The sequence below is a fragment of the Alistipes finegoldii DSM 17242 genome, assembly GCF_000265365.1.
In the GTDB taxonomy this organism is placed as follows: Bacteria; Bacteroidota; Bacteroidia; order Bacteroidales; family Rikenellaceae; genus Alistipes; species Alistipes finegoldii.
Genome location: NC_018011.1, coordinates 285,914 through 516,599 on the forward strand (window position 1 = coordinate 285,914; position 230,686 = coordinate 516,599).

Genomic DNA, 230,686 nt, shown 5'->3' on the forward strand with positions numbered 1-230,686 from the left:
GCATGACCGCCCCGCTCTGCGAGGCAATGACTTCACATTCCCTATCGGTGAATCCCTTTTGGACCGCGCAGGCGGCGAGCAGGCAGGCGACGGTTATAACGAATCTCTTCATATCGGCATGATTCCGTTTCCGGCAAAAATACGAAAATATATTCACCGTACGGCGGCACGCCCCTTCGGACTGAAAAAAAGTCTTTTCCAATTCCGGCAATTATCCTATATTTGCCGCCATGAACGAAGATCTGAAATACCGGAAGGCCGAGCCTGCCGATGCGGAGCGCATCATGGAGATCATCCGGCAGGCGCAGGCCCAGATGCGGGCGCTGGGGAGCCTGCAATGGCAGGACGGCTACCCCGCACGGGCGGACATAGACCGCGATATCGCACGCGGATACGGGTATGTGTTCGAGAAGTCGGACGCGGCGGAGAACCCCGCAGCTGCAGAAACGCCGCAGAAGTACGACAAAGGGACGGTACCCGGCGGCGTGATCGCATACGGGGCGGTGGTTTTCGACGGCGAACCGGCCTACGGGGCGATAGACGGGGCGTGGCTGACCGGGGGCGACTACGTCGTCCTGCACCGGCTGGCGGTGGCCGACGGAGAGAAGGGCCGCGGCGTGGCGGCGGAGTTCATGCGCCGCACCGAAGCGCTGGCCCGCGGACGGGGCGTCGACAGTTTCAGGGTGGACACCAATTTCGACAACCGCTACATGCTGCGGATGCTCGAAAGGCTGAGATTCGCCTACTGCGGCAAAATCGTCTACGGAAGCGGTGAAAGGCTGGCTTTCGAGAAACCCTTCGAAGCATAAGCGAAAGAACCGGTCTTGAGACCGGTTCTTTCTGTGTGAAGTCAGGGATGCGTCGCAATGTTCCGGAACAAATCCGCCGGAGAAATCTTATAATAGTCACATAAATCGGCGATCGTAGTCAGCGAAATACTGTGCCGCCAGCTTTCGATCCGTGCGATATTCAGATCGGTATCGAAGCGTACGTTCTCCTGAGTCAGCTTGCGTTCCAACCGGGCCGCTCTCAGCTCGGCAACAACCTGCCCAATAAAAAGTCATTTCGCCGCTGCTTTTTCATAGCGCAAATTACCGGAATAATAGCCTGATTTTTTACTACACACTTGTAGCTTACAAAAGAAGTGCCCCGTTTCGAAGCTCAATCGCGGGCAGGCCGGGAACTCACACCCGTTCGCACCACAATCGCGCCGTTTCGGAATGTCAGGATAAAAAGAATCCGCCCGCCAAGACGGCGTCACATCCCAAAACGATCGGTGTGACGGTAAAAAGATTCCCGTCGCAAGCTACAATTATCACAACCCCCAGCGGCCATAATACAGATTCTTCGGAAAACATCCGGTTCCGCATGGCCGGTACCGTCCGTGCGTGCAGTCACAACACGCGCGGATAATAAATCCATATTACAAAAAATAATGGAATAAAACAAGTAAAACGGGGCAAAATCAGCGCAGCGGCGGGTTTCCGGTGCGGTTTCGGATCGGGAAAAAGAATTTTTCCGAGACAATACGGAGAGGGACGGCCTATCGGCGAGCGGAAAAACGGCGGACGGGGGGGGGTAGCAGACGGCTGATGAAAAAAGTATAATACGGGAAACGGGAGAAATCGCTGCGAATTTCGCCGGAAACACCGGGAGACACCGGAGACACCGGAGACACCAGCCACTCAGGGAACAGCCGCCCCGCGCAACACCGAAAAACGCCGGCAAAAGGTCCTGACACAAAAAAGCGGCCCGCATCGCTGCGGGCCGCCGATCGACCGAAGAGAACCGAAGGCGCCGCTACTCCTCCTCTTCGTAATAGACCTTGTAGAACTTGCCCTTCTCGTCCTCGCCCTGTTCGAGCAGACTGCGGTTGCCGTGGACGTAGATGTGGAAGTTGCGGTCGAGCTTGATGACGCTCTTGTAGGAACGGGCCTGTTTTTTGACCGCCGAATCGGAGATGGCGAATTCGTCCTCGATGCGGATGTCGCGGTCCTGCTCGTACTCCTGCTTGTAGCGCGAGAAGCTCTCCATGACTTCGGGCTGGCGGATCACCTTCTCCGAAAAGTCGTCCAGCGAAAAGCTGTCCTGCTCCTTGAAGTATTTCATCGTCTCGTTGAGCATCTCAGCCTGATCGGCTTTCGACACCTCGAATTCGTTCGGGAGATGCTTGGTCACGTACTTCTTGCACATGGCCATCGCGTTGTGGGTATTGTGGTAGTTGTCCTGACGCTGGCGCACGTGCAGGAAATCGTCGATCCAGTAGCGGGCTTCGGCGCGGTTGGTGTTGTCCACGACGCAGACCGCGAAACCCGCTTCGCGCTCGGTGTTGAAAACGACGCACCCCTTGTCCAGCTTATTGACGTTGATCCCCTGATGCGCGGCGATATGCAGCCCCGACGCCTGCTCCTCGACGTCGAGAAACGTGTCGCGCGTCTCGGACTTGAACAGCCCGACGGCATCGACCGTCTCGCCTCCGAAACGGCAGTCGGTGAAGTAGACGACATAGAACTCCCCGCTCTTGATCTGGGGGTGCATGCCGGTTTCGTAGAGATGTCTGGCAAGGCTGACCGAATGGTCGTAAAACGATTCGGGATCGTCGAAGATCCTGCAGGTGAAATTCCAGACCTCGTTGCAGGTCAGGTCGGTGTCGTGGTAGAGGTTGAAATACTCCTCGGATTTGAAACCGCCCATGAAATAGGCCAGCAGCGTCTGCATCAGGGCCGCGTCGGAGAGCTGGTCGGAGAGCGACGGCGAGACCATCAGCGGCTCGTCTTTTGCTTTGTTGCCCACGATATGCACGGCCAGCGCGCCGATCCGGGATTCTTCGGTATAGAGCATTTTCGGTATTGTTTGCGTAAAACGGAAGGCAAAGATGGGGATTTTTCCGGGACCGGGCAAGCAAAAAACCGGGTATTTAGCAGAAACGCCCTGCCGGACTCCCGATAATTTGGCTACTTTTGCAACGACTAAACTTCCGTAAGCATGGAAAACAGAATAACCACACTCTTCGGCATTCGCTACCCGATCATCGCGGGCGGCATGATCTGGTGCAGCGGCTGGCGGCTCGCGGCGGCCGTAAGCGACGCGGGCGGACTGGGCCTGATCGGCGCGGGCTCGATGACGCCCGACCTGCTGCGCGAACACATCCGCAAATGCCGCGCGGCGACTGGCAAACCGTTCGGCGTGAACGTCCCCCTGATGTACCGCTACGCGGAGCAGATCATGCAGGTCGTCATGGAAGAGCGGGTCCCGGCGGTATTCACCTCGGCGGGAAGCCCGAAGACATGGACCGGGCAACTGCATGCCGCAGGCTGCAAGGTCGCGCACGTGGTGTCGAGCACGAAATTCGCCCTGAAATGTCAGGAAGCGGGTGTCGATGCGGTCGTCGCCGAGGGATTCGAAGCGGGCGGGCACAACGGCCGCGAGGAGACGGCGACGATGGCGCTGGTTCCGCAGGTGCGCACGGCGATTACGATTCCGCTAATCGCGGCGGGCGGCATCGCCACGGGCCGGGGCATGCTGGCGGCGTTCGCGCTGGGAGCCGAGGGCATTCAGATGGGCACCCGCTTCGCGCTGTCCGAAGAGAGTTCGGCCAGCGACGCCTTCAAACGGCTCTGCATCGGGCTGGAAGAAGGCGGCACGATGCTGGCGCTGAAGAAGATCGGGCCGACGCGCCTGATCCGCAACGACTTCTACACGGCAGTCGAAACCGCCGAAAACCGGGGCGCCTCGGCCGAAGAACTGAAGGAGCTGCTGGGCCGCGGGCGTTCAAAGCGGGGCATTTTCGAGGGCGACCTCGCAGACGGGGAGCTGGAGATCGGACAGATCGCGTCGCTGATCCGCGATCTGCCGCCGGCAGGCGAAATCGTCCGGCAGATCATCGACGAATACAACGCCGGCGTGAAATCGCTCACGACTCTATAGCGGCCCTTCGGGGATAGGCGGGCCGGCGAAAAGCAGCCGTCCCAACCGGGACAGTCTGCCGAAGAGACGCCGGGCCTACCGCCGCTACATGCCGAGCAGGACCAGCAGGGCGACCGTCAGAAACAGCGCCCAATGGCAGAGGCGCAGGTAACGGGTCTTCGCCGCGCGTTCATAGCCCAGCGACACCAGCCAAAGCAGGAACCAGCCGCCGTAAGTCAGCAGCAGGAAGAGTTCCAGCTGGAAATTGCGGGGAATGACTCCGAAGCCGAGCAGCAGCAGGAATACCGCTCCGAGGGCCAGATCCGCCGTAATCATCTGGACGCCGCACCGTCCCATCAGCCACGCTTCGTAGGCTTTGTCCGCGGCGGCGTTCCGGCCGGGACAGGCTGCCGTATAGAAGCGGTTCCCCGAAACGACATGGACGAAAAACGCCGCGATAAGCAGCGTCCCCGCCGCAATAAACCATCCGTTCATACACATTACATTTTGAGGTAGATTCCGTCGGGCATATGCCGGAGCAGCCACGCCGCAATGCGCCAGCGGCGGGTGACGACCGCAACCCGTCTGCGGCGGCGGACCGCCCGCACGATCTGCCGGACGGCTTTTTCGACCGGCATCACCCAGAACAGACCGTCACCCTTGGCCATCGCCGTATCGACGAAGCCCGGACGGACGTCGGTGATGTAAAGCGGGAGTCTGGATTTCGCGGCGCGCTGCCGCAGTCCCTCGGCGTAGTTGATCTGATAGGCTTTCGAAGCGTTGTAGGCCGGAGCCGCACCCCCGCCGCGCAGTCCACCGACCGACGAGACGACGACCAGATGTCCGCCGCCCTGCCGCTCGAAACGGTTGTAGGCCCAGTCCGCGGCCGCCGTCCAGCCCAGCACGTTGGTAAGGATGGCCGTCTCTTCCAGCGCGAAATCCAGCGAGGGATTCAGATCGCCCGTTCCGGCGCAGACCACGCATAAATCCATGCCGCCCAGTTCTTGGGCCAGATGCTCCAGCGCCGCAACGGTCTCGGCGGGACGCGTCACGTCGGCGACGGCAAAGCGGTATGCAGCAGGATCGGCCTGCGCGATCTCCTTCAACAGATTTTCCCGGCGGCCGACCAGCCCCACGGCATATCCCTGCGCCGCAAAGCACTCCGCAAGGCCGCGGCCGATGCCGGAAGTGGCACCGATGACAATAGCTCGTTTCATATGCGCAAAGATAGGACGCGGAAAACGGAAAACACTTGATCCGAATCAAGAAATCACCGCACCCGGCGGCGAATGCGGCTCAGCGTTTCGGGACGCACGCCGAGAAACGAGGCCAGCTCCCGGAGCGGGACCAGTTCGAGCAGGCCGGGACAGCGCGCCAGCAGCGATTCGTAACGCTCCTGCGGAGTCGAGACGTACGATTGCAGCAGCCGTTCGTAAATCTCGGCCAGCATATGCTCGGCGACGGTGCGGCCCAACCGCTCGTGTGCAGCGTCGGTCCGGTAGAATTTTTCGAGCCGTTCGCCCATCAGCGTCAGCACTCGGCTGTCGCACATCGCTTCGATACTCACCCACGCGGGGGCGTCGTTGCGCATCGAGATATAGTCGCCGACGAACTCCCCGGCGAAAGCGTACCCGACGACATGTCGCTCGCCCGCTTCCGTGGCGTGCACATAGCGGAAAGCGCCCTCCTCGACCAATCCGCTACGGCGGTTGCGGACCTGCTGGAACGAAAAACAGCCGTCCTTGGGGACGAAGAGGCTTTCACCCTCCCTGCGGAACAGCTCGGCAAGCGGCGCGAATTCGGCGGCCGATATGTAACGGTTGAAATCCATCGTCGGCAAAGATAAGTTTTTTTGCGGATTTTGCCGATCCGGACGAATTCGCTACCTTTGCCGCCGCGAACGGTGAAATCACCGGCTCGTCAAAACGCAACGCAAGATGAAAAAGCAAAAGATCACCCAGCAGGATTACCTCAAGGCCCACCGCAAGGCGAGCCGCGAAGAGGAAATCGCACGGCACGGCCGTCCGGCAAGGTTCCGGGCCGTGCACAAGTCGAAAAAAGCATACGATCGCAAACGCGAAAAGGCAGGTCTGAGAAACCTGCCTTTTTCATTTCATATTAAAATATATTCCCACTCCAGTCCCCCGGCATGCTTACGCTTTGGAAGATTGGTGCAACATATGCAAACAGACGATGGACTCACATTGTACTTTTCAGCGGCTTCTCTTAATGTATTGAATATCTCTCCGGTCGTAATGCACCTTATCTTCCGATTCCTTTGTCGTATTGCCTGCTTCGATTTGCAAACTTTACAACCGCCGCCCTTCAATAAACTCCCCGGCCATGCGTGCCAAATCCTATTACATTCGGCACATTGCACCAATATAGGTTTATTTCTACCAACAAACGTTCCAATGATTTTAATTGCAGGTGACAAATTTGCGATCTCCGCAACAAATTCATCCGGAGTTCTCCGGCCCCTACCCGAACATTTCGGACATCCCGTTCTTTGTCTTGGAGATGTTGCAGTAAGATGATAAGGTTGAGTAGACCATACATATCCGCATACTTTACATTTTACAACAACCTTTTCCTTCGTGTTGATATATTCTGTCAGTGGAATCAGATCGGGCTGCAATACGCGTAATCTTGCCACAAACTGGTCATGTGTAAGTTGTAAAACGCCGGCACACTTAGGGCATCCGACACCCAAACGCAAAGAAGCCGGTATTGCGTTCCATGTATGGTTACAGGTTTTACATTGAACTTTAATCCTGTCATTAGCTTTCGTATATTCGCCGACGACCCTGATTTTATAATTGATTCCGAAGAGTTCTTCTTTGAATTCTTCCGTAGTCATTCGTCTTGAATCCATTTTGGCTCTCTTTCTAATTTTTACCCATTCATCTGTATCAAGAATTGAATCCAAGCCAAATTCCGAAAAGAGTCTTTTTGTCATATCGATCAGTTTATTTCTATTGCTGACATGAGCAAGGTCACAATCAGTCACAAAGCAATTATCAAAAGGAAGAGTCTCATTATCATAATGATCATATATGGTTACAAGCTTGATTCCTTTTTCATTACATATCCGATGTTTCTTCCTATCCCTTGCCACCAGATTTTTATGCCAATACCACGAACCGGGTTCTATAGCCGCTTTCAATTCAGGTATGTATATGTCTAACTCAGCCCCTATTGCGGTTTTATCTCTAGACAGGACCTTGGATTCCCCAAGAACACGAACAAAAGAATGATATATGAACTGCTCTAAAAAAGAGGTACATGCTCTGTGACAATTCGGACAGCCCCGGCTATGCAGAACATCATGAGGTGTTATTTCATATTCATATCCACAAGCCTTACAGCGTAGTGGCATACGTGTACGATTGTTACGATACTCCACGCCTTTCCTGACGACAAGATTCGGATCGATTTCATGAAGACGCTCTAAAAACAGTTCCATTGTCAGACGCTGGGATGCTCCTCGACGAGAGAGTGCACACGCCGGACATCCCCTGCCACTAAGGATATGCGCAGGAGTGACATTCCACTCATGTCCGCATTTCAAACATCTGAATTTGGCTTTTTCGAGCGCTTTTACATACCTACCGATCAGCACGACGTCGTCTCTTTGAGATTGCAATTCCTCAACAAACTCGGCATGGGTTTTCTGCTTGACTCTCGCACACTTGGGGCATCCATGCCCTTTTAACAGACTATATGGAATCGGAGTCCACTCCCAACCACAGATGTCACATTTTACAGCGATTTTAGAGTTGTTTCTTTCATATGTTCCCAGCACAGTAATTTTAGAATTTTGTGCGTTCAATTTGTCTATGAAATCTGTTGTTTTCATTTCTTGGCAAAACGAATTTAATAAAAAAAATCGTTCACTTTCGAGAGTTTGTTTATTACTTCGACCACCAAGCAGCCAAGACAAAAAGGTGGGAAAATTTGAAGATGCAAACAATTTGCAGACAAAATCAGACACTGAAAAGCGCAAATAGCCATTAAGGCTATTTGCGCTTTAATAATGTGGTACCACCAGGAATCGAACCGGGGACACAAGGATTTTCAGTCCTTTGCTCTACCAACTGAGCTATGGCACCATCCTGTTGAGTTATAAAACTCGTTTACAAATGATTACGAAACTCGATCTTTTTCTCTGACACCCGACCTTTTCAGTTCGGTTTACAACGTGGTTTACACAGTCGTTTTTGCAAAGAACGATACCCATTTCGGTTTCATTGCGAGTGCAAAGGTAAGCAAATTTCTCAAACTTGCAAAAGTTTTCTCGAAAATTTACAACTTTTCTGCCCTCAAACAATCATACAACCGCGATTAGAACCGCTTTCTATCCAACATCAACCTTTTCGCAAGTCATTTCAAAACCATCCAGAACCGTTCGGGCAAGTAGATATTCTTCACCTCTCCTGCCTGTTCAAACAGCGGGGCAATCTCGGATGGACTAAACCCTGCTATCCCGCAACCGATTTCCGTCACCAAAAATTTCAGTTGTGGATGTTGCTTTGCAAACTCGATAAACTCGTCCACATAGGGCTGGATTGTTTCCACTCCGCCCTGCATGGTCGGTATGGCATAACTCTGCCCCTGCAATCCGACACCCTGTCCCCAGACAGCCCCGAATCTCTGATATGCCAACCGTGCAGCACCCCCGCCGTGCATACCTGCGAGGTTGCTACCGAACACGAAGATTTCGTCGGGTTGGAGTTTAGTGATGTAATTGGGTGATTTTTGCATGGCTGTTTATTTACTCAAATGTCGAAATTATTTGGTAAGATTGCAAATTCCACTAAAGAAAAAAATCCCCGACCGTATGGCCGAGGATTAGCATTGTGGTTCTTCATATTTTGGTGACGTAATTTCAAAAAATTCATTTTATATAGCCCTTGAAAAATATGTCACTTGATTAACAAAGCATCATATCGTGTTTGATAATCATAGCTAAACAGTTCTTCATCAGAGCAATCCTTTTTTAATATACAATCCAACTCAAAACTGCTACATATTCCATATCCCCAATATCTGCTCTTTATTTGAATCAATTTTCGTCGCTTGAGATTATTCGTACAATTATCATAAACTTTTTTGAGCGGCATCGGTAATTGTGCTGATACTTTTCTACGTTCAGCCATCCATTTATCCCAAAAGCGCATATCATTTTTTAAGGCACATTGCTTTTCTTCCACGCTATATTCCTCATAACCTGAATTAATCACATCAAAGAAATCCGAATATGCTCTATGTACCATTTTATCTGGAATCACCCTATGTCGTTCTGTCGGCTGATAATTGGAATCACCCAAAGTAAAATAATAATCCAATAATGAAATCAATCTCTGCTCGTAGCTTTCAATGAAGAACTCGCCATACGCCAGTGGTGCTCCTGACCCACCATGTTTCCCGACAACTAATTTATCGCATATATCATGTAAGGCTTCTTCATATTCTTTCCATGCACAATGTTCTGCAATTAAAATATCCTTAAACTCATTGTTACAATCCAACAGTCGATTGTTGTATATTTCTACCTTACATTCATGTAATTTGGTCGCCAACCATGCCTGTATATTAGCATCCCATTGTGAGCCGAGCGAGTATGATAATAATGAATCAATTTGTTCCGAAAATCTTTGGAAATTTTCTGTTTCCGTTGTAGAAGAATTAAGAGGGTAATATTCATTAATACGCCAAAGAATCATATCTAAATCATCTTGATAAGGCGTTGTTTTATTCGTAAACCATAAAGTAGCAAAATCATTTACCGCCGTGATATGGGGTATATCTCGGAAATATCCGATTCTATCATAGAAACCGTAACGTTCAGTACGATGCAAACTATCGAATCGTCGTTGATATTCAGCTATCTTGTCTTTTGATGGCTTGCCAAATAAATAAGGGATAGAATCGGCATCTCTCCACTTAAACTTAAAATGGATGGTATCATAATATGTCTTGATTGTAAGTTCCGTTGAATCTTCTCCAACCTGCTCAATCTGCCTTACCTGTCTATTGCCACATCCAAGCATTATTAAGCCAACAACAAGTATCAGTATGTAGTTCTTCATCATCTGTGACACAATTATAAGATGTTCAGTTTATATAGCCCTTGAAAAATATGTCACTTAATCTTTACCGACTTTTCAATCTCTTTATACCAACTTATTTCATCATCCCATTCAATAGTTCTAATAATTACATAACCTTTTCTATCGGGGTCTATCCTTACTAAATCGGGGTCGTTCCCATTCTCTTCACCATAAAAGCTATCGTGTGTATATAGATTTACTATTTCTTTCCATTTGCCTCCACGAAGTGAGTATACGCAATACATTCCAAAGCGTGAAACAGCTCTTGTGAAAAAGCCTATTTCATCCGTACCATCGCGATTCAAATCATCCTCGTTGGTTAAGCGCTCAATCTGAAATTCAGTTTCTATGGCAGGAATTGTTGGATTGCTGAATGTTATATTATTGAGCTTCCCATCATCTACTTCATCAAGGCTGTAATATTCAGCAGGGTTTGATTCGCTGTAAGCATATTCGATCTTTCCATCACCGTTAAAATCCCCTTGTATAGTATCTCGTTCATAACTATCTCCTATAATCGAATCGGTTTGTTCAGTTTGCCTTATTCTATTTTCTACAACTATATTCGCTGGATTCCTATTCCCACACCCTACAATCAGCAGGGCGAATATGGGGAGTAAGTAGTTTTTCATCTTATGTGACGCAATTTTGAAAAGTTCTGTTTATATACCCCTTGAAAAATATGTCACCAATGCTATAAATGCCTGTTAATCCTTTTTTGTAATTCCTTATCTTTATATCCGTTCTTCTTGGCTCGTTTCAGCCAGAATTTCGCTTGCTTCCAATCTTGAATGTCGGCATAATAGTATGCTAAATCCCGCTGGGCCATCCATTCATCCTGTTCCGCCGCCCTTAACCACCAAATAACAGCAGAATCAATATCTGCCTGCTCTCGTTTAATCAAATCTGGGCGTTCTGCATAGCACCCTCCCAATAAATTTTGAGCTTCTGAATTTCCTGCTTCCGCAGACTTAAACAGGCTTTCGATTGCGGTATCTTCATCTCCATCACCGAAAAGCATCCAATGAAAGAATTGGTAGTATTGTTCATCAGCCAATTTCTCGGCCTCTGTAAATGGTCTTTCGGGTTGGCTTTGGCAACAGACGAACAAAATGCCCATCAGTATAAGTAAGTAGTTTTTCATCGTTCGTTTTCTTCTTTGCAAAACAATCCTTTGATTTTGCGCCATATGTTAGATTGCCAACAATTACCGTATTCTGTTTCTGCATAACCCAATGTGCGGACTTGATAGCTTTTCCCGTTGGAATGTATTATTTGCAGATTTGAGTGGTACACTTTTGTACTTTCTATACGAATAGAATCACCATTATCAGCCACCCACCAAGAATTATCTTTCGGAAAATATTGGATAGTCCGCATTACAACTGAATCCGTCCATATCTTATCATCGGGATTTGTAACGCTTAATAAATGACAACTCCATTCTTCTCCGTTTTGTATTAAGTAACAGTTTTCATTACCGTATATTCTGGCTTCCATTATTTCATCACCAAAAATATTAGGCATGGCAATCGTGAAATCAAACAATAGTACAACAATCAGTAAGCCTATTTTGCTACCTCTGTCTAATTTTGCATTTTTCTGTTTTACAAAGAATATTGGCAAAATTGAAGATATTAATACGCTAAACCATCCAAAATGAAAGAGTATTTCCAGATATATATGGCGCAAAAGTACATGTTCGGAGTAGAGATAAAATGCACCGACTTTCCATGCTCCAATCAATAGTCCAAGCCCTAATAGAAATGCACTAAAATAGAGCCGTATATTGGGACGTGACAGTTTGCGGATATTCACCCAGATAAGAATAGCCGCAGCCATCATTAGTAAAGTATATCGTAATGTTGGATGCCCGTCTATCAGTCCTCCATCACTCCAATAATGAAAATCCAGATAATCAAGGCAATAATTATAGGCAATATAATAGATTGTCAAACTCCCTACGATGTAGGCAGTTCTTACAAGTATGCTTTTAAGCGTGGGATTGAGGATCATGGATTAGTTATTGAGTGGGTTAATTCATTGATAGAACAAGTGACGCAATTTGTAAAATTCTCTTTTATATACTCTTTGAAAAATATGTCACCAACGAACCAATAGATTTTCTCCAACGAATCGCTCAATTAGAGAAAGTCTATTGATGTCCCTTATTTTATTTTTGCTTGATAATCAATTTTGAATTGATATTATCAATAGTTACCGTTCCGAAACGTTCCAAAACAGTCTGGCCGAGTAATAGCGGAGCCTGCTGATTATGGACAACCGAAGCATCAACATTACGCAGAATGGCATCGCCAATCTTGATTTCACGCAGACGGATTGTCGTGCCCTCGTGAATCTCGCCAGTTGCAACGCTATAATATTCTTTGCCTTTAATATCGTCTGATTTTAAATAGCCATTTTTAAGCATAAAATTGGCTTCCACCGAGGAGATTGTAACCGTACTTGCTCCCGTATCGAAAAAGAATTTCAAAGGCAATTCATTAATCGTACAAGGTATTTCATAAACCCCGCTATACATTTTTTTCATTTGTATCTCGGAAATAGTTTCGATCTTATCTTCTGCCTGTTCATCATCGGCTTCTATTCGAATAGGCTTGGCTTTATATTCTTCAATTAAATGCTTAAATTCGGGCAGTTCTCGAATGGCATCTATATCGTCATCATGCTCGATATGTGCAAACGAACGATAGCCTTTCTCAAAGGCTTTGCGAAGTGCCGCAACAGATTCGTCCAATCGTCCCATGCGTGCCAGCAGACATGATTTATCGTAATAAACACCGTTTCCCATTGAATCCGAGGCAATGATTTTATCCATCCATTCGAGGGCTTCGGTATCCCGTCCTAAAAAGTGAAGAGCATATTGGCGACAACTGCCACTTTCGGCAACCGTATCCTGTCGAATAACCTCCTCGAAATCCGCATTGCTCTTCTCCTTTTCTCCACGTTTCAAGTACAATGCACCCCGCATCAAGAAAATATAGGGATATGTTTTATCGACATCTATTCCCGTATTGTAATCTTTCATGGCCGAATCATCATCGCCCGATAACTCATAGCACCAGCCGCGCTTATAGTAGGCATAAGCACTCGTCGGGTCAAGCTCTATCCCTTTTGTAAAATCAGCTATCGCCTCTTTATATTGCCCGCCCTCTCGGTAATAGTCGGCACGGGAAATAATTGCATAATAATCTTTACCATCTCCCAATTCAATACACTTGGTTATGTCCGCAATAGCATGTTCTGTGTCTCCTATTTCGTTGTAGCATTGGCTGCGACTGTAATAGATGAAATCAAAACTTCCGAACTCTTGTTGCAGTTGATTGTAGCATAAAATAGCATTTGCATAATCATAGCCCCATTTGTAAATATGGATACGCAGTTGTTTCCAAGAGTGATCGTTATTTTTTTGAATTTGGGCCTGCACTTTGGCTAATGCGTAACTCAAATGTTTACCCATAATTGATTTCAGCAGGTAATGTTGTGGGGCATCCGATTTTTCAAAATAGATGACAGCATCATCAATCGCCTTGTCCGTTTCGCCCATTTTATCATAAATCTGCATCCGATAACGATAGGTTTCCTCGTAATCAGCATCGTATTTTTCACATTTATTAGCTAATTCCAATGCTTTATCATATTCCTTACGCGCAATCATGTTGCGAATAAGCCCCACCATAGCCGATTGATCCGTCTCGTCGTTTTTCAGCATTTGTGCGTAATCCGCATCGGCCTTGTCGTATTCTTTCTGCTCGTAATAGAGTTGTGCTCGTCCGTAAAGAATCTCTTGAATATTAGTTGCTCCTTTCTTGTCTTTTAGTGCTAATTTGTAAGCGGTATCATAGTCGGCAAGTGCTTTGGCAGAATCTTCCATATCGCAATATGTGCGGCCACGGTTCCAATACATGATGTATTTTGAGAACATTCCACCTTTTTTATAGTATTTTATCGCAAGGTTCGCATCCGAAAGGGCATTTCCGTATTTCTTTTGTCGATAATATAAATCTGCACGAACTATTCTTGCATCGGCATTGTCGGGAGTTTCTTGAAGCTGTTGGTCAAGGCATTTCATCGCTTCTTTTTCGTCGCCATTCTGTATTAGGTCAATGGCTCTTTGCAGGTGGTAATCTGACGGCTGTTTCTTTTGTCCATAGCCGTTGTATACTCCTGCACACAACAGCAGAATGATGAGTAGGTAGTTTTTCATTGGACTATTTTATTTATCTGTAAATGGATGCGTGTGTTGATGTGACACAATTTGTAAAATTCTATTTTATATACCCCTTTAAAATTATGTCACTCGTCTTATTTGTCCATGTAACATCCTATTACAATTGCAATGACATTAAGCAAGTTATAAGCGATTATTAATCCCGATGATAGGGATAAAGTGGTTAATAAAAAATAAGATGCAACACATAATCCGATGGGTAACCACATACCTGCTTCATTTCCGTCAGAATTTTGATACACAAAGCATTGTATCACAAAAACATAACCCACGGCAAGTATGCAATATATTAAGGCTTCGTGTTTAATCATATCTGATACAAGCATATCCATTGGATTGGAATAGTTCGCAGATACAATATCTTTAATGAGCCATCCAAGTAAAATATAGATTGCTATACCTAATATCGTTAAGAGAAATTTTTTCATATTGATACTGTACCGAGTTATGATTTATTCAACTAATTGTAGCTGTCCGTCCACATACATTGCATAATAGAATTTCCCATTATGCTTTATATTTTTCGTTTTGCAAATACGAATTATTTTATCCAATTTCATCAGTAGAAAACATTCATATTGAAAAGTCACTCCTTTGGTTGGTTGCTCCTTATAGATTCCACGATACATGCTTTGCCAAAGTTTTTCATTCCCGTTTTTCTTATAACGAATCTGGCCATCAGCAATAGTGATAGATGCGTTTTCTGGGTCATAGTTTCCATAAGGAGTTAAAACATATGCTATTCGATATGTTTTATAGGTCTGCGCTGAAAGTGCCAAACAAGATATTGACAGTATGAGAACAAGTGATAATTTCTTCATAATGTTTGTAATTAGGAGAGTGCCATTATTATACAGATAATAAAGAAAATAACACCTGCAATGATGCCAACGCCCGTAGCATTCATTTCTTTTTCTTCTGCTTTTTGCGCTCTTACAACTCTTTGTTCATATTCGGGAGTTCCTCTTTTTTGGTCTAACAACCAATTTGCATGGCGAATCATTTCTTCGGCCTGTTGTTTTGTATAGGCGTGTCCTATTCTTTCGCCTAATCTATTGCGACATTCGTACATCATAATTATTTATACGGCTGAATTAATTCGTCATTCAAAATGTTTTTCGACTTATTGAAATAGTTTTGTGCTATCGTTGTATCTCCTAACTTATAGGCAGTATATCCCATCCAATAATAAGCCTTTTGCCCTGATTTACGAATATCTTCATCATTGGCATATTCACTTGATAAGAGATCATTGTAGTTCGAGACACACATAGAATAGTAAATTGATGCCTCTTTATAATTGCCGCTATTTAAATAATGTTCACCCAAGGCTTCATTGATATTGTAAAGCTCTAAATCTCGATCAGCCTTATTATTGATTCTCTTAGATAAAACCGCTAATTTCTTCAATGCCGAAACTTTACGATTGGATTGTTGGGTATATTCAGATGCCGATAATCCCACTTTATTGGTTTTATAAATTTCCAATATATCCGATAGCATGTCAACCTGCCCCCAGAGTAAATCCAACTGCTCATTAACATCACCGATTCGATCTATATATTTATCGACGACGGCACAAGCCTCCAAACAATAGATTGCATAACGTTCTGCTCGTTCCGAAGTTATTCCGTAAGTGCTATTTCCATCAACCCAAACGGATTTTGCTTTTACAATGAGCGGCTCCAATTCAGTTATACAACGATCAACAACATCTTGTGCGTTTGTATATGTTGCCCCCATAACAAGAGCAAACATCAAAAACATCTTTTTCATAAATCAGCAATTTTATTTGTGTTAGTAGATTTTGATCAAGACAACATAGGGTGTCAATCGTTTTATCTTTTCTGTAAATGGCAACCCTGAAATCGAGTTATTAGCAGGTAACGTAATAAATATTGGTGCTACATCAATCAAATTCTTCAGATAAGATGTTTTAATAGCATACCCGACATTCTGTGCATCTTCAACCCCTGCGTTTGTAATGCCAACTATATTGCCTTGTTTATCAAACAGAGGCCCTCCGCTATTACCATGCTGAATAGGTGCAGATATTTGGTATGTAACAATATCACCTTGATAACCTGTTTTTGAACTTATGATACCATCGGTAACTTTTATTTCTTCTCCCAAAATATCTGACATGGGGTAACCGAGAGCAAATACACTCGTTCCTACATCCTGTATCGAGATTTTAACGGCATAGGGTAATGCTGGGAAGTTGGTAAACGAGCTATCGTCGATTTGCAGCAGACTAATATCATTCGTCTTATCTGAAATCAGAACTTTTGCATTGACTGTATGGACCTGTCCTTTCCAATTAACAAGCACATCTATTCCATTTGCTCCATCAATTACATGATGGTTGGTTACAATCACACCGTTAGATGTCAATACGAAACCGCTGCCTGTTGCTATGTACCGTTTCCCATTTTCTGAAGACGGAGTATTGGGCGTTGTGGCTTTATCCAGCTCCATTTCTCGAATTAATGCCAGCCCCTCTGAACCGCCTTTTTTCAAATCGTCAATACCTGAGGCATCGGATTTCAGCAGTTTGGCTTTTCCTCGTAACAGATAGACGTCTGTTGTGGATTTGTAGGATATGGCTTTCGTGCAGTCGTCAATTGCGTTATTGTAAAACTTACTTGCAAAATAGGCATTTGCACGTTTGAAATAGATGTCGTAGTTTTTATAACCTCTGTCAATGGCTTTCGAGTATTCCGATGCCGCTTGGTAATAGTTTCCATCACGCATACGACTGTCCCCAGCAGTAATGAAACTCGACACTTTTGAATATACGGATTTGCGCTCTACCTTGAGATTATAAACCCTTATCTTTGCGCCTGCATACAAATTGAACTCAACTCGTCTTACACCATCAACCGATGCAAAATCGGCCTCAGGAATAGAATAATCATTAAAATTTATCCCACAATGATTATTCTCTTGCAAGATAATCTCAACTTTCGTTGGTAATCCAGAACAAGATTGCCATCCATTATCAAAAGTACCATGCAAAACACCTTTGCCTGACATATTAAAGGAACAAGATGCAGATTGGTATGTATTTACAATCCCATAATTACCCCCTTTTGCTCCTTTATTGTTAAATAGATACTGTATATAGTATTCTTTACCATCTACGCCCGCCATATATACTGTTATTCCCCAATATATATCCTGCGTATATTCTGTTTTCCCGTTTGCGGTCTGAACAGGATATTTATATTGTGATGGATTATTATTTATATCTTCAATGCCGAACGAAATCCGCTTGGATGTACCATTCACATATAGCGGCAAGATTCCATTGCGTGCTGTAATTCTGTTCTGTTTTTTATTTTCTTTCGATTCTGCGATCCAATTATGTAATGTTACGCTATTGGATGACACATTTGATATATCCAAGCTATTGGATGCGTTTATTTTCAGAGTGCTGGGTTGTATTTCCCACTCTGTTTGGGCATAGGAACTTATGCCAAGTAGTAATGATAGCGTGAGGAGAATAACTCGTTTCATTTGTTATGTGTATTTGATTAATATTTATCGTATAGTTTGTATCGTTTGGGAGAACTCCCCACGGCTTCAATCAAGCAAAGGTTTTCAGGAATATGGTATATGCAATCATAGCCCTGCCTTGCGGTTATCGGATGGTCAAACTGCAAAATAATACAATCTGCAATCTCTCGAACCGTTAAAGCGACCGCAGAGGCAGATAAAATCGCATTGCTTATTTGCCTGTGTAGATACTGGGGCATACACAAAACTTGTCGTTCAACCCCTAACGACGGGTTAATAAAAAGAAAGCGCAGGGCTGATGACTTATTTTAGTGCGACAGGTCGTAGGAAACCCAATAGATAAAATAAGCAACAACCCCGCGCCTGTATCGTGAAGATACGACGGGAGGGCAATGCCACTTATCCTCTCTATTGTGCTTGGAATTTCCTACGTTCGTCGCACGAGAATAAAGTTACACTTCCGTATTCAATATGTTCTCCACAAAAGTAAAAAACAATCATCGGAAATGCAACGGCAAAACCACTCTTTTTTCAAGGTTGTTGCAGATTCAAATTTCGTCAAAACAAAGTTGCCAAACAAGTGGAAAACGGCTGGAAAATAAACTTTGTTTCTTGTAACTTGGGTTAGATGCTTTGTTATTCAATTTAAGCCGACATATTTCCTTTAATAGTGAGTTGCAAATCACTCCAACCCTTAATTATCGAGAATATGCCAGCGTAAAGTCGATATTTTGAGCATCGGAATTATATAAAACCATATAATGCGCAATAAATCAACAGACAGCATCATTGAATATAAGTTATTATCGTCTTGTTTACCTATCAAAGAAAATACCCCTGTCGTCGTTTGACAGCAAGGGTATTCTTCTTCGTTCGGTTATTCCACAAACCACCTGTACTGGGCATCGCCCTCGATGGCTTTGCCTATACCTGTGATAAGCTCGGTAGCGTTCAGCGAACGGTCGAGGAATGTATCTATGTAACTCGACTTGTTGGCTCCCGTAAAGAGGTTATAAACCCTCCAAAGGTCAATCTCTGGATTGTTCCCTCTGGAAAAGTTCTCGTCCGCGTAATACGCCTTTGCTACCGCGTTGATATGGCAGTCCGTAAACTCCATAGCAGGAAGCTGTCGTTTCTCGGCTGTGGGCAGGTATTGATACAACCGTGTCTTGCCGATAAGCTGGGCGAACTGGTGTTCGGTAAGGGTTCGTTCCTGCATCGCTGCCATCAGTTGTACATGGCGTTCGGCATCGTACTCTCGGAACAGGCGTAAGGTGGCATCGAACAAGTCCTGCACACCCATCACCCGCAGTTCGCTCTTGAATCCATCGGTCGAAACGCAAAGGTTACAGCACACGAGGTTTTTGAACCCGATAAAGACCTTGAATTTCTCCACCGTCTTCTTGGAATAAAGATTCTCGTGGTTATAGGCCCTTACTCCTCCTATCGAAAGGTTCAGTCTGTTCCCTGCCACATCCTCGTAAATCGTGGGTATCTCGAAACAGAAAGCCATCCGTTCGTAGTAGATGGTCTTGTCGGTTTCCAAGAGCTGGTTCACGGGCTTGTGGATGGCTTCGGGAATACGCCCCTTGATGATATGGGACACGACTATATCGGGAGCGTCGATTACCTCCTGCGGGAACATACGGTGTGCAGCACCCAGCACCGTTTCGATAAAGCTCTGGTGGGAGATGGTCACCTCGTTGTCCTTGCTGAATACGGGAACGACGCAATCCGCTCTCAAATGGGCTATATCAACAGGCTTGGTGTTGGCCTCGATAAAGTGACGGTTATGACGGACGCCCAAAGGAACGACAACACCCGTCGTTGCTGATTGGGCTGGTTGTTCCTCTACAATCGTTGCTACCTCTGCGGCAGGGTTATCGAGGAAAGGGCTGTCGGAGTTCAGGCCGACGGCAAATTCGGGGTTAGGCTGAAACGCTGGGTACATGGTTGTAAGGAGTTTGAGGTTGAACACTCGGATGTGCAGGCTGTGTCATGTTGCACCATTTGAGGATGGCCTGACCGACAGCGGGCGTAATGAGAAATTCGGGACGGCCCGTGAACAGTCCCGTGCGGTCTTTGGATGTGGTGGCCTTGTGGTTCATGGCTATATCGAGGACGGCGGTAAACTCGTAATCCACGTTATCACGCTGTACGGCTTTCAAGCCCACTTTCTCTGGAACCATCTTGCCGTTCTTGTCCGAGAGCACATAATCCTGCTTGGAACGCATGGTGCAGATCACATGAGCGGAAGATGTCAAAATACGCTGAATAAAGGCGTTCTGACGGGGTGTGACCTTGGCCCAATTGGCAAAGGAGTTGCCTTGCAGGTTGGCGTGGAAATCCAGCAGATAATCCCAGCAATGGGAAATGCTGTCGATGATGATTACCTCGGCTCCTGCCTGCTCGCAAATACCAATGGCCTCGATGTAGGTTTCGGGAGCATAGTTTTCGAGGGTGAGGACTTGATAACCGCCCAGATGGGCATAAAGGTCAGCCGAGCAATTCTCGGAATCAATGACGGCGATTTTCGACCAGTCGCCTGTCATGCCGTAAGCGATAAGGAGCGACGAATAGGTTTTGCCGCTGCCCGAAGCTCCCGCCAGAGCAAGCCGCATCTTGGCCGCCCGACGCATGGATTGTCGTAATTGCATAACTCTACAAATTAGATGATTAGTAAATTATTAAACTAAAAATCCAATTTTGGAGTTTTGGTTTGCAATCCTTAATAATTATCATTCCCCATTTCAATAAGGGGGGGGGCTTTAACAGAAAGTATCTGTATATGCAGGGGATATATTTTATAAAAAAACAGGCATTATAGCCTGTTTCTGATAAATGCCTACGGTGCAATATTTAAAGAAAAAACGAAGTGTCATAATTTTTAAATATCATTATAAAAAATTATATTTGTTATTATAACTATATCACAATTCAGCAACAATGAGAAGAAGTGACCAAAATGAAGGATGCCAAATATTGGTAGGTTATATTATGATTTTAATAATTTTGATTAAATTCCTAATATTTATTGTTGAAGAGATTATTGATTAATACCACTCTTTATAAATTCGGATTCGATTAGTGACGCAATTTTCAAGGGGTATATAAAAGAGAAATTCTAAAATTATGTCACACTCTGAAATTTCTTCGCACCCAGTTTCCAAGTTCGCTTTGTCCCTGTCCGTGCTTCGGTTGCTTCAAAATAGAGCATAATCGAATTGCCTACTCCCCGTCTATCGTATTCGATGGAATAACTGTCAAAAATCGCTTTCATCTTCGAATTTATCTCGGAGGTCTTATAAACAGTATTCGGAGCAAAGGCGGCATAGACTTCATTAATGACACTTTCGTCTGTCGCTTGTTTTAAGAATTTCACCCGTTTTATCTCTGTACGGACATCCGAATCCACAAAATTCAACTCTCGGACTTTCCGTAATCCTATCGTATTATATGCGTCGTAATAAAGGGCATATTCGCGTTGCAACTCTTTTAGAAATTCCATATCATACGATTTGCTGGACAAGCATATACGGGAGAATATTGAAAATAAGAGCGTAATCCGTTCTGATTTCAATCTGGTCTTATCATCCAATATCTTTCGGTCATTGTCCGTATAGGCCGCATATTCCGCCTTGGAAACGACTTTAAATGCACCGCTGCGGCAATAGGCTTTATGGAGGATTGCAGGATAACGGTATAGCATTTTCAACCGTTCGTCCAGATAGGCGTTGTTATAGCGGAAATAGTTGATTTCTCCCTTATCCGTTACAAATCCCAAACGCTTGTATTCCACCCGTTCGATAGCTTGGTCTAAAACACATATTTCACCCTGCGTCGTCAATGTCTTTCTCAAATCGAGCAGTTTGTGAAAACCTGCGTGTTCCTCCCGTAAAAACGTTTCCAATTCCGTTTTGTCTTTACATATCATCTTGGAATTGGTATTGGTGATATGGGTGATTTTACCTGTCCCGTTGCGGAATCTGCCCACAATCTGTATGGCTTCCGTTTCTGGGTCGATGAGTGAATAGGGCGTTTGGTTCGGGAGTACCTTATAGACCTGTGTAATCATAATAACCGCAGGCTTATAATCGAGCGTAATATCTACCGCTGAATAGAAACGGCTTGTAAAGAAATTGTATTTGTTCAGTACGGTTTTTCCGCTCTTGTCCGTCACGGAATCGAAAGCCTTATATCCCTCTTTATGGAGTTCCCGTTGTGCTTCCGTACTGCAATAGACATTCGTGTAATCTCCTATCTTGAATGAATCAATCAATTCCTTAATACCCTGCACCGAATTATAGAATATACAGATTGGAGTATCTTCCATGTTAAGACTGTTCAATGTCTGTTTTAGCATGACCTCGACATTATTGGTCGGCTTCAACTCCAATTCTTTGCTGTAATCGTATGTCGGTCTTATCTTGATAATTTTAAATTCCTGTTCTTCAAAGCGCGGGTCATCAATGACAATCGGAGTTGCCGATACCATCGCTTTATTGGCGAACTTAAAGAAATCATCAATCGGCAAGGTTATATGCTGTCGATAATCCACCTCGGCGACGATCTTTTCACATTCATCGAACAGCAGGAAATAGTCTTGCAGATAAGGGATACGCAACTGTTTGAGTGCATTTATCACTTTCGGATAACTGTCGGGAGTGGTCATTAGCTTTACAGGGCCTGTCCGTTCTGAAATCCGTTGCTTGACCATTGCCGCCGACATCGTTTCGCCGTACACACCGATAATGTTCGGATGCTGTTGTTCCTTGCCGATTATGACGGGTACATTCGGTTCAATGATAATCGAGTTGCGTTCGGAATGAATCTCCAGCCATGTAGCACCGACACCGCAGATAGTCTTGTCGATAATCGTATTGGTGGGTATCTCTTTAAATACCGCGTCCAAATGCTGACCTGCGGCAATATCCCGTTCTTCTATCGGTAGTTTATTGTTTTGCAGGTCGGGAATGGTGGTCGCTACAAATGAATAGACATAGGGAGTAGTGGACGCCAGCGTTACCAATAAATCCGCTTGTGTCAATGGGAAGAATCCATAGTCGATGCTCCCGAACGGATATTTGGCCATTACATGCGTTCCCTTTACTCCGTCCTGTTCTTCATTCCGAAAAATAGCCGCATCCCGTTCCAACTCCCGCTTTATATGCTTGTAAAAGTAGTCCGAATCGGGATTGGGTTTCGGAATCTCCAATGGTTTAAGGTAGGTCGGGAAGCCTTCGTTATGCCCTGTAAACAGATAGCACAATAAGAATTTCTCGAACTCGGGTGTAAGCCAAACAGAAATAGCAGATGGCAGGTCTTCAACAGCTATCTTTATATAAAATCTGGGAATACCGCGTTCAAGTTGGAGTTGCCCGTTAATTTGCACTCCATCCCGCACCATCTTATGGAAGATATGGCAGTGTCGGGCATTATCCGAGAATTTTAGTTTCCAAAATTCCAGTTCCTTTACATTATAACCAATGATGGGTGGAAGGTTATCCATATCAATTTTCATAGGAATCAGAGGAGCTTGTTTAGTTTCTCATCGAATTCTGCCGTCGTATAGGGGAATGTGCCGTAATTGATTCGCCCATACCGATATACAGCCTTATATTCTTGGCTGACGGTATTATATCGACCGACGTTCCTGTCCCTGTCACTTTTGAACAAACGCAGGATATAGGCTTCATCGACATTCTTGTCTATATTGTTGATTTTTGGATAGTAAGAACGTTTATTGCCACACATCAGGTAAGTTATAACAAAGTCCACAATGTCGGAGTTCAGATACAACCGACGCTTGACATTGTTTACATCTTCAAATTCATAATAGGCCATGCCCGATTTTACACGACAGGCCAAATCCAAGTATTGCGCTTTCCCCATCAGTAAAAAAAGCATATTGGATGCTGTTTCATTGTCGATGGTTAATAAAGCAGATGCAGGAACGGCTTTCAGTTCTCCGAACTGTGCGTTCTCGGCATCCATCATTTCTTCATACTCGGCTTCGCTTACATAACTGTTCATAGTAGGTATAGGTTTATTGGTTAGTCCTTTAAAGATAGCAAAAAAATAAGAGATTGTCCGTTTCCAGACAATCTCTTTTGGGTAGTGACGCATTTTTTTAGGGGTATATAAAACAAATTTTCCAAAAATATGTCACCTGTCATAGCAAATTCTGCATCGCAGCGTCGATTTGAGAGTTCTCAAAGCTATCCAAGTAAATTTGCGTAACCTTTTCCGAGCTATGTCCCAATGTTTCACAAATCAGCGAGGTGCTGACACCCGACCTTTTCAGTACGGTAGCGAAGGAGTGCCGAGCAACATAGGTGGTAATATCTATCGGCAGATTCAATTCCTCTCCGATCTTTTTCAACCGTATATTCACTTTGGCAATCACCTTATGCACGCGGTTGTGCTGTTGCGTTTCCGTCTTGTGGAACGAGGAGAGAACAGGAAACAGATAAGGCAATGATACTCCATTGTAGCGAGCGAGAATCTTCAAGGCTTCCGTCTGCAACGGGAGCTTGATAAGTTTCTTTGTCTTCTTACGAATATAGACCAACCGATTGTCGATGATGTTCTTCTCGGTCAGATAGCACATATCCACGAAATTGATGCCGCCCATGTAATAGGAAAACGCAAACAAATCGACTGCCAACTGTACCCGTCCATCATCCGTCGAATAGTGAACGATGCGTAAAATATCATCCTTGCGAATGGCTCGTTTGGCTGTCTGCTGATGCAGGCGCGATACCTTGAAACTGCGGAACGGATAGTATTCGGCCTTGACGATTTTCTGTTCGATAGCCAGATTGTAGAGCATACGCAATGAACGGAATCGAATCCCGATTGTATTATCCGCCAACCCTGCCGAACGCAGCCATGTTTCATAGCGTTTGAGCCATGTAACATCTATCTCTGAAAAGTAGATATTCAGATGCCCGTTGAACCGCATGAGCGAGGTATATGCCTGCCGTACCGATAAGGCGTACCCTGTTCGTTTGGCCGCAATCAACGCTTCGATTTGCTCGGTAAAGAGCTGCCCTACGGTCTTGGTCGTATAGCCGCCACAAACTTTCTCGACGAGCGTATTGGCCGTAAATGCCTTTTCCTCGCAAGTCAGTTCAATCACCTTATCCGTATATTCCCGCTGTTTGTCGGCGATATACTTTTCAATATAGATTCGGTTGGGGCAATTCCGTTTCGGCCTGCTCTTGTCAAAATCCCAATATCGGGCGGCCAACGAAATACCCATGCTGACATATTTGCGCCTACGCTCTTTCGTTACGCAGAGCATCAACGGATGTTCTCCGTTCGCAAGTGTTTTGGAACGGTATAAAAGTACGTTTACTCCCGTTGCAGACATCCTCGTTTCGGTTTACACATTTGGTTTACACAAGTTGTGTAAACCAGTGTATTTTCGACCGATTTCGAGGGACAAAAAAAAGATGATCACATTTCTGTAACCATCTTGTATTTAATGTTTTATAAGTCTGTTTCAAGTGCTTGACCGAGGCATTTTCAGTCCTTTGCTCTACCAACTGAGCTATGGCACCATCCCGATATCGGGGTCAGGAATACTCCTTTCCGTATTATCGTGGTGCAAAGGTAAAAATTCTTTTTCAAATCTGCAAATGCCCGCTGCATTTTTTCTGCTTTTTTCAGTTGCGGAAACATCTCACGCCCTACCCCGGCTTCACAAAAAAAGGGAGGAGCCGTCGATGCTCCTCCCTCCCCTTGATCAATAATGCAAGCGATCTTACTTGAGCATCACTGCATTTGCATTAACGGCACGCCGTTCGAACGACGGCGCCAAAGTCAATTGCGGAACGGCCGGCTTCATATTCCGGTCCGCAGCAGCTGCAAATTTACCTGCCAGCATGGCTTTCCCCTTAACGGGGGCAGCGGCCGGAGATTTTTTCACCAGCGTAAACGGTCCGACCGGATAGTCGTCGGCCGTAAACCCGGAGTCGGCCGTCGGATTATACTTGCCCAGATAGTTGGACCCATTGTAAACGAACTGGTCCATCATAACCACCTCGGCCTCCACATCGCCCGTAAGAGTGAGTTCATTGCCGATAACCTTGCCCTTTCCGTCAGACATTATGGCACCGATCAGGCCCACATAGGAACCGCCTACCGGATAATAATATTTACCGCTTACATTCTTGTCACGGCAAAGAGCGACATAGCGAACGGTGCCGTCTCCGGTAGCTCCGATCTCCTGATAGCTCTGGATCATGATATAACCGGTTTCCTTGTCGAAAGTGGCAATTGCGGGGAACCGGTCGCGATAAGCCGAGATGGCCCATCCGGTAAGCGCGAAGTTGGTATTGGCGACCTTCGTGGAGAAAGTGACGTCGAAGGAGATCGGCTTGGCAGACTTCATCGACGTCGTACTCGTCACGGTCCACGTACCGAGCCAAGCGGCATAAGCCTCATCGAGTTCGGGAGCCTTCTCCGTAGTGAATTCCTTCCTGAAAAGATCCGTCGTAGCCAGAACCACATTCTCCGTAGCGACGATGCCGAATCCGATGACAACATGATCCGTTTCCGAAGAGAGGTCCTCGAAGATCTCGCTCGCCGCGCCCTTCTTGCCGAGAGCGGAGACGACGAAATCGGCCGTATAAGTTCCGACCAAGGAGTTCATCTCGGAGATCAGCGACTTGATGATCGCCATGTCGCTCTCGCCTTCGAGATCCGCCTTTTCATAAACGTCGAAATAGTAATAATCGGTGGCGACGCTCGGCGTCACATTGACGGTCGCGCTGCTGAAGGTAATGTCCGCAGGAGTGATCGTAAGCCTGTTATTCGAGCGGACAGGCTTGGGCGAATAGATCTTGACGCTTCCGTCTTCATTCTCGAAATAATAGTCCTCCTTGAAAGTCATCTCCGAAACCGCAACGTTTCCGATCTTCAGGGGCGAATAGAATTTAAGACCCGTTTCGGTAAAGACAAAAGGAGCCTTGATGACCTCGCCCGTGGAGACCGAACCGTCGTCTCCGGGAGCCGGCGTGTAGGAGATCCTGAAAACGCGGGAAGAGAAGTTGTTGAGCCTCATCTCCCAGTCAATCGGATAGGTCACGCCGTCAACCACGCAACGGGTATAGATCAGGTCCATCTTGGCAGCCGCATCCTGATAGCTCTGCAATTCGGTCTTCCAGTTCACACCCGCCTCGATCGGATAGAGGTAGGCGTAATTGTTGGTTTTGCGCCCCTTGAGCTTCACGAAATCAGCGGAAGCCTCCATGACGATGAAGTCGGAATCGCCCTCCAGTCCCCCGTTGCTCGTACCGATGCCGAGTTCAGCGCCCGTCGTCGGCGAGGAGTAGAAATGGATGATGTCGTTATTGGTGTCGAACGCGAGTACGGGACCGCTCTCCGCAACCACCGAATAGTAGGACGATTCGGTTTTGCCCGCAGCGAAATTCTCACTGGAAGCGACGACCGTATTGTCGGTATTGAATTTCAGGAAAAGCGTGTAGCCGCCGTAAATGCGCTCGCCTTCGGGATACAACTCCATCCGCCAGCCGTTTTCTGCGCCCTGAAGTACAGTGATGGCTTCCTTGACCGCCTCTTCAATGCGTTCCGTCGCCGATTTCGAGAATTTATCCTCATCGTCCTTCAGGCAGGAATTGAAAAGCAGGGGCAGAGCCAGTAATATCAATATTTTTTTCATAAACATCCTTTTTTACTTAATTAGTGGCATCTAAATCGAGGTTCGGAAGTTCTTTCTGGCGGCGTAAAACGACTTTGCGCAATTCGTCCAGATCGATTCCCCAATCGTTCTTCATGTATTTGTCCACGATCTCGAATTTGGCTTCGAGCATCGGACGGCCCACCTCGCCGGCCGTTTCGAGCATCTCCTCCCAAGTGGCAGCCGTGTTGGTGACGTAGATGGAGCTTACCTCCACGAACTCCTCCTCGGCCGAAGTCGAAGCGTAACGGCTGATAAAACCGTCCTTAAGCGCCAAGTCCTCCGAAGGATAGACGTCCCAGCAGGCGTTGCCGACATAGCGGATGCCCGTGGCCAAACCGGTGATCTGATTGAAATCCGTCGAGAAGGGCTTCTTCTGGTTGAGGATATGAGCGAATTCGTGGTGGATCGTCTTGAAATACCACTCGTTCAGCAGGTCCACATTGGTCGGGTCCATATTGTTGACGGCATAGAGCGTAATCTTGGTTCCGCCTTCGGCCGTACCCAGCACGACCTCGCCGTTGTTGTTATAGGCGGGACTGCCGACCAGAAAAACCATCTTCGGGAAGTAGCTGGTGATGAAGTCGCGGCTTCCGGTCACCTCGTCGTAAGCCTGCAGGCAGAGGTGCTTGACCAGCTTGGCCATCTGAACCGACTTCTCGTAGTTCGCGGGAGTCAGATCGTAGATCATGTCGCTCTCCATATCCTCATAACGGTAGCGGAACTCGATGTTATAAGGCTCGATATAGTTTTTGTAAAGCCACGAGTCCAAAGGCGTCTCCGTCGTCTGCTCCGGTTTGATGACACTCGTGCCGCTCAGATCGTCTTCGGAACACGAGCTGCCCGAAAAAGCGCAGACGAATGCGAATAATCCTAATATTGTTTTTTTCATAACGTTCAACTTTTATATATAGATCAGCGAATTATCATTATCTCGGATTAGGAGTCATGTCGGCCGCGAGCACATCGGCGGGCAGCTGAACGGCACGGCGGTTGTCCCGGACCTCCAGCGTATCGTCCACGCTCTTGATTCCCAAATCGTTGCTGGTCAGGGTGCGGCGGTAAATCTCGATGCCGAAGCGCTTCACGTCGAACCAGCGCAGGCCGTAGTGCAGCGTCTCGTAACGGCGCAGCAACAGCAGCGTATGAATCATGCCTTCCTGCGTCCGGTCGATTTCGAAAGCCGGGTTGAGCGGCTTCTTCGGAGTCGGATTCTTGGGATCGTAATCCGCAACCGATGCGGCCCAGCTCGAAATATTGGCCTCGGTCAACGTCTTGTATTTACTGCATGAATTCGAAAGATAGAGATTCATGTCGTTCAGGGCCGCCGTGTATTCCTTCTGCATGATATAGGCCTCGGCGCGGGTCAGCAGGGTCTCTTCGGCCGTGAAGAGCGGATAGACGGTATGCCTGTAGCCTGTTCCCGCCACCGGGTCGAGGTACTCGATCAGATAGGGAACACGGGGCAGCAGGATTTTGTCGATTCCGCTGACAAAGCGAAGCGGTTCGCACTTCCACGTGTAGGGAGCGAAGGGAGTATTCGTGCAGTCTATGCCCTCGTTATCGGCAATCATCTGTCCGTGATTGTACTGCATTCCGACACCGTATCCGCCGAATACGCGGCCGGCATACGAATAGGCGGTGGCCATCATGAAATTGCACGTCAGATCCGCACTGACATAGTAGGTAGCCGCCGTATTCAGTGTAGCGCCGTTGTTCATCGGATATTCCAGCAGCTCCTCATAATTGCGGAGCGAACCGGCAGGCGAATTGGTCAGCGCCACCGTAGCGTATTTTACCGCCTCGTCCCATTTCTGGTAGTAGAGGTAAAAACGGGCCGCAAACGCATTGGCCGCACGCTTGTTGAAATGGTACTTGGGCACCGAATAGATCACGTCGTTTATCAGCGGCAGTCCCTCTTCGATATCCTTCTCGATCTTGGCGTAGACCTCGGCGACGGTTCCGCGCTCGTATTTGGGATCGAGTTCCGTCTCGGCCTTCTCCATATAGGGAATACCGAGGTCGTCGGGATGCGCAGGATCGTAATGCTGGCAGAAAACGTTCACCAGCACGAAGTGGGCATAGGCACGGCAGATAAGCGCTTCGCCTTTTGCGGCGCTCAGCTTGTCGGTCATCTCCATCTTGTCGATGGCCTTGAGCACCTCGTTGGCGTTGGCGATAGCCATGTAGTGGGCTTCCCACGTGTGAGCGGCGTCTTCGTTGTCGGTTTCGGTCGGATCGCTCCATTCATAGCTCTCCTGCCAGAAACGGCTCCAGCCATCGTAATTGGCGCCGTGGTTATCGGTATTGTCGGAAGCCATTTCGAGGAAAAGCCACGGCTGGCTGTCCGCATAAGCCGATACCAGCATCTTGATAGCCTTCTCTTCCGAATCGATAATCGTCCGGTTGTCAGGCTGCTCGTCGAGGAAATCGTTACAGGAGGAAAGTCCCGCAACAAGAAGTCCCGCAAGCAGGAAATATATCAATTTGTTCGTTTTCATATGCTTTAAACTAAATTATAAACCGATTTTGAGCGTTAAGGTAAACTGCTTCGGCACGGGAGTGGCCACACCACCCGAATTGAAGAATTCCGGATCCTGACCGTTGAGCTTCTTGTCCGCATAGATCAGGAAGAGGTTCGTCGCCTGAATCTTGAGCGCGAGGTTGGACATTCTCAGCTTCTTGATCCAGCGCTTCGGGAAGTCGTAGGTCAGCGAAATTTCCTTCATGCGGATGAAATCGCCTTTGGCGATTCGGGCCGTAGAATAGTTGTAGGCATTGTAGGCGTACGACAGCTTGCTGTCATTCCGCACCTGACGGCTCGACACGATAGCCGGAACATCGGTGTATCTTTCGTCACCGGGCGTCATCCAGCGGTTGCGGAACTCGCGCGGCATGGCGTCGAGGTCGTTATAGATACTGGAGAAGACCGGATCGAGACGAACGACGTTGCCGAACGAATAGGTGATGAAGACGTTCAGACGCAGACCTTTGTACTGGAAGATGTTGCCGAAGCTTCCGACGTCCGTCGGCTCCGAGGGACCCGAATAAACCAGATTGTCGAAACGCTCGGTCTCTTGGAAGTTGATATCGGTCGAAGTCAGCACGCCCGCTTCGTTGATGAATGTCGGAACGCCGTCTTCGTTCAGCCCCCGGAAATCGTAGGAGAAAAGCGAATTCACCGGGTAGCCCTCACGCGAGAAACCGATACCGGAAACGAGGTTGAAGGCACGGGTGGAAGTATTGAACTTGGTCACCTCGTTCTTCATGTGCGAATAGATGAAATCGGTGGTCCAGCTGAAATCCTTCGTCTTGATGTTCTTCGTCGAAAGCGAGAACTCGATACCCCGCGACTTCATCGTCGCGACGTTGCCGTACTTCTGGATCTGGCCGCCGATACCCTGCGTCATCACCCGACCGATCAGGTCGAAGTTGTCGCGCTTGTACCAGTCAACGGTCAGGTTGATGCGGTTGTCCAGAAAGCCCAAATCCGCACCGATATTCAGCTCGTGCTTCTTCTCGTAGGTCAGATCGCTGTTCTCCAGATCCTTGATCGTCAGACCCGACTCGGTAACGCCGGCCGAGGGGCGCCACGGCGAATAGCTCTGGATGACGGCGAGCGCATTGGTCACCGAGGGGCGGTCGGCCGTCAGCGAATAGGAGGCCTTGAGCGACAGGTGCGAAACGGCCTTGCTGATCGAATTGAAGAAATTTTCCTCGTGGACGTTCCATGCGCCCGAAACGTTCCACGTAGGCAGCCAGCGCGAACGGGTCGTCAGGCCCAGCGCGTTGTTACCTTCGTAACGCAGCGTGCCGTTAAGCGTATAGCGGCCCTTGTAGGAGTAGGTCCCATTGAAGAAGAAAGCGACGTTGCGGTAGTGGGTGTTGCCCATTTCGTAATAGGGCGAGTTATCCTCCTTGCCCTTCTTGAAGACGAGATAGTCGTAGAACGGAATTTCACCCGAATCGTACTGCAGGCCCCAGCCGCGGAACCACGTTTTCTGACGATCGCTCTGGTTGGTTTCCATACCGAGGTAAGCATTGATAATATGCGTATTGTTGATCGTCGTATTATAGGTCGCGGAGAAACGGAAGTCATAGGACAGCAGCCGGTTGTCCGTACGGGTGTAGATACCGCCGGCGGGCAGAATCGATACGGGAACGGCGTAAATATCATCCGGATCCTTGTACAGCAACGGGTTGTTGTCGCGAATCGTCGTCGTACCCATGGCCCGGTAGGCATTCGCCTGATTGGAAGCCTCGCGTACGTTATGCTCCTGCGAAGTTCCGGTATAGCGCACCGACGCCAGCGCCGAAGCCTCGAATCCCTTGAAAGCCTTCCACTTCAGTTCGCCTTGGAATTTCACATCGGCGACGTTCAGGTCGATATAGTTGTTCGCCAGTTCATGGAGAATATTGAAATCCGCATAGTTACGGACATAATACTCCTTCGGATCGAGCACGCGCGAAGTATTCAGGGCATACGAATAAGGGTTGATGTCGAAATCGCGCTTCACCTCGCCCGTTACATAGTCGGTCGTGGCGCCGAGCGTTCCGGGCGCTTTCTGCTTACGGTACGAACCGTTGGTAATCAGGTTGAGCGTAAGGGCGTCCGAGATATTATACGTCGCATTGAGATTGGCCGTATAACGGGAAATCTCGCTGGTCTTCGTCCATCCCGGATCGAAAAGGGCGCTGATCGACGCATAGTAGGCGGACTTCTCGGTACCCGAAGTGATACTTACCGAATGCGAGTGCATGACCGTATTCTGGAAAAGCTCCTTGAACCAGTCCGTGTTGCGGTACTCGGCCTTGCGCAGGTAGCGGTTGCGCGTCTCCACGGTGTTTTCCAGCAGTCCGGCATTGATCAGCGAATACATCTTGCCGTAAACACCGCTCGCCGACGCGTTGGTGACACGCGAATTGCCCAGCCAGCCCTTGTTGTACAGCTCCTGATAGACGGACATCTGGTCCTGAGAGTTCATGATGTTGAAATCGGCGTAGGAGGGAATCATACGATACGTGAACTCGCCCGTATAATTGATATGGCTGACGCCGGCACGTCCCTTTTTGGTCGTAATGACGATCACGCCGGCCATAGCGCGCGCACCGTAGATCGAGGTGGCCGAACCGTCCTTCAGGATATTGAAACTCTCGATATCCTCGGCGTTCAGACCCGCGATGGCGGAACCGATCAGCGTCGTGGCGTCACCCGAAGAGAGGTCCTCGGCCGAAATATCGGCGACATCCTCCATAATGACGCCGTCCACAACCCAAAGCGGCTTTGAGCTGCCGTGAATCGACGTCGCACCGCGGACGCGGATCTTGGGAGCGGTACCGAACGTACCCGATACGTTCTGCACCGAAACACCGGCCGAACGGCCTTCCAGACCGCGGCTGATATCGGCCAGACCCGATAGTTTCACATCGTCGGCAACCAACTGGTCGGATGCACCGGTGAACAGTCGTTTATCCGTTTTGGTCATACCCGTAACCACGACCGTCTCCACGGTCTGAGAATCCGGCTCGAGCGTGACCTTCACCTCAGGCGCAACGGCTACCGTAGCAGTCTTGTACCCCAAATAGGAGATTTGCAGTTCCTCGGATTTCGCCGGAACATTGTTCATAACGAAAAATCCCTGCTGATCGGTGGATACACCGATGGTCGTACCTTTGACGATAACCGAAGCGCCGATCACGGCCGCTCCGTTTTCATCAACGACACTACCGCGCACTTGTTTGGCTTGGGCGAATGCCCCCGCTGCAAACACAAGTACTCCAATTAACGATAGTAGGATTTTTTTTACCATAAGCGTTAATTTTAATTAATTTTAAAATAGAAAGCCAGCATCCTCTATTCGGGTTTGCAGATATCCCCAATGGTTTGATCTTCAGTGCCGTTTTCGATTTTCGATGCCGGAAAAAGGCGCGAACGCAGGCACCTTTGCAACTATACGGTCACCTGAAAACGCCAAACAACTCACTAAAGATCAGCTGATTGGAAATAACCGAACAGGTAAGAACGTTACCAGAGTATAACCTTTCCGGGATGCTTGCGGGCTGAAACCGGAGCCGGAAACCGGGTGGAAAGTGCATAAAAAATGTGCGGCATCTAACGATGCCGCACATGGCGCCAGAGGGGAGCGATCCCGCCTGCGATGTTCTATAAAAGCCGGATCAGAACCGTCCGGGAACTCTTCATCACGGCCGCTCCGTTTTTGACCCCGTCGGGAATCGCGGCGCGCACATAAACGCCCGTCTCCGCGACGCCCGTGGCGCTGGTCAGCGTCAGCGTATTGCCCGACTCGTCGAAAGCGATGTCGTAAGTGCTGCCGAACGGCTTGCCGTCGCTGTATACGCCGCCGAGCACGTCATTTTTGACCTCGTATTTTCCCGAATACTTCTGGTAGCCCACCTGCTCGATCCGTTGGTATATTTCGAACGAACGGTCCGCGCCGAAGGAGACATAGGCATCGAAATCCCGCGGAGCTTCGCCGTTCCACGTTTTGAGCTGCCATTCGCCTGCAAGCTGTTTTACCAGCGGCGACACCTTCTCCTTGTCCGACGATCCGCAGCCGGCGAACAGACACAAGCCCAGTGCGGCCAGTACGATATAGATAGTCTTTCTCATAATCTTCATGCGTTTATATTACAACCAACCTCCGTTTTCGGTCTGTACCGCGCGGGCGATGACGGCGAACTCCTTGGCGATCTCCATGCCGCCCATCGATGTCCCCGTGCCGAGACCGCTGCCTCCGGCAACCGCCCTGACCGTTATTCGGGCCACGCCCGGCTTGGTGCAGTGCAGCCTCAGTTTCCCGGACACGAAGGTCGGCTCCGCCGAAATACCGAGCTTGGTCCTGTCAGCCTGCGAGATCTCGACGCCGAGATAGGTCAGGTTCGCCGAAGCCTTGCCGAAGTACTTGTCGAGCGAAAGCTGCTGCTGTACGCCGACTTTCGCTTTCAGGCAGGGTGTGCCCTCGATCTGCATCAGAAGCTGGTAGGCGTCGATCGCTCCCGTACCCATCTGCTTGCGGTAGTTGCGCAGCTGCATGGTGGTCAGGGATTGTTTGGTGCCGTCGAGGTAGGTGTCGATGTCGTTCACCGAAGTCAGAAGCATCGATTTGAATTCGGCCACCGTATATTGCTTCCCTTTGGCCAGCGCGTAGGAAAGCCCCAGCGCGGCGACGCCCGATACGTGCGGGCAGGCCATCGAGGTGCCCTGCATATAGCCGTAATCCGACTGGTAAAGCTCGGACGGAAGCGTCGAAAGCACCTGCGCGGCGCTGCTTCCCGAAGGCGAGATATAGGCGTCGCCGCCCGGAGCCGCGACGTTGCAGCCCGGACCGTAGTTCGTGTAGTAGGCCGGCAGATAGTCGGGCGAAAAGGCGGTGACCGAAATGTAATCGCGGTAAGCGCCCGGATAACCGGACATGGCCTTGGCGTCGTTGCCCGCAGCGAAAATCACAAGTCCGCCGTCGAGAACGGCGTTGTTTTTCGTCGCGATGAAGTAGTCGATCGCCTGCTTTTCGATTCGCGCCCCGCTGGCGTAGGCGTTGTCGGTCGTGACCGCTCCGGCCGGATACCCCCACGAACACTGGAGAATCGACGCCCCGTTGTCGGCAGCGTATTTGATCGCTTCGGCGGAAACGGCGGCCGAACCGCCCTCGCCGCCCGAAAATATCTGGCACGACATGAGTTTCACGCCGTCGTTCCTGCCCGTGCCTCCCGCGATGCCCGACACGCCGACACCGTTGTTGCTGACGGCGGCTACCGTACCTGCGACGTGGGTGCCGTGGCCCGAATCGCCGATGTTCTTGCCTTTGTCGTCATAAGCTTCGACGTCCCATGTCAGCCGGCTCGTGCCCAGCGCGAAGTTGTAGCCGTAAACGTCGTCGGCATAGCCGTTGCCGTCGTCGTCGCGGCCCGTCGCACCGCTCTGCTCGGCCTCGTTGATCCACATGTTGGCCGCCAGATCGGGATGCGAGTACTTGATGCCCTGATCGACGATCGCCACGGTCAGCGACGGATCGCCCGCGGCGAGTTTCCACGCCTCCTCCACGTTGATATCCGCTCCGGCGCGCGTCGTTTCGGCAAATATTCTGTCGCCGTTGTTGCTGTAGTGCCACTGGTCCTTGTAGCCGGGATCGTTGAAACCTCCGGCGGCGGCGCGCGTCGCCGCCGAACCGCCCCTGTAGGGACAGGCCCTGTTGTCCGAAGCCAGCTGCAGTTTGGTGTTGAACTGCACGAAGCTCACCTCCGAAACGGCGGCGAGCCGCCGTGCCGCTGCGTCCAGATCGACTTCCTCGCCGAACGTTACGATATACCATTTATGCAGTCCCGCCGCGCGGGTGCGCTCTTCGGCGACCGGATTGCAGGGAAATACGCGGCGCAGCGAAGTGACGCCCAGTTGTGTGAAGATGTCGTCCACGGGCGCTATCCCGGAGCGCGTCGCCGCCGTACGCGTAATCGCCGCCGCTGCGGCGGTCTGTTCGACGTCCCCGACGGCATCGCCGTCGAAATAGATCAGCAGTTCGCCCCGCGCGGCATTCGCGGGAGCATTGACGATCTTGCGCATGGCGGCCGCCGGAGCCTCCTTGCCGCCGCTCTCTTCCATCGGGTCCGAGGCACAGCCCGCAAGGAACAGCAGCGCAAGCAGTAAAATTTTCTTGTCAGTCATGGTAGGTGAATTTAAAAAGGGAACCGGCCTCGCGGGCCGGCTCCCCGGTGATAGTCGTACTGTCCGAACGACAGTTTTTTATTCGGTTATTTTCGCGCCGGTCCTGCGGGTGAAGTCCGCACTCCGGGCGGCGATTCCCTGACGGAATTCCACCTTGGCCTTGGCGGCGCCCAAAGCGGGCATGCCGACGATTTCGCACTCACGGCCGCGGTCGGCAGGCATTCTGTTTTCGCCGACAATTACTTTCGCAAGCTCCGGCCCGCGGAGTTCCACGTAATTGCCGGGCTGCACGGAGAGCGCCTTTACCACGGAAGCCATATCGGCGGCCGGATACAAATCCGGGTCTGCGAGCAGCAGCCATTCATGGAAGACGATGCCTCCTTCGCCGCCGGAGAATTTGTTCGTCGCAGGATCGTAGCCCGCATAGATTCCGAACCACATGCCCGTGAACGTCAGATTGTTCGACGCCTGAAGCTGGGGATTGGGCACGAAAGCCACCAGTCCGTCGGCCACCGGCGCGCCCAGAAGCAGGCCGCGTCCGCTGTAAACTCCGTCGTCACCCTCGGCCGTGTAAGCCACGTTCACGAAGTAATCCGTTCCCTGAAGCGTCACGTTGCCGATCAGCTGCGGAGCGAGTACGTAGAGAAGGCCGCCGCTCCACGCCATATACTGCGATTCGCCGGCATTGAACGCCTGAGGAGCGCCCGTAAGTCCGGACACCTTCACGTAGTCACTGAATACGTTGTCGAAATCCGCATATCCGGAAGTCGTTCCTCCGTCTTCGACGACTACCTGTCCGAAGTACTGACGGGAGGTGTTGCCGGTCTTGTCATAGGCATCGACCGCATAGTAATCCCACGTTCCGCAGTAGCCCGCCTTGGTCAGGCCGTTTTCGACATCGTCGTACGTATAGTGTATCTGCAGCGGATCCGGTTTGCCTGCCGTAGTCTGTTGCACGCTGTACAGTTTGCCGTAATAGCCGTTGTAAGCCCACACCAGCAGCACGTAATCCGTACCGGCGTTCAAGCCTTTATGAAGCAGCGAGAGACCCGTGTCGTTGATCTTGTCAATTTCTTCAGCCGTAATTGCCTTGCCGGACGTTTTGGCTATTTCAATCAGGTCCTCGCTGCTTTTACCGGTCAGGTCGGCACTCTTGAAGAGTCCCATGTAGCCCGATTCGATATTTTCACCGAACAGAATGGAGCGGATAGAGTTTTCGGGAGTGTGTCCCTGCGCTTCGAACTCCCACGTAAGCTCCGTACGGACGCTCAGCACGACGGGTTTGTCGTCGCCGGCCTTGACGTAGCCGAATGACAGGAATTCGTAGCCCTGAAGCTCGCCCGCCTCATCGTAAATGTTGGCAACGACGGTGTATTTGCCGGTCTCTTCGAATTGGGCCACGATGGTTCCGTCCGCCGTGATCTCCTTCGACTCGACCGTTCCCGCGTCGATGCCCGCCGAATTCGCCTTGGCGATGGCGTCGCCGAAGACTCCTTCGAAGAAGGCGTATTTCACCTTGGCGACGTCGGCGCCCAGTTTGGCTGCGATCTCGACCTTGCCGTCGGCCGGTTCGCTGTCGGTCAGGGCGAGCGAGAAGTCGTACTCCTCGGCTCCCGGCAGCATCAGACGCTGCATGCCGCCGGCGTTGCCGACATACCAGCCGTCGTCGCCGAACATCAGCAGTACGCTTTTGGCCGGGAATGTAATGACTCCGTTCACGTTGGTGCCGTACCCGCTGCCGTTGAATCCGTTTTCCGGCACCTGCGAGGCAAAGCTGACGATACCGTCGCCGCTGTTGAGGAACACGCCCGTAGACTGTTCGGGCAGCCAGACCTTATCCGGATTCGTCGCGTCGATATAGGTAATGACATCCGAACGGTTGCCCGACACTTCGGACGGAGACATGTTCAGCAGCGAAGCCAGATACTCCGCCGAGTAGACGTTGCTGATGCGGTAGTAGCCGGGGTTGTCGTCGCGTTCGTAGATCTCCACCTCGCCTTCGCCGTAACGGTTGGGAATTCCGTAGGCGGAGCTGAGAATGTCGTCGCGCCATTTGCCCTTGGTCTCGCCTTTCGGCCCGGTCACGAGGTTCCATTTCACGCGGGTGACGGAGAAGCTTACGCCCGAAGCCTTTTCACCGTAGATGAAGGCGTATTTCTTGTCTTCGATCTGGATGTTGCAGGAATAGGTCGTACCGATTTCGGCGTCGGGGAAAGAGACCTGAAAGGTCGTTTCCGTCGCCCCGTCGTCGAACGAGATTTCCGAAGCGGAGAAGATCGCGTCCTCACTGCCCGTAACGGTTACGGGAACCGTGATGGCATCGGCGTCGTTGGTACGCATGGCCGTGAAGGTCAGTACCGTCGGATCGGCCGGATCGAGTTCGAGGTCCGCGGCGTTGTCCTGCGAGGGGAAGTAAACCCCATAGCAGCCGTCGGCCTCGGATTCGCCGCGGGTGTAGGTCGGATCGTCGGAACACCCTGCGAACACGAAAGTCGCAATAAGCGCGTATAAGAAATATTTGATTGCTTTCATATGTTTTTCGGTTTTAAATCATCCATGAAAACTTACGTTACTGCACCCACGGATCGATGATTCCCACGGGATTGGGGTTGTTCTGCGATTCGAGCGCGGTGTTCTGCTGGGTCTCCGTTTCGGGGATACAGAAGTTCCACCACGGTGCGCGGCCGTCGGTCGAGAAGCGGCAGTCCGAAGGTACGTTCGTGCCGACGTAGCCGGTTTTCAGGCTGTAATTCAGACGCTTGAAGTCGTAGAATACGACGCCTTCGCCCCATAGTTCGATACGCTTGTTCCAGATAATCTCCTCCACGACGTCGGCAGACGACACGGCCGAGGTGCTGAATTCCGGGTCGCGCTTGGCCATGAAGGTTTTGAGCAGCTGGAGACCTGCGGAGGCGTCGGCGTGCGCCGTAGCCTCGGCTTCGATCAGGTACATCTCCTCGACGCGCATCATCGGAATATCGGTAACGTTGCCGACGGAATAGGTCGCCGTCTCGCCTTCGGCGGGATGGAACTTCAGGTTCGCATAGGCCGGGAGGTTGGCGAACTGCGCCGCCGTCAGGTTGGTAATGTCGCTGTAATCGGCATATTTGGCATCGGGTCCCACGAACGCGCGCTTGCGCCAGTCGGTGTCGGATATTTCGTTGTAGAAATTGCTGGTAACGCCTTCGAAAACGTATTTGCCGCCATACCCCCACGTAGCCTCGCTCGAACGCCATGCCGCGAAATTCACAAGGTTGGCGATGCCTTCGGTAGACTGCGGAAGGTACCACATCCACGAATTGTTGGCTTTGTTGAAGCCCGTTTTGGGGTTCAGCCACTCCGCTTCGGTCATGATCGTGCATTTCGAGGCGTCGATGGCCTTGCGGGCATACGTCGCGGCGTCGGCATACTTCGACGAATCGAAGCCGCCCAGCCAGAGGTAAGCACGCGCCTTGATGCCGTAGACCACGGCCAGACTCGGATTGGTCTTCGACGAAGAGGTGTAGTTGGCCAGCAGCGCCTCGGCGTCGTCGAGGTCCCTGAGGATGAATTCGAACATCGCCTCGCGCGTCACGCGCGGATTGTTGCGGGCCATATCCTCGGTGGTGTTCTCATCCACGATCGGGACGGTCAGCCCCTTGACGCCCGAAACGTCGGTGTACTTGTTGTTGAGCGGATCGTACAGTCGGGCCAGATCCAGATAGAGCTGGGCGCGATAAGCTTTGGCGAAGCCCAGATAGCTTTTCTGCGCTTCGGAAAGTTCCACGCCCGCCAGCAGGCCGACCACATCGTTGCTCGATTTGATGAACGTATAGTAGCAGTTCCACGGGAAGCGACATACGGTCTGCGTCGGACCGATCAGAATGCCCGACTGCCAGTAGGTGAACCAGTCATATCCCGAACCTTCGTCGCCGGAGGAGCATATCACGTCGCCCGTGGCGGCGTCCGTAGCGCACATCATGCCCGGATAGCCGAAGTCGAAGCCGTAGTTGTTCGTCCTGCCGTACACCGAATAGGGGTAGGTCATGTTGACGGGGATGGCATTGACGATGGCCTCCACCGCAGTCGGCGAATCGCTGACCTGTCCGGAAGTCGCGCTGTCGGTGGGGAAGGTCTCTTTGATACAGCCCGTGAGCGCCATGGAGCAGACAAGGGCGAGTGTCGTTGTTTTCAATATGTTTTTCATTTCAATCCCTGTTTTATCCGTTAGATTAGAACTGTACGGTTACACCGCCCGAAATAGTGCGGATCGGCGAGTAGTTGGAGAAGTTGGTCGCTCCCGTGAACGAATAACGCGGGTCGAGTCCCTGACGCTTCGACCAGTAGACCACGTTGTCGCAGGCCAGATAGACGCGCAGTTTCTGTACGCCGAATTTCTGGGTGATCTTCGACGGCAGCGTATAGCCGACGTTGATGTTCGAGATGTTCAGGTAGCTCGCGTCGGTCAGGAAACGGTCGGAGACGCTCGTCGTATACTGGTCGCCGTATTGCAGACGGGGAATGTCCGAGCCTTTGTTTTCGGGCGTCCACGCCTTGAGGATGTCCTTGTGGTAGTTGGTGCCGACGGTGGTTCCGTAGGGCGACGACATGAAGCTGGCGTAACCCGAATCGTAGACCTTGCCGCCGATCTGGTAGTTGAACGAGATCGAGAAATCGACGCCGTAGGCCGAAACCGAGGTCGAGAAGCCGCCGTATACCGAAGGAATCGCGCTGTCGTGCAGGTAGCGGGTCGCGGAGGTGTAGTCCGAAGTCTTGGTCCGGGTGATCTTGCCGTCGTCGCCCTTCACGTCCTTGTACCAGAGCGAAGCGCCCGTTTCGGGATCGACGCCGGCGTACGAACGCAGGTAATAGGTGTAGAGCGGCAGCCCTTCGCCGACGAAATAACTGCCGTCGATATAGCCTTTGTAGCCCTCCACGGTCGTGGATTTGTGTTCGGGAGCCAGATAGGTGACCTCATTCTTCACATGGGTCAGGTTCAGGTTGAAGCTCCACAATACGTTTTTCGTGCGGATCAGGTCGGCGTTCAGCTCCACCTCGACGCCGCGGTTGACCATGTCGCCCACGTTGGCGTAATAGGACGAGTAACCCAGCGACGAAGGAACCGAGAATGCGAAGAGCATGTCCGAAGTCTTGCGGTTGAAGAAATCGACGCTTCCGCTCAGGCGGTTGTTCCAGAAACCGAACTCCGTACCGATGTTCAGGTTGGTGTTGGTCTCCCACGTAATGTTGGGATTGCCTTTCTGCCCGAAGAGCACGGCGATTTCGCCGTTGTTGTTCTCGATCGAATAGGTGTCGGTGTAGAGGTAGTAGCCGATGTTGTCGTTGCCCTGCGAACCGTAAGATGACTTGAGTTTCAGCATGTTCACCCAAGGAGCGTCGAACCAGTTCTCCTGATTGAGGAGCCACGCGGCGCCTACCGACCAGAAGTTGCCCCAGCGGTGGTCGGGATGGAAGCGCGACGATGCGTCGCGGCGGTACGAACCGCTCACGAAGTAGCGGCCCGCATAGTCGTACTGGGCGCGCATGAAGTAACCCTCCGAGTTGTAGTCGTCGATGTAGGAGTGGGCGCCCGCGCCGTCAACGACGGCTCCGCCAAGCTCCTCGTTGTCATAGGAGAAGAGTTTCGACTTGGTGCCGCTCAGGTAGTAATATTTTTTCTGATAGTACTCGTGACCGACCATCAGCCCCACGTTGTGCTTGCCGAAGGTCTCGTTGTAGTTCAGAATCTGCTGAAGGTTGTAGGCGATGTCGCGGGTGTGGTACTTCGAAATAGTACCGCCCGCCTCGGCGAACTGACCGTAATACTGGTTGTTGAGATAAGTCGTGCGGGTTTCGTCGATGTTGGTGCTGCCGTTTACCGTCAGCTTCAGCCCCTTGTAAAGCGAGATGTCCACGAAGCCGCTGCCCGAAAAGGCGTTGCCCTCGGCCTTTTTCTTGTTGAGCCAGCTGGTCTGCAGTCCGTTGGCGCCGGGCAGCAGCGGACGGGTCAGACCCGCATTGCCCTTGTCGCCGTAGTCGTACATCTGATAGCCGTTGTCGTCCACCATGATGCGGCCCGAACCGTCGCGGATGTATACCGGGTAGATCGGGGGCATCTGTGCAGAGAACGCGAAGATGTTGGCCGTCGAGGAAGCCGATCCTTCGTTCGAGTTGCCGTTGCTGTTGCTGAAGTGCGCATACGACATGTTGCCGCCCACCTTCAGCCACTTCTTGGCCTGATAATCGGCCTTCAGACGCGCGGTATAGCGCTCCAGCGCCGAACTTTTGATAATACCCGTATTGTCCAGATAACCGAGCGAAGCGTAGAACGAGCTGCGCTCCGTCGCACCGGAGATGTTCACGTTGTATTCCTGACGGAACGCCGACTGGTAAGCCTCGTCGATCCAGTCGTCGGGCGTCAGCCAATACTCCTGTCCGTTGTAGATGATCTTGCGGCCCAGCGTCGCGTTCGGATTCAGCTTGCCGTTGGTGCCGATCAGCGCCTGCCCTTCGGGAACCGTATAGACGTTGTATCCCAGACCGCCCGTGCCGTTGGAAGTCAGGCCGCTGCTGGCCAGCGCATAGGCCTTCGCCGCCGGATTGGTCTGCGCATAATAGCCGTAGAGCGCCTTGAAATGCGTCTCGTAATACTGCGCGGGCGAGGTGATCACGTCGTACTCCTCCAGCGCTTTCGAGTTGACGCCCCACTTGGCGTCGATCGTCACGACGGCGTCGCCCGACTTCGCCTTTTTGGTGGTGACCATAATCACGCCGTTGGCGCCGCGGGCGCCGTACAGAGCGTTCGAAGCGGCGTCCTTGAGGACGGTCATCGACTCGATGTCGTTCGTGTTCAGGTTGTTCAGGTCGCCTTCATAGGGCATGCCGTCCACAATCCAGAGCGGCTCCTTGCCGGCGTTGATCGAACCGAAACCGCGGACGCGGATCGAGGGGGTCTTGCCGAGATCTCCCGACGTGCTGGAGGTCTGCACACCGGCCACGCGGCCGACCAGAGCCGTCGCCACGTTGGAGGTCTGCACCTTGGCAATCTCATCCGATTTTATGACGGCAGCCGAACCGGTGAAAGCCTCTTTCTTTGCCGTACCGAAGGCCACGACGATCACATCGTCGATCGCTTGCGCATCCTCCTTCATCGTGACGTTGATCCGGGTTTTTCCGGCGATAGGCAGCTGCTGCGGCTCAAAACCGACAAACGTCACCACGAGCGTGCCGTTCACCGGAGCCGAAAGCGTATACTCGCCGGCCGTGTTGGTCGTGGTCCCCAGAGAGGTCCCATCTACAATGACGGTCGCGCCTGCAACCGGATGTCCGTTTGCATCGGAAACTGTACCGGAGATCTGCCTATTCTGGGCCGTGGCATATGCCAAGAACACGAATACGGCAATTAACGATAGTACAATTTTTCTTACCATAAGCGTTAATTTTAATTAATTTTAAAATAAAAAGTCAACTGCCCGCGTTAGTATAATGTAAATTGTTCATAATCAATACGCGAGGCCCGTCTCCGGCCAAATCTGCCAATTGCAGTCTAATTAATTGATAACCAAACGTCTGTCTCACAACAGGACGTTGTATCGGTTGCACATCTGTTACTACAGCGTAACCCTTCCGAATACGACAACAAGGGGAAAATAAGCTATTTAGACTCAATCCTGCGTCATATGGTTGTTACTTAATCATTACCTTTAAAGCGGTTTGTGTATTGTATAGGTTAATGAAAAAGGTTGTTAAAAACAATGAGAAACACGTTCAAGGTTCTATTCTACATCAAGAAGAATGCGCCTCTGCGGAACGGTTGGGCCCCGATCATGGGACGCATCACGATCAACGGACAGCGGACGCAATTTTCCACACGGCTCTCGGTCACTCCCGCCAGTTGGGACACCGCACAGGGGCGGGTCTGCGGACGGAGCAACATGGCCGTCCAAATCAACGAAAAGCTGGCCAATATCCGATTTCACATCGAGAGATGCTACAACAAGCTCTTTTACGAGCAGGCCTTCGTTACTCCGGTGATGGTCAAAGAGATGTATTTCGGCGGCAATCACAAGCAGGAGACCGTGGTCGCCTTCTTCAAGCAGCACAACGACGAATTCAAACGCATGGTCGGCGTCAGCCGCAGCATGACCACATATTATAAATATAGGTGTGTATGCCGGCATCTGGCGGATTTCGTCTGGGACAAGTACAACCGGAAGGATTTAATGTTCAAGGAACTCAACCGCGAATTCCTTACGGGCTTTCATTCCTACATAGCGCAGGAGTGCGCCCATAAGAAAAATACCACGTGGATCTACATGATCGCCCTCAAACACATCCTGATGCTGGCCCGCAGCAAAGGCTATATGAACAAGGATCTGTTTGCAAATTACAAATTACAAAGCGAATTCGTAACGCGCAATTACCTCTCCATGAGCGAGATCAACAAACTGATGCAGTACGAGGGCGACACTCCCACCTTACAACTTATCCGGGATGCCTTTCTGTTCAGCTGTTTCACCGGCTTGTCTTATATCGACATGAAGGACCTTACGCTGGAAAATATCCAGCAGGTGAATAAACAGTTGTGGATCAGTACGACGCGCCGCAAAACGGGTTCCGAAGTAAACGTCCGGCTGTTCGAAGTGCCTTACAACATTCTGCTCAAGCACAGGCCGATGACCCGGACCAAGCGAATCTTCGACCTTCCGAGCAACGGCTGGTGCAATGCCTGTCTCGACAAAATCATGTCCGAAATAGGCATTATGAAACAGATTACATTCCATTCGGCCCGCCATACCTTCGCCACGACGATCACCCTGTCGCAGGGCGTAGCTATCGAGACGATCAGCAAGCTGCTGGGACATAGAAACATACGAACTACGCAGATTTATGCCACCATTACGCACTCGCAGCTCGACGGCGAAATGGAACGTCTGTCGAAGCGAATCAACTCCCTTTACCGCAATTTGCTTCCTCCGGATGCACCCGAAGCCGGCACAAAGCTCATCTAAGCGCCGTCATCCGCCCCTTGCGCCCCTTCCCGGAGGGAAAATCACCGGAAATCACCGAAAAGACCGAAAACCGGCGGTTACAATCTGTAACCAGCCCGACACTTTGCCGGGAAAACTGTAAGTGGCGGACGTTAATCCGCAGAATATGTGTAATAGTAGTAAATTATTTTAAAAATTTATTTGTATATGAATCGCCAAACGTTTATCTTTGCTAGTGAACTTTTTATTTTAAAAAATTAACTAATAGATTAACGCTTATGGTAAAAAAAATCCTACTATCGTTAATTGGAGTACTTGTGTTTGCAGCGGGGGCATTCGCCCAAGCCAAACAAGTGCGCGGTAGTGTCGTTGATGAAAACGGAGCGGCCGTGATCGGCGCTTCGGTTATCGTCAAAGGTACGACCATCGGTGTATCCACCGATCAGCAGGGATTTTTCGTTATGAACAATGTTCCGGCGAAATCCGAGGAACTGCAAATCTCCTATTTGGGGTATGTTACGCAGGATGTGAAGATCCGTCCGAACATGCAGATTACCCTTGTTCCTGACGAGCAGACTATCGAGTCCGTCGTGGTTACGGGTATGACCAAGACCGACAAACGACTCTTTACGGGTGCGGCGGACCGCCTTTCTGCCGACGATGTGAAACTTTCGGGTATGGCCGATATCAGCCGCGGTCTGGAAGGCCGTTCGGCCGGTGTCTCGGTGCAGAACGTATCGGGTACGTTCGGTACCGCTCCCAAGATCCGCGTCCGCGGTGCGACGTCGATCTTCGGCAGCTCGAAGCCCCTCTGGGTTGTGGACGGCGTCATTATGGAGGATGTGATCGACATCGACGCCGACGCACTCTCTTCGGGTGACGCCACGACGCTGATCAGCTCCGCCATCGCAGGTCTCAACGCCGACGACATCGAGAGCTTCAGCATTCTGAAAGACGGTTCCGCAACTTCCATATACGGTGCGCGCGCTATGGCCGGCGTGATCGTCGTTACGACCAAGAAAGGCCGCGCAGGCGAAAGCCGCATCAGCTATACCGGCGACTATACGTTCCGCATGACGCCGCGCTATGCCGATTTCAACATCATGAATTCTCAGGATCAGATGTCGGTATATCAGGAAATGGCCGCTAAGGGCTGGCTCAACAACTCGACTATCGCAAACGCCTCTTCGAGCGGTGTTTACGGCAAAATGTGGGAGCTGGTAAATACGGGCAAACTCGAAAATACGGAGGCTGCGCGCAACCGCTACCTGCGTAAGGCCGAGTACCGCAACACGGACTGGTTCAAGGAACTTTTCCGGAGTTCGCTGATGCACACGCACTCGATCAGCCTCAGCTCCGGTACCGAGAAGTCGCAGTACTACGCTTCGATGAGCGCCATGTTCGATCCGGGATGGACCAAGGCCAGCGAGGTGGAGCGTTATACGGCGAACCTCAACGCTACCTACAATATTTTCGACAATCTGACGCTGAACCTCATTTCGAGCGGCTCTTACCGTAAGCAAACGGCTCCGGGTACGTTGGCCGCGACGACCGACGTGGTATTCGGCGAGGTAAAGCGCGATTTCGACATCAACCCCTACTCGTATGCGATGAATTCGTCCCGGACGCTCGATCCCGATGAATTCTACACGCGCAACTACGCTCCGTTCAACATTCTCGACGAACTTGGGAAGAACTACATCGATCTCAACGTCGTGGATACGAAGTTCCAAGCAGAACTGCGTTACAAACCCGTCACGGGTCTCGAACTGAGCGCACTGGCCGCCATCAAATATTCGGCTACGACGCAGGAGCACAACATTACGGACTATTCGAATCAGGCCCGCGCCTACCGTGCAATGGCTACTACGGTGATCCGTGACAACAACCCGTTCCTGTATACCGATCCCGACAATGCGTATGCAGTGCCTATTTCGATCCTGCCCAAGGGCGGTATCTACAAGCGCCGCGACAACAACATGCTGTCGTACGACTTCCGTTTTGCCGCTTCGTACAATACGGAGATCAACAACCAGCACATTATCAACCTCTACGGAGGTATGGAGGTCAACCAGAGCGACCGTCACGAATCTTGGTTCAACGGCTGGGGTATGCAGTACTCGATGGGCCTGATCCCCTTCTACGCCTACGAGGTATTCAAGAAAGGCAAGGAGGAGAACACCGACTACTTCGGTCTGGCCGACACCCATTACCGCAACGTCGCTTTCTTCTTCAACGGCACCTATTCGTGGAACGGCCGCTACACCCTCAACGGAACCTTCCGTTACGAAGGAACGAACCGCATGGGTAAGAGCCGCAGCGCCCGCTGGCTGCCGACATGGAACGTCGCCGGTGCATGGAACGTACACGAAGAGAATTTCTTCGAGGCGCTGCGTCCCGCACTGTCGCACTTGTCGCTGAAGGCTTCCTACTCGCTGACCGCAGACCGCGGCCCCAGCTTCGTGACCAACTCGCGCGTCGTCATTACGAGCAATACCCCGTGGCGTCCTTCGGCCGGTGTTACCGAGTCGGGTCTGACGATTTACGACTTGGAGAACAGCGAGCTGACTTACGAGAAGAAGAACGAGGTGAACGTCGGTATCGACATGGGCTTCCTGAACAACCGCATCAGCCTCGCAGCCGACTGGTACAAGCGTGACAACCACGACCTGATCGGTGTGATCAACACGCAGGGTATCGGCGGTCAGGTGATGAAATACGGTAACGTCGCCGGTCTGAAATCTTCGGGTGTCGAGCTGACTCTTTCGACCCGCAACATCGAAACCAAGAATTTCAGCTGGTCTACGGACTTCATCTATTCGCACCTGAAAGAGGAGGTGACCGACCTGATGTCGTACAAGCGTGCCATCGACCTCGTATCGGGCACCGGTTTCGGTATGGAAGGCTATCCTTCGCGTTCGATCTTCTCGTTCGACTTCCAAGGCCTGAACGACGAGGGTATCCCGCAGTTCATCAACGAGAAAGGCCAGCTCACGACCACCTCGATCAACTTCCAAGAGCGTAACAACCTCGGACATCTGAAGTATTCGGGTACGGCCGATCCGACGGATTTCGGTAGCTTCGGCAACATGTTCCGTCTCTACGGCTTCAAGCTCAATGTCTTCATCACCTACTCGTTCGGCAATGTGATCCGTCTGGATCCGGTCTTCTCCGAATCCTACAGCGACCTGCTCTCCATGCCGCGCGAGTTCCGCAACCGCTGGATGCGTCCGGGCGATGAGAACCATACGGATATTCCGGTTATCGCCAACAAGCGTCAGGTCAAGAAGGACAACTACCTTTCGCGCGCTTACAATGCCTACAACTATTCGACGGCACGTATCGCCAAGGGCGACTTCATCCGCATGAAGGAGATTTCGCTGACCTACGACTTCCCGAAGCGCTGGATCAAGAAACTCCGTTTCTCAAACATGTCGCTTAAACTTCAGGCTACGAACCTCTTCCTGATCTATGCCGACAAGAAGCTCAACGGTCAGGATCCCGAATTCTTCAATACCGGCGGTGTTGCGGTTCCGGTGCCCAAGCAATTTACGCTGACGCTGAAAATCGGTTTATAACAGACGCTAAAGTTGAAAAATATGAATACGAAAAAAATAACCACGCTAATCGTACTCGCGGCTGCCCTCGTGGCGCTTCCCGCTTGTAACGACTTTTTGGATGAGATGCCGGACAACCGAACCGAACTCGATTCGAGCGACAAGATCACCAGTCTGCTGGTTTCGGCATATTCCGAACATACCTACCCCGTAACCTGCGAATACGCATCGGACAATGTCGATGAAACGGCATTGGTTTCACCGAACTTCGAACCCGAACAGGAAGAGTACTACCGCTGGCAGGACGTTACGGCGGCCGTTACCAACGAAGCGCCTCAGGCCGTATGGAGTCAGTATTACATGGCGATTGCCGCTGCCAACCAAGCGCTCGACGCCATCAAGGAGCTGGGCGGCGCCGACACCCCGCAGCTGAAGGCCGCCAAGGGCGAAGCGCTCATTTGCCGTGCATACGCTCATTTCTGTCTGGCCAATATGTTCTGTCAGGCTTACAATCCGCAGTATGCGTCGGAAGACCTTGGCATCCCCTACATGGAGAAGGCCGAAACGATACTCAACCCCAAATACACCCGCGGTACGCTGGCCGATGTCTATTCCAAGATCGACGCCGACCTGATCGAGGGTCTGCCGCTGATCACCGACGAGTTCTACTCGGTGCCGAAGTACCATTTCAACCAGAAGGCCGCCTATGCTTTTGCAGCCCGTTTCTACCTCTTCTATCAGAAGTGGGACGAGTGTATCGCCGCCGCGAAGGTAGTGCTGGGAAGCGCTCCCGAAACGATGATGCGCGACCTCGAAGCGAACGGCAAGCTGGGACTGCAGTCGGCCGACGGACAGACCCTGCTTCGCACGATGGACTATATCGACTACTCGCACAAGTGCAATCTGCTGCTGCAGACCTCGATAACCGATGCTCCCGGCATTTCGTTCGGTCCTTACAATGCCTACACCGGGTTCTCCCACGGTAACTGGCTGGATCAGACCGAAACCTTCCGCGCTCCGACGGCTCCATGGGGCAGCAGCTATACGCTCTACTCTGCGCCGTATTCAATGAATACCGGTAAAGCCGACAAGTGTTTCGCATGGCGTGCGCCCTACCTCTTCGAGATCAAGGACCCGGTGATGCAGACGGGACTCGCGCATACGGTTTTCCCCGCATTTACGGCCGAAGAGACGCTGCTCTGCCGCGCCGAGGCTTACATCATGAAGAAAGAATACGGCCCGGCTCTGAACGACATGAACCTCTGGATCAGCAAATATGTGAAATCCGGCGCCCAGACGCTCACCGAAGCCAACGTCAACCAGTGGGCGCAGAACACGAAGGAGTATACCCCGGCCAATCCCACGGTGAAGAAACCTTTCGGCGAGACGGCTTTCCCGCTCGAAGCCGGCACGCAGACCAACATGTGCTATGCGCTGCTGCATCTGCGCCGTGTGGAGACCGTACACCTCGGTTTGCGCTGGTTCGACATAAAACGTTACGGCATTACGATCTATCGTCGCAAGCTGGCCAGCTACAACACGCTCGGAAGCGTTACCGACGAACTGCACGCCCGCGACCCGCGCTGCGCGATGCAGCTGCCGATGGATGTCGTTGCCGCAGGCCTGACTCCTAACCCGAGATAATCAGATGCTAACGATAAAACAGGATATACGATGAAAAAGAATATTATATTACTTATGACGGCAGTGTTCGGAGTGTTCGTTTTGGCGGGCTGCTCCGAGGACGACCTGAAAAAGACGAGTGCTGTCCTCGACTCGCCTACCGTCGAGAACGATTTCGACAGATGGCTTACCAAGAACTATTTGGAACCCTACAACATCGATTTCAAATATCGTTTCAAAGATGTTCTGGGCGACATGGACTACAACCTGACTCCCGCAGATTACGGACAGGCGATCAAACTGGCCAAGCTGACGCTGCACCTGACGCTGCAGGTTTACGACGAAGTGACGGGCAACAGGCAGTTCATCAGCGAGAACTTCCCGAAGATCGTCCATGTTATCGGTTCGCCGGCCTATAACGAAAACAACAATATCGTACTCGGTGTGGCCGAAGGCGGTAAGATGATGACCCTTTATCAGGTAAACATCATCGACTATCTGCTGGAGACGAAGAATATCGACCAGCTCAACGAGCTCTTCTTCAAGACCATGCACCATGAGTTCGGTCACATCCTCCACCAGACGCGGCCCTACTCGACCGACTTCAACGCCGTGACGCCTTCGAGCTACGTCGGCGACGCATGCTTCGACACCTATCGGACGGATGCAGCGGCTCGTCAGGCCGGGTTTATCACGCGTTATTCGTCGAAGGCTCCCGATGAGGATTTCGTGGAACAGCTCTCGCTCTACGTAACCTCGACGGCTGCCGAATGGGAAGCCATTCTCGCACAAGGCGGCAGCGCCGGACGTCCGCTTCTCGAACAGAAGAACGATATCATGCGTGCCTACATGCTCAGCACATGGGATATCAATATCGATGAACTGCGAAAAGTGGTATTACGTCGGCAGAATGAGATTTGGTCGCTCGATTATAACATTTAATTCGTAAAAGAGATGAAAAAACTTATCATATTATTAGCGGTTTTGCCGCTTGTCCTCTCTTCGTGCCTCAAAGACGACAAGGACGCTTTCGGCAAAACGGCCAGTGAGCGAATCCGCGAGGTGCAGGAGGGCACCGAAAAGGCGCTGACCGGAGCTGCCAACGGCTGGCTGATGGAGTACTATCCCAGTGCGACGCAGGAGTACGGAGGCATTGCGATCTACATGAAGTTCCAGAACGGAACGGTTACCGTAACTTCCGAAGCGGGAGGCGCCGGCAAGACCGCCGAGAGTCTCTACTCGTACGATCAGGATTACGGTCCCACGATCAATTTCGACACTTACAATCCCTACTTCCATATCTATTCGGAGCCGAACTCCGGTGTCGGCCCGACCAATACGGGTATGGGAGGTGACAGCGAGTTCATCATCATGAGCTACGCGGCCGACAAAGTCGTTCTGCGCGGCAAGAAGACCCAGAACACCATCGTGCTGACTCCCCTGCCGGAAACCGCATGGAACACGATGTTCGGCAAATATTCCGCGGATGTGAACAAGATGGACAATTTCCGGTCCTACGAACTCGTTCTCAACGGCAAGACCTACGACATTTCGCGCGAGGTGGCGGCCGGTTATAACTCCCGTTATTTTTCGGTTGTGACTGAAAACGGAACGATTCCCGCAAGCTTCATCTACACGCAGGATACCGGACTCAAGTTCTATGAGCCGCTGGTTGTCGACGGAGTGTCGATCGAGGAGATGACTTGGAGCGGCGGCATGTTCACCGACGAGGTAAGCGGCGCCCGGATTCAGGAAACGGTATCCAACAATAAGTTTACCTTCGCCGTATCGGGAATCAAGGCAACTTCGGTCGACGTAGAAACGACGCCGACTGTTGCAAACGAGTACTACTATTTCGACGTCGTGCCGTCGAGTGCATTCGCAAGTGCATCGGATGAGGAGATTCTGTACGAACTGATGGACGGAATCACGTCGATGAACCAATTGTCGCTCGGCAAAATGATGAAAACGCTGACGGTAGATTCCGACACGGAGTACATACCCTGCGCATTCGGTCTTAAAATCGTAAACGGCTGGATCTATCCGATCACGGAACTGGCAAAGGGCACCGCTTTCGTGAGCGGTCAGGGCGATCCGATGTCGCCGGAATACCAAGCATGGCTCGGTACATGGACCGTCACCAGTACGTCGTCCGAAAAGAGCAAGCAGCCGATTACATTCGACATCACGCTTGCCAAGAAGGTCGCCAACACCTCTTATTCGCTGACCGGCTGGGATATTTCGGTCCGCCGACTGACTTGGGCGGGAACTGCCGACTTCAAAGCAACCAACAATTCGTTCGAGATCATAAACGGGCAAGAACTCCCGTATTCGGATCCCAACGGTACGCCGTATCTTATCGCCCGCGGAATCGCAGCATCGGGCACCTATATCGTCTCTGGCAGCTACCCGGCTCTGACCGGCGTTATGAATTCCGACGGAACAGCTTCCGTTTCCTGCTATAAGGGCAAGTTCTCGGACGGCGAAGAGTTTACCGTAGGTACGGTAGGATATTTCATAGATACCGGAGGCAGCTACGGATCTTATGGTCCCGCAGCAGGATTTACATCGGGAGATCATCCGGTCGGACCGTTCAAGATGGTTAAGAAATCGGCTGCCGGCGCCCCCGCCAAAGCCGCTGCTCTGACGAACGTCAATACTGTAATCCGGTACCACAAATTATCGGATATTCCGCAGATGAATTTATCGTCGTTTCAGATCGGCATCAATGTAAAAGCTGCAAAGCTCGAATAAGAGCCCTTGCATTATTGATCAATAGGGGTGGGAGGAGTCATTATCGAATGACTCCTCCCAAATTTTAGAGGGATTACCATCGTTTCATCTGCATGAGTTCGGTATTGCACCGGACTCATGTTTGTCAATGGACTCTTAGGCGCGCAGGCAGGCGCAGCCGACTGCCGGAGAGGTCTTCAAGCGGAATGCAGGCTGGGACGGTTCGTCTCCATAAAATAATAAATAGGATAATAATTTGCATAAATCCGCACAAAATCGCATATTTGTATCTTAATCTTCCGTTACGAACCATTTATGGAATCTTTTTTGAACCATACGCCGGCGGCATATACACACTGCAAATCCGCTCCGGAAGATCTGCCGCTCCTATCCTTTGTCAACTATTCAAAATCATAGTTATGAACAACAGAAAATTACTCATTTTTGCGTCATTCCTGCTGTTGGCGGGCTGTACGACCGATCCGGATATGGATAATAACGTGGGGGGGGTACTTCCGCGCAGACTCCGTCGGCCAAGATCGTCAACACCTCCGCCGATGCGGCGGCCGAAACGCTTCTGGTCTATTTCAACGACCGTGCGGTCGAAAGCATCGAAAGCACCGCTGCCGCAACCCGCACTGCGGCGACCCGTTCGGGAGTCGCCTCCGTAGACGACGTTCTGAGCCGTCTGGAGATCGTTTCGTTGGAACGTCTTTTCACTTACGACGCCCGGAGCGAAGAACAGACCCGCGCCGCAGGGCTGCATAAATGGTACATACTCACCTTCGGCCAAGGCGCGGATCTGGAAAAAGCCGCAAGGGAGCTGGCCGGAGTGGCCGAAGTGAGCCGCATACAATTCGACACGAAACTGCAAAAGGCATCGGTCGGCAATCCCATGCCGTTCAGAATCGACGAGACGGGGACGACCCGCGCCGATTTCTCCGGCAGCGGCTTCAATGATCCCGGACTTCCGAACCAATGGCACTACAGCAACAACGGCGACAAAATGTTCGCGGCTACGACGGCCGCAGGCGCCGACATCAATGTTCCGGAGGCATGGAAACTGACCGGCGGCAGCCCTTCGATCATCGTCGCCATCGTCGATGAAGGCGTGAAATACACCCATCCCGATCTGGCCGACAACATGTGGGTAAATAAGGCCGAACTGAACGGTGCGGCAAACACCGACAATGATGGGAACGGCTATAAGAACGACGTACATGGCTACAACTTCGCTACAAACTCCTCCGATCTGACATGGAGTGTATCGCATTATGACAATAAAGGCAAATACGACGGCGATTCGGGCCACGGCACCCACGTCGCAGGTACGGTAGCCGCCGTAAACAACAACGGCAAAGGCGTCTGCGGCGTAGCGGGCGGCACGGGCAGCAACGACGGCGTGAAACTCATGTCGTGCCAGATTTTTTCGGGCGGAAACGGCGGCACCATCTCGACTTCGGTCCGCGCGATCAAATACGCCGCCGACAACGGCGCCTCGATCATCCAGTGTTCGTGGGGCTACCCCACTCAGTCGCCGTTCACGTCGGACAGCTATTATGAAAGGAATTACGCTGCGGAAAAAGAGGCGATCGACTACTTCGTTTCGAAAAAGAACAACGACGTACTCGACGGAGGCCTTGCGATCTTCGCCGCAGGCAACGACGCCACCAACTTCGCAAGTTATCCGGGCGGCTACCGCAGCTACGTTTCGGTCACCTCGTTCGGCCCGGACTACCTGCCGGCCTACTACACGAATTACGGTCCCGGCTGCAACGTCGCGGCTCCGGGCGGCGACGCCAGCATCTCGCCCGCAGGAACCAGCGCCGCGCAGGTGCTTTCGACACTGCCTTCCGAGCTGCCCGCAGAACTCGGCACCGACGGAGCCGACTACGGCTACATGCAGGGCACCTCGATGGCCTGCCCCCACGTATCGGGCGTCGCTGCGCTGGGACTCTCCTACGCGCTGGCCAAAGGCAGGCATTACACGGTGGACGAGTTCAAATCGATGCTCCTGACCGCCGTAAACGACATCGACTCCTATATCATCGGCGGCACCAAAAACGGCATGGTACTCCGCAACTACCGCAAGAATATGGGCACCGGATCGATCGATGCCTACCAGCTGCTGATGCAGATCGAAGGCACGCCCTGCCTGCCGGCTAAAGTCGGCGTACAGCAGGTGCTCTCGCTCGACAAGTTCTTCGGGCAGGCTTCGGCGAACCTGACCTACAAGAGCGCCGAAATGTCGCAGGCCGACATGGACAAGCTGGGGATCACCGCCGCGCCTGCGTTCTCGTACGGAAAACTGCAGATCAAATGCACCAAACCGGGCGTCGCCAAGATCAAGATCAAGGCCATGGCCGGAAGTTCCTCGGCAAACGGAGAGATGAGCGGCATGGAGATCACCAAGGAGTTCGCGATCATCGCCCGCGCGGTACAAGCCGGCAACGGGGGTTGGTTATAATATAAACGTATGAAAACTATGAGAAAGACTATCTATATCGTACTGGCCGCATTGGGCCTGTGTCTGTTCGCCGGCTGCGGATCGTCGGACAAGGAGAAGGTGTCGCCCACGGCAAAACAGCTCGTCGGCGAGTGGCAGCTCAAGACATGGACGGGCGAGACTCCGCAGGATTTCGATATTTACCTCTCGTTCGGAGCGGACAATACTTTCGAGATATACCAAAGGCTCGCCGAGGTAAAATACCAGAAATTCACCGGCAGTTATCAGGTGCAGAACGACGTGCTCAGCGGAAAATACAGCGGCGGCAAGAACTTCGGAAGCACCTACGACATTTCATTCAACGAATCGGGCAGCACGCTGACGCTGACCAGCGCCACGAACGTTACGGAAGTGAGCGTATACGAGCGCAGCACGATTCCGAATTCGGTCAAGGAGGGCGCCGCCGTGATGAAATCCACCCGTTCGGCGGTACGGCTGGCGCTGTAGGCCGTCCGCCGCAAAGGTCAAAACAGAGAATCTCCGGTCTTATGACCGGAGATTTTTTCATGCCGGAGTCATTCACACCCCACCGGCGGCCGATTTCCGGACGCAAACGCCGTTCATGTCCGAAAAACTGTTATATTTGCCCTCTGGAAGAGAAATTATATTTACAGAAACATCAGACGGACAGCCGGATAGCTCTCGATTTCCGTTTTGGCACATTTTTCACTATCTTTGGACAAAATACGTTACATATTATGAACATCACCGAAATTCTGCCCGGCATTCATTACGTCGGGGTCAATGATCGCACGACAACCCGTTTCGAAGGCCTCTGGTCGCTTCCCCACGGAGTTTCATACAACGCATATCTGGTCGCAGACGAGAAGGTCGCCCTGATCGACACCGTCGAAGAGGCTTTCGGAAGCCGTTTGTTCGAAAATATCCGCGAGACGATCGGCGACCGCCCGATCGACTACCTCGTGGTCAATCACATGGAGCCGGACCACTCGTCGTCCATCCGCGCCCTGCGCCTGCTCTACCCCGACATCCGGATCGTCGGCAATGCCAAGACGCTGCAAATGATCCAAGGCTTCTACGGCATCGACACCGGGACGCTCGAAGTCAAGGAGGGCGACACGATTTCGCTCGGCGCGAAGACGCTCTCGTTCTACATGGCGCCGATGGTACACTGGCCCGAAACGATGGTCACGTGGTGCGCCGAAGCCGGGACGCTCTTCTCTGGCGACGCTTTCGGCACGTTCGGGGCTATCGACGGCGGCATCACCGATTCGCAGCTCGACCCGTCGCGCTACTGGGACGAGATGCGCCGCTACTACGCCTGCATCGTGGGCAAATACGGCGGCCCCGTGCAGAAAGCGCTGGCAAAGGTCCGCGGACTGAACCCCACGACCATCTGTTCGACCCACGGTCCCGTATGGCAGCGGCAGATTCCGCAGGTAATGGATATTTACGACCGTCTGAGCCGCTACGAGGGAGAACCCGGCGTAGTGCTCGCCTACGGTTCGATGTACGGCAACACGGAGCAGATGGCCGAACGCATCGCCCGCGAGCTTGCGAGCCGGGGCGTCGGCCCGATCGTCATGTACAACCTTTCGTTCGCCGACGAATCGGTCGTGCTGCGCGACGTGTTCCGCTACGACACGCTGATCGTCGGCGCGCCGACCTACAACGGAGGCATCTACCCGCCCGCGGCGCGCCTGCTCGACCTGATCGCCGCTCGCTGCGTCCCGCAGCGCAACTTCGGGTGGTTCGGATCGTTCTGCTGGGCCGGGGCCGCCGTGCGCGGCATGGGCGAATTCGCGCAGCGCATGAAGTGGGAGCCGATCTGCGATCCCGTGGAGATGAAGCAGGGCTTCTCGTCCGGCTGCCACGACTTCTGCAGCCGGTTCGCCGACGGCGTCGCCGAGCGCTTCCGCCGCTGAACATACACACACCAAAAACTCACAATATGAAAATCGCAGTCGTAGGAACGGGGTACGTCGGTCTGGTTTCGGGGGCTTGTTTCGCCGAAATGGGCCTCGACATCACGTGCGTCGATATAGACAAAAAGAAGATCGACGGGCTGAACAACGGCGTCATCCCGATCTATGAACCGGGGCTGGAAGAGGTCGTCCGGCGCAATGTCGAAGAGGGCCGTCTGCACTTCACGACCGAACTCACGGATTGTCTTGACAACGTGGAGGTGGTCTTCTCGGCCGTAGGCACGCCGCCCGACGAGGACGGCTCGGCCGACCTGAAATACGTGCTGAAAGTGGCCCGCACGTTCGGGCGGAATATCAAGAAATATACGGTGCTGGTGACCAAAAGCACCGTTCCGGTAGGTACTGCGCAGAAAGTCAAGGCCGTAATCCGCGAAGAGCTTGCCCGGCGGAAGTGCAAGGTGCCGTTCGACGTCGCTTCGAACCCCGAATTTCTGAAGGAGGGCGCGGCTGTCAAGGACTTCATGTCGCCCGACCGCGTGGTCGTGGGCGTCGAAAGCGAACGGGCGCGCAAGCTGATGACCAAGCTCTACCGGCCGTTCCTGATCAACAATTTCCGCGTGCTGTTCATGGACATTCCCTCGGCCGAGATGACCAAATACGCCGCCAACGCCATGCTGGCGACGCGAATTTCGTTCATGAACGAGATCGCCAACCTGTGCGATCTGGTAGGCGCCGACGTCGAGATGGTCCGCAAAGGAATCGGTTCCGACGCCCGCATCGGCAGCAAATTCCTCTATCCGGGCTGCGGTTACGGCGGCTCGTGCTTTCCGAAGGACGTGAAGGCGCTGGCCCACACGGCACACGAACACGGCTACACGATGCAGGTGATCGAAGCCGTGGAGCGGGTCAACGAACGCCAGAAGTCGATCGTTTTCGACAAATTGCAGCTGGCGCTGGGCGACCTGCGCGGCAAGACCGTAGCCGTCTGGGGACTCGCCTTCAAACCCGAAACGGACGACATACGCGAAGCACCGGCATTGGTCGTGATCGACCGGCTGCTCGAAGCGGGAGCGACGGTCCGCGCATACGATCCGGTCGCAGCCAACGAATCCCGCCGCAGGCTCGGCGAAGAGCGCGTTTATCATGCCGCGTCGATGTACGAAGCCGCCGAAGGAGCCGACGCCGTCGCGCTGATCACCGAGTGGAAGCAGTTCCGCATGCCCGACTGGACGCTCCTGCGTTCGGCCATGCGCGACAACATCATCGTGGACGGCCGCAATATCCTCGACAAGGAGGAGGCGCTGAACGCCGGATTCCGCTATTACGGCATCGGGAAATAACAGGTGCAGCGGCATCCGGAATGCAATCCGGCAGGCTGCAGGAAGCGGTAACCGTATATAACACGAAGGCCGGAGCATACACTCCGGCCTTCGTGTTATCGTCTCGGCGATCCTACATGCGGACCTTGACGATGATCTTGCGTATGCTTCCCTCGCCCACCATCGGCGCATGGCCGTCCTCAGGCATGAGGATCGTAAACTGACCGGGACGGATCGTGTAGCAGGTCTGCGGCTCGTCGTCGAAGAGCTGAATATCCTTCTCGGCATCGAACCCGCCCAGCGGTTTGCTCAGGACGGCACGTTCGCTCCAGCCGAAGGTCTCGCGCTCGCCGCGGACAAGCACCTGAATGTCGAGATAGGCGTTGTGGATTTCCAGCTTGGCGTCGGCGGGCTTCTTCAATTCGGTATCCATGACATTCACATAAATATCCTTGCCGTCGAGTTCGTGGATACCGGATTCCATCTTCACCCAGTCGGTCGAGGCGATGAAACCGAAAGCTTTTTCCAGACGCGGATTCAACGAATAATAGAGCGCGCTGTTTTTCAAAGAGTCGAAAATCATAATTATATCGGATTAGTTGTTCATTGCATTTTTCCGCAGCCGGACGACGACGGGATGGTGGTCCGAGTAATCGACCGTGGGCACCTCGTACGAAAGCGCATCGAACCCCTCCGAGCTGAGCACGTAGTCGATCCGCAGGGTATTGAAAAATCCGCGGAACGTATGCGAATAGCCCGAACCGCACTGGCTGAAAGCGTCGTTCAGTCCCTTGGCCATGGTGCGGTAAACGTACGACATGGGCGTATCGTTGAAGTCGCCGCAGACGATGCACCGCGAACGCCACGCCTCCACCACCACCGCGATGCTGTCCACCTGCGCGGCACGCAGCACGCTGTTCTCGCGGAAACGGCCCGCCATGCTCCGCAGTTTGTCCTCGCGCGCCGTATCGGAGAGAAATCCGCGGCTGGTGAGGTAGTCGTTGTCGGCCGCCTTGATCGCCGTCGAACGCAGGTGGTTGTTGAACACCCGGATCGTATCGTCGCCGATCAGCAGATCGGCCCAGACCGAGGTGCCGGGGGTCAGTACGACGCCGGAGCGCAGGATGCGGTATTTGCTCAGGATCACCAGCGGCGCGCCGTAAAGCGAATCGGGCGCCTGCGTACGTCCGAAAACAGCGCTTTCGTACTTCTCGTCCAGCAATGCGAACTCGTCGGACTGCCCGGCCAGCCGCGCGTTGAACTCCTGCAGGCAGATGATATCGGGATTATGGTCGCCGATCAACTGCAGCACGTCTCCCACGCTGCTGAGTCCGTTCTCGCCGTAGAATCCCCGCACGTTATAGGTCATCACCTTGAAGGCGCGGCGGTCGTACCTCTCGTCGCCGTAATTACGGCGGAACTCAGGTCTGTAGAAAAGCGACACCTTGAAAAGCCCGACGACCACCAGCGCGACCATGATTCCGGCCCGCACCAGCCGCCAGCGGATGATCCAATAGAGCGCCAGCACAACCGTGACGACATAGACCGCCGGTGCGGCCAGCCCCAGCACGGGGAAGAACCACACCCGGCCCGGATCGACGTAGGGGACGAAAAAGGTGACGACCATCGTAACGGCCGTTACGGCCGTCAGGAGCGTCATCAGCAGATCGAGCAGCCGCAGCAACAGACTGCGCCGCGGCTTACGGCCGCGGTCGCTGTCATAACCGCTGTAATAGGTCTCGGACATAGGGTCAGAAACGGATTATGCCCCGCTGTTTCCACCATTGAAGCAGCAGGAAGCCCCACAACATGCCTCCCACATGGGCGAAATGCGCCACATTGCCCACGCCGCGCCAGCCCAAGAACAGTTCGATCACACCGTAGATGACAACGAACCATTTGGCCTTCATCGGAATCGGGGGAATCAGCAGCATGATGACCGCATTGGGGTGCAGGACACCGAAGGCCAGCAGCAGTCCCATCACGGCGCCCGAAGCGCCGACCAGCACCAGCGGGAATTCGCCGAAGGCCAGTGCCGTCAGGTATTGGATAAGCGCCGCGCCGATGCCGCAGACCATGTAATAGGTCAGAAAGCGTTTCTGCCCCAATTCATACTCCAGCGTACGCCCGAACATCCAGAGAGCGAACATGTTGAAGAAGATATGTTCGAAATTGGCATGCAGGAACATGTAGGTGATGAACTGATAGACATGGAAAAACGGCGTACCGAGCGACAGGGCGCAGTACTCCATGATCGCATTGCCCGCCTTCGGCAGCAACGCCGTGGCCATGAAGATCAGGACGTTGATGATTATCAGATTCAACACCACCGGGGGCGTCTGGAAATAATTCCTGTTCATAAATTATCTTTTTTCAGTTTCGTTGCGGTTTTCTCCCCGTCCCGTCTCTCAGGGCTGCAAACGCGGCCCGGCCTGCATTCGCAAACCCGATCATGCGGGGAGCGGTTTTCAATTTTCCGCCCCGGAAACAAGCCGCATGGAGCCGGCCGGATCAGGGCGCCGAAAATTTATGCAAATGTACGTTTTTCCGCCGGATTATCCCAACTTGGCCCGGATATCTTCGACGGTTATCTCGGCGGTTATGGCTTTGCCCGATGGCGAAAAGCTGAAATTGCCCGAAGCGGCCAGCCGCGCGAGCAGTGCGGCGGCTTCGTCGCGCGACATGAGGCGCGCAGTCTGCTTCGCGGCTCCGCGCGCCATCACGGCGGCGATCTTCTCGCGCCGCACGTCGGCCAGCGACACGGGCGTCGAGAAGGCCTGCAGCAGTTCGTAAAGCAGCTGGTCCACCGAGTCGGCAGGCATGTCGGCCGGCGTGCCCTTCACCTCGACGGCGCAGTCGCCCTGAAAATCGAGATCGAAGCCCAGCGATGCGAATTCGACGGCATTCTCTTCGAGCAGGGCGTATTCGCTGTCCGAAAGCACCAGCCGTTCGGGAAACAGCAGCTGCTGACTCACCGACGAACCGCTGCCGAGCATCTTCAGGTAGTCTTCGTAAAGTATCCGTTCACGGGCGCGGCGCACGTCCACCACCACGAACCGTCCGCCCAGCAGGGCGGCGACATAGCCGCCTCCGAGCGGCAGCGGATCGGTAAATTCGGGCCGCCCGTCAACGTCGAGACGCTGTTGCTCGACCGTCGCTTCGGAGGGGATGAATTCCAGCTCGCTGGCATCGAAACCGCTCTCCGAAGTCACTTCGAAGCCCCCGCCCGACACGAAATCCTCGAAGGCGTCGTCCGCCGCAGAGGGAATCGAAAATTCGTCGGCGCCGCTGCCGGCCGCAGGAAATCCCCCGCCCCCGGCGCTGCGCAGGCCGCCCGGCAAAGCGACACCCGAACCGCGTCCTCCGCCGCGCGGAGCGAAGCCCGCGCCGGCATTGTCGGAGAGAGTTTGGCCGTTGTCGCTGAACGGCACGTCGAATCCGGCGAAATCGACGTTCGGATCGGGCGCCGACGGGTCGATGTACTCTTCGCGGAAAGGATTGTATTCGCTGTTGGACATGGCCCGCGGCTCGCTGTAGACCGCCCCTTTGGTCAGCACCGGAATCTCGACGATGCCTTCGCGGTCGAAATCCATCAGCGGCACGGCGCCCGTCTTGGCGAGCGTTTCGCGCACGGCGGCGTTCACGATCTGCCACACGGCCTCCTCGTCGGCGAATTTCACCTCGGTTTTCTGCGGGTGGACATTGACGTCGATGCGCGACGGGTCGATCGTCAGGTAGAGGAAATACGACGGCGAACTGCTTTCGGGAATCAGCTTCTCGTACGCCTTCATGATGGCGCTCGTGAGGTACGAACTCTTGAAATAGCGGCCGTTTACGAAGAGGTACTGTTCGCCGTTGCGCCGTTTGGCGGCGGCGGGACGGCCGATGTAGCCTTCGATGCGGGCGATCGAAGTGTCGGCCTCGACCTCCAGCAGATTCTGCTTGATATGGCGTCCCACCACATCGACGATACGTCCGGCGAGCGACGCCGCACCCAGCGTATAGACCGAGGCGTCGTTGGCGTATAGCTCGAAGGCGATCTGCGGATTGCACAACGCCACACGCTGGAATTCCGACTTGATCTGCGCCGCCGACGTGGTGCTCTTGTCCAGAAAACGGCGGCGGGCAGGCACGTTGTAGAAAAGGTTGCGCACGAAAAACTGCGACCCCACGGGACACATCACCGGGGTCTGTCCGGCGAACTGGCCGCCGTTGATCTCGGTCTGCGTGCCGACTTCGTCGCCCTCCTGCCGCGTCCGCAGTTCGACCTGCGCCACGGCGGCGATCGAAGCCAGCGCTTCGCCGCGGAAGCCGAAAGTATTGAGTGCGTAAATATCGTCCACGGAGGTTATCTTGCTCGTGGCGTGGCGGTCGAAAGCCATGCGCGCGTCGATGGGCGACATGCCGCAGCCGTCGTCCACGATCTGAATCAGGTCCTTGCCGCCGTCGCGGAAATTGACCTTTACGGTGCGTGCGCCTGCGTCGATCGCATTCTCCATCATCTCCTTGACCACCGAGGCGGGACGGTTGACGACCTCGCCCGCCGCGATCTGATTGGCTACGACCTCCGGTAATAATCTGATCTTATCTGCCATCTACTCCTGATAATCGTTGGGTACCACCGTGATAGGCTGCTCCTGCCACTCGACGTCGGAAATGCCCGACTGATCAAGCCCGTTGCGCCGCACCGTCTCTTCGGCACCCACCGCTTCGGTCTGCGCCGGGGCCGAGGTCCGCGCCCGCAGGAAAACGTCGGCGAGCCTCGGATAGAGAATATAGATGAAAAGCAGCACCAGAACCGCGCCTACGACCATCTTCCAAATGCGGTCGCGGCCCGTCTTCTCCTCCTTGGAACGGCGTGCGGCGCGCGCATCGCGCTGGGTGCGGATATATTGTCCGGGGCGGTATTCACCGCCGGCGTCTTCGGCTCTTTCGCCCCGAAGCTCGGCGCGGCGCTGTTCGCGCGCCTCCTTTTCGGGATCGTAATAACGCGGTATGTAGTTGAACTTGTTCGCGTGCTTCTTGAACGGGGTGAAACCTAACATGGCATGTCCTCCTATTTTTTTGTAAAGATACGAATTCTTCCGCAATTTTATTGCCCCGAATTCCTTTTTCCGGCACGGACGCATGCGTCCGCCGCGCGCGGGAAGCGGGTTGCGGCCGGGGCGGCTCCCGATCTGCCAATACGGCGGAATGCCGGAACCCGCAGGGGTATTCAGCACTCCGCCGTAGAGACGAAACCGTATCGTTTCCTAACGGAAGAAACTCTTCATCCGCTCGAAAATATTCTGGTTTTTGACCGAGTCGGCTTTCTGGAAACCGGGCTGCCGGGACAACTCCTCGACCAGCCGCTTCTCCTCGGCATTGAGTTTCGACGGAATGGTGATGTCCACCACGACCAGCTCGTCGCCGCGGCCGTAACCGTTCACGTCGGGCAAACCCTTGCCGCCCAGACGCAGCACCTTGCCGGCATGCGTTCCCGGAGCGATCTTGATCTTGGCGCGGCCGTCTACCGTCGGCACCTCGACCGTACCGCCCAGCAGAGCCAGCGTCACGGTGATATTGAGGTTGTGAATCAGGTCGTTGCCGTCGCGCATCAGTTCGGGATGCGGCTCCTCTTCGATCAGCACTTGCAAGTCGCCGTTGACGCCGCCGTGGCGCGCGGCGTTGCCCTTGCCCGTGACGGTGAGCATCATGCCCTCGCCCACGCCGGCCGGAATCTTGATCTCCACGACCTCCGAACCGCGGACGGTGCCTTCGCCCTTGCACTTGTCGCAGGGCGAAGTGATGACCTTGCCCGTACCGCCGCAGGTCGGGCACACACTCTGGGTCTGCATGCGGCCGAAAAAGGTGTTTTCGACGCGCGTCACATGGCCCGTGCCGTTACACGTCGAGCAGGTCGAATAGGAATCGGCGTCCTTGGCTCCCGTGCCGCCGCACTTGTCGCAGGCGACGGTCTTGTTGATCTTGAGCTTCTTGGTGACGCCGTTGGCGATCTCGGCCAGCGTCAGCCTGACCTTGATGCGGATATCGGAGCCGCGGTTCACGCGCCGGCCGCCGGACGACGACGAACGGAACCCGCCCCCGCCGAAATGTCCGCCGAAAATATCGCCGAACTGTGAGAAAATATCCTCCATCGAGAAGCCTCCGCCGCTGAAGCCGCCGAAACCGCCTCCGCCGCCTGCCGCGCCGCTCATGCCGGCATGGCCGAACTGGTCGTAACGGGCACGCTTGTCGGGGTTCGACAACACGTCGTAGGCTTCTGCTGCCTCCTTGAATTTCTCCTCGGCCTGCTTGTCGCCCGGATTCTTGTCCGGGTGATACTGAATGGCAGCCTTGCGGTAGGCCTTCTTTATTTCGTCGGCGTTAGCGTTCTTCTGGACGCCCAGCACTTCGTAGTAATCCCTCTTTTCAGCCATCTTCTCACTCTCCTACAACGACTTTTGCAAAACGCAGCACCTTGTCGCCCAGCATGTAGCCGGTCTGGACGACGTCTACGACCTTGCCCTGCATATCCTCTCCGGCGGCGAACTTGGCCACGGCCTCGCATAGGTCGGCGTCGAACTCCCGGCCCTTGACGTCGATCTCGGTCACGCCCTTCTGACGCAGGGTTTCGGTAAATTTCTGCGATATCAGGTTCACGCCGGCGCGCAGCGCTTCGATATCGTCGCTTTTCTGCATGGCATCGACCGCCCGCTGCACGTCGTCGCGCACAGGAAGCATCGCCAGCAAGACGTCGCGGCCTCCGGTCTGCACCAGATCCATCTTCTCCTTGAGCGTACGCTTGCGGTAGTTGTCGAACTCGGCCTGCAGACGGATGTATTTATCCTGCCATTCGGCGACTGCCGCCGCTAAATCGGGTGCGGCGCCGCTGTCGGTCGCGTCTGCCATTGTGTCAGTCCCGTCCTGCGGCTCGTCTGACACATTGGCACAGGGTTCGCCGTCGCACGAGGGATAACCGTCGCCCGGCTCGAACCCTTCGTCGCCGTTAATGGCTTCATTATAAGCTTTTTCCTTTTTCATATATAGTTGTTTTTCAGATTTTCCGTCTTATAGTCGATCAAATTGTATACCAACCTCCGGAAGGGCCTATCCGATGATGAAAATAGCAGGGCGTTTGTTCATCGCGGGCAGTTCGGCGGCACGCCATTCGCGGACGCGGAGCGTGCGGATGAATTCGCCGGGAGCCGTGATGTCCATGGCCACCGTCAGCCGCGTTTCGGGCGCAAGGGTCTGCAACAGCTGCTCCATCAGCTTGACGTTGCGGTACGGGGCCTCGATGAAGAGCTGGGACTGGCCTTCGGCGTGCGCGCGGCGTTCGAAACGGCGGATCGCCTGCACCCGTTCGGGCGGTTTGACGGGCAGGTAGCCGTTGAAGGCGAACGACTGTCCGTTGAGCCCCGACGCCATGACCGCCATGACGATCGACGAAGGTCCGACGAGCGGCACGACACGGATTCCGCGGCGGTGGCAGGCTTCGACCACCAGCGCCCCCGGATCGGCGACGCCCGGCACGCCCGCTTCGGAAATCACGCCCGCCGAACGCCCCTCGACGAGCGGTTTCACCAGCTCTTCGACCTCACGCCCGGCGACGGTATGTTCGTTCAGTTCGCGGAAGCAGAGCGTGTCGATCGGGCGCGCCGCGCCCGCTTTCGACAGAAACCGCCGCGCCGTGCGGGTATTCTCGACGATAAAATAGTCGAGCGAATCCATAACGGCGCGGTTTGCTGCGGGCAGCACGTCCCACGGCGCCGTTTCGTCCGAGATCGGACACGGGATCAGATAGAGTGTTCCGTACATTTTTTCAGTTCAGCGATTTTTCGTTCCAACAATCCGACACGGTTCGCAATGCGGACATACTGCACGGCGAACCAGAGACTCAGCGCCATGGCCCCGACGATCACCAGACCGGGCAACCCGCCGAGACAGAGCCAGCTGAGCAGAAATCCCGCGATCGAAAGCGTCAGCGGAGCTTTCCGGACAAGAAAGGCCAGTGCCGCGTAGACGCATGCCAGCGCAGCCATGAAAATCCCGACGGCCCGCATCGTCGCGTCGCCCCCGGCATGCACCAGCACGACCACGCCGCCGACAAGCGCGAAAAACGCGGCGCAGAGCATCGCGACCTTCGCCCGGCCCAGCTGGTCGAGGGCCGACTCCGCTTCGACGCGGGCCGTCAGCAGGCGGGTTTCGAGACACTTCACGGCCTGCATCCTCTCCGCCGGACAGTTGCAGGCGGGACATTTGTCCGCTCCGGGCGCGATCAGGCCGCCGCAGTCGTAGCACTTCATCCCGTTATTCCTTGAGATAGATGCGTTTCACACGTCCCGAAACCGAGGTCATGATTTCATACGAGATCGTATCGAGCACACGGGCCATCGTTTCGAGGTCGTTGCCCGGCACGGGCGAGAAGACCGACACTTCGTCGCCCTCCTTCACGCCGGGAATGTCCGTAATGTCGATCATGCAGCTGTCCATGCAGACCCGGCCGATGATCGGCGCAGGCTGTCCGGCCACGAGCACCGACCAGCGGCCGCAGCCCAGATGCCGGTCCAGCCCGTCGGCATAGCCGATCGGTATCGTGGCCGTGGTGGTCGGCCGCGTGAGCTTTCCGGCGCGGCCATACCCCACCGCATCGCCCGCAGGCAGGCGTTTGATCTGCACGATGCGGGTTTTGAGCGTCGAGACGGGACGCAGGGCGTCGTTGTGCCGGAACCCGAAGCCGTAAAGCCCCAGCCCCAGACGGCACATGTCGAACTGCGCTTCGGGGAAGCGCTCGATGGCGGCCGAATTGGCCGTATGGCGGATGACCGGATAAGGCAGCGAGGCGGCGAGCTGCGCGCTCATGCGGTCGTAGAGGGCGATCTGCGCCCGCGTATAGGCATCCTCTTCGGGCATGTCGGCGCAGTTGAGGTGCGAGAAGACCGAAGCCGCCTTGACCTGCGGCGTCGCGGCGAGCGTCGCGCACAACTGCGCGATCTCCTGCTCCACGAACCCCAGCCGGTGCATGCCCGTATCCAGCTTGACGTGAATCGGATAACGGCTCTCGCCCGCGTGCGTCACGGCATCGGCGAAAGCGCCGAGCGAGTGGAAACTGTAGATTTCGGGTTCGAGCCGGTTGGCGATCATCACGTCGAAGCTGTCGGCGTCGGCGTTGAGCACCACGATCGGCATCGAAATCCCCCGCTCGCGCAGCAGTACGCCCTCGTCGGCGAACGCCACAGCGAGATAGTCCACGCCCTGATGCTGGAGCATCTGCGCGACTTCGAAATCGCCCGCGCCGTACGAACCGGCCTTGACCATCGCCACGAGCCGGGTCCCGAAGCTCAGCTTCGACCGGAAATAGTTGAGATTATGGATCATGGCGTCGAGATCGACCTCCAGCACCGTCGTATGGCTTTTGCGGGAGAGCAGGTGCACCAGTTTTTCGAAACGGAAATCGCGTGCGCCTTTCAGCAGGATCGCACGCCCGGCCACGGCGTCGCGGTTGATGCGCGCGACGCATTCGTCGGTAGCCGTAAAGAACTCCTTGTCGCAGGCGAACAGCGCGGCATAGCGTTTCAGGCGGGGACCGATACCGATCAGGAAGTCGATTCCGGCGCGTGCGACCATGCCCGCCACGCGGCTGTAAAGCTCGTCGTCCGAGAGACCGCTCTGCGAAATGTCCGACAGCACGAGCGTACGGCGGCGGTTCAGCGCCACGCTGTGCAGGTAGTCCAGCGCCAGCGCCAGCGAATTGAGGTCGAGGTTGTAGGCGTCGTTGATAAGTATCGAGTCGTTGATGCCCTCCTTCACTTCGAGACGCATCGCCACCGAAGGAGCCCCGGCGAACGAAGGGGCGGGATAGCGCATCGCATCGCAGAACGCCTCGACGATCTGGGCGTTGCGGCGCGAAGCGGCGTTGCCTATGACCGATTCGGGCACTTCGGGATATGAGGCGGCATCGACGGGACGGCGGTCGGCGAAATGCGCCGCGACCATACGGCCCAGCGGCTCGTAATAGCTGTGGTAGATGATTTTGGAAGCGCTGCGGGCGAGAATCATCTTCTCGTCGCATTTCTGTTCCAGATTGATGAAATTCTCCTGATGGGCGTCGCCGATCGAAGTGAAGATCACCGCGTCGGGGCGGATGATGCGTTCGAGCCGCTCCATCTCGCCGGGCTTCGAGATGCCCGCTTCGAAAATCGCCAGCTCCTCGTCGCCCTCCAGCATCAGCACCGAAAGCGGTACGCCCAGCTGCGAATTGTAACTCTTCGGCGAACGGTAATATTTCATGCCTTCGGGCAGCTCCTCGGCGATCCACTCCTTGATGACGGTCTTGCCGTTCGAGCCGGTGATGCCGACCACCGTACCCCGGAACTGCGCCCGGTGATAGGCCGCCAGCCGCTGAAGGGCTTCGATGGCGTTGTCCACCTGCACGAAACCGCACTCCCCGGTGCACGAGGAGGCTTCGACGCCCCGCTCGACGAGGAACGCACGCACGCCCCGGCTCTGCATGTCGGCGATGAAATCATGCGAATCGTGGTTCGCGCCGCGCATGGCGACGAACATCGGGCGACACCCCAGCTCGCACGAAAGCGACCGGCTGTCGGTAACGACCGACCGCACCTCGGAATCGCAGCCCGAAAACTTTCCGCCGCAAATGGCGGCAATACGTGAAAGTCTGTAATTCATCCTCTTATCATTTTTCCGTTCCGTCCGCCCTGCGGTCTGTAGGCATCTGCCCCGCATTCGGCCGGAACGCCGCGAAAAATCGTCAGTCCATCTTAAAAGTCACGATCGTAATGCCCGCCCCGCCGCGGTCGGCATGCTCGTCCTTGGCGCTTTCGACCTCAGGAACCGTGCGCAGATAGCGGCGGATCTCCTCTTTCAAGGCCCCCGTACCCTTGCCGTGGAGAATCGAAACCGACCCCACGCCCACCATCAAGGCGTCATCGACGAAATCCTGCACGGCGTCCAGCGCTTCGGCGGCGCGCATGCCCCGCACGTCGATATGGTCCCTGAAATTGAGTTTGCGGGCCGAAATATCGACCGAGACCACCGTACGGGCCGTCTGCGGGCGCGTCGCTTCGCGGAACTCGCTGTTCGACACCACGGTCAGCAGTTTCTTGTCTACCGTAGTAAGTATCTGACCGAAGGCGACCTGCACTTTCTTCCCCTTGACCGACTGCACCACGCCGACCATATCCTGCCCGGCCATGCGGACCTTGGAACCGGTTTCGACCTCGCGGGGTTTGGGCGGTTCGGGGGCGGCGGCCGCCTGCGCTTCGCCGCGCTGGGTTTTGCGCTCGATGCGCCGCTGGCGGCGGCGTTCGATGCGCTCGATCTCACGGGCCACCTGCGCGTCCTTCTCGGCCGTATCGGCCTGCTCGACCGCATCGCGGAAGTCGTCCAGCTCGCGGCGCGCCAGCCGCGTCAGCTCTTTTTCGGCCTGCGCTTCGCGGATGGTCCTGATCGTATTCTCGATCTGCTTGTTGGCGTCGGCGATCAACCGCTGGGCCTCCTGCTTGGCCTTTTTCAGAATCTCCTGCCGCTCGGATTTGATCTTCGCCAACTGCTCGGCGTAAGTCTGCTCCAGCTCTTCGACCTTGCGGTCCGTCAGGCGGATGCGGTCGCGTTTCTGTTCCCAGTAATGTTTGTCACGGGCGATTTCGCGCAGCTGCTTTTCGATGTTGATATGGTCGCTGCCGGCCTTCTCGCCCGCAATGCGGATAATCTCTTCCGGCAGGCCGATCTTGCGGGCGATCTCCACGGCGAACGAACTGCCGGGCTTGCCCGTTTCGAGCCGGAACAGCGGCCGGATATGCTGCACGTCGAACATCATGGCGCCGTTGGCGATGCCTTCGGTGTTCGACGCATAATACTTGATATTGGCGTAATGGGTCGTGATAACACCGTAGCACCCCTTGGCCAGCAGGCGTTCGAGGATGGCTTCGGCGATGGCGCCGCCGATGACCGGCTCGGTACCCGACCCGAATTCGTCGATCAGCACCAGCGTCGCGGAGGAGGCTCCGGCCAGCATGTTCTTCATGTTGAGCAGGTGCGACGAGTAGGTCGAAAGATCGTCGTCGATCGACTGCTCGTCGCCGATGTCGATGAAGATCGACCGGAACACGGGCAGTTCGGAGACTTCCGACGCCGGCACGAGGAATCCGCACTGGAACATATACTGCACGATGCCCGTGGTTTTCAGGCAGACCGACTTGCCGCCCGCGTTGGGCCCCGAAATGACGAGGATATGCTTGCGACGGTCCAGCTGCATGTCGAGCGGCACGACCTCGCGGCCCTGCGCCCGGAGCGTCTGCTGCAGCAAGGGATGGCGGGCGTTTTTCAGCATCAGCCGGTCGTCGGTCGAGACGATCGGCTTCACGCAGCCGTTCTCCGAGGCCCAGCGCCCTTTGGCGCGCAGCATGTCGATCTCGGCGAGGTAATCGCCCGAATCGGCGATCAGCTCCGCATCGGGACGCACCGAATCGGTGAACTCCGAGAGGATGCGGACAATCTCGCGCCGCTCAGCGTATTCCAGTTCGCGCAGTTCGTTGTTGATCTCCACCACCTCGACCGGCTCGACGTAGAACGTGCGTCCGGTAGCCGACTCGTCGTGGATGAAGCCCTGCAGTTTGCGCTTGTTGGCCGCGGCGACCGGAATCACGGCTTTGCCTTCGCGGATCGAAATCTGGGCGTCGGCATCGACGATGCCGGCGTTCTTGGCGGCCGACAGCACGGCCTGCAGACGTTTGGCGGCCTGTCCCTCGCGTTCGCGGACGGCGCGCCGGATCTCCAGCAGACCGGGCGAAGCGTTGTCCTTCACGTTGCCGAAACGATCGACGATGGCGTCGATCCGCTGCACGATTTCGGGAAAGGCCGCGACGCCGCGGCTGCGGGCGTGAAGCGCCGGATATTGTTCTTCGCGGTTGAGAATGAACGCGACGATGCCGCCGACGACCGTCAGCGCACGATGCAGCGTCACCACTTCCTCGACGTCGAGGAATGAGCCTTCGACGCGCAACTTGGCGACGATATGATCGACGTCGGGATACTCCCCGCCGGGAAATTCGTGTTCCATATCGAGCAGCAGACGCATCTCGTCGGCAAGCGTCAGCCGCCGGGCGATCTCGCGCGCCGAGGTCGAAAAGGTCTCGCCGGCCAGCCGCGCACAGGCGGCACGCATGGTACAGCGCGCCGCAACCTGTTCACGAAGCCGGTCGAAGCCGATCTTCTGCTCGAAGTTTGCAGGATAAATCATGGTGCTATGTCGGGTAGAGGGCTACCGCAGCCGCCTGAGCGAATCGCGCTCGGCTTTCTCGGCGGCCTTCGCGGCCTTCCGGTCGGCCCGCTCCTTCATCTTCTCAGGGTTGCGCCCGAAGAGCGAAAGATGGACGTAACGGCCCGGATACTGTTTGACGTCGGCCAGCAGTGCGGAGAGATTCTCGCTGGCCCGGTTGAGCGAATCGTAAAGTTCGGGATCGTTCATCAGCTTGCCCACCGTGCCCTCGCCCTGCGCGATGCGGGCCACCAGATCGTCGAGATGCCCGACAGTCTGCGAAAGTTTGACGGCGAACTCCTCTTCGGAGAACTGCGCGACGACCCGGTCTACATTGCCGATGATGCTGTCCACGCGCTGGGCGTTGTCGCCGAGCATGTCGGAGAACTTCGAAAGGTTCTCCAGCGCGCTTTTCAGGTTGTTTTTCTCGGCGGAAAGTATCTGCGCCATGTCGCCCGTCACGGAGTTGAGGTTGCCGAGCGTCCCGGCGATATTGCCGGCGTTGTCCTCCATCAGCCTGTTGAGGTTGTCGAGCGCACGCGACAGATCGCCGGTGAGCTGCGAGACTTTCTGCTTGAAGAAATCCAGCTCCGAACCGGCCATGTCCATCAGGTCGCGGTCGCGGCTCGCCCGCAGCGTATCCCCCTTGTGCAGGTAGGTGTCGGCCCTGCCGTAGGTTATTTCGATCGCCTTGGCGCCCATCAGCCCGTTGCTGAAAATCTTGGCTTCCGAATCGGTCGGAATGCGGTATTCGCGCTTGATGGTGAACCGCAGCACGACTTTGTCGCTGCGGGCGGGGTCGAACGACAGACCCGTCACCGAACCGATCTTGACGCCCTTCATCATGATCGGCGAAGCGTTCTGCACGCCGTTGATCTGGTCGTAAGCCGCATAATATTCGACATTGCGGCTGAAAATATCGAATCCTTTCAGAAAGCGAATACCCGCCCATGCGACGCCGATCATCGCCACGGCGAAAATTCCGATCTTAACTTCCCTTTTCATATCTCGTATGTTTTTATTTCACGATCCGAGTTCCCCGGCAGCTCACCACAAAGGCGTCGGGGAAGACCTTGCGCACCGCCGCCAGTTGTTTCTGCGCCGCAGCGCGGGTCTCGTATTCGCCGACGCAATACTTATAACGGTATTTGCCGTCGGCCGTATATTGTTTCACCTTGCCGCGGTAGCTCTTGAACCGCGCGGACGAAGCCGGCACGGTCTGGGGGCTGGCCAGCACCTGCACGGTATAGCGCAGCGGCTGCGCGTCCTGTTTCGGAGCCGGCTGCTTCGGGGTTTCGGCTTTCGGCGTCTCACGCTTCGGGGCGCCGGCCTTGGGAGTCTCCGTTTTCGGCGTCTGCGTTTCGGACGTCTCCCGCTCTGCCGGCGCAGTCACGGATTCGGATTTGGCGGCGGAGTCCTTCGCCCCCGCCTTTCCGCCGGCCCCGCGCACAGGCTCCTTGCCGACGACCACTTGCTCCGGTTTCTGCTCCGGCTTAGGCGCCGCAGCGGCCTCCTCTTCGGCGTTGCGCGTTTCGAGCACATAGGCCGAATAGTTCTTCACGCCCTCGTAAATCGAACGGGCGATCTCGGTCTGGCCCTTCTCCGACTTCATGTAGGCAGCCTCCTGCGAATTGGAGAGGAATCCGATCTCGGTCAGCACGCCCGGCATGTCGGTCGCATAGAGCACGCGCAGCAGCTGGGGTTTGATGCCCCGCGAATGGCGGCCCGCCTTCAGGTAGTTGTTCTGAATGCAGCGCGCGATGGCCATGCTGTATTCGCCGTAGGTGAACTGCAGGTTCTGGATATAGGCCCGCACGATGGCCGCCGTACGTTCGTCGGACATGTCGATCAGGTCCTCGCGGTTGTTCTCGAACAGCGCGTTTTCGTTGTAACGCTGCTCCTTGGGGCTTTCGCCCATGATCAGCGTCTCGACGCCGCGCGCGGCCGTGGACTTGGCCGCATTGACATGGATCGAAATGAAGAGGTCGCCGCCGGCCTTGTTGGCGATGTCGGCGCGCGCCTGCAGGTCTTTCGCCTTGTCGGGTCCCAGCGCCTTGTCCGTCTTGCGCGTATAGACCACCTTCACGCCGGGCATGCCCTCCTCGATCATTTTGCCGAGCTTGAGAGCCACCTTCAGCGTCAGGTCCTTTTCGCTGGTTCCGCCGTAGTGCGCACCGGGATCGTTGCCGCCGTGACCGGGGTCGATCACCACAACTTCGACTCCGTGCGCAATATTCCCGGCCGATGCCGCGTTCGTAAGAACGGTTACGGCCGCAAATGCGAATAACAGGAACAGTCGTGTGCGCATATTTAAGAGATCAAGTGTAAGCTTTCTGTAATTTTTTACCTATCTTTGTCGCGCCTGAAAACCCCGCGGGAGGTCGCCGGAGACCTGATTCAGGCGTTTTTGCCGACATGTCGGCAAAGGTACGAAAAATTATTGGAATTTTGGATAAACTTAGGGTAAAATATCTGTTTTCGGCGGCGCTGATCCTGCTCTTCGCCCAGCTGGTGTTCGGCGCGTCCGCACCCCGGAGCGTGTTCGCCGCAGCCGCCCCGGACAGCACCCGCACCCACGATTCCATTCCGGCATATACCCTTCCGGAAGCCGCGGCCGAAGTTCCCGAAGCCGCCCGCACACGCAGCGAACGTCGCGCGCAGGCACGGGCCGCCCGCGAGAAAGCCCGCCGCCACGCCGAATTCGAAGCCATGTCGCAGGAGGAGCGCGACTCGATGTTCAGTTCACAGGTCGATTCGCTCATCGCCCGCCGGGCCGACTCGCTGGCCGGCAGGCAGGCCGACACCGTGGCCCGCGACTCGGTCAAGCGGCCGCGCAAGCCCGGCGCCTTCCTCGACGATCCGATTTCGGGCAAGAACAAGGACTCGCTGGTGTACGACGTCCGCAACAAGATGGTCTACATCTACAACGAAGGCGACGTCACCTATCAGAACAGCAACCTCAAGGCCGACTACATGCAGATCGACATGAACTCCAAGCTGATCCACGCATACGGCAAACCCGACTCGCTCGAAGGCAAGGCCATCGTCACCAAACCCGAATTCTCCGACGGCGGCGAAGCCCCCTACAAGATGGACACGATCACCTACAACCTCGAATCGAAGAAGGCCAAGATCAAGGGCGTGGCGACACAGCAGGGCGACGGCTGGCTGGTGGGCGGCAGCGTCAAGAAGATGCCCGACAACACGATCAACATCGAGAACGGAAAATATACGACCTGCGACGAAACGGACCATCCGCACTTCTATCTGGCGATGACCAAGGCCAAGGTCATTCCGGGCAAGAAGGTCGTCACGGGGCCGGCCTATCTGGTCATGGAGGACGTGCCGATCTATTTTCTGGGCATTCCCGAAGGCTTCTTCCCGATCAGTTCGGGTCCCAAGTCGGGTCTGCTGATGCCCACCTACGGCGAAGAGTACACCAAGGGATTCTTCCTGCGCGATCTGGGCTACTACTTCACGCTGGGCGATTACGCCGATCTGGCCGTCCGCGGCGGTATCTACACGCTCGGTTCGTGGGAGGCGTCGGCCGCATCGCGCTACATCAAGCGCTACAAGTACAGCGGCAGTTTCAACATGCAGTACTCGAACATCAAGACGGGAGAGAAAGGCGAACCCGACTATATCAAGCAGAGCAACTTCCGCATCCAGTGGACCCATTCGCAGGACCCCAAGGCCAACCCCGGTTCGACCTTCTCGGCGTCGGTGAACTTCGCCACCAGCGGTTACAGCAAGTATTCGGCGACCAACCTCAACGACATTCTCGCCACGCAGACCAACTCGTCGATCGCCTATTCGAAGAACTGGGCCGGCACACCGTTCTCGCTCTCGGCGAACATGTCCATTTCGCAGAACTCGCAGAACAAGACCATTTCGGTAACCCTGCCCACGCTGGTCTTCAACGTCTCGCGCTTCTACCCCTTCAAACGCAAGGAGAAAACCGGCAAGGACCGCTGGTACGAGAAGATTTCGATGCAGTACACGGGTAAAATGACCAACTCGGTGAGCACCACCGAGGACAAAATATTCTCGAAGGAGACGCTCGACAACATGAAGAACGGCATCGAACACAACATCCCGGTTTCGGCGTCGTTCAACCTCTTCAACTACATCAACATCTCGCCGTCGGCCAACTACAACGAGAAGTGGTATTTCAAAAAGGTCGAGCTGGAATGGAATCCCGTCACCAACAGCGTCGACACGCTGCCGGCACAGTACGGCTTCTACCGTCTATACAACTACAACTTCAGCGTCTCGACATCGACGACCGTGTACGGCATGTACGACTTCACCAAAAAACGCCGCGACCGCAAGATTCAGGCAATCCGCCATACGATCACGCCGTCGATCGGATTCTCGTACGCCCCGGACTTCGGCGATCCCAAATACGGCTATCAGAGCAACTACCAGTCCGATTCGACCGGTACGTTCCGCCCCTATTCGCCCTATTCGGTCAATGCCTACGGCGTCCCCAGTTCGGGACGTTCGATGTCGATGAACTTCTCGCTGTCGCAGAACCTCGAAATGAAGGTGCTGAGCAAGCGCGACACCTCAGGCGTCAAGAAGATCAAACTGATCGACGAGCTGCGGCTCAGCGGTTCGTATAACTTTCTGGCCGACTCGATGGGACTCTCGACCATCCCCATCTCGTTCCGCACCACGCTGTTCGGCAACTTCGGCATCAACCTCTCGGCGACGCTCAACCTCTACAAGCTGACCCCCGACGGAAAACTGTACGACAAGCTCTTCCTTCCGGGACGTATCGAATCGACGGGCTGGTCGTTCGGCTACACCTTCAAATCGCGTCAGGACCGTACGGAACGCGCCATCAACGACATCACGAGCATTCCGCCCGAATACATGAACCCGTTCTACGACCCCTACGGCAACATGGACCCCGTACTGCGAAGGCAGTACATGGCCCAAACCTATTACGACTTCTCGCTGCCGTGGAACTTCGGTTTCAACTACACGGTCAACTACTCCATATCGCGGGGAAATTATCCGCCCAAAGGCTATAAAAAGAACATTACGCAGACGATCGGCTTCAACGGCAGCGTCAATCTGACGCCGAAGACGGGCGTCACGTTCCAAGGCGGTTACGACATCAAGCAAAACAAGCTGACGACCTCGTCGGTCTCCATTTCGCGCGACCTGCACTGCTGGCAGATGTCCTTTTCATGGATTCCGTTCGGCTACCACCGCAGCTGGAGTTTCAACATCGGCGTCAAGGCGGCGTCGCTCTCCGACCTCAAATACGACAAGAGTCAGAGTATGTACGACAATATGTACTAAACGTACAAAAGCCGCCGCCCGTCCGGAAAATGGAAACGCCCTGCCGAGGCAGGGCGTTTCCATATATAATAGGGTGTCCGCACAATCGGGACTGCCCCTGCGGAGCTAAATTTTCCGGACTTCAGGTTCTTTGCGGTCGATGTAGTTCGGATAGCGGAACTGCGGCATGCCGAGCGCCATGACAGCGCAGATACGGCGGTCTCGAAGTCCCAGCATCCGGTTCAGCCCGCCTTTCCCGTCCTGCCGCACGGCGGTCAGCACGAATCCCATGTAGACCTGACTCACACCGAGCGATTCGGCCGTCAGCGAGGCGTTCTGATAAGCGAGGTTCGCGTCCTCGGCGCCGAAGCGGCTCTCCTTGGGCGCATGGATGAACAGCACAGCCGTCGCACCCCGCAAAATGCGGTCGACGCCCTGCTCCGCATATTCGCGGCGCATCCGTCTGAACGCCGGAATGTAACGGTAAACGCCCGGCAGCAGCCGGCTCAGCCAAGGCCGCACGAGCGGGTTAGACAGACGCTTCACGATCCGGCCGAAAACGCCCAGCGTATATTCGACGATTTCGCGCCGCATAGCGGGGTCCGTCACCAGCGTATAACCCAGCTGGCGGGCGTTGGTCGCCGTCGGCGCGCGGTCGGCGGCGGCAACGATGCGGTCCAGATACTCCTGCGGCACGGGACGCTGGGAAAAAGCGCGGTTCGAACGCCGCACGGCGAGCAGCAGTTCGACCTGTTCGGGCGTCGGCAAAGCCGCATAGTCGATCGGATGCACCTTCTCCGCCGGGAAATCGGCATGTTCGACCGCCCCCGTGGGACATGCCGCCGCGCAATGGCCGCAGACGATGCAGTTTTCGGGTTTATGCAGCGTCACCGCAGCCCCGGCCTTCTCCTGAACGAAAATCTGCGACGGGCACACCTTCACGCAGCGGCCGCAGCGGATGCAGATCGCATCATTTACTCGAATCGTATTCTCCATCATATCTTTCAAATTTTTTCAATATCTTTGGCATCTATCCGACAAACAGCATGCACCCCATCGTCATCAAACATTTCAGCGAAATCTCCGCCGCCGAGTACCACCGCATCGTGCAGGCCCGCGAAGCCGTCTTTTTCCTCGAACAGCACATCACCGAACCCGACGCCGACGAGGTCGATCCGCAGAGCGTCTTTCTCTGGACGGAGGAGGACGGCCGCGTCGTCGCATTCCTGCGGATCATCCCCGCAGGGATCGTCGGCGCCGAGGCATCCGTCGGACGGGTGCTGGTAGACGCCGGTTACCGCCGCCGCGGGTTGTGCCGCCGCCTGATGCACGAAGCCCTGCGGCATATCGCCCGGACGTGGGGTCCGCAGCCCGTCCGCATCTCGGCGCAGGAGTACCTCGTCGGATTTTACGCATCGCTGGGCTTCGAAGCCGTTTCCGGGACCTACCTCGAAGCCGGCATCCCGCATGTCAGGATGCTGAGACGGTAACAAAAACAATTCCGGCGGCAAAGGAAATCCCTGCGGCCGGAATCGTTTTTAGGATTAATGCTTCACCGACGCCATCTCCGCGGGGTTGTGCTTGTATTTGAACACCAAGGCGAAGACCACGGCCACCACGAGGGCGTAGCCTGCGAAGATGTACCACGAATCGGGCCAGCCCCACGCATCGACGACGGCGCCTGCAGCGTACGAGCCGAAGAAGGCGCCGAAGCCGTTGGTCATGATCATGAAGACGCCCTGCGCCGAAGAACGGATTTCGCGGCTGGTCTCCTTCTCGACGAACAGCGAACCCGAAATGTTGAAGAAATCGAACGCCACGCCGTACACGACCATCGAGAGGATCAGGAACGCCGCGCCCGAACCGGGATTGCCGATGCCGAAGAATCCGAAGCGGAGCACCCACGCCAGCATCGAAATCAGCATCACCTTCTTGATGCCGAAACGCCGGAGGAAGAACGGGATGAGCAGGATGCAGAACGTCTCGGACATCTGCGAGAGCGACAGCAGGATCACCGAGTGTTTCACGATCGCCGAATCGGCATACTGCGGCATCGACCCGAAGTTCTGAATATAGGTATCGCCGAAAGCGTTGGTTATCTGCAGAGCGGCGCCGAGCAGCATCGAGAAGATGAAGAAGACGGCCATACGCTTCTCCTTGAAAAGCGCGAATGCGCGCAGCCCCAGCGTGTCGATCCACGACTGCGACTTGACGTTGCGGTCCACGGGACATCCGGGCAGCGAGAAGGAGTAGACGGCCAGCACGAACGACAGGAACGCCGAAACATAGAGCTGCCAAGCGGTGAGCTTGATCTGGATGCCGCCGATATGCGTCAGATCGACGAACCACATCGCGGCGATGAATCCCACGGTCCCCCACACGCGGATCGGCGGAAAGTGTTTCACGGTGTCGAGTTTCGCCAGATCGAGGGCGTTGTAGGCCACCGAGTTGGACAGCGCGATCGTCGGCATGTAGAACATCACGCTCAGCAGCATGCAACTATACAAAGGCGCATAGGCCGTCTGCGAAGCCGCCGCCACGAGGAAGGCGCCGCTGATCAGGTGGCAGATGCCCAGCAGCTTCTGCGCCGGAATCCAGCGGTCGGCTATGATTCCCATTACGGCAGGCATGAACAGCGAAGCGATGCCCATCGTCGCGAAGAAACTGCCGATCTGCAGTCCCGTGAAGTCGAGTCCGCCGCCCAGATAGGCGCCCAGCGAAATAAGCCACGAGCCCCAGATGGCGTACTGGAGGAAGTTCATAACGATAAGGCGAAACTTAATTCCCATAATTCTCTGATTTTACGTTATTTTAATTTCAGGTTCATTTTAGTTCGGAAACGATTAAAACAAATGTACGAAATTTTTTTCGGAATTTTCTTTGCAATTGAAAAATAAAGTTCTACTTTTGCATCACCAAAACGTCATTGAGCTATGGTGTAATGGTAACACAACAGATTCTGGTCCTGTTATTCTTGGTTCGAATCCAGGTAGCTCAACTGAAAAGCGAGGAATTATCCTCGCTTTTTTCATTTTATCCGCCGGATTCCGCTGTTTCGATTTCCGAAACAATCCGCAGGCCCGATACCGCTAATCGACACTGCGGCAAAAACCGGACCGCCGATTTTCACAATGCGCGGCCGCACCCCGCCGCTGTTTCGAAATAAGGCGCACAAACTCCCTTCGATTTCTGTTTTCCGTCTTGTTTGACCCGCCGAAATGCAGTACGTTTGTATTGCACAGGAGATATGAAGAATTCAAGTGGGATTGTGCAAGGGGCGGGTTACACCCGCAAAAGTGACGCAAGTGGAAAATCCGTCAGGATTTGAAGCACAGGATAGACATATGGAGCTAGACGCAAGGTTCCGTTTATTCCTGGAAGACTTCGGGGGAGGGTTCTAAGCCCTCCCTTTCCAATTCTGCCACGATCGCACGCTGACGCTTGAAGAAATGAATCCGCTGCAGCTCCCCGCTGCACGAAACCAGCGTCGCAAAACGGCTCAGCGACGTAATCCAACGCCTGACATGCTCGAACATGCCCGGATCGGCGCTTCGCAGCGAATTGATCGAGAACGCCTCGATACAGCTCGCACGGTAGTGGCGCGCCGCGACATAGCAGTAAGTCGCCTCGATATCCATGTCCGATATGTAAATAGACACCGGCTTCCCGCTGCGGAACTGTCCGGCAACGGCTATCTCCTCCAGCTCGTCGAGCAGCTGCAGCAGTTCGCCCTTCAGCATCTCGACGCTTTGGTCGGTTATCAGGTGCATGTTGCGGAACGCGCAGATGGCATTGACCCAGCGCTTGGTGCAGCTGCCGTCGAACACCAGCGTCGTCGCAGGCATCAGCTGCGCCTCCTTCAGCAGGTCGCGGTAACTCCGCAAAAGCGCATCGGGAACTTTCATATCCTCGAATTTAGTCGTCGAACAATCGACAAGCCCCTGTTGGTAAAGCCACTTGAAGAGTTTGAAATTGGTCAGTCCTTCGTAGCGCATGTAAAGCATCCGCGGGAACGAGTTTCCGGCGATAGCCTGCTCCGCATCGGCATCGGACGACACCTCCCGGTAAAAAAGTGTATCCTGATCGATAACGCCCGTATAGTCTTCGAGCGCCGTATGGTAATCGTTAAAGCTAAGACGGAAAAGCACGTTTCCGAAATCGACGGCACCGACAGCGCGGTCGAGCGAAAAATTCATCTGGGCCGAAAGAACGGCCGCTTCCCCGAAGGTAAAGGGCACCTCGCCGCGCAGACGGCGGTAAGCCGCTTCGCGGCCGATGTTGAGTTTATCGGTCAGTATGGCTGCCGGATTGGTATATTCCGGGGTACCGTTTTGAATAGCGGCGATCAGCGCCGCATTCAGTTTGTCAAGAGGCATAGTACAAGTGTTAAATCTAAATCAAATTCTCAATCCCAACCGCAAATTTAGTAAAATATTGACAAATTGATATTTTTCGGACAAGAAATAAAACAAAAGGGAACCTTCTCGGAAGGTTCCCTTTCATTTGTCTCGGATGCGGCGGTCTTACTTACCCAGCCCCATCTTTTCGATCAGCGCCTTGGTCTCAGGCTTGTGGCCGCGGAAGCGTACGTACAGCTCCATCGGATGCTCCGTACCGCCTTTCGAAAGGATGTTCTCACGGAACGATCCGGACACTTCGCGGTTGAAGATGCCCTTCTCCTTGAAAAGCGAGAAAGCGTCGGCTTCCAGCACCTCGGCCCACTTGTAGCCGTAATAGCCGGCAGCGTAACCGCCTGAGAAGATGTGGCCGAAAGCCGGAGCCATCGCCGTTCCCGGCACGACGGGCAGGACCTGAGAAGGAGCCATCGACGCCACTTCGAACTGCTCGACGTCGCCCTCGAAGGGCTCGGTGATCGTATGCCATGCCATGTCGGTCAGGCCGAACGACAGCTGACGCACGTTCAGGTAGGCGGCCAGATAGTTCTGCGCCGCGATAATGCGCTCCACGATTTCGGCGGGAATCGGCTCGCCGGTCTGGTAGTTCACGGCCCACAGGTCGAGGAATTCCTTCTCGGTAGCCCAGTTCTCCATGATCTGCGAAGGAAGCTCCACGAAGTCGCGGTAAACGCTCGTGCCGGTCTGCGACTCGTATTTGCCCTCGCCCAGCATGCCGTGCAGGGCGTGTCCGAACTCGTGGAGGAAAGTCTCCAGCTCGTCGAACGTCAGCAGCGACGGCGCGGTCTCGGTGGGTTTGGTGAAATTCATCACCAGCGACACCAGCGGACGGGTCTCCTCGCCGTCCTCGATCTTCGTGCCGCGGAATTCGGTCATCCACGCACCCGAACGCTTCGACTCGCGGGGGAAGAAGTCGAGGTAGAGCACGGCCATAAAGCGGCCGTTCTCGTCGGTTACGTCATAGGCCGTCACGTCGGGATGATAGACCTCGATCTTGTCGTTGGGCGTGAAATTCAGGCCGTAAAGCTTGTTGGCGAGCATGAACACGCCCTTCTTGACGTTTTCGAGCTTCAGATAGGGCTTCACGACCTCGTCGTTGAGCGCATATTTCTCGTCCTTGTATTTTTCGTTGTAATAGCCCCAGTCCCACGGCATCAGCTGGCCCTTGAAGCCCAGCGAAGCGGCATAGTCGCCGATCATCCGGTAATCCTTGTCGGCATAGGCTTTGGTCTCGCCGAGCAGCTCGTCGAGGAATGCCGTGACGGTCGGAGTATTCTCGGCCATGCGGCGTTCGAGCACGTAATCCGCGTAGCACTTGTAACCCAGCAGGTTGGCGATCTTCAGGCGCAGGTTGGCGATCTGCTTCACGATCTGCGTGTTGTCGTTCTCGCCGCCCAGCGCACGCGAATTGTAGGCGCGCCAGAGCTTCTCCTTCAGGGCGCGGTTCGACGAATAGGTCATGAACGGCACATAGCTCGGCGCCTGCAGCGTCACGGTCCAACCCTTCTCGCCGCGCGCCTTGGCGTCGGCGGCCATACCCTCCCGGACGAATGCGGGCAGTTCGGCAACGACCTTAGGATCGGTAATGTTGATCGTAAAGGCGTTGGTTGCGGCCAGCGCGTTCTGGCCGAACTGCAGGGTCGCGGCCGACAGCTCGGAGGTATACTTGCGGTAAAGCTCCTTATCGGCGTCCGAAAGGGCGGCGCCGTTGCGGGCGAAGCTCTGGTAGGTGTCTTCCAGCAGTTTCCTGTCCTCTTTCGAAAGACCGCGGCCGGGTTTCTCGTAAACCGCCTTCACGCGGGCGAAAAGCTCCGGATTGAGCGAAACGTCGTTCGACAGCTCGGTGAGCTTGGGCTGAACGCGCAGCGCGATCTCCTGCATCTGGTCCGAGGTCGCGGCTTCGAGCAGGTTGTAGAAAACACCCGAAATGCGGTCGAGCAGCGCCCCCTGACGCTCCAGCGCCACGATGGTGTTGCCGAAGGTCGGCTTCTTGGGGTTATTGACGATCGCCTCGATCTCGGCGCGCGAGCAGGCGATGGCCGCATCGAACGCAGGCTCGTAATCCGAAAGCTCGATCTGCGAGAACGGCGGCGTCTGGTGGGGCGTGTTCCACTCCGCCAGCAGGGGGTTGGTGGTATCCAGTTCGGGCAGCTGCGCTTTGGGAATCGAATTGTCGGCGCAGCCTGCCGCCATAGCTGAAAAGGTCATAATGATAAGTGCTTTTTTCATGTTACTGCAAATATTGGGTTATTTTTCACGATTCGTCTATTGCCCGTCCGATTCCGGTTCGAGGGGGATCGGGGCCTCTTCGTCCGGCTGCGGATCGGGTTCGGCGAGCAGGCCGCGGCCGCGGAGCATCGCCCGCTTGTCGGGATCGGCCCCGCGGAAGGCCCGGTAGAGCGTCATGCCGTCCTCGGAACCGCCGCGGGCGAGGAGCTTGGTGCGGAAATCGGCGGCGATCTTCTTGTTGAACAGGTCACCGCTCTCGCGGAAGGCCGCGAACGCATCCTTGTCGAGCACTTCGGCCCACGTATAGAAGTAGTAGCCCGCCGAATAGCCGCCGTCGAAAATATGGCTGAAATAGGGATAACGGTAGCGGGGTTCGATCTGCGGAATCAGGCCGCGCTTCTCGTTGAGCGCCCGGCGTTCGAAGACCATCGGGTCGAACGGTTCGTAGTCGGTGGTCGAGTGGATGTCCATGTCGGAAAGCGACGCGGCGATCAGCTCCGTAGTGGCGAAACCCTGATTGAAGAGTTCGCTCCGGCGCAGTTTATCGACGAGGTATTTGGGAATCACCTCGCCCGTACGGTGATGCACGGCGTACTGTTTCAGCATTTCGGGTTCGAAAGCCCAGTTTTCCATGATCTGCGACGGAAGCTCCACGAAGTCGCCCTCGACCTCCGTGAGTCCGCGGTATTTCACGTCGTGGAACAGGAAATGGAGCGCATGGCCGAATTCGTGGAAGAGCGTTTCGGTCTCGTCGAGCGTCAGCAGCGCAGGGGTGTTGCGCACCGGACGGGTGAAGTTGCAGACGATACTCACCACGGGAGCGACGCGCTCGCCGTCCCGGTAGGTCTGTTCGACATAGTTGCCGCACCACGCCCCCTGACTCTTGCCGTCACGCGGAAAGAAGTCGAAATAGAGCACGCCCAGATGCGACTGGTCGGCGTCGAGCACCTCGTAGGCGATCGCCTCAGGATGGTAGAGCGGCGCCACGATGGGCTGGAAGGTGATGCCGTAAAGCCGGTTGGCGAGGTAGAAGATGCCGCCCTGCACGTTTTCGAGCGAGAAATAGGAACGCAGCATCTCCTCGTCGAGTGCATAGTTCTGCTTGCGCAGTTTTTCGGCATAATACCACCAGTCCCACGACTCGAACGTCGCGCCCGGAACGTCCTTCTGCAGGAGTTTGTCCATCTCGGCCAGCTCCTCCCCGGCGCGGTCGAGCGCCGGCGTCCATATCTGGTCCAGCAGCGCGTAGACCGCATCGGTCGTGCCGGCCATCTCGTCGGCCACGACATAGGCGGCGTACGACGGATAGCCCAGCATCTTGGCCTTCTCCGTACGCAGACGGATGAAGTCGTTGATGAGCTGCTTGTTGTCGTACTGATCGCCGTTGTTGCAGCGGTTCAGGTAGGCCTTGTAGATCTTTTCGCGCAGGTCCCGCTTGGCCGAATAGGTCAGGAACGGAATCAGACTGGGCTTGTGGAGCGTGAAGACCCACTTGTCGCCCTTGCCCATCGCCTGCGCCTTCTCGCGCGCGGCGTCGCGGACACCCGAAGGCAGTCCCTCCAGATCGTCCGCCGTCAGTTCGAGCGCGAAGTTGTTGTTCTCGGCCAGAATGTTGTTGCCGAACTTCACGGCCGTAAGCGACAGCTCGCCGTTGATCTCCTTCAGCCGGGCTTTCTGTCCGGCGTCGAGCAGGGCGCCGGAGCGCACGAAAGCGTCGTAGGTCTTCCTGAGCAGTCGGCTCTGCTCGGCGTCGAGTCCCAGCGACGCGCGCCGGTCATAGACATCCTTCACGCGGGCGAAAAGTTTCTCGTCGAGCCGGATCTTATCGCGGTGCGCCGAGAGCAGGGGCATCACCTGCTCCTGCAGGGCCTGCATCCGTTCGTTGGTTTCGGCGGCGCAGAGCATGCCGAAAATCAGCTCGGTCTGCGCGAGCATCTGTCCGGCGTTGTCGTAAGCCAGAATCGTATTCTCGAACGTCGGCTCGTCGTTGTTCGAGGTGATGGCGTCGATCTCGGCGTCGTGCAGCGACATGCCGCGCTCGAAGGCGGGCATGAAGTGTTCGGCGCGGATCTTATCGAAGGGCGGCACGCCGAAAGGCGTGTCCCACTGGGTGAAGAAGGGATTCTCCCCGGCGCTTTTCGGGGAGTTGCATGACGCAAGTGCCATAAGCAGTAAGAGTGTTGTGAATAAACCTGCAATACGTTTCATCTATTCATGTTATTTTATGTAACTTTGCGAGCTGAAAATACGGACGCGCGCAAGGCATCCGTACAATGTTGCAAAGTTAGTAAATTATAAGAGGTATGCAACTTTTTTACGCCCCCGACATCACGCCGCCCCTCCATACGCTGAGCGAAGAGGAGTCGAAACACTGCGTGCGGGTGCTGCGTCTGGGACGCGGAGATACCCTTCATATAACTGACGGGAGGGGCAATTTATTTTGCTGCGAGATTACGGACGACAATCCGAAACGCTGCGCGGTGCGCGTCACGGAGACCCGCGCCGGGTGGGAGGCGCTCCCCTATTCGCTGACGATGGCCGTTGCGCCGACCAAGAACGCCGACCGCTTCGAATGGTTCCTCGAAAAGGCGACCGAAGTGGGTGTCGGCACGATCATCCCGCTCGAAACCGAGCATTGCGAACGCCGGGTCTTCAAGCCCGAACGCGGCGAACGGGTCATCACGGCGGCCATGAAGCAGTCGCTCAAAGCCTACCGTCCCACGCTGCGTCCGCTCACGCCTTTCGGCGAAGCGGCGGCCATGCCCTTCGAAGGGCGCAAGTTCATCGCCCACTGCGCCCCGGCGCAGTCGCCCGAAGGCAAAGCCTACCTCCCGGCGACGCTCCGCAGGGGCGAGGCGGCGCTGATCCTGATCGGTCCCGAAGGCGATTTTTCGCCCGAAGAGATCGCCTTCGCACGCGCGAACGGATTCGAGGAGATAACCCTCGGCGCGCAGCGGCTGCGCACCGAAACGGCTGCAGTGGCCGCAGTGGTGATGGTCTCCGTGGCAAACGGTTAGCGATACGGACAAAACGGTCCGCATCGCCGGTTCCGCCGCAAGGCGGCACGGTATAAACAGTATAATTACACACAAATAGCTCATGTTTCTCTATTCACTTCTCGCGCTGGCGGTGGTGACGGCGCTGATATTCGCCGCCCCTCTCAAGGCCAAGGTGTGGGCGACGCTGGCAGTCGTCGCGGCGGGGGCGCTCTGGGCGTCGGCAACAGCCGTCGGAGTGCTTGCCGGCGGACATACCGTACGGTTGTGGGCGACCGACGTCTTCCTCTTCGGAAGCGACGCAGGCTCGATGGACCCTCTTTCGGCGCTGTTCGCGCTGATCGTCTCGGTCGGGGCCGTCGCCGCGGTGCTCTACTCGCGGGGATATCTCGCGCACTACCTCGGACGCAAATCCCCGGCCCACATCTCGCTGCACTACACCGCGCTGGCGACGATGTTCTACGCCATGCTGGGCGTAGTGACCTCCGAAGGCGGATTTTCGTTTCTCTTTTTCTGGGAGCTGATGACCGTCGCATCGTTCCTGCTGATCCTGTTCGACGCCGAGCGCCGCGAAGTGCGCCGCGCCGCGCTGGCCTACGTGATCATGATGCACGTGGGATTCGCCCTGCTGCTCATCGGCTTCGTGCGGTTGGACAGCGTCTGCGGATCGGCCGACTTCGCCCTATTGGGCGAATATTTCCGCACGCAGCCCGCCCTGCCGCTGTTCGTGGTCTTCCTCGCGGGCTTCGGCATGAAAGCCGGCATGTTCCCGATGCACGTCTGGCTGCCCGAAGCGCATCCCGCCGCCCCGTCGCACGTCTCCGCCCTGATGTCGGGCGTGATGATCAAGACGGGCGTCTACGGCATCCTGCGCGTCACGGCGCAGATCGCCGACCTGCCGACGCTCCGCACCGCAGGCCTGATCCTGCTCGTCGCAGGCATCGTCACGGGACTCTGGGGCGTGATCCTCGCCGCGGCGCAGAACGACGTGAAGCGGCTGCTGGCCTACTCGTCGATCGAAAACATCGGCATCGTCCTGATCGGACTGGGCATCGCGGCGCTGGGCAAGAGTTCGGGCAACCAGCTCGCGGCGATCTGCGGACTTTCGGGCGCACTGCTCCACACGCTCAACCACTCGCTGTTCAAATCGCTGCTCTTCTTCGGAGCCGGCAACATACTCTCCCAAACGCACACCACCTCGCTCGACGCGCTGGGAGGGCTGGGCAGGCACATGCCCGTCACGGGCCTGCTGTTTCTGGCCGGCACGACGGCCATCTGCGCCCTGCCGCCGCTCAACGGGTTCGTCTCGGAACTGCTGATCTACCTCGGCATGCTCGACGGCATCGCTTCGGGCAGCGACGTGCTCGCTTCGGCGGCCGGACTGGCCGCACTGGCGCTGATCGGCGGAGTTGTGATTCTGGCCTTTACCAAACTCTACGGCACGGTGTTCCTCGGCGCACCCCGCACGCACGAAGTGGCCGAAGCCTCCGAGGTCGATAATTTCCGCATCGCCGCCATGGCGCTGCCGCTGGCCGGAATTCTCTTCATCGGACTCTTTCCGCAGACCGCCGTGAGCGCGGTAACCCGCGCCGCGGGATTTTTCATCCACCACCCCGCCGATGCGGCGGACTACCTGCTGTCGCCCACGCTGGCGGCCGTCAGCCGCACGGCATGGCTGCTGATTCTGGTCGTCGGACTCTTGGCATGGCTTCGCAGCCGCGCCCTGCGCACGCGCAAGGTGACCGACGGCGCGACATGGGGCTGCGGCTTCACCTCGCCCAACGTGCGGATGCAGTACAGCGGCGAATCCTACTCCGAAGGACTGCAGTCTATCGCCACGTCGCTCACGCAGAACAGCGGCGAAGGCAGCGCCGTCGGCAAAGGCGAGATTTTCCCTGCCGCGCACAACTTCGATATCCGCCACAAGGACCGCTTCGACAAACTTTTCGCGGCGTGGTGGGTCGAACTGCTGCGCGTGATAAACAAGCGCGCCATGCGCCTGCGTACGGGCAAGATCAACCACTACGTGCTCTTCGCACTGGCGTTTCTGGTCCTGATATTCCTGTTGTCCATCTTTAACCTGATCTGACGATGACGGCACTCAATACACTCCTGATCCTGCTGACGGCCGTCTGCATTCCGGGCCTGATAAACCGCACGCGGGCCGTGCTGGCGGGCCGCCGGGGCATCCGCTTCGCCCAGCACCTCTTCGACGTGCGCCTGCTGCTGCGCAAAGGCGCAGTCTATTCGACGACCGCTTCGGCGCTGTTCCGCGCCGTGCCGTCGGTCTACCTCGGCTCGGCGATCGTCGCCGCGCTCTTCATCCCCGTCGGGGAGCTGAAACCCCTGCTGTCGTTCGACGGCGACATCGTCTGCTTCGCCTACCTGATGGCTCTCGGCCGCTTCGCGCTGATCCTCGGCGCCATGGACACCGGAAGTTCGTTCGAAGGCATGGGCGCAAGCCGCGAAGCCCTCTACGGCGCGCTGGTCGAACCGGCGCTCATGCTCACGGCCGGCACGCTGGCCCTGCTGGCGGGCCACACGTCGTTCGCCCGGATCTTCGCCGAAGCGGCGACGGGCGACCTGCAGTTGACCGTCCTGCTGGTGCTCACGGCCTACGTGCTGGTGAAGATCGTCTTCACCGAAAGCGGCCGCGTACCGGTGGACGATCCCCGCACCCACCTCGAACTGACGATGATCCACGAAGTGATGTGCCTCGACTACTGCGGCACGGATCTGGGCATGATCAAAATCGCCGGGTGGCTCAAAACCGCGGCGCTCTCGATGCTGGCGGCCGACGCCGTGACGGCGGCGCTATGCCCCCACTGGTGGGCCGCGGCGCCGCTGGCGGTACTCCTCACCGGACTCTCGGTCGGCGTGGTCGAATCGACGCAGGCCCGCAACAAACTCTCGCGCAACACCACATTCATTCTCACCATCGCGGCTCTGGCGGCTCTGGTTTTCTTCACGGGCTACCTGCTGCAACTAAACATCAGCATCCAATGATACTCCCGCTGGTCATACTCTACGTCATCACGCTCGTCTATCTGGCGATCACCGAACGTTTCCGCAACTTCGCGTCGATCATCGGACTGCAGGGGTGGATTCTCTTCGCCGTCGCCCTGCTGCGCCTGCACGCCATCAATCCGCTGGAACTGATCTTCATCGCCATCGAGACGCTGGCGTTCAAGGCCCTGCTGGTCCCGGCCATCCTCTTCGCCATGATCCGCAAAACCAAGATCAACCGCGTACGCCGCTCCGGATCGTCGCAGTCGGGTTCGCTCCTGCTGTCGCTCATGGCGCTGGCGGTCAGCGCCTCGATCACCTACTACATCGCCGACTCGGCCATCGACCTCGTATTCTTCGGCGTGGCGTTATACGCCCTGCTGAGCGGCCTGATCCTGATCGTCCTGCGCTCGCGCATCTTCTCGCACATGGTCGGCTTTCTGGTGATCGAGAACGGCGTTTTCCTCTTTTCGATGGCCATAGGCGTCGAAATGCCGCTGCTCATCAACATCGCCATCCTGCTCGACATCCTGATCTCGGTGCTGATGCTGGGCATCTTCTTCACCAAGATCGACGGCAAGATACACGCCGACGACGCCGATTCACTCACCAACGTAAAGGACTGACGCCATGATATATTACCTGATCGCCAGCATCCTGATCGCCGTCGCGGCGCTCTTCGCCCGGACCAAACGTGCGGTTCTCGCCGCCGGCATACTCTTCTACGCCGTTCAGATCGCCGCCGCGGGCCTGCTGCTCTGGGGCGGGCTTTACGACACGACCTCGGCCGCATTCTTCACCTTCGACGCGCTCGGCACGCTCTTCTACCTGCTGCTCGTCGTCGTCTCGATGTACGTCTTCGGTCACTCGGAAGCCTACCTGCAAGGGGAGGACCTCCGCTCCTACCGTCTCTATTTCGCCCTGCTGATGCTGCTCACCACGGCCATCGCCGGAGCCTATTTCGCCAACAACCTCGCCGTAACGTGGATTTTCCTCGAAGCGACGACGCTCTGCTCGGCGGGCATCATCTACCACCGCCGCACGGCGCAGGCGCTCGAAGCGGCGTGGAAATACGTCTTCGTCTGCTCGACGGGCATCGCCATGGCCTATCTGGGCATCCTGCTGCTGGCCGCCGCGACCAAATGCGAAACGCTTTCGTACGAAGCCGTCGCCGAAGCGGCCTCGTCGGGCAACCCGCTCTACCTGAAGACGTCCTTCCTGCTGATTCTCAGCGGATACAGCTGCAAACTGGAACTGTTCCCGCTCTACACGGTCGGCATAGACGCCAATTTCGCAGCCCCCGCGCCTGCTTCTGCGCTGATCTCCACGGGAGTGGTCAACGCCGGATTCCTCGCGCTGCTGCGCGTCTACAAACTGCTCGCCGGAACGGAGGTTTTCCCGTGGGTGCGCTCGGTACTGCTCATCGTGGGCATTCTCTCGCTCGGCGTGGGCGCGCTTTTCCTGCGCCGCACCAACAACTACAAACGCTTCCTCTCCTACTCCACCGTCGAGAACATGGGCATCGCCGCCATCGGACTGGGCATCGGCGGCATCGGCGTATGGGCGGCGCTGTTCCACGTATTCTGCCATACGCTCGTCAAAAGCAGTCTCTTCCTGCAGATGGCCGTCGTACGGCAGGTGTATGACAGCTACCGCATCAACCGCATCGGCGACTACATCCGCATCAACCGCGTCGGGGCCGTCGGCCTGCTGACGGGCATGGTCGTACTGCTGGCTTTCCCGCCCTCGCCGCTGTTCGTCTCCGAGCTGATGATCCTCAAGCAGGTCATCACCGACCGGAACTGGTGGCTCGTGGCGGCACTGCTGCTGCTCATGTGCATCGTCATCTACTCGTTCGGATCGCGTCTGATCCGGCTCTGCTACCAGCCCAATCAGGACCGTCTGCACCCCTCGAAAGCCCACAAGGCACTCTCGTGGTCGGCCCTGTCGCTGCTCGCGGTCGCCATCGTGCTGGGCATGTGGCAGCCGGAACTTCTGCAACGGATCATCACCGAAATCGCCGCGTTATGAAATATTATATAACCGATAATACAGCCCCCGCCGTACCGCTGTCGGAAATTCCCGAAGCGTCGTACGCCGAATTCTACGCCGATCTGGCCGCCAAGCTGGCCGACGCGCGTTACCATATAGCCCACTATTTCGCCCTGCCGCTCGGCGACCGGCTCCGGTTCTTCTGCCTGCTGCTCGACGACGCGGAGGCCAAGGTGCTGATCGCGTCGCACGCCATGGAGTACTACGACGAGCAGGAACTCCCCTCGCTCACGGCCCTGCACCCGCAGGTGCATCCGTTCGAGCGCGACATCGCCGAACGTTACGGTGTGCGTTTCGACGGCATGCCGTGGCCCAAGCCGCTGCGTTTTCCGTTCGACCGGTTCGACCGCGGCAGTACGATGGACAACTACCCCTTCTACACGATGGAGGGCCGTTCGCTGCATGAAGTGAACGTCGGCCCGATTCATGCGGGAATCATCGAACCGGGCGCGTTCCGCTTCATCTGCAACGGCGAGCAGGTGCTCCACCTCGAAATCGCGCTGGGATACCAGCACCGCGGCGTCGAGCATGAATTCGAGACTACGGCCAACCGCCTGCGGCAGATGTGTCTCGCGGAAGCCGTCGCGGGCGACAGCGCCGTGACCCACGCCGCCACGTTCGCGTCGGCGGTCGAGAAACTCACGGGCGGCGTCCCCTCCGCACGGCTCGGCGTCGAACGCGCCGTGGCGCTCGAACTGGAACGGATGGCGATGCAGATCGCCGACACGGGCGCGCTCTGCATGGACGTCGGCTACCAGCTGGGGCAGGTGGCCTGCGAAGCGCTCCGGACAATGACGATCAACACCACGCAGGCGTGGTGCGGCAACCGCTTCGGCAAGGGGCTGATCCGCCCCGGCGGCACGAACCATCCGCTGACGGCCGCAAAGGCGGAAACGATCCGCCGCAACGTCGCGCAGATCGCCCGCCGTTACGACGAAGTGCGCCGCGACATCAAGTCGTCGCCGACGCTGCTGGCCCGCTTCGAGCAGTGCGGCATCGTGCCGCGCGAGGAGATGCTCCGCATCGGCGGCGTGGGTCAGGCGGCCCGCGCGAGCGGCGCGGCCCGCGACATCCGCGCCACGCACCCGTGGGGCGTTTTCGCAGGAACGATCCGGCACGAAAGCATTGTCAAACGCCACGGCGACGTGATGGCGCGTCTGATGGTGCGCTGCCGCGAGGTGCTGCAATCGGCCGGGTATATCGACCGCCTGCTGGCGGACTATGTCCCCGGAAGCCTGCCTGCACCCGATTATGCCGCTCCGCCCGCACCCGATTCGCTCGCGTTCGGGCTGATCGAGGGATGGCGCGGCGAAACGTGCCACGTCCTGCTGACCGACGCCCAAGGCCGGATCGCCGCCTGCCGCATCAAGGACCCCAGCCTGCACAACTGGCTGGCGCTGGCGCTGGCCGTGCGCGGCGAAGGCATTTCGGACTTCCCGATCTGCAACAAGAGTTTCAACCTCTCCTACTGCGGCCACGATTTGTAAAGACGAAAAACATGATACTACCGAAAATAAAAGTACTGCGCAGCCACGGGAAACAATACATTCCCGATCTCGACGCCGTCGAACTGACCGAAGAGTTCCGCGGACGGCCCGAACTGACCGAAACCCCGGACACCGCGGACCTCGAACGGGCAGCGGCAATCTGCCCCACCGGGGCGCTGACCACCGCGCCGCTCTCGCTCGACCTCGGCCGCTGTCTCTTCTGCGGCGAATGCGCCCGCACGGCGCCGCGCAATATCCGCTTCACGAACGACTACCGCATCGGCTCGCCGACGCGCGAAGGACTCGTCGTGCGGCCCGGCGACAAATGCGTGCGGTTCGACCCCGCGGCCGTACGGCCCGAAATCGGCCGCTACTTCGGCCGCTCGCTCCAACTGCGCGAGGTCTGCGCCGGGGGCGACGCATCGGTCGAAATGGAACTCAACGCCACGGGCAACGTCAATTTCGACTTGGGACGTTACGGCATCGGCTTCACCGCTTCGCCCCGCCATGCCGACGGCGTGGTGGTGTCGGGTCCGATCACGGTCAATATGGCCGAAGCGCTCCGGATCTGCTGCGACGCCGTTGCCGACCCCAAAATCCTCGTCGTCTGCGGCTCGGAAGCCTGTTCGGGCGGCCTGTTCGCCGGCAGCCGCGCCGTGGACCGCACCTTCTTCGATACGCACGCCGCCGATCTCTGGCTGCCGGGCGCCCCGACTCATCCGATGACCTTCATCGACGGCATCCTCAACCTGTTAGGCAAGAAAAAACGCGAATGACCATGCAACGACTCCGAACGATTTTCGCCTCGTTCTTCAAGATCGGGCTTTTCACCTTCGGCGGCGGATACGCCATGCTGCCGCTCATCGAGCAGGAGCTGATCGCCAAGCGCGGATGGATCGAGCACAAGGAATTCTTGGACCTGCTGACCCTCGCGCAGTCGGTTCCCGGACCGATCGCCATCAATACCTCGGTATTCGTCGGCTACAAGATGCGGGGTCTCAAAGGCGCCGTCGCGGCACTGCTGGGCAGCGTCCTGCCGTCGTTCGTCATCATCCTCGCAATTGCCCTGATGTTCGCCGACATCCGCCACAATCCGGTCGTGGACGCAGCCTTCAAGGGCATGCGCCCGGCTGTCGTTGCGCTGATCGTGGTGCCGGTTTTTTCGCTCGCACGCGGCATGCACTGGTCGATGTTCTTCGTCATCGCGGCGGCGGCCTTCGCCGTATGGTATCTGGGCTGGTCGCCGATCTACATCCTGATCGCCGCGGCCGCGATCGGCATTTCATGGACGCTGCTCATCACTAAAAAGGCAAAAAAATGATCTTCTGGCAACTCTTCGCAAGCTACCTCAAAATAGGGTTCTTCGGCTTCGGCGGCGGATACGCCATGCTCTCCCTGATCCAGAACGAAGTGGTCGTCCAGCACGCATGGATGACCAACGCCGAATTCGCCGACATCGTGGCCGTCTCGCAGATCACGCCCGGCCCCATCGCCATCAACTCCGCGACCTACGTCGGCTATACCGTCGGCGCACAGGCCGGAAACGAGTGGTGCGGCATTCTGGGGGCGGCGCTGGCGACATTCGCCGTATGCCTGCCCTCGCTGACGCTGATGCTGCTCATCACGCGCTTCTTCCTGCGGCTCAAGCAAAATCCGCTCGTCGAAGGAGCCATGAAAGGCATGCGGCCCGTGGTGATCGGCATGATCGCGTCGGCGGCGCTGCTGCTGATGTTCCCCCATAGCAAAGCCCCCGACGAGCAGAATTTCATCGACGGCTGGAGCTGGGCGCTGTTCGGCGGCGTCTTCATCTCTTCGGTCAAAAAAGTGAATCCCATTCTGTTGATCGCCCTCTCGGCCGCGGCGGGAATCCTGATCTATTACGTATTCTGACCCCGTCCCTCTCCTATAAAAACGGCCGGAGCGCATACGCCCCGGCCGATGTTTTCCCAACAGTCGCCGATCACACCACGGCGACGACCGCCGCACCCGCCAGCAGCAGGAACAGGAAGACTCCGAGACACAACAGCCCCAGAACGGCTATGAACGTGCCGATACAGCCCCAGCGCTGATCGCCGCCCGACAGCGGATCGGTCAGCAGGGTGATGATCAGACCGACGAGCGGCGTGAAGATCAGGCTCAGCAGGAAAGCCAGCCCGAAGCCGATGCGCCGGCGGCTGCCGATGATACCCACCAGAACAGCCAGCAGGCAGCCGCTCAACAAACCGAACAACAGAGTCAGAATAGCCATAATCGAAATCTTTTAGCGGATGAAACGGTAATAGGTCCCCAACGGCAGCTGCTTGCCTGCGCGGTCGGTGAAACAGAGTTCGCCGTACTGCTCTTCGAGCGGCGCGCCGAAGGCCTGCCGCACGGCGGTACGGGCCAGCGTGGACGAAAGGCCCATCGAGTAGAGGTTCAACACGAGAAACGCCCCCTGCGGCTCCAGCAGCTGCGCGCAGCAGGCGAGCATCTCGCAGATATTCTCCTCCAGAATCCACTTCTCGCCGTTGGCGCCGCGGCCGTAGGCCGGGGGATCGAGGATGATGCCGTTGTAGCGGCTGCCGCGCCGCACTTCGCGCCGGACGAATTTGAGCGCGTCTTCGACGATCCACCGGATGCCGTCCAGCCCGCTCAGCTCCATATTCTCGCGCGACCACGTCACGACCTGCTTCACCGAATCGACATGGGTCGTCTCCGCCCCGGCGGCACGCGCCGCAAGGCTCGCGCCGCCCGTATAGGCGAAAAGGTTCAGCACGCGGGGCGTAACCGGTTTTCGCGGCGCAGTCCGGCCCTTCGGCGCCGCTCCGGACAGAACGCCCTCGGATGCGGTTGTGGCCGGAGCGCCCGCAGGAGCGGTTGTGTCCGGCATCGCATCCGGCGCCTTTCCGCCCGCAATCCCCATCGCAGCGGCTCCGCCCGACGCCAGCGCCCGGCAGTTGTCGTAGATGAAATTCCAGTTGGCGGCCTGCTCAGGGAAGATGCCGACGTGCTTGAACGAGGTGAGTCCCAGCCGCATGCGCAGCCGCATCCCCTTATAGGCGTAATCCACCGTCCAGCGCGAGGGCATTTCGGGACCGAGACGCCACTCGCCGCGCTCCTCGCTGCGCGTATCGCGCAGAAAGGAGGCATCGGCCGCACGGCGCCACTCCTCCTCGGAGAGCGTCCGCCGCCAGATAGCCTGCGGTTCGGGACGCCGCGTAACGTAACGCCCGAAGCGTTCGAGCTTCTCGAAATCGCCCGTGTCGATCAATTCGTAATCCCCGAAAGCGGGTGTCAGCTGTTCTTGCATAAAAAATCTTCTTTATTTTATCGTCGGCCTGAGCAGGAAGCGGAACGTATAGTCGCCGTAAGGCACCCGGAACCGCTCCTCCGGCAGTTGTCCCCAGCTGTCGATACAGCCCAGTCCGGACTGCCGCAGATCGAAGTTCACGAACGTCGCGTCGCGCGCCGTGAGCGTTCCCGAATGCTGCTGGGGCGGGAAGTTCGACACGTCGAGATCGGCCGTCGCATAGGGCAGCGCCGATGCCGAGAAAGGAGCGTCGGAGAGGATCGTCAGCCCCGTGCCCGAACTGTCGGCCACGGTCCACCAGCGCACGTCGCTCTTGGTGCCCGACTCCTGCGGACGCACATATTCGTCGTGATACTGGTCGGCGACACGCTGTTCGTAAAGCCCCAGATCGGCCGACGAGAGCCGGTCGGCATAGTTTTCATGTTCGCCGCGACCGTAGTAGATCACGCGGCCGTAACGCGCCGGCATCGTGAGCGTCATGCCGTAGCGCAGCAGGTTGGGAACCTTGGCCGACTTGCCGGCGGTCATCCGTTCCGTCACCTCCATTTCCCCCGCGCCGTTGATCCGGTAGGTCAGCGCCAGCGTCGCTTTCACGGCTGGAAGCTCGTAAAGCGCTTCGACGACCGCCACGCCGTCCTTCACACCGGCGTCAAATTTCGTGAGTTTCAGTTCGGGATTCTTCCAGACCGCGAGTTTGCGGTCGAGCTTTGCGCCGAGGTCGTTCTCGGTCGGAGCGCGCCAGAACTGCGGACGCAGCTCGGCGCCTTCGGCCATCAGTGCACGGCCATCGACGTCGTAGGCGCAGAGGAAGCCGTCGCGCGAGAAGAACATCTCCCACGTCTGGCCTGCAACCCGCGTGCCGCGCTCCCATGCAGTCACCTCGACGGGACGTTCCGACGCAGCAAGGCCGAACCCGGCTTTGCAGTCGTACTCACGCACGACGAACTGCTGCTGCGCCGCCGTATGGCCGATGTCCAACAGCGGCCGTTTGTTTTTCAGTTTGTAGGCCACGTTCACCAGCAGCTCCTTGGCCTGCGGGCAGAAATCGGCGGAGGTGAAGCCCAGCGCATAGGTGCGCCGCTGCCGGGGCGCGACATCGAGTTCGCCGATACGACCGGCCTTCACGACCCGACCGTCGGCGACCAGTTCCCACGTCAGTTCGTAATCGTCCAGCCCCACGAAGAAGTTCTCGTTGTACACCTCCACGCGACCCTGCGCCGGATCGAGAAGCTCGGTCCAGATATTCTGATACTGCCGCTTCACCTCGTAGGCGTGCGGATGCCACGTGCGGTCGGGCGCGATGATGCCGTTGCAGTTGAACGAATTGTCGGTCGCGTCGTAGTTGTTGAAATCGCCGCCGTAGAGGAACGACACGCGGCCGTTCTTTTCGTAGCGGGCGAGTCCCTGATCGACGAAGTCCCAGATGAATCCGCCCTGATACGACGGATATTGGCGCACCAGTTTCCAATAGTGGTCCAGACCGCCCATCGAGTTGCCCATGGCATGCGCGTATTCGCACTGGATCAGCGGTTTGGAGGGGTTGTTCTTCAGGTATTTCTCACACTGCGCATAGTCCCAGTACATCGGGCAGATGATATCGGTAAACGCACCGTCCCGATCGTACACGGCGCGTTCGTAATGCACCGGACGCGACGCGTCGTAATCCTTGATCCAGCGGTAGCAGGCCTCGAAGTTAGGCCCCATACCCGCCTCGTTGCCCATCGACCAGACGATGACCGAGGGGTGGTTCTTGTCGCGCAGCACCATGCGCTGGTTGCGCTCCATATGCGCCTGCGCGAAGGCGGGCACCTTGGCCAGCGTCTCTTCGCCGTAGCCCATGCCGTGCGACTCGACGTTCGCTTCGTCCACGACATAAATGCCGTACTCGTCGCAGAGTTCGTACCACTGCGGATCGTTGGGATAGTGGCTCGTACGCACGGCGTTGATGTTCATCTCCTTCATGATGCGGATATCCTCGATCATCCGCTCGCGGCTCACCACATAACCCCCGATCGGGTCCATCTCGTGACGGTCGGCGCCCTTGATCAGCACGGGCTGTCCGTTTACGAGCAGCTGGGCATTCCGGATCTCCACCGAACGGAAGCCCACGGGCTGCGTCACGGTTTCGGTCACGTTCCGCCCGTCAGACACGTCGATCCGGAGCGTATAGAGGTTAGGCGCCTCGGCCGACCACTTCGCGGGATCGGCAACACGGAAGAGACACCCCGCTTTGCCGCCCGCCGGCATGATCTGCTGTTCGGCCACCGCCTCGCCCGCCGCATCCAGCAGCGTCAGGCCGACCGATTTCACGCGCGGGGTCGTCTCCACTTCGACGTGCAGCTGGGCGTCCCTATAATCGGCGTCGAGCGTCGGGGTGATGCGCACGTCTTTCAGGTGCGCCTTGTCGCGGGCCGTCAGCGTCACGCCGCGGGCGATGCCCGAAAAGCGCCAGAAGTCCTGATCTTCGAGGTAGGTGCCGTCCGACCAGCGGAACATCTGCAGGGCGATCAAGTTTTCGCCCGGCTTCACGAATTTCGTGACGTCGAATTCCGCCGCAAGCTTGCTGTCCTCGCTGTAGCCGACGAAACGGCCGTTGATCCAGACATAGACGTTCGACGTCGCCGAGCCGATCGAGAGAAAAATATCCTTGCCGCTCCACGATGCCGGCACCTCGAACGTATGCCGGTAGGAACCGACATGGTTTTCGGCGTCGGGCACGTGCGGCGGATTGTTCTCGAAATTGCCGCGCCACGCATAGCCGACATTCACGTAGAGCGGGTCGCCGTAACCGTTCAGCTCCCACATCCCCGGCACGGGCATCGCGCCCCACGACGCATCGTCGTAATCCACCTGCCAGATACCGGAGGGACGCTCCGAAGCGTTGCGCACCCAGTGGAATTTCCACACGCCGTCGAGCGGCATGCTCTCGCCCGCCGCAAAGGTCGAGTGCATCGGCAGACGGTTGATTTCATTGACGGCAGGGTCCTGCCATTCGCGGCCGGTCTGGGCCGAAGCGGCCAACGCGCCCGAAAGCGCCGCCGCAAGGATCAAGAGAGTCTTTTTCATCGGTTATGGTTATGGTTTTGGTTTCGCAGTCTCTTTACGGGTGCAGTCCACCAAGCTCATTTCGCAGCGGACGCAATCGAATTCCAGCCGGTAGCGGTTCGCGCCGCGCTCCAGCCAAAGATCGCCCTTCAGCCGCGGCCGCTCCTTGAGGCATTCGCCGATTTCGCGGCGGATGCAGTAGGCCGAGCGCATCACCCGACGCCCGGCGGTCGTGGCCGCGAGGTCGAGCCCCCGCTCGATTTGCCGGACGCCGTGGTCGCGGTAAAACGCTTCGGCAAGACGGTTGGTGACATTCTCCTCGGCCGAAAGCGTCTCCGACGGATACTCCGCCGCGCCCTCAGGCAGAATCCGGTGCTCGACGCCCCGCGCCAGCCGGGCCTGCAGCAGGGCGGCAAGCCCTTCGCGACGCAGCTGCGACGCCAGCGACGCCGGAACGAACCATTCGGCTCCCTGCACCTCGGCCGAGCGCACCGCAAAAATCGTATCGCCGCTTTTCATGGCCTGCGTCCGCAGGGCGGCGGCGTTCGCTTCGGCATTATTCGCAGGTTCCAAAGCGATGCGGCGTTCGGCGACAGCCGCCACCCCTTCGCAGTCGGTATAGCGGAACGTCACCCCCTCCGCCGACGCCGTCACCACGGCCGCGGCCGGAATCACGCGCCGCGTACGGCTCCGTTCGAGCAGCTGGTTGAAGCGGTGGTCGTAATTGCGGTAGACCTCGCATCCCGGAGCGATCCCTTCCATACGGTTGGGCGTCACGCAGTCGCCGTCGGCAGCATTGACATTGGTTCCGACCAGTCCGCGCGGCGTCAGGAAGCAGATGCCGTCGCCGGCGGCCAGCGTATGCACCCGGTCGAGCCGGAAACGGGTCCTTTCGACACGCGTCACGCGGCCCGCATATTCGCCGACGGCCTTCGGCGTGTCGAACGACGCCACGCCAGCACGTTTGCCCGCAAAGAAGTATTCAGACTCCCCGCGGGTGAAACTCTTGGCCGTATCGGGCGTGAAGTCCGCGACGCTTTCACCGGCCGAAGCACGCCGCAGGTGCGGCCGCACGGCCAGCGCATCGTCCACCGCGCGGCGGTAATAGGCCACCGTATTGCGGATATAATTGATGTCTTTGAGACGCCCCTCTATTTTCAGCGACCTGACGCCGGCATCCAGCAGCTCGCCGACGTGTGCCGAAAGATTCAGGTCGCGGACCGAGAGCAGGTGTTTTCCGGCCAGATAGGTGCGTCCGCAGCCGTCGGTCAGATCGTAGGTCAGGCGGCACGGCTGGCTGCATGCGCCGCGGTTGCCGCTCCGCTCGGACATCGACCGCGACAGAAAACAGCGGCCGCTGTAACCCACGCAGATGGCCCCGTGGACGAAACACTCCACTTCGGCGTTCGTCGCGGCGCATATCGCCCGTATCTCGTCGAGCGACAGCGCCCGTTCGAGAATCACGCGGGCAAAACCGCATTCGCCTAAGAAACGCGCCTGTTCGGGCGTCATGTTGCACACCTGCGTCGAGGCGTGCAGCTCGACCGGAAGATCCATCCGCCGCAGAGCCATGTCCTGCACGATGAGCGCATCGACCCCGGCCGCGATCAGCTCGCGGGCCTGCCGCTCGGCGGTCTCCAGTTCGTCGTCGTAAATCAGGGTATTGAGCGTGGCATGCACCCGCACGCCGTAACGGTGGGCATACTCCGCGACGCGGGCGATCTGCTCCGCGCTGTTGCCCGCCGCATGGCGCGCCCCGAACTTCGCACCGCCGATATAGACGGCGTCGGCGCCGTAATCCACGGCAGCGACGGCCGACTGCAAATCTCTGGCGGGAGCGAGTAGTTCGACGAAGTTCATGCTTTATTTTTTGCAAAAATAACAAATTCCCCGACAAAAACCGGAGCCGAAGCCGAAAAAACACAAGACAAAGAATTGATAACCGTTCTTGAAAAATATCACAAAATCACATATCAAAAACCTACTATCAATAGCAATCTAGGAAACCTCACTTCCTTAATTCAAGCATTCATTCAATTAAAAAACTTCCACATACTCTTTAACTTTCAAAAAAGAAGAAGCCAAATTCTTTACATTACTCGCTAAAAAAGGGACTGTCGATGCTTTCTTACATCCATCTTCCATATAGTAAGCTAAATAAAAAGAACGATGTACTTTCTTAAAATTATCATATAAATTATCAACAACAACACCAAATTCAGGATAATCAAGTTGAGCTATCATAATAATCTCATGTACATTACTTTCAATCTGCGAACGGCAATCATCCAGATATCTCATCCAATTAAAATCATCTCCATGAAAATGATATGCTAAAGAGGGAGATATGGACAAATCCAAAGTTTGGCAAGCTTTTTCAATATCCACATCTAATGGAATTACCGAGCTATTTTTCGAAGTAATATTTTGAAACAGATTTACTCCTACCTCCAATAAGGCACTGACATATTTGCGTAAAAATATGCTCCGATATTTACGCTCTGAATACCGAGATAAAACTACAGTCACTCCATAGACAATCGTTGCTGCAACAATTGACCAACATATATTCGTCAACCAATCCACTGAAATAATAATCCCCACACAGAAAGCAATCGCAGCTACCCCCAATAACCAGAAACTCTCTTTTCCAAGTAACATCATATATTTTCGCATAAACTTCTATTTTATGTATAAAATCATCTTTTCACTACTTTGGTCTTCACGCATCACACTTCCATCCTCATTATAAAGAGTCGAAACAGTCCTTCCGTACCTACAATCGCCTGAATCAGAATAAGTATACACACTATGATTTACAAAACTTAAATATCTTTTACCACTAGGATAACCTTTCTGATACTGCACTGATTTTGCCTCTACCATTCTCCCTTTATTGTCATAAACATAATCCCAACGATTACTAATCTGACCATTTTCATCACAAATTTCATAATAAGCCATATTCTGAGATTCCCAAGAACACTCACAATTTGCTGAAGACGTGGAATTACCACTACCGCAATCTTGTTCAAATTTATTTTCATCTCCACCACAAGCTTGAATGGTGATACTTACGAGTGCCCCCAATACAAACGACACTATTACCATACTTAATGTTCTATCCATAGTATTCTTTATTATTTACATGCCAGCCCCATAGCAAATTCAGTTTGAGTCCTTAAAATATATAAAAAACGTGGGACAAAACTTCCATTGATCATTGAGGTCTTCGACAACCTTGGCTATCAACGAAGTAAAGCCCACGTCGTGAAACGTGAGCGTCTTCGCTTTTCTAGTAGCCGTTTGAAAGTGTCGAAGTTCCAATGACTAGTAAAAGCTAACGCTTTTTATATGTAATCACAATTTAGATCAGCCGTTTATGTCATAAGCAATGATTTTATTCGTTATATCTGCAAATATAAGGATTTTCACCAGCATTGTCAACCTAAATAACCTTTTTCCTCGATAAGAAGATACAAATTGCCGCTATTTTTATAAATTTGCGGTTTGTAATACGAATACTCAAAAATCAACAGATAGTATGCTTACGCTAAAGCAAATCCGCGATGACAAAGAGGCCGCGATCCGCAAACTGGCCAAAAAGGGCGTGGACGCCGCACCCGTCATCGAAAAGATCGAAACGCTGGACGACCGCCGCAAGGCAATTCAGGTAGAATTGGACAATACGCTGGCCGCGCAGAACAAAGCCGCCAAGGAGATCGGCGCGCTGATGGGTCAGGGCCGCCGCGAAGAGGCCGAGGAGCGCAAACGCTTCGTCGCCGACCTCAAGGAGAAATCGAACCGCCTGCAGGCCGAATCGCGCGAAGTGCAGGAGGAGCTGCAGGCCGCGATCGTCACGCTGCCCAACTTCCCCGCCGAGATCGTCCCGGAGGGCAAAACCGCAGAGGACAACCTCGTCGTAAAACTCGTCGAAAGCTACACCGAACTGCCCGAAAACCCGCTGCCCCACTGGGAGCTGGCCCGCAAATACGACATCATCGACTTCGATCTGGGCGTGAAGCTCACGGGCGCCGGATTCCCCGTCTACAAGGGCAAGGGCGCACGCCTGCAGCGGGCGCTGATCAACTACTTCCTCGACTGCAACACCAAAGCCGGCTATCTCGAAGTCGAGCCGCCGATCATGGTCAACGAGGCTTCGGGCTTCGGTACGGGACAACTCCCCGACAAGGAGGGGCAGATGTACCACGCCACGGCCGATAACTTCTACCTGATCCCCACGGCCGAAGTTCCCGTCACGAACATCTACCGCGACGTGATCCTCGACGAAAAGGATTTCCCCGTAAAAATGACCGCCTACACCCCCTGCTTCCGCCGCGAAGCCGGTTCCTACGGCAAGGACGTGCGCGGCCTGAACCGCCTGCACCAGTTCGACAAGGTCGAGATCGTGCAGCTGAGCCTGCCCCAGAACTCGTACGAAGCGCTGGACGGCATGGTGGCGCATGTCGAGTCGATCGTCAAGTCGCTCGGCCTGCCCTACCGCATCCTGCGTCTGTGCGGCGGCGACATGTCGTTCACTTCGGCGCTCACCTACGACTTCGAGGTCTACTCCGAAGCGCAGAAACGCTGGCTGGAGGTTTCCTCCGTCTCGAACTTCGAATCGTTCCAAGCCAACCGTCTCAAGCTCCGCTACAAGGACGCCGACAAGAAAACCCAGCTGGCGCACACGCTCAACGGCTCGTCGCTGGCCCTGCCGCGCATCGTCGCCGCCCTGCTCGAAAACTTCCAGACCCCCGAAGGCATCCGCATTCCCGAAGCGCTGATTCCCTATACGGGTTTTGATATTATCAAATAAGTTTCTATATTTGTCATTACATACACACATTAACAAATAAATTTTTCAAAAATGGCTTACAAAATCACCGACTCCTGCGTTGCCTGCGGTACCTGCATCGGCGAATGTCCGGTAGAGGCTATCTCGGCTGGCGATATCTATGTAATCGACCCCAACACCTGCATCGACTGCGGCACCTGCGCAGGCGTTTGCCCCAGCGAGGCGATCATTCCGGAATAACGCACGGTTACAACATGGAACAACACGCCCGAAGCATTATGCTTCGGGCGTGTTGTTTAGGCGTTGGGCTGAGAAAGTTATTCAATCGGTTTTCCCGGAATAACAATTCCTCCAGCTTCTTCCAAAGAATAGCATCTATCTCTCGGAATCTCTATTTTCCAATAATCTCCGGGAAGATCCGGATTAGGCCCCATAAAAATGCCATCCATTGGAGTTGTCGTAGCAGGCATAATAACTTTTCCAGACTCTCCAGCCGCCTGACGGATTTCTTTCCAATCAACGACCTCAAAAGCAATTCCATTAGACCTTATGCCCACCTCTTTATACTTGAAATACACTCTATATGGCAAAGAAGCATAAACATCTTGTTGCTGATCGCACAAATTAATATGATTCAGATACATTACACCTAGTTTAGAAATACCTTTTCTGAACCCATAATTCATCTCCGGTCTGAAAAACACCTCCACACAATAATGTGGACCGACCTTCATAACATCGGAAGAGTTAGCCCATGTCAAGCCGGGTTTAATCGCATACGCACCCGGCTGGTCGAAACGAATCAAATAGTTCCCTGCTCCGTCGTTATTGATAATCGTACACTGCGGATCATTAAAAACCGATTCCGTGATTTCCAGATTGGGATCAGGATAATCAGGATCTTCAAAATTGACACTGAAATTATAAACTTTACCGAGTGCTACAGAACTCGGACCTTCGATGCTTGCCACAGGCGACGCCACCCGACAAGTAATGGTTGCCTGTTGGAGCATAATCGGCCCCGACGGGTTCGCAAGATCACGATAATTCCGTGTTGCCAATATCTGATAAACACCGCATTTTGTAAAACGTAGTTTCAGCGATTTATCGGTCCGTGAAATTTGATCGATGCCGCCGTCTATCGTAGTAAAGAACGACACGTTTGTACTTATCACTTCTATACCCGCATCAACTCCTGACGTCACGAGGTTAAACGTATAATCTATATCCTTTCCATAATACTCATCGCCAATTCCTCTTCCCGCAGGATTACTGACAATGCCGATCTTAGCAATGCCTGCGCGCGTCTGCGGATTATCCGGCGCAAGGTCTTCGGATACTTCGAGGATTTCCTGCGAGCAGGAACCCGCACACATTACCGCCAATGCACCGAATAGCGGCAGTACGAAATTTGGGAACAAGTAGGATTTTTTCATAGCTTAAATTATTTAAGTGGGTGAATAATAAAAAGCCGCAGGAAAAATATCTGAATTATTCAAATACACAATAAATCAGGCGTATTATTTCATTTTCCGATGAAAATTTTCACAAACCGTCTCCATATGTCCGAAGCACATATATATTTCCAATAAAAAAACTGCGGTCCAAATTGGACCGCAGTTCGATATGATTATTCAAACTCTTACAACCTATTCAAGAGTTGGAAATCCGTGTTATTATCCAAGTTATTTGAAATCTGCTTTTTCAATCCAGCATTTTCAAATTTCCCACTGTTGCCAATGACAGTCCCCGACGCAGCAGGACGATCGAATACAAGCGAGCTCGGCATTGCTACTTGGCTTTCGAATACCACGCCATTCTGCTTAACTGAAGTTGACAGAACTGTACATCCAGAAAGTACACTCGACAGTTTACTTGCATGCAGAATTGTAGCAGCAGACTTCGAAGCAGCTACAGAAGCACCTGAACTCTTCCTTGTCATTGTATAAGGACCTATCGGATAATCCTTATCGGTATATCCTTCAGCTGCCTTTTGCCAATAAATATCTTGTCCAAGAACCCAGAAGAAGTCCATCGAACTGGTAGTAAAATTACCCATTCCCTCGACACTTCCTTGATATAGAGTAATCGTTGCTGAGTTTTTATCTGCATTAAGCTTTCCGGTAAATCCGGGATAACCACCGTTAATAATATAATATTTTCCCTGCAAAAGTGCCCGTCCTGTAAGAGTCAGGACACTTCCATCCTCCGGATCGGTATATAAACTCTGGCCTTCCAATATCTCAAAATTTCCGGTAGCACTATCGAATTTAGCCGACGGAAGAATCTGCGACTGGTCACGAATCGTAGTAATGCCCCATCCTTGTAATTTATAGGATGAATTAGCAACCCCCTGAATGAACGTAACGTCGAAAGAAAGCGGCGCAGCATTCACCTCAGACGAAGTGCTGGTTAAAGTCCACGTACCGAGCCATGCCTTGTAAGCATCGGAAGCCTCCCCACCACCTTCAGTAGTGGCTGCGACATGCTTTGTAGTCGATTTACCAGCCGAATCCGTAACTTTTAAAATACAAGTATAGGAAGTAGCGGGATCTAATCCACTAAAGGTTACTCCAATTCCGGGATTCTGAACAAGCCCGTCCAACCATCCGTCTTTAGTAGACATATCTGTTCCGTTCTGAGTAACTATAGCATCATAAGAAGCTCCCTGAGCAAGTACTTTTTCAACATCCGAAGTTAAAAATACTCCATAATACGCACCTGTTGCAGTCGGAGCATAGGCTCCCATATAAACCTTAGTGTCTGTATTTGCACCATTAGCATCTCCAGCACGAAGTGTCAAAGTCAGTTCCGGACCATCGCCCGTTTCACCGTCATCTGCAAGTGTGGTAAACCTCTCTTTGGTCACTGCCGTTGTTCCAGCAGTTCCGTTACATCCGAAAGCGACGACACAATATTCCGTTTCAGGATCAAAAGGAATATGTTGCTCTATCAGCTCCTTAGAATAGCCATCAGGACCCGTAGACAAATATTTGGTAACATCACCGTCATTCGCGCCAATAATAGCTGCAATCAACTGATTGTCATCAGGTATCTGATCGACAACGGAAGCCGGATAAATATCAAAATAATAGGTATCGGAATTATTAGACGGAGTAATGTTAATATCAGCGCCTTTCGCTCCGATATTCGTTACAGCGATAGTAAAAGTCAAATCGCCGCCCTGAGCAGCATCAGTAGTTGCCGAAGCTGAATCGACCGTTGTTTTTCCATTGGCACTCGTAACGGAAACAATCGCCGTAACCGCCGTAGCAGCAGGCACACCGCGGCAAGGCAGATCATAACCTTCAGCGCTGTTTATCTTCTCAACCTGCTCAGTCTTAAGTGTCGGATCAGTCGTAACTCCGGCCAAAATCTCAGCAAGCGTTTTTCCCTCGGCAAGCGCCTTATCGACAGCAGATTTCATAAGGAATGCCGCTTTTGCCGAAACTATATCCGAGGACTTGATATGGCAGGTGACATACGAAGAAGTGTTCGCACCGCTGGCGTCGCCCGCTCTCATGGAAAGGGTCAATTCAGGAGCAGGCTCCGGAGCATCGTCCGTCTTGAACGCCTCTTTCACCAGATCGGAGGTGAAGCGGCCGTCGGTCAGCATGCCGAGCGCAACGGCGTAGTAGTCGGTGCCGGCCGTCAGATCGGTGATTTTCTGCGGTGCGCTTCCCTTGACGAGGGCCGTTGCGAGATACTCGCTGAGCGGCAGCACCTTCTTATCCGCAATAGCTTTCAGATTGTCGAGAATATGCTGGGCATAGGCCGCGTCGGACTCGAACGTGTCGAACTCGGCCTTCTTTACAGCCGCATAATAGTAGGTAGCTTGGTCGTTGCTGGGAGTTACCGTTACGGTAGCTTCGGTCTGGGCTACATCCGAAACAGCGACACTAAACGAATAAGAGGGGGGGGGTCCGACTTTGTCGTCGTCGTCATTACAGCCTGAGGTGACAAACAGAAGAGTCACGGCTGCCAATAACATGCGCAAGTAAGATTTGAGCGTCATAGGCTTAAAATTAAATTAATAAAATTGACAAGATATAACAATTCGTCCGGCAAGGAACGCTAAAAATTATATTACGTTAGCAAATATAAGTATTTATATTCGTAATTGTATCATTCAGATACAAGAAAAACGGCATGCCGGATCAGGTTTCGCAGGCCGTTTGATTACAATATTGAGAAATCCGGGGGCATTTGATTACAAAATCCAATCATCGACGGCAATATTCAGTAATATTTCCGAAGGAAAAAATATTTTTCAGATTTTTTCAAAAAATTTATTTTCGACGCATGCCGGACCTCGGCGCGGGCCGGACATTCCGGGATCGGCTTCCCGAAAGCCGATTTCCACAGACAAAAAAGCTGCGGCGCATATGCGCCGCAGCTCGATTATAGGAATACGGAAGAGGCTATCTTCTGGGAGTCCGGACTCTGTTTTTCGGAGACCGGGCCGCAGCCGCCGTCTTCAAGGAGACCTCTTCAGCCTGCTTCAAGCCTGCATTTATGCCGACAAGGCATTTGATCTGAGCGGGTTTGCCACCGGATAACGCCTCTGCGTTGCCGGACATTTCCGCACCCCGGACCATCTTTTCGGACAGGGCCGAGGTCCGCTCCCGGCGCAGATTTATCAACTGCGAAGCAGCGGCCTGCGGCATGTTCGGCTCTTCGAGCGGCCGGAAAACCTTCGGGACATCGAGTCCGGGCAGCAGCGAACTGCACAACACGGGTAGTTTAACGCCTGCGGCCGCGGCTTTCGACGCTCCCGACAGTTCGGAGATGGGCGAGGCCCCGGACTTGGTGAAGCGCACTCCCAGCCGGAAGATTTCACCGACATTGCCCGATGCGTCTTCGGCGACGGCGAGGAAGGTGCACTGGGTATCCCACGAGCAGGTGAAATTAATCTTCGCGGCATCCTTCACGCCCTGAGACTTCAGCGCGTTGATGATCGTGGCTTCGGAAACCGCTCCGGGGTCCGTATAATCGCCGGTATAAAGGGCTACGTACCAATGCGCGGCATCCGCCGAAGAGGTAACCGTTGCGGGAATATACGCTTTTCCCGACGCATTGGATGATACTCCGGCTGCAACGATCTCGTCGCCGTCGAAGTACTTGTCGTAGGCCGCCTCCACCGTCGCGGAACCGGCTACGGCTTCGAGCGTCGTGAATATTTCGCCGACGGCAGGCGTGCCGACAACGTTGCCACTCAGGTCCACACATGCGGCATAAGGCCTGTAGGCCGTTTTGGAAGAGAGTTTGCCGTACGCATAGGAAGCGCCCGAATACCAAGCGCCCAGCCCGGCGATAACCTGCACGGGAGTCAGATTTCCGTATTGCGCCGTACCGTAGAGCGCAAACATGTCCGTTACGTGCGACACAAGCGCTTCGGCGTTTCCGCCCAGCTGGGTATAGCTGGCATCGGAAATCACGTCCCAAATATAGGTAACGGGCTCTTTGGTCGTCTCCACGGTTACCGTCGCACCGCCGGAGGTGATGTCTTCGACTTTGAAGGTGAATCCGGTACCCGCGGCGTCAGGCCCGGCGCCCGCCGTGAACTTGGCTTTCGTGACGCCCGTCGTCGCCGAAGCGCCGTCGTATCCGAACGCAACGAGATAATATTCGGCGCCGGGCATCATGGCGAGTTCCCCACCGAAATCCGTAGGTACGGTCGCATAATCGCCGGTCACCAGAAGCCACGAGATAATCTGGCCGTACTTCTGCTCGACGGAAGCGATGATCTCGGCATCGGACATGCCCTTGATTTCATCGGCCAGCATGAAATCGAGCATATAGGGATCTTCGTCGTTGGAGGCCGTAATCGCAGCCGTCACACCGCCGGGAATCGGCTCCGCCGAGGTGTCGATAGCGATCGACAGCGTCAGATCGGAGGTCGCCGCTGTCTCCGTTGTAAACTCATGGCGCGTAACGGCCGTCGTCGCCGCCGTATTGTACCCGAAGGCAAGCACGTAATAGGAGGTCCCGGCCGTCAGGGAGGTCGGTTTGTAACCGTCTTCGCCTTGGCTCAGCATTCCGGCGATGCCGCCGTATTTCGCATAGGTTTCATCGAGCGCCGCGATCAGCGAAGCGTCATCGGCAAAATTCTCGTCGATCAGTTTTTTGGGCTGGATATCGAAGAAATAGGTCTCGGTATCGTTCGAGGGCGTCACGGTCACCATGGCCGAGGTGGCTTTCAGCTCCGTCACCGCAATGGAGAAAGTGAGGTCCGACGGCGGCACGTCACCGGAGGTCGTAGAGACGTTTTCGCTCTTCACCGTGGAGCGTCCGCCGGCCGAAACGACTTTGAAAATCACCGTATAATCCGTCGAAGGCACGATCACGTCGCCCGCCAGCGTCAGGCCGAGACCTCCCTTCGCATTCAGGGCGGCAATATCCTCGCTCTTGACATCCTGACCGTTGGCATCGGCGATATTTTCGAGCGAAGCGCCCTGCCCGATAAAATCATCCACGATTTGCTTCGGAAGACACGCCATCTTGGCGGATACGGCGGCCTCCGACACGGCAGTGCAGTAGATCATCGTCGAGGTATTGTTTCCGTCGGCATCGCCGGCGCGGGCCGAGAAGGCCAGATCAGGCGCTTCGCCCGTAGGCGCCGTCGTCGAGAATTTGTACATCTGCAGCTCCGAGGTAGGTTCCTCCTTCTCGGCATCGTAGCCGATGGCGTAGACATAGTATTCGGTTCCGGGCTTCAGAGCGAGCATCCCTTCGAACATCTCCGCAGGGTAACCGTCCGGTCCCTGCGTCAGATAGGCGGGAATGATCGCGTCCAAAACGTCGGCGAGAATCTCGTCCTCGGACATTCCCTCGTAGGCCGCCGCCGCAATCACGTCGAAATAATAGGGAGCTTCGTCGTCGGAGGGAATGACGGCGATATCGGCGGCCGTCATGGTGATATTCTCCACCTTGAATTCGAAGGTCAGCTCCGTCGGTTCGGGGGTCGCCGTCGTGAACGGCGTCTTCTTCAAATCGGACGTAACCCGGCCCTCCGGCGTAATGCCGTATACATAGGCATAGTAGTCGGTCGAAGGCTCCAGCGTGACGAATTTGATCGGTTCGCTTCCCGTGGCGATTACGGTTTCCAGATAGGCTTTAAAGGTCAGCTGCTTTTTTTCGGCCTGAGCCTTCAGATAATCGATATCGTCGTCCAGATAAGCCTCGTCGGATCCCAATTTATCGAAATCGGCCTTTTTGACGACAGAGCAATAATAGGTAGCCAGCGCATCGCTGGGAGTTACGGTAACCACGGCGTCGGCAACCCTGATATCCGAAACGGCTATATCAAAGGTGTACTTTTCCGAGGGGGGGGGAATTTCTTCGTCCGAATCTTTGCAACCGACCGCCACGAACAGAAGAGCAATGGCAGCCGATAACACACGCATGTAGGATCTAAGTGTCATAGGCTTAAATTTTAATTAGTAAACAGACAGAATCGACATAACCATTCTTCCGGCAAGGGTTTTACAGAATCGCTACGCAGGTAAAGATAGGCATTTATCCCTGCGGTTGTACCGGCAGGCTCCGGCACGAAACGTCCGCCGAATCCATCCGGCGGACGTTTTGGTTACAACTCGGCAGAGTTATCCCGTTATCGGTTACGAACCGGAACCGATTGCGAAGATATGTAGCAAATATGCAGGTGAAAAAAATTCCGAATAAAAATTAAAATCCACTCAAAAACAGGGAGTTTCACTCCGCATAGAGCAGATACGGCCGGCGCTGGCGGCGGAAACGGCTGAGATCCTCCTGCCAGCACGCGCGGATTTCCGCTTCCGAAGCCCCGGCGAGAATCATCTCGCGGACATAGCCCACGCCGATGAGTTTTTCGAACATCGGAGTGAAGAACCGCTCGCCCAAGCCCAGATTGCGATAAGCCTCGATCACATAGCGCAGCGTCAGCCCCACCTGCCGCGCCTCGTCGAGCGGCATTCGGCTCAGGTCGGCGCCGTGGCAGAGCCGGCCCTCCAGCGGAGGATGCTTGGCCCCGGCCGTCGGACGGGGCGTAAACGAGAATCCATACCCCTTCATATCGGGATGGCCGTAGATTTCGAACGGCTTGTCGGTCCCGCGCCCCAGACTGACGACCGTCCCTTCGAAAAGACAGAGCGACGGATAGAGGTAGACGGCCCGCTGCGTCGGCAGATTGGGCGACGGCGCGACCGGAAGCCCGTAAGGTGTCGCATGGGTGTAATTGCGGCAGCAGACTACATCCAGCCTGCATTTCCGGCTCCACCCCTCGCCGACGGCCATCCGGGCGATCTCACCCATCGTAAGCCCGTGCAGCACGGGAATCGACAAGGCTCCGACGCCCGACTTGTACTTCATGTCGAGCACCGGCCCGTCGATCAGATGCCCGTTGGGATTGGGACGGTCGAGCACGACGACCGTACGGCCGAATTCGGCGCAGGCGTCCATCATGCGGAGCATCGTTATATAATAGGTGTAGAACCGCAGTCCGACGTCCTGCATATCGACCACCAGCACATCGAACGACTGCATCGCCTCGTCCGAGGGGCGTTTGGTATTGCCGTCGTAGAGCGACCGGATCGGGATTCCCGTCCGCTCGTCCACCGAGTTTCCGACATGCTCGCCCGCATCGGCCGTTCCCCGGAATCCGTGTTCGGGCGAAAAGATCCCCGTCACATTGAATCCGCGGCCGTGCAGCAGATCGACCAGATGGATCGTCCCGTCGGCGGAAGCCCCCGGCAAACGAGCCGGCCGATTCCCGGCCCTGTCCGGCAAAACCGTCGCGTCGCCTGCGGATACTTCCGGCAGTCGTTCCGCCTCTGCCGCATATTTCCCCTGCGCCGGTTCGTAGAAACGCGCGACGGCGGTATGGTTCGCCAGCACGGCCACGCGCAGGCCCTTCAGTTTCGGAAAATAGGCCGCAGTGTCGGTCATGCCGACCAGCACCGGAGCATGCGGAAGCGGTGCGCCGCAGGCCGATCCGGGCTGCGCCCCCTGTGCCGCAGCGCGCGGCGCGACGGCCAAGGCCGCAAGCGTCAGGAAAACGAGTAGTCTCTTCATCTTACAAAGATAGCGATCTTTTCGTACGGCGAAACCCCGGATCAGGCTTCGGCGCCGTACTCCATCAGGTAAGCCTTGATGAATTCGTCCAGCCCCCCGTCCATGACGGCTTCGACAGCCGAGGTCTGCACGCCCGTCCGGTGATCCTTGACGCGGCGGTCGTCGAAGACGTAGGAACGGATCTGCGAACCCCATTCGATCTTCTTTTTCGACGCCTCCAAAGCCTGCTGCGTGGCCATGCGTTTGTCCAGCTCGCGCTGGTAGAGCTTCGATTTGAGGATACGCATGGCGTTCTCGCGGTTCATCAGCTGCGAGCGGGTCTCCATGTTCTCGATCAGGAACTCCACCGCTTCGCCCGTATCGGCGTCCTTGCCGTGATAACGCAGGCGCACGGCGGTTTCGACCTTATTGACGTTCTGACCGCCCGCACCGCTGGCTCGGAACGTATCCCACTCTATGTCCGAGGGATTCACCGTCACCTCGATCGTATCGTCCACGGCGGGCGACACGAAAACCGACGCGAAAGTCGTCTGCCGCTTGTTGTTGGCGTTGAAGGGCGAAAGGCGCACCATGCGGTGCACGCCGTTCTCGCTCTTGAGGTAGCCGTACGCATACTCGCCTTCGAACTCCAGCGTGCAGGACTTCACCCCCACCTCGTCGCCGGCCTGATAGTCGAGCACCTTGACCTTGTAGCCGTGCGCCTCGCCCCAGCGGGTATACATGCGCAGCAGCATCGACGCCCAGTCGAGCGCTTCGGTGCCGCCGGCCCCGGCGTTGATGTCGAGAATCGCCCCCAGCTTGTCCTCGTCGCGGCGCAGCATGTTGCGCATTTCGAGTTTCTCGATGCGCTCCAGCGTCTGCGCATAATGGGCGTCCATCTCCTGCTCGCTCACCACGCCCTCCTTCACGAATTCGGGCATCAGCGCAAGATCCTCGACGTCCTTCGCAACGGCGTCGTAATCGTCCACCCACGCCTTGATGGCCGCTACGCGGCGCAGCTGTTCGCGCGCCTGATCCGGGTTGTCCCAGAAATCCGGCACTTGGGTCTTCTCCTCTTCGTTGAGCAGGTCGATGCGCTTCTGTTCGATGTTCAGACAGCGCTCCAGCGCACCGCTGCGCTGTTCCAAATCCTTTATCTGATCTGCAAGTATCATAGGCAATCAATTAACAAAAAAAATGCGGCCACTCAGGGCTTCACGCCCAGTTTGCGTTCCACGAATTCCAGCACGAAACCGGTCGTGCCGTCGATTCCCAGCACCGACGAATCGATGCAGAGATCATAGGTCTCGGCCATTCCCCACGTGCCGCTGCTGTAATAATTGTAGTAGGCCGCGCGCCGGGCGTCGGTGCGGTCCATCAGGCTCTCCGCCTCTCCGGGCGCGATGCCGTGCAGGCGGCAGAGCCGCTCGATACGTTCGGCACGGCCGGCCGCGATGAAAATATTCACGGTGCGCGGATGATCGCGCAGAATATAGTCGGCGCAGCGGCCCACGAAAACGCACGATTCGCGCGAAGCGAGGTCGCGGATCACGTCGCTTTGGATTTTGAACAGCGCATCGCTGCTCAGCACGTTGCTCCCCGAATATTCGCTTCCGACGAACGGCGAACGCAGATAGCCGATGAAGGTCGCGAACAGGTTGCGCGACTCCTTTTCGTCGGCTTTCTCGAAAATTTCGGGGCAGATGCCGCTCTGCTCGGCGGCCAGATTGATCAGCTGCTTGTCGTAAACGCCGATTCCGAGTCTCGCCGCCACGGCCTCGCCGACGGCCTTGCCGCCGCTTCCGAGCTGCCGCCCGATATTGATGACGAATTTATCTTTCATAGTCGCGGATTATTCGGGGTTGTTCGTTGCCGGGGCCGCATCCATCTTGGCCCGGAATTTACGCAGCTGGTAGGCCAGCATGCAGAAGGCCACAACCGACGCCAGCAGGTCTGAGAGCGGCATCGAGCACCACACGCCCCAGCTGCCGTCCCAACGGGTATAGACGTCGAAGATGTGCGGCAGGAAGATCAGCCCCGGCATCAGGAAAAGCAGCTGGCGCGAAAGCGACAGGAAAATCGCCTTGCCGGCCATGCCGATGCTCATGAAGAAGTTGGTGGCCACCATCTGGAACCCGATGATCGGGAAGCAGATGAAGACGATGCGCATGCCCTCAACGGACAGCCGGATCAGTTCGGGATCGTTCGTGAAGGCAGACACCGCCAGCCGCGGGACCAGCTCGCCCATCAGGAATCCGGCCATCGTGACGCACGTGGCGCCGATGATCGTCAGCTTCAGCACGCGCAGCACGCGCTCGTACTGCCGGGCGCCGAAATTATACCCCGCGATGGGCTGCATGCCCTGATTGATGCCCATGACGATCATCACGAAGAAGAACGCCAGCCGGTTCACGATGCCGTAGGCGCCGATCATCAGGTCGCCGCCGTATTGTTTCAGCCCCTTGTTGATCAGGATCACGATGAAGCAGGCCGCGAGGTTCATCAGGAAGGGCGACATGCCGATGGCCAGAATATCGCGCACGATCTTGCGGCGCAGGCGGTAGATGCCGGGCCTGAAATGGAGCAGTTCGCTCTTATCCGAAAGGATATGGAACTGCCAGACGAGCGCGATGACCTGTGCCAGTATCGTGGCGACGGCCGCGCCGCGGATGCCCCACCCGAAACCGTAAATGAACAGCGGGTCGAGCGCAGCGTTGATCACCACCGTATAGATCGTAGCGTACATCGACTTGCGCGGGTGGCCCGAAGCTCTCAGCACGGAGTTCAGTCCCAAATACATATGCGTGATGACGTTTCCCAAGAGGATAATCGTCATGTAGTCGCGCGCATAGCCTATCGTCGCGTCGCTGGCTCCGAAGAAATAGAGGATCGGGTCGAGAAACAACAGCGTCACCAGTCCGAACGAAAGACCGATAATCAGGTTCAGCACCACCACGTTGCCCAGAATGTTCTGGGCCGTTTCATAGTCGCGCTGGCCCAGACGCATCGACACCAGCGTCGCGGCGCCCACGCCCACCAGCGAACCGAACGCCGCGGCGAGGTTCATCAGCGGGAAGGTCAGCGCCAGCCCCGAAATGGCCAGCGGCCCCACGCCGTGGCCGATGAAGATGCTGTCGACCATGTTGTAGAGCGAAGCGGCCGTCATGGCGATGACCGCCGGCACGGCATATTGTACGAGCAGTTTGCGGATACGCTCCGTTCCGAGTTCCGCAGCCGCTCCCTTTATTGTTACAGACATAATTTCCTGTTCATATTCCTGTAGAGTGCCGATTTCCCGGAATCACCTCCCGGACATGCAGCCCGACGCCGCCCGGCACGGCGGACATCCTGCATACCGCCCGGACACAACCTGACAACTCCCCGGGCACCACCGTCCCCGGACACTGCCGGGGCGGCAAAAACCGTGCACCGCACTCCGGCGTCCGTTCCGGCGGGCGGCGCCCGAAAATCGGGAGACAGCTATTCCAGCTCCCAGTCGCTGCCGTCCTTGCGGTCCTTGACGCGGATTCCGGCGGCGGCCAGCCCGTCGCGGATACGGTCGGAAGCGGCCCAGTCCTTCGCGGCGCGAGCCTTCAGACGTTCATCGAGCAGCATCTCGACCAGCGGCGTCACGTAGTCGCGGCCCGAAGCCGAGCCGGCGGCCTTCTCGTCGCGCAGGCCGAGAATGTCGAACGCATAGCGGCGAACGGTCGTCTTCAGTGTTTCGAGGTCGGCGGCCGTGATGGTCTGCCGGCCCTCAGCAAGCTGGTTGATGACGCGCACCCAGTCGAACAGCGCCGAAATGACCATCGGCGAATTCAGGTCGTCGTCCATCGCCGCGCGGCAGCGTCCCTCCAGTTCGGCCGGATCGACCGTCGAGACGTCGGCGGGTTTGATCCTGCCGAGCGCCTCGACGCCCTTCATCAGGCGGTCGAGTCCCTTCTCGGCGGCCTGCAGCGCCCCGTTCGAGAAGTCGAGCGTCGAGCGGTACTGCGCCTGCAGCACGAAGAAACGGATCGTCATCGGCGAATAGGCCTGCGCCAGCAGTTTGTGGCTGCCGGTGAAAAGCTCTTCGAGGGTGATGAAGTTGCCCAGCGACTTGCCCATCTTCTGGCCGTTGATCGTAATCATGTTGTTGTGCACCCAGTAACGGGCCGAATCGTGGCCCAGCGCCGCCGTGGACTGCGCGATCTCGCATTCGTGGTGCGGGAACATCAGGTCCATGCCGCCGCCGTGGATGTCGAAACGCTCGCCCAGATAGCGGGTGCTCATGGCCGAGCACTCCATATGCCAGCCGGGGAATCCCTCGCTCCACGGCGAAGGCCAGCGCATGATATGTTCGGGCGACGCCTTCTTCCACAACGCGAAGTCGTACGAATGGCGCTTGTCGCTCTGACCGTCCAGCTCGCGGGTGTTGGCGACGATATCGTCGAGATTGCGGCCCGAAAGCCGGCCGTAATTGTATTTCCGGTTGTACTTCTCCACGTCGAAGTAGACCGAGCCGTTCGACTCGTAGGCGAACCCGTCAGCCAGAATCTTCTTCACGAACTCGATCTGCTCGATGATATGTCCCGACGCATAGGGTTCGATCGAGGGCGTCTCGACGTTCAGGGCCTCCATCGCACGGTGGTAACGCTCCGTGTAGTAGTGGGCCACCTCCATCGGCTCCAGCTGTTCGAGCCGGGCCTTCTTGGCGATTTTGTCCTCTCCCTCGTCGGCGTCGTGCTCCAGATGTCCCACGTCCGTGATGTTGCGCACGTAACGCACCTTGTAGCCGCTGGCCTTGAGGTAGCGGAACAGCAGGTCGAACGTCACGGCCGGACGGGCGTGGCCCAGATGCGGGTCGCCGTAGACCGTAGGGCCGCAGACATACATGCCCACGCGGCCGGGAGTCAAAGGCTCGAACTCCTCCTTGCGGCGGGTGAGCGTATTGTAAAGTACGAGTTTCGATTCCATAATTATCCGAAAAATTTACCGCAAAAATAAGAAATTTAATCGACATGCGCCAGAATCGCGGAATTAATCGTACCTTTGCGGCGACAATAATAGCACGCGCCGGTCTGACGCCACCCGTTTTTCCCTACCGTATATTATGCGACAATACGAATTATCCGGCTCCCAGAACCGGAATAAAACCGATATGCAATGACATTCAAGGAACTGAACCTCATAGAACCCATCATGCACGCCGTAGCCGAGAAGGGCTACGTCACCCCCACGCCCATTCAGGAGCAGGCCATTCCGCCCGCACTCGAAGGACGCGACCTGATGGGCTGCGCCCAGACAGGAACGGGCAAGACGGCGGCCTTCACGCTGCCGATCCTGCAGCTGCTCTCGGCCCGGCCCCGCACCAAAGGACGCCGCCCCATCAAGGCGCTGGTGCTCACGCCCACGCGCGAACTGGCGATCCAGATCGACGAGTGCTGCCGCGACTATGCCCGCTACACCGACCTGCGCCACTGCGTGATCTTCGGCGGTGTCAACCAGCGTCCGCAGGTGGACGCCCTGCAGCGCGGCATCGACCTGCTGGTCGCCACGCCGGGCCGCCTGCTCGACCTGATCGGACAGGGATACGTCTCGCTCTCCGACATCCGCTTCTTCGTGCTCGACGAAGCCGACCGGATGCTCGACATGGGTTTCATCCACGACATCAAACGGATACTTCCGCTGCTGCCCAAAGAGCGGCAGACGCTCTTCTTTTCGGCGACGATGCCCTCGGACATCGTCACGCTGGCCAATTCGATGCTCCACGACCCGGTGCACGTCACCGTCACTCCTCCGGCGTCGGTCGTCGAGACGATCAGCCAAAGCGTCATGTTCGCCGAGAAGGCCGAGAAAAAAGACCTGCTCATCAGCCTGCTGCGCGAACGGTCCGAAGGCTCGGTGCTGGTTTTCTCGCGCACCAAGCACGGCGCGGACCGCATCGCCCGCATCCTCACCAAAGCGGGCATCGAGGGGCGCGCCATCCATGGCGACAAGTCGCAGGGGGCCCGCGAACGGGCCATGAACGATTTCCGGGCGGGCCGCTGCCGCGTACTGATCGCCACCGACATCGCCGCGCGGGGGATCGACATCAGCGAACTGCCGCTGGTCATCAATTACGACCTGCCGGAAGTGGCCGAAACCTATGTACACCGCATCGGACGCACGGGACGCGCCGGGCACGACGGCACGGCGATAGCCTTTTGCTCGGAAGACGAACGCCCGCTGCTGAAAGACATCCAGAAACTGACCGGACTTGTCCTCGATCCCGATTCCGGACGCCTCACGCCGGGCATGCAGACCGACACGAAATCCCCGCGGAAACAGGAATCCTCCCAACGGAGTGCACCGAAGCAGGCCGCGCAGGGCGGCGACGGCCGGACGCCGGCCGGACAAAGCGGAGATGCAAAAGGGCCGCGCCGACGCAGGCGAAACGCCCCGAAACGGGAAGGACAGGCCCAGAGCGCACACGCGCCGCAACCGCAAAACGGCGGAGGACAAGCGTCCGAAAACCGCGAACCGGGCCGCCGCAGGCCGCACCGCCGCAGACGCAGCGACCGGAAATCCGAAGGGCAGCGTCCCTGAAAAGGGGAAGCGTCCCGGAGCGGGGAAGCGTCCCTGAAAAGGAAACGCCGAAAACAGAAACCGGGCCGGACAACCGGCCCTTCATGTCATCCGGAGGAGTGCGCCGAAAGCAACCCTCCGCGGATCAGAAATCCAATAACTTATACCGGGTCCGGACTTCGGACATCGCCATCGGCTCCTCGTAATGCCACCACTCGCGGCGGTAGGGCACCAGCCCCGCTTCGCGCATCACGCTTCCGAGCAGCTGGCGGTTGCGGCAGGCTTCGGCCGAAATGCGTCCCTCGGCCGCCAGCGCGGGTTCATTGCCCGTGTGGGCCTCGTCGCCGAAGAAATCGACCGGAGTTCCCATATCGACCGGAGCGCCGGTCTCGTCGAGCAGCGTCACATCGACCGCAACGCCGTAGTTATGACGTCCGCCGCGCGTTCCGTCGGCTACGTAAACCTGATTCGGCGTACCTTTGACCAATTCGTACATCTGCCGCTGCACGCTGACCGGACGCGCGGCGTCGCACACCAAGAGCCGCCATCCGGGACGACGCTCCCGCAGCAGCCGCTGCGCCGCAGCCACCTTGCGCGCGAAATGCGGAAGCAGGTAGGCGGTTTCCAGATCGCCGTAGACGTCGCGGCGCATGAAATTATCCGGGGCCGAGTACATCAGCTTCACCCGCAGCGTCGAATCCACGGCCAGCACATCCACCAGCCCCGCCCGGCGCATCTTGGCGTCGAAGCCCTCTTGGGCCTGCACGCCCCAGCAAATCATAACCGCTGCAAACACCATCCAAACTCTTCTCATAACAACATCTCCATTTTCCAGCTCAAAGATAATCAATTATCTGCAAATCAAAAGACACCGCCGGGCGCACGGCAGGCCGGACCGTCCGGATCAAAGCCCGGCTCCGGGAACCGCCGCAAACGGCGTGCGCACGCCGTTCCCAAACAAATGAACGGCAGCCCCGAAGATAGCGCCGTCCATCCGACACACGCATATCGACTATTCCGTCAGAACCGAAAATTCCGCGATGCCGGGACGGTCGCCCGCAGCGAGCGACAGCGCCTCGAACCGGACGGTACGCCCGCGCAGCGGCTCGAATTCCACGACCTGCTCCACCGGATTGTTGACGATATTCGAGAATTCGCCCTCCGCCGCCGTACGGCCGTCGACCGACACGCGATAGCGGGTCACCACGCCGCTCGCCCAGCGACTTTGGTCGGGCGTGTAGGCAAATCCCCTGAAAGTCCGCTCCTCCCCCGTATCGGCGGAGAACCCCGCAACGCCCGCGGGCAGATAGACGACAGTCGAGACATCGCCGTCGAAAAGCCCGACGGCCTCTTCGTCCGGAAGCTCCTTCACGCGAAACGCCCCACAGGGAATATCGAACCCGCGCGAAGCCACGGCGCTCATACGACCGTCCTCCGGGTCCCGGACAAGCGCCTTGACAACGCCCCGGCCCGTCATCGGAAAAGGTTTCGCGTACAGCTCCGAAGAAGGCCCCGGCTCCGTCCCGTCCAGCGTATAGCGGATCTCCGCCTGCGTATCGCCCGCAGCGAGCGTCACCTCGCCCGCACCGTTGCGCACGATGCGCGGCTCTTCGAGCAGCACGGGCGCATCGTAGGCTCCCACATTGGAGATGCAGAGCGGACCGCGGGCCTGCCCGAAACGGACGCGGAGCGCCGGAGTCGTGACCCCTGCGAAACGAATGATCCGCTTGTATCCGATCGTCGTCATTTCCTCCGCGGTTTCGACGGGCCGCCACGTATCGCCGTCGAGCCATTCGACGGCAAAGCGTCCGACGCGCTGTCCGAGCGGAATATATTCCTGAAGCAAAATGCGGTTCACACGGCGCGGCCGCTCAAACTGCAGCGAGAGCGTCGCCGCCGTCACGCCGTCGTCGGTAGCCCAGTAAGTATCGGCCCTGCCGTCGACGGCTTTCGCCGCGGAGAACCGGCGCGCCCCGCCCCGCACGTTGTCGGCCGTCGCTTGGGCTTCGCCGAAAAGGTCGTGCGCGAACTCCGCATCGAGCGCACGGCGCCACTCCATGATACGCGCGGAATCCGCAGGGGCGATGCGGCCGGAGCGATCGACCGGAAAATTGAGCAGCAGATTGGCGTTGCGCCCCACGCTTTCATAATAGATGTCGATCAGCCGCGAGAGACTTTTGAGCTGGTGGTCTTCCCGCGGATGATAGAACCAGCCCGGACGTATCGAGACGTCGCACTCGCCCGGCAGCCATGTATCGCCGTCGGACTCGCCGCAGGTGAAATCATTGAGCCGTTCATCGCCGCGGCCCTTTACCATGCTCCAATTCGTCTGTCCGGCCCGGCCCTCTTCGTTGCCTATCCAGCGGATGTCGGCGCACGTGCCGCCGAAAATCACCGCTCCGGGCTGCAGTTCGTTGATCGTCCGGCGCGCCCGCTCGTAGCCGTAATAGGTCTTGGCGTCGATGCTGCGCTTCTCGTCCGCACCGCCGTACCAGCCGTCGCCGCCGTTCGCGCCGTCGAACCAGTATTCGAAAAGCGGCCCGTAACCGGTGAGCAGTTCGCGCATCTGGTTGTGGAAATAAGCGACATACTCCTCCCGCCCGTATTCCGGATGGTTGCGGTCCCAAGGCGAAAGATAGATGCCGAACTTGAGTCCGTGCCTGCGGCAGGCATCGGACAGCTCCCGCACCAAATCCCCCTTGCCGCCGCGCCACGGGGAGTTCTTCACGCTGTACTCGGTATAGGCCGAAGGCCAGAGACAGAACCCGTCGTGGTGCTTGGCCGTGAGCATCACGCCTTTCATTCCGGCGGCCCGGAACGTCCGCACCCACTGGTCGCAATCCAGATCCGCAGGGTCGAACGTCGAAGCCGGAGTATCGCCGTACCCCCATTCCATGTCGTTGAACGTATTGAGCCCGTAATGGACGAAGGCGTAGGTTTCCAGCTGCTGCCAAGCGAGCTGACGGGCATTCGGCACCGGAAAAAGCGGCGCGGGAGCTTCGACGCGGCCGCATGCGGCCGCGAAGAGCAGAAAAACGGAGAGCGTTCTTTTCATGGACGGACAATTATTCGTTAAAATTAAACAAAATCGGAAACATAACGAAAAATCAGGCGGCAAAAACAACCGACCGCATTCGCCGCACGGCGGCCCTGCCGCGACCGGGGAATGACGACCGGCGTCCGCCCGCGCAGCGCCTGCCGCCTCCGGCAGAGAGCCTGAAACAGAAGCCCCCGCGGCCCGGCCGCCGAAAAGCCCTAAAAATAAAAACTTTCCGCCTCGGCGGGTAATATTGATTGGATTTCGCCGTTAAATGATTACTTTTGCACGAAACAAAGCGAACATACCGAAAACAATATGACATTCTTCAAACGCTGGAACAACATCGTCGGCTGGGCGGTCTTCGCCATCGCCGCCGCGGTCTACCTGATGACGATGGAACCCGTTTCGAGCCTCTGGGACTGCTCGGAATTCATTGCAACTTCCTACAAACTCGAAGTCGGGCACCCTCCCGGTGCACCGCTGTTCATGATGCTGGCCCGGCTGGCGACCCTGTTCGCCTTTGGCAATCCCGACTACGTGGGAGTGGCCGTAAACGCCATGAACTCCATCGCCAGCGCATTCTGCATCCTGTTCCTGTTCTGGACCATCACCCATCTGGCACGGCGCCTGGTGACTCGCGGCGGCGGTGAGCTGACGCAGGCCAACACGCTGGCCGTCCTCGGCGCAGGCATCGTCGGCGCGCTGGCCTACACCTTCACCGACACGTTCTGGTTCTCGGCCATCGAGGGCGAGGTATACGCCCTCTCGTCGATGTTCACGGCGCTCGTGGTGTGGCTGATGCTCAAATGGGAAGAGGAGGCCGACGAACCCCATTCGTCACGCTGGATCGTGCTGATCGCCTACATGATGGGCCTTTCGATCGGCGTGCACATCCTCAACCTGCTGACCATTCCGGCGCTGGTATTCATCTACTATTTCCGTAAGACGGAGAAGGTGACCTTCAAAGGCATGGTCTACGCCACGCTGATCGCGGGCGCCATCCTGCTCTTCATCAACAACATCATCATCCCCTACACGGTCTATGTCGGGGCGATGGTCGATCTCTTTTTCGTCAATACGCTCGGCCTGCCCGTCAATTCGGGCATCGTGCTCTTCGCGCTGGCGCTGATTCTGGGCTGCGGCTGGGCCGCATGGTACACCCACCGCAAAGGCAAGGTCGTCTGGAACATCATCCTGCTCTCGACGACGATGGTGCTCGTCGGCTTCTCGTCGTACGCGTCGGTGACGATCCGCGCCGCGGCCAATCCGCCGATGAACAGCAACAACCCCAACAACCCGCACGCACTGCTGTCGATGCTCAACCGCGACCAGTACGGCGACCGTCCGCTGCTGCTGGGCGCCTATTACTCCGCGCCGCCCGAAGGCTACAAGGAAAAATCGTTCTACTACCTCGACGAGGACGGCAAATACAAACCCGCTTCGGTCATCACGGGTTACACCCACTCCCCCGAATTCGTACACTTCTTCCCCCGCATGTGGGACGCCCGCAAAGGCGAGAAGGAGTACAAGCAGTGGGGCGCCTACCGCACCCGGACCGACGTCATGCGCGACGACAAGGGTGAAATCCTCCGCGACGAACAGGGCCGTCCCATACGGGGCGAGGTAGTCGATTTCGGCCGTAAGAAACTCTACAACGACGGTTACGAGGACCGCACGATCGTCGAGCCGACGTTCGCCGAGAACCTCAACTTCTTCTTCAACTACCAGCTGTCGTACATGTATTGGCGTTACTTCCTGTGGAATTTCGTGGGACGCCAGAGCGACATACAGCCCACACGCACGCAGATCACCGACGGCAACTGGCTGTCGGGCATCAAATGGATCGACGAGAAATTCCTCGGCCCGCAGGACGACCTGCCCCGCGAAATCGCCGAAAACAAGGGCCGCAACACCTATTACTTCCTGCCCTTCCTGCTGGGACTGATCGGACTGATCTACCAGCTGAACCGCGACGAACGCAACTTCTCGATCGTCCTTTGGCTCTTCATCATGACGGGCATCGCGCTGGTGTTCTATTTCAACACCTCGCCGGGCGAACCGCGCGAACGCGACTACGTCTACGCGGGTTCGTTCTATGCGTTCTCGATCTGGATCGGCTTCGGCGTGCTGGCGGTCCGCGACCTCGTCGCATGGCTCACCAAGCGTAAAAACGTCACCGCGGCAGTTGCCGCGACGGCGGTCTGCATGGTCGTCCCGACGATCCTCGCGGCGCAGAACTGGGACGACCACGACCGTTCGCACCGCTACATGGCGCGCGACATCGGCTGGAACTACCTGATGTCCACGCTGCCCAACTCGATCATCCTCAATTACGGCGACAACGACACCTTCCCGCTGTGGAACAATCAGGAGGTTTACGGCGTACGTCCCGACGTGCGCATCATGAACACCTCCTATCTGGGCGGCGAATGGTACATCGACGAGATGAAGACCAAGGCCAACAAGGCGCCGGGCGTGCCCTTCTCGCTGCCGAAGAGCAAATACACCTTCGTAAACGACTGGGTGCCGGTTTACGACCGCGTCAACCGCAGCGTCGATATCAAGGAGGTGATGGACTTTATCCGCACCGACCATCCGGACTCCAAGATCAAGATGGCCGACGGTTCGATGGTGGACTACATCCCGACCAAGCGCATCGCGCTGCCGGTGAACAAGGAGAACGCCATCGCATCGGGCATCGTCGCCGAAAAGGACCGCGACAAGATGGTGGACACGGTTTACATCAACCTGCGCAAGAATTCGATCGACAAGAACCAGCTGATGATCCTCGACATGCTGGCCAACTTCGACTGGAAACGGCCTATCTACATGACGCAGGTCTACATCCTGCAGGATTTCGGACTGATGGATTACCTCCAGTTCGACGGCTACGCCTACCGTTTCGTGCCGATCCTCACCCCGATGCAGAATCCGTGGGAGATCGGGCGCGTGGACGCCGATTATGCGGCGCCGCTGCTGCGCGACACCTTCAGATACGGCAACCTCTCCGATCCGAGGGTATACGCCGACTACTTCATTCAGTATAACCTGAGCGCATCGCATGCACGCGACTCCTTCGCACGGGTCGCCAAGGAGCTGCTGCGGCAGGATCGGGCGCAGGAGGCGGTCGAGCTGCTCGACCTCGGACTCGAAAGGATGCCTACGTGGCAGATCCGTTTCACCGACACCAATACCTACCCCTTCCTCGAAGCCTATTACGCCGCATCGGCGATGGGCGTCGAAGAGGCCGCCGCCAAGGGCGACGCCCTGCTGCGCGAGTATGCCCAAACGCTGATCGAATACATCGAGTACTACCTACGCTTCGAGGGAACGCAGGGCGACATGGTATCGCCGATCCTCGACGAGAAACTCGACCAGCTGGGCGACATCTACTATCTGGCGACCTACGCCGGACGCAAGGAAGTCGTCGCGGAGCTGAACACCTACTACCGTTCGTTCGGAGTCTCGGAAGACAACCTCGTGGACGTCGGCGACAAGCCCCGTCAGGCCGACACGACGCTGATTCCCAAAGGCATGAACGAATAAAGACCCGCAATAGCGGAAACGCACACGCCCGGCAATGCAGTTGCCGGGCGTGTGCGTTTTTTCCGCAGGCCGTCCGAAAGCGGACTGACAGCGCGCCGAAGCTTCCGGGGCAGCAGCACCCGCATGACGTTGGTCGTCTGAGCCGGCCCCTTGACCATGAACGAGTAGCCGTTCCGCCCCACCCGCTCGGTCTCGACGCAGGCGGCGCACGCCAATACCTGCGGCCGGCCGGGATCGGCGACCTTGTCCAGATTGTAAAGCAGCGCCTGCGTACCGGGCAGCACCGCACGGCGCGTCAGTACCGGAAGCGCCGGATCGAACAGGTCGATGAATTTCCCTTCCAGCACGAAAGGCTCCGTATCCGCATTTTCATCGACGACAGCCACGATCTCGTAAGGTCCCCGTTCGAGGTAGAAATGGTTTTTGAATTCGAGCGTCCCGGCCTGCTTCCCTTTGCCGTAAAGCCCGCGCACGGCAGCAAGATACTCCGCATCGCCGCCTGCCGTGAGGACGAAATCCTTCGGATCGCGGCGGATCACCGTCGGAGTCCACTCCGAAGGCCGGCGCGAGATCATGGAAAACCCCGGCGACGAGGGCAATCTCGTGCAGGAAGCCGAGATTCTCAAAGCATTCTCGATCGTCGCGGGCGTCCGCTGCGAAGGCCGCAGGCTGACGCTCATGCCCCGCCTGCCGTGGTTGTGGGACACGATGGAGTGCGTGGACTGGCCTGTCACCGACGCCGACGGGCGGACGCACCGCATCCGCTTCACCGTCCGCCACGAACGCTGGCTGCGCCGCTGCACGGTCGAGCTGGAAGGCATCGGCAGGTTCGAAGGCACGGACATCCGTTTCGGCCCGTTCCCCCGTCTGCAGAACAACCCGAAGGGTTACGAAACCGAACTGATCGGAAACGCCTCGTGGATCTGGGTCCGCGGCATCAAAGGCGACAAACGCACGATCACCGTCGAACTCTAACCGCAACAGGCCATGAAACACCTTTTCATCGCGGCATGCTGCTGTCTGGCGTCCGCCGGATTCGCGGCCGAGCCGTTCGAAATCCGCGGCGTGCTGCCGTGGCACAACTTCCTCTGCGGCCCGACGGCTTGGAACAAAGCCGATTACGAGGTTTACCTCGACAACTGCGAAGCCGAAGGCATCAACTTCATCGGTTTTCACAACTACACGGGCGGCGGCGAACGCTACGCCACCTACGTCGAACCGATGGTGCGCATCTCCTACCGGGGCATCGTGCCGCAGGCCATGCTCGACAACTCGCTCAGCTGCCGCTGGGGCGCACTGCCGCTCCGGCTCAAGGAGTTTGCGTTCGGCTCGCAGCGGGCGCTCGACGTACCGCGCGGCGCCGAAGCCTTCGGCAGCGACTGCTCCCTGATTTCGAAAACACCCGACGAACACTACCGCAACACGCAGCGGCTGATGCGCGACGTACTGCGCATGGCCCACGACCGGGATATCGAAATGGCCATGGGCTTCGAATTCGGCGTCGTGCCGCCCGAATATTTCTCGCTCTACGCCGCAGGCAGCTGTTTCTTCTGGCTCGGCGCAGGCAACATGGTCCCCAATCCGTGCCATCCGACCTCGGTCGAACTGCACCGGGCGGCGCTCGACGACCTGCTGGAAAACTATCCCGACATCGACTATGTGTGGCTCTGACTCAACGAACATTCGTTTCTGGGCGTGGTCGTCGAACAGGCGCTGGGCGACCCCGCCTTCGCGGAGGTGTTCCGCCGGGAATCGGGCCATTTTGAAGAGGCGCAGAGCGACAGCGAACGTTTCGTGGGCGTGTGGTCGCTCGAATACATCCGCCGCACGCTCGACCATCTCCGGCAGAAAGGCTCCCGCGCCAAGCTGATCATCGGCGGCGGGGGCGGCGGGGGCCAACTGCCGGGCATCCTGCGCGGACTGGACCGGGCGCTGCCCGAAGAGGTTGTCTTCAGCTGTCTGAACCCCGATCTGGGACGCACCCGACAGCCCGAATTCCTCGCCGACATCGCCCGCCACCGCAAAGTCTGGGCCGTGCCGTGGCTCGAAGGCGACAACCAGATGTGGCACCAGCAACCGCGCGTGGGCAAGATGCGAGACCACGTACAGCTGGCCCGCGAACAGGGGCTTCAGGGCGTGGCGGCCATTCATTGGCGCACGGCGGAGACCCGCTATAACTTCCGCACGTTCGCCCGCTACGCCCGCACGTCGGACGACGCGACCGTCGAAACGCTCTACAAGGAGTATTTCGAAGAGGATTTCGGCGCGCAGGCCGCCGCCGCACTCGCGCCCCTGATGGCCGCCGTCGATACGGCCAACGCATGGGAGGGACCGCAGTCCCCGGAGTACTTCGCATTCCGCCCCGACTGGGGAGTGCTCGACGAAGCGAACGCCGCTTCGCGGCAGGGGATCATCGACGCCATCGACGCCGTGCAGGACAAAGAGCAGACGCCGCAGCAGCGCCGCAACCTGAAAAGTTTCCGGGCCATGCTCTCGTTCGAGTTGCTGCTGGACAAGGTCGTACGGGCGATGGCTCCGGGCTGGGAGCTGCGCGACAAAACCCTTGCGGAGAACCGTCCCGCATCGCGCGAAGCCTGCGCCGCGGCGCTCCGCGAGTTGGAATCCGCCCCCGTCGAAGAGCTGATCCGCACCTATGTTTCGCGCACCGGGTCACGCGGCGAAATGGGCATCCTGACCTCGATCAACCAGCGACTATGGAACAATTACCTGCTGCTGAAAAACTACCTGCAAGAAAACACGCATTAAAATAACCAACCGATCAACAATTATCCGCCATGACTAAAAAACTGCTACCACTACTGTTGCTGCTGGGCGGCCTGTACGGCGCGGAAAATTCCGCGCAGTCGCAGACCCGGTTCGACCGGCCGTTTGCGCCCCAAGAGGGTTTCGTTGCGACTCCCGAACGTCCCTGCCGGGACGAAATCTGCCTGAACGGCCGCTGGAAGTCCACGCCCCCGAACCGATCGTCGAACGCAACATCGCCGAGATCAACGAATGGGTGCGCATCACCCGTGAATGCGACCATACGCGCAACTGGATTTCGGGCGACGGCGAGACCCAGACCGACACCGACCTGCCGACCGTCATCGGCCACTACTGCAACACGCCGCTGATGCTCGAATGGAAGAGCAAGGGCAAACCGTGGGGCGTCGGCGAGATGGGTATGTGCTACGCCGGAACCCCGGCCCACGTCTCGGTAGTCAACGGCGACCGCGCCTTCGAATCGCAGGAAGGCCGCATGGAGGGACTCGCGGGCGAAGCGTTCGAAACGATCTCCATGCAGCGCGGTCTGGATGCCTGCTACGCCTCGATTTTCAACCTCGCGTGGTACGGCGTGCAGCCGCTCGAAATCGGACTCAACGACATCACCCGTCCCGTAGAAGCGGAGGACGGCATCTGGTTCGGCCCCTACCGGGAAGGAGTTCCGGGCGTCCAGCCCGAACGGCTCGGCCCCTACACCACCACATTCAACCCCGGTTACGATCCCCGGCTTCCGCTGTACCGCCCGTGGGCGTTGTTCGAGGGCGTGAAAGCCGCATTCAGCGACACCTATGCCGCCCAGCCCAACAAATGGGCCGTACGCAAACACACCGAGATCAGCGAACCGGTTCCGGCCGCCCGCGACGTCGTCTGGATCTCCGCCGATCCGGAGTCGAAGGCCGAAAGGCAGTTCGAAGAGCTGTCCGTAGCATTCCGGCCGCTTGACACACGCCGCAATCAGCTCATCCTGCTCGACGGCATCCGCCCGGCGGAAGATCCGGCCCTCGTCGAACGGCTCCGCGCCGCACTCGGCGCCGGAAGCACCCTGCTGGTATGGAACATCTCGCCCGCGGCGCTTCCGCTGGTCGAAAAGCTCGGCGGCCACGCCGTGACGCTCACTCCGCGCAATGCCGCCAGCTACATCATACGCGGCAAACACTCGCTGCTCAACGGTCAGGACCTTTCGACGCTCTATTTCAACGAACGGACCAAAGAGCCGGTTTCCAGCTTCGTAATGCCCTCCGGCGACGCCTACGCCACCCTGCTCGACCCCTGCAACACGGATTGGAGCAAATGGAACTATCAGGAAGAGAACATCAAAACCGGGCAGGTGCTCCGCAGCGAGCGGGAGAGCAAGCCGCTCGGCAGCGTACTGCTCCGCGGCGAGGCCGGCCGGGGCGAGCTGCTGCTCTCGGCGATCGACCCCTTCGTGCTGGGCAACAAGGGCAGTGCGCTGATCCATGAAATGCTGCACAATCTGGGCGCACGGTTCAACGGCCGCCCGCGCCATATCCCGGCGGCGCTCGACCGGAACGGCACGGTCGTACACGCCCTGCTGAGCGGCACCTATGCCGGCGGAAGCATGGACGAGGTCATGGCCCGCGACTACCTCGAAGGCACTCCGGCGGCCGACCTGCGGCCGGGAGCGGTAACCTCCGGAAGATATTGGGGCGCCGTGGACAGCAACGAAGAGGGATTCTGGAACTTCGAAACGATGAACCTCAAGGGCGAGCAGAAAGACTGCGCCGTTTACCTGAGTTTCTGGCTGTTCAGCCCCCGGTCGCTGGTCAACCTGCTGCTGGAGCCCAACATGCCCCGTCTCGATCTGGAATTCGCGGTGGACGACAAACTGGCCGTATACGTCAACAGCAACCTTCTCGACAACGCGATCAAACGGCAGGACAACCCCGCTCTGCCGCAGCGCATCGAAGGCATTCCGCTCGAAAAGGGCTGGAACCATGTTCTGCTCAAGGTAGGCCAGTTATGGGGAGGCTGGAACGGCCGCTTCCGCTTCACCGCCACCGATCCCGCCTACATGCGGCAGCTCGAATCGGTCATCATGCAGTAAAACCCCGGAAGCCATGCGAATCAAACTCCTGAACACGGCGCTCTGCCTGCTCTTCACGGCCGCCGGCTTTCAAAAGCCAGAGACCGGGCACCAAAGGTCTCAAAAACGCCGAACTGGACCTCTCGGCCCACTATAAGGAGATCGTGCAGACTCGAACCGAACGCGCCGTGCTTCCCGATGCGGAGAGCGTCCCGTTCCTGACCGTCGATGCCGCAGCAGCGACCGGCCGATAGCGAGACCGCAGCAGGCAGGCGAGGACCGCAGCGTGGAAACCGCAGCCCGACAAAAAAGGGTTGCAGAGAAAGCGAAAAAAAATACCGCACTCCGAAAAGTGCGGTATTTCTTATTCCACAATATCCGAAGCCCCTATTTGGTTTCGGGCCGTCCGGCAGGGTGCTCCCCCGGAGTTCCGGACTCCTTCTTCTTGCTGTAGAGGAAACGCTTGATTTTGTGCGTCGGGGTTTTGACGAAGTCGTCCTTCTCCTCGACGACCTCCGAGATACGCGAAAAACGGTTGACCTTGGCATTCACGAAATCCAGAATCTCTTTTTTAAGCTGTTCGGTCTTGGCCTCCAACGCCTCTTTCTTGGAGGTCCACTCCTCGCGCCAGTCGTCGATCATGCTTTCGATCTCGTCGCGGTTGAAGTGCACGAGGGCCACCAGACGGCCCTGCTGTTCGGTGACGATCGAATCGGCGATGTAGACATGCGAATTGAGGACGGTTTCGATGTCCTCCGGATAGATATTTTCGCCGCCCGGCCCCACGATCATGTTTTTCAGACGCCCCTTGATATAGAGCCATCCGTCCTTGTCGAATTCGCCGAGGTCGCCCGTCCGGAACCAGCCGTCGGCCGTAAATACCTCCTTCGTGGCTTCGGGATTCTTGAAATAGCCGAGCATGACGCTGGGCGAGTGCGCCACGATCTCGCCCTGACGGGTATCGGGATTGATATTCTCCAGCCGCAGTTCGACGCCCGGAGCCTGCGGACCGGTCGAACCGAGCCGCACCTGCGAGGGCGCGGCACCGGCCAGCAGCGGCGCAGTCTCGGTAAGTCCGTAACCGATGGCGTAAGGCACCTTGGCCTCCAGCAGGAATTTTTCGGCGTCTCCGTCGAGCTTCGCGCCGCCGATTCCGAGGAAACGCAGGCGGCCGCCGAAGAGCTTGAGCAGTTTCTTGCCCGCGACGCGGTGCAGGTAACGGCGCATGAAGCCGATCTTATAGAGCGTGCGCCAGAATCCGGTGGACTTGAATTTGGCGAGCACCTGCAAGCGGTAGATTTTTTCGATGATCAGCGGCACGATCAGCATCACCGAGGGACGCACCGCGCGCAACGCCGGCATCAGGGCCGAGGCCGTGGGCGGACGGTCCAGATATACGACCTGCGCGCCCATCGAGAAGGGATAGATCATGCCGATCGAACATTCGTACGTATGGGAGAGCGGCAGCACCGAAAGGAATACGTCGTCGGGCTGCACGGGGAAGATGCTCGACGAAATGCCCACCTGCGCGCAGAGCGCCGAATGGGTCAGCATCACGCCCTTGGGCTTGGAGGTAGTTCCCGAAGTATAGATGATGACCGCCAGATCATCGGGTTTGGGCACCGCCGTCGAACCTTGGGCATGGACCTGCTGGGCGATGACTCCGAGGTTCTTGGTGCGGACCACGACGTTGAGCCGTCCGATGGTCTCTTTCGAAAGTTTGGTGAAAAGTTTGTCGGAGACGAGCAGCGCACGGGCCTCCGAATGCTCGATGATCATGTCCAGCTCTTCGCCCGAAAAGTCCGGAAGAATCGGCACGGCGATCATGCCGGCCGAAGTGACGGCAAAGTAGCAGACGCCCCAGTTGGGCATGTTGCTGCTCAGCAGGGCCACCTTGTCGCCGGCCTGCAGGCCGGCTCCCGTAAGGATTTCCTGCACCTTGGCAATACGACGGTCCACCTCGGCGTAAGTCACGTCGTCGCCTTCGAACATCGAAAATGCGACTTTCGACGCGAACTTTTCCACGCTGTTGCGAGCCAGTTCGTAAAGTGTATTGATGGTCATAATTTTTCGTTTTCAACTACGTCCGAATAACGTGAAAGTTTGGGGCGAAATTACTAATTTCCGGTTAAAAAACACTATTTTTGGGACAAATTTATCACTATGCTCGACTATCAGCACATCAAAAAACTTGCCGCCGACGCAGGATTCGATCTCTGCGGCCTTGCGCCCTGCGGCCACATGGCTCAGAACGAGGCGTGGCTCCGGGCGTGGCTGGGCAAGGGGTATCAGTCGTCGCTGACCTACATGGAACGCAATGTCGAGAAACGCGCCGATCCGCGCAAACTCGTCGAAGGGGCGCGTACGGCGGTGGTCTGCGCCGTAAGTTACAAAAACCGCATCGGCGAAGGGTATCCCCCCGGACACCGCACCAAAATCGCCTCCTATGCCTGCACGGCGGACTACCACACGACGATAAAGGGAATGCTGAACGGCATGCTGGAACATCTCAAAGCCGCCGATCCCGGACTCGGCGGCCGGGCGTTCGTCGACACGGCCCCGCTGCTCGAGAAACAGCTCGCCGTAGAGGCCGGACTGGGCTGGATAGGCCGCCAGTCGCTGCTCGTCACGCCCCGCCACGGCACCTATGTCCTGCTGGGCGAGCTGCTCCTGACCGACGAAGCCGACGCCTACGACGCCCCGTTCGAGGGTTCCCGCTGCGGCCGCTGCCGCAACTGCATCGAGAGCTGTCCCACGGGCGCCATCGTCGCCCCGAAGGTGATCGACACGGGCCGCTGCATCTCGTGCCACACCATCGAACGGGAGCCGTCCGGAGGAATCGACCTCGACGGCTGGATTTTCGGCTGCGACCGCTGCCAGAGCTGCTGTCCCCACAACCAGAAGGCGCCGATGCACGCCAATCGGGCGTTCGATCCCGTCTTCGACCCGCTGACGATGGATGCCGCAGCATGGATGGCGTTGGACGAAACGGAGTTCGAAGCCCGCATGGGCGCAACGCCCCTGACCCGCAGCGGTCTGGCGCGCATCCGCGGCAATATCAAAACAGAATAAGCGCTTTCGCCCCGACCGCATAAGAGCCCTCCGGCGGTGCAAGAATTTACTCCGCCAGCGCGATGATTCGCCCCGGCAATCCGCCCCCTCCCCCGACTGCGCAAGAAGCTCCCGGCAGTCCGAGAAATCGCCCTGACTGCACAATAAGCCCCCTCGGCGAGACGAAAAAAGCGGATCCCCGATGGGGACCCGCTTCGTATCGCATGGATGAATATTCCTATTTCGAAAGCTCCGCGAGGGCTGCCTTGGCATTCTCGGCGGCGGGACCGTCGGTCACCTGCTTGAATGCGGCGATAGCCTGCGGCTTCATCTCCTTGGCGTTGTAGGCGGCGCCCAGCAGGTAGTACATCAGGCTCTTGTCGGCAGCGTCGGTCTGCGCGTCGGCAGCGGCCTGTCCCAGCTCGATCACCTTCGCATAGTCCTTCTTGTTGGCATAAGCCTGCAGACGAACGTTCTGGGCGAGTGCGCTTTCGGGATTCTTGGCCAGCAGGTCGTCGGCCATCTTGATAATGCCGTCGAAATCGTTGGCAGCCTGCATCTTGGCAACCATATTATTGGTATAGAGCGCCATGCCCTCCTTGGCCTTGGCTACATCCTCGGCGTATTTGGGATGGGTCTTGGCGGCGATGGCCTCGTAAACCTCCATACCCTTCTCATACTGTGCCATGTCGCCGCTGCTCATCGCCATTTCGCAGTAGCTCATCGCCAGATTGAGCGCCATGCCCGTATTGTCGGGGTCGGCGGCGTAACCCTTGGCGAAAATCTCCGAAGCGGTCGCGTAATCCTTGTTGTTGAAAGCGTCGCCGCCCTGTATCTGGTAAATCTTGGCAACCCAGCCGTTCGATTTGGCCATCTGGTTCATATCGCCGTAAAGCTCCGACAGCTCGGCCGACTTGGTGAAATTCTTCAGCGCCTCCTCGTAATTCTTGGTTTTCAGTGCACTGCCGCCCAGCATGAAGTAGCATTTGGGAAGCGTGGTCTTGGCGATGGCCACCAGCGAAGCGGCGGTCTCGTCGTCCATGCCCTTGTCGATTACCTCTTCGAATTTTGCGGCGGCTCCCGCGAAGTCCTTGTTTCCGAAAGCTGCTGCAGCTTCGTTATACACCGCCGTAAGATCCTGCGCCGAAAGCGACACCGTTGCCAGCAGCGCGATTACCGATACCAATAATTTTTTCATTGCCTATTCCGTTTTTTAAAGTTTTTCAGTTCGTGCACCCGTTTTCGGATACGTTGATCGCAAAAGTATATTTTTTTTCTTTTTTTTCAAAATCTAATTGCGCAAACCTGCGAAAAAAGAGGTCATCAACTCCTCGCATTCTTCGCCGAGCACGCCCCGCACCACCGTCGTTTTAGGATGGAACACCGTCTCCGAATAGCGTCTGTAACCCTTCTTCGGGTCGTCGGCGCCCCACACCACGCGGCCCACCTGCGCCCAGCCTGTGGCTCCGGCGCACATGATGCACGGTTCGACGGTGACGTACAGCGTGCAGCCCTGCAGGTATTTGCCGCCGAGGGTGGATGCGGCGGCGGTCAGCGCCTGCATCTCGGCATGGGCCGTAGGATCGGAGAGCGTCTCGACCAGATTATGGCCGCGTCCCACGACCGCGCCGTCGGCCACGACCACCGCGCCGATGGGCACTTCCTGCAACTGTAACGCTTTGCGCGCCTCGTTTAGTGCGAGACGCATGAATTTTTCATCGTTTTTTTTCTGATCTTCCACGGGCGGGATTTTTTGCAAAAGTAAGCAAAAAACTCTTTGCGACTGCTCCGCAGCACAAATAATATCTTCCGGGATTCCTTATTTCGCATCTTTTGTTTAACTTTGCGGGTTGCAAGGACAAATTGAACAAAAAACCATATTTCCTATGTACAGAACCCATACGTGCGGCTGTCTGAGAGCCGACGACGTAAACCGAACCGTCACCTTAGCCGGGTGGGTGCAGAAAGTCCGCAACCTCGGCGCCATGACCTTCATCGACCTCAGGGACCGTTACGGAATCACGCAGATCGTGGTCGAGGAACACTCGCCCGCCGAAGCCCGCGAGACGGCCTGCAGGCTGGGCCGCGAATGGGTCGTCCAGGTGACCGGCAGGGTGATCGAGCGTTCGTCGAAGAACCCCAAAATGGCCACGGGCGACATCGAGGTGGCAGCCGAGAAGGTGGTCGTGCTCCATGAGGCTGAAGTTCCTCCCTTCACCATCGAGGAGACGTCGGACGGCGGCGACGACCTGCGCATGAAATACCGCTATCTCGACCTGCGGCGTCCGCCCCTGCAGCGCAACATGATCCTGCGGCACAAGATGGCGCAGGAGATCCGCCGCTTCCTCGATTCGGAGGGCTTCCTCGAAATCGAAACCCCCTATCTGGTCAACTCGACGCCCGAAGGCGCCCGCGACTTCGTGGTTCCCAGCCGCATGAGTCCCAACCAGTTCTATGCCCTGCCCCAGTCGCCGCAGACCCTCAAGCAGCTGCTGATGGTGGCCGGATACGACAAATATTTCCAGATCGTGCGCTGCTTCCGCGACGAGGACCTGCGCGCCGACCGTCAGCCCGAATTCACACAGATCGACTGCGAAATGTCGTTCGTCGAGCAGGAGGACGTGCTGGAGATCTTCGAACGCTGGGCCAAGCACATGTTCAAGGAGGTGATGGACATCGAACTGACCGAACCGCTGCGCCGCATGCCGTGGATCGAGGCGATGGAGAAATACGGTTCGGACAAACCCGACCTGCGCTTCGGCATGGAGTTCGCCGACATCACCGATCTGGCGAAAGGCCACGGTTTTTCGGTTTTCGACGATGCAGAATACGTCACCGGATTCGCCGCAACGGGCTGCGCCGTCTACACGCGCAAGCAGATCGACGCCCTGACGGAGTTCGTCAAGCGCCAGCAGATCGGCGCCAAGGGGCTGATCTGGATCCGCGTCGAGGAGTCCGGCGTGAAATCTTCGATCGACAAGTTCTACACGCCCGACGAGGTCCGCGCGATGGCCGACCGCTGCGGCGCCAAGGCCGGAGACATGGTCTTCATCCTCTGCGGCAAGAAGTTCAAGACGCTGACGCAGCTCTGCGCCCTGCGTCTGGAAGTGGCCCAGCAGCTGGGACTGCGCGACCCGAAAAAGTTCGCGCCGCTCTGGATCGTGGACTTCCCGCTCTTCGAGTGGGACGACGAGACGCAGCGCTATTACGCCATGCACCATCCCTTCACCTCGCCCAAGCTGGAGGACGTACAGTATATAGACAGCGACCCCGGCCGCGTACGCGCCAACGCCTACGACTTCGTCTGCAACGGCACCGAGATCGGCGGCGGTTCGATCCGTATCCACGACTCGAAACTGCAGGCCAAAATGTTCGAGGTGCTGGGCTTCACGGCCGAAGAGGCTCAGGTGCGCTTCGGCTTCCTGATGGACGCCTTCAAGTTCGGCGCGCCCCCTCACGGCGGTCTCGCCTTCGGCTTCGACCGGTTGTGTTCGCTGTTCGGCGGCTCGGATTCGATCCGCGACTACATCGCCTTCCCGAAGAACAACGCCGGCCGCGACGTGATGCTTGACGCACCGGGCTGCATCGACCAGTCGCAGCTCGACGAACTGTATCTGGAGCTGCGGAAGCCGGAGGAGTAAAGCAAAATTACGTTTTTCATTTCTTCTGAACAACGAGAAGCGCCGATAATGTAATTTATCGGCGCTTCTCGTTGTTACAAACCTATCAATCTGAGAGACTATGTTCTAATCTATCATAGCCAAAATAAGCATCTATAATATTTTTTCATTACACGATACATTAAACAGCCCACATATCTTATCAATATTAATAAATTCGCTGAATCCCATTTCCCCCAGATTCAAAACTCCAATAACAATGCCAAACCCGGCCATCTATTTTATCCAAAAGCAAAAAACTATAAATATTAGTGGTCGGATAGATTTCAAACCGATCATTCACCCAATCATCTTCATCACCAACAAGAGACTTATAGTTTACATAAGTTTCATATCTTTTATTATTATCATAGCTCCATTGGATTCTATAGATATACCCCATTTTAGTATCCAATTTCAAAAAATTATACATATTTGAAGTCGGATAAATTTTATATCGATTAGTCGATTTTGCAAGGACTTCTCCGTGAACTTTTATCGATTTTTCAGCATCTATAGTAGATGTTGAATTTATAATTGATGTAGCAATAGAATCCAACTCTGTTGTCTGCAAAGGCATTCGCGACTCATTAGAATCAACCTTAATCGAATCACGCTGAATTTCTTGCGCAAATAAACAACCATTCCAAAATAGGAATACAAATAAAAATAAAAAAGATTTCATAACTGGGTCCAATTTTTCTGTCCGCACCCCGGCAGTATAAACAAAAAAGAAAGCGTGGTGCCGAAGCCCATTTCAGAATCGCAGGTCGTAGGATACCTTTGCAGCCAAAATAAGCAACAACCCCCACGCCTATACCCGCAGAATACGGATACGACGCGGCAAGATGTTTGCCTATTCCGCGCTGCAATGAATTTCCTACGTTCACGATTCGGGAACAGACTTACACTTTCCGTGTTTGTCAGTATGTTCGACAAATATAGGATTATTTTTTGAAAAAGCACTATCTTTGTCCGACGAAAAGCGTCATTGCAGGGTTTCGGCAGATCGCCACGTCGCCTGCGGCTCCCCGCAATGACAAACAAAACTAAAACCGCCGCCATGTCAGCACCCTTAGCCGAACGCCTGCGCCCGAAGACCATCGACGATTACATCGGTCAGGAACATCTCGTGGGCAAAAACGGGGTGTTCCGCAAATTCTTCGAGACGGGCAACGTGCCGTCGTTCATCCTGTGGGGGCCTCCGGGCGTGGGCAAGACCACGCTGGCGAAGATCGTCGCCACGCAACTCGAACGCCCCTTCTTCACCCTTTCGGCCGTCACGTCGGGCGTGAAGGACGTGCGCGAGGTGATCGAGTCGGCCAAGAAACAGCGTTTCTTCGACGCCAAGCCGCCGCTGCTGTTCATCGACGAAATCCACCGCTTCAACAAATCGCAGCAGGATTCGCTGCTGGGCGCCGTCGAGCAGGGCACCGTGACGCTGATCGGCGCCACGACCGAAAACCCCTCGTTCGAAGTGATCTCGCCGCTGCTGAGCCGCTGTCAGGTCTACATTCTCCGCCCGATGGAGGACAAGGACCTGCAGACGCTGCTGGACCGTGCGCTCACGACCGACGCGGAACTCAAGGCCCGCGAAGTCGAAGTTCGGCAGACCGGCGCGCTCTTCAAATTCTCAGGCGGCGACGCCCGCAAACTGCTCAATATCCTCGACATCCTCGCCGGGGCGACCGACGGCAAGCTGACCATCACCGACCAGTACGTCACCGACTGTCTCCAGCAGAATATCGCGCTGTACGACAAAAACGGCGAACAGCATTACGACGTCATCTCGGCCTTCATCAAGTCGGTGCGGGGCAGCGACCCCAACGCCGCGATCTACTACCTCGCGCGCATGCTGGCCGGAGGCGAAGAGCCGCGTTTTCTGGCCCGGCGGCTGGTGATTCTCGCTTCGGAGGACATCGGGCTTGCGAACCCCAACGCCCTGCTGCTGGCCAACGCCTGCTTCGACACGGTACACAAGATCGGCATGCCCGAAGCGCGCATCACGCTGGCCGAGACGACGATCTACCTCGCCACCAGCCCCAAGAGCAACTCAGCCTACATGGCGATCAACAAGGCCATGTCGCTGGTCGAACACGACACCACCAACCGCCCCGTGCCGCTGCACCTGCGCAACGCCCCGACCAAGTTGATGGACAAGGCGGGCTACGGCAAAGGCTACAAATACGCCCACGATTTCGCAGGCAACTTCGCCGAGCAGGAGTTCCTGCCCGACACGCTGGCGGGCACCAAATTCTACGAGCCCAACACCGGCAACGCGACCGAAGCGAAAATCGCCGAACGCATGCGCGAACTCTGGCGCGACAAATACAAGTAAATGAAAAAGATCGGCATCATATCCGACACGCACGGCACCTTCGACGGCACGCTGCGGGAATTCCTCAAGGACGTCGATGAAATCTGGCACGCGGGCGACATCGGGTCGCTCGAACTGGCCGACGCCATCGCCGCGTTCAAGCCCCTGCGGGCCGTATCGGGCAACATCGACGGCGGCCTTACGCGCCGCGTATACCCCGATTTCCTCTCGTTCGAATGCGAAGGGGTCCGGGTCCTGATGACCCACATCGGCGGCTACCCGCGCCGCTACGACCCGCGCGCCGTGGCGAAGATCCAGTCCCTGCGCCCGAAACTCTTCATCGCCGGACACTCGCACATCCTCAAAGTCGCCTACGACCCGGTTTACGACCTGCTGCACGTCAATCCCGGCGCCGCCGGAGAGTACGGGTTCCACAAAGTCCGCACCGCCGTGCGGCTGGTCATCGACGGCGCCGACATGCGCGACATGGAGGTCGGCGAATGGCCGCGGAGATAGCAGAAACGGGAATAAAATATGCGGCGTGATGACGCCGCATATTTTGTTACTACTTGACAAGTCCGCCGCCTAACGGCCCCATCCGAAACGCAATCCGACAGAGAACCCGCCGAAAAAGCCCTCGTTAGCGAGCAAGGGTTCAGAATCATATCCGAAATTCCAAGAGGCAAAATCACCGATATACCGCGCAGCAACCTCCAGATAAAGGTTGCGGGACACCCGGAAATCGAGTCCCAAGGCGAGACTGACGACCGGAGCCGCCAAGCCTTCGCGGCTCTCCCCGGCATCCGTCAGAATCGAAGCCGTATAGACATTCACGCCCAAACCTCCGCGCACGAAATAGAACGATCCCATACGCTGAATGTAAAAACGGCGCTCGTAATGCGGAATCACCGCGAAAATATCGACTGAGGTGCCCGGATCAGCTCTTCTTTCGGAAGCGGAAGCACTCTCCAGACTGCGATAGGCCAGCTCGGCATGAATGCCGTTCCTGCCGTCGAAATAATAGGCATACGAAACAGTCGCCCCGTGCGTATGCACATATGTATTCGAAAGGAAATCGTACGTCGCACCCAGCATGTGCGGCAAGGCGGGCGCTTTCAGTCCGAAACGGCGCTCGGCCGGTTTCAGTTTGTCGTTCGGCGTACGCACCACCCGCGCGTCGCCGATTTCAAGATAATCGACTTGGGTCACGGGAATAAAATGCGACGTTTCGGGGTCGTCCGCAGGAAAAAAGAAAACGTTGCCGGCCCGGTTGCTCGAATCGGAAACCTTACATTCGATCACACGGCCGTCTTTGGTGTGAATCCGGTCCTAAGCCATACACGCACAGCCCGCAGACAAAAACAAGAACGCAAAAAAGAACTTTATCATTTTCAAGAGGGATTGATGGGATATACAAATATATTATAATTATCGGATACTTTGCCGCTTTTAACGTCCGAAAAGCATATTCCGGCAAAAATTTATTATATTTGGGCCACATCCTGCGCAAACAGGCATGGAGGACGGCCGGGTTATTCCGTACAATTCATCTTGCTACCGCAGGGGAATTACAGATGTCGCCCGGCATACCCGCGTCCCCGGAACACCCGATTCGATCCCGAAGGGTAGGGGATCATCATTTATTTAACCAATATCGGTATGATAAGAAAATCCTATTTCAAATTCGCAGCTCTCCTGAGCATGTGTATCACTGCCGCCTGCAGCGACGACGACCCCGGAAAAGGAGGGGGGGGGAAATCTGAGGTAAAGGTCCCCGAAAATGCGGTCGATCTCTCCGCCGCCGGAACCGCAAACTGCTACATCGTAAAACCGGGCGGCACGGTCGTGTTCGACGCGCAGTACAAAGGCAACTCCACGACCGAAAGCATCGGCGATCCCGTCACTGCCGAACTCGTCTGGCAAGACGCCAAAAATCTGATTCAGGACATCTATTACGTCTCCAAGGAGAAAAAAATCGTCGCCGTGACCGCTCCGGGCACAAGCGGCAACGCCGTCGTCGCGGCCTGCGGCGCCGACGGAGAGATACTCTGGAGCTGGCACCTGTGGATCGCCGACTACGATCCCGCCGCATCGCTCTACACCACCCCGGCCAACGCTTCGGGCACGACATGGACCTTCATGGACCGCAACGTCGGCGCCACGACCAACGCCCCCGACAGCTTCGACTGCCACGGCATGATCTACCAGTGGGGACGCAAAGACCCCTTCACCTCGGCCGGAACGTTCACCATAATCAACGAGGATTACAGCTATCAGGTGGACGGCGAACGCCCCATTTACAACATCCTCAACGAAGAACTTCCCAAAATGCGCACCCGCGCCGAATACCACGGAACGATCGCAAAGTCGCTCCGCAATCCGGCGGTATTCTATGCCATGACTTACAATTTCACCGGAGAAACGGATGAATACGGACAGGAAATCGTGCTGAACGACTACCGGACCAAAGACTGGACCGACGTTTCGAACGACGATTACTGGGGCGGCGTATCGGGCAAGAAAACCATCTACGACCCCTGCCCCGTCGGCTACAAAGTGCCGACCTGCGACAAGGACGGAAATACGCCCTACGCGTGGCTGGTTTACGCCGACATGACGTGGGACGACACCAACCACGGCGCCACGCAAAACGGCCAGTGGTTCCCCGCCGCCGGCACGCGCGTCTACGCATCGGGCGGACTCGACCATCAGGAGCTGAATCCCTACGGCGGCATGTGGATCGGCACCGCGGGAAAAGCCAGCGCCAACATCGAGGAATACCCCGAACTCTACGGCCAGTACATGTTCATCGTCAACGGCAAACGGACCTTTAAAGTGAGCAAGGACGCCCGTTCGCAAGGCATGTCGATGCGCTGCGTAAAAGAGTAAAAACCCTTTCAGAACACGATACGGACCGTTTCAGGCAGGAACGGTCCGTGTTTTTTCAGGGGCAAGACGTTCAGAGACAGCCGAATATGGAAGGCCAAATAACTTAACATAATATTTACCACATGTACGTCGTTAGTTAGTCGAAGAATCAGAAGTTGAAATTATTAATTTTATGACGACGCAACATGCAAATCAAGATCTCGAAGACGCTCGAGGCTATTATAGCCCGGGCGGCATTTAATACGACCAAGGCCGGTCTCGACCACTCGCTCAAAGACTTTCTCACGCTGGAACTGCTCCGCGAGGAGGGATCGCTCGCCTACCAGCTTTTATCCTCCCGTCTCAAGGACTGGGAACTCTACCAGATACGCCTGCGCATCGAACGCGAAATGCTCGCCGGGCAGCAGAGCACGACCCAATCCCCCGAAGAGTTCTACCGTGCCTTCACCGAAGAGCTGCGGGCCTGTTCGGGCGCCGCACGGAGCGTTTCGACGGCCCACGCGCTGCGGGCCATCGTCGGCGACCGCACGACGGCAACTTCGCGCATACTGGAAATGTACGGCGTAACGGGTACGGTGGTGGACGAAGACCTCAAGAAGTTCGCCGTGGGCGACGACTTCCGCACCGAAATTCAGGTGCACATGCTCGACTTCAACGAAGAGAACAAACCCGAAGAGAAAACCTCGTCACACCTGCTCGACAAATTCGGCGTGAACCTCACGCGCATGGCCCGCGAGGGCAAAATCGACCCCGTCGTGGGGCGCGAGCAGGAGATCGAGCGCGTAGTCCAGATACTCTCGCGCCGCAAGAAGAACAATCCGATCCTGATCGGCGAAGCGGGCGTGGGCAAGAGCGCCATCGTCGAGGGACTGGCCCTGCGCATCGCAAGCGGCGAAGTGCCCTACACCATCGCCGACAAAACGCTCTTCTCGCTCGACGTCTCGTCGCTGGTGGCCGGCACGAAATTCCGCGGCGAATTCGAGGAGCGCATGCAGCAGCTGCTCGACGAACTGCGCAAGGCGAAGGATACGATCATCTTCATCGACGAGATACACACCATCGTGGGCGCAGGTTCGACGCAGGGCAGTCTCGACACGGCCAACATCCTCAAGCCGGCGCTGGCGCGCGGCGAGCTGCAGACCATCGGCGCCACCACGCTCGACGAGTACCGCGAGAACATCGAGAGCGATTCGGCCCTCGAACGCCGCTTCCAGAAGGTCGTGGTGGAGCCTACCACGCCCGACCAGACGCTCCAGATCCTGCGCAACATCGCGCCCCACTACGAACGCCATCACAAGGTGCGTTATACGGAAGAGGCCCTGCAGGCGTGCGTGACCCTCACGGGCCGCTATATCACCGACCGCTTCTTCCCCGACAAGGCCATCGACGTCATGGACGAAGCTGGCTCGCGCATACACCTGCAGTCGGCGCGCGAACCGGCCGAGCTGCGCGAAATGGAGACGGCGCTCACCGACGCGCAGCGCGAACGCCGCGAAGCGGTCGAAGCGCTGGTCTACGAAAAAGCCGCCTCGGCGCGGATGCGCGAAATCGCGCTCCGCTCCAAACTGGGCGAAACCCGTGCCGAATGGCAGCGGTCGCTGGAGACCAACCCCGTAGAGGTCACTGCGGAACACATCCAGCAGGTCATCACCTCGATCACGGGTATTCCCGCCGAACGGATATCGGGCGGCGAGATGACGCGCCTGCAGATGCTCTACGACCACCTCGCACGCCGCGTCGTGGGACAGCAGGAGGCCGTGGAGAGGATCGCCCGCACAATCCGCCGCTCGCGCGCCGGACTCAAGGACGAAAACCGCCCGATCGGCGTCTTCCTCTTCGTGGGTCCTACGGGCGTGGGCAAGACCCTGCTGGCCAAGGAGGTCTCGAAGTGGCTGTTCGACGAGCACCGGGGCCTGATCCGCATCGACATGAGCGAATACGGCGAGAAGCACAATGTCGCGCGTCTGATCGGATCGCCTCCGGGATACGTCGGTTACGGCGAGGGCGGCCAGCTCACCGAAGCGGTCCGCCGCCAGCCCTACTCCGTGGTGCTGTTCGACGAGATCGAGAAGGCGCACCCCGAAGTCTTCAACTCCATGCTGCAGATCTTCGACGAGGGACACCTCACCGACGGTTCGGGCCGCAGGGTGGACTTCCGCAACACGATCATCATCATGACCTCGAACGTCGGGTCGCGCAACGTGGTCCAGAAATCGGTGCAGGTGGGTTACAGCACCGTCTCGAAGAGCGCCACGGCGGTCGCCGCCCCGCAGTGCGAGTACCGCAAAGCCCTCGAACAGACCTTTGCGCCGGAGTTCCTCAACCGCATCGACGACATCGTGCTGTTCCGCACGCTGGAGCTCTCCGACGTGGAGCGGATCATCGAGCTGGAGCTGCAGGGACTCTTCGAGCACACGCGCCGGCTGGGCTACAAGGTGAAGATCACCGACGGAGCCAAACGCCGTCTGGCAGCCATGGGCTACGAATCGCGCTATGGCGTACGTTCGCTCAAGCGCACACTGATGGACAACGTCGAGGAACCGCTCTCGACCCTGATTATCGACGGCAAGTTGCACGAAGGCGACACGGTCGTCGTCGAATCGGGCAAGCCGCACGGCGTCCGGATACGCGTGGCATGACAGACGGTCGATTTCCCATCTTCCCGTTGAAAGAGACCGGTTTCAAACCGGTCTCTTTTCTTATTCCGCCACTTTTTTATTCCATAATTGCCTGAAAGATTATTTTTCAACTAAATTTGTCCGGATTTAATACAGTTTCATAACACCGACATGCGTCAGATGCTCCTGAAAGCCCTTGCGTCAGGGCTTATTATGTCCTTGTTTCCATTCGCCGCGATATCGGCGCCCGCCGGGCCGTCACACGCCGACAGCCTGCTCAGGCTTTTATCCAAGACACACGATGCCGTCGGCCGGGAACGGATATACGTCCAGCTGGCCGACCTGAGCGGAGACAGTCTCGAACTCGCAGCGCCCTATTGGGACGCGGCGCTCGCCGAAGCGCGGAAATCCGGAGACCTCTACGGCTGCAAGGACGCGCTGGACTTTCTGGTACGCAAATTCGCAGGCCGGGACTCGCAGCGGGCCGAGAAATACATCGCCCTTGCGGACAGCATTCTTCCGGGACCGCGCCACGCCCTGTTCCGCTCGTCGCTCTACGCCTACTACATCTGGAAGCTGATGAACGACAACAATGCGGTCGAAACCGTAAAACACGAACTCGACAGACTCAAGACCAAAATCCACAACGAACTCTCGCCCGAAGAGCGCATCGAATGGGAATTCCTGACGGGACTCTCCCTAGACTTCTCGTCGCTGGCGACCGAAGCCTACGACAACATCGGCAAGGCGATCCCCTATGTGGAGCAGGCATTGAAAAAACTCGAAGCTTATCCGTTGGAAGAGCGTCTCCACATGGAGCGGATCTGCCGCGACGAGCTTTCCGAACTCTACATGCTCAGCAAAGACAAACACGCCGAAAAGCAGATCCAGCAATGTATCGACCTGCACCGCGCATGGCTGGCGATGGACGACCGCTTCGAACGCCCCTACCGCGACACGACGGGCTACACGATGCGCGCCTACTCGAAGATGCTCTATCTGCGCGAGCTTATCTCCAAAGAGAAGGCGACCCAATATTACGGGAAGTGCATGGAGCTGGCCCGCGCCAGAGGCGATCTGGCCGAGATTTACAGCACCAGCGCCCGCTATTACCAGTACATGGAGGAATACGAGCGGGCCGTGGCCTATATCGACTCGGCCGTAACCGTCTACAAGCGCAACGGCACAAAAGCGGATTTCGCCTCCATATACGCAGTGCAGTCGTGGCTTTACGAGCATCTGGGCGACTACAAAAACGCCCTCGAAGCGCTGCGCGAATCCAATACGATCCGCCACAACGACCGCGTGGAAGAGGCGCAGAACAGCCTCGCCGAGATGCAGACCCTGTTCGAAGTGGGACAGCTGGAACTTGAAAAATCCCGGCTGGCCAACCGCATGAAATTCATCGCCCTGCTTGCCGGCGGGGTGCTGCTGCTGCTGCTCGTCGGCTGGAGCGTCTACCAATACGTCATGGTCCGACGGCTGAAACAGATCAGGCGGCAGCTCACCGACGCCAACCAAGAGATAACCCGCCAGAGCCGCCGCGCCACGGAGAGCGAAAAGATGAAAACGGCCTTCATCAACTCCATGTGCCACGAAATCCGCACGCCGCTCAACGCTATCAACGGATTTTCGGAACTGCTGCTCGATGACACCCTCGACGCCCATACGCGGCGCGAATTCCGCGAACAGATATGGACCAACACGACCGCGCTGACCACCCTGCTGGAAAACATGCTCGAACTGTCGAGTCTTGTCTGCTCCGAAGCGCCGCTGCCGCAGACCGACACCGATATCGGCCTGCTATGCGCCGAACGGCTGGAATACCAGAAGCGGCAGTCGAACAACCCGCAGGTGGAGTATATCTTCAAGGGGGGGGGTGAAGGTTCCTGCATCATTCCGACCAACGTCTTCTACATGACCCGCGTGATCGACAACCTGCTGCAGAACGCCGCCAAATTCACCGCCGCAGGCTCCGTCACGCTCTCCTGCAAGAAGGATGACAGCAAACGCAGACTACGCATCCGCGTGGCCGACACCGGCATCGGCATCGACCCCGACAAGCGGGAGTGGGTATTCGAACGCTTCGCCAAAGTGGACCCCTTCAAACCGGGTTCGGGCATCGGGCTCTATCTCTGCCGCCTGATCGTCACGCGGCTCGGAGGCGAAATCCGCGTCTGCCCCGAATACCGCGCAGGCTGCTGCATCGATATCGTCCTCCCCTGCTGAAGCTGAAAATCCGCCCCTTCCGGGCGGATTTTTCGTATCGGACGGAGCTGCGGATTGCAATCCGGAGTTAATTAGCTATCTTTGCATCCTAAATCCGGAACGCAATGTACAGTTTCTCGACTTATAAAGATCAATACAAGTCCAATCTGAAACTGGCCCTGCCCGTCGTACTGACGCAGCTGGGCCAGATTCTCACGCAGGTAGCCGACAACCTGATGGTCGGCCGCTACGGCGGCGGCGACCCCGTGCCGCTGGCCGCCGTATCGTTCGGCGGCTCGGTATTCTTCATCCTCTTCATCGCCGCCATCGGCATCGCGCTGGGCATGACACCCCTCGTGGGCGAGCTTTACGCGCAGGGCGACCGGGAGAAGTCGGCGGGGCTGCTGCAGAACGGCATCCTGTTCTACACGCTGCTGGGATTCGCAATGGCGGTCGTCCAATACTCCGTCATCCCGCTCATGTACCGCCTCGGCCAGCCCGTCGACGTGGTCGATGCGGCCATCCCCTATTACCGTATGCTGGTCTTCAGCATGCCGTTCGTGATGCTTTTCTTCGCCTTCAAGCAGTTCCTCGAAGGCGTGGGCAACACCAAGGTCGAGATGGTCGTGACGATCGTCGCCAATCTGGCCAACATCGGCTTCAACTGGGTCTTCATCTACGGACGCTTCTCGCTTCCCGAAATGGGCGCCGAGGGCGCGGGTCTGGGCACGCTGCTGTCGCGCATCATCGCCCCGATCCTGATGGTCGGCTACTTCTACAGCCGCGAGCGCTACCGCGGCTACCTCGACGGATTCTCGCCCCGCAACTACTCGTGGGCCACGGTGAAAAAACTGCTGCACATGGGACTTCCGATCTCGATGCAGATGTTTCTCGAAGCTTCGGCGTTCGTCGGTACCGGCATCATGATGGGCTGGTTCAACAAGGAGACCATGAGCGCCAACCAGATCGCCGTCACCATCGGCAACTGCGCCTTCATGATTGTCATGTCGATCGGCGCCGCCACCACCATCCGCGTGTCGCACTGCTACGGCGCCCGCAACATCGGCGAGCTGTCGCTGGCGGCCAAGGCGTCGTATCATCTGGTGCTGGCGTGGAACGCCTTCGCGGCGCTGGTCTTCATCACCATGCGCAACGTCATTCCGACCTTCTTCACCACCAATGCCGAAGTGATCGCCATCGCCTCGCAGCTGATGGTCTTCGCCGCGCTGTACCAGCTTTCGGACGGCATTCAGAACGTCTCGGTAGGCATCCTGCGCGGCATTCAGGACGTGAAGATCATCATGCCGATCGCCTTCGTCTCCTACTGGCTGCTCAACCTGCCCGTGGGCTACCTGTTCGGCTTCACGCTCGGCATGGGTCCGTCGGGACTTTTCCTCGGCTTCTCGTTCGGTCTGTCGGCCGCCGCCGTGATGATGATCCTCCGCATACGACGCAGCATACGACGCTTGTACCTCAACAGCAATTAAAAATTAAAAAATTCAGAATTTTTGCGTATCTTTACGCAAATTATACCCTCCATGGATACCGAAAAACAACATACGAAAGCATTCAAACCCGAAATAGGCCGCGGCTGCTCCTTCTGCAACTGCGGTTCGGAATGCGAAGCCAAACTCTGCGACGGATGTTTCAAACTCCACGAGACCGCATGGCTCGAAGAGTACCCCGAAAACCTTCCGACCGACATCGTCGAAGTGCGTTTCAAGAACACCCGCCGCGCATTCTACCAGAATGTCAACAACCTGCCGCTCAAGCGGGGCGACATCGTGGCGGTCGAAGCTTCGCCCGGCCACGACATCGGCATCGTCTCGCTCACGGGCGATCTGGTGGCGCGCCAGATGCGCCGCACGGGATTCAACCCCTTCAACGGCGAATTCAAGAAGATATACCGCAAAGCCAAGCCCTACGACATCGAGAAGTGGCAGGAAGCCATCGAACTGGAACACGAGACGATGATCGCGTCGCGCCAGATCGCGGCCGACATGGGACTCAACATGAAGATCGGCGACGTGGAGTATCAGGGCGACAAGATCAAGGCCATTTTCTACTATATCGCCGACGAGCGCGTGGACTTCCGCGAACTAATCAAGGTCTTCGCAGAACGGTTCCACATACGTATCGAGATGAAACAGATCGGCGCGCGGCAGGAGGCGGGACGCATCGGCGGACTGGGTGCCTGCGGACGCGAGTTGTGCTGCGCATCGTGGATGTCGAGTTTTTCGAGCGTCACGACCGGCGCCGCCCGCGTACAGGAAATTTCGCTCAATCCCCAGAAACTCGCCGGACAATGCTCGAAGCTCAAGTGCTGCATGATGTACGAGTACGACACCTACGTCGACGCCCGCAAGGAGTTCCCGCGTCTGCGCGAACCGCTGCAGGCCATGGACGGCGAATACTATCTGGTCAAGAACGACATTCTGGCCGGCACGATGACCTTCTCGTCGAGCAAGGATGCGATGGTCAACGTCACCACGCTCTCCATCGCGCGCGTCAGGGAGATCGTCTCGCTGAACCGCGCCGGCAAGAAGGTAGACCGGCTGCAAGCTGCCGAGGACATAGCCCCGGCGGCCGAAGAGCCGACCTACCGTTCGGAGGAGGACAGTATCACCCGTTTCGATCAGGCCAAGCGCCGCAGCAAGCGGAGCCGCGGCAAAGGGGGCCGGCAGAACGGACAGGATTCGCAGGAAGCGGGACAGCAGGCTGCAGGCCGGCAGGAACAGCCCGATCAGCAGGGCCGGCAGCAGGAACGCCGCCCGCGGCGCAACGACCGTCCCCGCAATGGCGAAGGCCGCAGCAGTGAGGGGCGCAACAACGAAGGCCGCAACGGAAATCCGGAACGCCGCAACAACGGCGAACGCCGTGACGGAGAGAACCGCGAAAACCGCAACGCCAACAACGGAGGCCGCAGAGGCAACTCCGGCAGCGAAAACCGGACCGGCGAAAGCGGCGACACCCGCAACGGCAACAACAACGAAGCCCGCAACGGCAATACGAACAACGGCAACGCCGCCGAACGCCGCGAAGGCAACAGCCGCGGTCGGAACAACAACCGCAACCGCCGCCGTCCGAACAACGACCGTCCGCGCGGCGAAGGCAGCGAAAACGGCAATAACGGCGGCAACGGAAACAACGGCGGCAACGGCGCAAACGAATAACGGTGCAACGGACGGCAGGTGACATAACGGCACGCTGCGGAGCCGTATCCCCATATGGGGCAGACCGGATCAGACCGGACCGCACTGCCGATCCATGCAGGCAAGAGACCGGCAGGCAAGATCGCACGGACGCCGATCCCTACGGAACATTCCCCGGCGCAGACGGCCGCGCGCCCATCCCGATCGAGGGGCGGAAATGCTCCGCAGCGGATATTGCGGCCGTAAAATTCGCCGGAGCGGCAATGCGCCCGCGGGGTTCCGTAGCCGCAAAAATGCTCCGTACGGCAGCCAGCCTGTCCGGTCCGGGAGCGATACGCCCGATGCGCGCGGCTTGCCGCACGGCGCTCGCCGCCGCGGCACTTCTCGCCGCAGGCTGCATGTCCCCCCACGGAGCCATTGCGACCGACGTCAATTCGGCGTCGTGGAGCGATCCCGCCCCGCTCACCCTCGCCAACGCCGATACGACGACGCTCCGCGACGTCAACCTTTTCCTGCGCTGCAACGACCGGTTCGCGGAGGATTCGCTGACCGTCCGCATCCGGGTGCGCACGCCGGACTCGCTCCAACACGAAGAACCGTTCGTGATGGTCATTCCCCCGGCACATACTCCGGCCGCGATCTCGCGCGAAGCCGACATCCCCTACCGCCGCCGCGTACGGTTCGACCGTACGGGCGACTACCACTTGACAATCACCCCCTGCCGCCCCGTCGAAGGCGTCGAAGCGGTAGGCATCCATATCGTAAAAAGCCAATAGAGACAATGGGCAAAGATAAACTCCGCAGGTTCCGCGAGAACCTGACTTTCGACTGTTTCGTACAACCCGAATTCGACGAGGTATTCCACTGCGACCATCCCCTCAAGGGGCGCTGGCGCAGCGACTTTTTCCGCAACGACAACCCCATCGTGCTGGAGCTGGGCTGCGGCAAGGGCGAATACACCGTTGCGCTGGCCGAACACGACCCGTCGCGCAACTATATCGGCATCGACATCAAAGGCGCCCGCATGTGGCGCGGCGCAAAGAGCGTCACGGAGCGGAAAATCGCCAATGCGGGCTTTCTGCGCACGCGCGTGGAGTTCATCAACGGCCTGTTCGCCGAAAACGAGGTGGACGAAATCTGGATCACCTTTCCCGATCCGCAGCTCAAAAGCCGCCGGGCTAAGAAGCGTCTCACCTCGCCGCTGTTCCTCGAATACTACGCCCGGCTGTTGAAACCCGCAGGGTGGATCAATCTCAAGACCGACTCGAAACACCTGTTCGCCTATACCAACGAGGTCGTTCGCCGCTACACCCTTCCCTGCGAGGTTTCGAATCCCGACATCTACGGTTCGGGGTATGCCGACGAGGTGCTTTCGGTCAAAACGGCCTACGAGAAACGTTTTCTCGAAATGGGTCTTCCGATCACCTATACCCGCTTTTCGCTGGCCGGACGGCAGGAATTCCCGTGGTTCGACTGGGAAGAGGACGAAAAGGAGGAAAAGGACAACGAGCAGGAGCGCCGGATACACTGACCCCGCTTCCAGCCTGACGGCCCGCCTATCCTTTATACAGCCGCTCTTTTCTTAATTAAATATAGGTAAGAAACTTTTTCGGCTCAATCTACTAATTTTTTAGATATAAAACTTGCATATCTAAAAAATTAGTAGTAAACTTGCATAGGAACTGAAAAAGCGCTTTTTACCATGGAGAAAAAATCAACGGAACTCACACGCGGCGAAGAGGAGATCATGCAGATACTCTGGCGTCTGGGGGACGCGGTGGTCAATGAGATCATCGCCCAGACCGAGGAGCCGCGGCCCAAGTACACCACCGTCGCCACCTTCCTCAAGATTCTGGAAAACAAAGGTTTCGTGGGACACACCCCCGAAGGCAAAAGCCACCGCTACTACCCGCTCGTCGGCCGCGAGCAGTACGCGCGCGGGGTCATGTCGTCGGTGCTGACCTCCTATTTCGACGGCTCGCTGGCCCGGATGGTGTCGTTTTTCTCGCGGAACGAAGACATTTCGGTCAAGGAGATGGACGAGATTCTCGAAATCATGCGGAACGCAAAAAAATAACGCGCTATGAAACGGCTTCTGCTCTTCCTGATTCTCCTGCTGGGCCACGCGGCCCGCAGCAAAGGGCAGACCTCCGGTCCGCCGCAGGACGGCATGCGGCACGCTGCCGAAACAACTTCCGAGACGAATGAAACACACCGGTGCGGCGGCATTCAGGCCGCGGCAATACGACCGTCAAAACACACCGCAGCCGTCGCTGCCGCAGCGCCCACCCGATAAACCGCCAGCCGCAGCGACACGCCCGAAAACAGCGTACGCCAACCGACGATAAACGCCCGAAACACAAGCACACGACCAGTCAAATCACTGACAATGAAACCCGCAATCATCTACATGCTCGAAGTGCTCGTCTGCAGCGGAGTCCTGCTGGCGGCCTACGCCATCCTGCTCGAACGCCGGGTAAAATTCCGCTGGTGCCGGCTCTACCTGCTCCTGACGACCTTCGCCGCGGCCCTGATTCCGCTGCTGCGGATTCCTGTATGGCCGGGGCGCATCGTCGCAGCCGCACCCGCCATCCCGCCCGACCTCCCCGTCTGGATGGGCGAAGTGCTTCCCGACGAGGGCGGAAGTTTCGCCGTAACGCCCGAAATTTTCTGTCTGGGGCTTTATCTGCTGGGAGCGGTCCTGATCGCCGGCGTCATGGCATGGCAGGTCTTCCGCATCCATAGGCTGCGGCGCGGCGCCGAAATTTCCCGGACCGGCGACTATACGCTCGTCCGCACGCGGCAGGAAATCGCTTCGTTCTCCTTCCTGCGCACCATTTACGTCTGGGACAAAACGCCTGCCGGGGAGCTGGCCGCCATTCTGGCCCACGAGTCGAGCCACATCGCCCACCGCCACTCCATCGAACGCATCCTGATGGAGCTGATGAAGGCCCTTCTATGGTGGAATCCCTTCGCATGGATCGCCGCACGGCGGCTGACCGAGGCCGAAGAGTTCGAGGCCGACAACGACGTGCTGAGCAGCGGTTACGACCGCGCCGAATATATGCAAACCATCTTCAGGCAGCTTTTCGGTTATAGTCCGGAAATAGCCAACGGGCTGCGCAACTCCCTCACTAAAAAACGCTTTAAAATGATGACCAAGCAGACAAAGAGCAGGCACGGCCTGCTGCGGCTGGCGGGTACGTTGCCCGCCGTGATAGGATTGTTGTGCGCATTCGGCTTCACCTCGCGCGCAGCTGTGATCGTCGCCCCGGCGACCGCCCCCGCAACCGGAACGACCGAAGAGCCGGCCGACATACGAACCGCGGCCGACGCGATGCAGAAGCAGGACAAGACCTGCACGGCGACGCTATCGGTAGTGGATAAAAAAGACAAACACCCCATCGAAGGAGCGCTCGTACAGGCGGCCGGCCCCCCAAAAGGCACCGTCACCGGCAAAGACGGCCGGGCCGTGATAACGGTCCCCGAAGGCAGTGAACTCAAAATCAGCTATATCGGCTACGAGCCCCGGACCATCGCCGTAAACGACGAAAACCCGGTCGTCGTATCCCTGATACGAAACCCCAAAGCAGGCTTTACCCCCACCGACGACCTGCCCGACACGCCGCAGGAGCAACAGCAGGAGCAGGTGACCGTCAGCGTCGCCACCTACAAGGACAACGCCCCGCTCGCCGGTGCGCTGGTCAAGGTCAGCGGTTCGCAGATAGGTGCGGTCACCAACGACGAAGGCTTGGCCGCATTACAGGTACCGGCCAATTCGGCTCTTGAAATCAGCTACATAGGATGCAAACCGCATATCGCACAAGTCGGCGACAAGGCGCGTCAGATGTTCATGTTCGACATGCAGCCCGCAACGTCCGGAAGATCCGAAACGGAGGGCACGACCGTAACAACGACCGTAACGGACAAACCGCTCTATATCGTCAACGGAATCGAAACGAAGGAGATCGGCAAACTCGATCCCGACCGGATCGAGAGCATGAGTGTCCTCAAGGACAAGGCCGCCACCGCACTCTACGGCGAAAAGGCCCGCAACGGCGTGATAGTCATCACGCTCAAAGGAGCGGATATAGAACCTGCTACGTCCGAAAGCAACGGCAAGAGGGATGACGCCGAACAAACCGCGGCAAACGCCATCGCGATTAAAAACGGCACCCCCGAAAAGGAAGAGGCGTTCCTTGTGACCGAAACGATGCCTCTCTTCCCGACCGAAGATCCCGCCGCCCCGTACGGCGACCTCGGCAACTTCCGGGCATGGGTGCAGAAAAACGTAAAGTACCCGGCCGAAGCTTTCGAAAAGGGGATCGGAGGACGTGTCGTGCTGTCGTTCGTCGTCGAGAAGGACGGCTCGGTAAGCAGCATCGAAAAGCTCCAATCGCCCGACGCGTCGCTTTGGGAGGAGGCTCGCCGCGTCATCGCCTCTTCGCCCAAGTGGAAACCCGGCGAACAGCGCGGACAGATCGTGCGCGTGAAATATACGCTCCCCGTGGACTTCCGTCTTACGAAAGCGTCAGATACGCCGGCCCCGGAATCCGGAAAGTAGTTTTTCAACCGGCTCCGACCAAGCAGACTGCGCGGCGCCATAACCCGGATTCCCCAAACCGATCGGCCCGGATTCCCCGAATCAACCGGCTCCACGAATCGGCCGCCCGGCCTGCTTTTCCCAAGCCAAGATCCCGCGGACCGGCATCCGATCCGGATTTTCAAGCCCCCGCCGGCAGTCCTCAGAGACTGCCCCGGCTTTCCCAAGCCACCGAACCGACCATAAGCGGAAACGGCGTCCACCCTGAGTTCAGTGGACGCCGTTTTTATCGGCCTGCCGGACCGCCGAATAGCGATACCTGCGAGACCGCCCCGGCCGCTCCGGACTTTTCAGCCCTATCTCCGAACGGCTCTGCGACTCCGCCGCTCCGGATTACTCCCTGCAACAGCGAACGTTATAGCCGTATGCCGCATCGGATTTCGAAGAAGACTGCGGCTGGAGCAGTTTGCCCGTACTGAGCTTTTTCGAAATATAGAAACAAGAGATCGTGTTTCCCGAACGATAGTTGGACCAGTAATGCCCCGTACGGGTCGTAGCGAGACCGGCGAGATTGCCCTTGTCGCGGTTACGGTAACCCGATGTCGGGTACCAGTCCCTCAGATCGCCGAAAATGTAGGTCATGCCGTACTTCTCCCCATCCCATTCCGAGGTTCCGTCCACATAGCGGTCCTGATCGTCCGCAAAATCGTCCCACGTATCGCGGTCCGGCACCTTATACCCCACGGGGCACGGATCGTAGCAGGTTTTCGCGGTATTCCACAAATCGGCGCGGGGCTTGGCCAGCCAGTCGTAAACTCCGGTCGCACCCTTGTTCGAAAGGAACGAAAGCGGATGCGCCGCGGCGTATTCCAGTGTCGAAACGGCCGCCCCGCTCTCCTGCTTCCACGCATGCGTATCGGCGAAGGCCGGATTGACGACCGAATTTTTCGCCGCCTGCGCAAAAGCAGTCGCCGAGGTTTCGGGGGCCGTACCCCCGCAGAACGGGTCCTTGCGGCCCCACTGGTAATAGAGTCCGTAAGCCTCGGCCGATCCGGGCGTCGTGCCGACGGCTCCCAGCGAACGGTCCAACAATACGCGGCCGTTGGCATAGGTCACCCTCCGAGGTTCCGGCGTGAACCAGAGATGCCAGCTCCACACGATCTCCCCCGCGGCATCCGCAAGCGCGATGACGGCATTGCCCTTCGCGGCGCCTGCCGCCGTAAAGAAGATGCGGCCTTTTCCGGCATCGAGCGAAACCGCCGAAATCTCCTGCTCCAGCCCTTTCGTCACCCAAAGCCAGTCAGCTTTCATGCCGTCGGCAAGCGCGATCGCGGCATCGTCTCCGCTGCCGTTGCCACGCACCGCAGCGTCGAACATATAATCGCCGGCCTCGCTGACGATATAGCAGTTGGCGGTTCCGTCCCGGCTCAGGTCGATGGCCGTCACCGGCGCCTGCACGGCCGTCAATGTCGGCGTAGTCGCACTCCACGGCTTGCCGTTGCGGTCGGTGACGGTCAGCGTCACGGCCGTTTCCGACGGAGTTGCGGACGCCGTAACATCGAGCGCGCCTGCGTAGGCATCCCCCTCGCGCCCGGCAGAGACGACAACCGTCCAACCGGAGAGGGCCTCATCAGGCTCGGCGGCGAAAGTCAGCCCCTCCAGATCGTCGCCCGTCACCGTGAAGGCGAGCCGCTTCTGCTCCCCGACCGTAAATTCGACGGGATTCTCCCCGGCGAACGAGATTTTCAGTTCGACCGGTTTCTGTTCCGGTTCGTTGTCGTTACAGCCCGATGCAAACAGGGCCAGCAAACATCCTAAGATCAGTTTTTTCATCTTTTATCCGTTTTTGGTTGAACACTGTTCCGTTCCGGCGGACCGCAAAGATGAAAAGGCACACTCCGACGCACACGCAACAAAGCGCGCGCAGTCCGGCATCCGAGGTTGTTTTCGACACACTCAATACGTTCGGTTGAAAATGACCCAAGACCTGCTCCATTCACCGTAGAAGCGAAATCCGTATAATCGCGACGGCAGGTCTTCTGACTCGCCCTTCTCTCCGGCGCCTTCCCGGTCCGCGGAGGACCAGTGGCCAAGAATGCCGGAAAATACTTTCAATCAAGAAAGCCGGGCACACAGCAACGGGAATTGTTACCGATTCTCACGGTATTCCCTTTTAATTCCCGGCGACCGCAAAGGGACCGGGAAACCGTAGCGAAAGCAAAGGTAGCACAATCCCTCAAATAAACAAAAAAAACGCAGCCGGAATTCGGGTTGCGGCACAAATCCCCTCCGTACCGTCAGCCGCCGGGTCCGAGCGGCGCCATGATCCGCCGGACCTGTCCGGTGTTGTCCATCACGCCGCAGCGGAGTCCGGCACGCGGTTGTCGGCCGGCGGGTCCGAATCAGGGCCGCGCCCTGCGCACGGTCGAATGCCTTCGGTACGTAACCGCCCCCGATCACCGGCATCGAGACCTGCGTCAGCCCCAAGCCGTCGCCGATCATATAAATCAGCGTCACGGCCCCTTTCGGCGGTTTTTCCGCATCCGCGCACGCGCAGTCAGCAGGCAAAGCGCAAAAAACAAAACCCCTTTCCTTATATCGGCAGCGAAAACAACTGGAATTTGCCGACTTTTTACTACATTTACACCACTTTAACACACCTTGCAACATGGATGTAAAGATCGCCCCCGACTGGAAAGAGCTGCTCGCTCCCGAATTCGAAAAACCCTACTTCGCCGACCTCACGCAGTTCGTACGGCAGGAATACGCCACGCGGCGCATCTATCCGCGCGGCAGCAACATCTTCCGCGCCTTCGACAAATGCCCGTTCGACAAGCTGAAAGTGGTCATCATCGGTCAGGACCCCTACCACGGTCCCGGACAGGCCAACGGGCTCTGCTTCTCGGTAGGCGACGGCGTGCCGTTCCCGCCCTCGCTGCAGAATATCTTCAAGGAGGTCGCCGACGACACCGGGACGCCCCCTCCCGCGACGGGCAACCTCGACCGCTGGGCCGAGCAGGGCGTACTGCTGCTGAACGCCGTGCTGACCGTCCGCGCACACGAAGCGGCGTCGCATGCGGGCCGCGGCTGGGAAACCTTCACCGACGCCGTGGTACGCGCGATCTCCGAACGCAAACAGGGCGTCGTATACATGCTTTGGGGCAGTTACGCCCAGAAAAAGGGAGCTATCGCAGACCCGCAGCGGAATTTCATCCTCAAGTCCGTACACCCGTCGCCGCTCTCGGTCTACCGCGGATTTTTCGGCTGCCGCCACTTCTCGCGCGCCAACGAATATCTCCGCAGCATCGGCAAGGAGCCGATCGTATGGTGAACCGTCGCCTGCCGGTCCGGTCTTGCCGGTCGTCTTATCGGTCGTCGTATCGGTCGGAAGTTTCCGCCACCTCAGGCGGCGCGGGGACTTCGGCCTGCGCCAATCCGGGATCGTCTGACTACGCCCTGCCCCGGAAGGAGCCGCAAAACGGTTATCCGCCCAAACAATACAGCAATAAAACCACACGCAGCGCATAAGTCCGCTCCGGAAACATGAAAACACAAACAGCCACCAATTCGTTTCGGGCATGGATGCTCGCGGCGCGGCCCAAGACGCTGACGGGAGCCGCCGTACCGGTGATGCTGGGCTGCGCTTTAGCCGCTTCGGACGGAGATTTTCACCTGCTGCCCGCCGTGCTGTGCCTGCTGTTCGCCTTCCTGATGCAGATCGACGCCAACCTCATCAACGACCTCTGGGATTACCTCAAAGGCTCCGACGGCAAAGACCGGCTGGGACCCGAACGGGCCTGCGCGCAGGGCTGGATCACACCCCGCGCCATGCGTCGCGGAATCGCCCTGACGACCGCGGCCGCCTGCATCACGGGCTGCGGACTGCTCTTTTACGGCGGCTGGTGGCTGATCGCCGTCGGCGCGCTGTGCGTCGTGTTCGCATTCCTCTACACGGCGGGACCCTATCCGCTGGCCTATCACGGCTGGGGCGACCTGCTGGTGCTGGCTTTCTTCGGATTCGTCCCCGTCGGCTGTACCTGTTGCATCCTCAGCGGCAGCTGGACATGGCAGACGGGCGTCATTTCGGCGGCCTGCGGACTGGCGATCGACACCCTGCTGATGGTCAACAACTACCGCGACCGCGAGCAGGACGCCCGCAGCGGCAAACGCACGCTCGTCGTCCGGCTGGGCGCACGGGCCGGCAGCGGGCTTTATCTGGCACTGGGATTCGCAGCCGCAGCGCTCTGCCTCCCGCTGCTCTGCGACGGCCGCATAGGAGCGGCAGCGCTTCCCCTGCTCTACCTCGCACCGCACACGGCGACATGGCGGCGCATGGTGCGGATCAGCCGCGGCCGGGAGCTGAACGCCATTCTGGGCGCCACGTCGCGCAACATCCTGCTCTTCGGAATACTGCTCTCGATCGGGCTGCTGCTGTAAAGACGGTCCCGAAGCGCACACAGCGCAACCCGCGGCCCCGAAGCGCACCCCCACACACCACGCACCAATAGCATCGCCGCACCGAAACGCATACGGCAGGCCAGCCGCTCACAACAGCACTAAACAAAAAAAAGCCGTCATTTTTGACAGCTTTTTCACTCACACGACCCGACCGGGCCGGATATGTCGCCGGGCGTCAGCCCAGATACGATTTCAGCAGTTTGCTGCGCGACGAGTGGCGCAGGCGGCGGATCGCCTTCTCCTTGATCTGGCGCACGCGCTCGCGCGTCAGGTCGAACTTCTCACCGATCTCTTCGAGGGTCATCTCCGAAGTGCCGATGCCGAAGAAGTACTTGATGATGTCGCGTTCGCGGTCCGTGAGGGTTTCCAACGCGCGGTCCACCTCGGTCGAGAGCGACTCGTTGATAAGTCCGCGGTCGGCGTTGGGCGAATCGGGATTGACCAGCACGTCCAGCAGCGAGTTGTCCTCGCCGTCGGCGAACGGGGCGTCCACCGAGACGTGGCGGCCTGCCACGCGCAGCGTGTCGGTGACCTTCTCCTTGGGAAGCTCCAGCTCCGTGGCCAGCTCTTCGGGCGACGGGGTGCGCTCGTGCTCCTGCTCGAAGCGTGCGAACGCCTTGTTGATCTTGTTGAGCGAACCCACCTGATTGAGCGGCAGACGCACGATGCGCGACTGTTCGGCCAATGCCTGCAGGATCGACTGACGGATCCACCACACGGCGTACGAGATGAACTTGAAACCGCGGGTCTCGTCGAACTTCTCGGCGGCCTTGATCAGACCGAGGTTGCCTTCGTTGATCAGGTCCGGGAGGCTGAGTCCCTGATTCTGATATTGTTTGGCGACGGAAACCACGAAACGCAGGTTGGCTTTGGTCAGCTTTTCGAGGGCTTCCTGATCTCCTTTCTTAATCCGTTGGGCGAGCTCCACCTCCTCTTCGACCGTGATAAGCTCCTCCTTGCCGATTTCCTGCAAGTATTTGTCCAGCGAAGCGCTCTCGCGGTTGGTGATGGATTTTGTAATCTTTAATTGACGCATATATCTATTAACCTTCCTAAATAAAATTCTACATTACAACCCGCCCGGACCGCACTACTCCACGAGCGTGTAGCTCGCAGCGCGGCCGTTGGGATAAATACCGTCGATCGAGCGGACCTTCTCGTCCATACGCTGCATGTCCGCAACCGAATAGACCGGACGATCGTTGATATGGGTAATCACAAATCCCTGTTTGACACGGGCACGGGCCAGAATTCCGTCGGCCTTGATGCCGACCACCTGCACGCCGCCCTTGATATCGAGCTCACGGCAGAGTTTGGTGCCCGCATCGGCGAACTTACCGCCGAGAACCTCGACGACATCGACGTCCTCTTTGGTCATTAATTCCGTTTTACCCGCTTTATTACGCAAAGTAACCTCGATTTGTTTCACTGCGCCATCTCTTTTTACCGACAATTTGACCTTATCGTTGGGTCGGCGGCGTCCGATCTGCTCGGAAAGGGTCGCATTGTCGTTGATCTTCACCCCGTCGATGTCCAGAATCACGTCGCCCTTGCGGATGCCGGCCTCCGAAGCCGAACCGCCCTCGACTACGCCGGCGACATAGGCGCCGCCCAGCTCGGTGATGCCCAGTTCCTTGCCTTCACGGTCGATAAAGTCCTGATCGACAATCGCAAAACGGATGCCGAGCAGTGCGCGCTGCACGATGCCGAACTCCTTGAGGTCCACGACCACCTTGCGCACGATCGATTCGGGAATGGCGAACGAATAACCGATATAGCTGCCCGTCTGCGACTTGATGAGGGTGTTGATGCCCACCAGCTCGCCGTGCGTGTTGACCAGCGCGCCGCCCGAATTGCCGGGATTCACGGCCGCGTCGGTCTGGATAAAGGCCTCGATGCGGAAATCGTTGGGAATAACCCCCAGATTACGCGCCTTGGCGCTCACGATACCCGCCGTAATGGTCGATTGCAGGTCGAACGGCGAACCGATCGCCAGCACCCACTCGCCCAGACGCAGCGCATCGGACGATCCGAAAGCCAGCGTCGGCAGGTCCGAAGCCTCGATCTTCAGCAGCGCGAGGTCCGTGGCCGAGTCCTTGCCGATCAGCTTGGCGTCGAACGAACGGCCGTCGTTGAGCTTCACGCGGAGTTTCGAAGCCCCGTCCACGACGTGGTTGTTGGTCACCACGTAACCGTCGGCCGAGATGATGACGCCCGAACCTCCGGCGCGCTGTTCGCGGAACTGCGGTCCCTCGTCATACCCCTGCGGGATGCCGAAGAACTCCAGAAAGGGATCGTACCCCCGGCGGCGCGGCATCTCGACCTGCTGCACGGCTTCGATATTGACCACGGCCTTCACCGCATTCTCGGCGGCGTACGTCAGGTCGGGGTACTGCTCGGCCTGATACGAGGTGAACTGCGTCCCCAGCGCGGGCGTGCGTTCCACCTCGCGCTCGATATATTGTACGGAGCCTTCGCGGCCCCCGGCTACTGCCCATGCCGTAAGTCCGCCCGCGGCGGCCGATACGGCGACTGCTCCTAAAATCAAAAATGCCTTTTTCATAATTCGATAACAAGTGTTTAAATTCAATTAATCGGAGGCAATTTATACCATAAGCTTCATCAGGTTTTATTACGATTCGTAGGACAAACGGACGGAAACGTCCGGTTAGTATGCCCGTAGGAACAAAAATCGGGACGTCCGCGACGGACATCCCGATTTTCTGCAACCCGGACCGTTACAATCCGAACTCTTTGCGAATCAGCTCCACGGCATCGAGCTTCTCCCAGCCGAAGAACTCGATCTCACGCTCCGTTTCGCGGCCGTTCTCCCAGACCTTCACCCGCTCCGTATAGGGACGGTTGCCGAAGTGACCGTAGGAAGCCGTGGCCTCGAAGATCGGGTTCTTCAGGCCGAAACGGCGGACGATGGCGGCGGGACGCAGGTCGAAAAGCTTGCCGATGCGGCGGGCGATCTCGCCGTCGGTCATGCCCTCCAGCGCGGCGGGACGCGGCGAACGGTAGGTATCGACGTAAATCGACAGCGGCTGCGCGATGCCGATGGCGTACGACAGCTCGACCAGCACTTCGTCGGCAACGCCCGCGGCGACCAGATTCTTGGCGATATGGCGGGCGGCGTAGGCCGCCGAGCGGTCCACCTTCGAGGAGTCCTTGCCCGAAAAGGCGCCGCCGCCGTGCGCGCCGCGGCCGCCGTAGGTATCGACGATGATCTTGCGGCCCGTAAGCCCGGTGTCCCCGTGAGGGCCGCCGATCACGAACTTGCCCGTAGGATTGACGTGCAGGATATAGTCGTCGCCGATCAGCCCGGCCAGCTTGTCGCCGGCGCGCTCCAGACGCGCCTTGACGCGCGGAATGAGGATCGTGCGCACGTCCTCGCGGATCGTAGCCTGCATCCGCTCCTCGGCCTCCTTCTCCGTCAGCCCGTTGCCGGGCAGGATGAACTCGTCGTGCTGGGTCGAAACCACGATGGTATGCACGCGCAGCGGACGGTTGGTCTTCTCGTCGTACTCGATGGTCACCTGCGACTTGGAATCGGGACGCAGGTAGGTCATCACCTCCCCTTCGCGGCGGATGACGGCCAGCTCCTTGAGAATCACGTGCGAGAGGATCAGCGTCGCCGGCATCATCTCGCGGGTCTCGTTGCAGGCATAGCCGAACATGATGCCCTGATCGCCCGCGCCCTGCTCGTCCTCCTCGGCGCGCACAACGCCCTGATTGATGTCCGACGACTGCTCGTGGATGGCCGACAGGATGCCGCACGAGTTGCAGTCGAACTGGTATTCGCTCTTGGTATAGCCGATGCGGTCGATCACACGGCGCGCCACGCCCTGTACATCGACATACGCTTCGGAGCGCACCTCGCCCGCCACGACCACCAGTCCCGTGGTGCAAAGCGTCTCGCAGGCGACTTTCGAGTTGGCGTCACGACGCAGGAATTCGTCGAGAATGGCGTCTGAAATCTGATCTGAAACTTTATCGGGATGTCCTTCGGACACCGATTCCGATGTAAACAAAAAGCCCATTGTTATACATTCAATTATGAGACGGTACCCTCAGCCGTAATGCCGGCATGCGGAAACACGCTCTCGGTTAATAAAAAAATAAAACGTATAAAATGGGAAAAATTGGCTGTTGGAATAAAAAATAAGCTGTTTTAGCGATTTTTTATTGTGGTTGCAATCAGTCAAATCTTTCCACATTTCCCCGCGTTACGGACGGGAGCGCAAAGATACGAAGGAATTTCGGAATATGCAAAAAACAGTTCGTTTTTGCCTCCGATATGCACTATCTTTGGCCTGGTATTGGATGAGATGCGTCCCGGCAACCCGCAAAACCCGTTTTGCGATTGCGCCCGACTTTCGCTATCTTTATACCCGTCGAATTCAACAAACCGTACATGAAACGATTCTTACTCGCCGCATGCATGCTTCTGGCCGCCGTCAGATTTTCGTCCTGCGAAAACGACGACGACGATCTCTACGACACGCTCACGGGCCGCGTATGGGCCGGAGACCTCGGATTCTACCAGGACGGCTATGCGCTGGACAGCTATGTTTACTTCGGGGCCGACGGCTTCGGCAGCGACGAACTCCGATACGCCGACGGCGGACGGGTCCTCGACACGCTCAACATCCAGTGGGACGCCTACGACGACGACACGATCTACATCGACTACGGCCGGGTCGATTCCCCGCGCGAACTGCGCCGGGTCCATATCCGCCGCGGCACGCTGACCGCCGAACTCTACATCGGCGGCCGCTATTACGACCGGATCACGCTCTACATGCGCTAACACGGCGGCACCTATTATATATAACGATCCCCGGATTCTGCGTGAATCCGGGGATTTCCATTATTCATTGAGAGTAACGCCTGAAATATAACCGTCCTCTATCCCTTCCAAACATAGATTTAACTTAACCATAATACGGTTCAAGCGTTATGCTGTTACAAGGATCGACCTTTTCTACGCATGAAAAAAAGCCAAGAATGGCACTATTTGTAGACTCAACTATGATCTTCCCCCAAGTATTCAGACCGGGAGCATGGAGCATAACTCCATAGACGCGATCCCACTCCAAGTAGATATTCCCTCCAATTGATTCGCAAGCTCGTGATGCGGAAACTGTTTGAGGAGTAGCTTTTCCCGTATCAATTTTAATTATAAATTTCCCGGATCGGGCGGTTCCGTCAGTATTCGATTTATCATTATCGTTTCCTGTCTTTTTCATATTCTGATCCAAAATTTCAAAATGATCTGCTTCGATAATCGTTCCGTCGGTAAACTCCACTGATTTCACTTGTAACTCATCGGTAGCGGCAGCATCTGTTGCTGCATAATTTTGCGCGGAAATCACCGTTCCATCAACAAGAGTAACGGATTTGATCCGCAAATCGCCCGAATCCTGAGATTTGGCTTCGAAGGGATATATTATAATCGAACATATCACCATCGCAATAAATACATATGATTTCATATCGTTTTTTACTCCTTTCATTCATATTAATTATCTAATTTCTTATTTTACCTGCCAGAAAACCGCAGATATTTTTTGTCGGAAAATTCGCAAATCCTCCTTGCGAAATAGAAAGTCATTACAGCTGCTGCATGGACAATCCTAATTAGTTTTCAATTCACATAGGCCCTGATATTATGAAGACAATTCAAGCGGTAATACTCGATACGAAATTTCACGCATTGACAGTTACAAATATATATCAGGCAGAATTTCAGTACAATACCTACATATTGTCATATCCAAAATATAACTACACAATAATTAGTACTCCGATATATGACCTTATACAACGATCCCCGGATTCACGCAGAATCCGGGGATCGTTCGTTAGCGGGCGGCGGCCTTGATCCGTACGCCGGTTATCGACCTCAACTCACTCCTCCACGTCCCGCAGGGCGGCGCGCAGGGCGTTGATATCGCCCATCATCCGCAGGAAGATACGCACGCTGAGGGGCAGTCCGACGATCAGTCCGGCCACGAATCCGTAAAACACATAGGGCGAGGTCAGGCTTCCCACGTAAAATCCCAGCGAGATCAGCAGCGGCACACCCAGCACGATGCCCGCGCCTACGCCCCAGAGGAAGCAGGTGCGGAACCGGAGTACGGCGGCGCAGGTTTCGCGCACGGTCCCCGCTCCCGGCTCGATCCGCGCCAGCAGCACCAGCAGCGCGATCTGCCGCGCCAGCATGGCGAAGATAAAGAGCGCCAGCGTCGCCTTGACGGCCGTTCCGGGATCCGCCTCGCCCGTACGGGATATATTGGCGAAACAAAGCGGCAGCACTGCCAGCAGAAAGATTCCCAGCCGTATCGTACGCGCCAGCCGCTGCTTGGCCGAGATGATCTTTCCGGCCGAGACCTCCGCCGTCAGCCGGTCTATTTTAGTGTCCGCACACGACAGACGTCCGTCCAGCTCGTGCCATTTGGTTTTCAGTTCGTCGAGTTCCATATTCGGGGAGTTTAATGATTTGCCTGTTCACGCAGTTTCAGCTTGATGCGGTGGAGCTTCGAAGCCACGTTGTTGCGCGTAAGCCCCGTGATCGCGGCGATCTCCTCGTAAGGAAGCTCGTCGAGCCACAGCATCACGACCGCCTTTTCGAGCGCATCGAGCCGGTTTATCAGTGCATACAGATCCCGCAGCCGCTCGCCGCGTTCGGGATCTTCGTCGGCTGCGCCCAGCGAGTCGGTCAACGGCAGCCGGCCCGTATGGCGGCGGTTGCGGCGATAGTACGAAATGCAGGTGTTCAGCGCGACGCGGTAGACCCACGACGAAACTTTGGCCCGGCCTTCGAATCCGTCGAATCCCCGCCACAGGTTAATCAGCACCTCCTGATAGAGATCGTCGAAGTCGTCGCTGTCCACGGCATAGAGATAACAGACTTTGCCGACGATGCGGCGGTGTTCCCGGACGAAGGTCTCGAATTCATACTGTTTGGTTCGCTGTAGGCTCATTGCTGAAACTGTTTTCCCCATTAGACGCGGCCGGAGCCGAAAAGTTGCACGGAGGATAAAATAAACCCATAGCGAAAAAGTAAATTTGGGCAAAGCGTAGCGAATTAGCTGATATAGCGTTCGTTACGCTTTGTCTTTCTATGGAACAGAGCCAACGAAATACCACCTCGAAGCCAAACGGTGCAGAAGTTCAGTTACCACCTCGTTACTCCCGTAACGGGTGCAGATTTCTCGCTAAATAGTTCTGTTTCTGCGTTTTGCGTAGATTTACATAGCTGTCGGTAACTCACTAATAACTAATTTTGTAACCAAAAAAAGGAGTGAGTTATGCGTAGTACATTCAAGGTATTATTTTACGTGAAGAAAGGCAGCGAGAAGCCCAACGGCAACCTGCCTCTGATGTGCCGTATCACGGTGGACGGCGAGATTAAACAGTTCAGTTGCAAGATGGACGTTCCCCCACGCTTGTGGGACGTGAAGAACAACCGTGCTTCGGGCAAGAGCGTCGAAGCACAGAGAATCAACCTTGCGGTGGATAAAATCCGTGTGGAGGTGAACCGCCGCTACCAAGAACTGATGCAGACGGACGGTTATGTTACCGCCGCCAAGCTCAAAGACGCCTATCTCGGTATCGGCGTCAAGCAGGAAACATTGCTGAAACTGTTCGAGCAGCACAACGCCGAGTTTGAGAAGAAAGTCGGGCACGGCAGGGCGCAGGGTACATTTACCCGTTATCGGACGGTCTGCAACCATATCCGGGAGTTTCTGCCCCATACCTACAAGCGTGAGGATATCCCGTTAAAGGAACTCAACCTCACGTTCATCAACGACTTCGAGTATTTTTTGCGCACGGAGAAGAAATGCCGCACCAATACCGTGTGGGGCTACATGATTGTGTTGAAACACATCGTTTCCATTGCGAGGAACGACGGGCGTTTGCCCTTTAATCCCTTTGCCGGATATATCAACTCTCCCGAAAGCGTGGACAGGGGCTACCTTACCCAAACGGAGATACAGACGCTCATGAACGCACCGATGAAGAACGCCACCCATGAACTTGTACGGGATTTGTTCGTCTTTTCTGTTTTCACGGGTTTGGCGTATTCGGACGTGAAGAACCTCACCGCCGACCGCCTGCAAACATTCTTCGACGGCAACCTGTGGATAATCACCCGAAGAAAGAAGACCAACACCGAATCGAACATCCGTCTTTTGGACGTTCCCAAACGTATCATCGAAAAGTACAAGGGACTGGCTCGGGACGGTCACGTTTTCCCCGTTCCGAGTAACGGCAGTTGTAACAAGATACTCAAAGATATAGGCAGACAATGCGGCTTCAAGGTGCGTTTGACCTACCATGTGGCACGCCACACGAACGCCACGACCGTACTTCTGTCGCACGGCGTACCCATCGAAACGGTGAGCCGCCTTTTGGGGCACACGAACATAAAAACCACCCAAATTTACGCCAAAATCACCGCCCAAAAGATAAGCCAAGACATGGAAACCTTGTCGCACAAGTTGGAGGATATGGAGAAGAATATCTGCCGAGCCATCTAATTAAAAGCAGAATACCGATGAAAGAAGAAAGGAACATTATCACGATGGACGAGCGGGGCAATATCTCCCTGCCGAGCGATATAGGCGCAACCGCCATGACCGAGCGGGAAATCTGCGAACTGTTCGGGGTTATCGCCCCGACGGTTCGGGCAGGGATAAAAGCTCTCTGCAAAAGCGGAGTTTTGAAAGAGTACGGCATAAAACGCCTTATCCGCTTACCGGAGAGAAGTTACATCGAGGTTTACAACCTCGAAACGATAGCCGCCCTCGCTTTCCGTGTCGAATCGTTCGGGGCGGCGAAAGTCCGCAGGGCATTATTAGAGAGGATTATACACGGGCGAAAAGAGAAAACGACGGTATTCGTGTCGGTTGTTTCGGACGGCAAGCCCAACAGCAGTTGGAAAGCATGATGATATACCAACATATCAACATACCAACATGCAAACGTACCAGCATACCAGCATGCAAACCTATCACTATGGTGATATATATTGCAGGGTCTATTCCTCTTTTCAGAGGAAAGCGGAGCAATCATTTCCGTTTACAAAGGCAAAGCAAGCACGGGGCTTTACGTCGGCTAAAAGGTCAGGCGGCTGCGCCGTTTCCCGATAAATCTTCCTCTCGCTTCGCTGCGAGCGTATTTATCGGGAAAACCTTGTATCCGACCGCCCCGTGCAAAAGAGCCTTTGAAAACGGAAACGACCGCCCCGCCGCCCACCGACCGAAAGGGAAAAAATAAGGTGGGGTTATATGGGTAAGCAGACGGCAGGGACAGCCACCGCAGAAAGGCAGACGGACGGCACGCCGCAGGGTATTTGCGGAGAAAATACCGTAGTTTACTAGGCTAGGGAATTTGTCCGAGCCGCAATACTGTCGTATCGCTGAAAATTCCCCAATAAGGCAAGGGGCAAGCCCCTCTGCACACCCCGTCGGGGACGGCATTTGCCGCCCCGAAGATACAAAAAATCATTGTTTCACAAGCCAAAAAAGAAAGGAAGAATATATGGGTTTCGTAGTTTTACACATGGAAAAGGCGCACGGCAGCGACAGCGGAACGACCGCACATATCGAGCGTTTCATCATACCGAAGAACGCCGACCCCACACGCACGCACCTGAACCGCAGGCTCATCGAATACCCCGACGGGGTGAAAGACCGTTCGGCGGCTATACAGCAGAGACTAGAAGAAGCGGGGCTGACACGCAAAATCGGAAGCAACCAAGTGCGGGCAATCCGCATCAACGTGTCGGGAACGCACGAGGACATGAAGCGGATAGAGGAAGAGGGGCGTTTGGACGAGTGGTGCGCCGACAATCTGAAATACTTCGCCGACACGTTCGGAAAGGAGAACATCGTGGCGGCTCACCTGCACAGGGACGAGCAGACGCCACACATACACATTACACTCGTTCCCATCGTCAAGGGAGAGCGCAAGCGCAGGAAAAGGGAGGAACAGACGAAGAAACGATACCGCAAGAAGCCGACCGACACCGTAAGGCTGTGCGCCGACGATATTATGACACGGCTGAAATTGAAGTCCTACCAAGATACCTATGCCGAAGCGATGGCGAAATACGGGCTGCAAAGAGGCATAGACGGCTCGAAGGCTCGCCACAAGTCCACGCAGCAGTATTATCGGGATATACAGAAACTCGCCGACGACCTCAAAGCGGAAGTGGTGGATTTGCAACAGCAGAAAGAAACGGCACGGGAGGAACTAAGACGGGCGAAAAAAGAGATACAGACCGAGAAGCTGAAAGGGGCGGCAACCACCGCAGCCGCCAACATCGCCGAGAGCGTCGGTTCTCTTTTCGGCAGTAACAAGGTCAAGACGCTGGAAAGGGAGAACACCGCCCTGCATAGGGAGGTAGCCGACCACGAGGAAACCATCGAAGCCCTGCAAGATAGGATACAGACCATGCAAGCAGACCACAGCCGAGAGATACGGGAAATACGGCAGGAGCACCAAAAGGAGATAGCGGACAAGGAAGCGAGGCACAAGCAGGAAATATCGTTTCTGAAAACGGTAATCGCAAAGGCGGCGGCATGGTTTCCCTACCTGCGTGAAATGCTCCGTATCGAAAAATTGTGCCGCCTTGTCGGGTTCGATGAAAGGCAGACCGCAACGCTCGTCAGTGGCAAGCCGTTGGAGTATGCAGGCGAACTCTACTCGGAGGAACACGGACGGAAATTCACGACCGAAAGGGCAGGGGTTCAAGTCGTGAAAGACCCCACGGACGGGACTAAATTGGTTCTTGCCATCAACCGAAAGCCCATTGCCGAGTGGTTCAAGGAACAGTTCGAGAAGTTAAGGCAGAACATACGGCAACCTATACAGCAGCAAAGGAAAAGCAGGGGTATGAAACTGTAAAGCTCCAATTTTATACAGCGAGCAAATAAATCTATTGCAACATAAGTGATTATCACAACTTTTCACTACCTTTGTGGTTGGATTAGGGAAACTCCGTCCAAGACATATTAGAAAAGAAAGAAGCGTTATGCTTATCTTGTTGTTGAAAACGTAGGAAATTTTCAAAATGAGCAAGGATGGCATAGTGGTTCTCACGCTATAGCGTGGGCTGCTATTACTACATCTGCTCATTAGGTTTTTCCTACGACCTTCAACAAAGACGTGGCATTGCAGTTCCACGCTTCGTGGTTTAATAATAAAAAGGTCTTAAGGAGCTGGAAAGACAAACATAGTACTATGGACATGACATCTCTTTGGGGAAGACTTGCAAAATTGCAGAGTTTCTTTCAGGATGGTTTGAATGTGGATGAAAATTCACATTTGCCAGAAGCGGATTTACGCAAGATAAGTCTTGGCAATCTGTATGTATATCAACAACAAGGTGTATTGAACACATTCGAAACTGGCGTAACTCCCTCTGTTCGTAAAGTTATTTTAGGTGAATACTTTGGTATAACGGATAGGGATAGTGCCATCGAAACTTTGAATTGGTTGTCGCAAGCTCCCTCGCAAACAATGTTTCACTATGCTTATACGGCTTTTCTTCAAGGAGGGGGTAATATAAGCAGGAAGTGGCTTAATGAAAATGAAGAATTGAAAGAACACACCGATTTCCGAAATGACTGTTTGGAAAAGTTGGAAACGATGGAGGAAAAATATCCGGACATTGAACAAGCTGGAATTGTCGCATCCAAAGAAGAAATGGGCAAACTCGGAGTACTTGCGTGGGATGCAGGAAGATTAAACTTTATCAGCAGACTTTGCCTTGAGCAAGAGTACATTGTAAAAGAAGAATGTATGCAGTGTATCAATGCCGCTTACGAGATGACCAAAGAAGTTTATACCAATTGGAAAGACTATGCTTATAGTTATGTTCTTGGTCGTACTTTGTCGATGGGAACTACCAACATGATTGGATTGGCAGAAGATTTACTGACAGATACCAAAAGCCCTTGGACTTATATAAAATGGTGATATTTTATTAAAAAACATTTATTAACTCTACATTTTTTTTTGAATTATGAAAACGTTTAATTATGCTCCAGCCTCTCCTATCAAGGATAACATTACAATGTTGGCTGTATCAGTCGGTATGGTTGTCGTGCCGCTCGTTTATCCATTCGGTATAAGAATAGGCAGTACCCGAATACTTGGCCCTACGAGTACTGCCATTGTTTTTATAATCGGAGGACTCGTTCTCTTGGTAATAACATTGAACAAGGTTCGTCTTGCCCGTGCTTTGGCGGCGAACGGAGGAAAAATCGTTGTCGATGCAGATAGTGTAACCTATCCTATAATAAAGAAAGGGGAGAAAACCGACAAAATATTTAAAATATCGGATATAAAACATCTTAAATATGACGATGAAGAAGGAGAATTGGAAATCTTCTTGACGGATGATACACAAATAACATTGCATGCAGGATTCTTTGAATCTTTCGAGCGATACGAGGAATTTTTCGCTTTGTTGAAGAAGTGAAGAGGCTAACAAGTTCGATTTATGCGGATAATGGCGTGTGGCTCAATCGCTTTTCGTGGTGATTGAGCCACGTGTTAGCCGCAACCTTGAAAAACAAAAAATACAATGAATAGAATATTGGCACTATACATCTTTTTACTATTGTGTGGCACGGTTTCCGCACAACAAATCGTAGAATGGAGCGATTTGCAGACTATAACAGATAACTCACGGCGCACGGTCTATTATAAAAAAGGCAGAAAACAGCCGTTACGGGGAAAATATCGCATTATACGAGGACTTGACGAGGAGTGTGTTAAATTTTCCGATGGCATGATAAACGGTGATTATCGCCGCTATCGTGATGGGGTGCTGCGTGAATCGGGTATATATGCCAAAGGCAAGCGTAACAGCACATTCACGGAGTATTACCAAGACGGCGTTACTCCCCGAAAGGAAACACCCATGCAGCAAGGCAAGATAGACGGAACTGTAAAGACCTATTTTCGTAACGGCAAAATAGAAGCCGAAAAGGAATATAAGCAGAGTGTGGAGAGCGGGCGGGAACGCCGCTTTGACAGCAAGACAGGAGAGCAGATTTTTGAATCTCATTATATCGACGGGAAAAAAGATGGCGAGGAGTGGGAAATCTTCGAGGATGCGAGCACGCTTCGCAGCAGGATAATACGCCACTACCGTAACGGAAAACTTGACGGCTCTTATCGTGTGGAATCGACACGGGACGGCAAACCCTATATAACTATCGAGGGACAATACACTGACGGCGAGAAATCGGGGCAATGGATAGAACATAACTATGATAACAATACCCAAACCTGCACATGGCATGGTGAAGGTGGGGCTTAAACAGAGATGAAGATAGTTATCATAATACTACTTTTAACGCTTGCATCGGTCGTAAGCTGCGAGCCACCCATGCCGCCGACGGACGAGGAAATGATACGCCACTTCGCCACGCACGAGGCGGCATTCGACAAGATACGCAAAATCATGGCGGAGAGTTCGGAGGGAAGCTTTCACTATCCGCCGCTCTCTCCCTGCGATATTCTCATCCTTGATTCGGCAGAACAAATATCCTACCAACCGAACCAAGTGCAGGACACGCCGGTACACGGGTTATCAAGATCTGACCGAATACAACTCGACTCCTTGTTGTCAGAGATTGGATGCGGTCTTGTCCTTGTTGACCGCAGGGAGCAGGAAACGGCAGATTCGGTATATGTGAGCTTATTTATGCTGTACTACTCCCACGGCATCGTGGATGCGGGAACATCCAAGAGTTTCGTTTACGATCTCGAATTGAGAAGCCGCCGTGACATCCGTATCACCGAACACGGCGACCTGAACGAAATTTACCGCAGGACATACAATGACACTACGCTATACAAGCCCGTCAAGGAAGGCTGGTATATAGAGTTAGACCATTCACGATAATTTTCTTTTTTCGCAAGTCGATTTTATAAAATTGTCACCGAAAGTTCGTACTTTCGGAAAAAGATGTTATATTTGCAAATGAAAGAGTTATTTGACAGCATAGCAATGTAAAACGCTGAAATTCGCACAGTTGCTAAATCGTTACCTCTATTTCTCAAATAATTCGCTAAAAGTTTATTTCTCAATCGGTTAAGTCAAACCGAGAAAAATCTAAAATAATAATACAACGCAACTCATCCGACAAAAAAATCCCCGAAGCGACACTTCGGGGATTTTATCCATTATCGGGTATCGTTATTTTCAGAGCAGCTTCTTGACCTCTTCGGCCGGAAGAATCCGTTGCCGAAGAGTCCAAACGTCCCGACTACTTTCCGAGCAGCTTCTTAACCTCTTCGGCTACGGTCTTGCCGTTGTAACCGAATTTCTCGTCGAGAACCGTATAGGGAGCCGAATAGCCGAAGTGATCCAGACCGTGGATCATACCTTTCTCGCCCACAAGACCCATCAGGTTCACAGGAAGTCCCGATGTCAGGCCGTAGCGCACGACGCCCACCGGAAGCACGCTCTCCTGATACGAACGGGGCTGGTCGCGGAAAAGGCCCTCGCTCGGCACGTTCACCACCCGAACGGCGATACCCTCGGCGGCAAGCAGTTCGGCGCCCTCAACGAGCGTCGAGACCTCCGAGCCGGTGGCGACCATCACAACTTCGGGCTTGGCCGAGTCAAGCACCACATAACCGCCCTTGGCGACCTGTGCGGCCTCCTCGCGGCGGCTGGCGCCCAGCGCCGGAAGGCTCTTGATGTTCTGACGCGACAGCACCAGCGCAACGGGCCGCTGCTCCTCGACGGCCAGCTTCCACGCCATGACGGTTTCATCGCCGTCGGCCGGGCGCAGCACGACCATCGAACGTTCGTCGTGGTGGTTTCGGAGGTGTTCCATCAGGCGGATCTGGGCTTCATGCTCGATCGGCTGGTGCGTAGGACCGTCCTCACCAACGCGGAACGAGTCGTGCGTCCAGATATAGATCACGTGCAGGCGCATCAGCGCCGAAAGACGCACTGCCGGTTTCATGTAGTCCGAGAAGACGAAGAACGTGCCGCACGCAGGAATCACACCCCCGTGCAGCGCCATGCCGTTGGCCACGCAGGCCATCGTCAGTTCCGAGACTCCAGCCTGAAAGAATTTGCCGCTGAAGTCGCCCTTCGTGAAGGCCTTGGTCTTCTTGAGGAAGCCGTCCGTCTTGTCCGAGTTCGAAAGGTCCGCAGAAGCCACGATCATGTTCTCGATCGTCTCGGCGAAGACGCCCAGCACCGCAGCCGATGCCGCGCGCGTCGCCACGCCGGCCTTCACCTCGATCGACTTGTAGTCGATTTCGGGCAGGCGTCCCGAAAGGAACATATCCAGTTTGCGGGCTAGATCGCCGTGTTCGGCGCGCCACGTCTTCTCGACCTCGGCCTGACGCGAGGCCCATGCGCGCAACGCTTCGCGGCGCTCGGAGAACGCTTCGCGACTCTCGGAGAAAACGGCGAACGGATCGTTCGGATCCCCGCCCAAATTCTTCACCGTAGCGGCGAAGTCGGCACCGGCGGCCGTAAGCGGCTGCCCGTGGGTCGAAACCTTGTCCTCGAAGCTCTCGCCGGCGGGGCCTTTGGCGCCCTTGCCCATGACCGTGCGGCCGATGATGAGCGTAGGACGCTCCGTCTCGGAGTTCGCGGCAACGAGCGCCTCGCGGATTTCGTTGATGTTATGTCCGTCCACTGACAGCACGTTCCACCCCCACGCCTCGTACTTCATGGCCACGTTCTCGGTCATAACCTCATCCACCTTCGTAGAAAGCTGGATGTTGTTCGAGTCGTAGTACATGATGAAGTTGCTCAGGCCCAGATGGCCGGCGATACGGCCCACGCCCTGCGAAATCTCCTCCTCCACGGCGCCGTCCGAGATGTAGGCGTAGGTCTTGTGCGCCATCCACTCGCCGAAGCGGGCAGCCATGAACCGTTCCGCGATGGCGGCGCCCAGCGCCATGGCATGACCCTGTCCGAGAGGGCCGGAAGTGTTCTCGACACCGCGCGCGAAGTCTGCTTCCGGGTGACCCGGCGTCACGCTGCCCCACTGACGCAGAGACTGAAGGTCTTCGGTCGTATAGTACCCGGCAAGAGAAAGCGTAGAATAGAGCATCGGAGACATGTGGCCCGGATCGAGGAAGAAACGATCACGGTAGGGGTAAGACGTATTGTCCGGATCGTACCGCAGAAATTCGGTATAGAGCACCGTCATGAAGTCGGCGCCGCCCATAGAGCCGCCGGGGTGTCCCGATTTGGCTTTTTCGACCATGGCGGCCGACAAAATGCGGATATTGTCCGCTACACGCGTTAGTTTGGAATTGGTAGATGACATGAGTATTTAAAGTTTTAAAGTCTTTGTATTAATCAGCGTATCTTCTGCCACAAAAGTAATAAAAAAGATACTACCCAACTTGTTTAAGCTCTAAAATATTTGCTTTTTCTATCTTTTTCTTTGCATATGGCAACGTCACGACGAATTTCCGCGTGTCGGTCGAGGGCAGGTCGAACATCGTGTCCATCATGATCGCCTCGCAGATCGAACGCAGGCCGCGGGCGCCGAGTTTGAACTCGACGGCCTTGTCCACGATGTAATCCAGCACCGCGTCGTCGAACGTAAGCTTGACGTTGTCCAGCTCGAAAAGCCGCTTGTACTGCTTGACGATGGCGTTTTTCGGTTCGGTGAGAATCGACCGCAAGGCTTCGCGCGAGAGGGGCTGCATGTAGGTCAGCACCGGAAGACGCCCCACCAGCTCCGGAATCAGTCCGAACGACTTGAGGTCCTGCGGCGTGATGTACTGCATCAGGTTGTTGCGGTCGATGCGGTCGGCGCGGAGCCGTCCGTACCCCATGGCGCGGGTGTTCAGACGCTGGGCGATCTTCTTCTCCACGCCGTCGAACGCGCCGCCGCAGATGAAGAGGATGTTGCGCGTATCGACCTGAATGAATTTCTGTTCGGGGTGCTTGCGCCCGCCCTGAGGGGGCACGTTGACCACGGTTCCTTCGAGAATCTTCAGCAGGGCCTGCTGCACGCCTTCGCCCGAAACGTCGCGCGTGATCGAAGGGTTGTCGCCCTTGCGGGCGATCTTGTCAATCTCGTCGATGAAGACGATGCCCCGTTCGGCCTGCTCGACGTTGTAGTCGGCGACCTGCAGCAGCCGCGAAAGGATGCTCTCGACATCCTCGCCCACGTAGCCCGCCTCGGTCAGCACCGTGGCGTCCACGATGGTGAAGGGCACCTTCAGCAGTTTGGCGATCGTGCGGGCCATCAGCGTCTTGCCCGTACCCGTGGGTCCCACCAGCACGATATTCGACTTGTCGATCTCTACCTCGTCCTCCTTGGGGGCGTAGAGCAGCCGCTTGTAGTGGTTGTAAACGGCCACGGCCATATAACGCTTGGCGTCGTCCTGACCGATGACATACTGGTCGAGGAAATCCTTGATCTGGGCCGGCTTGAGCAGCTCCTCCATCTTGAGCGGCGCAGCGGCGGCGCTGCCGCCGCGCTCCGAAGCCACGTCGTTCTCGACGATGATCCGGTAGCCGTTCTCGATACATTTGTTGCAGATGTTGGCGCCGTCGATGCCCTGAAACATGATCTCCACGTCGCTGCGCTTGGCGCCGCAGAACGAGCAGCAGTCGCCGCCCGCCCCGTTCTTATGGTTGTTGCCTTTTCCCGATGCCATTATTTCCCGCGTTTGGATAATACTTCGTCGATCAGCCCGTACTCCTTGGCTTCGCGCGCCGAGAGCCAGTAGTCGCGGTCGGCGTCCTTCTCGATCTTCTTGAGCGCGACGCCCGAATGGGCCGAGAGAATCTCGTACAGCTCGCGTTTGGTCTTCATGATCTCGCGTGCCGTGATTTCGATGTCCGAGGCCTGTCCCTGCGCACCGCCCAGCGGCTGGTGGATCATCACCCGCGAATGGGGAAGCGCAGAACGCTTGCCCTTGGCGCCCGCCGTGAGCAGCACGGCGCCCATCGAAGCGGCCAGTCCCGTGCAGATGGTCGCCACGTCGGAATTGACCAGCTGCATCGTGTCATAAATGCCCAGTCCGGCCGAAACCGAACCGCCGGGCGAGTTGATATAGATCTGAATGTCCTTTTCGGGATCGACCGATTCGAGGAACAGCAGCTGCGCCTGAATGATATTGGCCGCGTCGTCGTAGATCGGCGCGCCGAGGAAGATGATGCGGTCCATCATCAGCCGCGAGAAGACGTCCATCGTGGCGATATTCAGCTGACGCTCTTCGATGATCGTAGGCGACACGTAGGCGCCGCTGACCGACTGGAAATCGTGCAGTTTCAGCGAACTGATCCCGCAGTGTTTCCGTGCGTATTTTTCAAATTCTGACATAATAAATTATCGTAATTGTTATCGTTCGTTATCGTTTGTCGCTATCGTTTTTACCGCCGGCCGGCAGCCCGGCATCTCTTATTCGCGGCCCACGGCCGGCTCCGGGCGGGAGCTGCGGGCGGCGGACTGTCGCCGAAACGGCGTTTAAAGCTGTATATCGTCAAACAAAAGGACTTTGCAAACATCACGCCTGCAAAGTCCAAAGATAATCTTTTTTCGGCAAATACTAAAGCGCCTTGGCCAATTTGGCGAAATCGTCGGCAGATACGGCTTTTTCCGTCACCTTGATCTTCGACTTCACATCCTCCACGACCTTCACTTCGTACAGCTTCTCGTAGATCTTCTGTCCCTGATCCTTGTCGGCGAGAATCTTCTCGGCATAGCCGGCCAGCATATCTTCGGGAGCCGACGGCATGCCGTACTGCGCGAACTGCGCGGCGGCCAGCGCCTTGGCTTCCGCGAGCGCCTCGTCCTTGGTCACCGTGATATTGTCCTGCTTGATGAAGTGCTTCTGCAGGTAGTTCCACGTGAACATCTTCAGGAACTGGTCGAAGTCCTTGTCGATGTCCTCCATCGAGAATTTGCCTTCGTTGATCGTATACAGCCAGCGTTTGAGGAACGCTTCGGGCATCTTCAGACCGGCTTTCTGCACCAGATAGTCGCGCAGCTGGAGCGTGAAGAGGTAGTCGCTTTCGCGGCGCAGCTCCGGCTCGATGCGCGCGTCGATGAACTTGTCAAGTCCGGCCTCGTCCTTCACTTCGCCGCCGGGGAATGCCGTCTTGAAGAACTCCTCGTTCAGCTCAGGTTCGGCGAACTTGCGGATCTTGGTGATTTCGAGCGTAAATTCGGGTTTGATGCCCTCCAGCTCGTTCTCCTTGACCTGCAGCACGGCGGCGCGCTGCGACGGGTTCTTGTAGAGTTCGTTGACATTGACTTCGGTCTTGAAGCCCACCTTCTTGCCGATGAAAGGCTTGCGCTCCTCCTCCGACATCGAGATCAGGCCCACGTAAGCGTCCGCCACGTTCATCTCGCCGTTGTCGAGCGTGACCGACAGCGCCTCGTCCGAAGTCACCTCGTCGGCATCGACCAGACGGCCGTACTGACGCAGGTAGTTGGCGCGGTAGTCGTCGTGCATCTTCTTGTCCACCTTGATCTTGCTGTAGGTCAGCTTATCCTTGTCCGAAAGTTCGAGTTTTATCTCAGGAGCCTCGCCGATTTCGAACACGAATTCGAACTCCTTGCCGTTCTCGAAATCGAAATCGCCCTGCTCTTCCGAAGGAATCACGTCGCCCAAGTAGTCGATGTTCTCCTTCTGGAGATACTCGAACACCGAGTTCGAGGCGGTGCGGTAAGCCTGCTCGGCCAGCACGCCCTTGCCGTACATCTTCTTGACGAGACCCATGGGCACCATGCCGGGGCGGAAACCGGGAATATTGGCCTTGCGCCTGTATTCGCGCAACTCTTTCTCGACGGCTTGGCCGTAATCCTCTTCGCCCACCGTTACCTTGAGCAGCGAATTGTTCTCTTCGCGTTGTTCTCTTACGATCTTCATAATGAATGCTTTCTATATTGTTATTGTCTTATTTCCGAAATCGGCTCGCAAAGATAGCGATTTTCGCGGACAAACCAATATTTTTTCTAAAATATAGTGTATTGCAGCCGGCGGCGGCAAACTCCGCAAAGGCTGTTTTCGGAAAATGCGCAGGCATCCGAAAACGCGGGTAAACGCAAAGATAGTCAAAAAATTCGTCATATGGCGGGTTTTTCCTATCTTTGCGGAGGATAAACCTCCGCTCAGACAGGCGGCGTCCGGCCCGGCCGAATAAATTCGCTTCCGTTTCCGGCTCGCGCTGTCTTTGCTGACGAATTCACAAGAAAGAGATGAGAAAGTTCGCTACCGTTCTGCTGTCGGGACTGCTGCTGGCTTCGTGCGGCGGCAATCAGGTCCGGGCCAAACGCCCCGCGGCGCCGGCGGAACCCAAGGAATACACCTACGGCGTCCGGGCGGTCCACCCGCACCCGGCGACCAGCTATACGCAGGGCCTGCAATACGCCGACGGCCGTTTGTGGGAAGGCACGGGCCAGCACGGCGAATCGGTCGTGCAGACGCTCGACCTCGCGACGGGCCGCGCGGAGGTCTTCGCACGTCTTCCCAAGGAGGACTTCGGCGAAGGGATCGCCCTCTTGGACGGCAAGGTCTACCAGCTCACGTGGCAGTCGAACAAAGCCTATGTCTACGACGCCCGGACGGGAGAGAAAATCAGGGAGTTCCGCTATCCCGGCGAGGGCTGGGGCCTCACGACCGACGGGAAGAAGCTCTACATGTCGGACGGCACGGCAAACATCTACACGCTCGACCCGGCCACCTTCAAACGCGAAAAGCGTACCACGGTGACGCTCCGGGGCGAGACGCTCAACTTCCTCAACGAGCTGGAGTGGATCGACGGCAAGATATGGGCCAACGTCTACACCACCGACCAAATCGTCATCATCGACCCGGCGACGGGCGCGGTGGAGGGGATCGTCGATCTGACGGGGCTGCTGCCCGAAGAGGACGTGACCCCGGCGACCGACGTGCTCAACGGCATCGCTTACGACGCGGCCGGAGGGCGCATCCTCGTCACGGGCAAGAACTGGAACAAACTGTTTGAAATCGAAATCAGAGAGAAATAAATGGCCGACATATACGAACAACTCGAATCCCGCATCCTGCTGCTCGACGGCGGTTTCGGCACCATGGTCCAGCAGTACGGATTCACCGAAGAGGACTACCGGGGCGAACGGTTCCGCGAGTGGCCCGCGCTGCTCAAGGGGTGCAACGACCTGCTGGCCCTGACGCGGCCCGAAGCGGTGCGCGAAATCCACGTCAAATACCTGCAGGCGGGGGCCGACATCATCGAAACCGACTCGTTCAATGCCAACGCCGTATCGCTGGCCGATTACGGACTGGAGGCGTACGCCTACGAAATGTCGCGAGCGGCGGCGGCCGTGGCCCGCAGCGCGGCCGACGAATTCACGGCCCGCAACCCGCAGAAACCCCGCTTCGTGGCGGGTTCGATGGGGCCCACCAACCGCACGGCCTCGATGTCGGCCGACGTGGCGAACCCCGCGGCCCGCGAAGTGACTTTCGCACAACTCGTCGAAGCCTACACCGATCAGGCGCGGGGACTGCTGGACGGCGGAGCCGACATCCTGCTGGTCGAGACCATCTTCGACACGCTCAACGCCAAGGCGGCCCTCTACGCGATCGACGCGCTGGCCGAAAAACTCGGCCGCACGATCCGCGTCATGGCGTCGGGCACGCTGGCCGACGCCAGCGGCCGCACCCTGTCGGGACAGACCGTCGAGGCCTTCTGCACCTCGCTGTCGCACGCGCAGCTGCTCTCCCTCGGCCTGAACTGCGCCTACGGAGCCAAACAGCTGCTGCCCTACCTCGAACGGCTGGCCGAAACGGCCCCGTTCCGCATCTCGGCGCACCCCAACGCCGGACTTCCCAACGTCATGGGCGGCTACGACGAGACCCCGGAGATGTTCGCCGAGGACGTGGGCGAATACATGCGCCGCGGACTGGTCAATATCGTCGGCGGATGCTGCGGCACGACGCCCGCGCATATCTTCGAACTTTCGAAAATCGCCTGCAACTATGCCCCGCGCCCCGTTCCGGCGCCGCGCCGCGTCACGACGCTGAGCGGACTGGAGCCGCTGCGCATCGCGCCCGAAACCAATTTCGTCAACGTCGGCGAGCGCACCAACGTCGCAGGCTCGGCCAAATTCGCCCGCCTGATCCGCGAGGGCAATTACGAAGAGGCCCTGTCGGTAGCCCGTGCGCAGGTCGATGCGGGGGCGCAGATCGTCGACGTCTGCATGGACGACGGCATGATCGACGGCGTCGAAGCCATGCGCACATTCCTCAACCTGATGGCCTCGGAGCCGGAAATCGCCCGCGTGCCGACGATGATCGACTCCTCGAAATGGGAGGTGCTCGCGGCGGGTCTGGAGGTCACGCAGGGCAAGGCCGTGGTCAATTCGATCTCGCTCAAGGAGGGCGAAGCCGAATTCCTGCGCCGCGCACGGGAGATACACCGCTACGGAGCCGCCGCGGTGGTGATGCTCTTCGACGAGCAGGGACAGGCCGACACCTGCGAGCGCAAGATCGAGGTGGCCTCACGCGCCTACCGCCTGCTGACCGACGCGGGATTCCCCGCCGAAGACATCATCTTCGACCCCAACATACTGGCCGTGGCGACGGGAATTCCCGAACACGACGGCTACGCCAAAGCCTTTATCGACGCGACGCGCTGGATCAAGGAAAACCTGCCTTACGCAAAGGTGTCGGGCGGCGTGTCGAACCTCTCGTTCGCCTTCCGCGGCAACAACGCCGTGCGCGAAGCGATGCACTCGGCGTTCCTCTACCACGCCATCCGCGCGGGCATGGACATGGGCATCGTCAACCCGCAAATGGTGAAGATATACAGCGAGATCGAACCCGAACTGCTCCAACGCGTCGAGGACGTGATCCTCTGCCGCCGGGCCGACGCCGCCGAACGGCTCACCGAATATGCGCAGCAGGTGCGCACCACGGCCGAAACCCAGCCGCAGGCCCCCGACGCATGGCGCGCGGGAACGCTCGCCGAGCGGATCGGCCACGCCATGCTCAAGGGCGTAGCGGACTACATCGAGCAGGACGCGCTGGAGGGCTACGAAGCCCTCGGAACGCCGATGGCCGTGATCGACACCCTGCTGATGCCCGCCATGGAGCGGGTCGGCACGCTCTTCGGCGAGGGTAAGATGTTCCTGCCGCAGGTCGTGAAGACCGCCCGCGTGATGAAGCGCGCCGTAGCGGCCCTGACCCCCTACATCGAGCAAGGCGGCGCCCAGACCCCGCACAACGCGGGCAAGGTGCTGATCGCCACGGTCAAAGGCGACGTACACGACATCGGCAAGAATATCGTGGCAGTCGTGATGGCCTGCAACGGATACGAGATAAAGGACCTCGGCGTGATGGTCGAGTCGCAGCGGATCGTCGAAGAGGCCGTAGCGTGGGGCGCCGACTGCATCTGCCTGAGCGGCCTGATCACCCCGTCGCTCGACGAGATGGCCCACGTCTGCGAGGAGCTGGAACGCCGCGCACTGCGCCTTCCGGTCATCATCGGCGGCGCGACGACCTCGAACCTGCATACCGCCGTGAAGATCGCCCCGGTCTATTCGGGATTGGTGATACACTCGCCCAACGCCAGCCGCAACAGCCAGATTCTGGCGCAGCTGCTCGGTCCCGACGGCCAGCTGTACGCCGACAAGGTCCGCGCCGACCAGCAGGCGCTGCGCAGCGACTACCTGCGCGCCGAACGCACCCGGAACCTGATTCCGATCGTCGAGGTCCGCAAGACCCGCAAAGGCGCCGCCCCGCACCTGCCCGTCGAGCCGCTGCACCCCGGCCGCATGGTCTTCCCCGACTTCGACGTCGCCGACGCCGAACCCTATATCGACTGGAGCTTCTTCTTCGCGGCATGGGGTCTCAAGGGACGCTATCCCGAAATCCTCGACCACCCCGAAAAAGGCGCCGAAGCGCGCAAGGTCTTCGCCGACGCCGAGGCCCTGCTGGCCCGCATCCGCGACGAGCGGCTGCTCACGCTGCAGGCCGCCGTGGGGATCTTCCCGGCGCGCGCAGAGGGCGACGACATCTGGATCACCGACCAGAAAGGCCGCGAACGCCGGCTGGCGATGCTCCGCAACCAGACGCGCGGGGAGGAGAACCGCTCGCTGGCGGACTGCATCGCGCCGCAGGGCGACTGGATCGGCTGTTTCGCCGTCACCGCCGGCATCGGACTCAGGGAGCTCTGCGAAAAATTCCGCGCCGAGGGCGACGACTACGGCGCCATCATGGCCAAACTGCTGGCCGACCGGCTGACCGAAGCCTTCGCCGAAGCCGTGCACACGTTCGTGCGGCGACAGATGTGGGGTTACGAAACGGGCGAGCCGCTCACGCCGCAGCAGACCGTCCGCGGCCAGTACCGCGGCCGCCGCATGGCCTTCGGCTATCCCGCGTCGCCCGACCATTCGCTCAAGCGCGAGGTCTTCGACCTGCTGTCGGTCGAAATGACGACGGGCATGAAGCTCACCGAGAATTACATGATCGATCCCGGCGAAGCGCTCTGCGGACTGATGTTCGCCGACGCCGACTACTTCTCCGTGGGCACGATCGACACCAAGCAGCTGCTCGACTACGCCCGGCGGCGCGGCATGGAGGTCGAAGAGATCAAGAAACTGATACCCAATAATATTTAACGCGCGGGAACGCCCCGGCGGCCCCGCCCGCCGAACCAAAGCAACAACAGACCGAACCATGAATGTTCTGGACATAATCAATACGGCCATCGCCGAACACCGCACGCGCTTCGCGTTCGAACTGCTCCCGCCCCTCAAGGGCGACGGCATGGGCGGCGTATTCGCGGCCATCGACCGGCTCATCGGATTCGACCCGGCCTACATCAACGTCACCTTCCACCGCGAGGGAATCAAGCAGTCCGTGCGTCCGGACGGAGGCATCGACTGGCACGTGGTGCGCCGCCGTCCCGGCACGGTGGGCATCTCGGCCGCCATTCAGAAGAAGTACGGCGTCGAAGTCGTGCCGCACCTGATCTGCGGCGGACAGTCGAAATACGACATCGAGGACGCGCTGATCGACCTCGACTTCCTCGGCCTGCACAACGTACTGGCGCTCAGGGGAGACAAGTCGCAGAACGAAAAGTTCTTCATGCCCCACCCGCAGGGCCATTCGCACGCCGTGGACCTCGTGCGGCAGATCGCGGCCATGAACCGCGGCGAATTCGTGGACGGCGAGGTCGAGGAGTGCCACCACTCGAAATTCTCGATCGGCGTGGCCGGCTACCCCGAAGGGCACGAAGAGTCCCCCTCGCCCGAAGCCGACATCGCCGCCCTCAAGGCGAAGATCGATGCCGGAGCCGGGTACATCGTCACGCAGCTCTTCTACGACAACGCCCGCTTTTTCGACTTCGTGCGCCGCTGCCGCGAAGCGGGCATCGCGGTGCCGATCATCCCCGGCATCAAACCCCTCTCGACGCTGCGCCACCTGACGCTGCTGCCGCAGACCTTCGGCTGCCGCATTCCCGAAGAGCTGGAACGCGAAGTCCTGCGCCACCGGGAGGACCCGAAGGCGATCCGCGAAGTCGGCACCGAATGGGCCGTCGCCCAGAGCCGGGAGCTGAAACAGGCCGGAGTCCCCGTACTGCACTACTACCCGATGGGCAAGGCCGACAATATCATCAAGATAGCAAAAGCGATATTTTAACTGAAATGAATCCCATCCAATTCCGCCGTCACCTGCACATGCACCCCGAACTGTCGTTCAGGGAGCACGACACGGCGGCCTTTATCTCCGCCCGGCTCTCGGAGCTGGGCATCGAGCACCGTCCCATAGCCGGAACGGGCGTGCTGGCTAAGATCGAAGGCCGCGGCAAAGCCGACCCCAAACGCCGGGCCGTGGTACTGCGCGCCGACATCGACGCCCTGCCGATCGACGAGCGGAACGACGCAGACTGGAGCTCCCGCAACCAAGGGGTCATGCACGCCTGCGGCCACGACATGCACGCCGCGGTGCTGTTCGGCGTGTTGCAGCAGCTGGCCGCCGAGCCGGATTTCCGCGGCACGATCTTCGGGCTGTTCCAGCCGGGCGAGGAGTGCAATCCGGGCGGTGCGTCGCTGGTGCTGGCCGAAAATCCGTTCGAAGGCTACGACGTCCGGGCCGTGGTCGGCGAACACGTCGAGCCGCAGCTCGAAGTCGGGACGCTCGGATTCCGCGCCGGCAAATACATGGCCGCAAGCGACGAACTGCGCTTCACGGTGCACGGGACGGGCGGTCACGGGGCCATGCGCCCGCAGCTCAAGGATCCGGTGGCGGCCGCCGCGGAGTTCGTGACGCGGCTCGTGGCGCTCAACCACGAAGAGTGCGTGCTCTCGATCGGCCGCGTGGAGGCCGGGGGCGCCACGAACATCGTGCCCGATCAGGTCTATCTCGAAGGCACGCTCCGCACCTTCGACGAACGCGAGCGCGAAATCATCCACAAACGCATCCGCAACTTCGCCGCGGACATCGACAAGCGCCACGGCGTGCGGACCGACGTCGATATCAGCCGGGGCTACCCCTGCGTGGTGAACGACGCCGCGCTGGTCAAGCATGCGGCGGCGCTGGCCGCGGAAGCCGGGCTGCGGGTCGAAATGCTGCCGCTGCGCACCACGGCGGAGGATTTCGGCTTCTACTGTACCAAATATCCGTCGCTGTTCTACCGGCTGGGCGTGGGCGCCGCGGCCGGACGGCCCCATACGGCGACGTTCAACCCCGACGAAGGGGCCATCGACACGGGCATAGACTACATGAAACGTCTCGCCCTCCAAATTTTGAAGAAATGAAAAAGCAATCACAAAAGAACCGTCCCGCAAGGGGCGCGAAAAACACGGACCGGGCGGCAGTCATCCTGAGTCTCTTCCGTGAATTCCCCAATAATAAATTCTCGCTCAAACACCTCGCGTCGGCTTCGGGCGGCGCGACGAAAGAGGGACGCCGCGAGACGTTCGAAATACTGGGACGCCTGCACGACGAAGGCATCGTCGAGGAGTGCGCCCGCGAGAAATACCGGCTCACGCACAAGCACCTGCCCCACTTCGAAGGCATCGCCGACATGACGGCGAGCGGTTCGATATACGTACGGGTCGAGGGCGAGGAGAACGATATTTTCGTCAACCAGCGCAACACGGCCAACGCCCTGAACGGCGACCGCGTGGAGGTGGTGGCCATCCACCGCGGCCGCGACGGGAAATTCGAAGGCGAAATCACGCGCATCGTCGAGCGCAGCCGCAAACCCTATGTCGGCGTGGCCGAGGTGGGCGCGCACCAGATCTTCGTGCGGGCCGACTCGCGCCGCATGCCGATGGACATCTACCTCTCGAAAAAGCAATACCCCGACGTGAAGGACGGCGAAAAGGTCGTGGTCCGCATCGCCGACTGGGCCGAAGGCAGCAAAAGCCCCGTGGGCGAGCTGGTCGAACGGCTCGGCATGGCAGGCAACAACGACACGGAGATGCACGCCATTCTGGCCGAATACGAGCTGCCCTACCGCTTCGACCCCGAAATCGAGCAGGCAGCGGAGGCCATCGACGGCAGCATCACCGCCAAGGAGATCGCCGCACGCCGCGACTTCAGGCAGGTGACGACCTTCACGGTAGACCCGGCCGACGCCAAGGACTTCGACGACGCGCTTTCGGTGCGCAGGGTCCGGGACGGCGTCTGGGAGATCGGCGTGCATATCGCCGACGTGACCCACTACGTGCGCCCCCAATCGACGATCGACGACGAAGCCGTCGAACGCGGCACCTCGGTCTATCTGGTGGACCGCACCGTGCCGATGCTGCCCGAACGGCTTTCGAACGAGCTTTGTTCGCTCCGCCCGCACGAAACGAGTCTCTGTTTCTCGGCGGTCTTCACCCTCAACGAGAACCTCGACATCCTCGAAGAGTGGTTCGGCCGCACGGTGATCTACTCCGACCGCCGCTTCACCTATGCCGAGGCGCAGGAGGTGATCGAGACGGGCCGCGGCGACTATGCCGAAGAGATCCTGACGCTCAACAGGCTGGCGCAGGCGCTTCGCCGGCAACGGTTCAAGAACGGCGCGATCAGCTTCGACCGCGAAGAGGTGAAATTCAAACTCGACGAGACAGGCAAACCGCTGGGCGTCTATTTCAAGGAGCAGAAGGAATCGAACCAGATGATCGAGGAGTTCATGCTGCTGGCCAACCGCCGCGTCGCGGAGTTCTGCGGCAAGCGCAAGACCGACAAGGGCCGCACCGTCGAACGTCCGATGGTTTACCGCGTCCACGACTCGCCGAGCGAGGAGAAGCTGGACCGCTTCCGGCAGTTCATCCTCCGCTTCGGACATATCTTCAAGGCCACCAAGGGCCGCGCCATAGCCAAGGAGCTGAACAAGCTTTTCGCCCAGATCAAGGGCACGACCGAGGAGAACGCCGTATCGACGATGGCCGTGCGGTCGATGGCCAAGGCGTATTACACGACCGACAACATCGGCCACTACGGACTGGCATTCCCCTATTACACGCACTTCACCTCGCCCATCCGCCGCTACCCCGACATGATGGTCCACCGCCTGCTGGCGCGCTATCTCGCCGACGGCAAGGCGGCCGACAAGGCGATGCTCGAAGATTTGTGCTTCCGCGCTTCGGAACGCGAAGTCATCGCCGCCGAAGCCGAGCGCGCGTCGATCAAGTACAAGATGGTCGAATTCATGAAGGAGCGCATCGGCGAAGAGTTCGAAGGACATATTTCGGGACTCACCGAGTGGGGTATCTATGTCGAGCTGGACGAAACCCACATCGAGGGCATGTCGTTCCTGCGCGACATCGACGGCGACTTCTTCCAGTTCGACGAGGCCAACTACCAGATCATCGGCCGCTCGACAGGCCGCCGCATGACGCTGGGCGACGCCGTGCGCATCCGCGTCAAACGCGCCGACCTGCAGAAACGCCAGCTCGATTTCGAGGTGCTGCTCGACGGACTCCGCACCCCTGCGCCCGCCGAAGGGCAGGGACCGCAGGTACGCCGCAGCAACCGACGCAAAAACCGATAGGCCGTGCAGCGCATCTACGACAAATGCCGGCGGCGGGAGCCGCTCTCGCGCGAAGAAGCCTACCGGCTCTACGACGAAGCCCCGCTGCAGGAGCTGGCGCTGGTGGCCGACGAGGTGCGCCGCGCCGTGGTTCCCGATCCTCAGGTCGTGACGTGGCAGATCGACCGCAACGTCAACATCACCAACGTCTGCATTTCAGGCTGCAAGTTCTGCAACTTCCACTGCAAACCCCACCAGACCGACCGGGCGTTCATCACCACGCTGGAGCAGTACTGCGAGAAAATCGACCGTACGCTCCGTCTGGGCGGCGACCAGCTGCTGTTGCAGGGCGGCCTGCACCCCGGACTGAAAATCGACTTCTACGAACGGCTGTTCAGCGGGTTGAAATCGCGCTACCCTTCGCTGCGGCTGCATGCGCTGGGCGCGCCCGAAGTGGCGCATATCGCCCGCATAAGCGGGCTGACGACGCTCGAAACCCTGCGCCGCCTGATGGCCGCGGGACTGGATTCGCTGCCGGGCGCAGGAGCCGAGATACTCGATTCAGACGTGCGCCGGGCCATCTCCCCCGCCAAACCTTCGGTCGAGAAGTGGCTCGACGTGATGCACGAAGCCCACTGCCTGAATCTGCCGACCTCGGCGACGATGATGTACGGGCACGTCGAGACGCCGCACCAGCGCATCGACCACCTGCTGCGCATCCGCGACCTGCAGACCCGCTGTCCCGAAGGCAATTACGGCTTCATCGCCTTCATCCCGTGGATTTTCCGTTCGACGGGCACCGAGCTGGAACGGCAGGGCGTGGAAACCCGCTTTTCGCCGCTCGAATACCTGCGCATCATCGCCGTGAGCCGGCTGATGCTGCACAATATCCCCAACATTCAGGCTTCGTGGCTCACCGTGGGCAAAGCCACGGCGCAGGCTGCCCTGCACAGCGGAGCCAACGACATGGGGTCGATCATGATCGAAGAGAACGTCGTATCGTCGGCCGGGGCGCACAACAGTTTCGACGCCGAAGGCATTCAGTCCGCCATCCGCGAAGCGGGCTTCATCCCGCGCCTGCGGGACCAGCTCTACCGGATGCGGGAATATGCGCCGCAAACCGGGGAACTTGCGACATCGCTTCAAGACGCCTAACGGCGCATCATGCCGCAATGCCCAAGTGCACGCCTGCAAAACGAGTTTTCGCAAACGCACACGCTGCAAAGAAAAAGGAGATGCCGAAAAGCATCTCCTTTTTCATAATCCACGTCTCCGGACACGGAGCCAAAGTCCCGCAGCCGCCATAAGCCCAAGAGCAGGAAAGGGTTGAAAAATCCCGCCCCGCTACTCGATCACGGCCGCCCAGCCGCCGTTGCGCACCATCTCCACCTTCACGACGGTCGAAGCGTCCACCTTACGCACCCGTTTTCTGTAGTCCGTGGCCTGCAGGTCGGCGTTCACCCCGTCCTCGAACGAAGTCATCGTAAAGGTACGGCCCGCAGGCAGGAAGTCGAGCGCGATTTCGGTCGTATAGGGGCGGTCGTTCGTAATGCCGCCCACGTACCACTTGTCGCCCTTGCGGCGCGCCACGACGACCTCCCGGCCGCATGCGGCGTGCAGGACGCGCAGGCTGTCCCACGTGGTGGGAACCGCGGCGAGAAACTCCGTGCAGGGATGCTCGCGGCGGTAGAGCACCGGATTGTCGGCGAGCATCTGCAGCGGGCTTTCGAAAACCACGTAGAGCGCCATCTGGTAGGCGCGCGTACCCGTTCCCATCGGATTGGCCTCCGTCGAACGGTTGTCCTCAGGCTGCGCCGAGAACATCGAGCCGGGCGTGAAGTCCATCGGTCCGACGGCATTGCGGATAAAGGGCAGCCAGTTGCTGTTTTCGGGCTTGCAGCGGGCCCCCTGCTCCATGCCGAGCACCCCCTCGTAGGTGAGCAGGTTGGGATAGGTGCGGTAAAGCCCCTTGGGTGTATAGGAGCCGTGCATATCGACGAAAAGGCGGTGCCGGGCGGCGCACTTCATCACCCGTTCGTAATAGCCGACCATCCACTGGTCGCTGCGGTCCATGAAGTCGATCTTCACTCCGGGAATCCCCCACTCCTCCAGCGTCGCGAAGAGCCGGTCCATGTCCTTCTCGACCGCCAACCACGTCAGCCAAAGTACGATCTGCACGTTGCGCTCCCGGCCGTAGGCGATCAGCTCCTGCAGATCGAGATCGGGATTGGGATGGAAGACGTCGGTCGTCGAAGCCGACCAGCCCTCGTCCATGATGATGTAGGGAATACCGTATCGGGCGGCGAAGTCGATGTAGTAACGGTAGGACTCGGTATTGCGCCCGGCCCGGAAATCGACGCCCGTCAGGCGCATGCCGTTCCACCAGTCCCAGCTGACCAGCCCCGGTTTCACCCAATCCCAGTCGGCGTCGGCCGCAGGTTCGGCGAGCAGCCAGACCAGCTCGTTCTCCAGCAGGGCGGCGTCCTTTTCCGCAACGACCGCCACCCGCCACGGGAAGGTGCGCGTTCCTTGGGTGCGGGCGATATACGGCTCCTCCGCGACGATCTTCAGATTGCGGTCGCCGGCGGGGGCATACTCCTTGGGCACACGCGGAAACAGCGATTCGAAGCCGCCCGCGCCGTCGCCCCGGACGAACATGCAGGGGTAATCGCGCACATCGGATTCGGCCGGCAGCACTTTCTTACCGCCGGGCATTCCGACCAATACGGGTAGATAGCTCATGCGGTCCGTCGAATCGTATTCCGCCGTCGCCACACGGGTATAAGGCTCCTCGTACATCGACCGGAAACCGTCCACCTCGGAAAGCCACGCTTCGCTTCCGGCGGGAAATCCCAGCCGGCACGCCTCGCCCATGACCTCGACTTCGCCCGGAAGCGACGTCACGAAACGGTAGGCCGCACCGTCGTCGAACAGCCGGAACTCCACGGCGTAACCGCCTGCGAAATTGAGCCGCACGGCGTTGTAACGGTTGCGCACCGAAGCGTTCTTGGTCGGATTGCGCCGTTCGAGCACCTCGTCGGCCGACGAACGCTTCACGCTCCGCAGGCGGGGCTTTTCGCCCAGCGTCCTGTCGGCAAGCGTCAGTGACAGCGTACAGTTTTCCAATATCTTGTCCTCCCCGGACCAAAGGTCGTAAGTGATCCGGTCCGAGACATCGACCGCAAGTCGGAGATTTCCGCCGGGCGACGCGGCCTCGACGGTTTTGGCTTCGGCGGCGCAGGCCAGCGTCAGCGCGCACAACAGCGTGAATAATCGTTTCATCATCATTCGGGATTAGCGGAGCGTCATAAAAAAAGAGGGCCGCAGTCAGACCGCGGCCCTCCGTAAATTAACCTATTTAACCTCTATCGAATTCAGCAGATCGGTCTTGCCCTCGTTCACCAGCTTGAGAATCAACTCGCCGAACAGCGTGTTCTGCCATGCGAACCACGAGCGGGTGTAGTCCGCGGGATCGTTCACGTTGAACGACTCGTGCATGAAGCCCGTTCCGGCGTCGGTGGTCATCAGCATCTCGACGCAGCGTTTGATCTCGGCGTCGTCCTGCGACGTGAAAGCCTTCATCATAATGCTCATCGGCCATGCCATGTCGTAACCGATATGCGGACCGCCGATGCCCTCGCCCGCCGTACCGCGGAAGAAGTAGGGATTCGACTCGCTCCATACGAAGCGGCGCGTATTGCGGTAGATCGGGTCGTTCACGTCCATATCGCCCAGGTAAGGCATCGCCAGCAGGCTCGGCACGTTGGCGTCGTCCATCAGGAAGCGGTTGCCGAAGCCGTCCACCTCGAATGCGTAGATCGTGCCGAATTCGGGATGGTTGTAGGTCGCATATTTCTTGAGCGCGGTCTCGACCTCGGCGGCCAGCGCGGTGCACTCGGCGGCCAGCGCCGGCTCGTCGTTCACCTTGGTCAGAATCTCGGCGGCCTTGCGCAACGAAGTCACGGCGAAGAAGTTCGACGGCACGAGGAACAGGAACGTCGTGGCGTCGTCCGAAGGACGGAACACCGAAGCGATCAGCCCCACGGGGTTCACCGGATTGCCCTTGCCCGCATTGCAGACCGTGTCGAGCTGACGGTCGGTCACACGCATGAAGGTGTAAGGACCCAGTCCCTCCTTGCGCTGCTGCTCGCGGAAGGTTTTCAGGATATTCTTGATGGCGGCCATCCAGTGCTCGTCGAAAACCGAAGCGTCGCCCGTCGTCAGCCAGTACTGATAAGCCAGCCGCAGCGGGTAGCAGAGCGAGTCGATCTCCCACTTGCGCTCGTGGAGTTCGGGGCGCATCTCGGTCTGGTCGCTCATCCACTGGTGGTCGGGATTCGGATCGTAGGGATCGAGGAATGCGTTGGCGTAGGGATCGAGTTCGATGCACTTGAACTGGCGGCGGATAACGCCCGCCAGCATGCTGCGCAGGTGCTCGTCCTTATTGGCCAGCTGGAGATAGGGCCACACCTGCGCACCGGAGTCGCGGAGCCACATGGCATGGATATCGCCCGTGTAAACGATCGTATCGTCCTTGCCGTTGGCGTCCTTGCGGGCGCGGACCGTCGTGTCGAGCGTATTGGGGAAGCAGTTCTCCAACATCCACGCCAGCTTGGCGTTGGTCAGCACGCCCTTGATGCGGGCGATCTCCTGTTCCACGGCTTCCGAACGGAACAGACGTTCGGCTTCGGCGGGACGGTTCGTCGCGGCATATGCGGCCGGCGTCTGCGCTTTGGTCTTCTTGCCGGGCTTGGCCATACGCGTATTGTCGGCAGGCATCGGAGCTGCGGCTTCGCGCGCAGCGGGCTGCGGGGCTTCGGCGGGAGCGGAAAGGCTCACCGTGCGGGCCGAGACGCCCTCTGCGGCGCACACCACGGCGGCCGCAAGGCAGATGTTAAGGATTTTCTTCATTTTCATTTTGTTGCAATGTGTAAGTTGAGTATGGTTATTTTGTCTGGTCCAGTTTCACGCCGCTCATGCGTCCGTACATCTCGGCCATGGCGCCCTGCGTCAGCAGCCACTTCTCGGACTGCTTGTCCGCCCCCGTAAAGTCGGTCTCGAACAGCCCCTGCGCATCGCGGGCATGCTCCCACGCATAGTCGAGCGTGCGCTGCACGTCGCCGAGATAAGCCGCATTGCCGTCGATGGCGTAGAGTTCGGCCAGTCCGCGCACCATCACCGCCGAGAACCACACGTTGCCCTTGTCGATGATGCGGAAGGTCTCGCCGCCTTGGGGCGTGAACTCCCCGAAGAAGCGGTCGTAGCAGGCCGCCGCCGTACGCTGGGCGTCTTTCAGGTAGCTTTCGTCGCCCGTCGCCTTGTAGAGCAGCGCCCCGGCTTGCACCATCTGTCCGCTGTTGTAGGCGAACTTCGCGCGGCCGATCCTGCCGTCGAGACCGATGTTGTCGAAATAAAGGCCGTCTTCGGGATCGAGCAGGTGTTCCTTGGTCCAAGCGTAGAGCGCCTTGCCCCGCGCGAGATAGCGTTCGTCGCCCGTGGCGGCGTAGAGTTTCAGCGCGTAGACCGTACCGGGAGCGTTCGAGCAGGTATTCTTCGAATGTTTCTGCTGTTCGCACCAGTAGATGCCGCCGCCCAGCACGTCGTCCGTGCCGCTCTCGATGAATTTCCAGATCATCTCGGCTTCGGCGAGGTACTTTTTGTCGCCCGTGGCTTCGTAGATATCGCAGAAATCAATGCCCAGCCAGACATTGTCGTCGTAAAAGCGGTCCGAAGCGGAGGCCGTATTGATATAGGAGGCATAGGCCGCGGGCATGCGCGTCGTGTCGAGGTATTCGGCCAGCCCCGGCAGTACGCGCCCGTCGAGCACGCTGCGGTACGACGCGTCGGCTTCGAGAATCGTATTCACGGCCGAGAGGGTTCCCGAAAAGGGCCAGAGGTAGGAATAGGGATTGGGGCGCGCCTGATCCGCCGAAGCGAGGTAGCTCGCCGTATAATCCACATTGAACGGATAGTTCTCGCGCAGCAGGCGGTTTTCGGCCACGCCGTAATGCGCGTATATCGAATCGAGCGTCGCCTTTGCGCGATCGAGGTTGCGGGCGTCGCACGCCACGCCGCCGTTGTTGCAGCAAGCCGCGAAAACAGACGCGGCAAAAGCCATAATAAGCAGTTTCTTCATCGTTTATCGGTTATTTTGCAGGCAATACGGTTATATACCATGTTTTCTGAACGCCGAGCGCCCGGTTGATGCCTTCGACGACCAGCGACTCCATCCGCAAATAGCCGGAAAGAACCGGATGACAGCCGTCTTGGGAGAGCTCTTCGGACATTCCGCCGCTGCCGTTATCGAGCGCCCGATGGTAATCCACATAGGGAATCTTCTGCTCCGCGGCATAGCGTTCCAGCATCGTATTGAGTCGTCGGACCTCATCGGCAGGCTCCATTTCGGGCCGCCACGAGAAGCGGTCGCAGGGCAGCAACGAACAAAGCACCACCTTGATCCCGTTGTAGCGGGCCAGATCGCACATCGAGACGATGTTGCCGAAGACGTTTTCGAGTTCTATGGGGCCGTTGTTCCGCGCGATGTCGTTGATGCCCGCCAGAATGACCACGACCTGCGGTTTCAGGTCGATCACGTCGCTGCGGAAACGGGCGAGCATATGGACGGTCGTCTGCCCGCTGATACCGCGGTCGAGGAACCCGTTCCGTTCGAAGAAATCGGGATCGACGCGAATCCAGCTATCGGTGATGGAATTGCCCATGAAGACCACCTCGACGGGCCGGTCCAACACGGCATTCTGAAGTTCATAACGTCCGTACTGCGCCCAGTCCACCGGTCCATCGGCACGAAGCGCCGCGACGGAGAAAAGAGCCAGCGACAAGAGTACGATTTTTTTCATGCAGGTCATACGGGTTTCGGGTTTTCGCTAACAAAATTAGAAAACGCCGGGGAATCGGCAGTCCGTATCCATGAAGAAATAGTACAGATACGTGCCAAACACTCCTGAACAGGCATTTTCACGCTTCCGGCCCCGCATATCGGGGCGTCGGGTCCGGTTTTGCAACCGCAAAAATACGATTTTTGTCTGTTTTCTGGACTTTTCGACACAATATTTATCCGATTTAAGCCGTATTTTGCATAAATTTGCACAAAAGAGTTCAAACCTACCTAACCGACAGTTCCCATGACACGAAAAACCGGTCTCGTCTGGCTGCTCCTGCTGTTCTGTACGGCAGTCCGCGCCAGCAACCTGCGGCAGATATCGAGCCGCGAAGGGATATCGAACAACGCCATACTTTCGCTGGCTCAGGACAAACACGGATTCATCTGGGTCGGAAGCTGCGACGGCCTGAATATGTGGGACGGAGAGCGGATGCGGCTCTTCCCGAACGACTGGGGCGGAGAGACTCCGCTGTCGGGGAATCTCATCGAGGAGATCGCCGTCACCACGGACTCGCTCTTCTGGATCCGCACCAACTACGGACTGGACCTCTTCGACCCCGACAGCAAGCGGGTCGAACGCCATGCGGACTTCCAAGGAATGTACAAAATCGTGACACGGCGCAGCGACGAAGTGCTCGTCGTCACGCAGGACAACAAATTCAGCTGTTACGACCCGGCGGCGCGCCGGTTCAGCTCCGTACAGCCCATGTCCGGCATCGACTACGCCGACATCCTCGACATGCAGCTGGACGACGACGGCGCCCTGTGGGTATTCTCCCGCAAAGGAATCTTCCGCATACCGGTCGCATTCCCGGACAAAAACAACGACCGGATCGGCATCGGACAGCCCGAACGGTTCCCCACGGTCTCGAATCCCGAATACGCGTTCGCCGAAAACGGCAGCGGCTTCTTCATCGACGAAAATCACATATTCTACGAATTCGACATCCGGGAGCGCCGCCTGATCTACAACAAGGACATGAGCGACGAGATGGCGCGCATGGGCAGCGTGTCGAGCATCGTCCGCGACGGCGGCGACTACATCGTCTCGTTCTATACCAACGGCGTCATACGGCTGCGCACCACGCCCGAACAGAGCGTGAAATACGCCACCGAACACATCAACATCCCCTGCGGCGTCTTTTCACTGCTGCGCGACGCCCGGCAGGAGATCGTATGGATCGGCACCGACGGACAGGGACTCTACCAGCATACGCGCAACGCCACGGCGTTCCGCTCGATCACCTTCAACCAACTGCCCTACAACCTCTCGAAACCCGTCCGCGCGCTCTACATCGACGACGAGCGGACGCTCTGGGTCGGAACCAAAGGCGAAGGCATCCTGCGCATCGCCGACTTCTACGACCGCAAGGAGTTCACCCCGGCGCATGTGCAGCAGCTCACGGCCGACAACAGCGAGCTGCTCGACAATTCGGTCTACGCCTTCGCCCGCAGCAGACGCAACCTGCTCTGGATCGGCACCGACGGCGAAGGACTGAACTACTATTCGTACGGCGACCGGCGCATCCGCACGCTCCGCACCCCGGCGCCGCTCAAATACATACACGCCCTGTACGAGACTTCGCCCGACACGCTGTGGGTGGCCACGGTGGGCTGCGGCGTATTCCGCGTGACGCTGGGCGGCACGGCGTCGCAGCCCTCGATACGCGGGGTCGAGCAACTGCATTTCAACGACGAACTGGAGATCAAGAACTTCTTCTTCACGCTCTACCCCGAAAACGGTTCGGCGATGTGGTTCGGCAACCGCGGCGGCGGCGCGGTCCGCTACGACATCGCAGGCGGCGGCAGCGAAGTCTTCAAGTTCGACGCGGGGCGCAGCGCCATCGCCAACGACATCTTCGCCATCCACCGCAGCGGCGACGGCACCATGTGGTTCGGCTCCAGCGGCGGGCTGATCGAATTCCGGCGGGATTCGACCTCGCACGTTCCGGGCATCCGCAACACCGTGCACGGCATTCTCGAAGACCGCAAGGGCGACCTCTGGCTGAGCACCAACCGCGGTCTGGTGAAGTACTCGCCCCACACGGGCTACGTGGTGACCTACGGCTATTCGTACGGACTGAACACCATCGAATACAGCGACGGGGCCTGTTTCGCCGACCCGCGGACGGGCACCCTCTTCTTCGGCGGCATCGACGGACTGATGACCATCGAGGATACGGGCTTCCGCGAGCAGGAGTACAATCCCCCGATGCTGTTCCGCGACATCCGGCTCAACGACGGCATCCGCAACATCGGCGACATGCTCTCCCGCGACGGCGTGCTGACGCTCAGACACGGACAGCGCATCTTCGAGATCACGGTCTCGGCGCTCGACTACGTGAACGGCAGCAACTACAGCTATTACAGCCGTCTGGACGGCTACAACGACCAGTGGGCCGGCGCGTCGTCGCAACTCTCGTTCGCCGACCTGCCGGCCGGCACCTACCGACTCGACGTGCGTTACCGCAACAACATCACCGGGGCCGAAAGTCCGGTCTATTCGCTGCCGATACGTCTCAAACCGGCGTGGTATGCGACCGCGGCGGCCAAATGTCTCTACGTGCTGTTGCTGCTGGCCGTAGTCGGGGGCGTCATCCGCCATTACCTGCTCCGCTACCGACGCCGTCGCGCCGAGAAACTGCAGCGGCTCGAAATCCGCCGCAAGGAGGAGGTTTACGAATCGAAGATGCGCTTCTTTTCGAACATCACGCAGGAGCTGTCGATGCCGCTGACGATGATCTCCGCTCCCTGCCAGCAGATACTCGCCTACCGCAAGGCGGACCCCTATGTGCTCAAATACGCGCAGACCATACGGCAGAACGTCTCGAAGCTCCACGACCTGATCTACATGCTTCACGAGTTCCGCGGCATCCGCACGGGGCAGAACGACGAAAGCGAAAACATCGAGCTGGTTCCCGTGGCCGAGATCGCGCAGAGCATGGTCGAGACCTTCGGCGAATATTCGCAGCAGAACAGCATCCACTGCCAGCTGGACATCGAACGCAACCTCGTGTGGCCGACCGACCGCGACGGACTTTCGACGATCCTCAACACACTGCTGTCCAATGCCTTCAAGCATACGCCCTACAACGGCGCCGTAAGCCTCACGATCCGCAGCGACAACGGCAAGCTCCTCATCTCGGCCTCCAACGACAGCGTGGGCGTCAATCTCGAAGACATCGAAGCGATTTTCGACCGCTACCGCGTACTCGACTATTTCGAACGCAAGAGCGAGCGCGGCCTCTCGTTTCAGGGCGACCTGCGTCTGGCGATCTGCCACAGCATCGTGGTCCGCATGCAGGGCGAAATCAAGGTCGAAAGCACTCCCAACGCGCAGACGACCTTCACCGTACTGCTGCCGCAACTGAAAGTCACGGCCGAAAACGCCCCGACCGCAGACAACATCGTGCCCGCGTCCAAAGAATACGGACTGCCCCTGCCGACCGTGACGCGGCGCGAATTCCCGTTCGACAAAAACCGCAGGACGGTGTTCATCGTCAACGACAATTCGGAGATCATGAATTTCGTGGCCGAGCTTTTCGCCGCGGACTACAACATCAAAATGCCGTCGGGCAAAACCGAGATGATCGAGCTGCTCAAGCAGATGCACCCCGACATCGTCATCTGCGACGCCCTCTCCGAGCAGTCCGACTGCCTGTCGCTCATCCAGTTCATCAAGCAGGGCAAGCTGACCTCGCACATCCCGGTCATCCTGCTCTCGACGGCCCAGCAGATCGACGAGCGCATCAAGGGCGTGGAGTCAGGCGCGGACATCTGCCTGACGCTTCCGTTCAACGTCGAATACCTCAAAGCCGTGGCCGAGCAGCTGCTCCGCCGCAACCGGTCGCTCAAGGACTATTACAAGTCCTCGATCAGCGCCTTCGAGCTTTCCGACGGGCGCATGCTCCATCAGGACGACAAGGAGTTCATCGACCGGATGCTGAAGATCATCAACGACAACATCTCCAACACGGAGATCTCGACCAAATTCATCGCCGACGAACTGGGCGTAAGCATCCGCAACCTCTACCGACGGCTGGAGGGCATCCTCAACCAGACGCCGACCAACATCATCAAGGAGTACCGGCTGGCCAAGGCCGAACAGCTGCTCACGACCACGAAGCTCTCGATCGACGAGATCATCTACAAGGCGGGCTTCGTAAACCGGGGCACCTTCTTCAAATGCTTCTCCGCCAAATACGGCTGCACGCCCAAAGTCTACCGCAAGGAGAAACTCTCGCAGATCCGTCAGGAAGTGGGCGAAGAGAGCGAAGAGGCCGCAGAGCGGTCGGCGTAACGCCTAGCAAAGCTCCGGCGAAGTCCGGCATAACAACCGCCCAGCTACGGCACGGCATCCGGCGAAGCCCGACATAACAGCGGCCACAGCTACGGCAACACATCCGGCGAAGCTCCGGCATAACAGCCGCCACAGTCACGACACGGAATCCGGCATAACATCCGGCGGAGCATATCAAACGAAGAAAGAGCGGGCCGAAACCCGCTCTTTCTCTTTGCCTGTCCTGAGGACCTTGCGCCCTACTCGATCAGCAGCGCCATGGCCTCGATCATCGTCGAAGCGCTGACCTGCTCGTTCAGACGGCCGTCCCACGAAGATCCCGGCTCGCCCCAGAATCCGCCGAAGAACCACTTCGATCCCTCCGACTTGTCCACGCCGTCGCGCCAGCAGACCAGCCCGTTGTAGATCAGGAACTCCTCGATCTCCCGGCGCAGCCCCGCATCTGCCTTATCGACCGAAGCGTCCTTCCAGACGTTCATCGCATAGCGGACGAAAATCCCCTTGAAAAGCGCATTGTCGCCCGAACCTTCGTTGTTCAGCACCCCGTTGGTCACCATCGACTTCATGGTGTAACGCGCCGCGCGCGCGGCGTCGGTCATGTATTTGGCGTCGCCCGTGGCCTTGTAAAGCTCGTGCGCGGCGCCCATGAACGTACCCTGATTATAGGTCAGCGCGCCGCCATTGATCACGCCGTTCTTCATGTTGTCGGACACGGCGCCCGTCAGCGGATTGTAGAGCGTCGAGCTGAGCCAGTTGTAAATCTTCTTCGCATCGGCCAGATACTGATCCCTCTCGGCTCCTTCGGGGCTGTTGGCCCACAGGCGCATGGCGCAGAGGGCGCCCGGACCGTTCGAGCAGGCGTTCTTGCTGTTCTCGGCGTCGAAGCTCCAGCGGATGCCGCCGCCGTTCTCGTCGTCGGTCCAGCGGGCGATCACCGTCTCCTCGTAGGTCTTGCGAGCAGCGTCGAGGTACTTCTGCACTCCGGTAGCCTCGTACATGCGGATCAGCGTCAGGATGATCCACTCCGAGTCGTCGGTGTAGGCATTGCCGAAACCGTAAGTTCCCCAATAGCTGTTGCCGTAGTTATTGCCCTTGTTGTCGTACCATTTGGACATGTAGCCGGCATAGGTGTCGCGGCGGGCGTCGCCTTCGGGAATACGCAGGTAAGCGTCTATGAGCACGTCCATCGCATGAGCCTGCGGCCAGTAGCAGTAGGTCGATTCGTTCGTGCGGTCCTGATCGGTATACCAGAATGTGCCGCGGTCGGTATTCATGAAATTCTCGATCAGCTTCTCGTCGATCTTGTCGGCATGGGCGGTCCAGTCCTCCCCGTAAGCGGGTTCGAGCTTCTCGGCCGGATCCACCACCTCTTTGCCGTAGTATTTGTCGTCCACCTCGCAGGCCCCCAGCAGGGTCGCCGCGGCAGTAAGCGCTAAAATGTATTTTTTCATAAGACTGTCGTTTTTTACCGGGGAGGGGCACGCCTTGCGGAGCGCGCCTCCCCCGGATAGTTGGTTAATCCAGATACTCGATATAGTTGTAGTAGTGCTCCGTATCGGGACTCATGTCGAGCTTGATGTTCACCCGCTTGGAGTCGTTGCCGCGGTAGGCGTGGAGCATCTTGAACGCGCCGGCATCGTCGCCGTTCACATCGGCGATCGGCCAGAATACGCGGAAGCGCGAATCGTTCTCGGCAGGCTTGGAATTCAGGTCGCCCGTCATGCCGGGATTGGCGCCGAACTTGGTCTTCACGCCGTCCACCTCGGCCCAGAAGAAGTAACGGTCGTCGTCCCAGTCCCTCAGGTAGGGTACCACACCTGCGGCATACCAGATGCCGTTGCCCTGATAAGGCAGCTTGATCTGCTTCTCGGTATGCTGGGTCTTGACGTTCGGCGAGAGGTAACGCATGTTCTCGATCTTCTGGAGCTTCGCCGTGCCTGCGCCGAAGTCGAGCAGGATGTAATAGATGGCCTCTTCGGACGAAACGACGCTTGCGTCGCTCTCCCGGATCGCACCGCCTTCGACGACGAACTTGCGCGCATCGGCCGTATCGCCGTCGGTGAAGTTGTACCCTGCGGCGTCAGTCGTCAGCTTGGTGAAAATCTCGAATTTGCCTGCGCCCAGTGCCTTGAGGGTCTGATAGCCGGAACCGAACTCCGAAGCGGCGCCCGTGATGTAGGCGGCGGTCGGAATACCCTTCATGCGGGTAACCGTGAGCTTGCGCCCGGAGGAGAGCGCCGTCCACGAAAGCAGTTTGCTCTCTACGGCCCAGTACAGGTCGCCCGTGCCTTCGGCGGCAATGCCCGCGGCATCGGCGATCGACTCCAGCTCGGAGAAGGAGACGTCCACGGAGCCGTTATACTGCGCCTCCTTGCGGCCGACGGCCTTTTCCAGCGCAGCGTCCGAATAGAAGACCAGCGTATAGCTCGTCAGTTTGCCCGCAGGGTCCGAATCGGGAAGCTTGTTCCACGAGAAGGTCTGCTTGGCGCCCGCCTGCGCATTCAGCACGACGGAGGCGTTGTCATCGGGCGAGATCAGCGTCACGGGAGTGGCTTCGGGCGCGAAGTCGAATTCGTAACGGTGGTAGTACGCCTCGGCTTCGGGCGAGCAGTCCACGACGATCGTGCAGGTGACGTTCCTCAGCACGGCGATATGCTTGAAGGAGTAGTCCCACTGATTGATATTGCCCGTTTCGCGCATTGACAGCCTGTACTGCGGCCCGGTCAGGCCGGAGGGCATGTCCGAATCGCTCATATCGCTCGACGAGTAGCCCCAGATGTAATCCGTGCCGTCGATCACCGCGTCGAAACGGTAGCGGTTGTCGCCGTCCCAAGTGATCTGACGCTTCCAGACGCCGTTGCCGGCATATTCCATCACGGCATCGGGATCGGGCGTCCAGCACCAGTGGTATTTCACGCTTTCGATCTTTTCCATCTTCACGGTACCGGCCTTGAAATCGACCAGTACGCGGTAAACGCCGTCGCCCGTGCCTGCGGCATCGGCGCCCTCGGTCAGGCGACCTTCGGCGACGCCGAACGTACGCTTGCTGCCCGCCGCATTGCGGTTGATGAAGCTGAACGAGCCGGTGAATCGGGTGTAAATCTCGAACTTGCCGTCGCCCAGCTCGCGCATCTGTTTAGCCGCGGCGGGATCCGTACCGAACTCGGAGCCTTCGCCTGTCACATAGAGGTGGTAGGGCGCGTCGATCACAGCATAGCGTTTGACAGTGAGTTTGTGCGGCTCGGCCGGCGAAAGCTGTTCGGCTCCGCCCAGTCCGGCGCAGACCGTCCAATAGAGATCGCCCGCAGCGTCAGGCTCGATGCCGGCGTCGCCGGCAATCGTATTGAGCTGGCTGTGGAGCATCTTCAGCGAGGACTTCTGACCGTTGTTGTCGGCCAGATAACGGCCGATCTCCTTTTTGGCCGCATCGAGGAAAACCACGGTGTAGACGGGAGTTCCGACCTTGGAGACCTCCCACTCGAAATAAAGGTTGGCATCGGCCTGTTCGATCAGATCGAGGGCGTAGCCGTCCGACGGATAGAGCAGTTTTTCGACTGCGCTGAAGCCGGTATCGTCATATTCCGTATGCTCGGCACAGGCCGCCAGTGCAAAACCCGCGAGCAGCAGAACAACCAGTTTATTCAGTATGTTTTTCATAGGTTCAATTATTTTTTAGCCGACGATCTCGATTACATGCGTACAATTCTCCACGTCACCGGACATAATCAGGGTGATATCGACTTTCTTACCGTTAAAATCGCTGTGGAACTTAAACTTTTCGGGACCATAGGCATCCCCGGTAAACAGATTCTCGGTCAGGATGTAATACTCCGCACCGCTCAGCGCGCTGGGGCTGCTGTCGTTGCCTTTCGTACCGGCCCATACATACGTAACCCCGTCGAAAACCGGATGGAAGTTGTAACGCTGGTCGAGTCCCCAGCTCTCTTCCCTGAATTTGACGTTGTAATCGGAGAATTTCCAGCAGCCGTTGCCGATATACTCCATATTGCCGTTGTCTTCGGTGCGCGGTGCGAAATTGAATTCCACGCGGTCTATATGCTCGAAGGTGATTCCGCGGACATTGAGGTCGAGCTTGATGCGGTAGACACCCGATCTGTCGATCGTGGCGGGTTCGGCGCTCTGGTCGTTCAGCGCTCCGTTCACCACCGTATAGGTCGTGCGGTCGTCGCCCTTCGAGCTGACGAACGTAAAGCCCTTGCCGGCTTCGAGCTGCTGATAGAAGGTAAACTCGCCGTCGCCGGTCTTGCGGCCGACACAGGCATTCTCAAGATCGCTGCCGCCCTCGGTGGCTTCGCCCGTGAGGAACAACTGGTCCGGAATCACATTGAAGCCCAGCAGACGCGTCAGTTCCAACCGGCGGGGCGTCGCAACCACAGGCGCGGTATCCACGCCCCGGCTCGACACGACCGACCAGTAGACGGCTCCGTCAGCCCCGACGTCGATGCCCGCGGCATTGGCGATGCGGTTGATCTCCTTGTGGACAATATCCACGCTGGTCGACGAACCGGCGTCACAACGGTAAACGATCTCGCCGCCGGGCTTGCCGAAGAAGACCACCTCGTAATGGGGAAGCTGTCCGTCGGCAGCCAGCGCCGGCTCCCACGAAAAACGGAGCGTCGCCGTCGAAGCGCTCTGCAGCTCCACGTAATAGTTGTCGGCCGGCAGCAGCAGCGTCTGCACCGGAGTGACGCCTCCGGGCTTGTACTCCAAGTCTTCCGAGCAGGAGATGCCCGTAAGGACGAGGGCCGCCATCAGTATGTTCAATATCTTTTTCATTGTTTTCGATACTTTTTTGATTGACGATTAATAACCCGAATTGTTGGGCAGCAGCGTCGGCACGAGCTGCGTTTCGGAGAGCGGAAGCGACCAGAGGATGTCCCGGCTGGAATTGAACTTGAATTCGTCGATCTGACGGCCTCCGTTCAGCTCCTTGGCGCCGTAGACCGCACCGTTCAAAAGGTCGATGACGCCCTGCGACTTGGAGTCCTTGTAATTGATCCAGCGGATCAGGTCGAAGTAGCGCAGTCCTTCGAGCGCCAGCTCGACACGGCGTTCGTCGCGTACGATCTGGGTGTAATCGCCCGACGAGGGGAAGTCGGTGCCGCTCAGCCCCGCACGCTGGCGGATCGGCTTGATCGTCTCGTTCCACACCGCGGCGTCCATCTCGTTCAGGTACGCCTTCGCCTCGGCGTACATCAGCAGCACGTCGGCATAACGCATCATGATGATATTGGTCCACATTTCGAGGTTCTTGCCGTGGGTCGTATCGAAATACTTGCGGGTGTAGAAGCCCGTGGGCGAACCGTTGTCCGTACCGGCCTTGTCATTGCCCGAAGTCACGTTGATCGTGCCTTTGGTCACGTATTCGCCCTTATCGTTGCGGTCTTTCCACACATAGCCGTTGTAGACGACCGTAGCGGTCAGACGCGGATCGCGGTTCGCATAGACGGTCTTGTCCGCCGGAACCGAGCCATCGGCATTGAGGTAGCTGTCCACCAGCGCGCGCGTCGGAGCCTTCTGGCAGAGGTTGGCGCCCATCGTCAGGGGAACCATCGAATAGAGCGTGGACCACTGCTTGTTCAGCTCGACGGCGGCATAGTCGAGGATCACCTCGCTGTTGTATTCGGCGGCCGAAGTAAAGAGGTATTCATAGGCCGGAATGCCGTCGCCGGACCCTTGGGTCAGCAGGCTGTAGGTGCCGTAGGTGCCCTGCTCGTGGATGAGCTTGTCGCAGATATCGGCGGCCTTGCGCATGTTGTCCGAAACCGAATTGCCGGTGCGCTGCACGTTCTCGTACATATACATACGCGCCTTGAGCATCATGGCGGCGGCTTTGGTGATGCGGCCGTTGTCGTCGGCTTTCAGTTCGTCGCGGGTGGGCAGGTCGCCGACGATCTCGTCGAGTTCGCGGTGCAGCGCACTCATCACCTCCGGATAGGGAGTGCGGGAGACGCGGCGCGACTCTTCGAGCGAAATATCCTGCAGGAAGAAGGGAATGTCGCCGTAGAAATTGGCCAGACGGAAATAGAGGAATGCACGGATAAAGCGGATCTGCGCCTTCATCCCGGCGAGCCGTTCGGGGTCCATGCCCGGCACCTCGTCCACGAAATTCATAAAGACATTGCAGGTCTTGACGCCCTCGAACACCCATTTCCACTCGCTGCGGAACAGTCCCGTGTTGGGCGTCGCCTGCCCCATGCGGATCGTGCGCGTGTCGGGATTGCCGCGCTGTTCGTACAAGTTGTCGCTCAGGGCTTCGTCCTGCCAGATCTTGTCGTGGCCGAACATCTGGTTATAGGCCATGTTGAGCACCATGTTCGCACGTTCGGGCGAAGTCCAGAAAGCCTTGTCGGTAAACTTGTTGGTAGGCTCCTGATCCAGATCGTTGCAGCCTGCGAGCAGCATCGCTCCGGCGGCGAACGTCACGGTGATATATTTTAAAATCGTCGTTTTCATAGTTTTCGCCTTTATTTAAAATGTGATGTTCAGACCGGCGCCGAAGTAACGCAGGTTCGGGTAGTTGCGGCCTGAGTTGGCGCCGCCCGAATTCATGTTCGAGCCGAACTCCGAAGATTCGGGGTCGATGAACGAACAGTTGCTGAACGTAAGCAGGTTCTGGGCGTTGAAGTAGATCTTGAAGCGCTTGACGCCGAATTTCATCGAAATCCGTTCGGGAAGCGTATAACCCAGCTGGATGTTCTTCAGGCGCAGGTAACTGCCGTCGAACATGTAGAGGTCCGAACCCATGCGGTAGTTGTTCTGGTTCGAGGGGTCCGAAATATCGGTCAGACGCGGCCAGCGGGCGTCGGTGTTGGTCGGGGTCCAGAAGTCGAGCTGGTGTTCGTACATCGTGTAACCGTAGTTGGAGTGGAACGGCTCGATCAGCTCGCCGCGGACCATCATGTCGCGCTTGAGAACGCCCTGCAGGAAGATCGAGAGGTCGACGCCTTTCCATGCGACGTTGTAGGTGAAGCCCAGCGTGTAGCGCGGGAAGGCGTTGCCCAGATAGTAGCGGTCGTTCTCGTCGATGGTGCCGTCGCCGTTGCGGTCCTTGAATTTCACGTCGCCCGGCTTGACGCTCTTGCCCGTCGGCACGGCCGAATGGGCGATTTCGTCATAGCTCTGGAAGAAGCCGTCGGTCTTGTAACCGTAGTAGGAGTTGAACGGCAGCCCCTCGCGGGTGATGCGCCAGAACTCCTCCTGTCCGGAAATATCCTCGAAGCCCTCGTATTTGAGCACCTTGTTCCACGAGTCGCCGATGTTGAACTGGAAGAAGTGCGACCAGTCGCGTTTCTTGAGCGCATAGCTGAGCGTCAGCTCCCAGCCCTGCGTGCGCATCTCGCCGGCGTTGTAGTTCTGCAGCTCGGTGCCCAGAATCAGCGGGGTCTGGGGCTTGACCAGAATGTCGGTCGTATGTTTGTTGAAGTAGTCGAAGCCGAGGTTGAGCTTGCCCCGGAAGAACGAGGCGTCGAAACCGACGTTGAAGGTCTTGGACACCTCCCACTGCAGGTTGTCGGTACCGAGCTGGAAGCCGGCGCCGCCGACGCCCACGTTATTGAAGGCATAGGTGTTCGAATAGACGTTGTAGGTGGTGAAGTACTGGTAGTCGCCCACCGACTGGTTGCCCAGCGTACCGTAGGAACCGCGGATCTTCAGGTCGCCGACGTTGTCGCGGTAGCTCTCCATGAAAGCCTCCTGCGAGAGACGCCATCCCAGCGACACGGAGGGGAAGAAGCCCCAGCGCAGGTCGGAACGGAATTTCGAAGAGCCGTCGTAACGGAACGAGAACTCGGCATAGTAACGGTTGTCGTAGTCATAAGCGGCGCGGCCGAAAACGGAGGTGAGGCTGGTGCGGGTCGTGTTTTCGGGCGTCACCGAAGACCGGCCGTCGCCCGAAATGACGGCCTCGGTGCCGTCGCCGTTGATACCCAGATCGGGATCGGCCCATTTGAAGGAGATCTGGTTCGCTTCGGAGGTGTAGGACTCGTTCGAGGCGCCTAACAGGGCGGTCACATGGTGCTTGCCGAACGTACGGTCGAAGTCGAGCATCAGCTGAGAATTGATCAGGTAGGCGCGTTTGTTCCAGTCCTCCGACTTGTTGTCGTTGTTGGCCGAACGGCCTTCGCCGACCGGATTGCCCGCAGCGTCGGTATTGTAGAACATCACTTCGTGCGTCCGCGTATAGCGGTGGTCGGCGAAGATATCGGCACCCAGCACGCCGCGCAGTTTCAGCCCGTCGATGATCTTCACCTCGGCCGACAGGTTGGCGTTCACATAGTCGTTGCGGTACTTGTTGTAACCGCCCTCTTCGAGCAGGCCCAGCGAGTTGCGGTCGGTCAGTTTGTCGTTGAGCAGGTATTTGCCCGTCACGGGATCGTACTGACGGTAATAGTAATAGGTGGGAATACGCATCGCGTTGGCGATGGTCGAACCGTCGGTCGTCGTCTTGCTGTTCTCGTGCGAATAGGAGAGCAGGGCCGTTACCTTCACGCGTTTGTATTCGGTGGTGATGTTCGTACGGAAATTGTAACGCTGGCGGCCGTAATCGGGACCTTCGAAGTTGCTCTCCTGATCGTAATAGCCTGCCGAAATCATATAGGTCGTATTGGCGCCGCCGCCCGATACGCTGACGTTGTAGTTCTGCTGCATGGCCGTCCGCAGAATCTCGTCCATGTAGAACGTGCCGTTGCCGTGCGCCTTGAGGTCGCGGATCTGTTCGGCGGTAAAGGCGGGAGCCAGCCCCGAATTGGCTTTGGAAATGTTGAGCAGCGTGGCGTTCTGCCAGCCTTGAACGGGCGTGTAGAGCACTTCGGGCTGCTGCCAGCCGACCATAGCCGTGAGTTCGACGGTCGGAGCCTGATTCAGCTTGCCCTTCTTGGTGGTGACCAGCAGGACGCCGTTGGCGGCGCGCGAACCGTAAATGGCAGCCGTACCGGCATCCTTCAGCACCGAGACGTTCTCGATGTCCGAGGGATTGAGCTTGTTGAAGCTGGCGTTGTCCGACACCAGACCGTCGATGACGATCAGCGGTTCGTTGTTGTTCATCGTACCGATACCGCGGATGTTGATGTTGAGCTGGTTGTCGGCGGGGTCGCTGCTTCGCTGCTGGATGACGAGGCTGGGCGAAGTGCCCTGCAGCGCCTGCGTCAGGTTGGCGACGGAACGTTCGGTGATGGCTTCGGACTTGATCTGGTCCACAGCGCCCACCGCACGGCGGCGGGTGGTGGTGCCGTAGCCGATGACGATCACTTCGTCCATCAGCTGCGCGTCTTCCTTCAGCGTTACGTTCAGCAGCGTGCGGTTGGCCACCGGAAGCGTCTGCGTCTCGTAGCCGATGAACGAGAAGTCGAGTTCGGCATCGGCGGCGCACTGGATCTGGTATTCACCGTCGATACTGGTCGAGGTTCCGACCGAAGTACCCTTGACAATGACGGTAACGCCGAGCAGCGGCGCTCCCGCGGCGTCCTTCACAACGCCCTTGACGGTGACCTTGGATGTCTGGGTCAGGGGGCTGGCATTAACGGTTGCGGCTGCAAACCCAAGGGGGGGGGTAATCAGCAGCACCAAAACCGTCAGCATGATTTTGTGCCCAAAATTGGTCATAGATATTGTTTTTTGGTTTAGTTAAAATATACTCCCCGCACCCGGTGACGCGGATGTGGTTCATGGATTCAGAAAACGGAAAAATAACAGGATAAATTACGGGATTCTGCAAAAAAATCAGCGGAAAGAATCAGACAGGAGTTTTTTTCCATAGGCTAATCTGGTTTTAAGTTTTAGGTTAAGCGGTCGGTTTTTGTGAAAACAAAGTTGAGAAATAAGATGCGGACCGAAAAATATACGGACGGCAAATTTCTCCGCCGTACATGATCCGGTACTATTTTGTCACAAAATTGTATTTTCCGATCCGGGACACAAACGTACTCCCGGCACCGTCCCGCGCCCCCGATCGGCGGTTTTCACGCCGTTTTATGACAATTCGGGCACAAAACCATACAAACCGCGTCACAACGCCGTCCTGACACAAAAACTCCGGCCCGGCTTTACAGCCGGGCCGGAGCGCCTAATTATACCACTTAAAAAACTTGTTACTTCACATCCGGACGGATGAAAGTGCCGCTCACCGGAAGCACGTCGTCGATGCCGTTGTCCGAAGCCGTCATGGCGAATACCGCCACGTTCTTGTTTTCGGGCAGCGTCACCGTCCGCGCACCTTCGGGAATATCGAGAGAAACCATATACATGTAAGAGAAGTCGTAAGGCAGGTTGCCCTCGTCGCCCTGATGGCGGTGCGTGCCGATATGCGCGATCGTCGCATCCTTGAGGAACGCTTCGCTGTGTCCGCGCCAGCCCCACTGTCCGTAGAAGCCTTTCCAAAGCGGCACATAGACGGCCTGCTCGGAGTCGCCCACCTTGAAGAGGGCCTCGCACTCCTTGTCCGAAGCGGCCACCAGCATGTAGAGCTTCCTGTAACCGCCTTCGGGCAGTTCGATCTCCTGACTGCGGCACGTCACGGCGTCCTTGACGTTCTCCTCGCCCATCACGAACCGTACGCCGTTGCAGGTCAGTTCGGCGGGAATCAGTTCGGCGGCGAAGCTGCCCCGCTGATTGTCGAAACGGTAATAGGTGTAGAACTCGTCTGTCGTGAAGGCCACCGTATTGTAAGACAGCGTCACGGGCGCGCTCTTCACCTCGAACGCGGACTTCTGCGCAGGAGCGGCCAGCCGCACGCGGTAGGTTTTGGGAGCGAATTTGCCGGCCGAAACGATCAGCGAACGGCCCTCGGTCTCGGCTGCACCGATCTTCTCCTCGATGCCGTTGCACTCCTCGGCCGAGAGAATCTGAGCCGGGAAGGTGATGCGGGCGTTCTCGACGGGCTTGCCGGTCAGCTCGTAGCAGCGCACGATATATCCGTCGCCGTCCTCGGCCTTCTTCAGCGCACGCACGCCGATCTGCGGAGTCGAGGACTCCAGCATCGAGAAGGTACGGCCCAGCGATCCCGCATGCTTGGGAGCCACGTAAGCCACGAGCGGCAGGTTGAGCTGTTCCGATGCGGCCACAACGCCGCTGCGGTCGGTTCCCTTATGTCCTACGATCGAATAGGTGAAGTGATTGACGCCCAGATCGAGATCGCGCTGGTGCGGGTAACGTTTTTCGGTCGAGGGAGTGTGGATCAGCGTCAGACGGATCGTATTGTCGGCGGGCTTGTCCCAGCCGTATTTGCAGTCGTTGAGCACCGAGATGCCGTACGAACCGTCGGCGTCGGTCAGGTCGGCCCACTTCAGGGCGGGCACTTCGTATGCCGTGGCCGTGTTGTTGCCGCGCTCGATAAAACCGATGCCGAGGTCGTAAGCGGCTTTCGCATTGCTCACCGACATCGGGAACTCGGCTTTGAGCAGCGTATTGCGGCTGTTCCAGTCCACCGTCGTACGGATGTCGATGCGGTCGTCCTGCGCACCGTCGGTCAGCGTAATGTACTGCGTGAACTTCGAATCGCCGTACGTGCGCTCCACCTTGAGCGAAGCGCGCACGGACCCCTCTTCGCCGACGGATACCGAAACGTTGTCGGTAACGGCGCGCGGGGTCTTGTCCACGACCTCCTTCAGCACCTCCCATGCGGGCCATTCGTTCGACGGATTGCCTTCGAAAATCGCCAGACGGAAGGCCTTGCCCTGCTCGACCAGTTCACGGCCGTAACGCTTGTCCACGAGCGACGCGATGTCGCCGTTCTTGTCGAGCGTCACCTTGTAAACGGCGTTCTCGATCGTATTGCCGTTCACGTTCAGCGCCGACGATCTGGCGGGCGATGCCGGACGGACGTCGTAGACGGCATACCCCACCGACTTCACGTCGGCGGCGAATGCGATCACGGCCTTGTCGCCCTCGCGGCTGAGAATCTGCGCGGCCACGCGGCGGCCGTCGGGACCGTATACGGCCACGCCCTTGGCTTTGGCGACGAGCGGAATCTCGGCCTCGACAACGGCTTTGACGGGATAGGTCACGGCGTTGTAGACCACCACGGGCGTACCCTTGACGCGCGTATCGAGCGAATAGCTCAGCGCGCCGACCGCCGAATTCATCACGTCGCCGCCCTGCCGCAGGGCGATCAGCTCGTCGTTCCACGACCACGTATAGGCCTCAGGGATACTCGTACCCGTCAGGTCGTCGTGGAACTGGTGCCAGATGAAACGCTGCCAGATCTCGGTGAGTTTCCGCTGGTCGTAAGCCAGCGCACCGAGCCAGTCGGCGGCGACCGCAGCGCGCTCGGCGGCGCCGGTCAGCTCCTCGTTGCGGCGGTTGTAGTATTTCATGGCGGTCTGCGAAGTATAGCAGCCCGTAGCGTGCACGTCCATCAGCAATTCGCCGTCGAAAGAGGGCAGCTCGGCTTTGCGGCCGAGGTAGGCCTTGAACAGGTCGTCGCTCGTGGCGCTGATGATCTCGATCGGGGCGTTCGGGTCGTTGATCGCCTTGGTCAGACGGCGGCAAGTGGTCACCGTACCGCTGTTGCCCTTGTCGCCGACCCCTTCGCCGCCGCCGGCATAGTAGCGGAAGCAGGTGTTGTCATAACCGTGGGCGGCGCGCTCCATCAGGCGTTCATTATACTGCACATTCTCAGGAAGTTCCGAGTTATAGCCGCCCGTATCGAAGGCTGCGATCACCGAACTGCCGTCGATGCCGTACCACACGCCCCACGAGAAGGGATTCTTCTTGTGGTAGGGAGCGTCGTAAAAGTCGTGATTGCGCCAGCTGAGCTTCTGCGTGGACATGCCGATCAGGCCGCTGTGGGCCGCGATGGTCGGCAGCGTATAGCCGAAGCCGAAGCAGTCGGGCAGGAAAATATCGGTCGAACGCACGCCGAACTCCTTTTTATAGAACTCCTGTCCGAGCAGGATGTTGCGGAAGAACGACTCGGCCGAAGGCATGTTGGGGTCGTTGGCGTCCCACGACGCGCCGGCGATATGCCACTGGCCCGAAGCGATGTATTTCTTCATCCGCTCGTAATGCATGGGATAGTACTCCTTCATCCACGAATAGACGACGCCGCCTTCGAAGCTGAAGCGGTAGTCGGGGAAGCGTTCCATGAGGTAGAGGTTCTGGAACAGCGTGCGGGGGATGTACTCGCGGATGGTCGTCTGCACGTCCCAGTTCCACTGGGTGTCGAGATGGGCGTCGCTGACCATGTAGGCCTTGTAGGTCTTGGGCGCCACGGACTTGCCGTCGGTCTGCTGCGCCGAAGCGCCGCCTGCGGCAAAGCACAACGCGGCCAAGGCCAGCATAAATCGGTTCGGTTTCATATCTGTCAGGGTTTAAAAGATTTTGAGTTTTCACAAAATTACGTAAAACAGCCGAGAGTACAAGTACTATTTTATGCAATAAATGTATTATTTTACGATCGGGAACCGCTTCGGGCAGCATTTTCAAAAAAAACGGGGCGGAACATCGCAACCGACGTTCCGCCCGTGAGAAATTCCGCGCGGCAGATCAGATAGCGCCCGCGATGAGGAACACGGCGGCTACCGTAAGAATGGCGTACAACTCAGGGAAGGCGGCCAGAATAAGCGTCTTACCCATCACGTCGTGGCCGTTGCCGATAGCGGCGATACCGTTGGCGCAGACCTTCGACTGGAAGTACGACGAAGCGAGGCAGACCAGACCCGTCAGCAGACCGGCGCCGAAGATGGCGGCACCCTGCAGCAGCGTCATCGAATCGGTCAGGAAGCCCTTGATGATGAAGTAGCCCACGAAACCGTAGAGACCCTGCGAACCGGGAATGGCCGAGAGGATCATGTAGCTACCGAAAGCGCCGCCGTTTTTCTTCATGGCGCCCACCGACGCCATACCGGCGATCGAAGTACCGATACAGCTCGCTACGCCCGAAAGGCCCACCATCAGCGCTACGCCGAGATAGCCCAAAATAATTGCAGTTGTTGATTCCATAATTGTAATTTGTTTTAGTTGTTATTTGTTTTCCGAATTTTCGATTTTGCGCAGGGGATCGAACGAACGCATCGACATCTCGAAACCTGCATTTTTATAGAATTCGACGAACGTCAGACGCATCGGGTGCACGAACGACGAAATGGTGGACATGAAGAGGTTGATGCCGTGGCCGACGAGCAGAATCGGAATCATGATCAGCAGCCGCACGACGATGCCCGAACCTTCGGGCACGAAGCCGTCGGCCAGCGCATTGAACACCGTGGCGAGGATGCCGCCAGAGAGTCCGATGGCGAACAGACGGATGTACGACAGCACGTCGGAGAGGATGCCCGTCAGATTATTATAGGTATCCCACAATCCCAGACCGAAGTTCAGCAGCGGATTCTTGCCCGGCGAATTGAAGAACAGCATCAGCACCGCACCCACGCCGAGCGTCGCATAGAACGCGGGCGACGAGGTGGTGTAGAACGGAATCACCCATTCGGGATTGAGCAGCGGCAGACCGCCGGCGATGCTTCCGCCGAGGATCACCAGCAGCCAGCCCAGCGTACCGAGCGAATAGCGGAATCCGACGGTAGCCGAGATCATGACGACCTTCAGCATCATGCCGAACACGATCTGCACCACGCCGATCGCCAAGGCGATCGAGAAGAAACTGCCTTGGAAGTCGAAGAACGGGATCGAAGGGAAGTACTCCTTGAGATTCACGCCGAACACCGAACCGCAGGCCAGTCCCACGACGACCGTCGTCAAGCCGCACAACGTGGCGAACCACGCGGCCTGACGCATCATGCCGGGTTGCCGGTTCTTGGCCAGCATCCACGCCCCCAGCAGGGCCAGAATGGCGCCGTAACCGGCGTCGTTCAGGCAGATGCCGAAGAAAAGCATGTAGAACGGCGCGAAGAAAGGCGTCAGGTCCATCGTACCGTACTTCGGGCGGGCGTACATGTCGCCCACCAGCTCGAAAATGCGAGCGAACCAGTTGTTTTTCAGTTTCACGGGCGTATCGTCCTCAGGAGTCGGATCGCCCTTGAGGTACACGACGTTGGGATACTGCTCCAAAAGGGCATCGACCTTGTCCGAAGTCTCCTTCTCGGCCCAGCCCTCCATGACGACCAGCGTTCCGTCGGCCGCCTGCTGCGCCGTAGCCTTCACGCGCACGCCCTGCAGCTGTTCCTTCAGCGAGGCGGCATGCGCCGCGAGCAGCTTCTCCGAAACCGCGACGCGCGAGAATTCGGCGTCGAGGGCGCTCAGCTCCTTCCGGGCTTCGGCGATGCGGCGTTCCGCTTCGCGGATATCCATCGACGGGGTTTTCATCTCCTGCGCGTCGAGCGTCACCTCCTCGCCGGGAGCCGCCACGACGACGAAATAGACCGTCGATTCGGTGCGGTTGATCGGCGCGATGGTATAGCGTTCCGCCCACTGGGCCTCGAACTTGTCGTAATTGCTCTTCGGAGTGAGGAAATATCGCAGCACGATGCCCTGCTCGGCGAGCGAGCGGGTTCTCTCAGGCGAGAATTCTCCCCACGGACGCAGTTCGTCGGCCGTTTTTTCGAGACGGCCGATTTCGGCGTGGAGCGCCGTCGCCTGCTGATGCGCCGCGGCGTAGTGTTCGTAGGCCTCGGCGCCGGTTGCAAACGGCTTCGCACCGGCCTTGCAGCGCCCCTCTTCCGCGCGGAAGTTGCGCAGGAATTCGAACGCCTTGGCGTGTCCTTCGATATCGAGCAGCAGCTGGCGGTCCTCCTCGGAGGGTTCCCAGCCCGTAGTGGTGATGTCCACCAAGCCGAGTTCGCGCAGCTTTTCGATAAAATCCTCGCTTTGCGCCGCATAGAGCACAAAGTCGTATTTCGCCATTTTAGCTATCATAACGTCGCGCCCTCCCCGGCCTGCTGCTGTTTGGTTTTCACGATCTTCTGGGCCGACTTGGAGAGGTTCTCCTCGTCCTCCATGAAGCGTTTGATCTTACGTATGGCGTCCTCGTATCCGGGTATCTGCACCTTTTCATACAAGTTCACCTTCTGAGTGGTTTTACGGCGTGCATAGTCCAGCAGCTCCATCTTGCGGTTGTAGACCTCGAACTCGATACCCAGCTGCGCCATGCGCTTCAGAATATCGACTCCGTCGGCGAACCAGACGGGCGACGAGAAAAGATCGTAGGGTTTCACCTCGAATTTCACGTCCTGCAGGACCGGCGTACGCACACCTGCGATTTTCTGTACCGAAAGTTCCACATCGGCGATACGCAGGAGGTCACAATCAAACTCTCCCCATAGCGACACCATGTAGTCGTACTCGGCCTTGAGCCGGTCGAGCCGACGGCGGTAATCGCCTGCGGAGTCCTTCGCCTTCTTCACCTCGGAGCGCAGGGCCGACTCCTTACTTTTGATCGTAGGGAGCGCCTTCTGCCGCATTTTCAGCTGCTTGCCGAGGTCGCCGAGCGAGGTCTTGTTATATTGAAATTTGATTGCCATCGTACGTTACGCTTCTTTCCAGTACTTTTTGATGAGTTCCTCCTTGATAGCGACCTCCTCCTTGGAGAAGTACTTCGCAAAGAGTCCCCACGCCGTGTCGAGCATCTCGGTGATGCCGATATTGACGTCGATCGAGAGCAGTTTCTCCGAATAGTCGAACGCGAATTTCAGCGTACGTTCGTCGTAATCCGAGAGGTCGAAACCGTTTTCGAGCTTGGTCTTGGCGTTGGCGGCATCGGCATACAGACGCACGCAGGCGTTCATCACCTGCGGATGGTCCTCGCGGGTCTTCTTGCCGATAACCAGCTGCTTGAGACGCGACAGCGAACGGAACGGGTCCACGATGACCTTGCCCGTATCGGAGTCGTTGCGCAGGAACAGCTGACCCTCGGTGATGTAACCCGTATTGTCGGGAATGGCGTGCGTGATGTCGCCGCCCGAAAGGGTCGTCACGGCGATGATGGTGATCGAACCGCCGTTGGGCAGCTGCACGGCCTTCTCGTAGATCTTCGCCAAGTCCGAATAAAGCGAACCGGGCATCGAGTCCTTCGACGGAATCTGGTCCATGCGGTTCGACACGATAGCCAGCGCATCGGCGTAGAGCGTCATGTCGGTCAGCAGCACCAGCACCTTCTCGCCCTTGTCCACGGCGAAGTATTCGGCGGCGGTCAGCGCCATGTCGGGAACGAGCAGACGCTCCACGGGCGGGTTCTCGGTCGTATTGACGAACGACACGATGCGGTCCAGCGCACCGGCGTTCTCGAAGACGGACTTGAAGTAGAGAAAGTCGTCGTTGGTGAGGCCCATGCCGCCCAGAATGATCTTGTCGGCCTTGGCGCGCAGGGCCACGTTGGCCATCACGGCGTTATAGGGCTGGTCGGGGTCGGCGAAGAAGGGAATCTTCTGCCCCGTGACGATCGTATTGTTGAGGTCGATGCCGGCGATACCCGTGGCGATCAGCTCCGAAGGCTGGATACGCTTGAAGGGGTTCACCGTCGGGCCGCCGATCTCGCGCGGCTCGCCCTCGACGATCTCACCGCCTTCGAGCGGCTCGCCGTAGGCGTTGAAGAAGCGGCCCGCGAGGTTGTCCGACACGCGCAGTTTCGGGGGTTCGCCGTGGAAGACGACCTCCGAATCGGTGGCGATGCCCTCGGTTCCGGAGAACACCTGCAACGTCACGTTCTCGCCCATAATCTTCACCACCTGCGCCAGCTTGCCGCCCACGGTAGCCAGTTCGTCGTTGCCGACGCCCAGCGCCCGGAGCGTCACGGTCGCCTTGGTGATGTTGTCAATCTTGGTATATATCTTCTGAAAAGCTCGTGTTGTCATGGTCTAAAGCTTATTTGATTTTTTCACTCACATACTCCTCGATCTGCTTGCGGTAGCCTTCGAACTTCTCCGACTGCCACTCCGAGTAGTTCATCTGACGGAAGAGGTTGATAAGGCCCTTGAAGAACTGCGAGCACTCCTCGAAATCGGCGAAAGCGAAATCCTTCCGGCAGATGTCGAGCACCATTTTATACATCATCTTCTGACGTTCGAGCGGACAGTTGGCGTCGATGTCGTCGAAAGCGTCCTGCTGCAGGATCACGAAGTCGAGCAGCTCCGATTTCCAGAAACGTTCGTGATACTCGACCGGAACGCCGTCGTCGCCGAGAATGTTGATCTGGTCGTTGGCCTCCTTGCCGCGCTGCACGAGGGTCTTGCCGGCATAGACGAGGTCCACCCAGTCCTTTTCGATATGCTCGTCGAGGTATTCGCGGATTTCGGGATATTCGAGGTATTTCGAATAGGATTCCAGCGGGTCGATGGCCGGGTAACGCTTCGAGTCGGCGCGGCCCTGCGAAAGCGCATAGAAGCAGCGCGCGGCCTTCTTGGTCGATTCGGTCACCGGCTCCTTGAGGTTACCGCCCGCAGGCGACACCGTGCCGAGGAAGGTTACGGAACCCGTCTGGCCGTTGTTCAGTTTGACCAGACCGGCGCGCGAATAGAAGTTGGAGATGATCGCCGAAAGGTCCATCGGGAAGGCGTCCTGACCGGGCAGCTCCTCCAGACGGTTCGACATCTCGCGCAGCGCCTGCGCCCAGCGCGAAGTCGAGTCGGCCATCACCAGCACCTTGAGTCCCATCGAGCGGTAGTATTCGCCGATGGCCATGCCGGTATAGACCGACGCCTCGCGCGCCGCAACGGGCATGTTCGACGTATTGCAGATGATGATCGTACGCTCCATGAGCTTGCGGCCCGTATGGGGATCGACCAGTTCGGGGAACTCCTTGAAGATTTCGACCACCTCGTTGGCGCGCTCGCCGCAGGCCACCATGATGATGATGTCGGCGTCGGCCTGCTTGGAAATGGCGTGCTGGAGCACGGTCTTGCCGGCGCCGAAAGGTCCGGGGATGAAGCCCGTACCGCCTTCGGCCATCGGATTGAAGGTGTCGATGGCGCGAACGCCCGTCTCCATCATGCGCGACGGACGCGGCTTCTCGACGTAGCAGCGCACGGCCTGCTTCACGGGCCATTTCTGAACCATCGTGACCGCATGTTCGCGGCCCTCCTCGTCGGTCAGGACGGCGATCGTGTCCGTCACCTTGTATTTCCCGGCCGCCGCCACGCTCTTGACCGTATAGTTGCCGGCCATGGTGAAGGGCACCATGATCTTATGGCTCACCCACTGCTCCTTGACTTCGCCCAGCCACGACGCGGCGGTCACCTTGTCGCCCGCCTTGGCCAGCGGAGCGAATTCCCACTCGGCGTCGAAGTCGATCGGATCGGTGATCGAACCGCGCTCGATGAACAGCCCGTCCATCTTTTCGAGGTCGTTCTGCAGACCGTCGTAGTTGCGCGACAAAAGTCCCGGCGCGAGCGTCACTTCGAGCATATGTCCCTCGAACTCGACCTTGTCGCCGATCTTGAGTCCGCGGGTGCTGTCAAAAACTTGGACATAGGCGCTGTCGCCTACGACCTTGATGACCTCGGCCATCATCTTGGTATCTCCCGCATAGACATAGCAGATCTCGTTCTGGCCTACTGCTCCGTCGGCCTTGACGATGACGATGTTGGAGATGATACCATTTACACGTCCTGTAGTTTTCATGAATATTCGTTTAGTTTCTTATTTTCATTTTTCCGGTCGCGGACCGCATTTCCGCACTTCCCGGCCGCTCCGCATCCCTCCTGCCGGAGAGACCGGTCCCGGTCCGGCGGCGCGCCGCCCGCATGTGCCGCGCGGCGGCTATATCCTGTTCACCAGCTCCCTGCCGTCCAGCTCGGCCATCAGGCGGTCGAACATCTCACGACCGCGCACGGCGTCCAACTGCGTCCAGCGGGCCACGATATTGACGCGCGCCAGATAGGACAGAATGGTATTGATGTCGAAATAGTCGAACGTCGCCAGCTCGGTGGCCTCGTTCCAGCGGATCAGGTCGATCTTGTGCTCCTTCTCGACCAGATTCGCCTCGTCGTTCACGGCGGCGATCACGGCGTCGATGTAGGGCAGCTCGCCCCGCAGACCGAAATCGGCGGCCGAACTGCGCTCCAGCTGTTCGACCACGTCGCCCCCGCCCACGGTCACCTCCTCGACCGGACGGCCCGCGGCACGGGCCGTCACGGCGGCCGTCACGTTGCGCAGGGTGCGGTCGAACTCCGACCACTCGCGCAGAAAGCGGCTCTTGGCACGGCTGCAGGTGGCGTAATAGGCGTCGAACAGCGCGGTTTCGAAACGCTGCGCCGTATCGACCTCCTCGGCGTCCACCCCTTCGGGATCGGCATAGGCACGCAGCACGCGGCCCACGGCGGCGGGTAAACGCTTGGGAGCCTTCATCTCCTCTTCCAGCTCCTCGCGCGTGAAGTTGCCCAGCGGATTGTGCGCCGAGCGCCCCGCGCGCAGCGAAGCGATATTCTCACAATCGTAGTAGCCGTACAGCAGACGCACCTGAGCCGCATCCGAAGCCGAAACGCCGTCGAGAATCTCCCCGACGATGGCTTTGGCGTCGAAACCCTTGGTGTCGGCGTCGAGGGAGTACTCCTTCAGTCCGGCTACCAGACAATAATATTCCGTTGCGAACATACGCGTTACGCCTTAAAAAGCATGTCCGAAACCTTCTCGCGCAGGTATTCGCCCAGCAGGGCGTCGAAATCGGCGTCGGAGAACGAGATGTAGTAACCGCCCTCCTTGGCGCCGACCTTGAAGCCCGTCTTCACCTCCTTGGAATAACCCACTTCGATACCGGCGGAGAGCAGCTCCTGAGCGCTCTTGCCGAACGCCTCGTCGAGCTTGGCGCGGTCGGCTTCGGGCAGCAGCGCCTTCAGCTCCACCTTGCCGGCGTCGGCGCCGTTCCAGTTCTTGGCCACGGACAACAGCATCTCCTTGATGAAGGCGGGATCCATGACGGCCTCCCTGACGCCTGCGGCCGTGCTCTTGGCGACGATCATCGCAGCGATCTCCGACTTGATCTTCGCGGCGGCCTGCTTGCCGGCGAGCGAGATTTCGGTCATCGTATTTTTTTCGACGTCCTCGGCCTTGTCCTGCGCCTTCCTGACGATATCCTCGGCCTGAGCACGGGCTTCGGCGACGATCTTCGCCGCCTCTTTCTTAGCCTCGGCGACCAGACGGTCGGCTTCGGCGCGTCCTTTCTCCAGCCCCTCGTCGTAGAGCTTCTGAGTCAACTGTTGAAGTTTGTTTTCCATAGCGTTATTTAGTTTTAATTATTGTTTTTCATTTTAGCGATACAAATATATAAAAGTTTATAATACAAACAGCGGCGCACCGCGACAATTTGTCCTTTTTTGACAAGAATAGAGAACAAAAGGAAGAAACACGCACCGCAGAACCACTTGTAATTCAAGCTCCGAACCCCCTCTCCGCGCAATTCGCATACCGAAATCGCCCCTTCCGGAAGGGGCTGATTCCGGCCGGCCCCGCCTCTCCCGCCGCAGAGCGGCACAGCCCGGCGCCGCGCCGCTGCGGATAACGCCGCACGCCCCCGGAAACAGCGGGTTTCCGGGGGCGCGCACAAGAGCGAGCAGAGGCGTCAGAACAGGCCGAGCGACTTGCTTCGGGCCAGCAGACAGGCGCCCATCACGCCGGCGCGCTCACCGAGCGACGAAAGCTTGATCTGCGTATCCTTGTTGACCAGCATCAGCGAGTATTTGTTGATGGCGTTGCGCACGGGCAGCATCAGGTACTCCTTGGCCACCGAAAGCGTACCGCCGATAACGATCACCTCCGGATTGAACATGTTGATAAGCCCCGCGATGGCCTTGCCGAGCGTGTGCCCCACCGACTCCAGAATCTCGATGGCCAGCACATCCTCCTTCAGCAGCGCGGCCAGAATATCGTTCAGCGTGATCTCCTCGCCTTTTTTGTATTTCTCGGAAAGCATCGACACGCGTCCCTCCTTGAGTTTCTCCAGAAAAATCCGGTGCATGGCCGAACCGGAAGCCCCCGTCTCAAGACAGCCGCGTTTGCCGCAGCGGCAGATGATCTCGTTGTCGAGCAGCGGGAAATGGCCGAATTCGCCCGAAAAGCCCGACTTGCCGTAAAATATCTTGCCGTCGATGATCATCCCCAGTCCCAGTCCCCAGCTGGCATTGATGTAGAGCATCGTCTTCTCGGAGTGGGCGTCGCCGTACATATATTCGCCGTAAGTGGCGGCACGGGTGTCGTTCTCGATGTAGACCGTCGTGCCGAGACGCTCTTCGAGCAGCATCGTCAGCGGCTGTTCCTCGACGAAGAAATAGCTGTAACTGTATCCGGTCTGCGAATTGACGCGGCCCGAAATATTCACCCCGACGGCCAGCACCTTGTCGCGGGCGATCTTGCGCGCACGGATGAAATTCTGAATCACGTCGCAAAGACGGTCCAGCGAACGGGGATCGTTGTCCATCAGAAAATCGACCGTCGTTTCATCGATCAGCTGTCCCTTGAAATTGATGACGGCCATCATGACCGAATCCTTGCGCAGATCGACGCCGACGAAATACCCGGCATAGGGATTCAGGCCGTAGATATTCGGCCGTCGGCCGCCGGCCGTCCCCTGCTCGCCGAAATTATGGACGAAGCCTTCGTCGATCAGCTCCCCGATCAGTTTGGTTACGGTCGGCACGCTCAGATTCACGGCCTTGCTCAGATCGGTGATGCTCGAATCCCCGCAAAAGATATACTGGCAAATGATCTGCTGTTTGAGAATCGCATTCTTGTTGCCTTCCGTCGCCTGTTTTAAAAACGAACTGGTCATACCGTATCTTTTTGTGTGATTTCAATATTAATTGTGTAAAGGTAGCAATAAATCACGACCCGGCAAATCCGAAACAAAAGAAAATAGCTTCGACAGCGGATCATAGCCCATTTTTTTCAGAAGTCACAGCCTGCAAGCAGCAGCCGCGCCGACCAAAAAGGCGACAAAACACGACAAAAAGACAATTCCGCCCGATTCATAATAACAAATCTTACGATAACGTCAATTCGCAGACAATTCGTTTACGAACGACTCCCGTCTAAGAAGCGTCTCCCCACCGCCGCATGCGGCTCGCGGCAGGACGCCGCGGGAAAACCGGGCAAGCGGAAAAAAACGCCGAACACCCCGGAAAAGCAGGACATGACGAACCTCCCGGAAAAGCAGTCTCCCGGAAAAGCAGAACACGACGAACCTCCCGGAAAAGCAGCCCCCAGAATAAGCCGAGCCCCCCTAACACCCGAAAAAGCAGGCCACGCCGTCTCCGAAAAAGCCCGACAAAAAACCGGACGCCGCGTCATGCGGCATCCGGCCTTGTCATACACACCAAGATTACTGATGCTGGGGACGCAGCAGGTCCTGCACCACTTTGACGGGCGAGAAGGTCGTAATGGGCACGTCCACGAAGACCGTATTCCACTTGGCCATGGCGCCGTTCCACAGGCCGGGAAGTTCCTGCGCGCGCAGATCGCGGCCGCCGCTCGACTTCGACGAAATGAAACCCGTCGAAGGATCGGTGTACCTGCGCAGGTCGAAGCGGACGCCTTTCGAATTCTTCATGCCGCAGACCAGATCGACGGGATTGAAGTGCGTGGCCGACCGCATCAGCGGCAGGTCGTCGGGGCTGATCTGGCTCGATTCGGCGATCTGGAGCGACTGCGTGCCGTCGGGGTTTCCGACCCAGAAAGGACCGCCGCCCGGTTCGCCCTCGTTGCGGACCATGCCGCAGACACGGATCGGACGGTCGAGCACGGCGCGGAGCACGGCCGAATCGTAACTGCCGGGCAGCTTCACGCAGAGCCGCTTCTCGATGAATTCGACGATCGGCTCCAGCTCGGCGCCACCGACTTCGAGCGCCTTGAGGTACTCGAACGCACGCTCCTGAAGGTCGAGCAGGATGCCTGCCAGCACCTTCTTGTAACGGATCGTATCGCCGCGCAGCGCGTCGGTAGTGACGTTGTCGATGTTCTTGATGAACACCACGTCGGCGTCGATCTCGTTCAGGTTTTCGATCAGCGCGCCGTGGCCCGCAGGGCGGAAGAGCAGCGTACCGTCGTCCTGCCGGAAGGGCGTGTTGTCGGGATTGACGGCGATGGTGTCGGTCGAAGGTTTCTGCACCGAGAACGAGATGTCGTAACGGATGCCGAAACGCTTCTCGTAAACGGGCACCTTCGCGGCCAGCAGCTCCTGAAATCCTTCGATATGTTCGGGAGAAACCGTGAAATGAATCTTCGCCACGCCGTTCGCGGCCGCATAGACCGCCCCTTCGACCAGATGTTCCTCGACCGCCTTGCGCGCGCCTTCGGGATAGGCGTGGAAGGTGACGAGTCCTTTGGGTTTGCGGCCATAGCCGAGTCCTTCGTTCACGATGGCGCTGACGATCGTCCGGTCGTCGGCGCCGGCCGGAAGCAGGGCTTTCAGCTCAGGCCAGAAGGCGAACTTTCCGATGTTTTCGAGCAGGGTGTCGATCCCCTTGCCGCGCTTGCCGTCGTTCACGAACTCGAAAAGCTCCTTGAACATACGCGTCGCGGCGCCCGACGCAGGCACGAACTTCACAACGGACAGTCCGGCGGCGGCCCGCTCGTAACGTTCGGCGGCCGCAGCGGCCTCAGCGTCGCTCAGCGTCAGCACGCCGTCGCCGGGTGAGGCGGCGCGCACGACGTTGAGAAAAGGAAATCCGCGGCGGAAATTCTCCAGCTGCAACTCGACCGCTTCGGGGGTCAGTCCGTGTTTTTCGATCTGCTGTAAATCTTGTTGTGTAAACATAGGTATTCAGGTATTTTGTTTTTTACGGTTCAGAGAAACATCTCACCAAAATTACTAAATTATTTCTAACTTTGCGCAAGATTGCACATTTTCCGTACCCGCGCCCGCACCGGACAACGCTGTACAAGGAGCCGAGGGGGGGGGCATCCCGCCCGGAGCGCCGCAAGGACCGCTCCGGAACGGGCACACGGAGAATATATGCGCCCAACGCCCGCCGGTACAACCGGGCGAACGACAAACAAACAGAAACAGACGGCATGATCCGAGAATTCCACCAAATCGACCTGAGCGGACGCAACAGCTTCGGCGTCGGACAGCAGGCGGCGCGTCTCGCCGAATTCGAGACCGAAGAGGACCTGCGCACGATCTTCAGCGGCGGCGTGCCCGAACGCTGGGCGGTGCTGAGCGGCGGCAACAACATCCTCTTCACGCGCGACTACGACGGACTGCTGCTTACGCCCGTCGCCCGGCAGATCACGCCCCTCGGCGAAGAGGGCGACACGGTCCGCGTGCGGGCCGATGCGGGCGTCGAGTGGGACGACCTCGTGGAATGGGCCGTGGAACGCGGTCTGTGGGGCATCGAAAACCTTTCGCTCATACCCGGCAAGGCGGGCGCGGCCCCGGTGCAGAACATCGGCGCCTACGGCTGCGAAGCCAAAGACGTGATCGAGCGGGTGCACATGTTCTGCACCGACAACCGCTCGGCAATGGTCATCGACGCCGGACACTGCTGCTTCGGCTACCGCGAAAGCATCTTCAAGCACGAACTGCGGGGGCGCGTCATCATCACGGCCGTGGACATCCGGCTTTCGCGCACGCCCCGGCCGCGGCTGGGCTACGGCGACGTGGAGCGCGAGGTCGAAGCCCGCGGCGGTGTCACGCTGCGCAACATCCGCGAAGCGATCTGCGCGATCCGCCGCGCCAAACTTCCCGATCCGAAGGTGACGGGCAACGCAGGCAGCTTCTTCAAAAACCCGGTCGTGGACGAGTGCGTGGCGCGGCAGCTGCAGGCCCAGTGGCCCGACATGCCAGTTTACCCGGCGGCGGGATGCGCCGGCAGGGTGAAGCTGGCGGCCGGCTGGCTCATCGATAAGGCCGGGCTGAAAGGCTACAAGCGCGGAAGAGTCGGCGTCCACGAACGGCAGGCGCTCGTGCTGGTGAATCTGGGCGGCGCGACGGGCGGCGAAGTGATTGACTTCGCCCACACGGTGCAGATGCGCGTTCACGAAAAATTCGGCATAGAAATAGACACCGAGGTCAATATATTTTAATCGTATGGCACTTTTAGAGGCTTTCCGCAAATACATCGCCGACAACGATCTGGCAACGCACGACGACCGCATTCTGCTGACCGTTTCGGGCGGCGTGGACTCGATGGTCATGCTGTCGCTCTTCACGCGCAGCGGCTACCGGGTCGGCGTGGCGCACTGCAATTTCCAGCTGCGGGGCGCGGAGAGCGACGAGGACGAGGTGCTGGTGGAGGAAGAGGCGCGGAAATACGGCGTCGAGTTCTACAACAAACGCTTCGAAACGGCGGCCGAAATGGAGCGCACGGGCGAGTCGATGGAGATGGCCGCCCGGCGGCTGCGCTACGCATGGTTCGACGCCCTGAGCCGCGAACACGGCTACACGGTGGTGGCGATCGCCCACCATGCCGACGACTCGATCGAGACGTTCTTCATCAACCTGCTGCGCGGCACGGGCCTGCGCGGGCTGACGGGCATTTCGACGCAGGTCGGCAAGGTCGTCAGACCGCTGATGTTCGCTTCGCGCAAGGAGATTCTGGAGTACGCCGTCGCCAACCGCATCCCCTTCCGGGAGGATTCGTCGAACCGCTCGACCAAGTACCTGCGCAACAAGATACGGCTGGGCCTGATTCCCCGCATCCGGGAGATCAACCCCAAGTTCACGAGTCTCATGCGCCGCAACATCGCACGGCTGACCGACGCCCAACTCTTCATCAACCACGGCATCGAACGCATACGCGGCGAAGCGGTGACCACCGAGAACGGACTGGACACGATACACCTCGACCGCATCGACCCGGCGTTCCCGCAGGAGTTCGTCATCTACGAACTGCTCAACTCGGCCTACGGATTCAAGGGCGACGTCATCGACTCGCTCTGTCATTCGCTCAGGCACGGCATGACGGGCCGCCGCTTCTACTCGCGCGAGCGGGTCGCCTACGTGGACCGCGGCACGATCGTCGTGGCCCCGATCGCCCCCGGCGACGCATGTATGGTGACCGTCGAGCGGGGCGTGCCGCGCAGTTACTGCGGCAACTCGGCGCTCTACTTCGAATACTGCGACATCGACGCGATCAAGAACTTCGGCGTGCCGGAGCACATCGCGCAGGTCGATGCCGACCTGCTGAAATTCCCGCTCACGCTGCGCCGCTGGCGCGAGGGCGACTGGTTCATTCCCTTCGGCATGGCGGGCCGCAAGAAGGTGAGCGACTTCCTGATCGACGCCAAGGTCTCGATGCCCGAAAAAGAGCGGCAGTTCGTACTGCTGTCGGGCGACGAGATCGTATGGCTCGTCGGCCGCCGCATCGACGACCGCTACCGCCTGACGCCCGACACGGAAAACGTGCTGCGCATCACCAAAGAGATTGTATAACACGACCGGGAGCGGCGATTCAGCCCCTTCCGCCGCGGGGATGGCGGAAACGCCCCGCCCCGCATCCGGCTCGGCCGGGCCAATGACTGAGATATGGCCAAAAGCGCACTGAAATTCAAAGATTCCGTCGCCGCATACGAAAAGCTGGCGCAGGAGATCGCCGCACGGCGGTTCGCCCCCGTGTACCTGCTCATGGGCGAGGAGAGCTACTTTATCGACGCCATCGCCGAGCGGCTCGCGACGACGGTGCTCGGCGAAGCCGAACGGGCTTTCAACCAGATCACCGTCTACGGCAAGGACTCCGAGGCGGGACAGGTCATCAACCTCTGCCGCCAGATGCCGATGATGGGATCGTATCAGGTCGTCATCCTCAAGGAGGCGCAGCAGCTGCGCGGACTGGACAAACTCTCGCTCTACACGCAGAAACCCTCGCCCACGACGATCCTCGTGATCTGCCACAAGGAGAAGAACGCCGACAAACGCTCGGCATTCTACAAGGGCTGCGCCGCCAACGGAGCGGTGCTCGAATCGGTGCGCCCGCGCGACTACGAAATCGCCTCGTGGCTCCAGCAGTTCATCGCAAAAAAGGGACTCGCCATCGACGCCAAGGCGCTCTCGATGCTCACCGACCACCTCGGAACCGACATTTCGAAAATCTCGAACGAGCTGGGCAAGCTGGTCGTATCGCTGCCCGAAGGGACCAAGCGCATCACCGACGCCGACATCGAGGCCAACATCGGCATCTCGAAGGATTTCAACAACTTCGAGCTATGCAAGGCCGTAGTGACCAGAGACATGGCGCGCGCGCTGATGATCGCCGAGCACTTCGCCCGCAACCCCAAGGACAACCCGCTGCTGGTCACCGTGCTGGCGCTGTTCGGCCAGTTCAAGGAGCTGTTCGTCGTGAACTACCTGCGCTGGACGGCGCGCCACAAGGGCATGCCCTTTCCCTCCGACGCCGAACTGATGCGCATCCTCAAGAAAAACAACGTCTACGTACTGGGCGAGATCAAGCAGAACGCCGCCAACTGGGACAACCGCAGGGTATTCAACATCCTCGGCCTGCTGCGCGAATACGACGCCAAAAGCAAGGGCATGAACGCCGGCGGAGCATCGGACGGAGAGCTGCTGCGCGAACTGCTGCTCAAAATCTTCCTACTCTGATGCAGGAGGTCTACCTATACCAGACCGTTCACATCCTCGGCGGCAGGTCTCTCCACCTGACAGCGCATCTGGCCGTGCTCGACCGCTGGTCGCGCGAACTTTTCGGCCGTCCGGCAGGACTCCGCCAGCAGCCCCTCGCCCGGCAGATCGAAGCGCTCGCGGCGCAGACGGCGCCTGCGGACTGCGACCTCTCGCAGTTCGTGCGGATCGTCGTTCCTGCATCGGGCGATCCCGCCTTCCGGCTCGAATCCGCAGGCATATCGCTCTACCGGGGATACGACCTGCGCAGTCTGATGCCCGACGCCGTGACGCTGCAATACGACATGCCGTTTCCCGAAGCTCCGACTTCGGCGCGCGAAGCCGCCGCCGGACTGGCCCGCCAGCAGGCCCGTCTGCACGGCGCATCGGTCGCCGTGCGCTGCGACGGCGACGGCATCGTCCGCACGGCCGACAACGCCCCGCTGTTCGCCGTGCGGGGCAAAACGGCGTTCGTCTCCCCGGCGGAAGCCTGCGTCGAACAGGAATTGGGCCTGCGGGCCGTCGAGGCGGCGGGACTCGAACTGGAAGAGCGCCCGGTAATGCGCGACGAGCTGCCGCGCTTCGACGAACTCTTCTACGTCGATCACCGGGGCGTCACCGCCCTCGCCCACTGCGACGGACATCCCTGCATGGCGATTCTCGCGGAACGGGTCGCCCAATCGCTCGGCGGGCTGTTTCCGAAAATGTAGAAACCGAACGGGCCCGGCCCGCGCTATCTTCGCCGGAAAACCCGTTTCACCATGAAAAAATACCTGTTTCTTTACGCCGTCGCCGTGACGGCTCTGCTGGTATGCGGCTACGGCCGCTACCGCCGCGAAAACCGTCGCCTGACCCAGAACCAACACGCCCTTGCGGCCGGCATCGAACGCTACCGCACGCGTCTGGGGCAAGAAGCGGCATCGGTGCAGGCCCTGCGTCTGCGCTGCGCCGAATTCGAAGAGCTGCGGGCCGCAGACGCTGCCGAAATCCGCCGGCTCGGAATCAAACTCCGCCGTCTGGAAGCTGCGGCCCGGACAGCCACGGCCACGAAGGTCGAGATACGGACCCCGGTGCGCGATACGGTCGTCGTGCGGCTGAGCGACACGCTCGTCGTCCGCGACACCCTGCGGCTGTTCCGCTGGCGCGACGCGTGGGTGCGTGTCGAAGGCGCCGTCACCGCCGACTCGGTCCTGTGCCGCGTGGAGAGCGCCGATACCCTGCGGCAGGTCGTACACCGCATTCCGCGGCGTTTTCTCTTCATCCGCTGGGGCACGAAAGCCCTGCGGCAGGAGATCGTCCCGTCGAATCCGCACACGCGGATCGTCTATTCGGAGTACGTAAAAATCGAACGGTAGGACAAAATATCGGGAAAAGATAACTCCCTATTCCCAAATATTATTACCTTTGTCCGATATGGAAAGGACTGCAATCTTCCCCGGATCGTTCGACCCGTTCACCCGCGGCCATGCCGCGCTGGTAGACGAAGCGCTCAATCTCTTCGACCGCGTGGTCATCGGCATCGGCAACAAC

167 protein-coding genes, 2 tRNA genes, 1 pseudogene and 1 riboswitch (2 of these 171 cut by a window edge) are annotated in these 230,686 nt (G+C 57.3%); of the genes and pseudogenes, 67 read left to right on the top strand and 103 right to left on the bottom strand.

Annotation, left to right across the window (positions count from 1 at the left end; genetic code table 11):
* Positions 1-112, bottom strand: the start of a protein-coding gene (gene def, locus ALFI_RS01385; RefSeq protein ID WP_014774475.1) for a peptide deformylase. It extends 479 nt beyond the left edge of the window; only the first 112 of its 591 coding nucleotides appear in the window; it begins with the start codon at positions 110-112; the stop codon falls past the left edge of the window.
* A 118-nt stretch (positions 113-230) separates the two neighbouring features.
* Here def and ALFI_RS01390 point away from each other — a divergent pair, with 118 nt between their 5' ends.
* Positions 231-809: a GNAT family N-acetyltransferase gene (locus ALFI_RS01390; RefSeq protein WP_014774476.1), complete on the top strand. Its 579-nt coding sequence runs from the start codon at positions 231-233 to the stop codon at positions 807-809.
* 41 nt (positions 810-850) lie between these two features.
* Here the strand turns inward: ALFI_RS01390 and ALFI_RS01395 are convergent, their stop codons facing one another.
* Both ALFI_RS01395 and ALFI_RS01400 read right to left on the bottom strand, forming a co-directional pair.
* Complete coding sequence (locus tag ALFI_RS01395; protein WP_009598802.1) at positions 851-1,018, bottom strand: helix-turn-helix domain-containing protein; 168 nt, start codon at positions 1,016-1,018, stop codon at positions 851-853.
* Between the two features lie 782 nt (positions 1,019-1,800).
* Positions 1,801-2,841: a nucleoid-associated protein gene (locus ALFI_RS01400; RefSeq protein WP_014774478.1), complete on the bottom strand. Its 1,041-nt coding sequence runs from the start codon at positions 2,839-2,841 to the stop codon at positions 1,801-1,803.
* Between the two features lie 144 nt (positions 2,842-2,985).
* Here ALFI_RS01400 and ALFI_RS01405 point away from each other — a divergent pair, with 144 nt between their 5' ends.
* Entirely contained in the window at positions 2,986-3,927 is a 942-nt protein-coding gene (locus ALFI_RS01405) for an NAD(P)H-dependent flavin oxidoreductase (RefSeq protein ID WP_014774479.1), read from the top strand.
* An 84-nt stretch (positions 3,928-4,011) separates the two neighbouring features.
* On the opposite strand, the gene ALFI_RS01410 is transcribed toward ALFI_RS01405, so the two are convergent.
* The 30 genes from ALFI_RS01410 to ALFI_RS01550 all read right to left on the bottom strand — a co-directional run bounded on the left by ALFI_RS01410 (position 4,012) and on the right by ALFI_RS01550 (position 43,585).
* Complete coding sequence (locus ALFI_RS01410; RefSeq protein WP_014774480.1) at positions 4,012-4,401, bottom strand: hypothetical protein; 390 nt, start codon at positions 4,399-4,401, stop codon at positions 4,012-4,014.
* Between the two features lie 5 nt (positions 4,402-4,406).
* Complete coding sequence (locus tag ALFI_RS01415) at positions 4,407-5,123, bottom strand: SDR family NAD(P)-dependent oxidoreductase (RefSeq protein ID WP_014774481.1); 717 nt, start codon at positions 5,121-5,123, stop codon at positions 4,407-4,409.
* 53 nt (positions 5,124-5,176) lie between these two features.
* Entirely contained in the window at positions 5,177-5,737 is a 561-nt protein-coding gene (locus tag ALFI_RS01420) for a Crp/Fnr family transcriptional regulator (protein WP_042493087.1), read from the bottom strand.
* Positions 5,738-6,019: 282 nt separating this feature from the next.
* Positions 6,020-7,765 (bottom strand): zinc-ribbon domain-containing protein, encoded by a 1,746-nt coding sequence (locus ALFI_RS16330; protein WP_014774483.1) that lies wholly within the window; start codon positions 7,763-7,765, stop codon positions 6,020-6,022.
* Positions 7,766-7,945: 180 nt separating this feature from the next.
* Positions 7,946-8,018, bottom strand: a tRNA-Phe gene (locus ALFI_RS01430).
* Between the two features lie 271 nt (positions 8,019-8,289).
* Positions 8,290-8,670: an A1S_2505 family phage non-structural protein gene (locus ALFI_RS01435; RefSeq protein WP_014774484.1), complete on the bottom strand. Its 381-nt coding sequence runs from the start codon at positions 8,668-8,670 to the stop codon at positions 8,290-8,292.
* Between the two features lie 161 nt (positions 8,671-8,831).
* Complete coding sequence (locus ALFI_RS01440) at positions 8,832-10,001, bottom strand: hypothetical protein (protein ID WP_014774485.1); 1,170 nt, start codon at positions 9,999-10,001, stop codon at positions 8,832-8,834.
* A gap of 50 nt (positions 10,002-10,051) precedes the next feature.
* Positions 10,052-10,651: a hypothetical protein gene (locus ALFI_RS01445; RefSeq protein WP_014774486.1), complete on the bottom strand. Its 600-nt coding sequence runs from the start codon at positions 10,649-10,651 to the stop codon at positions 10,052-10,054.
* A 62-nt stretch (positions 10,652-10,713) separates the two neighbouring features.
* A complete protein-coding gene (locus ALFI_RS01450; RefSeq protein WP_155835621.1) occupies positions 10,714-11,163 on the bottom strand; it encodes a tetratricopeptide repeat protein in 450 nt (149 codons plus the stop codon).
* Entirely contained in the window at positions 11,160-12,035 is an 876-nt protein-coding gene (locus ALFI_RS16790; RefSeq protein ID WP_014774487.1) for a hypothetical protein, read from the bottom strand. Before ALFI_RS16790 ends, ALFI_RS01450 begins: the two co-directional genes overlap by 4 nt.
* Before the next feature lie 157 nt (positions 12,036-12,192).
* Positions 12,193-14,247 carry a tetratricopeptide repeat protein gene (locus ALFI_RS01460; protein ID WP_014774488.1) on the bottom strand — a complete coding sequence of 685 codons (2,055 nt, stop codon included), beginning with the start codon at positions 14,245-14,247 and terminating at the stop codon, positions 12,193-12,195.
* Between the two features lie 98 nt (positions 14,248-14,345).
* A complete protein-coding gene (locus ALFI_RS01465) occupies positions 14,346-14,699 on the bottom strand; it encodes a hypothetical protein (protein ID WP_042493093.1) in 354 nt (117 codons plus the stop codon).
* A 24-nt stretch (positions 14,700-14,723) separates the two neighbouring features.
* Positions 14,724-15,092, bottom strand: a complete 369-nt coding sequence (locus tag ALFI_RS16795) for a hypothetical protein (protein WP_130064011.1) — start codon at positions 15,090-15,092, stop codon at positions 14,724-14,726.
* Between the two features lie 11 nt (positions 15,093-15,103).
* On the bottom strand, positions 15,104-15,346 hold the full coding sequence (locus ALFI_RS01470) for a hypothetical protein (RefSeq protein WP_042493095.1): 243 nt from the start codon (positions 15,344-15,346) through the stop codon (positions 15,104-15,106).
* 2 nt (positions 15,347-15,348) lie between these two features.
* A complete protein-coding gene (locus ALFI_RS01475; RefSeq protein WP_014774491.1) occupies positions 15,349-16,047 on the bottom strand; it encodes a tetratricopeptide repeat protein in 699 nt (232 codons plus the stop codon).
* 21 nt (positions 16,048-16,068) lie between these two features.
* The gene (locus tag ALFI_RS01480; protein ID WP_014774492.1) at positions 16,069-17,790 is read right to left on the bottom strand and encodes a trypsin-like peptidase domain-containing protein; all 1,722 of its coding nucleotides are present in this window, start codon (positions 17,788-17,790) and stop codon (positions 16,069-16,071) included.
* Positions 17,791-18,667: 877 nt separating this feature from the next.
* On the bottom strand, positions 18,668-19,741 hold the full coding sequence (locus ALFI_RS01485; protein ID WP_014774493.1) for a DUF3871 family protein: 1,074 nt from the start codon (positions 19,739-19,741) through the stop codon (positions 18,668-18,670).
* The gene (locus ALFI_RS01490) at positions 19,719-20,447 is read right to left on the bottom strand and encodes an AAA family ATPase (protein WP_014774494.1); all 729 of its coding nucleotides are present in this window, start codon (positions 20,445-20,447) and stop codon (positions 19,719-19,721) included. Before ALFI_RS01490 ends, ALFI_RS01485 begins: the two co-directional genes overlap by 23 nt.
* Positions 20,448-20,920: 473 nt before the next feature.
* On the bottom strand, positions 20,921-23,311 hold the full coding sequence (locus ALFI_RS01495; protein ID WP_014774495.1) for a hypothetical protein: 2,391 nt from the start codon (positions 23,309-23,311) through the stop codon (positions 20,921-20,923).
* Between the two features lie 5 nt (positions 23,312-23,316).
* Positions 23,317-23,823 carry a hypothetical protein gene (locus tag ALFI_RS01500; protein WP_014774496.1) on the bottom strand — a complete coding sequence of 169 codons (507 nt, stop codon included), beginning with the start codon at positions 23,821-23,823 and terminating at the stop codon, positions 23,317-23,319.
* Between the two features lie 139 nt (positions 23,824-23,962).
* A complete protein-coding gene (locus ALFI_RS01505; protein WP_014774497.1) occupies positions 23,963-25,165 on the bottom strand; it encodes a site-specific integrase in 1,203 nt (400 codons plus the stop codon).
* Between the two features lie 393 nt (positions 25,166-25,558).
* Positions 25,559-27,478 carry a DUF4302 domain-containing protein gene (locus ALFI_RS01510; RefSeq protein WP_014774498.1) on the bottom strand — a complete coding sequence of 640 codons (1,920 nt, stop codon included), beginning with the start codon at positions 27,476-27,478 and terminating at the stop codon, positions 25,559-25,561.
* A 16-nt stretch (positions 27,479-27,494) separates the two neighbouring features.
* A complete protein-coding gene (locus tag ALFI_RS01515) occupies positions 27,495-28,388 on the bottom strand; it encodes a zinc-binding metallopeptidase (RefSeq protein WP_014774499.1) in 894 nt (297 codons plus the stop codon).
* Positions 28,389-28,425: 37 nt separating this feature from the next.
* Positions 28,426-29,997, bottom strand: a complete 1,572-nt coding sequence (locus tag ALFI_RS01520) for a RagB/SusD family nutrient uptake outer membrane protein (RefSeq protein WP_014774500.1) — start codon at positions 29,995-29,997, stop codon at positions 28,426-28,428.
* A gap of 15 nt (positions 29,998-30,012) precedes the next feature.
* Positions 30,013-33,306, bottom strand: a complete 3,294-nt coding sequence (locus ALFI_RS01525; protein ID WP_014774501.1) for a SusC/RagA family TonB-linked outer membrane protein — start codon at positions 33,304-33,306, stop codon at positions 30,013-30,015.
* A gap of 353 nt (positions 33,307-33,659) precedes the next feature.
* On the bottom strand, positions 33,660-34,127 hold the full coding sequence (locus ALFI_RS01530) for a lipocalin-like domain-containing protein (RefSeq protein WP_014774502.1): 468 nt from the start codon (positions 34,125-34,127) through the stop codon (positions 33,660-33,662).
* 18 nt (positions 34,128-34,145) lie between these two features.
* Positions 34,146-36,176, bottom strand: coding sequence for a S8 family serine peptidase (locus ALFI_RS01535; protein ID WP_014774503.1), 2,031 nt, complete (start codon positions 36,174-36,176; stop codon positions 34,146-34,148).
* Between the two features lie 78 nt (positions 36,177-36,254).
* Positions 36,255-38,708 (bottom strand): hypothetical protein, encoded by a 2,454-nt coding sequence (locus ALFI_RS01540; protein WP_014774504.1) that lies wholly within the window; start codon positions 38,706-38,708, stop codon positions 36,255-36,257.
* Between the two features lie 37 nt (positions 38,709-38,745).
* Complete coding sequence (locus ALFI_RS01545; RefSeq protein WP_014774505.1) at positions 38,746-40,362, bottom strand: RagB/SusD family nutrient uptake outer membrane protein; 1,617 nt, start codon at positions 40,360-40,362, stop codon at positions 38,746-38,748.
* Positions 40,363-40,387: 25 nt separating this feature from the next.
* The gene (locus tag ALFI_RS01550) at positions 40,388-43,585 is read right to left on the bottom strand and encodes a SusC/RagA family TonB-linked outer membrane protein (protein ID WP_014774506.1); all 3,198 of its coding nucleotides are present in this window, start codon (positions 43,583-43,585) and stop codon (positions 40,388-40,390) included.
* A gap of 324 nt (positions 43,586-43,909) precedes the next feature.
* On the opposite strand from ALFI_RS01550, the gene ALFI_RS01555 reads away from it, so the two are divergent.
* The 9 genes from ALFI_RS01555 (at position 43,910) to ALFI_RS01595 (ending at position 58,790) form a co-directional block, all read left to right on the top strand.
* A complete protein-coding gene (locus ALFI_RS01555; protein ID WP_014774507.1) occupies positions 43,910-45,166 on the top strand; it encodes a site-specific integrase in 1,257 nt (418 codons plus the stop codon).
* Between the two features lie 257 nt (positions 45,167-45,423).
* Entirely contained in the window at positions 45,424-48,723 is a 3,300-nt protein-coding gene (locus tag ALFI_RS01560; RefSeq protein WP_014774508.1) for a SusC/RagA family TonB-linked outer membrane protein, read from the top strand.
* A 21-nt stretch (positions 48,724-48,744) separates the two neighbouring features.
* Complete coding sequence (locus ALFI_RS01565) at positions 48,745-50,346, top strand: RagB/SusD family nutrient uptake outer membrane protein (protein ID WP_014774509.1); 1,602 nt, start codon at positions 48,745-48,747, stop codon at positions 50,344-50,346.
* Positions 50,347-50,376: 30 nt separating this feature from the next.
* Positions 50,377-51,267, top strand: coding sequence for a zinc-binding metallopeptidase (locus tag ALFI_RS01570; protein WP_014774510.1), 891 nt, complete (start codon positions 50,377-50,379; stop codon positions 51,265-51,267).
* Positions 51,268-51,279: 12 nt separating this feature from the next.
* A complete protein-coding gene (locus ALFI_RS01575; RefSeq protein ID WP_014774511.1) occupies positions 51,280-53,079 on the top strand; it encodes a DUF4302 domain-containing protein in 1,800 nt (599 codons plus the stop codon).
* A 682-nt stretch (positions 53,080-53,761) separates the two neighbouring features.
* Positions 53,762-55,525 carry a S8 family serine peptidase gene (locus tag ALFI_RS01580; protein ID WP_479682058.1) on the top strand — a complete coding sequence of 588 codons (1,764 nt, stop codon included), beginning with the start codon at positions 53,762-53,764 and terminating at the stop codon, positions 55,523-55,525.
* Between the two features lie 18 nt (positions 55,526-55,543).
* A complete protein-coding gene (locus ALFI_RS01585; protein WP_014774512.1) occupies positions 55,544-56,011 on the top strand; it encodes a lipocalin-like domain-containing protein in 468 nt (155 codons plus the stop codon).
* A gap of 251 nt (positions 56,012-56,262) precedes the next feature.
* Entirely contained in the window at positions 56,263-57,450 is a 1,188-nt protein-coding gene (locus ALFI_RS01590) for an FprA family A-type flavoprotein (protein WP_009598603.1), read from the top strand.
* A 26-nt stretch (positions 57,451-57,476) separates the two neighbouring features.
* Positions 57,477-58,790: a UDP-glucose dehydrogenase family protein gene (locus ALFI_RS01595; protein ID WP_014774513.1), complete on the top strand. Its 1,314-nt coding sequence runs from the start codon at positions 57,477-57,479 to the stop codon at positions 58,788-58,790.
* A gap of 112 nt (positions 58,791-58,902) precedes the next feature.
* On the opposite strand, the gene ALFI_RS01600 is transcribed toward ALFI_RS01595, so the two are convergent.
* The 13 genes from ALFI_RS01600 to ALFI_RS01660 all read right to left on the bottom strand — a co-directional run bounded on the left by ALFI_RS01600 (position 58,903) and on the right by ALFI_RS01660 (position 74,338).
* Positions 58,903-59,352 (bottom strand): NanQ anomerase/TabA/YiaL family protein, encoded by a 450-nt coding sequence (locus ALFI_RS01600; RefSeq protein ID WP_014774514.1) that lies wholly within the window; start codon positions 59,350-59,352, stop codon positions 58,903-58,905.
* A 12-nt stretch (positions 59,353-59,364) separates the two neighbouring features.
* Entirely contained in the window at positions 59,365-60,516 is a 1,152-nt protein-coding gene (locus tag ALFI_RS01605; RefSeq protein WP_009598601.1) for an endonuclease/exonuclease/phosphatase family protein, read from the bottom strand.
* A gap of 4 nt (positions 60,517-60,520) precedes the next feature.
* Entirely contained in the window at positions 60,521-61,129 is a 609-nt protein-coding gene (locus ALFI_RS01610) for a rhomboid family intramembrane serine protease (protein ID WP_009598629.1), read from the bottom strand.
* A 195-nt stretch (positions 61,130-61,324) separates the two neighbouring features.
* Positions 61,325-63,364, bottom strand: a complete 2,040-nt coding sequence (gene mutL, locus ALFI_RS01615) for a DNA mismatch repair endonuclease MutL (protein WP_014774515.1) — start codon at positions 63,362-63,364, stop codon at positions 61,325-61,327.
* Positions 63,365-63,814 carry a hypothetical protein gene (locus tag ALFI_RS01620; protein ID WP_014774516.1) on the bottom strand — a complete coding sequence of 150 codons (450 nt, stop codon included), beginning with the start codon at positions 63,812-63,814 and terminating at the stop codon, positions 63,365-63,367.
* A 207-nt stretch (positions 63,815-64,021) separates the two neighbouring features.
* Positions 64,022-65,188 carry a molecular chaperone DnaJ gene (gene dnaJ / locus ALFI_RS01625; RefSeq protein WP_014774517.1) on the bottom strand — a complete coding sequence of 389 codons (1,167 nt, stop codon included), beginning with the start codon at positions 65,186-65,188 and terminating at the stop codon, positions 64,022-64,024.
* A 4-nt stretch (positions 65,189-65,192) separates the two neighbouring features.
* Entirely contained in the window at positions 65,193-65,792 is a 600-nt protein-coding gene (locus ALFI_RS01630; RefSeq protein ID WP_014774518.1) for a nucleotide exchange factor GrpE, read from the bottom strand.
* A 66-nt stretch (positions 65,793-65,858) separates the two neighbouring features.
* Positions 65,859-66,569 carry an SAM-dependent methyltransferase gene (locus ALFI_RS01635; protein WP_009598638.1) on the bottom strand — a complete coding sequence of 237 codons (711 nt, stop codon included), beginning with the start codon at positions 66,567-66,569 and terminating at the stop codon, positions 65,859-65,861.
* On the bottom strand, positions 66,548-67,057 hold the full coding sequence (locus ALFI_RS01640) for a hypothetical protein (protein ID WP_009598641.1): 510 nt from the start codon (positions 67,055-67,057) through the stop codon (positions 66,548-66,550). Before ALFI_RS01640 ends, ALFI_RS01635 begins: the two co-directional genes overlap by 22 nt.
* Positions 67,058-67,061: 4 nt before the next feature.
* Positions 67,062-69,440: an alanine racemase gene (gene alr, locus ALFI_RS01645; protein WP_014774519.1), complete on the bottom strand. Its 2,379-nt coding sequence runs from the start codon at positions 69,438-69,440 to the stop codon at positions 67,062-67,064.
* Positions 69,441-69,522: 82 nt separating this feature from the next.
* On the bottom strand, positions 69,523-72,012 hold the full coding sequence (locus ALFI_RS01650) for an endonuclease MutS2 (protein WP_014774520.1): 2,490 nt from the start codon (positions 72,010-72,012) through the stop codon (positions 69,523-69,525).
* Positions 72,013-72,033: 21 nt separating this feature from the next.
* Positions 72,034-73,035, bottom strand: coding sequence for an MlaD family protein (locus tag ALFI_RS01655; RefSeq protein WP_014774521.1), 1,002 nt, complete (start codon positions 73,033-73,035; stop codon positions 72,034-72,036).
* A 13-nt stretch (positions 73,036-73,048) separates the two neighbouring features.
* A complete protein-coding gene (locus ALFI_RS01660; protein ID WP_014774522.1) occupies positions 73,049-74,338 on the bottom strand; it encodes an N-acetylmuramoyl-L-alanine amidase in 1,290 nt (429 codons plus the stop codon).
* A gap of 140 nt (positions 74,339-74,478) precedes the next feature.
* On the opposite strand from ALFI_RS01660, the gene ALFI_RS01665 reads away from it, so the two are divergent.
* Complete coding sequence (locus tag ALFI_RS01665) at positions 74,479-77,343, top strand: putative LPS assembly protein LptD (protein ID WP_014774523.1); 2,865 nt, start codon at positions 74,479-74,481, stop codon at positions 77,341-77,343.
* A 105-nt stretch (positions 77,344-77,448) separates the two neighbouring features.
* On the opposite strand, the gene ALFI_RS01670 is transcribed toward ALFI_RS01665, so the two are convergent.
* Entirely contained in the window at positions 77,449-78,318 is an 870-nt protein-coding gene (locus ALFI_RS01670) for a nitroreductase family protein (protein WP_175282414.1), read from the bottom strand.
* Between the two features lie 50 nt (positions 78,319-78,368).
* Here ALFI_RS01670 and ALFI_RS01675 point away from each other — a divergent pair, with 50 nt between their 5' ends.
* Positions 78,369-78,812 (top strand): GNAT family N-acetyltransferase, encoded by a 444-nt coding sequence (locus ALFI_RS01675; RefSeq protein ID WP_014774524.1) that lies wholly within the window; start codon positions 78,369-78,371, stop codon positions 78,810-78,812.
* Between the two features lie 54 nt (positions 78,813-78,866).
* On the opposite strand, the gene ALFI_RS01680 is transcribed toward ALFI_RS01675, so the two are convergent.
* The gene (locus ALFI_RS01680) at positions 78,867-80,111 is read right to left on the bottom strand and encodes a nucleoside permease (RefSeq protein ID WP_014774525.1); all 1,245 of its coding nucleotides are present in this window, start codon (positions 80,109-80,111) and stop codon (positions 78,867-78,869) included.
* 138 nt (positions 80,112-80,249) lie between these two features.
* Between ALFI_RS01680 and ALFI_RS01685 the strand changes: the two genes are divergently transcribed.
* Positions 80,250-80,320 (top strand) — tRNA-Gln (locus ALFI_RS01685).
* A 370-nt stretch (positions 80,321-80,690) separates the two neighbouring features.
* Here the strand turns inward: ALFI_RS01685 and ALFI_RS01690 are convergent.
* The 3 genes from ALFI_RS01690 to ALFI_RS01700 all read right to left on the bottom strand — a co-directional run bounded on the left by ALFI_RS01690 (position 80,691) and on the right by ALFI_RS01700 (position 86,174).
* Entirely contained in the window at positions 80,691-81,698 is a 1,008-nt protein-coding gene (locus tag ALFI_RS01690; protein ID WP_014774526.1) for a hypothetical protein, read from the bottom strand.
* A gap of 147 nt (positions 81,699-81,845) precedes the next feature.
* Positions 81,846-83,966, bottom strand: coding sequence for a M3 family metallopeptidase (locus ALFI_RS01695; protein ID WP_227042561.1), 2,121 nt, complete (start codon positions 83,964-83,966; stop codon positions 81,846-81,848).
* Between the two features lie 36 nt (positions 83,967-84,002).
* Entirely contained in the window at positions 84,003-86,174 is a 2,172-nt protein-coding gene (locus ALFI_RS01700; protein WP_014774528.1) for a M3 family metallopeptidase, read from the bottom strand.
* 95 nt (positions 86,175-86,269) lie between these two features.
* On the opposite strand from ALFI_RS01700, the gene ALFI_RS01705 reads away from it, so the two are divergent.
* From ALFI_RS01705 to ALFI_RS01745, 9 genes are all read left to right on the top strand, one after another.
* Positions 86,270-86,983 (top strand): 16S rRNA (uracil(1498)-N(3))-methyltransferase, encoded by a 714-nt coding sequence (locus ALFI_RS01705; protein WP_014774529.1) that lies wholly within the window; start codon positions 86,270-86,272, stop codon positions 86,981-86,983.
* A gap of 82 nt (positions 86,984-87,065) precedes the next feature.
* Positions 87,066-89,051 carry a proton-conducting transporter transmembrane domain-containing protein gene (locus ALFI_RS01710; RefSeq protein WP_014774530.1) on the top strand — a complete coding sequence of 662 codons (1,986 nt, stop codon included), beginning with the start codon at positions 87,066-87,068 and terminating at the stop codon, positions 89,049-89,051.
* Positions 89,052-89,053: 2 nt separating this feature from the next.
* Complete coding sequence (locus ALFI_RS01715) at positions 89,054-89,968, top strand: respiratory chain complex I subunit 1 family protein (RefSeq protein ID WP_014774531.1); 915 nt, start codon at positions 89,054-89,056, stop codon at positions 89,966-89,968.
* Entirely contained in the window at positions 89,965-90,594 is a 630-nt protein-coding gene (locus tag ALFI_RS01720) for a membrane protein (protein WP_009598611.1), read from the top strand. Before ALFI_RS01715 ends, ALFI_RS01720 begins: the two co-directional genes overlap by 4 nt.
* Before the next feature lie 4 nt (positions 90,595-90,598).
* Positions 90,599-91,999, top strand: coding sequence for a hydrogenase 4 subunit F (locus tag ALFI_RS01725; protein ID WP_014774532.1), 1,401 nt, complete (start codon positions 90,599-90,601; stop codon positions 91,997-91,999).
* Entirely contained in the window at positions 91,996-93,507 is a 1,512-nt protein-coding gene (locus ALFI_RS01730; protein WP_014774533.1) for a hydrogenase large subunit, read from the top strand. Before ALFI_RS01725 ends, ALFI_RS01730 begins: the two co-directional genes overlap by 4 nt.
* 11 nt (positions 93,508-93,518) lie before the next feature.
* Complete coding sequence (locus tag ALFI_RS01735; protein WP_014774534.1) at positions 93,519-94,283, top strand: NADH-quinone oxidoreductase subunit B family protein; 765 nt, start codon at positions 93,519-93,521, stop codon at positions 94,281-94,283.
* A gap of 2 nt (positions 94,284-94,285) precedes the next feature.
* On the top strand, positions 94,286-94,828 hold the full coding sequence (locus tag ALFI_RS01740; protein WP_014774535.1) for a chromate transporter: 543 nt from the start codon (positions 94,286-94,288) through the stop codon (positions 94,826-94,828).
* Positions 94,825-95,397 carry a chromate transporter gene (locus tag ALFI_RS01745; RefSeq protein WP_009598663.1) on the top strand — a complete coding sequence of 191 codons (573 nt, stop codon included), beginning with the start codon at positions 94,825-94,827 and terminating at the stop codon, positions 95,395-95,397. The genes ALFI_RS01740 and ALFI_RS01745 overlap by 4 nt, the downstream gene beginning before the upstream one ends.
* Before the next feature lie 70 nt (positions 95,398-95,467).
* Here the strand turns inward: ALFI_RS01745 and ALFI_RS01750 are convergent, their stop codons facing one another.
* From ALFI_RS01750 to ALFI_RS16805, 6 genes are all read right to left on the bottom strand, one after another.
* A complete protein-coding gene (locus ALFI_RS01750; RefSeq protein ID WP_009598656.1) occupies positions 95,468-95,755 on the bottom strand; it encodes a hypothetical protein in 288 nt (95 codons plus the stop codon).
* Between the two features lie 12 nt (positions 95,756-95,767).
* Positions 95,768-96,796, bottom strand: coding sequence for a class I SAM-dependent methyltransferase (locus ALFI_RS01755; RefSeq protein WP_014774536.1), 1,029 nt, complete (start codon positions 96,794-96,796; stop codon positions 95,768-95,770).
* A gap of 12 nt (positions 96,797-96,808) precedes the next feature.
* Positions 96,809-99,862: a beta-galactosidase, LacZ type gene (gene lacZ / locus ALFI_RS01760; RefSeq protein ID WP_014774537.1), complete on the bottom strand. Its 3,054-nt coding sequence runs from the start codon at positions 99,860-99,862 to the stop codon at positions 96,809-96,811.
* 9 nt (positions 99,863-99,871) lie between these two features.
* Positions 99,872-101,701 carry a peptidase U32 family protein gene (locus ALFI_RS01765; RefSeq protein WP_014774538.1) on the bottom strand — a complete coding sequence of 610 codons (1,830 nt, stop codon included), beginning with the start codon at positions 101,699-101,701 and terminating at the stop codon, positions 99,872-99,874.
* A 177-nt stretch (positions 101,702-101,878) separates the two neighbouring features.
* Entirely contained in the window at positions 101,879-102,517 is a 639-nt protein-coding gene (locus tag ALFI_RS16800) for a hypothetical protein (RefSeq protein WP_014774539.1), read from the bottom strand.
* A 6-nt stretch (positions 102,518-102,523) separates the two neighbouring features.
* Positions 102,524-102,970 (bottom strand): hypothetical protein, encoded by a 447-nt coding sequence (locus ALFI_RS16805; protein ID WP_130062693.1) that lies wholly within the window; start codon positions 102,968-102,970, stop codon positions 102,524-102,526.
* 415 nt (positions 102,971-103,385) lie between these two features.
* On the opposite strand from ALFI_RS16805, the gene serS reads away from it, so the two are divergent.
* Positions 103,386-104,657, top strand: coding sequence for a serine--tRNA ligase (gene serS / locus ALFI_RS01770; RefSeq protein WP_014774540.1), 1,272 nt, complete (start codon positions 103,386-103,388; stop codon positions 104,655-104,657).
* Between the two features lie 51 nt (positions 104,658-104,708).
* Positions 104,709-104,876 (top strand): DUF362 domain-containing protein, encoded by a 168-nt coding sequence (locus ALFI_RS01775; protein ID WP_009598644.1) that lies wholly within the window; start codon positions 104,709-104,711, stop codon positions 104,874-104,876.
* A gap of 77 nt (positions 104,877-104,953) precedes the next feature.
* On the opposite strand, the gene ALFI_RS01780 is transcribed toward ALFI_RS01775, so the two are convergent.
* The 8 genes from ALFI_RS01780 to cysS form a co-directional block, all read right to left on the bottom strand.
* Complete coding sequence (locus ALFI_RS01780) at positions 104,954-106,072, bottom strand: hypothetical protein (RefSeq protein WP_014774541.1); 1,119 nt, start codon at positions 106,070-106,072, stop codon at positions 104,954-104,956.
* Positions 106,073-106,278: 206 nt separating this feature from the next.
* Complete coding sequence (locus ALFI_RS01785) at positions 106,279-108,651, bottom strand: hypothetical protein (protein ID WP_244264993.1); 2,373 nt, start codon at positions 108,649-108,651, stop codon at positions 106,279-106,281.
* 406 nt (positions 108,652-109,057) lie between these two features.
* Positions 109,058-112,060 (bottom strand): hypothetical protein, encoded by a 3,003-nt coding sequence (locus ALFI_RS01790; protein ID WP_014774543.1) that lies wholly within the window; start codon positions 112,058-112,060, stop codon positions 109,058-109,060.
* A 289-nt stretch (positions 112,061-112,349) separates the two neighbouring features.
* Positions 112,350-113,687: an exo-beta-N-acetylmuramidase NamZ family protein gene (locus ALFI_RS01795; protein WP_014774544.1), complete on the bottom strand. Its 1,338-nt coding sequence runs from the start codon at positions 113,685-113,687 to the stop codon at positions 112,350-112,352.
* 41 nt (positions 113,688-113,728) lie between these two features.
* Positions 113,729-114,841: a peptide chain release factor 2 gene (gene prfB / locus ALFI_RS01800; RefSeq protein ID WP_009598653.1), complete on the bottom strand. Its 1,113-nt coding sequence runs from the start codon at positions 114,839-114,841 to the stop codon at positions 113,729-113,731.
* Positions 114,842-114,873: 32 nt separating this feature from the next.
* Positions 114,874-115,509 carry a cytidylate kinase-like family protein gene (locus ALFI_RS01805; protein ID WP_009598593.1) on the bottom strand — a complete coding sequence of 212 codons (636 nt, stop codon included), beginning with the start codon at positions 115,507-115,509 and terminating at the stop codon, positions 114,874-114,876.
* Positions 115,510-115,518: 9 nt separating this feature from the next.
* Positions 115,519-116,925, bottom strand: a complete 1,407-nt coding sequence (locus ALFI_RS01810; RefSeq protein WP_014774545.1) for an MATE family efflux transporter — start codon at positions 116,923-116,925, stop codon at positions 115,519-115,521.
* A gap of 221 nt (positions 116,926-117,146) precedes the next feature.
* Positions 117,147-118,622 carry a cysteine--tRNA ligase gene (cysS, locus tag ALFI_RS01815; protein ID WP_014774546.1) on the bottom strand — a complete coding sequence of 492 codons (1,476 nt, stop codon included), beginning with the start codon at positions 118,620-118,622 and terminating at the stop codon, positions 117,147-117,149.
* A gap of 189 nt (positions 118,623-118,811) precedes the next feature.
* On the opposite strand from cysS, the gene ALFI_RS01820 reads away from it, so the two are divergent.
* The gene (locus tag ALFI_RS01820) at positions 118,812-120,233 is read left to right on the top strand and encodes a DEAD/DEAH box helicase (protein ID WP_014774547.1); all 1,422 of its coding nucleotides are present in this window, start codon (positions 118,812-118,814) and stop codon (positions 120,231-120,233) included.
* A gap of 124 nt (positions 120,234-120,357) precedes the next feature.
* Here ALFI_RS01820 and ALFI_RS01825 read toward each other — a convergent pair whose 3' ends face one another.
* Positions 120,358-121,026: a M15 family metallopeptidase gene (locus tag ALFI_RS01825; RefSeq protein ID WP_014774548.1), complete on the bottom strand. Its 669-nt coding sequence runs from the start codon at positions 121,024-121,026 to the stop codon at positions 120,358-120,360.
* A 198-nt stretch (positions 121,027-121,224) separates the two neighbouring features.
* Positions 121,225-123,267 carry an alpha-L-fucosidase gene (locus tag ALFI_RS01830; protein ID WP_014774549.1) on the bottom strand — a complete coding sequence of 681 codons (2,043 nt, stop codon included), beginning with the start codon at positions 123,265-123,267 and terminating at the stop codon, positions 121,225-121,227.
* Positions 123,268-123,567: 300 nt separating this feature from the next.
* Between ALFI_RS01830 and ALFI_RS01835 the strand changes: the two genes are divergently transcribed.
* Complete coding sequence (locus ALFI_RS01835; RefSeq protein WP_014774550.1) at positions 123,568-126,798, top strand: glycosyltransferase family 117 protein; 3,231 nt, start codon at positions 123,568-123,570, stop codon at positions 126,796-126,798.
* Here ALFI_RS01835 and ALFI_RS01840 read toward each other — a convergent pair.
* Entirely contained in the window at positions 126,756-127,373 is a 618-nt protein-coding gene (locus ALFI_RS01840) for a hypothetical protein (RefSeq protein WP_042493110.1), read from the bottom strand. The genes ALFI_RS01835 and ALFI_RS01840 overlap by 43 nt on opposite strands.
* On the opposite strand from ALFI_RS01840, the gene ALFI_RS01845 reads away from it, so the two are divergent.
* From ALFI_RS01845 to ALFI_RS01855, 3 genes and pseudogenes are all read left to right on the top strand, one after another.
* Entirely contained in the window at positions 127,372-127,773 is a 402-nt protein-coding gene (locus ALFI_RS01845) for a hypothetical protein (protein ID WP_014774551.1), read from the top strand. The two genes, ALFI_RS01840 and ALFI_RS01845, sit on opposite strands and share 2 nt — an antisense overlap.
* Before the next feature lie 12 nt (positions 127,774-127,785).
* A pseudogene (locus ALFI_RS17730) lies at positions 127,786-129,564 on the top strand (hypothetical protein).
* A gap of 253 nt (positions 129,565-129,817) precedes the next feature.
* Positions 129,818-131,647: a hypothetical protein gene (locus tag ALFI_RS01855; RefSeq protein WP_042493112.1), complete on the top strand. Its 1,830-nt coding sequence runs from the start codon at positions 129,818-129,820 to the stop codon at positions 131,645-131,647.
* Between the two features lie 366 nt (positions 131,648-132,013).
* Here the strand turns inward: ALFI_RS01855 and ALFI_RS01860 are convergent, their stop codons facing one another.
* Positions 132,014-133,690: an AMP-binding protein gene (locus ALFI_RS01860; RefSeq protein WP_009598635.1), complete on the bottom strand. Its 1,677-nt coding sequence runs from the start codon at positions 133,688-133,690 to the stop codon at positions 132,014-132,016.
* A gap of 99 nt (positions 133,691-133,789) precedes the next feature.
* Between ALFI_RS01860 and queG the strand changes: the two genes are divergently transcribed.
* Positions 133,790-134,698: a tRNA epoxyqueuosine(34) reductase QueG gene (gene queG, locus ALFI_RS01865; RefSeq protein ID WP_014774552.1), complete on the top strand. Its 909-nt coding sequence runs from the start codon at positions 133,790-133,792 to the stop codon at positions 134,696-134,698.
* Positions 134,699-134,915: 217 nt separating this feature from the next.
* Here queG and ALFI_RS01870 read toward each other — a convergent pair whose 3' ends face one another.
* Positions 134,916-135,875: a tetratricopeptide repeat protein gene (locus ALFI_RS01870; protein WP_014774553.1), complete on the bottom strand. Its 960-nt coding sequence runs from the start codon at positions 135,873-135,875 to the stop codon at positions 134,916-134,918.
* A 93-nt stretch (positions 135,876-135,968) separates the two neighbouring features.
* A complete protein-coding gene (locus ALFI_RS01875) occupies positions 135,969-136,418 on the bottom strand; it encodes a nucleoside deaminase (RefSeq protein WP_014774554.1) in 450 nt (149 codons plus the stop codon).
* Positions 136,419-136,563: 145 nt separating this feature from the next.
* On the opposite strand from ALFI_RS01875, the gene aspS reads away from it, so the two are divergent.
* Positions 136,564-138,318 carry an aspartate--tRNA ligase gene (gene aspS / locus ALFI_RS01880; RefSeq protein WP_014774555.1) on the top strand — a complete coding sequence of 585 codons (1,755 nt, stop codon included), beginning with the start codon at positions 136,564-136,566 and terminating at the stop codon, positions 138,316-138,318.
* 187 nt (positions 138,319-138,505) lie between these two features.
* Here the strand turns inward: aspS and ALFI_RS16810 are convergent, their stop codons facing one another.
* Entirely contained in the window at positions 138,506-139,021 is a 516-nt protein-coding gene (locus ALFI_RS16810; protein WP_014774556.1) for a hypothetical protein, read from the bottom strand.
* Between the two features lie 378 nt (positions 139,022-139,399).
* On the opposite strand from ALFI_RS16810, the gene ALFI_RS01890 reads away from it, so the two are divergent.
* Both ALFI_RS01890 and ALFI_RS01895 read left to right on the top strand, forming a co-directional pair.
* Positions 139,400-140,674 carry a replication-associated recombination protein A gene (locus ALFI_RS01890; protein WP_014774557.1) on the top strand — a complete coding sequence of 425 codons (1,275 nt, stop codon included), beginning with the start codon at positions 139,400-139,402 and terminating at the stop codon, positions 140,672-140,674.
* Complete coding sequence (locus ALFI_RS01895) at positions 140,675-141,169, top strand: metallophosphoesterase family protein (RefSeq protein ID WP_009598657.1); 495 nt, start codon at positions 140,675-140,677, stop codon at positions 141,167-141,169.
* A gap of 69 nt (positions 141,170-141,238) precedes the next feature.
* Here ALFI_RS01895 and ALFI_RS01900 read toward each other — a convergent pair whose 3' ends face one another.
* A complete protein-coding gene (locus tag ALFI_RS01900; protein ID WP_014774558.1) occupies positions 141,239-141,955 on the bottom strand; it encodes a hypothetical protein in 717 nt (238 codons plus the stop codon).
* Between the two features lie 357 nt (positions 141,956-142,312).
* Between ALFI_RS01900 and ALFI_RS01905 the strand changes: the two genes are divergently transcribed.
* The 10 genes from ALFI_RS01905 (at position 142,313) to ALFI_RS01950 (ending at position 156,084) form a co-directional block, all read left to right on the top strand.
* Positions 142,313-143,542, top strand: coding sequence for a hypothetical protein (locus ALFI_RS01905; RefSeq protein WP_014774559.1), 1,230 nt, complete (start codon positions 142,313-142,315; stop codon positions 143,540-143,542).
* 185 nt (positions 143,543-143,727) lie between these two features.
* A complete protein-coding gene (locus ALFI_RS01910) occupies positions 143,728-146,181 on the top strand; it encodes an ATP-dependent Clp protease ATP-binding subunit (RefSeq protein WP_014774561.1) in 2,454 nt (817 codons plus the stop codon).
* A gap of 192 nt (positions 146,182-146,373) precedes the next feature.
* Positions 146,374-148,389 (top strand): ATP-binding protein, encoded by a 2,016-nt coding sequence (locus ALFI_RS01915; RefSeq protein ID WP_244264996.1) that lies wholly within the window; start codon positions 146,374-146,376, stop codon positions 148,387-148,389.
* Positions 148,390-148,493: 104 nt separating this feature from the next.
* Positions 148,494-149,855, top strand: coding sequence for an MATE family efflux transporter (locus ALFI_RS01920; protein ID WP_014774563.1), 1,362 nt, complete (start codon positions 148,494-148,496; stop codon positions 149,853-149,855).
* A 51-nt stretch (positions 149,856-149,906) separates the two neighbouring features.
* On the top strand, positions 149,907-151,541 hold the full coding sequence (locus tag ALFI_RS01925; protein ID WP_014774564.1) for a regulatory iron-sulfur-containing complex subunit RicT: 1,635 nt from the start codon (positions 149,907-149,909) through the stop codon (positions 151,539-151,541).
* A gap of 242 nt (positions 151,542-151,783) precedes the next feature.
* On the top strand, positions 151,784-152,296 hold the full coding sequence (locus ALFI_RS01930; RefSeq protein WP_014774565.1) for a hypothetical protein: 513 nt from the start codon (positions 151,784-151,786) through the stop codon (positions 152,294-152,296).
* A 5-nt stretch (positions 152,297-152,301) separates the two neighbouring features.
* Positions 152,302-153,051 carry a tRNA (guanosine(46)-N7)-methyltransferase TrmB gene (gene trmB, locus ALFI_RS01935; protein ID WP_014774566.1) on the top strand — a complete coding sequence of 250 codons (750 nt, stop codon included), beginning with the start codon at positions 152,302-152,304 and terminating at the stop codon, positions 153,049-153,051.
* Between the two features lie 171 nt (positions 153,052-153,222).
* Positions 153,223-153,597: a BlaI/MecI/CopY family transcriptional regulator gene (locus ALFI_RS01940; RefSeq protein ID WP_014774567.1), complete on the top strand. Its 375-nt coding sequence runs from the start codon at positions 153,223-153,225 to the stop codon at positions 153,595-153,597.
* Between the two features lie 6 nt (positions 153,598-153,603).
* The gene (locus tag ALFI_RS01945) at positions 153,604-153,816 is read left to right on the top strand and encodes a hypothetical protein (RefSeq protein ID WP_014774568.1); all 213 of its coding nucleotides are present in this window, start codon (positions 153,604-153,606) and stop codon (positions 153,814-153,816) included.
* A 93-nt stretch (positions 153,817-153,909) separates the two neighbouring features.
* Positions 153,910-156,084 carry a M56 family metallopeptidase gene (locus tag ALFI_RS01950; RefSeq protein ID WP_014774569.1) on the top strand — a complete coding sequence of 725 codons (2,175 nt, stop codon included), beginning with the start codon at positions 153,910-153,912 and terminating at the stop codon, positions 156,082-156,084.
* A 372-nt stretch (positions 156,085-156,456) separates the two neighbouring features.
* On the opposite strand, the gene ALFI_RS01955 is transcribed toward ALFI_RS01950, so the two are convergent.
* A complete protein-coding gene (locus ALFI_RS01955) occupies positions 156,457-157,896 on the bottom strand; it encodes a hypothetical protein (protein ID WP_014774570.1) in 1,440 nt (479 codons plus the stop codon).
* A 179-nt stretch (positions 157,897-158,075) separates the two neighbouring features.
* A riboswitch (cobalamin riboswitch) is annotated at positions 158,076-158,289 on the bottom strand.
* A gap of 442 nt (positions 158,290-158,731) precedes the next feature.
* Here ALFI_RS01955 and ung point away from each other — a divergent pair.
* Together ung and menA are read left to right on the top strand one after the other, a co-directional pair.
* Complete coding sequence (gene ung, locus ALFI_RS01965) at positions 158,732-159,394, top strand: uracil-DNA glycosylase (protein ID WP_009596308.1); 663 nt, start codon at positions 158,732-158,734, stop codon at positions 159,392-159,394.
* Positions 159,395-159,606: 212 nt separating this feature from the next.
* Entirely contained in the window at positions 159,607-160,500 is an 894-nt protein-coding gene (menA, locus tag ALFI_RS01970; RefSeq protein ID WP_014774571.1) for a 1,4-dihydroxy-2-naphthoate octaprenyltransferase, read from the top strand.
* Positions 160,501-160,696: 196 nt separating this feature from the next.
* Here menA and ALFI_RS01975 read toward each other — a convergent pair whose 3' ends face one another.
* The 3 genes from ALFI_RS01975 to metK form a co-directional block, all read right to left on the bottom strand.
* Positions 160,697-161,557: a sigma-70 family RNA polymerase sigma factor gene (locus tag ALFI_RS01975; protein ID WP_009596311.1), complete on the bottom strand. Its 861-nt coding sequence runs from the start codon at positions 161,555-161,557 to the stop codon at positions 160,697-160,699.
* A 54-nt stretch (positions 161,558-161,611) separates the two neighbouring features.
* The gene (locus tag ALFI_RS01980) at positions 161,612-163,084 is read right to left on the bottom strand and encodes a Do family serine endopeptidase (protein ID WP_042493122.1); all 1,473 of its coding nucleotides are present in this window, start codon (positions 163,082-163,084) and stop codon (positions 161,612-161,614) included.
* Positions 163,085-163,259: 175 nt separating this feature from the next.
* The gene (gene metK / locus ALFI_RS01985) at positions 163,260-164,564 is read right to left on the bottom strand and encodes a methionine adenosyltransferase (RefSeq protein ID WP_009596301.1); all 1,305 of its coding nucleotides are present in this window, start codon (positions 164,562-164,564) and stop codon (positions 163,260-163,262) included.
* Positions 164,565-164,938: 374 nt separating this feature from the next.
* Between metK and ALFI_RS01990 the strand changes: the two genes are divergently transcribed.
* Positions 164,939-165,334: a hypothetical protein gene (locus tag ALFI_RS01990; protein WP_014774573.1), complete on the top strand. Its 396-nt coding sequence runs from the start codon at positions 164,939-164,941 to the stop codon at positions 165,332-165,334.
* A gap of 124 nt (positions 165,335-165,458) precedes the next feature.
* On the opposite strand, the gene ALFI_RS01995 is transcribed toward ALFI_RS01990, so the two are convergent.
* The 3 genes from ALFI_RS01995 to ALFI_RS02005 form a co-directional block, all read right to left on the bottom strand.
* Positions 165,459-166,040, bottom strand: a complete 582-nt coding sequence (locus ALFI_RS01995) for a hypothetical protein (protein ID WP_042493125.1) — start codon at positions 166,038-166,040, stop codon at positions 165,459-165,461.
* Between the two features lie 394 nt (positions 166,041-166,434).
* Positions 166,435-167,007, bottom strand: a complete 573-nt coding sequence (locus tag ALFI_RS02000; protein ID WP_014774575.1) for a hypothetical protein — start codon at positions 167,005-167,007, stop codon at positions 166,435-166,437.
* Between the two features lie 11 nt (positions 167,008-167,018).
* Positions 167,019-167,510, bottom strand: coding sequence for an RNA polymerase sigma factor (locus tag ALFI_RS02005; RefSeq protein ID WP_014774576.1), 492 nt, complete (start codon positions 167,508-167,510; stop codon positions 167,019-167,021).
* Positions 167,511-167,837: 327 nt separating this feature from the next.
* On the opposite strand from ALFI_RS02005, the gene ALFI_RS02010 reads away from it, so the two are divergent.
* The 7 genes from ALFI_RS02010 (at position 167,838) to ALFI_RS02040 (ending at position 174,454) form a co-directional block, all read left to right on the top strand.
* Positions 167,838-169,070, top strand: coding sequence for a site-specific integrase (locus ALFI_RS02010; RefSeq protein ID WP_014774577.1), 1,233 nt, complete (start codon positions 167,838-167,840; stop codon positions 169,068-169,070).
* 17 nt (positions 169,071-169,087) lie between these two features.
* The gene (locus tag ALFI_RS02015) at positions 169,088-169,480 is read left to right on the top strand and encodes a virulence RhuM family protein (RefSeq protein ID WP_014774578.1); all 393 of its coding nucleotides are present in this window, start codon (positions 169,088-169,090) and stop codon (positions 169,478-169,480) included.
* A 593-nt stretch (positions 169,481-170,073) separates the two neighbouring features.
* The gene (gene mobV, locus ALFI_RS02020; protein ID WP_014774580.1) at positions 170,074-171,441 is read left to right on the top strand and encodes a MobV family relaxase; all 1,368 of its coding nucleotides are present in this window, start codon (positions 170,074-170,076) and stop codon (positions 171,439-171,441) included.
* Positions 171,442-171,777: 336 nt separating this feature from the next.
* On the top strand, positions 171,778-172,515 hold the full coding sequence (locus ALFI_RS02025) for a DUF1266 domain-containing protein (RefSeq protein WP_014774581.1): 738 nt from the start codon (positions 171,778-171,780) through the stop codon (positions 172,513-172,515).
* A 46-nt stretch (positions 172,516-172,561) separates the two neighbouring features.
* Positions 172,562-173,020, top strand: coding sequence for a hypothetical protein (locus tag ALFI_RS02030; RefSeq protein ID WP_008765525.1), 459 nt, complete (start codon positions 172,562-172,564; stop codon positions 173,018-173,020).
* A gap of 105 nt (positions 173,021-173,125) precedes the next feature.
* Entirely contained in the window at positions 173,126-173,866 is a 741-nt protein-coding gene (locus ALFI_RS02035) for a toxin-antitoxin system YwqK family antitoxin (protein ID WP_008144979.1), read from the top strand.
* Between the two features lie 6 nt (positions 173,867-173,872).
* Positions 173,873-174,454, top strand: coding sequence for a DUF4948 family protein (locus tag ALFI_RS02040; protein ID WP_014774583.1), 582 nt, complete (start codon positions 173,873-173,875; stop codon positions 174,452-174,454).
* 364 nt (positions 174,455-174,818) lie between these two features.
* Here ALFI_RS02040 and ALFI_RS02045 read toward each other — a convergent pair whose 3' ends face one another.
* The 4 genes from ALFI_RS02045 to ALFI_RS02060 form a co-directional block, all read right to left on the bottom strand.
* Positions 174,819-176,852, bottom strand: coding sequence for a transketolase family protein (locus tag ALFI_RS02045; RefSeq protein ID WP_014774584.1), 2,034 nt, complete (start codon positions 176,850-176,852; stop codon positions 174,819-174,821).
* A 70-nt stretch (positions 176,853-176,922) separates the two neighbouring features.
* A complete protein-coding gene (gene clpX / locus ALFI_RS02050; protein WP_009597780.1) occupies positions 176,923-178,200 on the bottom strand; it encodes an ATP-dependent Clp protease ATP-binding subunit ClpX in 1,278 nt (425 codons plus the stop codon).
* On the bottom strand, positions 178,200-178,868 hold the full coding sequence (gene clpP, locus ALFI_RS02055) for an ATP-dependent Clp endopeptidase proteolytic subunit ClpP (protein WP_009597808.1): 669 nt from the start codon (positions 178,866-178,868) through the stop codon (positions 178,200-178,202). The genes clpX and clpP overlap by 1 nt, the downstream gene beginning before the upstream one ends.
* A gap of 226 nt (positions 178,869-179,094) precedes the next feature.
* On the bottom strand, positions 179,095-180,420 hold the full coding sequence (locus tag ALFI_RS02060) for a trigger factor (RefSeq protein ID WP_009597757.1): 1,326 nt from the start codon (positions 180,418-180,420) through the stop codon (positions 179,095-179,097).
* Between the two features lie 329 nt (positions 180,421-180,749).
* Between ALFI_RS02060 and ALFI_RS02065 the strand changes: the two genes are divergently transcribed.
* From ALFI_RS02065 to ALFI_RS02090, 6 genes are read left to right on the top strand one after another with little or no spacing between them, the layout of a single operon-like run.
* Positions 180,750-181,541 (top strand): glutaminyl-peptide cyclotransferase, encoded by a 792-nt coding sequence (locus tag ALFI_RS02065; RefSeq protein WP_009597823.1) that lies wholly within the window; start codon positions 180,750-180,752, stop codon positions 181,539-181,541.
* Positions 181,542-185,153: a methionine synthase gene (metH, locus tag ALFI_RS02070; RefSeq protein WP_014774585.1), complete on the top strand. Its 3,612-nt coding sequence runs from the start codon at positions 181,542-181,544 to the stop codon at positions 185,151-185,153.
* Positions 185,154-185,211: 58 nt separating this feature from the next.
* Positions 185,212-186,177 (top strand): methylenetetrahydrofolate reductase, encoded by a 966-nt coding sequence (locus ALFI_RS02075; protein WP_009597798.1) that lies wholly within the window; start codon positions 185,212-185,214, stop codon positions 186,175-186,177.
* A gap of 5 nt (positions 186,178-186,182) precedes the next feature.
* Positions 186,183-187,295: a M20 family metallopeptidase gene (locus tag ALFI_RS02080; RefSeq protein WP_014774586.1), complete on the top strand. Its 1,113-nt coding sequence runs from the start codon at positions 186,183-186,185 to the stop codon at positions 187,293-187,295.
* Positions 187,292-189,523 (top strand): ribonuclease R, encoded by a 2,232-nt coding sequence (rnr, locus tag ALFI_RS02085; protein WP_014774587.1) that lies wholly within the window; start codon positions 187,292-187,294, stop codon positions 189,521-189,523. The genes ALFI_RS02080 and rnr overlap by 4 nt, the downstream gene beginning before the upstream one ends.
* Positions 189,524-189,526: 3 nt before the next feature.
* On the top strand, positions 189,527-190,657 hold the full coding sequence (locus tag ALFI_RS02090) for a CofH family radical SAM protein (protein WP_014774588.1): 1,131 nt from the start codon (positions 189,527-189,529) through the stop codon (positions 190,655-190,657).
* Positions 190,658-190,846: 189 nt separating this feature from the next.
* Here ALFI_RS02090 and ALFI_RS02095 read toward each other — a convergent pair whose 3' ends face one another.
* The 4 genes from ALFI_RS02095 to ALFI_RS02110 form a co-directional block, all read right to left on the bottom strand.
* Complete coding sequence (locus tag ALFI_RS02095; RefSeq protein WP_208854100.1) at positions 190,847-192,787, bottom strand: glycoside hydrolase family 97 protein; 1,941 nt, start codon at positions 192,785-192,787, stop codon at positions 190,847-190,849.
* 69 nt (positions 192,788-192,856) lie between these two features.
* On the bottom strand, positions 192,857-194,419 hold the full coding sequence (locus ALFI_RS02100; RefSeq protein ID WP_416987743.1) for a glycoside hydrolase family 125 protein: 1,563 nt from the start codon (positions 194,417-194,419) through the stop codon (positions 192,857-192,859).
* 28 nt (positions 194,420-194,447) lie between these two features.
* On the bottom strand, positions 194,448-195,638 hold the full coding sequence (locus ALFI_RS02105) for a glycoside hydrolase family 76 protein (RefSeq protein WP_014774591.1): 1,191 nt from the start codon (positions 195,636-195,638) through the stop codon (positions 194,448-194,450).
* 10 nt (positions 195,639-195,648) lie between these two features.
* On the bottom strand, positions 195,649-196,368 hold the full coding sequence (locus ALFI_RS02110; protein WP_014774592.1) for a GDSL-type esterase/lipase family protein: 720 nt from the start codon (positions 196,366-196,368) through the stop codon (positions 195,649-195,651).
* Between the two features lie 276 nt (positions 196,369-196,644).
* Between ALFI_RS02110 and ALFI_RS02115 the strand changes: the two genes are divergently transcribed.
* Entirely contained in the window at positions 196,645-200,703 is a 4,059-nt protein-coding gene (locus ALFI_RS02115; RefSeq protein ID WP_014774593.1) for a hybrid sensor histidine kinase/response regulator transcription factor, read from the top strand.
* Positions 200,704-200,942: 239 nt separating this feature from the next.
* On the opposite strand, the gene ALFI_RS02120 is transcribed toward ALFI_RS02115, so the two are convergent.
* The 15 genes from ALFI_RS02120 to ALFI_RS02190 form a co-directional block, all read right to left on the bottom strand.
* Entirely contained in the window at positions 200,943-202,154 is a 1,212-nt protein-coding gene (locus tag ALFI_RS02120) for a glycoside hydrolase family 76 protein (protein ID WP_014774594.1), read from the bottom strand.
* Between the two features lie 64 nt (positions 202,155-202,218).
* Positions 202,219-204,360 carry a SusE domain-containing protein gene (locus ALFI_RS02125; protein WP_014774595.1) on the bottom strand — a complete coding sequence of 714 codons (2,142 nt, stop codon included), beginning with the start codon at positions 204,358-204,360 and terminating at the stop codon, positions 202,219-202,221.
* 15 nt (positions 204,361-204,375) lie between these two features.
* On the bottom strand, positions 204,376-205,500 hold the full coding sequence (locus ALFI_RS02130; protein WP_014774596.1) for a SusE domain-containing protein: 1,125 nt from the start codon (positions 205,498-205,500) through the stop codon (positions 204,376-204,378).
* Between the two features lie 27 nt (positions 205,501-205,527).
* Positions 205,528-207,180, bottom strand: a complete 1,653-nt coding sequence (locus ALFI_RS02135; RefSeq protein WP_014774597.1) for a RagB/SusD family nutrient uptake outer membrane protein — start codon at positions 207,178-207,180, stop codon at positions 205,528-205,530.
* Positions 207,181-207,195: 15 nt separating this feature from the next.
* Positions 207,196-210,327, bottom strand: coding sequence for a SusC/RagA family TonB-linked outer membrane protein (locus tag ALFI_RS02140; RefSeq protein WP_014774598.1), 3,132 nt, complete (start codon positions 210,325-210,327; stop codon positions 207,196-207,198).
* A gap of 485 nt (positions 210,328-210,812) precedes the next feature.
* Positions 210,813-214,019, bottom strand: a complete 3,207-nt coding sequence (locus tag ALFI_RS02145; protein ID WP_014774599.1) for an alpha-mannosidase — start codon at positions 214,017-214,019, stop codon at positions 210,813-210,815.
* Between the two features lie 187 nt (positions 214,020-214,206).
* Positions 214,207-214,662: an ATPase gene (locus ALFI_RS02150; protein WP_009597832.1), complete on the bottom strand. Its 456-nt coding sequence runs from the start codon at positions 214,660-214,662 to the stop codon at positions 214,207-214,209.
* A 21-nt stretch (positions 214,663-214,683) separates the two neighbouring features.
* Positions 214,684-216,519 (bottom strand): V-type ATP synthase subunit I, encoded by a 1,836-nt coding sequence (locus ALFI_RS02155; RefSeq protein ID WP_042493888.1) that lies wholly within the window; start codon positions 216,517-216,519, stop codon positions 214,684-214,686.
* Positions 216,520-216,527: 8 nt separating this feature from the next.
* Positions 216,528-217,136, bottom strand: a complete 609-nt coding sequence (locus tag ALFI_RS02160; protein WP_009597838.1) for a V-type ATP synthase subunit D — start codon at positions 217,134-217,136, stop codon at positions 216,528-216,530.
* 6 nt (positions 217,137-217,142) lie between these two features.
* Positions 217,143-218,465, bottom strand: coding sequence for a V-type ATP synthase subunit B (locus ALFI_RS02165; protein WP_009597891.1), 1,323 nt, complete (start codon positions 218,463-218,465; stop codon positions 217,143-217,145).
* 10 nt (positions 218,466-218,475) lie between these two features.
* A complete protein-coding gene (locus ALFI_RS02170) occupies positions 218,476-220,230 on the bottom strand; it encodes a V-type ATP synthase subunit A (protein WP_009597778.1) in 1,755 nt (584 codons plus the stop codon).
* Positions 220,231-220,368: 138 nt separating this feature from the next.
* A complete protein-coding gene (locus ALFI_RS02175; RefSeq protein WP_014774601.1) occupies positions 220,369-221,202 on the bottom strand; it encodes a DUF2764 family protein in 834 nt (277 codons plus the stop codon).
* 5 nt (positions 221,203-221,207) lie between these two features.
* A complete protein-coding gene (locus ALFI_RS02180) occupies positions 221,208-221,822 on the bottom strand; it encodes a hypothetical protein (protein ID WP_014774602.1) in 615 nt (204 codons plus the stop codon).
* Between the two features lie 344 nt (positions 221,823-222,166).
* Positions 222,167-223,372: an ROK family transcriptional regulator gene (locus tag ALFI_RS02185; RefSeq protein ID WP_009597783.1), complete on the bottom strand. Its 1,206-nt coding sequence runs from the start codon at positions 223,370-223,372 to the stop codon at positions 222,167-222,169.
* A gap of 549 nt (positions 223,373-223,921) precedes the next feature.
* Positions 223,922-225,355, bottom strand: coding sequence for a DUF4301 family protein (locus ALFI_RS02190; RefSeq protein WP_014774603.1), 1,434 nt, complete (start codon positions 225,353-225,355; stop codon positions 223,922-223,924).
* Between the two features lie 257 nt (positions 225,356-225,612).
* Here ALFI_RS02190 and murB point away from each other — a divergent pair, with 257 nt between their 5' ends.
* The 6 genes from murB to coaD form a co-directional block, all read left to right on the top strand.
* Positions 225,613-226,626 (top strand): UDP-N-acetylmuramate dehydrogenase, encoded by a 1,014-nt coding sequence (murB, locus tag ALFI_RS02195; protein WP_009597853.1) that lies wholly within the window; start codon positions 225,613-225,615, stop codon positions 226,624-226,626.
* A gap of 4 nt (positions 226,627-226,630) precedes the next feature.
* Positions 226,631-227,974 (top strand): tRNA lysidine(34) synthetase TilS, encoded by a 1,344-nt coding sequence (gene tilS / locus ALFI_RS02200; RefSeq protein ID WP_009597897.1) that lies wholly within the window; start codon positions 226,631-226,633, stop codon positions 227,972-227,974.
* A 93-nt stretch (positions 227,975-228,067) separates the two neighbouring features.
* Positions 228,068-229,138 (top strand): DNA polymerase III subunit delta, encoded by a 1,071-nt coding sequence (gene holA / locus ALFI_RS02205; protein WP_009597785.1) that lies wholly within the window; start codon positions 228,068-228,070, stop codon positions 229,136-229,138.
* The gene (locus ALFI_RS02210; RefSeq protein WP_014774605.1) at positions 229,138-229,866 is read left to right on the top strand and encodes an aminotransferase class IV; all 729 of its coding nucleotides are present in this window, start codon (positions 229,138-229,140) and stop codon (positions 229,864-229,866) included. The genes holA and ALFI_RS02210 overlap by 1 nt, the downstream gene beginning before the upstream one ends.
* A 51-nt stretch (positions 229,867-229,917) precedes the next feature.
* Positions 229,918-230,511, top strand: coding sequence for a DUF6549 family protein (locus ALFI_RS02215; RefSeq protein ID WP_009597812.1), 594 nt, complete (start codon positions 229,918-229,920; stop codon positions 230,509-230,511).
* A 58-nt stretch (positions 230,512-230,569) separates the two neighbouring features.
* Positions 230,570-230,686 carry the 5' portion of a pantetheine-phosphate adenylyltransferase gene (coaD, locus tag ALFI_RS02220; protein ID WP_014774606.1) on the top strand. 354 nt of this gene lie beyond the right edge of the window, so 117 of the gene's 471 nt are visible here — the first part of the coding sequence; its start codon is at positions 230,570-230,572; its stop codon lies off the right edge, out of view.

Bases quoted from the DNA above. Each gene is read 5' to 3' on its own strand.
- ALFI_RS01390 (WP_014774476.1), top strand. From the start codon at position 231: ATGAACGAAGATCTGAAATACCGGAAGGCCGAGCCTGCCGATGCGGAG.
- ALFI_RS01400 (WP_014774478.1), bottom strand. From the start codon at position 2,841: ATGCTCTATACCGAAGAATCCCGGATCGGCGCGCTGGCCGTGCATATC.
- ALFI_RS01405 (WP_014774479.1), top strand. From the start codon at position 2,986: ATGGAAAACAGAATAACCACACTCTTCGGCATTCGCTACCCGATCATC.
- ALFI_RS01410 (WP_014774480.1), bottom strand. From the start codon at position 4,401: ATGAACGGATGGTTTATTGCGGCGGGGACGCTGCTTATCGCGGCGTTT.
- ALFI_RS01415 (WP_014774481.1), bottom strand. From the start codon at position 5,123: ATGAAACGAGCTATTGTCATCGGTGCCACTTCCGGCATCGGCCGCGGC.
- ALFI_RS01420 (WP_042493087.1), bottom strand. From the start codon at position 5,737: ATGGATTTCAACCGTTACATATCGGCCGCCGAATTCGCGCCGCTTGCC.
- ALFI_RS16330 (WP_014774483.1), bottom strand. From the start codon at position 7,765: ATGAAAACAACAGATTTCATAGACAAATTGAACGCACAAAATTCTAAA.
- ALFI_RS01435 (WP_014774484.1), bottom strand. From the start codon at position 8,670: ATGCAAAAATCACCCAATTACATCACTAAACTCCAACCCGACGAAATC.
- ALFI_RS01440 (WP_014774485.1), bottom strand. From the start codon at position 10,001: ATGATGAAGAACTACATACTGATACTTGTTGTTGGCTTAATAATGCTT.
- ALFI_RS01445 (WP_014774486.1), bottom strand. From the start codon at position 10,651: ATGAAAAACTACTTACTCCCCATATTCGCCCTGCTGATTGTAGGGTGT.
- ALFI_RS01450 (WP_155835621.1), bottom strand. From the start codon at position 11,163: ATGAAAAACTACTTACTTATACTGATGGGCATTTTGTTCGTCTGTTGC.
- ALFI_RS16790 (WP_014774487.1), bottom strand. From the start codon at position 12,035: ATGATCCTCAATCCCACGCTTAAAAGCATACTTGTAAGAACTGCCTAC.
- ALFI_RS01460 (WP_014774488.1), bottom strand. From the start codon at position 14,247: ATGAAAAACTACCTACTCATCATTCTGCTGTTGTGTGCAGGAGTATAC.
- ALFI_RS01465 (WP_042493093.1), bottom strand. From the start codon at position 14,699: ATGAAAAAATTTCTCTTAACGATATTAGGTATAGCAATCTATATTTTA.
- ALFI_RS16795 (WP_130064011.1), bottom strand. From the start codon at position 15,092: ATGAAGAAATTATCACTTGTTCTCATACTGTCAATATCTTGTTTGGCA.
- ALFI_RS01470 (WP_042493095.1), bottom strand. From the start codon at position 15,346: ATGATGTACGAATGTCGCAATAGATTAGGCGAAAGAATAGGACACGCC.
- ALFI_RS01475 (WP_014774491.1), bottom strand. From the start codon at position 16,047: ATGAAAAAGATGTTTTTGATGTTTGCTCTTGTTATGGGGGCAACATAT.
- ALFI_RS01480 (WP_014774492.1), bottom strand. From the start codon at position 17,790: ATGAAACGAGTTATTCTCCTCACGCTATCATTACTACTTGGCATAAGT.
- ALFI_RS01485 (WP_014774493.1), bottom strand. From the start codon at position 19,741: ATGTACCCAGCGTTTCAGCCTAACCCCGAATTTGCCGTCGGCCTGAAC.
- ALFI_RS01490 (WP_014774494.1), bottom strand. From the start codon at position 20,447: ATGCAATTACGACAATCCATGCGTCGGGCGGCCAAGATGCGGCTTGCT.
- ALFI_RS01495 (WP_014774495.1), bottom strand. From the start codon at position 23,311: ATGAAAATTGATATGGATAACCTTCCACCCATCATTGGTTATAATGTA.
- ALFI_RS01500 (WP_014774496.1), bottom strand. From the start codon at position 23,823: ATGAACAGTTATGTAAGCGAAGCCGAGTATGAAGAAATGATGGATGCC.
- ALFI_RS01505 (WP_014774497.1), bottom strand. From the start codon at position 25,165: ATGTCTGCAACGGGAGTAAACGTACTTTTATACCGTTCCAAAACACTT.
- ALFI_RS01510 (WP_014774498.1), bottom strand. From the start codon at position 27,478: ATGAAAAAAATATTGATATTACTGGCTCTGCCCCTGCTTTTCAATTCC.
- ALFI_RS01515 (WP_014774499.1), bottom strand. From the start codon at position 28,388: ATGAAAAAAACAATATTAGGATTATTCGCATTCGTCTGCGCTTTTTCG.
- ALFI_RS01520 (WP_014774500.1), bottom strand. From the start codon at position 29,997: ATGAAAACGAACAAATTGATATATTTCCTGCTTGCGGGACTTCTTGTT.
- ALFI_RS01525 (WP_014774501.1), bottom strand. From the start codon at position 33,306: ATGGTAAAAAAAATCCTACTATCGTTAATTGGAGTACTTGTGTTTGCA.
- ALFI_RS01530 (WP_014774502.1), bottom strand. From the start codon at position 34,127: ATGAGAAAGACTATCTATATCGTACTGGCCGCACTGGGCTTGTGTCTG.
- ALFI_RS01535 (WP_014774503.1), bottom strand. From the start codon at position 36,176: ATGACTGACAAGAAAATTTTACTGCTTGCGCTGCTGTTCCTTGCGGGC.
- ALFI_RS01540 (WP_014774504.1), bottom strand. From the start codon at position 38,708: ATGAAAGCAATCAAATATTTCTTATACGCGCTTATTGCGACTTTCGTG.
- ALFI_RS01545 (WP_014774505.1), bottom strand. From the start codon at position 40,362: ATGAAAAACATATTGAAAACAACGACACTCGCCCTTGTCTGCTCCATG.
- ALFI_RS01550 (WP_014774506.1), bottom strand. From the start codon at position 43,585: ATGGTAAGAAAAATTGTACTATCGTTAATTGCCGTATTCGTGTTCTTG.
- ALFI_RS01555 (WP_014774507.1), top strand. From the start codon at position 43,910: ATGAGAAACACGTTCAAGGTTCTATTCTACATCAAGAAGAATGCGCCT.
- ALFI_RS01560 (WP_014774508.1), top strand. From the start codon at position 45,424: ATGGTAAAAAAAATCCTACTATCGTTAATTGGAGTACTTGTGTTTGCA.
- ALFI_RS01565 (WP_014774509.1), top strand. From the start codon at position 48,745: ATGAATACGAAAAAAATAACCACGCTAATCGTACTCGCGGCTGCCCTC.
- ALFI_RS01570 (WP_014774510.1), top strand. From the start codon at position 50,377: ATGAAAAAGAATATTATATTACTTATGACGGCAGTGTTCGGAGTGTTC.
- ALFI_RS01575 (WP_014774511.1), top strand. From the start codon at position 51,280: ATGAAAAAACTTATCATATTATTAGCGGTTTTGCCGCTTGTCCTCTCT.
- ALFI_RS01585 (WP_014774512.1), top strand. From the start codon at position 55,544: ATGAGAAAGACTATCTATATCGTACTGGCCGCATTGGGCCTGTGTCTG.
- ALFI_RS01590 (WP_009598603.1), top strand. From the start codon at position 56,263: ATGAACATCACCGAAATTCTGCCCGGCATTCATTACGTCGGGGTCAAT.
- ALFI_RS01595 (WP_014774513.1), top strand. From the start codon at position 57,477: ATGAAAATCGCAGTCGTAGGAACGGGGTACGTCGGTCTGGTTTCGGGG.
- ALFI_RS01600 (WP_014774514.1), bottom strand. From the start codon at position 59,352: ATGATTTTCGACTCTTTGAAAAACAGCGCGCTCTATTATTCGTTGAAT.
- ALFI_RS01605 (WP_009598601.1), bottom strand. From the start codon at position 60,516: ATGTCCGAGACCTATTACAGCGGTTATGACAGCGACCGCGGCCGTAAG.
- ALFI_RS01610 (WP_009598629.1), bottom strand. From the start codon at position 61,129: ATGAACAGGAATTATTTCCAGACGCCCCCGGTGGTGTTGAATCTGATA.
- mutL (WP_014774515.1), bottom strand. From the start codon at position 63,364: ATGGCAGATAAGATCAGATTATTACCGGAGGTCGTAGCCAATCAGATC.
- ALFI_RS01620 (WP_014774516.1), bottom strand. From the start codon at position 63,814: ATGTTAGGTTTCACCCCGTTCAAGAAGCACGCGAACAAGTTCAACTAC.
- dnaJ (WP_014774517.1), bottom strand. From the start codon at position 65,188: ATGGCTGAAAAGAGGGATTACTACGAAGTGCTGGGCGTCCAGAAGAAC.
- ALFI_RS01630 (WP_014774518.1), bottom strand. From the start codon at position 65,792: ATGAAAAAGGAAAAAGCTTATAATGAAGCCATTAACGGCGACGAAGGG.
- ALFI_RS01635 (WP_009598638.1), bottom strand. From the start codon at position 66,569: ATGTACGGAACACTCTATCTGATCCCGTGTCCGATCTCGGACGAAACG.
- ALFI_RS01640 (WP_009598641.1), bottom strand. From the start codon at position 67,057: ATGAAGTGCTACGACTGCGGCGGCCTGATCGCGCCCGGAGCGGACAAA.
- alr (WP_014774519.1), bottom strand. From the start codon at position 69,440: ATGAATTACAGACTTTCACGTATTGCCGCCATTTGCGGCGGAAAGTTT.
- ALFI_RS01650 (WP_014774520.1), bottom strand. From the start codon at position 72,012: ATGATTTATCCTGCAAACTTCGAGCAGAAGATCGGCTTCGACCGGCTT.
- ALFI_RS01655 (WP_014774521.1), bottom strand. From the start codon at position 73,035: ATGAAAAGGGAAGTTAAGATCGGAATTTTCGCCGTGGCGATGATCGGC.
- ALFI_RS01660 (WP_014774522.1), bottom strand. From the start codon at position 74,338: ATGCGCACACGACTGTTCCTGTTATTCGCATTTGCGGCCGTAACCGTT.
- ALFI_RS01670 (WP_175282414.1), bottom strand. From the start codon at position 78,318: ATGGAGAATACGATTCGAGTAAATGATGCGATCTGCATCCGCTGCGGC.
- ALFI_RS01675 (WP_014774524.1), top strand. From the start codon at position 78,369: ATGCACCCCATCGTCATCAAACATTTCAGCGAAATCTCCGCCGCCGAG.
- ALFI_RS01680 (WP_014774525.1), bottom strand. From the start codon at position 80,111: ATGGGAATTAAGTTTCGCCTTATCGTTATGAACTTCCTCCAGTACGCC.
- ALFI_RS01690 (WP_014774526.1), bottom strand. From the start codon at position 81,698: ATGCCTCTTGACAAACTGAATGCGGCGCTGATCGCCGCTATTCAAAAC.
- ALFI_RS01695 (WP_227042561.1), bottom strand. From the start codon at position 83,966: ATGAAAAAAGCACTTATCATTATGACCTTTTCAGCTATGGCGGCAGGC.
- ALFI_RS01700 (WP_014774528.1), bottom strand. From the start codon at position 86,174: ATGAAACGTATTGCAGGTTTATTCACAACACTCTTACTGCTTATGGCA.
- ALFI_RS01705 (WP_014774529.1), top strand. From the start codon at position 86,270: ATGCAACTTTTTTACGCCCCCGACATCACGCCGCCCCTCCATACGCTG.
- ALFI_RS01710 (WP_014774530.1), top strand. From the start codon at position 87,066: ATGTTTCTCTATTCACTTCTCGCGCTGGCGGTGGTGACGGCGCTGATA.
- ALFI_RS01715 (WP_014774531.1), top strand. From the start codon at position 89,054: ATGACGGCACTCAATACACTCCTGATCCTGCTGACGGCCGTCTGCATT.
- ALFI_RS01720 (WP_009598611.1), top strand. From the start codon at position 89,965: ATGATACTCCCGCTGGTCATACTCTACGTCATCACGCTCGTCTATCTG.
- ALFI_RS01725 (WP_014774532.1), top strand. From the start codon at position 90,599: ATGATATATTACCTGATCGCCAGCATCCTGATCGCCGTCGCGGCGCTC.
- ALFI_RS01730 (WP_014774533.1), top strand. From the start codon at position 91,996: ATGAAATATTATATAACCGATAATACAGCCCCCGCCGTACCGCTGTCG.
- ALFI_RS01735 (WP_014774534.1), top strand. From the start codon at position 93,519: ATGATACTACCGAAAATAAAAGTACTGCGCAGCCACGGGAAACAATAC.
- ALFI_RS01740 (WP_014774535.1), top strand. From the start codon at position 94,286: ATGCAACGACTCCGAACGATTTTCGCCTCGTTCTTCAAGATCGGGCTT.
- ALFI_RS01745 (WP_009598663.1), top strand. From the start codon at position 94,825: ATGATCTTCTGGCAACTCTTCGCAAGCTACCTCAAAATAGGGTTCTTC.
- ALFI_RS01750 (WP_009598656.1), bottom strand. From the start codon at position 95,755: ATGGCTATTCTGACTCTGTTGTTCGGTTTGTTGAGCGGCTGCCTGCTG.
- ALFI_RS01755 (WP_014774536.1), bottom strand. From the start codon at position 96,796: ATGCAAGAACAGCTGACACCCGCTTTCGGGGATTACGAATTGATCGAC.
- lacZ (WP_014774537.1), bottom strand. From the start codon at position 99,862: ATGAAAAAGACTCTCTTGATCCTTGCGGCGGCGCTTTCGGGCGCGTTG.
- ALFI_RS01765 (WP_014774538.1), bottom strand. From the start codon at position 101,701: ATGAACTTCGTCGAACTACTCGCTCCCGCCAGAGATTTGCAGTCGGCC.
- ALFI_RS16800 (WP_014774539.1), bottom strand. From the start codon at position 102,517: ATGCGAAAATATATGATGTTACTTGGAAAAGAGAGTTTCTGGTTATTG.
- ALFI_RS16805 (WP_130062693.1), bottom strand. From the start codon at position 102,970: ATGGATAGAACATTAAGTATGGTAATAGTGTCGTTTGTATTGGGGGCA.
- serS (WP_014774540.1), top strand. From the start codon at position 103,386: ATGCTTACGCTAAAGCAAATCCGCGATGACAAAGAGGCCGCGATCCGC.
- ALFI_RS01775 (WP_009598644.1), top strand. From the start codon at position 104,709: ATGGCTTACAAAATCACCGACTCCTGCGTTGCCTGCGGTACCTGCATC.
- ALFI_RS01780 (WP_014774541.1), bottom strand. From the start codon at position 106,072: ATGAAAAAATCCTACTTGTTCCCAAATTTCGTACTGCCGCTATTCGGT.
- ALFI_RS01785 (WP_244264993.1), bottom strand. From the start codon at position 108,651: ATGACGCTCAAATCTTACTTGCGCATGTTATTGGCAGCCGTGACTCTT.
- ALFI_RS01790 (WP_014774543.1), bottom strand. From the start codon at position 112,060: ATGACACTTAGATCCTACATGCGTGTGTTATCGGCTGCCATTGCTCTT.
- ALFI_RS01795 (WP_014774544.1), bottom strand. From the start codon at position 113,687: ATGAAGAGACTACTCGTTTTCCTGACGCTTGCGGCCTTGGCCGTCGCG.
- prfB (WP_009598653.1), bottom strand. From the start codon at position 114,841: ATGATACTTGCAGATCAGATAAAGGATTTGGAACAGCGCAGCGGTGCG.
- ALFI_RS01805 (WP_009598593.1), bottom strand. From the start codon at position 115,509: ATGAAAGATAAATTCGTCATCAATATCGGGCGGCAGCTCGGAAGCGGC.
- ALFI_RS01810 (WP_014774545.1), bottom strand. From the start codon at position 116,925: ATGTCTGTAACAATAAAGGGAGCGGCTGCGGAACTCGGAACGGAGCGT.
- cysS (WP_014774546.1), bottom strand. From the start codon at position 118,622: ATGGAATCGAAACTCGTACTTTACAATACGCTCACCCGCCGCAAGGAG.
- ALFI_RS01820 (WP_014774547.1), top strand. From the start codon at position 118,812: ATGACATTCAAGGAACTGAACCTCATAGAACCCATCATGCACGCCGTA.
- ALFI_RS01825 (WP_014774548.1), bottom strand. From the start codon at position 121,026: ATGAGAAGAGTTTGGATGGTGTTTGCAGCGGTTATGATTTGCTGGGGC.
- ALFI_RS01830 (WP_014774549.1), bottom strand. From the start codon at position 123,267: ATGAAAAGAACGCTCTCCGTTTTTCTGCTCTTCGCGGCCGCATGCGGC.
- ALFI_RS01835 (WP_014774550.1), top strand. From the start codon at position 123,568: ATGACATTCTTCAAACGCTGGAACAACATCGTCGGCTGGGCGGTCTTC.
- ALFI_RS01845 (WP_014774551.1), top strand. From the start codon at position 127,372: ATGGAAAACCCCGGCGACGAGGGCAATCTCGTGCAGGAAGCCGAGATT.
- ALFI_RS01840 (WP_042493110.1), bottom strand. From the start codon at position 127,373: ATGATCTCGCGCCGGCCTTCGGAGTGGACTCCGACGGTGATCCGCCGC.
- ALFI_RS01860 (WP_009598635.1), bottom strand. From the start codon at position 133,690: ATGACCATCAATACACTTTACGAACTGGCTCGCAACAGCGTGGAAAAG.
- queG (WP_014774552.1), top strand. From the start codon at position 133,790: ATGCTCGACTATCAGCACATCAAAAAACTTGCCGCCGACGCAGGATTC.
- ALFI_RS01870 (WP_014774553.1), bottom strand. From the start codon at position 135,875: ATGAAAAAATTATTGGTATCGGTAATCGCGCTGCTGGCAACGGTGTCG.
- aspS (WP_014774555.1), top strand. From the start codon at position 136,564: ATGTACAGAACCCATACGTGCGGCTGTCTGAGAGCCGACGACGTAAAC.
- ALFI_RS16810 (WP_014774556.1), bottom strand. From the start codon at position 139,021: ATGAAATCTTTTTTATTTTTATTTGTATTCCTATTTTGGAATGGTTGT.
- ALFI_RS01890 (WP_014774557.1), top strand. From the start codon at position 139,400: ATGTCAGCACCCTTAGCCGAACGCCTGCGCCCGAAGACCATCGACGAT.
- ALFI_RS01895 (WP_009598657.1), top strand. From the start codon at position 140,675: ATGAAAAAGATCGGCATCATATCCGACACGCACGGCACCTTCGACGGC.
- ALFI_RS01905 (WP_014774559.1), top strand. From the start codon at position 142,313: ATGATAAGAAAATCCTATTTCAAATTCGCAGCTCTCCTGAGCATGTGT.
- ALFI_RS01910 (WP_014774561.1), top strand. From the start codon at position 143,728: ATGCAAATCAAGATCTCGAAGACGCTCGAGGCTATTATAGCCCGGGCG.
- ALFI_RS01915 (WP_244264996.1), top strand. From the start codon at position 146,374: ATGTCCTTGTTTCCATTCGCCGCGATATCGGCGCCCGCCGGGCCGTCA.
- ALFI_RS01920 (WP_014774563.1), top strand. From the start codon at position 148,494: ATGTACAGTTTCTCGACTTATAAAGATCAATACAAGTCCAATCTGAAA.
- ALFI_RS01925 (WP_014774564.1), top strand. From the start codon at position 149,907: ATGGATACCGAAAAACAACATACGAAAGCATTCAAACCCGAAATAGGC.
- ALFI_RS01930 (WP_014774565.1), top strand. From the start codon at position 151,784: ATGCGCCCGCGGGGTTCCGTAGCCGCAAAAATGCTCCGTACGGCAGCC.
- trmB (WP_014774566.1), top strand. From the start codon at position 152,302: ATGGGCAAAGATAAACTCCGCAGGTTCCGCGAGAACCTGACTTTCGAC.
- ALFI_RS01940 (WP_014774567.1), top strand. From the start codon at position 153,223: ATGGAGAAAAAATCAACGGAACTCACACGCGGCGAAGAGGAGATCATG.
- ALFI_RS01945 (WP_014774568.1), top strand. From the start codon at position 153,604: ATGAAACGGCTTCTGCTCTTCCTGATTCTCCTGCTGGGCCACGCGGCC.
- ALFI_RS01950 (WP_014774569.1), top strand. From the start codon at position 153,910: ATGAAACCCGCAATCATCTACATGCTCGAAGTGCTCGTCTGCAGCGGA.
- ALFI_RS01955 (WP_014774570.1), bottom strand. From the start codon at position 157,896: ATGAAAAAACTGATCTTAGGATGTTTGCTGGCCCTGTTTGCATCGGGC.
- ung (WP_009596308.1), top strand. From the start codon at position 158,732: ATGGATGTAAAGATCGCCCCCGACTGGAAAGAGCTGCTCGCTCCCGAA.
- menA (WP_014774571.1), top strand. From the start codon at position 159,607: ATGAAAACACAAACAGCCACCAATTCGTTTCGGGCATGGATGCTCGCG.
- ALFI_RS01975 (WP_009596311.1), bottom strand. From the start codon at position 161,557: ATGCGTCAATTAAAGATTACAAAATCCATCACCAACCGCGAGAGCGCT.
- ALFI_RS01980 (WP_042493122.1), bottom strand. From the start codon at position 163,084: ATGAAAAAGGCATTTTTGATTTTAGGAGCAGTCGCCGTATCGGCCGCC.
- metK (WP_009596301.1), bottom strand. From the start codon at position 164,564: ATGGGCTTTTTGTTTACATCGGAATCGGTGTCCGAAGGACATCCCGAT.
- ALFI_RS01990 (WP_014774573.1), top strand. From the start codon at position 164,939: ATGAAACGATTCTTACTCGCCGCATGCATGCTTCTGGCCGCCGTCAGA.
- ALFI_RS01995 (WP_042493125.1), bottom strand. From the start codon at position 166,040: ATGAAAGGAGTAAAAAACGATATGAAATCATATGTATTTATTGCGATG.
- ALFI_RS02000 (WP_014774575.1), bottom strand. From the start codon at position 167,007: ATGGAACTCGACGAACTGAAAACCAAATGGCACGAGCTGGACGGACGT.
- ALFI_RS02005 (WP_014774576.1), bottom strand. From the start codon at position 167,510: ATGAGCCTACAGCGAACCAAACAGTATGAATTCGAGACCTTCGTCCGG.
- ALFI_RS02010 (WP_014774577.1), top strand. From the start codon at position 167,838: ATGCGTAGTACATTCAAGGTATTATTTTACGTGAAGAAAGGCAGCGAG.
- ALFI_RS02015 (WP_014774578.1), top strand. From the start codon at position 169,088: ATGAAAGAAGAAAGGAACATTATCACGATGGACGAGCGGGGCAATATC.
- mobV (WP_014774580.1), top strand. From the start codon at position 170,074: ATGGGTTTCGTAGTTTTACACATGGAAAAGGCGCACGGCAGCGACAGC.
- ALFI_RS02025 (WP_014774581.1), top strand. From the start codon at position 171,778: ATGGACATGACATCTCTTTGGGGAAGACTTGCAAAATTGCAGAGTTTC.
- ALFI_RS02030 (WP_008765525.1), top strand. From the start codon at position 172,562: ATGAAAACGTTTAATTATGCTCCAGCCTCTCCTATCAAGGATAACATT.
- ALFI_RS02035 (WP_008144979.1), top strand. From the start codon at position 173,126: ATGAATAGAATATTGGCACTATACATCTTTTTACTATTGTGTGGCACG.
- ALFI_RS02040 (WP_014774583.1), top strand. From the start codon at position 173,873: ATGAAGATAGTTATCATAATACTACTTTTAACGCTTGCATCGGTCGTA.
- ALFI_RS02045 (WP_014774584.1), bottom strand. From the start codon at position 176,852: ATGTCATCTACCAATTCCAAACTAACGCGTGTAGCGGACAATATCCGC.
- clpX (WP_009597780.1), bottom strand. From the start codon at position 178,200: ATGGCATCGGGAAAAGGCAACAACCATAAGAACGGGGCGGGCGGCGAC.
- clpP (WP_009597808.1), bottom strand. From the start codon at position 178,868: ATGTCAGAATTTGAAAAATACGCACGGAAACACTGCGGGATCAGTTCG.
- ALFI_RS02060 (WP_009597757.1), bottom strand. From the start codon at position 180,420: ATGAAGATCGTAAGAGAACAACGCGAAGAGAACAATTCGCTGCTCAAG.
- ALFI_RS02065 (WP_009597823.1), top strand. From the start codon at position 180,750: ATGAGAAAGTTCGCTACCGTTCTGCTGTCGGGACTGCTGCTGGCTTCG.
- metH (WP_014774585.1), top strand. From the start codon at position 181,542: ATGGCCGACATATACGAACAACTCGAATCCCGCATCCTGCTGCTCGAC.
- ALFI_RS02075 (WP_009597798.1), top strand. From the start codon at position 185,212: ATGAATGTTCTGGACATAATCAATACGGCCATCGCCGAACACCGCACG.
- ALFI_RS02080 (WP_014774586.1), top strand. From the start codon at position 186,183: ATGAATCCCATCCAATTCCGCCGTCACCTGCACATGCACCCCGAACTG.
- rnr (WP_014774587.1), top strand. From the start codon at position 187,292: ATGAAAAAGCAATCACAAAAGAACCGTCCCGCAAGGGGCGCGAAAAAC.
- ALFI_RS02095 (WP_208854100.1), bottom strand. From the start codon at position 192,787: ATGATGAAACGATTATTCACGCTGTTGTGCGCGCTGACGCTGGCCTGC.
- ALFI_RS02100 (WP_416987743.1), bottom strand. From the start codon at position 194,419: ATGAAAATGAAGAAAATCCTTAACATCTGCCTTGCGGCCGCCGTGGTG.
- ALFI_RS02105 (WP_014774591.1), bottom strand. From the start codon at position 195,638: ATGAAGAAACTGCTTATTATGGCTTTTGCCGCGTCTGTTTTCGCGGCT.
- ALFI_RS02110 (WP_014774592.1), bottom strand. From the start codon at position 196,368: ATGACCTGCATGAAAAAAATCGTACTCTTGTCGCTGGCTCTTTTCTCC.
- ALFI_RS02115 (WP_014774593.1), top strand. From the start codon at position 196,645: ATGACACGAAAAACCGGTCTCGTCTGGCTGCTCCTGCTGTTCTGTACG.
- ALFI_RS02120 (WP_014774594.1), bottom strand. From the start codon at position 202,154: ATGAAAAAATACATTTTAGCGCTTACTGCCGCGGCGACCCTGCTGGGG.
- ALFI_RS02125 (WP_014774595.1), bottom strand. From the start codon at position 204,360: ATGAAAAACATACTGAATAAACTGGTTGTTCTGCTGCTCGCGGGTTTT.
- ALFI_RS02130 (WP_014774596.1), bottom strand. From the start codon at position 205,500: ATGAAAAAGATATTGAACATACTGATGGCGGCCCTCGTCCTTACGGGC.
- ALFI_RS02135 (WP_014774597.1), bottom strand. From the start codon at position 207,180: ATGAAAACGACGATTTTAAAATATATCACCGTGACGTTCGCCGCCGGA.
- ALFI_RS02140 (WP_014774598.1), bottom strand. From the start codon at position 210,327: ATGACCAATTTTGGGCACAAAATCATGCTGACGGTTTTGGTGCTGCTG.
- ALFI_RS02145 (WP_014774599.1), bottom strand. From the start codon at position 214,019: ATGAAACCGAACCGATTTATGCTGGCCTTGGCCGCGTTGTGCTTTGCC.
- ALFI_RS02150 (WP_009597832.1), bottom strand. From the start codon at position 214,662: ATGGAATCAACAACTGCAATTATTTTGGGCTATCTCGGCGTAGCGCTG.
- ALFI_RS02155 (WP_042493888.1), bottom strand. From the start codon at position 216,519: ATGGCGAAATACGACTTTGTGCTCTATGCGGCGCAAAGCGAGGATTTT.
- ALFI_RS02160 (WP_009597838.1), bottom strand. From the start codon at position 217,136: ATGGCAATCAAATTTCAATATAACAAGACCTCGCTCGGCGACCTCGGC.
- ALFI_RS02165 (WP_009597891.1), bottom strand. From the start codon at position 218,465: ATGACAACACGAGCTTTTCAGAAGATATATACCAAGATTGACAACATC.
- ALFI_RS02170 (WP_009597778.1), bottom strand. From the start codon at position 220,230: ATGAAAACTACAGGACGTGTAAATGGTATCATCTCCAACATCGTCATC.
- ALFI_RS02175 (WP_014774601.1), bottom strand. From the start codon at position 221,202: ATGTTCGCAACGGAATATTATTGTCTGGTAGCCGGACTGAAGGAGTAC.
- ALFI_RS02180 (WP_014774602.1), bottom strand. From the start codon at position 221,822: ATGGAAAACAAACTTCAACAGTTGACTCAGAAGCTCTACGACGAGGGG.
- ALFI_RS02185 (WP_009597783.1), bottom strand. From the start codon at position 223,372: ATGACCAGTTCGTTTTTAAAACAGGCGACGGAAGGCAACAAGAATGCG.
- ALFI_RS02190 (WP_014774603.1), bottom strand. From the start codon at position 225,355: ATGTTTACACAACAAGATTTACAGCAGATCGAAAAACACGGACTGACC.
- murB (WP_009597853.1), top strand. From the start codon at position 225,613: ATGATCCGAGAATTCCACCAAATCGACCTGAGCGGACGCAACAGCTTC.
- tilS (WP_009597897.1), top strand. From the start codon at position 226,631: ATGGCACTTTTAGAGGCTTTCCGCAAATACATCGCCGACAACGATCTG.
- holA (WP_009597785.1), top strand. From the start codon at position 228,068: ATGGCCAAAAGCGCACTGAAATTCAAAGATTCCGTCGCCGCATACGAA.
- ALFI_RS02210 (WP_014774605.1), top strand. From the start codon at position 229,138: ATGCAGGAGGTCTACCTATACCAGACCGTTCACATCCTCGGCGGCAGG.
- ALFI_RS02215 (WP_009597812.1), top strand. From the start codon at position 229,918: ATGAAAAAATACCTGTTTCTTTACGCCGTCGCCGTGACGGCTCTGCTG.